The organism is Novosphingobium aquiterrae, assembly GCF_042434435.1.
Taxonomy (GTDB): domain Bacteria; phylum Pseudomonadota; class Alphaproteobacteria; order Sphingomonadales; family Sphingomonadaceae; genus Novosphingobium; species Novosphingobium aquiterrae.
The window spans coordinates 55,428-273,923 of sequence record NZ_JBHLTL010000001.1; the positions used below are offsets into that span (position 1 = coordinate 55,428).

Here is a 218,496-nt window from a genome sequence, read left to right on the forward strand (position 1 = left end):
CATAAAGCGTATCGACATCGCGCGCCACGAAAGCGGTATCGCGCGCCTTGCCGCCCCGTCCGGCACAGCCCCCGGTCAGCACCACCGCCACTCCCGCGGCGGCAAGCAGGGCGAGTTTCAGGGGCGAACGAGCAGGGTCACGGGCGATCATGGGCCCAGCCTATAGCCAGAGCCTTGCTGAACGCCAAGTGAAGTTCGCCGCTTCGTGCACAGCCGCGCCGGAGTGGTGCCGATATGAAAAGGGCGGCGCCTTGCGGCACCGCCCCTTCCGTACTTTCGGCGATCGGGCAGATCAGAACTTGAAGCTGGCCCCGGCGCGGAAGTTGCGCCCGATCAGCCCGGCATAATGCCAGGTGGTCAGGAAGTTCGGCGCGCTGGCATAGGCCGCCGGAGCGACCGGTGCCCGAACATCGAACAGGTTCTTGACGCTGACCCAGAACTGGAAGTTCTCGGTCGGGGTGACCGTGACGTTGAGGTCGTTGTTGATGAACGGCCGGACATAGCAGAACTGGTTGAGGTCGGCCGAACGGTAGAGGCTGGCCGAGCAGTCCGTGGTATACGGAGCACTGGGCGGTCCGGCCTGCTGGTCGGTCGACACTTCCTTGATCCGGCCCGTGTAGTACGTTGTCAGGCTGACCGCGACCTTGCCGAAATCGAGCGTGTTCTGCCAGTTGCCGCGCCAGCTTGGCGTGCCATTGCCCGACGAAAGGTCGTAGGGTCCGAAGGTGCCGGCATATTTCTGGACGCCGTTGGGGGCGTGCAGATCATACTGGATCACGTGGTTGACATCCAGCTTGCTGGTAAAGCGGACGCTGTCGCTGAGGCGCAGCTTTACAGTGGCCGAAAAGTCGATGCCCGAAGTGATTGCGTAGTTCGCATTCACGTAGGGTACGTTGATGATCAGCACGCGCGGCAGGGCGTTCGGGAACAGCGGGTCGATCGCATCAACCAGGTTGACCGAATAGCCCTGGCCTACACCCGCGACTGCGGTCTGCGCAGCGGCCAGGTCGGCGGCGCCGAAATAGGCCGCGACAGCCTTGCCGATATCGGGCCCGGCCACGATCAGGTCGGATTTCTTCACATTGTAGTAGTCAGCCGTGAAGCTGAACCACGGCGTCGGCGCGAGGATGAGGCCGGCGGTGAACGACCGGGACTTTTCCGGTTTCAGGTTGGGGTTGCCCGCCACGCCGCGGCCCAGAGAATAGGCGACGTTGTAGGGGTTGCCGTTGGCCGAGCAGGTTGTCGTGGTGCCCGTTCCGCCGTGGGCAAGGATGAAAGCGCACGGCGGCGTTGTGGTGACGAAGCCGGCGTACTGGCTGCGCGGGCCGCTTTCGGCGAAGGTCGGGGCGCGGAAGCCCTGCGAATAGGTACCGCGCAGCGCCACTTCCTTGATCGGCTGGAACTTGATCCCGACCTTCGGTGAAAAGCGGCTGAACCCTTCCGAATAGTGGTCGTAGCGGCCCGAGACGTTGACATCGAGGCTTTCCAGCAGCGGTGCGTCGAGTTCGGCATAGGCGGCCGAGACGGTATGGCTGCCAAAGGCCGAAGCCGTGGTCAGGCCATAGGTATCCAGCGCGGCGTTCTGGTTGTTGTTTTCCAGCATCTCGTAACGGATCTGACCGCCGACCGCGAGCTGCAGCGGGCCGCCAGGCAGGTCCATCAGCTCGCCGGCGATCGACGCGTCGGCGCCGTACATCAGCGAATGCGACGGCGTCTTCTTGTCGGGAGCCAGTGCTTGGCGCACGGCATCGCTGTTCAGCTGCGGATTGACGAAGTTGTAGCTGCCGGTGTTGATCGCCTTGCTGAGCGCGGCAATGTTGAGCAGGCCGTGCTGGAGCAGCGTCAGATTGTCGCGCGCCCAGACGCCTTCGACCCGCCAGTTCCACTTGTCGCTGAGCTTGCCATTGAGGCCCGCAGAGAAGCGATAGACGTCATTGGTGCGTTCGCTGCCGGCCTTGATGTCGTCGAACAGGTAATAGATGCGCGCCGCGCCGTTGGTGGGATCGGCGGCATAGGCGGCGGCGTAGGGGTTGTTCGGATTAAGCTGGCGGTCGGTCGCCGTGGCGCAGTTGACCCCGGCCGAGCAGATATAGACCGGCAGGACGATGCCCGGATTGCTCGAGGAAACCAGCGGGCTGCCGCCAAACGGCTGGTTCTGCCGCACCGCAGATGCGAATGCGCTGGTGATGTTGACGAAGCTCCGGCTGAAGCTGCCGGTGATGTAGCCTTCGATGTCGTCAGACAGGCGCAAGCTGAGCCGGCCGCTGAGCGAGTAGCGCTCCTGCAGCGGCTGGATCTGACGATAGCGATCTTCCAGGTTGTATTTGCAGCCGACACCGCGCGAACCGCCGGTGGTCACCGCGAAAGTGCCGCTGGTGCAGTTGCCCAGCCCCAGTGCGGTGTAGGTTGCGTAAGTCTGACCGGGGTCGTTGAAGACGGTGCGGCCGCCGCTCAGCGGGTTGTTGAGGTCGCCCTGGGTGGTGCGCACGACATAGGCGGTCGGCACGTTGACGGTCAGCGACTGGTCGGCCGAGTTGCCGTCGAGCCCGCCGATCGGGGTCAGATCGCGCGTGTTATAGGGAAAGCCGCGGCTGCTGTTCGAAACGCGGCCGTCCCACTGATATTCACCGTTGAGGTAGAAGTTGAAGCCCTGCTCCTCGTAGTTGCCGATGCCCACGGTCAGGTCGGCGCGGCGGTGGCCGGCATCGCCGCGGCTGGCGACGCCGCCTTCGATCGCACCGGCAACGCCGTTGAACTGCTTCTTCATGATCAGATTGACCACGCCGCCGATCGCGTCGGCACCATAGGTCGACGAAGCGCCGTCCTTCAGCACTTCGACCCGCTCGACCAGGCTGAACGGGATCGAGTTTAGATCGACGTAGGCGTTGTGCCCGTCATCGTTGATCGGAAAGTTGGTCGAGCGCAGCCCGTCAACCAGCACCAGCGTAGACGAGACGCCCAGGCCGCGCAGCGACACGGCCGAACCGCCGGCCGAAAAGCCGGTCTGGAAGCCGGTACCGATCGACCCGGCGCTGTCGGCCGAGATCGAGCGAATCGCGTCGGAAATGGTCGAGATACCCGCCTTCTGCAGGCTGTCCGCAGTCAGCACGCTGACCGGCGAAGGCGTTTCGGTGTCGGTGCGGCGCAGCAGCGAGCCGGTAACGACGATCTGCTGGCCCTCGCCCGCGGTATCCTCGTCGGTGGCAGCTTGCGGTGCGGCAGGATCAGCGGCCGACTGGGCCAGTGCCGGCGCGGCAAAGCTGCCCAGTGCGATCGCGGTGCACGCAGCACCGCGCATCAACAAGGCTGTGAAAGACGAATGAGACATGAAAAAAGCTCCCTGCTTGTCGGATCTAAACTGCGGCCCTCCCCCCACAGGAAAGCGCGTCGAATGCCGCGCTGTGCTATACAACTAAGGCAGTTGTAAAGAGGCCCCGGCGACGCCGGTATGTCTTTCGTCGATAAGTGTCCGACCGTGGCCGGAATGCCGCACCCCGCCAGCCCCCCCGCACCCCGCACCTCGCACCCCGCGCTGTCCTACAGCCCCGGCGCTGTGGCATAAGCGCTGCCCCTTCAGCCCCACGGATCCGCTCGATCATGACCATCGACAAGCGCCGCCCCTCACGCCGCGCCGCCCCGCTCCCCCAGTTCACCCCCGTCCCCCGCCAGTGCCAACGCCACGACGGCTGGACCGAAGAGCGCCAGCGCGGCTTTATCGAGGCGCTGGCCGACACCGGCAGCGTCAAGGCCGCCGCACACCGCGTCAACATGACCCCCGAAGGCGCCTACCTGCTGCGCCGCCACCCCCAGGCCCGCAGCTTTCGCACAGCGTGGGAGGCCGCGCTCGCCCTCGGCGTGCAGCAGCTTGAGGACATTGCCATGGAACGCGCGCTCCACGGCACCGAAGTTCCGGTCTATTCCTATGGCAAACTGATCGGCAGCCGGATCGTCCACAACGACCGCCTGCTGATGTTCCTGCTGCGCAACCGCGCCCCAACGCGCTTCGCCGCCGACGGCCGCGCCACGGCCCGGCGCTCGGCCCTCCACGACCCGGCCGAGGCCAATCGCCTTTCCCGCCTGAAAGCGCAGTGGCGCAAGGAATGGGAGGCCGAGCGCGCCGCCGCCAGCGCCAAGTCGAGCGAGGAACTGATCGAATCGATCAACGCCAAGCTGGAAAAGATCAAGGAGCGCCGCCACGCCGCCATGACCCCGCAAACCCGCGCGCTCCACGACGCCTACCACGCCGCCCTTGCTGCCGATGAAGCCGCCGAAGAGGCCGCAGAAGCGGACGCACGCGAAGACGACGAACCCGCCCCCACCCACCGCCTCGAATGGCGCGACTACCGCACGGACGATGACAATCGGCCGGAGACCAACTCATGAGCATCCGCGAACTGCCCGACTTCCTCAAGCACGGCGACACCCAGCTCGGCGCCGGCCGCCCGCGCTACCCCGGCATGCAGATTGGAAGAGGCTTCCCCGAAGCGCGCCCCCGCCCCGAACCGCTGGGTTGCGATCCGGCGAGCGAGCGGGAATCGGCGGTGTGGGAGTGGGTGCAGCGTTTGGCGGAGTGAAAGCCGCTCTCAAAATCCGTGATGTGCCCGGTGCCACGCCAGAAACTGCGGATGCGGGCGATGCTCGGTCCGATCCGGCGCGAGGAGTTTTCGGTTTGAATTGAACACCGCTTCAACGCCCTCGCGGTCGTTTACCTTGCGATGCACCAGAATCGATAGATCATCGGCGAAGCCGATCAGCCCCCGGTCGAACATCCAGTGCGCGGTGCCTGATAGGGCCAGCCCATTGCGTACGCTGTCTGGCCCGCCATGCTCGACTGGGCGGATATGCGCGGCCTCAGCTTCGAGCCGTCCACCCCCGTTTACGAGCCTCCACCCCGTGACCGCGCAACGCCCATCGTAAGCGTGCAGCACGGCACGACGGAACGCGCGGTCGCGGAAAGGGCGATTAATGAGCGATTGCACAATGTGTCGTTCGATCTCGAACGGCACTTGGTTCTCGCGTACACGGTCGAGTGGTTCAAGCTCGCCGACGCGTGGCAAGGTTTCATCCTCGGGCAAGCCCAACGTAATGATGCGCGCGAAATCTGAATTTGAAAGCGGACGCACGGCCGCCTGCGCGTTCGCCAGATCGCGCTCGACCGGCTGGCCATCGACCTTGTGCGGCACAGTTGGTTCGAAAGGCAGATAGCTACCCGGCTCAATAAGCGCGCGGTATCGATCGGACACATCCGGATCGGGCACGATCCGCTCAACCTTTGCGACGGCGAAGAAACCCTTCGACTGCGGCAGCTTCACTGGCTCACGATAGACGATCCAGTCACCGACCATCCGCTCGGCACGGCTCAGGTAGCTTTTCGGAAACTGGTAATGCACCTCAGGGATGTCGTCGTAGATTGACCCATCCTTGTGCATGAATACGCCGAAGGTCATCTTCCCTTACTTCATAACGAAATCATTTGCAGACGTATTCGGATGCCATGAGAATCTGATCTACCCAAGTATCCCAAAGATAGCCCAGCGTCGATGGATCACTCCACATCATAGCATCTGTAGGATGAAGCAATTTAGTATCAGAATACCGCACCTTGGCACTCTTCAGATCTGAAAAAGTCGCCTTTCCGAGATGAGCCGTCGCGTTCCGACATGTTTGCAAATCCCTAATACTCAATGGAATGGCCAACCCGCTCAGGATTTGAGCATCGTTTGAGACTCCCAGATTGCTCGCGATCAAAATAGCTTTGTCGACGTCGCCCCACGTCGGCTCAAGGTGCGGACCCTTGATTGGCTTGATTAAATTAATCGGATTCTTCTGGGCTAGCTGCATACATACGAAGGCAATCTCCTCCTCCGTGTGGATGGAGTATGGGCAGGTTGTGAGAGCACCATTGTCTTGGATAGCACCTTTAGCACTGTCAATCAGAACCGAGCGTACAAATTGACCCCAATATTGCCAAAGTGGCGAAATTAAGCCTTCTCTGAGAGCAACCTTGTCCAATTGCCGCAGCTTATGTTTAACTCCCAGGTGCCGTGTAAAGCCAGCATTCAGAGTCTTAACCTGGATTGTCAGACGGTGACGATGTTGACTAAGCGAGGTCGGCATCTATCCTCGCTGGCACCTCCGAGCCAAGCGCACGCAAAATCGCAGCGACACGCGCCATTCGCCGCGGTGCACGGTTGGTACCCCCTGCCGTCCCCCAAACATAGATGCCGAACGGACCGTCTCGCTCCCTTGCTTCATGGGCTCGGGCAAGCTCTACTAAGCGTTCGTTCGCCCGACGAGGATCTGCGCAAAAAGAGTTCGACGTCGGGACCCCAAACTGGCGCGAAATAGCCTCGATCCCATATTTTTTATGGATCAGTGCCGTTAGAAGAGAATGAAGCGCATAGGGCTTCATAAGATATGAACCTCTTAAATCAGCAAAATTCTCTATAATATACTCGACCGACGATCTAATTTTTTCACGATCTGGCTCGCGCTCAAGATAATCATCGTTGTTTTTTTCATATAGATTCGTCAGAATAGACGGACTTGTACTGACAACACCCTCACGGATCGAGAGGATTGTATCCGCTAGCAATTCGGCATCAGCCATTCTAACTATCTGTCGATCAGTGAAGACCTGATATTCTTGGAAGAATTCGCTAAGATCGTCAGACAGATCATTGATAGACCACTTAAATGCACCTTGAAATGAAGAGTGACGCTTTTCAGCCTCATTCAGTGGCAAGGTGTAAGCATTCATTCGCCTAAACATTTGCAGTATTTCGGAACGTCTCGCGTTTCTGATAACATCCGCAGAAACTGTATACGCGCGAAAGCGGTCTTGCGTTTCCTCATCGAGCTGGCTGAATCTCATTCCAGCCCAGCGCGAAAATCCCCGAATGGCAAACTCATCGTTCAAATATCGCTGAATGGTCTTGATTCTCTGCTGACCGTCCACCAGTTCTCGCTTCAGTTGTCGCTCAGCTCTATCCATGAATTCATACAGATAAATTTTTGGAAATGGAAATTCTTCCAAGATTGTATCGATGAAATAACTGCTAGGCCCTTCGGGCCAAAGGCCAGATCCACGCTGATAGTCTGAATTGATGATGAGCTCACGCCGATCAATCATCCCGACAATTTCAGATATACTATAATTGTTCGTGGTAATCTGCATTCACTCATCCTCGTGAGGCACTATCTTAAACTCGCTCCAGCGCTTCAGCAATGCCGCAGTGATAGCCTAATGCGGAACGCTCACTTTCCCTCCGTATACCAAGGATTCTGGAGGCACTCCTCCATCCCGCCGTTATTCCTCGCCCATGCGGAGCGCTGCAATGAAAGCCTCCTGGGGGATCGAGACGTTGCCGTATTCCCGCATCCGGGCTTTCCCCTTCTTCTGCTTTTCCAGCAGCTTCTTCTTGCGGGTAATATCCCCACCATAGCACTTGGCGGTCACGTCCTTGCGCATCGCGGCGATGGTTTCGCGGGCGATTACCTTGCCGCCGATCGCGGCCTGGATCGGGATCTTGAACAGGTGGCGGGGGATCAGGTCTTTGAGGCGCTCGCACATGCCGCGGCCGCGTTCTTCGGCGACGGCGCGGTGGACGATCATCGACAGGGCGTCGACCGGCTCGTTGTTGACCAGGATGGACATCTTGACCAGGTCGCCTTCGCGCAGGCCGATCTGCTCGTAATCGAAGCTGGCATAACCGCGGCTGATGCTTTTGAGGCGATCGTAGAAATCGAACACCACTTCGTTGAGCGGCAGCTCGTAAGTCACCTGGGCGCGGCCGCCGACGTACGTGAGCCCGGTCTGGATCCCGCGGCGGTCCTGGCACAGCTTGAGGATCGAGCCGAGGTATTCGTCGGGGGTATAGATCACCGCCTTGATCCACGGTTCGTCGATCTGTTCGATCCGGCTGGGATCGGGGTAATCGGCGGGGTTGTGGAGCATGATCTCGCGCGCGTCGTCGGTCTTCGATTTGCGCAGTTCGATGCGGTAGACCACCGAGGGCGCGGTGGTGATCAGATCGAGATCGTATTCGCGGGTCAGCCGTTCCTGGATGATTTCGAGGTGGAGCAGGCCAAGGAAACCGCAGCGGAAGCCGAAGCCGAGCGCGGCGCTGCTTTCCATTTCGAAACTGAACGAGGCGTCGTTGAGGCGCAGCTTGGCGATTGATTCGCGCAGCTTCTCGAAATCGGCGGCGTCGACCGGGAACAGCCCGCAGAACACCACCGGCTGGACTTCCTTGAAGCCGGGGAGCGCCTGGGCGGCGCCGGCCTTGACCGTGGTGATGGTATCGCCGACCTTGGCCTGGGCGACTTCCTTGATCTGGGCGGTGATGAAGCCGATCTCGCCCGGGCCCAATTCGGCCAGCTGCTCGATCTTGGGAGTCATGCAGCCGACCCGGTCGATCAGGTGTTCGGTGCCGCCGGCCATGAACTTGACGCTGAGGCCCTTCCTGATCACCCCGTCGATCACCCGGACGAGGATGACCACGCCGAGGTAGGGATCGTACCAGGAATCGACCAGCATCGCCTTGAGCGGGGCGTCGCGGTCGCCCTTGGGCGGCGGGATGCGGGTGACCACGGCCTCGAGCACTTCGGCGATGCCGATCCCCGACTTGGCGCTGGTGAGGACGGCCTGGCTGGCGTCGAGGCCGATGATCTCCTCGATCTCGGCCTTGACCTTGTCGGGTTCGGCGGCGGGGAGGTCGATCTTGTTGATGACCGGGACGATCTCGTGGTCGTGCTCGATCGACTGGTAGACGTTGGCCAGCGTCTGCGCCTCGACCCCTTGCGCGGCGTCGACGACGAGCAGCGCGCCCTCGCAGGCGGCGAGGGAGCGCGAGACTTCATAGGCGAAGTCGACGTGGCCGGGGGTGTCCATCAGATTGAGCTCGTAGTCGAGGCCGTCTTGCGCCTTGTACTTGAGGCGCACCGTCTGGGCCTTGATGGTGATCCCGCGCTCTTTCTCTATGTCCATGTTATCAAGGACTTGCGCACTCATCTCGCGCTCGGTCAGGCCGCCGGTGAACTGGATCAGGCGATCGGCCAGGGTCGACTTGCCGTGGTCGATGTGGGCGATGATGGAAAAGTTGCGGATACGGGACAAGTCGGTCATCCCGCCCCCCTAGCCGCCAACGGCGATGCTGTCAGCCCTGTCTCGCTATGCGATCTTGGACGGCTTGGTCTTGGTATCGACCTGCCCGAATTTGGGCAAGGTCAACGCCGCCCCCGGCTGCTGCATCAGCTGCATCGGATAGCTGCCTTGCGGCAAGGCCTGCAGCGGCATCCCGGCCTGGGCCAGGACATAGGGCGATACACGGTGGCGGGTACACAGACCGCCAGCCCCGTCGTCGACCAGTTGCTGCTCAAACTCGAGCCCCTGCATCGATCCGGCCGTGCGCCGCACCACGGCGACCGCCAGCTGCCCCTCGCCGAAATCGACGACGAATTGCGTGCCCGCCGGTACATCGATCAGTCCTTCGACCGCACAGCCGCTGCGCGACAGGTTACGCATCGTCACTTCGTAGCGGTGGTCTTCGTGAATCAGCCCGACCTTGCGCAGAACCGTGCGGCGTTCCGGACGGTACTTGCTCGGCCCTTCGGGCTCGATCGTCCATTCTCCGCTGGTCATCGCCTCTGCGACGTCTTCAAAGCAGACCGCAGACGCGTAGATGTAGCCCTGGATTTGACGCACGCGCAATTTGCGCATCGCTTCCAGTTCGTCGTGTGCCTCGATGCCTTCAGCGGTGGTGTCCATGTCGAGCGCTTCGGCCAAGCTGACGATTGCAGAGATGATCGCGGCATTGCGGTTGCCCGGCTGCGTGACGCCGCGAATGAAGGCCTTGTCGATCTTGATCTTGTCGAACGGCGCATGCTGGAGATAGCTGAGTGAGGAATAGCCCGTGCCAAAGTCGTCGAGTACCAGTCGAACGCCCAGCATCTTGAGCTGGTTAAACATCTCCTCTGTCGCAGCCTGGTCGCCCAGGAAGATCGACTCGGTCAATTCAAGTTCAAGGCGCTCGGGCGACAACTCAGCATGAGCCAGCGCTTGGGCTACGAGTGCCGGAAAACCCGGATTCGCGAACTGTGCCGCTGATACGTTGACGGCAATGCGAACATTGCCTGGCAACTGCGCGGCGTCGATGCACGCTTGCTTGAGGATCCAGTTGCCGAGGGCACCGATGAGATTGGCTTCTTCGGCAATCGGAATGAACACGCTGGGCGACACTTCGCCAAGTTCGGGGTGCTCCCAGCGCGCCAAGCTCTCAAGCGAAACTACCTGATTGGTCTTCGTATCGACAATCGGCTGATAGGCCACCCGCATCTGATCTCCGGACAGCGCATCGCGCAAATCCTCTTCGATCTGGCGCCGCCGCTCGGCCTCGCTATGGAGGTCGCTGGAATAAAACCGGAATTGTCCGCGTCCGCCGCCTTTGGAGGCGTAAAGAGCAAGGTCGGCAGAGCGTACCAGCTCCTCGCTGCTCACGCCGTCATAGGGCGCAATCGCGATACCCACTGACGCGCCGATGACACAGCGACTGCCGTCGATCTGATAGGGCTGCGACAGCATGGTGATAATTGTCCTGGCGATCTCACCCAAGCGTCCGCGATCATCAACGTCAGGCACCAGGATCTGAAATTCGTCGCCGCCAAGTCGGCCGATTTCCGCACCCTTCTCGACGACCACGCGCTGCAGGCGCTGGGCAACCTGCTTGAGCAATTCGTCGCCAGCGAGGTGGCCCAAAGTATCATTGACCTGCTTGAAACGATCGAGATCCAGCATCAGGACGGCACATGACCGTTTCGCCGCGCGGTAGGCAGCAAGCGTCGTTTCAAGCCGCTTGCCCATGCGGTGGCGGTTGGCCAGCCCAGTCAGCGAATCGTATTGGGCGAGGCGAGACGCGTCCTTTTGGCTCTGCCGCGATGCGGTGATGTCCACACCATTGCCATAATAGCCGAAAAAGCGGCCATCGGCATTGAACTGCGGGCGACCGGATATTGTCCACCACACGGTGGCCTCATCGCTGGCCGCACGAACCTGTAGCGAAGAGAACGTCTTCCGTGCGCTGAAGATCAGAGGGAGCGTCCGCTCCGACGCATTGTCGTCATCGCGGTCAAGTATGAACAGCGATTGGATCGGCTTCCCAAGCAGTTCGCCACGTGCCTTGCCCATTTTCTGGGCGACGATGTCGGACACATAGGTCAGGTTGCCCTGCTCGTCACTGGCCCAGAACCAGCCGATACCGGACTCTTCGTAGTCGCGCAGCAAAAGTATCGCCTGCTGCTGTTCCGAGCTGGATAAATGCACGGCTCCGCCCTTGCCTGCTCCCAGCAGGTTCTTGAAGCGGCTTAGTGCGTGTCCGGAACTTGCGCTCATCGTCCTTCGATCTTTGCAATCCGAAGCCAATCGGATTTGTACAATTACTAAGCATTCGTGGTTTAGATTTTGCTAACAAGGACAGGGAATTGCATGTTGGCGATCAAGCCGAACGTTGTTTCAGTGACCTTCCAGAATTCGACGGTGCCCCCGGTGTGATGAACGTAATCCGCCCGTTCTGGTCAAGTTCGAGGGGAGACGAGAATTCCACGCCCATGCGGTCTTCCTGACACCAGCGTGCGGTCGCCGTGGCCATTTCGCCTTCCGCCAGCATAATGCGGAAGATGGTCCCGGGCGGGACGTTCCATAGACCTTCGACCAGGGCCCCTGTCGCAGAGATGTTGCGGATTGTGCCGTGATACGTCTGCCCGCCGTGTTCCAGAACGATCTTGCGCAGCAACGTGTGGCGCACTGCGCGCGCTGCACGCGGCCCCTTGGCGATTGCCGTCGTGCCAACACGCAGCGTCTCGGTCGCCTGGGCCAGGCTAAGCGGCTTCTCATAGATATAACCCTGGACGTGACTGCAGCCGAGCATCCGCACGAGATCGAGTTCGTCCAGCGTCTCAACACCTTCTGCCGTCGTTTCCATGCCAAGTGCTTCGGCCAAGCTGACAATCGAAGCAATGATCGCGCCGTTGCGGCTACCGGTAATCGTAGCGCCGCGGACGAAACTCTGGTCGATCTTGATTTTGTCGAACGGCGCCTTCTTGAGATAGCCAAGCGATGAATAACCGGTCCCGAAATCGTCCAAAGCCAAGCGGACGCCAATGCGCTTGAGCGAAGCGAACATCGCGTCCGTGCCCTCATCGTCATTGAGGAAGACGCTTTCGGTGATTTCGAGTTCGAGCCGATTGGGATTGACCTGAGCCGAAGCCAGCGCGTTGGTAATCACTGCGGGCAAGTTCGGATTTGCAAACTGCAATGGAGACACGTTCACGGCGACCCGCACCGCCTCGGGCCAATTGGCCAGGTCGCGGCAAGCAGTGCGCAGCGCCCACTCACCGATCTGGGTGATAAGTCCGGAATCTTCCGCAATCGGAATAAATTTGGCGGGCGACATCGGCCCACGCACCGGGTGACGCCAGCGCAGCAGCGCTTCAAATCCGGTGATGCGTTCTGTCGAGGTGTGGACGACTGGCTGGTAATAGAGCTCGAGTCCGCCCTGGCCCAATGCATCGCGCAGGTCCTGTTCCAGCTGCCGGCGCTCTTCGGCATCGCTGTGCAGATCGGAAGCATAAAAATGGTGCCGCCCGCGGCCGCCATCCTTGGCAGCATAGAGCGCCAGATCCGCATTGCGGATAATTGCCTCGGAGGTAACGCCGTCATCGGGTGACAAAGCGATGCCAACGGAGACACCGATCACCACGCGATGTGAATCGATCGAGTAAGGCTCGGACAGATCGTTGATCACGCGCCGGGCCAATTGGGCCAGGTCTTCGCGCTGATGGTGTCCAGGCAGAACCACCTGGAATTCATCACCGCCAAGCCGGCCAACGCGGCCAACCTGACCCACCGCGCGCTCTAGGCGCTTCGCAACCTGGGTCAGCAAATTGTCGCCGGCAGGGTGCCCCATCGTATCGTTGACCTGCTTGAACCGATCGAGATCAAGCAGGAAAACAGCGCAGGCGCGGTGACTGAGGTTCGGTGCCGACAGAATTTTTTCCAGCGTCTGCGACATCTGGAAGCGGTTCGCCAGACCAGTCAGAGAATCATAATGGGCTAGCCGCGAGGCATGTTCAGCAGAACGGCGCTTTTCGGTCAGATCGCTGCCCGATCCGCGATATCCCAGGAAATTGCCGAAGGAGTCATAGATCGGTCTGCCACTGAGTGACCACCAGCGTTCTTCTTCAGGAGTCGCAGCACGCAAGGCAAGATCCGCAAACGCCGACCGCGCGGTGAAGTGAAAAGCCAGCGTCCGTTCGTTTTCCTGGCCTTGTCTCGACATGTCGAACAAGTCGGCCATCGGTCTTCCGACAAGATCGTCAACATTGCACTCCAAGACGTGCGCTACTGTATGCGATACGTAAACCACCGCGCCACGCCGGTCAGTTTCCCAGAACCAGCCTTGTCCGGTTTGCTCGTAATCGTTGAGGATTTCTTCGGCACGAACCTGACGGCGTTCGCGCTCAAGCAAACGATTCTCTTCCAACGCGTCAGCGCGGCTCTGCTTATGCGACAAATAGACTCCGACGATGACACCAACCGCCAAAGCAAAATAAGAGCCGAATGAGCCGACCTGAAGGGCTACCCCTCCCCACAATCCAACCTGCGCCGAGACAATGCCCACGATGCGTCGATTGAGAATTAGCGTCGCGAGAGAACTGACAATAACAAGCAGGCCGATAGAATCCACGTTTGCCAACGCTGCAGAAGCAGTCCAGCCTGAAACGCCAATACCGAACAGCGCCATCGGTATGGAAACCGATGCGACTTTCAAGACCTGGCGATGCCCACTGCGACGCACGTGCCGGCGTTCGAACCCTGCAATCGCTGGGGTCAATGCAGCCGCTGCAATGGCAATGATAATCAGCAAAGCATCGACCACTCTAGGGAGATGTGCGATCGCAACGCCGTTGAGCAGCGCTGCCCCGATCATTGTCGGGGCCATCAAAATCCAGTTCGGAACAATCTGCAAAGCGATGTCGGCGCGAGCTGGTTTGCGTGAAGGACTGGAAACCTGCGAGATTGCGCGGCTGCGCGGTGCTTGCAGCGGTTCCATTTGCGCCTGTGCGGCGGGTGTCTTCGGGGCAAGTTCCGACGCGCGCAGCCCCTGCACGTCCTCGGGTTCTCTAACTTGCCTCGCCTGCTGAGCGACCATATCCGGGCTTATGGCCGTCCAGCGCTTGAAAAACGGTTAAGTTTACCATTCTTTCGCGCCGACTGCCGTGGCTTGCGCTCGATTGGCAGGTGGTTCTTGAAAAGGTTTCGCCACCGGTGCATCCTCGCCGTCAAACATAGCAATGACGGGGATGCCGGATGTCAAAAGCAAGTTCGCCTTGGGATAACGAAGCGACGCAATCGACAACGGCACTTGGCCCGCTGGTTGGCCTGGCCCGCGAAGACTTCGTTGGCGCGGTGGCCTTGCTCCTTCGTGAAACCGCTACGGATCCCGGGCGCACGATGAAGCATATGCAGAGTTTCGGGGATGACGTCGTCAAGATCATGACGGGCAAGTCAGAACTGGCACCCGACCCCAAGGACAAGCGGTTCATGGATCCGGCGTGGCGCTACAACCCGTTTTTCCGAGCCGGCGCGCAGTATTACATGGCCGTGCAAAAGGGCATGAAGAGCTGGCTCCATGAGCTGGAGCTGGACGAGCTTGAGCGGGACCGGGCTAATTTCATTTCCAACATCATTATCGACGGCCTGTCACCTACCAACATTCTGATTGGCAACCCCAGCGCGCAAAAGCGCTTGATCGACAGCGGCGGGCTGAGCCTGATCAAGGGTTTGAAGAACGCCTACAACGACATGGTTCACAATCACGGCATGGTCTCGATGGTGGACAAGAAGCCGTTCAAGTTGGGTGAGAACGTCGCAACGGCAAAAGGCGCAGTCGTATATCGCGACGCGATGTTCGAGCTGATCCATTATGCGCCGACAACAGACGATGTCTACGAGATCCCGCAGCTGACAATTCCGCCGCAGATCAACAAGATGTATATCAACGACCTTTCGCCCGAGAAGTCGGTGGTGAAATGGCAGACCGATAACGGCATTCAATGCTTCGTCATCTCCTGGAAAAACCCGACCAAGGAGGAAGGCGTCTGGGGAATGGACGAATATATCGCCAGCTGCCTGAAAGCGGTCGACGTGGTTTGCGCGATCACCGGCGCCCCCAAGGTGAACATTTCCAGCGCCTGTTCCGGTGGCCAGACCGGCGCGATCCTCGCCAGCAAGATGGCAGCCGCGGGGGACAAGCGGCTGGGCGCGCTGACCTATATGGTGACCGTGCTGCACCCCAAGCAGAACGACATCGAAGCAGGATCGCTGATGACCGCCAACGGTCTGGAACTGGCCAAGAAGCGCGCGGCCAAGGCAGGGATCATCAAGGGTAATGATCTGGCCCGCGGCTTTGCCTGGCTGCGCCCCAACGACCTGATCTGGAACTATGTGATCAACAACTATCTGATGGGTGATGATCCGCCAGCATTCGACGTACTGTTCTGGAATGCCGATGCGACCAACCTGTCGGCCAGCCTGATGGGGGATTTCCTCCACCTGTTCGAAACGCTGGCTTTCACCAGGCAAGGTGAAGTCGAGATGGCCGGCCACCCGATCGATCTTTCCAAGGTGACAAGCGACCTGTTCATTCTGGGTGGAACCACCGATCACATCACCCCGTGGAGGGCCTGTTATCGCTCGACCCAGCTGTTCGGCTCAAAGGACGTAACCTTTGTGCTGAGCCAGGCCGGACATATGCAGGCTATTCTCAATCCGCCCGGTAATCCCAAAGCCAAATATTATGTGTCGAAAAAGCCCGGCCATCCGCCTGCCGACGTTGACGAATGGCTGAAGGGAACCGAGGAGGTTGCCGGAAGCTGGTGGCCATTCTGGATGGAATGGGTGCAGAAGCGCTCGGGCAAAAAGGTGCCGGCGCCCAAGGCCGTTGGCAGCAAGAAACATCCGCCGCAGGAACCCGCCCCCGGCCTATACGTACTCGACCAGGCCTGAAGGGACGTCATCGCGTGCAAAAAGATCTGACTGCCGAATTCTCCATGGAAACTGTCGGCGGACGCACGTTGCGCGTCGCACGCTGGCGCTGGGACGAACCGTCTGAGCATTTGCCAGTGCTGTTCTTCAACGGGATCGGCGCCAATATCGAGGCGGTCGCGCCGCTTGCCGAAGCGCTGACCGAGCGGCCGTTCATCATGTTCGACATGCCCGGCGTCGGCGGCAGTCCCGAACCGCTGGTCCCCTACAACCCCTTCACCATGAGCTGGACCGCCAAGGAGCTGCTCAAGCGCTTCAATGCGCCGGAAGTGGACGTCATGGGGATATCCTGGGGCGGCGCCATGGCGCAGCACTTTACCCTGCAGCATCCCGGCACGGTGCGACGCTTGATCCTGGCCGCGACGACTGCGGGGATGATCATGGTTCCAGGAAGTCCCGCGGCGCTGACCAAGATGGCAAACCCGCGCCGCTATATCGACGCAGGGTTCATGGAAGAGCATTTCCGCACGCTCTATGGCGGGCTGACCGGCGGCAAGCAGGAACACATCAGCCGGCTTACCCCGCCCACGCCGCGCGGCTATGTCTATCAGTTGCTGTGCATGCTGGGCTGGACCAGCGTGCCGATGCTGCCATTCCTGAAGAAGGACGTCCTGATCATGATGGGCGACGATGACCAAATCGTCCCGCTGACCAACGGCCGGATCCTGGAATCGCTGATCCCCAACAGCCGGCTCGAGATTTTCGAACAGGGCGGCCACCTGTTCATGCTGACCCACCGGGAACAGACTATTTCGTCGATACGCGGTTTCCTCGACGCGCCTGACCGGGTTCAAAGGGAGGCAGCCTGACGCCATGCGGCATATCGCGATCATCGGCTCTGGCCCTGCCGGGTACTACACGGCCGAGGCCGCGCAGAAGCAGTGGGGCGACGGGGTCCGCGTCGATATCTTCGACATGCTGCCGGTGCCCTATGGCCTGATCCGCACCGGGGTGGCGCCTGATCACCAATCGATCAAGGGTGTCTCGAAACGCTATGAAGGCACCGCACTGACCGAAAACGTGCGGTTCGTCGGCAATGTCACGATCGGCGAAGACATCAGCGTCGATGAACTTCAATCGCTTTACGATGCGGTCGTGCTGGCCACCGGGGCGCCCAACGACAAGCCCGCGGGAATCCCTGGCGAGGGCTTGGAGAACGTCTTCGGCAGCGCTGCCTTTGTTGGCTGGTACAACGGCCATCCGCAATTCGCCAAGCTCAGCCCCGATCTGACCGGTCGCCATGCCGTCGTGATCGGCAACGGCAACGTTGCGCTCGATATCGCCCGGATCCTGGCGAAGACCGGTGACGAATTCCACGGCAGCGACATCGTCGCCCATGCACTCCACGCGCTGCAGAAATCTCAGGTCGAGCAGGTGACCATTCTGGGGCGCCGCGGCCCGCATCAGATCGCCATGACGCCCAAGGAACTGGGCGAGCTGGCGCACCTGACCCGCGCTTGCCCACGGGTCGATGCGGCCGACCTGCCTGAAGAGGCTGAGGACGCATTTCTTGAGCCGGGCCAGCGCAAGTCGGTTGGCCATCTTCGCAGCTTTGCTGCGATTCCCGAGGCATACCGCGCCGACAAACCCGTCGAAATCGCGTTCGACTTCTTCGCGAGCCCGAAGTCGATCCTGGGCGATCGGCAGGTCGAGGGAATCGAGATTGAGCGGACCACGCTGGACAGCGACGGCCGGGCCACTGGAACAGGCGAAACCTATACCATCCCGTGCAGTCTGGTGGTGACGGCGATCGGCTATAAGACCTCCCCCATCCCCGGCGTTCCGTTCGAAGAGCGTGAAGGCCGTTTCGCCAATGTCGACGGCAGGATCCTGCCCGGACTGTACTGCGTTGGCTGGGCACGGCGCGGGCCATCGGGGACGATCGGCACCAATCGTCCCGATGGCTTCTCCGTGGTCGAGCGGATTGCCGAGGATCTGGATGCCGGGCTGATCATTACGGGGGATCGCAAGGGCCGTCCCGGATTCGATGCACTGGCTGAGGCCCGCGGGCTGGACGTCGTCACGTTCCGCGACTGGAAGAAGATCGAGGCGAAGGAAGAAGAACGCGCCCGCGATGGCGCACCGCGTGAAAAGTTCGTCGCGGTGGACGATATGATCAAGGCGCGCGGAGACTGAGCCCTAGCATGATACCAGTCTTGGTTTGCGCCCTGTCTGATCGCATCAGTCTTATGGCTTGCCCCCCTTCCCGGTTCATGTTTTAATCGCCCGGTTAAAGTCGCGCCCTAGAGAGTCGCGGCCATCCGGAGAGAGTCCATGGCAACCTATGATCTGATCATCCGCAACGGCACCATTGTTGACGGTACCGGCGCACCGCGCTTCACTGGCGACGTCGCCGTGAAGGACGGGCTTATCGCGGCCATTGGCACGGTCCATGGCGAAGCTGACCAGGAAATCGATGCTGGCGGCAAGGTCGTCACTCCGGGATTTGTCGACGTCCATACCCATTACGATGGTCAGGCAACCTGGGATCAGGAAATGGCCCCGTCGAGCTGGCATGGCGTGACCACCGTGGTCATGGGCAACTGCGGCGTCGGCTTTGCGCCCGCCGCGCCTGATCGGCACAAGTGGTTGATCGAATTGATGGAAGGCGTGGAAGACATTCCCGGAACTGCCCTGGCCGAAGGGATGAAGTGGGATTGGGAAACGTTCCCCGAATACCTCGACGCGCTGGAACGGATGCCCCGCTCGGTCGATGTCGGCACCCACGTGCCGCATGGCGCCGTGCGCGCCTATGTCCTGGGTGATCGCGAAAAGCCGGGCGCGGTGCCCACTGCGGACGACATCGCCAAGATGGCGCAGATCGTCGAGGACGGGGTCCGCGCCGGCGCGCTTGGATTCTCGACCAGCCGCACCGTCCTGCATCGCTCGATCGACGGCGAAGTGGTTCCCGGCACGACCGCGACCAAGGAAGAACTGATCGAAATCGGCCGGGCCATGGGCCGGGTTGGCCACGGTGTGTTCGAAATGGCCAGCGACATGCGCCGCGAATGGGACGAATTCGGCTGGATGGGCGCCTTGAGCCGCGAAACCGGCCTGCCCTGCACTTTCGCCGCGCTCCAATCGATCGCAAAGGAGCAACCCCTAGACGAGCAGATCGCCAACATGCGGGCCGAAAACGACAACGGTGCCAATATCGTCGCGCAGATCGCGCTGCGCGGCAACGGCATCGTCATGGCCTGGCAAGGCACGGTCCACCCCTTCCGCCTGCGCCCCAGCTGGACCGCGATCACCGACCTGCCCTGGGCCGAGCAGAAGGCCAGGCTGTTCGATCCGGCCTTCAAGGCGCAGCTGCTGAGCGAGGCGCCGGACTACAGCGAAGTCCCGCAGGATGTTGTCGGCCTGATCATGGTCGTCAGCGCTGGCTGGGGTATGCAGTACGTTATGGACGATGACTTCGATTACGAACCCCAGGCCGATGCCAGCATCGCCGCCAGGGCCGAAAAGGCCGGTAAGTCTGCGGAGGAATTTGCCTATGACCTGCTGTGCGAAAACGACGGAACCGGGTTCATCTATCTGCCGATCCTCAACTATGCCGACGGCAACCTCGATTTCCTTGAAGCACTTCAAAACAGCGACGATTGCGTCAATTCGCTGTCCGATGGCGGGGCGCACTGCGGCACGATCTGCGACGCGGCGAGCCCGACCTTCATGCTTCAGCACTGGGTCCGCGATCGCAAGCGTGGCGGGAAGATCAGCCTGGAGAACGCGGTCAAGCGCCAGTGCAACGACACCGCGCGGCTCTATGGCCTCGATGATCGCGGCGTGATTGCTCCCGGATACCTGGCCGACCTCAATGTGATCGACATGGACGCGATCAAGCTGGGCAAGCCGTGGCTGGCCTTTGATCTGCCAGCGGGTGGCAAGCGACTGCTGCAGCGGGCCGAAGGCTATGTCTGCACGATCAAGAGTGGTGTCGTCACCTTCCGCGATGGCATCTGGACCGAAGAGACACCAGGCGGACTGATCCGCGGACCGCAGCGCGTTGCTCTGGCCGAGGCAGCCGAATGAGCCAGCGCGCGGTTCGTGTCGGTTCGCCCGCCACGCTCGATACGCTTCTTCCCGCTACTGCGGAGGATCCCGGCCAGCCGGGAGTTGGAGAAATTCGCGTAAGACTGCAGGCCAGCTCGCTCAATTTTCACGATTTTGCGGTGGTGAATGGCCTGATCCCGGCAGCTGCCGGGCGAATCCCGATGTCCGACGGGGCAGGCGTGGTCGAGGCCGTGGGCGACGGGGTCACCCAGTTCAAGGTCGGCGATCCGGTGGTTTCGATCTTCTTTCCCGACTGGATCGATGGCAGCCCGCCCGCCAGCGCCTTTACCCGGGTGCCGGGCGACGGAATCGATGGCTATGCGCGCGAAGCGGTAGTCACCCCCGAGCATTGGTTCACCCGCGCTCCCGCCGGATACAGCGCTGCCGAGGCCGCGACCCTGACCTGCGCCGGGTTGACCGCCTGGCGCGCCTTGTTTGTCGACGACGCAGTCCGCCCTGGTTCAACCGTGCTGATCCAGGGCAGCGGCGGCGTATCCGTATTCGCGCTGCAATTTGCCAAGGCGGCGGGCGCGCGAGTCATCGCAACTTCGTCTTCCGACGCAAAGCTGGAACGGCTCAAGGCGCTCGGCGCGGATGAGCTGATCAATTACAAGGAAACCCCCGCATGGGGGATGAAGGCGCTGGAACTGACCGGCGGCGCGGGTGTCGACTGCGTGGTTGAAATCGGCGGTGCGGGAACGCTTGACCAGTCGATGATGGCGACGCGGGTGGGCGGCCATGTCGCGCTGATCGGGGTGCTGGCGGGCTTCGCCGGACCGGTCCAGACCGCGCTGCTGATGGCCAAGAACCTGCGCGTCCAGGGGCTGACCGTGGGCAGCCGTCAGCAACAGCTCGACATGATCGCCGGCATTGAAATGAACGGCATCAAGCCGGTGATTTCAGACCACTTCCCGCTCGAGAACCTGGCCGACGCGTTCCGCCATCAGGCCGCGAACAAGCACTTCGGCAAGATCGTGGTCGACATCTAGGGCCGGATCACGATCCCCACCGCCGGATCGGCCTTGCCCGCCAAGGTATCGGCAAATGCTGCGCGCGCCGCGTCGAGCCCATTGCGCGCGTCGACCCGCACAGCGCCGTCGGTTTCGGCGATGAACTTGGCCCAACTGTGCGCGACGGCTTCGCCAAATGCCTTCGGCCCCAGATCCTTAATCGCGGCAACCGCGTGGTCGGGGGCGAAGAACAGCACCGGCTGCGGCCCCGGAATCGGGCCATTGTCGCGGCCGAAGCCAGCGCCGACGTGGGTCGCACCGACAGTGCACGAATAGCACAGGTTATCCCCCAGCTCGGTGTGGAGTGCATGGAGCAGCGCGGCATTGCCGGCGAAATCGACCGACACGCTGGGGACCTTCGGCAGGTCGGCGACGGCATCGTAGGCCAGCACCTGGTCATAGAACCCGCCGCTGCGGACGAAATCGACATTACCAAGCGAGGTCAGCCCGATCCGCCGCACTTGCGGCGACCGGTCGCGCGCGACGCTGGCCAGCGCCATCGCGGTCTTTGACGAAGCCGAGGTGATAATCACCGCCTCCGCCCCGAACCAGCCTTCGCGGCGCATCATGCTCTCGATCAGGAACCCGGTCTTGAACAGCGGGCCAAAGATCATCCGTTCAGCCTCGCGCGCAGGATCATGCTCGGGATCGGCCGCCAGACGGCTGTACTGGTTATAGATCGGACTCATCGGTTGACGATGTGCCGCGGCATCGATGAACCCGCCAGCAGTGACGCTATCGGGCAGAACATCGAGATGGGTAGCCATCGGCAGATAGCCATAGACCCGTTCGCCCACGCCGATGTCCGGATGCCGCGATTGCTCGACCACCGCGTGCCCCCACATTGGCACCACGCCCCAGGCACCTTCGCCGGGAAAGAAGTTCCAATAGCCGAAAGCGTCGCCAACCACGGCATAGGTGACGTTGTTGGCAGTGACCGAGAAGCTTTCGATCCGCAGCCGCACCTCGCCGTCGCCAAGGGGAGCGTCAGGCTGATCGACGATCCGCGATTGCGTCAGATCGCTGCGGTTGACCTGTACTATCGTGTTCATGCTGTCTCTCCCAATTGCGGGGAGACTAGGGCACCATCGTCACAGGTCAATCGGCGCAGATCACACTCGCATCGGCATCAGCACATAAAGCGCAGGGCTCTTGTCGTCCTGGCGGATCAGGGTCGGCGCGCCGGCATCGGCGAGGTGCAGCTCGACGGTGTCGCCCTCGATCTGGCCAAGGATATCCTTGAGGTAGTTCGCGTTGAAGCCGATCTCAAACCCGGCCGAGCTGTAGTCGGCGGGGACTTCCTCGGCAGCGGTACCGTTGTCGGGCGAGGTAACCGAGAGCGTGACCTTGTCGTTTTCCAGCGCCATCTTGACCGCGCGGGTCTTTTCAGTGGCGATGGTGGCGACGCGGTCAACCCCTTCCCAGAAGCTGCGCGGATCGAGCTTCAAGAGCTTGTCGTTCCCGGTCGGGATCACGCGGGTATAGTCGGGGAAGGTCCCGTCGATCAGTTTGCTGGTCAGCACCACGCCGTTCTCGCCGCCCAGGGTAAAGCGAATCTTGCTGGCCGACAGGTCGATCAGCACGTTCGAATCGGCGGCTTCTTCGAGCAGCTTGCGCAATTCGGCGACGCATTTGCGCGGCACGATTACGTCGGGCATGCCCTGCGCGCCGTCGGGCCGGACCAGGGTATAGCGCGCCAGGCGGTGGCCGTCGGTCGCGGCGGCCTTCAGCTCCTCGTCCGAGACGTGGAGAAAGATGCCGTTGAGGTAATAGCGGGTTTCCTCGGTGCTGATCGCAAAGCGGGTGCGATCGATCAGCTGGGCCAGCGTCGAGGCGGGCAGCTCAAAGCTGGTCGGCAGGTCGCCTTCGACAATCATCGGAAAATCGTCGCGCGGCAGCGTGGGGAGCGAGAAGCGGCTGCGCCCGGCCTTGACTGTCATGCGGTTGTCGGCGGTTTCCAGGCTGACCTGGCTGCCGTCGGGCAGCTTGCGCGCGATGTCGAACAGCAGGTGGGCGGAAACGGTGATCGCCCCCGCGCTCTCGACCGAGACCGCGCCCAGGCTTTCGACCACTTGCAGGTCGAGGTCAGTGGCCATGACCTTGACCGTGCCGTCGCCCGACGCCTCGATCAGCACGTTCGAGAGGATCGGAATGGTGTTGCGCCGTTCGACGACGGACTGGACGTGCGACAGGCACTTGAGCAGCGTCGCGCGTTCGATGGTGGCCTTCATGGTCGTTACCCGTGTCCCCTGGGGGGCGCACGCCGCCGGAATCGCCCGCGCGCGCCGTCTTTTCGGACTGCCTTTCTTAGCGCCAGAGGCCTTCGCGGCAAGGCTGGAAGCCGAACTACCGGGCGAATCTGGGGATAAATGCGCAGCTTGCGGCGCGCACTTCGGGCGCAGTCACGAAATCATCGCCATCCCGCCATTTACGTGCAACGTTTGCCCAGTGACATAGCCGGCTTCCTTACTGGCCAGGTAGGCGACCGCCGCGCCCACATCCTCGCCCTCGCCCATCCGGCCCATCGGGATCCGGGCGTTGAGCGCGTCCTTCTGGGCATCGGGCAGAACCTCGGTCATGGCGGTGCGAATGAAGCCGGGGGCGACGCAATTGACCGTGATGCCGCGGCTGGCGACTTCCTGGCCGAGCGACTTGGACATGCCGACCAGCCCGGCCTTGGCCGCCGCATAATTGACCTGGCCGGGATTGCCGGTCGCACCGACGACGCTGGTGATGGTGATGATCCGCCCGTGGCGCGCCTTCATCATCGGCTTGCACGCAGCGCGCATCAGGCGGAAAGCGGCCTCAAGATTAACGCGGATCACTGCATCCCATTCCTCATCCTTCATCCGCATCGCCAGGTTGTCGCGAGTGATCCCGGCGTTGTTGACCAGGATGTCGATCTTGCCCAGCGTGTCGACCGTGGCCGGCACCAGATGCTCAACCTGTTCGGCATTCGACAGGTCACAGGTAATCTCGATGTGATCGTGGCCGTAGGTATCGTTGAGCTCCTCGCGGAACGCACGCAGCTTGCCCGGATTGGTCCCTGACAAGGCCAGCCGCGCGCCCTGCCGCGCCAGCGCATGGCTGATCGCCGAGCCGATCCCGCCAGCAGCGCCGGTGACAAGGGCGGTCATCCCGGAAAGGTCGAAGAGGCGGTTTTCCATGTCTCAGAGCTCCTTGGCGAGTGCTTCGATGTCGGCCATGCCGACGACGCTGGTGATGCCGACGTCCTGCACCGTGCGGCCGATCATCGGGCCCAGCACTTTGCCGCCCAGTTCGACGAAGGAGTCGACCGCGGCCGCCTGCATCGCGATCACGCTTTCGCGCCAGCGGACGCGGCCGCAGACCTGTTCGACCAGCAAGCGGCTGACATCGGCCGGTTCGGTGACCATTGCAGCGGTGACATTGGCGAATAGCGGCACCCGCAGCGCGCCCGGCGCAGTCTTGCCCAGCGCATCGGCCATGGCGTCGGCTGCTGGCTGCATCAGCGGGCAATGGAACGGCGCCGACACCGGCAGAAGGACGCCGCGCTTGATCTCGAAGTCCTTGACCATGGCGATGGCACGCTCGATTGCGGCCTTGTGGCCCGAGAGCACGACCTGGCCCGGATCGTTGTCGTTGGCGACGGTGCAAACTTCACCCTCTGCCGCTGCATCGGCCAGTGCCTGAGCCTTGTCGATATCGGCCCCCAGCAAGGCGCACATCGCTCCGACGCCCACCGGCACGGCGGCCTGCATCGCCTGGCCGCGCAGTTTCAGCAGGCGTGCAGTGTCGGCAAGGCTGAACGCGCCCGCGGCGCACAGCGCGGTATATTCGCCAAGGCTGTGACCGGCGACGAAGTCGGCCTTGTCGGCCAGACTGATACCGCCTTCGCGTTCCAGCACGCGCAGCACGGCAATGGCATTGGCCATGATCGCCGGCTGGGCATTCTCGGTCAGGGTCAAGGCTTCGTCCGGCCCTTCGCGCATAATTGCGGAGAGATTCTGGCCGAGTGCCTCGTCAACTTCCTGGAAAACTTCGCGTGCGGCGGGGCTGGCGGCGGAAAGATCCGTTCCCATGCCGACCTTCTGGCTACCCTGCCCCGGAAAAACGAATGCTCTCATCGCGTCAGCTCCTTTGCGCGGCGCGGTTATTGCGCGCCCTCACGTCCGGCAAGCCCGAACGGCACGATCTTGTTGGCAACGTCGTGTCCGATATCGGCCCGGCCGTGATAGGGGATCGCGTGGCGGGCGCACCAGTGCCGCGCGATCGCCTCGGCATCGCAGCCGAATTCGATATCGTTTTCGAGCACGTCGCCAACCCGCCCAAGCCGCAGCCCGGCGACGCCGCCGAGATGGGCGGTGAGATGGAAGAACAGCCGATCGACCGCATAGAGATGCTCTGATACTTCCTCGATCAGCACCACATGACCGGCCAACCCTGGCATCAACGGACCGCCGCACAGCATTGCCAGGGTTGTTAGGTTAAATGCCGCGACTGGATGGTGATCGAGCGACGGTTCCAGCCCGCCACGCTCGCCGGACAGATAGCCCAGCACCCGCCGCACCGCGACTTCGCCGCCTGGTCGGTTGATATCCGACGGCATCGGCGCATGAACCGGCAGGCCGATCCGATCGCGGTACAGCCCTCCCAGAAGCGTGCCGCCGTCGGAATAGGCAAGGAAAGTCTTCTGTTCGGCCGCCGCGGTGAAGCGGCCGAGGGCGTCCTCGACCACCCGCGCCGCGCCATAGCCACCGCGCGCCGCCCAGACCGCATCGAACCCGGAATCATTGGCGCATTCGGCCAATGCCTCAACGCGTTCGGCATCGGTCCCGGCGAAATGTCCGGCGCTGCGAAAGCATTGTGGGTGGAACTGCAATTCGATGCCCGGATAATCCGCCGCCAGCGCCTGGACCCGCTGGGCGACGTCTTGGGTTATCGCACGCGAGGGTGCACAGATCGCAACACGAACCATGCCCCTTCGTAACCCGGTTGCGCTTGGTAGCAAGGCCGCATACCGCTCAGCGGCATGAACGAGTTAACTTCGCACCCCTGGTTCTTTTGCGGCATCGGCGGATCAGGCATGCTGCCGCTGGCGCAGATCCTCAAGGCAAAAGGGGCCGATGTCGCCGGATCGGACCGCAGCCGCGACCAGGGCCGCACGCCCGAGAAATTCGCCTGGCTGGACAGTCTGGGCTTTCGGCTATTTCCCCAGGACGGCAGCGGTATCGTCAGTGCCGATCAGGTATTGGTCGCATCGGCGGCAGTCGAGGACACGGTTCCCGAGATGGTCCGGGCGAAGGATCTGGGCTGCGCCCGCATGTCGCGCGCCCAGCTGCTCGCCACGCTGTTCAATGCGGCTCCGACCGGGATCGCGGTGGGCGGAACCAGCGGAAAGAGCACGGTTACCGGGATGATCGGCTGGATCATGGACCAGGCCGGGCGTGATCCGACGGTGATGAACGGCGCGGTGATGAAGAACTATGCCACTGCCGATGCCCCCTTCGCCTCGGCGCGGGTCGGCCAGGGCGATGCGTTCGTGTCAGAAGTCGATGAAAGCGACGGTTCGATCGCGCTGTACCGGCCAAAGGTCGCCGTGCTGCTTAATGTCACCCTTGATCACAAGTCGATGGATGAACTGCGCCAGCTGTTCAGCGATTTTCTCCGGGCGACGAGCATCGGCGTGGTCAATCTTGACGATCCCGAAGTCGCCGCGCTGGCACCCGAATATACCCCGTGGCTGGGCTATGCGCTGAACCATCCCGAAGCAGAAATCAGCGTGGTCGAAGGTTCGATCGTCCAGACGCCGTTCGCAATCCAGGCCACAGTGATCGATCGGCGCGATGCAAGCCGTCACCCGCTGACTTTGAAGGTTCCCGGGCGGCATAACCTGTCGAATTCGCTGGCCGCGATCACCGCCGCCTGCGCCGCCGGCGTAGCGGTGGCTGATGCCGTTGCCGCGCTGCACAGCTATGCTGGGCTCGCCCGCCGTTTCGACGTGGTTGGCACCAATCCATCCGGAATCACGGTGATCGACGATTTCGGGCACAATCCCGACAAAGTCGCGGCGACACTGGCAACTCTGAAAGCGCATCCGGGCCGCGTCATCGCTTTCTTCCAGCCCCACGGCTATGGCCCGCTGCGCCAGATGGGCACCGAACTGGCACAGACCTTCGCCGATCTGCTTGGCCCCGATGATCTGACGATCCTGTGCGACCCGGTCTATTACGGCGGAACTGTTGACCGCAGCGAGGGCAGCAAACGGATTGTCGAGCTGATCGCGCAATCCGGAGGCAAGGCCGAATATGTTCCCGACCGAGCTGACTGCGCGCAGCGGATTATCGCGCTTGCCCGGCCCAGCGACCGCATCGTGATCATGGGCGCGCGCGATGATACGCTCACCGCTTTCGCACGCGACCTGCTGGCAGCACTGCCCTGAACGGAACTGTCCATCGCGCCCCCTTCCCTTTCTTTCCCGCTGTCCCCACATTGCCTGTCCAGATCATGAGCGAATCCCAGCCCTCCGATCCGCGCCCGCGCGTTCTGCTTGTTACCGGGCTGCTTGGCGCGGGCAAGTCCACCGCGCTCAAGGTGCTGGAGGACCTCGGCTGGGAAACGATCGACAATTTCCCGATCCACCTGCTCGGCCGGCTGATCGGCAGCAGCGACGGAGCCGCGGGCGACGTCCGCGCACCGCTGGCGATCGGGTTCGATTCGCGCACCCGCGGGTTCGATCCCAACCAGGTGATCGAACGGGTCAAGAAGCTGGTCCAGCGCCCCGACATCGAACTGACCACGCTGTTTCTCGACTGTTCGGGGCAGGAGCTTGAGCGCCGCTACAACGAAACCCGTCGCCGTCATCCGCTTGCCCAGGACGTGCCCGCCGCGACCGGGATCGCCGCCGAGCGCGAAATGATGGAGCCGCTCCGGCGCTGGGCGGACATCGTCATTTCCACCACTGACTTCACCAGCAACGACCTGAAGCAGGCGATGCGCGAACGCTTTGGCCGCGAAGCCCCGCAAGCAACCGTGGTGACCATCACCAGTTTCGGCTTCTCGCGCGGGATGCCGCCGATCGCCGATCTGGTCTTCGACATGCGCTTTCTCGACAACCCGCACTGGGACCCGGCGCTGCGCCCGCTGACCGGCCAGGACGCCGCGGTGGGCGCGCATGTCGAGCAGGATCCGGCCTTTGCCGAAGCCTTTGCCCGGATCCGCGATCTGCTGCTGCAACTGCTGCCGCGCTACGCAGCGCAAGGGAAGGCCTATGTCAACGTGGCCTTCGGCTGCACCGGCGGGCGGCACCGTTCGGTCTTTACTGCCGAACGCATGGCGACTGCCTTGCGCGATGCGGGCTATGCCCCCAGCATCTTTCATCGCAACCTGACCTCGCGCGCGGCGGATCTGGTAGAAGGAAAACATTGACCGTGGCGCGCATCGGCGGCATGGCCCGGCGCCACTTGAGGGGGCGATTCCCCTTGCCGGACGTGACACCTTCTGGTCGTGCCGGGTCGCAACTGCGGAGCATTATCCCGGCATGATCGGTCTTATTCTGGTCACTCACGGCAAGCTCGCCGAAGAATTCGTCAACGCGATGCAACACGTCGTTGGACGGCAGGACGCGGTTGAGACCGTGTGCATTGGCCCCAACGACGACATGGAAGCACGGCGCCGCGAAATTGCTGACAAGGTCAAGGCGGTTGACGCCGGACAGGGCGTGATCATTCTGACCGACCTGTTTGGAGGGACGCCGTCGAACCTGGCGATTTCGCTGATGCAGGCCGGCAAGATCGAAGTGATCGCCGGGATCAACCTGCCGATGCTGATCCGTCTGGCCAAGGCCCGCGGCTGCATGCCGCTGGCAAAGGCCGTCGTCGCTGCGCGCGACGCCGGGCGCACCTACATAACAATCGCGTCGGAGTTCCTCGGACAGGACGCATAACCGGCAATTGGGGGGAGGTTTCGGGGAATGCACGAGGTTCGCGAAAGCGTCGAGATCGTCAATGTCCGCGGCCTGCACGCCCGCGCCAGCGCCAAGTTCGTCAATGCCGTGGCCAAGCTGTGCGACGGCGTGACGGTTCGCGTCGCCAAGGACGGCAACGACGCCGCTGGCGCGTCGATCCTTGGCCTGATGATGCTGGGCGCGGCAAAGGGCGACACTGTGGAGATTATCGTTGCCGGCGACGGGGCCGACGCGGCGCTGCTCAAACTGGTCGGCCTGGTCAAGGACGGCTTTGGCGAGGACTGAGACCAGTCTTGCGGGAGGCCATCGACCGGTGAAGGCTGAGCGGACATTTTTGCTAGCAATTCCCCCCACACCCGCTCAGGCTGAGCTTGTCGAAGCCTACGCGCCCACGCTCCCGGATTGACAATGCGCCGCCAGATCACCGGATTTTCGAACCCTACGGTCAAGTATTTGCGCTCTCTGCGCGAAAAGAAGCACCGCAAGGTGGCAGGCCAGTTCATCGCCGAGGGTCTGCGGCTGCTGACCGATGCTCGGGAAAGCGGACATCTGCCCGAAATCCTGGTCATGGCCCAGGGACGCGAAGCGCATCCGTTGCTCGATTCGTTAGAGGCGGAGGTCGTCGCCGCCGGCGGCGAGGTGATCGAGACCAGCGCCGACATCCTCTCCAAGATTACCGGGAAGGACAATCCCCAGGCCGTTGCCGGTGTTTTTGCCGAGTTCGATACCGGACTGCACGCGATCGATCGCTCAACCGCAAAAATCTGGCTGGTCGCCCAGGCGCTGCGCGATCCCGGCAATCTGGGGACGATGCTGCGCACCGGCGACGCAGTCGGGGCCGGCGGTCTGATCCTGATTGACGACTGCGCCGATCCCTTTTCCGCCGAAGCCGTGCGCGCCAGCATGGGTGCGGTGTTCACCCAGCAGATCGGTCAGGCCCGCTGGGACGAATTCCTGCCGTGGCTGCGCGGCGGCGCTGGTCAACTCGTCGCGGCAAGTCTGCGCGATGCGGTTGACTATCGCCGTGCGCCATATGCCGCACCGTGTTTCTTGCTGATTGGCAATGAAAGTCGCGGACTACCAGAAGCTTACGAGACAGAGTGCGACCTGTGTGTGACCATGCCGATGAAAGGCCGCGCCGACAGTCTCAACGCGGCCGTAGCCGGCGCCGTGCTGGCCTACGAGGCGCTGGCGCACCTTGACGACTAAGGTCTACTCGGCAGCTTCGTCGTTTGCGGCCTCAGCGGCGGACAGCGCAGCAACATCGCCATAACGCGGTAGGCTCTCCACGATCGGCACGTCTTCCAGTTCGCGCTTGCCGATTTCGATGCCCTTCTCACGCAAACGGCGGCCCGAAGTCAAAACGTTACGCTCGAAACTTCCGACAAAATCGTTGTATTTGCGCACTGCTCGGTCAAGTCCGGCCCCCACCCCGCGTAGGTGTTCGCTGGCCGTGGCAAGGCGGTCATACAATTCCGCTCCCGCCTTGCCGATCTCGACCGCCTCGCGCGCGAGCTGATCCTGCTTCCACACCATTGCCACGGTCCGGGCAATCGCAACCAGATTAGTCGGAGTCGCCAACAGAACCTTGTTATGGAACGCGAAGTCCCAAAGTTCCGGGTCGTGCTCCAGCGCCGCTGAGACGAAGTGTTCACCCGGCACGAACATCACCACATAGTCAGGCGCGTCGGCGAACTGGCTCTGGTAGCCTTTAGCGCCAAGCGTCTGGACATGGTTGCGCATAGATCGAGCATGCAGGTCAAGATGACGCTTGCGCTCGGCATCGTCGCTGCATTCGAACGCCGCCTGGTAGGCGTTGAGCGAGACCTTGGCATCGATGACCAGCTTCTTTTGTCCAGGCACATGGACAATTGCATCAGGGCGCAGTCGCCCCTCCTCGGTATCGAGTGAATGCTCCAGATCGAAGTCGGTATGTTCGGACAAGCCGCATTGCTCGAGCACGTTCTGCAGCGCCCGTTCCCCCCAGCGCCCGCGTGCCTTGGGGGCATTGGTCAGCGAGTTGCCCAGCCGCGCCGCTTCGGCCCGCACCGCTTCCTGGCCGTCGCGCATCGAATGGATCAGCCCGGTCAACTGGCCGAAGGCGTCGACTCGTTGCTTCTCCAGGCTCTGGACCTGCTCTTCATAGCTCTTGAGCCTCTGGTCGACCGGGGCCAGTAGCGCCTTGATCTGTTCGGCACTGCGCTCCTCGGAAACCGCCAGACGCTCCTGCGCGCGGGCCATGAACACTTCCTGCGCCTTTTCCAGAACCTTGGCCCCGGCGATCTCGAATTCCTTCTTCAGCCCTTCCTGCGCATCAAGCAGCAGGCGCTTCTGCTCTTCGAAATGAGCGGCATTGGCCTTGAGCGTCGCCAGTTCTGAGGCAATCACCTCGCTCCGGTGACGCACAGTGGCCAGTTCGTCGCTCAATCCGCTTGCGCGGTCGGCACGCTCGCTTGCCGCGGCGAGATCGCGGATCGCTGCCCTGAATCGCTCATCAAGGTCGCGCGCGCTTGCCTCGCTGGCATCAAGCCGCTGGCGCAAGTCAGCTGCCGGCCGCGCGCCGACAAGCCAGCCAAAAGCCGCGCCACCGATCAGCGCGACCACAATCAGAATAAGGGATAGGGTGACGTCCATAGGCTCACGCTAACCGGAACGGAGCAAGAACGCCAGCCCCGTCACGCTGCCTTGCGCAGCTTTTCCAGCTTCTTCAACGCCATTTGCCGCTTGAGCCGTGAAAGGTGGTCGATGAACAGGATGCCTTCGAGATGGTCCATCTCGTGCTGCAGGCAGGTGGCGAGCAGGCCTTCGATTTCTTCCTCGTGCTGCTTGCCGTCAAGGTCCTGCCAGCGCGCGCGGATCTGGGCCGGACGCTCGACCTCGGCGTAGATTTCGGGAACCGACAGGCAGCCCTCATTGTAGACCGCGTGCTCTTCCGACGGGTCGAGGATTTCCGGATTGATGAATACCCGCGGCTCGCGCTTTGTCGGCTGGTGGTGATGGTGATGGCCGTCATGATCGCAGGCGACCGGCTCTGCATCCTCGTCGTCGGGCTGGAGATCGATCACCAGCACCCGCAACGGCACCCCGACCTGGATCGCGGCCAAGCCGATCCCGGGGGCGTCGTACATCGTCTCGAACATGTCGGCGACGAGCGTTTTGAGTTCGTCGTCGAACACGGTGACGGGATCGGACACCACCTTGAGGCGGGGATCGGGGACTTCGATGATTTCGCGAATAGCCATAAGGGGCCAGATAGTGGCGTTGCGCGCGAATCTCAACCCATCGGACGCCGCGCGCGCAGCGCCTGCGCCAGAGTGCCTTCGTCGAGGTAATCGAGCTCACCTCCGACTGGCAGGCCGTGCGCCAGTTGGGTGATCCGCAGCGGGTAGCCCTCCAGTCGCTCGGCAATGTAATGCGCGGTGGTTTGCCCTTCCAGCGTCGCGTTCATGGCCAGAACCACCTCGTCAATCCCGCCGCGTGCCACGCGTTCGATCAGCGAACCGATCGCCAGGTCTTCGGGCCGCACGCCTTCCAGCGCTGAAAGCCGGCCGCCAAGCACGTGATAGCGTCCGGCGAACAGGCGTGCCCGGTCCAGCGCCCATAGGTCCGAGACATCCTCCACCACACACAGGGCGCGCTGATCGCGCCGGGCATCGGTGCAGATTGCGCAAGGGTTGGCCGTATCGACATTGCCGCAGGTCGTGCATTCGACCAGCCTTTCGCGCACCGCGCCGAGCGCTTCGAGCAAAGCGACCAGCGACGTCTCGCGCCGCTTGATCAGCCACAGCACCGCGCGGCGCGCCGAGCGGGGCCCCAGACCGGGAAGGCGCGAGAGGGCTGTCGTCAGAGCTTCAATTTCAACCGAGGCCATGCTTTTCCCTAACCGCTCAGGCTGAGCTTGTCGAAGCCCTGTCCTTTTCTTTTCCAAGGTTGAAACTAAGGACATTCCTTTGACAGGCTCAGGACGAACGGATTTCAGGCTGTGCGCGCAATCTTCATGGGAACTCCGGATTTCGCCGTGCCGGCGCTGGAGGCGCTGGTCGAGGCGGGGCACGAGGTGGTCTGCGCCTATTCCCAGCCGCCGAGGCCGGCAGGACGGGGCAAGCAATTGCTGGCCTCGCCAGTGCATCGCGCGGCCGAATTCCGCGGCATCCCGGTTCGCACGCCGATCAGCCTGCGCGACCTGGAAGCACAGGCCAGTTTCGCCGCTCTGGAGGCCGACGTTGCGGTTGTTGCCGCTTACGGGTTGATCCTGCCGCAGCCGGTTCTCGATGCGCCCAAGCATGGTTGCCTCAACGTCCATGCCAGCCTGTTGCCGCGCTGGCGCGGCGCGGCGCCGATCCACCGCGCAATTCTGGCGGGTGATCCAGTGACCGGGGTGACGATCATGCAAATGGAGGCGGGACTCGATACCGGGCCGATGCTGGCCGTCGCGCGCACACCGATCGAGGACAAGACTGCGGGTGAACTGACGCAGGAACTGGCCGAAATCGGTGGCCGCCTGATGGTCGAGGTGCTGTCAGATCTTCCAGAGCGCCGTGCCGAACCGCAGCCCGACCTTGGCGTCACGTATGCGAAGAAGATCGACAAGGCGGAAAGCCGCATCGATTTTGCCCGCGCTGCCGAGCAGGTCGAGCGTCAGGTGCGCGCCTTCGCCCCTGCCCCCGGCGCGTTCTTTGAACTGGACGGCGAACGTTACCGCGTGCTCAAGGTCGAACTGGTCAATCGTGAAGGCGCAGCCGGCACCACGCTGGACGACCGGCTGACCATCGCCTGCGGCCACAGCGCCGTGCGCCCCGTCCTGATCCAGCGCGCCGGACGCCCGGTGATGGGCGTGGACGAATTGCTGCGCGGACGCGTGGTGCCGGCAGGGACACGGCTAGCTTGACCCGTTTTGTCCTGACCCTTGAATTCGATGGCACGAACTTCTTCGGGCTGCAGCGCCAGGCCAGTGGGCCAAGCATCCAGCAGGCCGTGGAAGAGGCAGTCGGACGGGTGACGGGCGAAACCGTAACGCTCCACGCCGCTGGGCGCACCGATGCCGGGGTCCACGCCCTGGCAATGCGCGCCCATGTCGATATCCGCAAGGACATTGCGCCGTTTCGTCTGATGGAGGCGCTCAACCATCACCTGCGGCCCGATCCGATCGCGGTGCTGGCCTGCGATGTTGTCAGCGATGACTGGCACGCCCGGTTTTCGTGCATCGGCCGCGAATATTTGTATCGCATCGCCAATCGCCGCGCACCGCTGGCGCTGGACGCCAACCGCGCCTGGCAAGTCCCCCAACCACTTGACGCAGAGGCGATGCACCGCGCGGCACAGGCGCTGGTCGGGCTTCACGATTTCACCACCTTTCGATCGGTCCATTGCCAGTCGGCCAGTCCGGTCAAGACGCTCGACTTGCTCAGCGCCGAGCGCGTCGGCGACGAAGTCCGCATCCGCGCCGCGGCACGGTCGTTTCTGCATCATCAGGTTCGCTCCATGGTCGGCTGCCTGTCGCTGGTCGGCATGGGCCGCTGGCGTGAAGAACAGCTGGCCGAGGCACTGGCCGCCCGCGACCGGTCTGCCTTGGGTCTCAATGCACCCAGCGCGGGACTTTATTTCGTGCGGGCGCTTTACCCCGGCGAATGAGCACCTAGGTTGCGTTTCGAAACAGAATCGGGAGACGACCGCATGACTTTCACCGGCAAGCAGCTTACGACCCAGCTCGATGCAGACGGCACGCTGACCGTGCAGTTGAACGACAAGACCTGGGAAGCGCCCAAGGCAGGCCAGGTCCTGATCAAGGTCGAGGCGACACCGATCAATCCGTCGGATCTTGGTCTGCTGTTCGCCAGCGCCGATACCGACAATGCCGTCTATTCCCCGGGCAAGGTCGTAGCAAAGATGCCCGACAACGCCACCCGCGCGATGAAAGCGCGCCATGGCATGGCGATGCCTGCCGGCAATGAAGCGGCGGGAACCGTCGTCGCCGCGGGCGAAGGGGCGGAAGGCCTGATGGGCAAGCGGGTTGCCTGTGTTCCGGGCACTGCCTATGGCTCCTATGCCTATGCCGATGCCGCCATGTGCATGCCGGTGGGTGTCGATGTCAGTGCCGAGCAGGCTGCCAGTTCCTTCGTCAATCCGATGACTGCGCTGGGCTTTGTCGAAACGATGAAGCTGGAAGGCTATATCGGCATCGTGCACGCCGCAGCGGCGTCCAATCTGGGGCAAATGCTGGTCAAGATCTGCCAGGCCGATGGCGTACCGCTGGTCAATATCGTGCGCAGCGAAGAGCAGGTGAAGCTGCTCAAGGACCTTGGCGCAACCCACGTGCTCAACATGACCGATGCCGATTTCATGCCCAAACTGATCGACGCGATTGCCGAGACCAAGGCGATGATCGGCTTCGATCCGATCGGCGGCGGCACGCTCGCCGGGCAGATCCTGACTGCGATGGAAGCCGCAGCCAGCCGCGGCGCCGCGTTCAGCCGCTATGGTTCGTCCGAGCCTAAGAAGGTCTATATCTATGGCGCGCTCGACCTCGGGCCGACGATCCTCAATCGCGCTTTCGGGCTGACCTGGGATCTGGCCGGCTGGCTGCTGACCCCGTTCATGGCCAAGGCCGGGATGGAGATCGTCGGACGGATGCGCGGCCGCGTCGCGAGCGAGCTGACTACTACCTTTGCCAGCCACTATTCGATGCGCGGCTCGCTGGAGGACATGCTGACCAAGGAGGCCGTGTCCGTCTACAACGCGCGCCGTACCGGGGAGAAATACCTGGTCGTGCCGAACGGCTGATCTTTTTCGCGCGGCTACGGGAACCTCTGTGCATTGAGGCACGTTGTGATGATCAAACGCACTTAACGGCGTGATCAGCACAGAGGACCCCGACAATGGCCACAGCCGCCAAGCCGAAAGCCGAAGCCAGCCACTTTACCGATACAAAGACCCTGCGCGCCCAGGCCCGCAAGAATGTCGAAGACGGCGCAGTCACCAGGAACTTCCCCGAAGATCGCGAAACGATCATCGAAAAGCTGAATGAATCGCTGGCCACCGAATGGGTCTGTGTGCTGCGCTATATGCGCCATTATCACACCGCCACCGGGCTGGTTTCAGAGCCGATCAAGGCCCACTTCCTGGAGCACGCCAAGGAAGAGCAGGCTCACGCCACTGCCCTGGCCGAACGCATCGTCCAGCTGGGCGGCGAACCGGATCTCAATCCCGACAACCTGACCAGGAAGAGCCACGCCGAATACCGCGAAGGCACCACCTTGAAGGAGATGGTCACCGAAGACCTGGTTGCCGAGCGCATTGCCGTCGAGGCCTACCGCGAACTGATCCACTATCTGGGCGACCGCGACCCGACAACGCGCAAGCTGATCGAACACATCCTGAGCCAGGAAGAAGATCACGCCGACGAATTCGCCGATCTCCTGGACGGTTGGGAAGGCGAATAACCCCATTCACCCCGACTGCGGGCGGATCCTCGATCGAGGGTCCGCCCGTTTTTTATGTCGGACCGCACCGAACGGTGTTAGCCTGTCATCACAAGAGGTCGCCATCCCTCTATCGCACGTTAGCGGAGGTATCATGGCAACTGTTCCCACACTGGGCGGCGCTCCCTTCTTGACCGATGCCGGCCTTGAAACCTGCATGGTTTTCAAGGACGGGCTGGACTTGCCCGCATTTGCTTCGTTCGTCCTCGTCGATGGTCCGGGACGGCCCAACCTCGATGCCTATTACCGGCAATTCCTCGCGCTGGCCGAACGCCTCGGAACGGGATTCGTGCTCGATACCCCAAGCTGGCGCGCCAACCCCGATTGGGGCGATCAGCTCGGGTTGGACCGGGCGCAACTTGAAGCCGTTAACCGCCGGGGCATTGCAATGGTCTCGGATCTGCGCCGACAAACCTCGATCGCAGACAATGTCCCCGTCAATCTGGTGATCGGGCCGCGCGGCGACGGCTATCGGCCCGACGCGACGATGCACCGCAACGAAGCGGCAGACTATCACGCGTGGCAAGTGGCGGTCGGCAGCAGCGCCGGTGTCGATATGGTCACGGCCGTGACCATGAACTACCTCGAAGAGGCACAGGGAATTGCCGCCGCTGCGGCGCGTGAAGGCGTGCCTTGTGTGATCTCGTTCACAGTCGAAACCGATGGCAAGCTGCCAACCGGCATGACCCTGGCCGAAGCGGTGCAGCGTACCGACGAATCAAGCCAGGGCAGCGTCGTCTATTACATGGTCAATTGCGCGCACCCGTCGCACTTCGTGGCCGCGCTCGACGATGCGCAGCTGCGCGACCGGATCGGCGGCATCCGGGCCAACGCCTCGCGCATGAGCCATGCCGAGCTTGATGAAGCTGCAGAACTGGACGACGGCGATCCTGCCGAACTGGCGCAGGACTATGTACAATTGCTCGATGCACTGCCCCACGTGTGCGTGCTGGGGGGCTGTTGCGGCACCGATCATCGCCACGTCGCGGCAATTGCCGAGGCGTGCGTACCCACCATCCGCGCGCGCCAGTCGACCTAGTTCTTGCCGACGACGCTTTCGGGCAATTCGGTGCCGAACACGCGCTGATAATACTCGGCCACCAGCATCCGTTCCGTCTCGTCGCACTTGTTGAGGAACGAGAGGCGGAACGCGAAGCCCGGGTCCTTGAAGATCGCGGTGTTCTGCGCCCAGGTGATCACGGTGCGCGGGCTCATCACCGTCGAAATGTCGCCGTTGATGAAGCCTTGCCGGGTCAGATCGGCAACCTTGACCATATTGGCAACCAGATCGGGTGAGGCACCCTCGACCTTGCCGATGACGATCTCGCTCTCGACCGCGGCGGGCAGGTAATTGAGCCCGACGACGATGTTCCAGCGGTCCATCTGGCCCTGGTTGATCGCCTGCGTCCCATGATAGAGCCCGCTGGTGTCGCCCAGGCCCACGGTGTTGGCCGTGGCGAACAGGCGGAACCACGGACTGGGCCGAATGACCCGGTTCTGATCGAGCAGGGTCAGCTTGCCTTCGGTTTCCAGTACGCGCTGGATCACAAACATCACGTCGGGACGGCCCGCATCGTATTCGTCGAAGACAAGTGCCACCGGATGCTGGAGTGCCCAGGGCAGCAGGCCTTCGCGAAACTCGGTGACCTGCAGGCCATCGCGCAGGACGATCGCATCGCGGCCAATCAGGTCGATCCGGCTGATATGCGCGTCAAGGTTGATGCGGATGCACGGCCAATTCAGCCGCGCCGCAACCTGTTCGATGTGCGTCGACTTGCCGGTGCCATGATAACCCTGGACCATGACCCGGCGGTTGAAGGCAAAGCCGGCAAGAATTGCCAGAGTCGTGTCAGGATCGAACACATAGCTGGTATCGAGATCGGGCACGCGTTCGTCAGCGCGGCTGAAGGCGGGCACCTTCATGTCGATATCGATACCAAACACCTGCCGCACGTCGACTTCGATGTCGGGCGCGGGCAGGACGGTGTTGTTGCGGGTGTCGAGCGTGGCGTCTTGGGTCTGGTTCATTGCCCATTCCGCCTATACGCGCCGCGCCGCCGCTGCAATAAGCTTTCGGTTGCAAATCGCGACTCAAGGGCCGCCGACAGGGAGAACGCAATGATCAAGGTATTCGGATTTCCGCTCTCGCCATTTGTCCGCAAGGTTCACCTGGTCGCCGCGGAAAAAGGCATCGCGATCGAGATGGTGCTAGGCCGTCCTGGCGAGCCATCACCCGAATTTCTGGCCGCCAGCCCATTTCGCAAGATCCCCGCATTGCAGGACGGTGATTTCACGCTGGCCGATTCGACGGCGATCGTGACCTACCTGGATGCGCTCGAACCGGCACCCTCGATAACCCCTGGTTCTGCGCAGCAGCGAGCCAAGGCGATCTGGTGGGAAGAGTTTGCAGATACGATCCTGATCGCCGCCGGTGGCAAGGTTCTGTTCAATCGTTTTGTCGGACCCAGGCTGATGGGTCTGCCGGGCGATGAAGTGGTTGCCGAGCAAGGCCTCAAGGAACTTGTGCCGATCCTTGAATATCTCGAAGCCGCGTGCGGCGAAGGCTGGCTGGCCGGCGATGCGTTGAGCGTGGGCGATATCGCTGTCGCCGCTACCCTGAAGTCCATGGGCTATATCGGACTGGAACCCGACCCAGCCACCCACCCCCGCACGGCCGCCTGGTATGACCGGGTCAAGGCGCGCCCATCGTGGCAGATGGTTGCCGCGCGCGAAGCAGCGGTGATGGAACGCGCGCTGGGGCGCTGAGATGGTAGCGCGGGTTGCCCTGCTGCGCGCGGTCAATGTCGGGGGTACTGGCGCTTTGCCGATGGCACAGCTGCGGACATTGGGCGAGGCATGTGGCTTTTCCAACGTGCGGACTTACATCGCAAGCGGCAATCTCTTACTTGAGAGCCCTCTGGACGAAGCCGCGATCAAGGCCTTGCTGGAAGCGAGGCTGCTTGCCCATGCGGGGAAGCCGATCGAAGTGTTTGTCCGCAGCGTCGATGAGCTCGAGGCGATCATCGCTGCCAATCCTTTCGCCGACGCGAAGGGCAGCCAGCACATGGTGTTCTTTCAGGAAGAACCCACGTCCTCTGATCTGATCGACCAATGCCGCGACCGCCAAGGTGAACGGATGGCGCTTGGCCCGCGCGAGCTCCATGTTGATTACGGCGACGGCATCCGCAATTCGCGGCTCAAGATTCCGGGCAAGCTGGGACGCACCGCGCGTAACATCAACACCGTACGCAAGCTCGCCTTACTGCTGCGCCTTTGACTCTCGCACAGCAAAACGCCGCCCCCGGTCTCCCGGGAGCGGCGCAAGTTGCCAATCGCTGTCAGGCGATCAGAAGCGGAAGCCGAGGCCCGCGACGACCTGGTTGCGGTGGAAGCCGTCACCATAGTCCGAGTAGCGGTATTCAACCTTGGCCGACATGCTGTCCGAGAACTTGTGCTCGATGCCAGCGCCAACGCGGTAACCGTCTTCGTCGCTCGAGAACGAAGTCGTGGTCGTGCCGACAGTGGTGTCAGCGGTGCTGCGAGCGTTGGTGTAACCGCCCTTGAAGTACAGCAGCGTGTCGCGGGCATCGCCAACGGCCACGCCGACGCGCGCGCCGGCATAGATGTCACGGCCAGCCTTGAGGCAGTAGGTCGTGGTGGTGATGGTCTCGCAGTCCTTGACGGTCGAACCGGTCAGTTCAGCATCGACACCCAGCACAACGCTGCCGGTGTCGTAATCATAGCCAAGACCGCCGCCATAGACGACGCCGTCCTTGCTGTAGTCGACGCCCGGCGCGATGCCGTCCTTGACCTTGACCTGGTCCCAGCCGCCAACGACGTCGGCGTGGGCGCCGGTCCAGCTGCCGGCGTCCTGCGCCATGGCCGCAGCCGGCGCAAAAGCGGCAAAGGCCGCACCGATCATGAGAAACTTTTTCATATTCAAACACTCCATTTGGACGAACTGTACCCGTCGCTATCCCCCCTTGATGCGTGACCCAGACCATGAAGGCCGGGCTGCAGCCGGGTGACGACGAGGCAAGTGGGCGTTGAAACCTGAACCTCAAATTACAGTTCCCGTATGTGAGGCGACTTCATTCCTATGTGTTGCCGATACGCAACAATATTGCGGTAACTTTGGGGCGAAACGAGCGGTTTGGCAGGATGGATCGCATTGACTCATACCGACCGGTTGGTATGTTTGAGCCATGATCCCGAATCGTCCCTTCCGCGAACCGCCGCGCAATGCACGCGGGCAAATTCTGGAAGCGGCGGTCAAACTTGTCCGGATGCATGGCTTCGCAGCGACCTCGGTTGACCAGCTGTGCAAAGCGGCCGGTGTTACGAAGGGCGCGTTTTTCCACCACTTCGCCTCAAAGGAAGCGCTTGGCGTGGCCTTGGCGGACTATTGGTCGACCAGCACCGGGGGCTTTTTCGCGGAGGCGCCTTATCACCATCACGAACGCGCGATCGACCGGGTGCTGGGCTATATCGACTTGCGCAGCACCTTGCTGAGCGGCCCGCCCGAAGCTTTCAGCTGTGTCGCCGGGACGATGCTGCAGGAAAGCTTTCACGACAGTGACGCGATCCGCCGCGCCTGCGAAGCGAGCATCATGACCAACGCCCGCGCGCTCGAAGCGGACATTGCCCGGGCGTTGACCGATGTCGGGCTGCCCGAGCAGCAGGCCCCCGGGCTGGCCCGCCATGTGCAGACCGTCCTGCAGGGTGCCTTCATCCTGGCGAAGACCCAGGATCCCGCCGCTGCTGCGGCGCTGGCGCGTGAGGCAATCGGGCATCTGCGCCACTATTTCGAATTGCTGTTCGGTGAGACCCACAAGGAGACCCTGCAATGACCCGGATGATCTTCATCAACCTGCCCGTGGCCGATCTGGCCCGGGCGAAGGCCTTTTATGAAGCGCTGGGCTTCACGCATAACCCGGCCTTCAGCGACGAGACCGGCGCCTGCATGGTGCTGAGCGAGGCCATCCACGTTATGATCCTGACTCATCCGAAATGGCAGACCTTCACCACCCGCCCGATCCCGCCGCGCGGGTCGAGCGAAGTCTCGTTGGCGCTGACCGTCGACAGCCGCGCGGCAGTCGACGCGCTGGTCGCAGCCGGCGCGGCCCATGGCGGAACCGCCGACGTCAACCCGCCCGAGGACCACGGCTTCATGTACCAGCGCACGATCGAAGATCCCGACGGTCACATCTGGGAACCGTTCTGGATGGACCCGGCGGCGGTTGGCGGGCAGCCTCAGGATGCTGCCGCCGTTTCAGACTGACACTGAGCAAAGGAGATCCGACATGGCATATATCGATGGATTCATCATTCCGGTGGGCAAGTCCGATCAGGCCAGGAACACCGCCTTTGCCGAGCGGATGGACAAGCATTTCATCGATTACGGAGCCACCCGGGTCGTCGAATGCTGGGGCGACGATGTGTCAGTCGGCAAGGTCACCGATTTCAACCGCGCAGTTCAGGCGGCGGAAACCGAAACCGTCATGTTCTCGTGGATAGAATGGCCCGACAAGGCAACCCGCGACGCGGCGATGAAGGCCATGGAATCGAACGAGGCGATGATGGCCGAACCAATGCCGTTCGACGGCAAGCGAATGATCTTTGGCGGGTTCGAGCCGATGGTCGATGAAACCACGGCAGGCACGACCGGTTATGTCGACGGCTTCATCCTGCCGGTCACTCCGGCCAACCGGTCGGCTTATCTCGACATGGCGCAGCAAGCGGCGGGCACCTTCCTCAAGTACGGCGCGCTGCGCTCGAGCGAGAACTGGGGCGAGGACGTGCCGGAGGGCAAGGTGACCGATTTCAAACGCTCGGTGATCGCAGAGGGCGACGAGAACGTGGTCTTTTCCTGGGTGGAATGGCCCGACAAGGCGACCCGCGACGCCGGTTGGGAAAAGGTCATGGCCGATCCCGACATGCAGCCGCCTTCCGAAATGCCTTTCGATGGCCAGCGAATGTTCTGGGGCGGGTTCAAGCCCGTGGTCGATCTCAAGTAGCCGAACGAACCAACGAGGAGAGCAACGATGGGTACCCTGCAAGGCAGCTGGATCTGGTACGAATTGATGACCCCCGATCCGGACGGGGCGAAGGCGTTTTACGATGCCGTTGTCGGCTGGACGCTGGTCCCCGGCTCGCCGCAGACCAACGGTTATGGCTTCATCGCCAACGCCGACGGCGGGATGACCGGCGGTGTGCTGACCTTGTCCGACGACATGATCCAGCACGGGGCGCGGCCGAGCTGGCTGGGCTATATCGGGGTCGATGACGTCGACGCAGCAGTTTCGTCCGTCGAAGCGGCGGGTGGCAAGATCCTGATGCCCGCGAACGACGTACCGATGGCCGGACGGATTGCGATGGTCGCAGATTGCTGCGGCGCGCCGTTCTATGTCATGACCCCCACCCCGCCCCCCGGCGGCGGCGAAAGCACAGCCTTTTCCGCCATGCCCCATCCCGGCCGGTGCGGCTGGAATGAGCTGCTGGCGGGCGACCAGGCCGAAGCAGTCGCCTTCTACACCAGCCAGTTCGGCTGGACCCTGCCCGGCGCAATGGACATGGGCCCGATGGGTACATACCAGTTCATTGCCCATGACGGCGTGCAGATCGGCGCGATCATGACTAAGCCCGCCGAAGTCCTGGCAGCGATGTGGTGCCACTACTTCTGGGTCGACAACATCGCTGCAGCGAAAGACCGCGTCACGGCAAATGGCGGCCAGGTCATTAACGGCCCCCACGAAGTTCCCGGGCCGCTGTGGATTATCCAGGGCGTGGACCCGCAGGGAGCATTGTTCAGCCTGGTCGGAAGTGCGTGAGCGGCGTTGACCTAGACGCGAATCCACGCCTATGTTCACTGATTGTTCCAGACTTCCGGGAGACCCGCCGTGGCTGACTATACCTTCTTCACCAACCCGATGAGCCGCGGCCAGATCGCGCGCTGGGCCTTGCACGAAGCGGGGGTCAGCTATGATCAGGTGCTGGTCGACTGGGCGGCCAAGCCTGCTGCCCTGTTGGCGGCAAACCCGATGGGCAAGGTTCCGACGCTGATCCATCACAGCGAGAATGGCGACAAGGTTGTCACCGAATGCGCGGCGATCTGCGCCTATCTTGCCGAAGCCCATCCCGAAGCGGGGCTTGGCCCCTCGGCCGATGAAAGCGCCGACTATTTCCGCTGGCAGTTCTTTGCCGCCGGGCCCGTCGAGCAGGCCATTGTCTCGCGCTCGTTCGGCTGGGAGGTTCCAGCCGACCGCGAGGGCATGGCCGGGTGGGGGAGCTATGAACGGACGATCGGCGCGCTCGAAGGGCACTTCGAAGGCAACAACTATGTCTGCGGGAACCGCTTCACCCTGGCCGATGTCTATGTCGGCAGCCAGATCGACTGGGGGCTGACCTTCGGCTCGATCCCGCCCAACGAAGCCTTCGTCGCCTATGCCGAGCGGCTGCAGGCGCGCCCGGCCTACAAGGCCGCCAAGGCCATCGATAACGCCTTGATCGAGGAGAGCCGCAAATGACCGATGCAACGCTGTGCCTGTGGTACGACAGCGCCGCCGAAGAGGCTGCGACGTTCTATGCCGCTACCTTTCCCGACAGCAAGGTCGGCGCGGTTCACCGGGCCCCGGGGGATTTTCCCGGCGGCAAGAAAGGGGATGCCCTGACCGTCGAATTCACCGTGCTCGGCCTCAAGTGCATCGGCCTGAATGGCGGACCGATCTTCACCCATTCGGAAGCCTTCAGCTTCCAGGTCGCGACCGACAGCCAGGAGGAAACCGATCGCTACTGGAATGCCATCGTCGGCAATGGCGGGCAGGAAAGCCAGTGCGGCTGGTGCAAGGACAAATGGGGGCTGTCGTGGCAGATCACGCCGCGGATATTGACCCAGGGCATGGCCGCCCCCGATCCCGCTGTGCGCCAACGGGTCTTTGCCGCAATGATGACCATGGGCAAGATCGATCACACGGCGATCCAGGCCGCGATGCAGGGATGACGACATGCTGAGACTCTATGGCCACACCTTTTCGTCCTACACCTGGAAGGCGCTGATTGCGCTCTACGCCAATGACACCCCGTTCACCTTTCACCAGATCGGAGAAGGCAATGCCGATGACGATGCCTTCGTCGCTGCGGCCGGGCCGAGCGGGCAGTTCCCGGTGCTGTCCGACGGCGCGGTGACGGTGTTCGAGGCCACTTCGATCATCGAACACCTGCACCTGCATCATCGCGGTCCGCAGCCGTTGCTGCCCGACGATCCGGCCCTGGCGATCCGCACCCGGATGTGGGACCGCGTGTTCGATCTGCACGTGATGAACGTGATGCAGGACGTGGTGGCCGAGAAGATCCGCCATCCCGACAATCCCGACCTCGCCATTCGTGAACGGGTCGAGGCGCGGCTCGGCCGGTCCTATCGCTGGATCGAACAGTGGCTGACAGACTATACCCGTCGCGACGCGGTGACGCTGGTCGAATGCGCCGCGGCGCCAAGTCTGTTTTATGCCGACTGGGTTCATCCCATCCCCGACGATTGCTCGCAGCTGCGTGCCTGGCGCGCGCATTTGCTGGCCCTGCCCGCGGTGGCGCGCTGCGTCGACGATGCCCGTCCCTATCGCCACTATTTCCCGCTGGGTGCCCCTGACCGCGATTGAGAGGATCAAGAATGTACGAATTGTCCGTTACCCGGCTGATCGAGGCCGATCTGGCCAAGGTCTGGGATGTCTTCGCCAACCGCACAAACGAATGGTGGTGCCCGATGCCGTGGCGCGCCGAAGTGAACTGGGGCACGCGCCAGCCCGGCGGTCTGACTCACACGACGATGTTCGGTCCCGATGGCGAGAAGAACGAGCATCCCGGATTTATCCTGGCCTGGGAGGAAGGCCGCCGGGTCGCCGTGACCGATGCGATTGTCGGCGATCTGGAACCGGCCGGGCCATTCATGATCGGCGTCTGGGAATTGATCCCTGAAGGCAGTGCAACACGCTATATCGGTCGTGCCCGGCACTGGACTGCCGAGACCATGGCACACCACAAAGACATGGGCTTCGACGAAGGCTGGGGCACCATGGCCGATCAGTTCAAGGCCTTGTGCGAGGCCTGATCAGCTGAAGGCGGCGGCCCGCCGCAGCAGCTGATAGGCCTCGATCACGTCCTGCAAGCGCGCTTCGAAGCTGCGGTCGCCGCCATTGCGATCGGGGTGATACTTGCGCACCAGCTGCGAATAGCGACTGCGCAGATCGTGGCGGCTGGCATCGAGCGCCAGGCCCAGCACGTCGAGCGCGCGGCGTTCTTCGGGGGTCACCGCGCGGCCGTCGGGCCGCTCTCCCGGGCGGCGTCCGCGCGCCCGTGCGCTGATCGCTTCGAGCGGATCGGCAAAATCGGCCCAGCGCGGCGCGGCGTCGATCCCGGCGGTCGGAGAGAAGGCGCGGGTCTGGCGGTCCCAGCCATGGATCGGCGATTGCGCGCGGAGAATTTCTTCGGCGCTCATCCCTTCGAACCAGTCGTAACCGGCATTGAACTCGCGCACGTGATCGAGGCAGAACCAGCGGTAGTCGCCCGGCCCGTCGAAACCCGATGCGCGCGGGCCCGGCGCGCGGAACTCCCCCGCCTGGTCGCAGCCGGGCCACTGGCAGGGGCGGCCGGCGGAATTGACGCGGCCATGAAATCGATCGTGCTTCACCGCTTCCACATGGCGATTGTTCGAGTAGAAGTGAAGGCATGACCGGATTCCTTGCAGATGAAATCGAACGCCTGCTGACCGCCGCCTTTGCGCCGACGCACCTGGCCGTGATCAACGACAGCGCCCGACACCACGGCCATTCGGGCGATGACGGATCGGGCGAAAGCCATTTCACCGTCGAGATCGAAAGCGCCGCCTTTTCCGGCGTGTCCCGGCTGCAACGCCAGCGTATGGTCAACACGGCACTGGGCGATATTCCCGGCCAGCGGGTTCATGCCCTGGCGATCAGGGCGCGCGCGCCAGAGGAGGCGGTATGACAATTCTTGCGACGATAGCGCCGGTTACCCACGATCTTGGCGCGTTCCAGGTGCGCCGGGTGCTGCCCAGTCCGCGCCAGATCATGGTCGGGCCGTTCATCTTCGTCGACCAGTTCGGCCCGGCGATCATCCCGCCCGGCCACGCCATGGATGTCCGCCCGCATCCGCACATCGGCCTGGCGACGGTAACCTGGCTGTTCGAAGGCGCGATCGACCACCGCGACAGCCTAGGCAGCTTTGCCACGATCCGCCCGGGCCAGGTCAACCTGATGACCGCGGGCCAGGGCATCGTCCATTCCGAGCGCGGCCTGCCGGCAGAACGGGACCTGGCCAAGCCGATGTACGGCATGCAGACCTGGCTGGCCCTGCCCGACGGCGCCGAGGACATTGCTCCGGCCTTCGAAACCCACGCCGACCTTCCGCTGATCGAGGACAGTTGCGTGTCTGCACGTGTCATCATGGGCAGCCTGTGGGGGCGCAGCGCACCGACCACCCAGCACGCCGCGACGATCTATGCCGAAATCGTCCTGGCACCCGGCGGCGCGATTCCGATCGACAGCGATGCCGACGAGCGCGCGGTGATGCTGGTCGGCGGCGAAGCGCAGATCGACGGCCTCCCGCTCGCGCTGTACACACTTGCGGTATTGGCCCCTGGTGCCGCGCTTTCTCTGACCTCGACCAACGGCGGACGGGTAATGCTGCTGGGCGGCGAAGCCTTCCGCACCCCGCGCCACGTCTGGTGGAACTTCGTCCATTCCTCGCGTGAGCGGATCAACCAGGCCAAGGACGATTGGCGCAATGGCCGCTTCGGCACGGTGCCGGGCGACGCGGACGAGTTCATTCCGCTGCCCGAAATTCCTCTTACCAACAGCGACAGAACAGGAGATGCACCATGAGCTTTGCCGGACAAGCCGTCTGGATAACCGGCGCCTCATCGGGCATCGGCGCCGCATTGGCGCGGGCCTTTGCCGCTGCAGGCGCGCGACTGATCCTGTCCGGGCGCAACCTTGCCGCACTGGACGAGGTCGCCGCCCAATGCGGTGGCGACTGCCTGGTCCTGCCGTTCGAGACCACCGACAATTCTGTCATCGCCCCGGCAGTGGAGCAGGTAGCCGCCTGGTCCGGCGGGATTGACGTGCTGATCAACAATGCCGGGATTTCGCAGCGCAGCCTGGCGGTGGACACCGACTATTCGGTCTATGAGCGGATCGTCGCGGTTGACCTGCTCGCCCCGATCGCCCTGACCCAGGCGGTCCTGCCGGGCATGGTGGCGCGGGGCAGCGGGCGAATCGCGATGATCAGTTCGATCGCGGGCAAGGTCGGGGTGCCGATGCGCACCGCCTATTGCGCGGCCAAGTTCGGCATCGCCGGCTATGCCGATGCCCTGCGCGCCGAAGTCGCGCATCTGGGCCTGCACGTCCACAACATCTACCCGGGATCGGTCCGCACCGATGTTTCGCGCAATGCCCTGACTGCCGACGGATCCAAGCGCGGCGTGTCTGACAAGGTCATCGACAACGGCATCGACCCGGATGAGGCAGTCGCGCAGATGCTTGCGGACATGGCGCAGGGTGAACGCGAAATCATCGTTGCAGAAGGTGCGGAAAAGGCCATGGGCGAAGCACGCCGAACGCCCGATGCGATGCTTGACCAAATCGGTGCCTTCATGGCCGCGGGCTATGTCGAGCGGATGAACAGGGACGCAGAATGATGGCAATGCAGCGCGTAACCCTGGTCAGCGGGATCGAACTGGACATCGTTGACGAGGGCCCGCGCGATGGCCCTGCCCTGATTTTCCTGCACGGCTTCCCCGAAAGCCACCGCACCTGGCGCCATCAGATCGCGCACCTGTCGGACCGCTATCGCTGCATCGCGCCCGACCAACGCGGCTATCGGGGATCGTCGAAGCCGCAGGACGTCGCCAGCTACACCCCCGAAAAGCTGATCGGTGACGTATTTCAACTGGCCGATGCGCTGGGCATTGAGCGCTTCACAATCATCGGCCACGATTGGGGCGGCGCGATCGCCTGGGGCGTGGCACTAACCGGGCAGATGAGCGGGCGCGTCGCCCGCGCGGTCATCGCGAATGCCCCGCATCCGGTCGGGTTCACACGGCTGGTCTGGGAAAATCGCAATCAGCGCCAGGCGAGCCAGTATTTCCGCGCATTCCGCGACACTGCAAACAATCCGATCGTGCGCGAACTTGGCCTAGGCGGATTTCTGGCCAAGGTGTTCGAGGGCCGGTTCGGTTCCGACGACCCCATGGAACCCGAAGAGCGTGCGCAGCTGATGAGGGATTACGAGAACCGCGACGCCGCCTTCGCCATGCTCAACTGGTACCGTGCCAGTCCGCTGTATGTGCCGGAGATGGACGAGCCCTATGCACTTCCGGCCGAGCGCGCCCCTCTGCCGCTTCCGCCGCTGACCATGCCGACGCTGGTACTGTGGGCACTGGATGACCTGGCCTTGCTGCCGGAAAATCTCGACGGGCTTGAAACGATGGTTACCGACATGACCCTGGTCCGGGTGCGAAACTGCGGCCATTTCGTGCCGTGGGAAGCGCCGGCCGTGGTCAACGCGGCGCTGGATGTTTTCCTTGGCCGAACCCCAGCCTAGCCGCGCGCCGGCCGGGGGAATCGGCGCCGCCGTTGCGGCGGCCAACGAACGCGCGCGCCGGTCGCTGCTGCGCAATCACGGCGGCGGTCATGCCGCGGTGACCAATCTGGAATTGTTCTTCGATCTGGTCTTTGTCTTTGCCGTAACCCAGCTCTCGCATTTTCTGCTGGGTGAGTTGACGCCGACAGGCGCGGTCAAGACGCTCATCCTGTTCGGTGCCGTCTGGTGGGGCTGGATGTGGACCACCTGGGCGACCAACTGGATCAATCCCGATCGCGGCGTCGTCCGCATGCTGATCGGTGCGCTGATGCTTGCCAGCCTGATTCTGTCGGCTGCCATCCCCTATGCCTTTGGTCATGGCGGCTTGCTGTTTGTGGTGCCGTACTGCGCGATGCAGATCGGCCGCTGCCTGTTCGTTGCCTGGGCCATGGACCGCGAAGAGAATGGCAACGGCCGGAACATGCTTCGCGCCTCGATCTGGTTCGCGGTCGCCGCAGTGTTATGGATTGTCGGCGCCTGCACAACCGATGTGTCGGCGCGTATCCTGTGGTGGCTGGCCGCGCTGGCCATCGAATATACCGCGCCGATGGTGTTCCTTTGGGTTCCGGGCATGGGCCGTTCATCGCTCGCAGAATGGCAGGTTTCCGGAAGCCACATGGCCGAACGGTGCAGCCTGTTCATCATCATCGCCCTGGGTGAAGGGCTAGTGATTACCGGCGCAACCTACTCTGCGGCCAAGGCGCAGCCCGGACTGGATCTGGCCCTGTTGAATGCCATGCTCGGTTCCTTTGCCATGTGGTGGCTTTATTTTGACATGGGCGCGCGGCGCGGCGCGCGGCACATCGAGAATCATGAACTGCCTGGTCTGGTCGCGCGGCAGGCCTTCACATACTGGCACATCCCGATCGTGGCCGGGATCATCGTGCTGGCTGTGGCCGACGAACTTGTCCTGGCGCACCCATTGGAACCGGCTCACCTCGATCTGATGCTGGTAACGGTCAGCGGCGCAGTCCTGTTTCTTGGCGGCCTGGCCGGGTTCAAGCGCATATCCAGCGGCAATCCGTGGTTTCCGGCGTCGCACGTCTATGGCCTGTGCTTGCTGTTGCCGCTCATTCTGTGGGGATGGCTGGCGCATCCACCCGGCCTGCTCTTCTACGCCGCGATCACCTTGCTTTTCGCGGTCGTGGCGATCTGGGAATGGGGCAGTTTTCACGGCGGGTGGATGGAGCGGATGGAAAGTCGTGGCTGGTGGATCGCCAGATTGATGCGTCGGCGTCTCGAACAACGACGCGAACGGCGCCTTGCCCGCGCGGCGCATGAGAACCGCTAGATCGTCCTGCTGCTGCTGCCCCAGCCGATCCAGGCGCCATGGGGGTGGGCCCGCGTGACCAGTGCGCCGGATTCTCCCTCCGGCCAATAGCGCACCACCATTTCGTGGATGTGCAGCACGCGGTTGGCCTCAAGCGCGACCCAGGCCATCGGCCGGTCCGCCGTGGCCCTTGCTCCGGCCGCTTCCATCGCCGCCGTAACACGGGCCTGCTGTTCTTCCGGGACGTATTGCCAGACGATGGAATGCATCAGCATCCGCGTCGTTCCGGCCGGCTGCGGTTTGGCCAGCTCGGCCTCGACGAAGTCGGCTGCATTCATCCTTAGCAGATCCGGCGCCTCCTTTCCCGCCTCGGCAATGGCCGCTTCCATACGCTCAAACCGAACGGTGTGTTCGGGCCAGATATAGGCCTTGAGCCGAACGGCCTGCGCTGGATCGGTCAGGTCGACCGGTGCAACGTCGCAGCCCTTGGCAGAGACGATCTCGATAGCGTGATCCGGCGGTGCGGCCCCTTCCCACTCGGGCTTGAAACGCATCGCGCCGGGCTCCGGACCAACCTGCACGCCGCCCAGATCATAGTGATAGCGATCCAGCATCAGGTTGATCCCTGCGCTCGATCCTATTTCAAGACATTCGAAGCGCGGCGGCAATCCCTGGTCCGCCAGCCATAGCATCGCGGCGATGAAATTCGCCGAGCGTCCCGCCTCGTTTGTCTGTGGCGGACCATCAAGCCAAGGCAGCAGTTCGGCCTCATGTTCGTGCAGTGCCGCAGCTACGATTGCAACATCATCAACGCCGTCGCGACCTTCGTAGATTGCTGCCAGCGCCGGCTCCGCGCCGTTGAGATATAGCGAATGGAGTCCACCTGCCAGCCGCAAAGGCACGGCATCGGCCAGCGGCGCCCCGGACCAGGCGCGCACCCGCTCGAGCACCGCCCCGCCCTCACCGCGTTCCAGCAGATCTCTCAGTGCGGCGCAGATCCGTGCCGTCCGGTCGGCTCCGGAAGAATTGCAGTACATAACCTGATTATCGAACGCAGCCACCAGAATGCCAGGCCCGGTCGCACCGATATCGAGGAATTGGTATTTCTCCGCCATCGCCAGTTCTCCTGCTTATTGCTGCAGCTGCGGATGATCTGCTCCCTTTGGTTGCACTGCACAAGTGGGCGATGCCCGCACGCTTCTTGCCCTTTGCGGTCATGCACCGTAAGGGCCGCACACTATGGCCAAGCCGCTGACATTCGCCGTTCCCAAAGGCCGCATCCTCGATGAAGCCCTGCCGCTGATGGCGCGCGCGGGCGTCATTCCCGAGGCCGGCTTTCACGACAATAACAATCGCGCGCTATCGTTCGCCTGTGAAGGATCGGATACCCGGATCATCCGTGTACGCGCCTTCGATGTCGCCACCTTCGTGGCTCACGGTGCCGCACAGCTGGGTATCGTCGGATCGGACGTGGTTGAGGAGTTCGCCTATCCCGATCTCTATGCCCCGGTCGATCTCGATATCGGCCATTGCCGCCTGTCCGTGGCCGAGCCGGAAGGCCAAGCGGCCGCGCCGGCGCGCGTCAGCCATCTGCGGGTGGCCAGCAAGTATCCCAACCTGACCCGCCGCCATTTCGAAGGCATGGGGGTGCAGGCCGAAGTGGTGAAGCTCAATGGTGCGATGGAGCTGGCCCCGGGGCTTGGCTTGGCCAGCCGGATCGTCGATCTCGTCTCGACCGGGCGGACGCTGAAAGACAACGGCCTGATCGAAACCAGCCGCATTCTGGACGTTTCAGCACGGCTGATCGTCAATCGCGCGGCTCTCAAGACCGATCAGCGTGTGGCCAGACTGGTTGACGCGTTCCGCGCGCTGGTCATCGAGACGAAGGCCGCCTGATGCTGCGCCTCAACTCCCGCGACTCCGGTTTCGAACAGGCGTTCAAGCGCCTTGTGGCCGATCGCCGCGAAAGCGAGACATCGGTTGCGCGCGACGTCTCGGTTATTCTGGCCGACGTCCGTAACCGCGGCGATCAGGCGGTCGCCGAACTGACCAGCCGTTTCGACGCCCACGATCTTGGCAATGACTGGACGATTTCGGCCGAGGTTTGCCGCGAGGCTTTCGACGAGCTCAAGCCCGATCTGCGCGCCGCATTGGAACTGGCGGCCAAGCGTATCCGCGCCTTCCACGAGGCGCAGCGGCCAGCCGACCGCGATGACACCGACAAGCACGGCGTGCGCATGGGCGCGCGCTGGCTGCCAGTCGATGCCGCCGGGCTATACGTTCCCGGCGGCCGCGCCGCTTATCCCAGCTCGATGCTGATGAACGCGATTCCGGCCAAGGTCGCCGGGGTTGAACGTCTGGTAGTTGTCACGCCTACGCCGAAGGGTCAGGTCAATCCGCTGGTTCTGGCCGCCGCGCATCTGGCCGGCGTCGACGAAGTGTGGCGGATCGGTGGGGCCCAGGCGATCGCGGCTCTGGCCTATGGTACCGATCGGATCGACCCGGTCGACGTTATCGTTGGGCCGGGCAATGCCTGGGTGGCCGAGGCCAAGCGGCAGTTGTTCGGCGTGGTCGGGATCGACATGGTCGCCGGACCGAGCGAGATTCTTCTGATCGCCGATGGCAAAAACGACCCCGAATGGACTGCCGCCGACCTGCTTAGTCAGGCCGAGCACGATCCTGCGGCACAATCGATCCTGATCACTGATGATCCGCTCTTTGCCGATACGGTCGCGGACCGCATCGGCGTTGAGCTGGCGATGCTGCCCACAGCGCGCGTCGCGGCGGAAAGCTGGAACACCCACGGCACGATCATCGAGGTTGCCAGCCTGGACGAAGCTCCGGCCCTCGCCAATGCGCTTGCTGCCGAACACGTCCAGATCGCCACCGACGATCCCGAGGCGCTGTTCCGACAGATCCGTCACGCCGGCTCGGTCTTCCTCGGCCGGATGACTCCCGAAGCGGTCGGCGATTATGTCGCCGGCCCCAACCACGTTCTCCCCACCGGGCGCCGCGCGCGCTTTTCCTCGGGACTGTCAGTGCTCGATTTCATGAAGCGCACCAGCTTCATCCAGCTCGACGAAGCGGCGCTCAAGGCGATTGGTCCAGCCGCGATCGAGCTGGCTGATGCCGAAGGTCTGACTGCGCATGCCCGTTCGATCGAAGTAAGGCTCGGCATATGAAAGCCTCGTCCAAGGCCCGTGCGGCCGCACGCCTCGCCGCAGTGCAGGCGCTCTACCAGCTCGACATGGAAGCCACGCCGCTGGCCATGCTGCTCGACGAGTTCCACCGCCACCGCCTCGGCGCCGAGATCGAGGGCGATCAGTATGCCGAGGCCGAAGTCGCCTTTTTCGACGCGATTGTTCAGGGCGTCGACGCGCGCCGTGACGAGATCGACGGATTGCTAGCCGCCAGATTGGCCGAAGGCTGGACGCTTGAACGGCTCGACAAGACGATGCTCCAGATCCTGCGCGCCGGGGCCTGGGAACTCCTGGCCCGCGCCGACGTCCCGACCGCCGCTGCAATAAGCGAGTATGTCGACGTTGCCCACGCGTTCTTCGAAGCGCGCGAAGCCAAGTTCGTCAACGGCGTACTCGATGCCGTGGCCAAGGGCGTGCGCTGAGCAGCGAAGCCGCCTTCATCGCAGCCTTGCGCGGCCTGGCCACGCACCCCGCCGCGCGCGGGCTGGCCGATGACTGCGCGGTGCTCGATCTGGGCAGCGAGTCGCTGGTCCTGACTCATGATACGCTGGTCGAGGGGATCCATTTCCTGCCCGGCCAGGATCCAGCCGATGTGGCGTGGAAATTGGTCGCGACCAATCTTTCAGATCTGGCCGCCAAGGGCGCCGAACCGCTTGGCGTGTTGCTCGGCTATCAGCTGGGCACGGACGACCCGCGCTTTGTTGCGGGGCTGGACGAGGTGCTGTCGCACTACGGTGTGTCCTTGCTCGGCGGCGATACCGTCGGCGCGGCGGGGCCGCAGGTGCTTGGCCTGACTGCACTAGGCCGGGCGACGCACCGCCCGGTGCCGTCACGAGCTGGTTCCCGGCACGGCGACAGGATCTGGATCACCGGGCCAGTCGGGGCGGCACTGCTCGGGCTTGAGGCGCTACAAGCCGGCGACGGGGAGAGCACGGCCTATCGCCGTCCGCAGGCCTTGCTGGCGCAAGGTTGGGCACTGGCGCCCTTCGTTACGGCGATGATGGACGTGTCCGACGGACTGTTGCTGGATGCAAGCCGCATGGCTCTGGCCAGCTGTGTAACGTTTGCGATCGAGCAGGCATCCGTTCCGATTGCCACGCCCGAGGCGCGACGCGACGACGCGCTACGCTGGGGCGATGATTACCAGTTGCTGTTCACGTTGCCCGGCAATCACGAAAGTCCGGTACCGGCGAATTGCATTGGCATTGTGCACGAACGGGGACCGGCGCCCCTTTTGCTCGACGGCAAGCCCCCTTCGGGCAAGCTAGGCTACGAGCACTAGAGCGCGCTACAATCCACGCCACGCTTTTCCAGGATAGGCTTGAGCGCAAAGTAGGCCGCCCTGGTCCGGTGATTGGGGATCCCCGGATAGAGATGGTGGATCAAGTGCGTTTCCATCCCCATCGACATTACGTGGCCCAGACGGCTCTTGAAGATGTTCGCCTGTTCATAGCGTGACGTCTTGCCTTCGCGCGGGTGGTGCGGCGCCCACGACAGGTAGAAGCGGATATAGCTGAGCCCGATGTGGCGCGGCAGCCACCACAGCAGCGCCGCCTCGATCGCGTATCCGCTCCACGCCATGGAGAACAGCACAGTCATGAAGACCAGTTGCAGTAGCATCGTTTCCTTGAGCGCGCGCGCCGCCTCGGGCGTGCCCATTTCAGCCAGGATGCGCTTGTAGTGGTGGATCGAACCGTCGACCCCGGGCTGGCGGTTGTACCAGGTCTTGTACCAGGCCATCAGCGCATTGGGCGCTTCATCGGTAAAGTCGGGATCCTTGACCGGATCGTTGCAATGATAGTGATGCTCAAGGTGCATCATCCGCGCCATCGAGAACGGGAAGACGATCGGGATGGTCGAGACCGCGCCCACGGCTTCGTTGAGCCAGCGCGTCTTCTCTCCCGGGCGGCCGATATTTGAGTGCATGGCTTCGTGGCTGGTGACGTAACCGCCTGTCGCGAAAATGCACGACAGTACGAAGGCCAGCGGGAGGTTGAGCTGGCCCATGATCGCCAGCGGAAAGAATGACAGCCAGACCGCGAAACAGCCGAACGCCGCCACGGCATAGGGCCACATTGCCCCGCCATGAAAGTGCTGGGCAATGGCCCTCTCTTCCTTGAGCAGATCGCGGCGGGTGTAGCGGTCGAGCCCTTCCGGCCCCAGCGGAAACGCCGGGGCATCGCCTGCCGGGGCAATGCCAGGTTCGACCAGCGGCACGCGCAGGGTGACGGGATCGGCCTCGCTCACAGCCAACGCCCGCGGATCACGGTGATCATGCCCCACGGCGCGCCGATCAGCAGACCGAACAGGATCGGGCTCATTCCAAGGGGCACGGGCAGGCTCCAGCGCACCATGATCTGCGCGATCAATGGTGCGATGAAGCCGATTCCGAACAGGAACGGCATCCAGTGAAACAGCCCTTTGACCGCTGCCTGCATCAAATTAACCCCATGCAAACCAAGAACGGTAATGTCTCATAAACCGTGTTTTGCGGCAAGCGCGGTGGCATGGCGGCGATCCGGCGCCTGTTTCGAAACGGAACTGCCATCCGGGGCCCAGCGGGTCCGGTTGCGACGAATGCACGGGAAAAAGCGCAGCGCGGGCGTTGCAATGGCGGAAAAACGCACTAGCGTGCGGCGCGCAGCCCCGCGTCCGGCGGGGCTTTCGTTATGAACAATCAAGGGGGAGCGTGTCCGTGAATCTCGTCACGATCGCTATTATCCTGGGACTGGTGGCCGTGGTCTACGGCTTCGTCACCAGCCGTCAGGTGCTCGGCGCGACAGCCGGCAATGAAAAGATGCAGGAAATCGCCGCGGCTATCCAGGAAGGGGCGCAAGCCTATCTGGGCCGCCAGTATCGCACCATCGCCATCGTCGGCGTCGTTGCGGCCATCATCGTCGGGCTGGCGATCAGTCCGATCTCGGCCGTCGGCTTTGTCATTGGCGCGGTGCTTTCGGGTGCAGCAGGGTTTATCGGGATGAACATCTCGGTGCGTGCCAACGTCCGTACCGCAGCTGCGGCGCAGACCGGGCTGCAGCAAGGCCTCACCTTGGCGTTCCGCGCTGGGGCGATCACCGGCATGCTCGTGGCAGGTCTGGCCTTGCTCGCGATTTCGGGCTTCTTCTATTACCTTGTCGGCGTGGCGGGCTATGCCCCCAACGACCGCGTCGTGGTGACCGCGCTGACCGCGCTGGCGCTGGGCGCCTCGCTCGTTTCGATCTTCGCCCGTCTCGGCGGCGGGATCTTCACCAAGGCCGCCGACGTTGGCGCTGATTTGGTCGGCAAGGTCGAAGCCGGGATTCCCGAAGACGATCCACGCAACCCAGCCGTGATTGCGGACAACGTTGGCGACAACGTCGGCGACTGCGCCGGCATGGCCGCCGACCTGTTCGAAACCTATGTCGTCACCGTCGGTGCGACCATGGTGCTGACCGCGCTGCTGCTCAAGGGCCTCGGCGACAAGTTGATGGCGATGATGAGCCTGCCGCTGCTGATCGGCGGCGTCTGCATCGTCACCTCGATCATCGGCACCTATTTTGTCCGCCTTGGTGGCGGCAAGAACATCATGGGCGCCATGTACAAGGGCTTCCTGGTCACCGCGGTCCTCTCGGTCCCGGCGATCTGGTGGGCGATCAGCTATGCGCTGGGCGACATGAACGCGGCGATCGGCGATCAGGCCTATTCGGGCCGGATCCTGTTCTATTGCTGCTTCCTTGGTCTGGTCATCACCGGCCTGATCATCTGGATCACCGAGTACTACACCGGCACCAACTATCGCCCGGTCCGCTCGATCGCTAAGTCGTCGGAAACCGGCCACGGCACCAACGTGATCCAGGGCCTGGCGATTTCGATGGAATCGACCGCGCTGCCGACCCTGGTGATCTGCGCCGGGATCATCATTGCGTTCAAGCTGGCCGGCTTGATGGGCATTGCCTATGCCGCCACCGCGATGCTGGCCCTGGCCGGCATGGTCGTCGCGCTCGACGCCTATGGCCCGGTTACCGACAATGCCGGCGGCATTGCCGAAATGGCCGGGCTCGACGATTCGGTCCGCGAAAAGACCGATGCGCTCGACGCCGTGGGCAACACCACCAAGGCCGTGACCAAGGGCTATGCCATCGGTTCGGCCGGCCTTGCCGCATTGGTGCTGTTCGCTGCCTACACCACTGACCTGCGCGAGTTCTTCCCGGACCTGCAGATCAGCTTCAGCCTCGAAAACCCCTATGTCATCGTCGGGCTGCTGCTCGGCGCACTGCTCCCGTATCTGTTCGGGGCAATGGGCATGACCGCGGTGGGCCGCGCGGCGGGCGAAGTGGTCAAGGACGTTCGCGACCAGTTCAAGAACAACCCCGGCATCATGACCTACGCCTCCAAGCCGGACTATGCCCGCACCGTCGACCTGGTGACCAAGGCCGCCATCCGCGAGATGATCTTGCCCTCGCTGCTGCCGGTTCTGGCCCCGATCGTGGTCTACTTCGTGATCACCGCGGTGGCCGGCCAGGCCGAAGGCTTTGCCGCGCTGGGTGCGCTGCTGCTCGGCGTGATTGTCGGCGGGCTGTTCGTTGCGATCTCGATGACCTCGGGCGGCGGCGCCTGGGACAATGCCAAGAAGTACATCGAGGACGGCAACCACGGCGGCAAGGGCAGCGATGCCCACAAGGCCGCGGTGACCGGCGACACGGTCGGCGATCCTTACAAGGATACCGCCGGTCCGGCGGTCAACCCGATGATCAAGATCACCAACATCGTGGCGTTGCTTCTGCTCGCCGCTTTGGCAAGTCACGCCGCGGGCTAACCCGGCGCACCTTGCAGGTGAAGCAAGCCCCGTCCGGAGCGATCCGGGCGGGGTTTTGCTTTGGCGTTAGGCCTTCGTTGGCAGATCGGCGCTATGGCTAACGCGTCCGCAACTACCAAGGAGCGCGCAGCGCTTGGCCAGCCTGGCCGCAAAGTTCACGCCGGAAGCCGACCGGCCTGCGACCCCCGCGCCAGCGGCTGCCTCCGCGCGCGCGCTTGACTGGCGCGCGTTGGAGGCGGCGGGACTGCGCCCGCAGTGGGATGCACTGGCGGCCGCGGCGACTGAGCCCAACCCGTTCCACGAGGCCTGGTATCTCCTTCCCGCTCTGCGCGCGCTCGATCCGCAAGGTTCGGTCAAGCTGCTTGCCGTGGAGCTGGACGGTGCGCTGATCGGCCTGCTGCCGTTGCGCCATGAGGCACGCTATTATGGCCGGCTGATCCCGCAGATGTGCAACTGGATACATGGCAACTGCTTCCTCGGCGCACCACTGGTTGCCTCCGAACACAGGCACGCCTTCTGGCGCGCGCTGCTGGACTGGGCCGACCAGCAAGGCGGCCAATCGCTGTTCCTGCATCTGGCGCAGATCCCGCTCGATGGTCCGCTTCACGGCGCGCTGCAGGATGTGCTGGCCGAACAGGGCCGCCACGCCGCGCTGGTCCACCGCGAGGAGCGCGCCCTGCTCTCCTCGGATCTCTCGCCCGAGGCCTATTTCGAGGCCAGCCTGTCGGGCAAGAAGCGCAAGGAGCTGCGCCGCCAGACTGCCCGTCTGGCCGAACTGGGCACCCTGAATTTCGAGCGCCGGACGGACGCCGCCCACCTCGACGCGTGGATCGAGCAGTTCCTCGCGCTTGAGCATTCGGGCTGGAAAGGCACGGCCGGTTCGGCCCTCGCCTCGCACCACACCACCGCCGACCTGTTCCGCGCGGCGCTCACCGGCGCTGCCGCGCAGGGCCGGCTCGAACGGCTGACGCTGACGCTCGGCGACGAGCCAATCGCCATGCTGGTCCAGTTCCTCGCCCCGCCCGGCGCGTTCTCGTACAAGACCGCGTTCGACGAACGCTTCGCCCGCTTTTCACCCGGGGTGCTGCTCCAGCGCGAGAACCTGGCGATACTGGGCCATCCGGGCGTGGCCTGGTGCGACAGCTGCGCCAGCGCCGACCATCCGATGATCGACCACATCTGGCGTGAGCGGCGCGCAATCGGCCGCCTCTCGATCGCGATCGGCGGCCCGCTGCGCCGTGCCCTGTTCCGCCAGATCGCCCGGCTCGAAACGCGGCGCAGCCAGCGTCCTTGACGCGTCCTCTTTCGCAACGCAAAGCCGTTGGCGATGGAAGACGATCCCACTCCCGAACGGCTGGTCAGCGGCCTGGTCAAGCTGCTTGAGGTCAAGCCCCAGGGCGATGACACCTTCATCGGACGCAAGAAGCGCGGCGGCGTTGGCCGCGTCTTTGGCGGCCAGGTCATCGCCCAGGCACTGCTCGCTGCAGAAGCGACCGTGGATCCGGCGCGCCCGGCACACTCGCTCCACGCCTATTTCCTGCGCGGCGGCAGCGAGGACCACGAGACCGACTATACGGTAGCCCGCGATTTTGACGGCGGCTCGTTCTCCAACCGCCGCGTCGTCGCCAGTCAGCTGGGCCGCCCGATCCTCAACCTTACCGCCTCGTTCCAGAAGCACGAGGACGGCCTGCACCACGCCGACGCCGAAATGCCCGACGTCCCCCCGCCCGAAGAGCTCGAGCCCGAAGCGGAAGTGCGCCGCCGCTTTGCCGAGCAGATGCGGCCCGAGGCGCGGCATCACTTCTATGCCCCGCGCCCGGTCGAAATGCGCGCGGTCGAGGGCCGCCACTGGATGAACCCGGTCAAGGCTCCGCCGCGCTCGCATTCGTGGTTCCGGGCGGTCGCACCGCTGCCCGACGATCCGCGCGTCCACCGCGCCATCCTGGCCTTTGCCAGCGACATGACCCTGCTCGGCACCTGCGCCCTGCCCCACGGCCTGTCCTGGGCGCGCGGCGAGGTGGTCAGCGCCAGCCTTGACCACGCGGTATGGTTCCACGAACCATTCCGCGCCGACGAATGGCTGCTCTATGCCACCGACAGCCCATGGAGCGGCGGCGGACGCGGCTTCAACCGGGGCCGCATCTTCACCCGCGATGGCCGACTGGTCGCCAGCGTCGCGCAGGAAGGCATGATCCGCAAGATCGTGCCCAAGACATAAGCATAACGGGAGGGAACATGCGCAAGAGGACCATCGCACTCGCCATCGCCGCCGCTTTGGCGCTCGCCGGCGGCACCTGGTACGCCAGTCTCGACAAGGAGACGCGCGCGCTGATCGCGGCCATGCCGACCGATCGCGACGTGCTCAGCTGGTCGCTGAGCCAGCGCGACGCCGCCTTCCGCGCGATGGACCGCCTGCCGGTGCTGGCCAAGGCGCACGAGATCACGCCCGCTTCCAGCCCCCTGCCCCTTCCCGCGGGCAAGCCGCTGGCCGTGCCGGGGATCGACCAGTACATGGCCGGGCAGCGCGCCGCGGGTCTGGTGATCCTGCAGGACGGCAAGGTCAGGCTGGAGAAGTACGGCCTGGGCTTCGATGCCACGGGCCGCTGGACCAGCTTCTCGGTCGCCAAGTCGTTCACCTCGACCCTGGTCGGCGCGGCAATCCAGGATGGCTTCATCAAGAGCCTCGACGACAAGGTCAGCCAATACGTTCCCGACCTGCGCGGATCGGCCTATGACGATGTCTCGGTCCGCCAGCTGCTGACCATGAGCTCGGGCGTGAAGTGGAACGAGGACTACGAGGATCCCAAGGCCGACGTTGCCCTGTTCAACAACGCCAAGCCCGATCCCGGGGTCGACGCCACGGTCAGCTACATGCGCAAGTTGCCGCGTGCCCACCCGGCGGGCGAGGTGTGGCACTACAACACCGGAGAGACCAATCTGATCGGGGTGCTGGTCTCCTCGGCGGTGAAGAAGCCGCTGGCCCAGTACCTGCAGGAGAAGGTCTGGCAACCCGCCGGGATGGAGGCCAAGGCGACCTGGCTGCTCGGCCCGACCGGGCACGAGATCGCCGGGTGTTGCCTCCAGGCCGCGACCCGCGATTTCGCACGTTTCGGCCTGTTCGTGCTGGCAAACGGCACGGGCCGCGACGGGATGGCGGTTGTGCCCGCCGACTGGTTCGCCCAGGCCGCAGTCAAGCAGAAGGACATCGGCGATCCGGGCAAGGGCTACGGCTTCCAATGGTGGACATACGACGACGGCTCGGTCGCTGCCCAGGGCATCTTCGGCCAGGGCATCTTCATCGATCCCAAACGCAAGCTGGTCATCGCCAGCAACGCCAACTGGACCCGTGCAACGGAGGGTCCGGAACCTGCAGCGCGCGAGGCGTTCTACAAGCAGGTCCAGGCGCTGGTGGACGCGGGGCAGTAGGGCCACATAAGGTAACAAAGCGCCACGCATAACCGGCCTAAGGCGTTACCTTCGGTCACCTTGGGTGAGCTTGTGCCGCAGCGGATCGGCGACCAGCCGCCGGTCCGGCCCGTGGCCAACCTCGACCGTGCCGCCGGTGCGCAGGGTGATCGTGGTCACCCCGTTCAGCGCGCGCTCCATCAGCCATTCGAACGCCCGGTCCCGCCCCTCGCCCAGCGCCCGGTCCCACGCCGCGGCAAAGCTGGCCGCCCCCGGCCGGGCGCGCAAGGCATAGGCCGCCTTCCGACTCATCCCCACCATCCGCGCCGCCGAAGCGACCGAGCCGGTGACGGACAGCGCGCGCAGAAATGCGGTCTGGCGCGGCACGGTCCAGCCATCGTGGCGAGTGCGGGCCAGCGGGACGGGGGTGAAGGTCGGCGCGGCGATGCCGGTCGGGCGCGGCGGGAGGTCGGGGGGATGCATTGGGGGGAGTTTATGCGAGACGGTGGGGTGTAGGAAAGCGCGGGAATTTCTGCTCTCAGTGGCCCCGTCCGAGGCGGCGAGCACGGCCGCTCATGCATGGTGTCGAGGCAAAAGCCGCCCGTCCGGACACGACAACATTGCGGACAAAGCACAATTGAGCGATGCTCTCCCTTATGGCGGATGAGCAGAACGACCCATTCGATGGACGCGGAGCGGATTTGAAGAAGATGAAGCCCGCGCTTTTCGCGGACGTTTTCCTTTATGCCACAAGCGAGGGAGGAAAGCGGATCGCCGCTCTGCCGGGTTGGGGCTGTCCCTGCACATTTAGTTATGAGCAGCCCTTCATCGGATATGATGGATGGCCCGTTCTAGACGAACCCTTGAATCCGGGTGAGCGCCGAGCCGCGGTGCCGTTTGTATTTCTGTCTGCGGAAGGCGCGGACAAGATGCGCGAGGCAGGCCGATTTTTCTTGTGTGAAGGTAAGGTCGTCGGCGAGGCGATTGTCGTGAGAGACTGATGCCCACTTGCCCTGACAAGGCAGCCATTCCGCGTCGCTGACAGCATCCCTGAAATCCGTCATTCGTTGCTACGATTGGATCACGGACAACGGGTCTGAAAACCTGCTGAACTGGACGGTTGCAGCGGCCAATACCGCCGGTCGATGATGACGTTTGGACGGCCATTTCAAGGTGTAACGCCTCTTACCCCCACCTTCGTCATTCCCGCGAAGGCGGGGATCCAGCAACCACCAAGCCCCCTCACCCCCCAGGATGATAGAAATCATACACCGCCTGCGCCACTTGCGCACTCACTCCCGGTGCGCGCTGCAAATCCTCCAGCGCCGCCGCCCGCACCTTGCTCGCCGTGCCGAAGTGCAGCAGCAGCGCGCGTTTGCGGGCCGGGCCGATGCCGGGGATTTCGTCGAGCGGTGACGCGGTGATCGCGCGGCTGCGTTTGTCGCGGTGGGCGCCGATCGCGAAGCGGTGGACTTCGTCGCGCAGGCGCTGGAGGTGGAACAGCAGCGGGCTGTTTTCCGGCAGCATCTTTTCACGGCCGTCGGGGAAGTGGAACACCTCGCGCCCCTCGCGGCCGTGGTGCGAGCCCTTGGCGATGGCGATCAGGGGGACGTCCTCGATCCCCAGTTCCTCCAGCGTGTCACGCGCTGCGCTCATCTGCCCCTTGCCGCCGTCGATCAGCACCAGGTCGGGCCACATGCCGCCGTCGCGATCCGGGTCCTCGTCCTGCGCACGGGCAAAGCGCCGTCCGAAGACCTCGCGCATCATGGCGAAATCATCATTGGTCTGGGCGGTCTTGATGTTCCACTTGCGGTACTGGCCCTTGATGAAGCCGTCGGGCCCGGACACGATCATCGCGCCCAGCGCCGCCGTGCCCTGGATATGGCTGTTGTCGTAGACCTCGATCCGTTGCGGCGGCTCGGGCAGTTCGAGGAATTCGGCCAGTTCGCGGCCGAGCCGGGCCTTGGTCCCGCTTTCGGCGGCGCGGCGTTCCAGCGCCTCGACCGCGTTGCGGCTGGCCTGCTCCATCAGGCGGCGGCGGTCGCCGCGCTGCGGCACCGACAGTTCGACCTTGCCCCCGGCGGGACCGGCGAAGGCCTCGGCCAGCAGCGCCGCTTCGGGCAGCGCGCGATCGACCAGGATGGTGCGCGGCGGGGGCACCTCCTCATAGAACTGGGCGAGGAAGGCGGTCAGCACCTCTTCGCCGCTCAGTCCTTCGGTGTGGCTGGGGAAGAAGGCGCGGTGGCCCCAGTTCTGCCCGCCGCGGATGAAGAAGGCCTGCACGCCGAAGGTGCCGCCCTTCTCCGCCAGGGCGAAGATGTCGGCGCTGCCCAGCCCTTCGGCATTGATCGCCTGACTGCCCTGGATGAAGGTCGCGGCGCGCAGCCGGTCGCGCAGGATCGCCGCGGTCTCGAAATCGAGGTTGGCGGCGGCCGTTTCCATCTGCGAGTTGAGCTTGGCCTGGACCGCGCTGCTCTTGCCGCCAAGGAAATCCTTGGCTTCGCCCACCAGCTCGGCATAGCCCGCCGCGTCGATCCGCCCGACGCAAGGTGCCGAGCAGCGCTTGATCTGGTAGAGCAGGCACGGACGGTCGCGGCGGCTGAAGAAGCTATCGGTGCAGCTGCGCAGCAGGAACAGTTTCTGCAGCGCGTTGATCGTGGTGTTGACCGATCCGGCGCTGGCGAAGGGGCCGTAATAGTTGCCCTTAGCCTTGCGTGCGCCGCGGTGCTTGGTGATCCGCGGAAAATCGTGGTCGGCGCGCAGCAGGATGAAGGGGAAACTTTTGTCGTCGCGCAGCAGGACGTTGTAGGGCGGGCGATAGCGCTTGATCAGCTGCGCTTCCAGCAGCAGCGCCTCGGCCTCGCTGTTGGTGGTAACGATGGTCATCGCCCGGGTCTGGCTGACCATGCGTTTCAGCCGCAGCGGCAGCCGCTCGACCTGGGTATAATTGGCCACCCGGTTCTTCAGCGCCCGCGCCTTGCCGACGTAGAGCACGTCGCCGCGCGCATCGAGCATGCGGTAAACCCCCGGCTTGGGCCGCAGGGTGGCCAGCACCTCGCGGATCGCGGCGATCCCGGCCTCGAGGTCGGGCTGGCTGCCCTTGACCGTGTAGGTCGCGCGGTCCTCGTTGAAGCGCTCGGAACTGTTGGGCAGATCGGGGCGGCCGGCCTTGGTCATGACACCGCAGATAGGCACTGTCCCGGCGGCGCGAAAGTGCGTTGTTGACGGCTTCCCCCGGCGTGTTACGCTGCATCGCACAAGACCCGGCAATGCGGGCGCGAAAATTGGGAGAGGAACGCTTGCGCCAATTGCAAGGCATGGACGCCTCGTTCGTCGCGCTGGAAACGCGCAATTCGCCGATGCACATCGGATCGCTGCTGATCTACAATCCGGCGACCGCGCCCGGCGGGTTTGTCCGCTTCAAGGATATCCTGCGCTTTTTCGAAAGCCGGATGCAGCTGTCCAAGACGATGCGCCAGCGGCTGGTTCGAGTGCCGTTCGATCTCGACTATCCCTACTGGATCGAGGACGGCGAGTTCGATCTGGAATACCACGTCCGCCACCTGGCCCTGCCCAAGCCGGGCGACTGGCGCCAGCTGTGCATCCAGGCCGCGCGGATCTTTGCCCGCCCGCTCGACCTCAACCGCCCGCCATGGGAATTCACGGTGATCGAGGGGCTCGACAACATCCCCGGCGTGGCCCCCGGCAGCTATGCCATGGTGACCAAGGTGCACCACGCGGCGATCGACGGGATGAGCGGCATCGACCTGATGGAGGCGCTCCACACGCTCGATCCCAATGCCCCGCCGCCGAACCAGCCCGACACCTGGCAGCCCGAAGAGGTGCCCAATTTCGCCACGCTGCTGGCCAAGTCGTGGCTCAACGGCATTGCCAACCCGGCGCGCCAGCTGGAAGTCGCGGCCAAGGCGATGCCGGGGCTGGCCAATGCGATCAAGGGCCTGGCCGCCAAGGATTTCAAGCTCCACGGTGAGATGCTGGCTCCGCGCACCCGGTTCAACGCGGTGCTGTCCACCGCCCGCGTGGTCGAGGGGCGCAGCGTGCCGCTGGCCGACATCAAGGCGATCCGCCAGGCCGTGCCCGGGGCCAAGGTCAACGATGTGTTCCTGGCGATCGTCGGCGGGGCAATGCGCAAATACCTCGCCCACCACAACGACCTGCCCGACAAGACGCTGACCGCGATGGCCCCCATTTCGGTGCGCGGCAAGGACGAGAAGGGCGACATGGGCAACCAGGTCGCGGCGATGATCGCCCCGCTGGGCACCCATATCGCCGATCCGCTGGAACGGCTGGCCTATGTCCATTCGCAGACCGTCAACAGCAAGGCGATGACCGACGCGATCGGCGCCCGCAATATGACCGAGATGAGCAAGGTCAGCCCGGCGCTGTTCATGGCGCTGGGGGCGCAGCTTTATACCCGGCTGGGCCTGGCCAACCGGGTCGGCCCGCCCTTCACCACGGTGGTCACCAACGTCCCCGGTCCGCCGGTGCCGATCTATTCGGCCGGAGCACGGCTGGAAAGCATGATGGGGCTGCTGTGCCTGACCGACGGCATGGGCCTGGGCCACACCGTGCAGAGCTATGTCGACGAGGCGACGATCACGTTCACCGCCTGCCGCAAGATCGTGCCCGATCCGGACTTCTATGCGCAGTGCATCGAGGACAGCTTTACCGAACTGCGCGACGCGGCGCGGGCGGCCTCTGCCCCTGCACCGGCGGCAACGCCAGCCAAGGAACCGGCACCGCCGGCCGCCGTTAAGGACAAGAAGGCCAAGCCGGCCGCAGCGCCCAAAAAGGCAGCCCCAAAAAAGGCTGCAGCGAAAAAAGTCACCAGAACCAGAAAGGTCGCCGCCAAGTGACAGCCACTACTGCTTCCCGCCAGGCGCTCGAGATCGAAGCCCGCCCGCCGCACCGCCTGCTAGCCCTGGCCGAAGGGCGCGCGGTGTTCGAACTTGCCGCCTTCTACGCCAGTCGCCACCTGCTGGCACAATTGCCCCACGGCGATGGTCATCCGGTGCTGGTCCTGCCCGGTTTCCTCGCCTCCGACGGGTCGACCCTGCCGATGCGCCGCCTGCTCAAGGACCTCGGCTATGACGCCTATGGCTGGCAGCTCGGCCGCAACGTCCGCGTCGACCTGCAACGCGTGCACGAGATGGAGGCGCTGCTGCTCGACATCTTTGAACGCACCGGCAAGAAGGTCTCGATCGTCGGGTGGAGTCTGGGCGGGGTTTTCGCCCGCGAACTGGCCAAGACTCATCCGGAAGCGGTGCGCCAGGTGATTTCGCTGGGCAGCCCGATCCATGATGATCGCCGCCACACCAATGCGTCCAGGCTGTTCGAATTCCTCAACGGCAAGGACCCCGAGCCGGTCAAGCACGGTCGCTTTACCGGGCTGGACAAGGCCCCGCCGGTTCCAACCACCTCGATCCTGACCAAGACCGACGGCGTGGTGCACTGGCGCGGATCGGTGCAATGGCCCGAAGCGGGCAATGCCCTGACCGAGAATATCGAGGTTCACGCCAGCCACTGCGGCCTGGGCGTCAACCCGATCGTGATGGTCGCGCTGGCCGATCGCCTGGCCCAGGCCGAGGACGACTGGCAGCCGTTCAAGGCCAAGTGGCACCAGCGCTGGATGTTCCCGCGCAGCAAGCTGCACTGACGGGATGTCGACGCGCCATCTGGTCGATCCGGACCTGCTGCCACTGCTGGACCTGATGCCGGGCTTCGCCCTGTCGCACGATGCCCTGCCGGCGATCCGCGATCAGGCCGAACAGCGCTTTGCCTTTCTGGGCGATCCACCGCTGCAGGCGCAGATCCACCAGGTCGAAGGGCCCGACGGCCCGGTCGAAGTCTACCTCTACGATCCTGCGCCGGGAACCTCCGGGCGCCCTGCCCTGCTTCATGTGCACGGTGGCGGGATGGTGCTTGGTTCGGTAAAATCGATGCAGCACGGGCCCAGCGGCATGGCCATGGCGCTGGGCATTCCCGTCGCTTCGGTCGAATACCGCCTGGCGCCGGAACATCCCTTCCCCGCGCCGCAGCAGGACTGCCTCGCCGCGCTGCACTGGCTGAGCGACAGTGCCGCCAGCCTGGGCATCGACCCGGCGCGGATCGGGATCATTGGTGAGAGCGCTGGCGGCGGACTGGCTGCCGCTGTGGCGCAGATGGCGCGCGATCTGGGCGGTCCGCCACTGGCCGCGCAGTTCCTGACCTATCCGATGCTCGATCACCGGACCGGCGGCACCGACTGCCGCTATGCCAATCCGGCGACCGGCGAATTCGTCTGGAACCGCGCGGCGAACCGGTTTGGCTGGGCCGCCTTGCAGGGCAGCTACCCCGTGGATGACGACCGCGCCGGCTGGTTTTCACCCAGCCTGGCAGCCTCGCTGGCCGGGCTGCCGCCGACCTGGATCGGCACCGGCAGCCTCGACCTGTTCTTCGACGAAGACCTCGACTACGCGCGCCGCCTGGTTGCGGCAGGCGTCCCGGTCGAGCTGCACAGCTATCCCGGGGCGATCCACGCGTTCAATGTCATGGCCGACAGTGCCCTGGCCAAGGGCTTCACCCGCGACCTGCTGGGCGCGATCAGCCGCATGCTGCGCATCGCCGGCTGATCGCAGCCCAAATCAGGCGGCGTGGCCGTCGATCGAGACCTGACGGATCCGTCCCTCGCCATCGACAGCGCAGGTGAACTGGCTGTTCGAGCCGACCCGTCCACGCACGCGCCAGCCATTGCCGTCGCGTTCGGCCCCATCGACGCTGTCAACGCGCTGCGAACCGCGATTGACCTCGTCGATGCAGCGGTTGACCGCATCGTTCATGTCGCCGTTGTTGTAGGACGAACCATAGGTGTCGCGCGTCGGCGCGTCGCGATAGTCGCCGCCGCGATAGTCACGATCCTCCGGATAGCGGCGATCGTCGCGGCGGTCCTTGCCGGCCTTGCTTGCTGCGCTGGCGATGGCCGCAATGCCGCCGATGATCAGGATCCCGGCGAAGATATCGCCAGCGTCGACCCGGTCATGGTGATGCCCCCAGCCGCCGCCCCAGCCGCCGCCCCAGCGATCGCGCGCCAGCGCAGGGGTTGCGGCCATCGACAGGGCCGCGGCGGTTGCGAGCATTGCCGCAACGCGCGAAAAAGTTGGTCTCATGATTGCCACCCTTCTGGACGTTACGATCGGGCAGATGCCCGGCCGCTGCAAGACGTCCCAGTAGACATGAGTAGGCGGTCCAGGCTTTCTATCGCCTGAACCGCCCGTCTTGGTCAGTGGCTGCTAGCGGTTAAAGGCCGCGGATCCCGTCAAAGTCGAGATCGACAACCCGGCCGCGTTCGAACTTGCACTCGAACGAACCCGAGTCGTAGCCGCGCAGGTTGCTGTTCCAGCCGCGATAGTCGCCGCCCCAGCCCCGGCCATAATAGCCGTCGCCCGAACGCCAGCCGCGATTCTGCTGGTTGACCGCAATGCGACCCTTCACTTCGAAGCCATAACGCGTGTTGCGGACCTGGCGGATATCGGTGACGTCGGCACGGCCATAGCTGTAGCGTCCGGCATTGCGTTCGGCAGCATAGACGCACTGCTCGACCGCCTGGCGCGGATTGCCGCCATAGTACGAGCCGCGGTTGTAGTCGTCATAGCCGTTGTTCCAGCCGTAGCCGGCGCGGTCATAGCGATAGTCGCCGCGATCGTACCCGCGATTGTTGCTGGCCGCCGAGGCGACCGCAGCGATCCCGCCGATGATCAGGGCACCGGCAATGACATCGCCTGCACTGATTCCGTCGCGATCGCGGTGACCGTAGGTGTCCGCCATCGCAGGCGTGGCCGAAGAGATCGCCATCGCGCCTGCCGCGATGGTACCGACAAGGGCTTTGGACAGGGTCTTCATGGCATTTCATCCTTCAATGGTGCCGGACGCGATGTCCGGCGTTGAAGGCTGTCTACCGATTCGGCCTTGGCGTTATGCTGAACCTGGCCGACAGCCACCGTTCAGCAAAAGCGATACATTTATGAACAGCTATTTGGGCGTTGCCAACCCGCTCCACTGCGCCAGGAAGGCCAGGATGTCCGCGCCTTCAGCCACCACCTTGTCGGTCGGCTTGCCCGCGCCATGCCCGGCCCGAGTCTCGATCCGGATAAGATGCGGCCTTGGCCCAGCCTGCGCCGCCTGCAAGGCCGCGGTATATTTGAAGCTGTGTCCGGGAACGACGCGGTCATCGGTATCCGCCGTGGTCACCAGCACCGCCGGATAGTCCGCACCGCTGCGGATGTTGTGGTAAGGCGAATAGGCGCGCAGCACCTTCCAGTCGGCTTCCTTGCCCGGAAAGCCATAGTCGTCAGTCCAATAGCGCCCGGCGGTGAAGCGGTCGAAGCGCAGCATGTCCATCACCCCGACCTGGGCATTCGCCGCCGCGAACAAGTCGGGCCGCTGATTGGTCACCGCGCCGACCAGCAGGCCGCCGTTGGAGCCGCCCTGGATAGTCAGGCCGCCCTTGGGGGTGACGCCTTCCTTGATCAGGAATTCGCCCGCCGCGATGAAATCGTCGAACACGTTCTGCTTGTTGGCGCGGCGTCCGGCATCGTGCCAGGCCTTGCCGTATTCGCCGCCACCGCGCAGGTTGGCCATCGCATAGGCACCGCCGGCTTCCAGCCAGGCCATCCGCGTGGCGGAAAATCCCGGAGTCAGCGAGACGTCGAACCCGCCATAGCCATAGAGCAGCGTCGGCACGGCTTTGCCGACCAGATCCTTCCGGCGGATCAGGAACAACGGCACGCGGGTGCCATCCTTCGACTGGTAGAAGCGCTGCTCGATTGCGTATTCGGCGGGGTTGAAGGTCAGCTTCGGGGTCGCAAAGACATCGCTGGCACCGCTGCGCAGGTCGAGCCGGCGGATCGAGGCCGGCTGATTGAAGCTGGTGAAGGAATAGAAGGTCTCCGGATCGCCCGGCTTTCCGGTGAAACCCGACGCCGTGCCGATCCCGTTCAGCGTCAGCACCTTGGCGCGCCTGCCGGTCAGGTCATAGACCTCTGCTCGGGTCGAGGCATCCTTCAGGTAGGACAGGATCAGCTTGTTGCCAACGATCGAAGCGCGCTCCAGCGTTTCGTCGCGCTGTGGGACCACATCCGTCCAGTCGGTGTGACTGGCGGTCAGCCGCACCGATACCAACTTGCCGCGCGGGGCATTTTCATCGGTTACGAACCACAGGCGATTGCCGATCGCGTCAACCGGTTGCCATTTGTGGTCGAACCCGGAAACGAGAACTTGCGCCAGCCATCCCTTCTTCTTGCGCTGCGCCAGATCGATTACCCGCACTTCAAACCGCGCATCGGTGCCCTTGCTGCTGGTTATCACGGCATAGCGGCCGCCGTTGGTGACCTTCGCGGTGTGGCCGACTTCGGGCTGGTCGGGCGTGGCGAAGACCAGCTGGTCCTGCTCCTGCGGCGTGCCGATTCGGTGGAAATAGAGCGCCTGGTTGAAATTGCGCGACTGGAACTCTGCGCCCTCGGCCGGCTTGGGGAAGCGCGAGTACAGGAAGCCTTCGTCGCCGATCCAGGCGATGTCGGTGAATTTGGCCCAGTGCAGGTCGTCGGCCATCACCTTGCCGCTTGCCACGTCGAGCACCCTGATCGTCCGCCAGTCGCTGCCGCCGTCCTGGACCGAATAGGCAAGAAAGCGCCCCTTGTCCGATGGCACCCAGTCATCGAGCGCGGTCGCGCCGTCCTTGGCCCAGCCGTTGGGATCGATCAGCAGCCGCGGCGTGCCGCTCAACCCGTCGCGCACGAACAGCTGCGCCTGGTTCTGCAGGCCCGAATTGCGGGTGTAGAAGTAATGCGCTCCGGCCTTCTGCGGCAGGCCGAAGCGCTCATAATCCATCAGCGCCTTGATCCGCGCGGCGAACCAGTCGCGCTGCGGCAGCGTGCCCAGATAGGCATTGGTCACCACGTTCTGCCGCTGCACCCAGCCCGCCACCTTGGAATCGGTGCGCACGTCGTTTTCCAGCCAGCGATAGGGATCGGCGATCGCTTCCCCGAACTGCGTTTCGACCACGTCGCCCCGGGTGGTTTCGGGATAGGCGATCGGCTTCACATTCTGCGCTCCTGCGGTGCTGTCGAACAATAGGGCGGCGGCCAGCAGCGGCGCTTGGCGAAACATCAAATTCTCCCCCGAATGCAAAAAGGCGGCTGCAAGCCTATCGCCTGCAGCCGCCTTTGCAATTCGTCTATCGACCAGCGCGCAACCGGCGCCGCCGATCATCGCGGCTCAGGCCGCTTCGTCTTCCATCACCACCGGACCGCTGTCCTGGCCCTTGGCTGAGACATCGCGGTCGACCAGTTCAATGATCCCCATCGGCGCGGCGTCAGAGGCGCGGATCCCGGCCTTGATGACGCGGGTGTAGCCACCGGCACGATCGGCATAGCGCGAGGCCAAAACGTCGAACAGCTTCACCAACTGGGCATCGTCGAGCAGACGGGCGTGGGCGAGACGGCGGTTCGACAGGCCGCCATGCTTGGCCAGCGTGATCAGCTTTTCGACATAGGGACGCAGTTCGCGCGCCTTGGGCAGCGTGGTGGTGATCTGCTCGTGCTTGATCAGCGCCGCCGCCATGTTGCGGAACAGGGCCTTGCGGTGAGCCGAGGTGCGGTTGAGCTTACGCCCGCCGTATTTATGACGCATGTGTCTTTCCTTCGTTCGTTAGGGGCCCGTATCAGGTAGCCCATAGCTGGCGGCTGTAAGGTTGCCGCCGATACCGTGGCGGGGCACCCGAAGGCACCCCCCTGTCCGGGTCAGCCCAGCAGCTCCTGTTCGAGCTTCTTGGCCATTTCCTCGATGTTTTCCGGCGGCCAGCCAGGGATGTCCATGCCGAGGCGCAGGCCCATCGAGCTCAGGACTTCCTTGATCTCGTTGAGGCTCTTGCGGCCGAAGTTCGGCGTGCGGAGCATCTCGGCCTCGGTCTTCTGGACCAGGTCGCCGATATAGATGATGTTGTCGTTCTTGAGGCAGTTGGCGCTGCGCACCGACAGCTCCAGCTCGTCGACCTTCTTGAGCAGGTAACGGTTGAGCTGGTTGGTGTCGCCTTCCTCGCTCGGCGCCGAAGCGGCCATGCCGATCATCGGCGAACCGCCGACCGGCATCGCGTCTTCGAAGTGGACGAACAGCGAGAGCTGGTCCTGCAGGATGCGTGCGGCATAGGCCACCGCGTCTTCCGGACTGATCGTGCCGTCGGTCTCGACCGACAGGTTGAGCTTGTCGTAGTCAAGCTCCTGCCCGATGCGGGCATTGTCGACCTTGTAGCTGACCTGGCGGACTGGCGAATAGAGCGAGTCAACCGGGATCAGGCCGATCGGCGCGTCAACCGGACGGTTCGCCACGGCCGGGACATAGCCCTTGCCGGTGTCGGCGGTCAGTTCCATGTTGAGCGTCGCACCTTCGTCGAGATGACAGATCACCAGATCCTTGTTCATCACTTCGATGTCGCCCGACACGGCAATGTCACCGGCGGTAACTTCACCCGGGCCGGTGGCCGACAGCTGCAGGCGCTTCGGCCCTTCACCCTGCATGCGCAGCGCGATCTGCTTGACGTTGAGCACGATGTCGGTGACGTCTTCGCGCACACCGGTCAGGCTGCTGAACTCGTGCAACACGTTCTCGATCTTGATCGAGGTGATCGCGGCACCCTGCAGCGAAGACAGGAGGACGCGGCGCAGCGCATTGCCCAGCGTCAGACCGAAACCGCGTTCGAGCGGCTCGGCGACGAAGGTGGCACGGCGCTTGGGGTCGTTGCCCGCCTTCACTTCGAGAGCGTTGGGCTTCTTGAGTTCCTGCCAGTTCTTGATGTTGACAGTCATGGACTTCCCCTGGGGTTATTCTTGGCGGGACGGCCGCTGCTCCAACCTGGAAGCCGCGGCCGATCCGAAACAGCGACGAGGCGAATGCCCCGTCGCGAAGGACACGATCAGACCCGGCGGCGCTTCGACGGCCGGACCCCGTTGTGCGGGATCGGCGTCACGTCGCGGATCGAAGTGATGGTGAAGCCGACGGCCTGGAGGGCGCGCAGCGCGCTCTCGCGGCCCGAACCGGGACCTTTCACTTCGACTTCAAGGGTGCGCACGCCGTGTTCGGCGGCTTTCTTGCCGGCGTCGTCCGCTGCCACCTGGGCGGCATAGGGGGTCGACTTGCGGCTGCCCTTGAAACCCATCATGCCGGCGCTGGACCAGCTGATCGCATTGCCCTGGGCATCGGTGATGGTGATCATGGTATTGTTGAAGCTGGCATTCACGTGGGCGATGCCGCTCGTGATGTTCTTCCGCTCGCGGCGCTTGATGCGCTGGGGTTCGCGTGCCATTTTTGTGTCCTACTCGAATATCGGGAAGGGAAAGCCGGGCAGAAGCCTGGCTTACTTCTTCTTGCCGGCGATCGGCTTGGCCTTGCCCTTGCGGGTGCGGGCGTTGGTGTGCGTGCGCTGACCGCGGACCGGCAGGCCCTTGCGGTGACGCAGCCCGCGATAGCAGGCCAGATCCATCAGACGCTTGATGTTCATCGCGGTTTCGCGGCGCAGGTCACCCTCAACGGTGTGATCGGCGTCGATCGCTTCGCGGATGTGCAGCACTTCCTGATCGCTCAGGTCCTGGACCCGGCGGCTGTGATCGATACCCAGCTTGTCGGCGATCTGACGGGCCTTGAAGGCACCAATGCCATGAATGTAGGTAAGCGCGATAATAACGCGCTTGTTGGTGGGGATGTTTACCCCGGCAATACGAGCCACTTAGTTCTCCATGCTCCACAGGGGGAAATCCCTGGACACCCCCCTATCTCAACGCTTCAACCGGTTTGAAACGGCAAAAAGCCCGGCTGGCGTGCACGATGGCCTACGCCTTCCGGACGGTCCCGTTTTTCGGTTGAGGGGCGCGCTTAGGGCGATTCGCCGTCCGTGTCAACGGCGGCGCGGCGCACCGGCAGAACGACTCATGGCAGTCCGCCCCAGGCTGGCAAACTGCGCCGAGATCACGCCGTTGACCGGGGCAGCGATCGCCCCGCCCTTCATCTCGCGCAGCCCCGATACCGCGTAGCGCCACGACAACACGGTTGCCGCGCCCCTGGTTTCCAGTTGCACGGTCAGCACCCCTTGCACCGGCTGCGACTGCAGCGGCCCCAGTGCACCGACCATGACCAGCACCTTACCCGGTTCGGCGCGGATAACCCGCATGTGCTCGACTCCGCCGCGGCGGGGCAGACGTTCGCAGAAGCAGCCCCCTGCGCGCGGATCGAGCGAGAGATTGGCCGCCTTGCCCGACCACGTATGGGCGTTCTCCCACCACGTCGAGGGCCTGACTAGTGCTGCCCAGACTGTAGCCGCAGTGCTGTCTATGGTCTGTGTGCCGGCAACGTCGAAGCCACTGTCGTCTGCGGCCTGGACTTCGGCAGCTGCGGAACCGGCGGTCAGAAGCGCACCAAGCCCCAGGGCCAGGAGAGCAGTGCGCCGCATAACTAGCCCTTCAGGATCGCTTCGATTGCAGCGGTGACGTGCTCGATATCGGCCATGCCGTTGACTCGCGCAACAATGCCGCGGGCCTCGTAGATCGGCAGGATCGGTGCGGTCTTGGCACGGTATTCGGCCATGCGGGTGCGCACGGTATCCTCGTTGTCATCGGGGCGGCGTTTGAACTCGTGCGAGCCGCAGCGGTCGCAGATCCCGGCAACGGCGGGCCGTTCGAAGGTGTCGTGATAACCCTTGCCGCAGTTGGCGCAGGTGTAACGGCCGCAAATCCGTTCGACGAGCGCGTCTTCGTCGACTTCAAGCTCGATCACATGGTCGAGGGTACGGCCGCGCGCATCAAGGATGCCGTCGAGCGAACGGGCCTGTTCGGCGGTGCGCGGATAGCCGTCGAAAATCGCGCCGGTGTCCGCGCCCATCGCGTCCAGTTCGTCGCCGATCAGCGCCGAGACGATCTCATCCGAGACCAGTTCCCCGCGGTCCATCACGGCCTTGGCCTGAAGGCCGACCGCCGTGCCGGCCTTGACGGCCGCGCGCAGCATGTCCCCGGTCGAAAGCTGGCGCATGCCATGCGCGTCAACCAGGCGCTGGGCCTGCGTACCCTTGCCCGCTCCCGGCGGCCCCAAAAGGATGATGTTCACTTAACGGTCCCCCTGGACTTGCATGGATGCCGCGGGTCGGGCTTAGCGCGAGCGGCCCTTGAGCTTCGCCTTCTTGATCAGATCGCCGTACTGGTGGGCCAGCAGATGCGACTGGATCTGCGTGATCGTATCGACCGTGACATTGACCACGATCAACAGGCTCGTCCCGCCGGCGACGAGCAGCTTCATGCCGGTCTGGGCGATGACATATTCCGGAACGACGCAGACCACCGTCAGGTAGATCGCGCCGATCACCGTGATCCGGGTCAGCACGTAATCGAGATAGGTCGCCGTGCTCTTGCCCGGACGGATGCCGGGAATGAACCCGCCATTGCGCTTGAGATTGTCTGCAGTTTCTTCCGGATTGAACACCACTGCGGTGTAGAAGAAGCTGAAGAACAGGATGCCCAGCGCATAAAGCACCATATAGGCCGGCTTGCCGTGGCCGAGGTACTGGTTGAGCGAGACGATGAACGCCCCGACCTTCGAATCCGGCGAAACCGAATTCCCGGCGAACTGGGTTATGGTCAACGGCAGCAACAGCAGAGAGCTGGCGAAGATCGGCGGGATGACGCCCGCGGTGTTAAGCTTGAGCGGCAGGTGGCTCCGATCGGCCTGCATCATGCCGTTCTGGCTCGCGCGCTTGGGATACTGGATCAGCAATCGCCGCGTGGCGCGCTCCATGAAACAGATGCCCAGGATCAGCACGATCAGCAGCAGAGCCATGCCGGCGATTTCGTACCCCGGGACCGAACCGGCACTATAACCCTTGAACATGTTGGTGAAATAGACCGGCATCTGCGCGACAATGCCGGCCATGATGATCAGCGACGTACCGTTGCCGATCCCGCGGCTGGTGATCTGTTCGCCCAGCCACAGCAGGAACATCGTTCCGCCGATCAGGCTGATCACCGCAGTGATGCGGAACAGATAGCCCGGGGCAACGACCGCCTGCAGTCCACTCGACGCGCCATAGGCTTCGAGGCCAGAGGCGACGAACCAGCCCTGGATAGCGGTCAGCAGGACCGCGCCATAACGGGTGTACTGATTGAGCTTCTTGCGCCCGCTTTCGCCTTCCTTCTTCAGCGCGGCAAGCGAGGGATGCAGCGACGAGGCCAGCTGCACCACGATCGACGCGGTGATATAGGGCATGACGCCCAGCGCGATCAGGCTCATCCGCTCGAGCGAGCCGCCCGAGAAGGTGTTGAAAATGTCGAGAATGCCGCCCTGGGTCTGCTTGTAGAGCTGTTCCAGGATCTGCGGGTTTACGCCCGGCAGCGGAATGAAGCTGAGGAAGCGAAACACGATAAGGGCGCCGACCGTGAACCAGATGCGGTTCTTGAGTTCGGTCGCCTTGGAAAAGTTGGCGAGACTGAGATTGCTCGCGATATTGTCGGCGCGTGATGCCATTGTCTGGTCAAGCCTTGCTGGTGAGCCTTGCGGACTCTGAACGCCGGATCCGGCCCGGCTCCCCCCATCGGTTACGCCAGCCCATATAGGATGCGGGCGGAGAGTCAAAAACCCCCCGCCCGCTCTGTCCCGGAATTATTCGCCCTTGCTGGCCTTGGCAGCCTTGTTGCTGTCGCGGCGGGCGGTCTTCTTTTCGTGCTCGCTGGCCTTGGCTTCGGGCAGCGTGACCGTGCCGCCGGCCTTTTCGACCGCGGCCTTGGCGCCGGCCGAAGCACCGTCGACGGCGAACTTGACCTTGGCGGTCAGCTCACCCTTGCCGAGCAGGCGCACGCCGTCCTTGCCGCCGCGGGCCAGGCCAGCGGCCTTGAGCGCAGCGTGGTCGACCACGGCCTTGATGTCGAGCTTGCCGGCATCGATCGCCTTCTGGATCATGCCCAGGTTGACCTCGGCAAAGTCCTTGGCGAAAATGTTGTTGAAGCCGCGCTTCGGGATGCGCATGTGCAGCGGCATCTGGCCGCCTTCAAAGCCGTTCACTGAAACGCCCGAACGTGCCTTGGCACCCTTCTGGCCGCGCCCGGCGGTCTTGCCCTTGCCCGAACCGATACCGCGGCCCACGCGCATGCGGGACTTACGGGCTCCGGCGTTATCGCGGATGTCATTCAGTTTCATAGTGTGCACTCGCTTTCGCTTTTGTCGCGCTGATGGAAGTGGGCGCCGTTAGGACATGAAGCCCCGCTTGTCACCCCACTTTGGAACAACGACGCCCGGTCCATCGAACCGGGCGTCGCAGTAACGTGTGCCAGGTTGGCCGTGGTCAGTCGACCACCGCCACCATGTGCGGCAGCTTGGCGATCGCGCCGCGGACTTCGGCGGTGTCTTCCAGCTCGACCACACGGTGCATCTTGCCCAGACCCAGGCCGATCAGAATTTCCTTCTGAGCGGCAGGGCGGCGGATCGGCGAACCGATCTGCTTGATCTTGATCTTGGCCATGCTGATTACTCCGTGATCGCTTCGGCGGCGGCTTCCGCCTCCGCAGCGCCCGCACCGCCGCGACCAAGCAGGTCGGCGACCTTCTTGCCCCGGCGCTGGGCCACCGACTTCGGCGAAGTCTGATCGGTCAAAGCGTCGAAGGTGGCGCGGATCATGTTGTAGGGATTGCTGGTGCCGACCGACTTGGTCACCACGTCAGCCACGCCCAGGCTTTCAAACACGGCGCGCATCGGCCCACCGGCGATGATCCCGGTCCCGGCCGGAGCCGAGCGCACATTGACCTTGCCGGCACCGAAACGGCCCTTGCCGTCGTGATGCAGGGTGCGGCCTTCCTTGAGCGGAACGCGGACCATTTTCTTCTTGGCTGAAGCCGTCGCCTTGGTGATGGCTTCCGGCACTTCGCGTGCCTTGCCGTGACCAAAGCCGACGCGGCCCTTGCCATCGCCAACCACGACCAGCGCCGCGAAGCCGAAGCGCTTGCCGCCCTTGACCGTCTTCGAGACGCGGTTGATGTGGACGAGCTTTTCGATCAGCTCTTCGCCGCCATCGTCGTCACCGCCGCGGCCCCGGCCACGGTCGTTGCCGCCGCGACCACCACGGCCGCGATCGCCGCCGCCACGATTGTCACCACCGCGACCACGACCACCGCCGCCACGATTGCCGCGTGCTTCGCGGTTTTCGGGTGCCGCTTCGGCACCCTGCGGATTTTCGGCAGCGATCGGCGCGTCGGCCTGAACTTCTGCGTTGTTGGTTTCGTCTGCCATCTTAGAACTCCAGCCCGCCTTCACGCGCAGCGTCAGCCAGCGCCTTGACGCGGCCATGGAACAGGAAGCCGCCGCGATCGAACACGACGGTGGTCACGCCAGCCTTTTTGGCGGCAGCAGCCAGGTCCTTGCCGACCTTGGCAGCAGCATCGACATTGGCGCCAACCTTGGTCCCCAGCGAAGACGCTGCGGCCAGGGTACGGCCAGCGGCATCGTCGATGATCTGGGCGTAGATGTGACGGCCCGAACGGTGCACCGACAGCCGCGGACGACCGCCCGAGGTAGCCTTGAGCGACGTGCGAACGCGGCGACGCCGGCGATCGAAGAGTGAGAGCTTGGCCATTACTTCTTCTTCCCTTCCTTGCGGAAGATGTACTCGCCGCGGTACTTGATACCCTTGCCCTTGTAGGGTTCGGGCTTGCGCCAGCGACGAATTTCCGCGGCCACCTGGCCGACCTTCTGCTTGTCGATGCCCGAAATCTCGACCGTGGTGTTATCCGGGGTCTTGATCTCGATGCCTTCCGGCACGGCGAAATCGACGTCATGGCTGTAGCCGAGCTGCAGCTTCAGGTTCTTGCCCTGAGCGTTCGCGCGGTAACCGACGCCGGTGATTTCCAGCACCTTGGTGTAGCCCTCGGTCACGCCGGTGACCAGGTTGTCGACCAGCGTGCGCTGCATGCCCCAGAACGCGCGAGCGGCCTTGGTGTCGTTGGCGGGCTTCACAAGGATGCTGTCGCCATCGAGCGTATAGCTGATCTCGTCGCGCATGGTCAGCGTCAGGGTACCCTTGGGACCCTTCACCGACAGCACGCCGTCATTGATCTCGGCGGACACGCCGCTCGGGATCGCAACGGGACGTTTACCGATGCGGCTCATCAGAACACCTCCGCCAGCACTTCGCCGCCGACGTTCGCGGCGCGCGCTTCGGCATCCGAAAGCACGCCCTTGGGCGTCGAGACGATGGTGATGCCAAGGCCGTTGCGTACCACCGGGAGCTCCTTGGAACCCGAATAGACGCGGCGGCCAGGCTTGGAGACGCGGGCAACGTGCTTGATCGCAGGCTCGCCCTCGAAATACTTGAGTTCGATGCGCAGCTGCGGGTGAACGCCGGTGGCGTCCTGCGCATAACCACGGATATAGCCTTCGCGCTGCAGAACCTCGAGCACGCTGGCGCGCAGCTTCGAGGCCGGCGAAAGGACGGAGTCCTTCTTCGCGCGCTGGCCGTTGCGGATGCGGGTGAGCATATCACCCAGGGGATCGGTCATCGCCATTGCGGTATCCTTACCAGCTCGACTTCGTCAGACCGGGGATAAGGCCCTTGTTGCCCTTATCCCGCAGTTCGATACGGCAGAGGCCGAACTTGCGATAATAGGCGCGGGGGCGCCCGGTGGTTGCGCAGCGGTTGCGCACGCGGGTGGGGTTCCCGTTGCGCGGGATCTCCGCCAGCTTGAGACGCGCGATCAGACGCTCGGTATCATCGAGCGACGTGTCGTCCGCGACAGCCTTCAGCTTCGCGTACTTCGCAGCATACTTCTTGACGAGCAGCTTGCGACGCTCGTTCTTGTTCACGGAACTCAGTTTCGCCATGGACTTAAGCTCTCTTCTTCAAAACGAAATCACGCGGCCTGCTGCTGGGCAGCAGCATCCAGCGGGAACGGGAAACCGAACAGGCGCAGCAGTTCGCGGGCCTCGTCGTCGGTCTTGGCAGTGGTGGTGACGATGATATCCATCCCACGCACCTTCTCGATCTGGTCGTAGCTGATCTCTGGGAAGATGATCTGCTCCTTCAGCCCCATCGCATAGTTGCCGCGCCCATCGAACGACTTGGGGTTGAGCCCGCGGAAGTCGCGGATGCGGGGCATGGCAACGGTGATCAGGCGATCGAGAAATTCGTACATGCGTTCGCGGCGCAGGGTGACCTTGCAACCGATCGGCATGCCTTCGCGCAGCTTGAACTGCGCGATCGACTTCTTGGCCTTGGTGATAACCGGCTTCTGACCGGCAATCAGTTCCATTTCGGCCGCGGCAGTCGTGACCTTCTTCTTGTCCTGGCTGCCTTCGCCGACGCCCATGTTGATCGTGATCTTCTCGATCTTGGGGACTTCGAGGGCGTTCTTGTAGCCGAACTTTTCGGTCATCGCCTTGGCGATTTCGGCGTCGTACTTCGCGCGCAGACGCGGCGTGTACTTGGCTGTATCCTGCTTAGCCATCGATCTTTTCTCCAGACTTGACGGCGACGCGAACCTTGGTGCCGTCCTTGCCGGTTTCGAAACGCACGCGGGTCGCCTTGCCGGTCTTGGGATCGGCCAGGCCGACCTTGCTGATCGCCATCGGCGCTTCGCGGCGGTCGATCCCGCCCTGCGGGTTGGTCTGGCTCGGCTTGCGGTGACGCGCGGCGACATTGACGCCGGCAACCACGACCTTGCCATCCTTGGGCAGAACCTGAAGGACAGTGCCGGTGCGGCCCTTGTCCTTGCCCGAACGTACGACGACGGAGTCGCCCTTCTTGATCTTAGCGGCGGCCATTACAGCACCTCCGGAGCAAGGCTGATGATCTTCATGTAGCCGCGGCCACGCAGCTCACGGACCACGGGGCCAAAGATACGCGTGCCGATCGGCTCGGCGTTCTTGTTGATCAGTACAGCCGCGTTGCTGTCGAAGCGGATCACCGAACCGTCGGTGCGGCGCACTTCCTTCTTGGTGCGAACGATGACGGCACGGTGCACGTCGCCCTTCTTCACCTTGGTGCGCGGCTGCGCTTCCTTGACCGAGACGACGATGATGTCGCCCACGCCGGCAGTCCGGCGCTTCGATCCGCCCAGCACCTTGATGCACTGGACGCGCTTGGCACCGCTGTTGTCAGCGACGTCAAGCTGGGATTGCATCTGGATCATTGATCCGGTTCCTTCTCACTGGCTTGCCGGAACCAGTCCGGCAGTTCCAAAAACGGTTTAAACGTCGGCTTCGACCGCGGCGGTCTTCCCGGCGGTGACGCGCTCGATGACCTTCCAGGTCTTGAGCTTCGACATCGGGCGGGTTTCCTCGATGCGGACGGTTTCGCCGGTCTTGAAGGCGTTGTCCTCATCGTGCGCGTGATACTTCTTCGAACGACGGATGATCTTCCCGTACAGCGGGTGCTTCACCTTGCGTTCGACCTTCACGACCACGGTCTTGTCGGTCTTGTCGGAAACAACGGTCCCGATCAGGATTCGCTTAGGCATCGCCTAACTCCTTACTTCGCTGCCGAGCGCGCGCGCTCGGTCTGCAGCGTTTTGATGCGGGCGATGTCGCGGCGGACTTCCTTGATGCGCGCCGGGCGCTCAAGCTGGTTGGTCGCGGCCTGGAAGCGCAGGTTGAAAGCCTCGCGCTTCAGCTCGCCCAGATCACCGGTCAGCTGGTCATCGCTCTTGGTCCGCATATCGGCGACCTTGTTCGATCCACCGGTCTGCACCTTGGCTGGTTTCTTGGCCATTATTCGCCTCCCAGGTGGGTGGTGTCGCCCAGACGGGCAACGACCTTGGTCTTGATCGGCAGCTTCATCGCCGCGCGGCTGAATGCCTCGGCGGCCAGCGGGCCGGCAACGCCGTCGAGTTCGAACAGGATGCGGCCCGGCTTGACGCGGGCAGCCCAGTATTCGACCGAACCCTTGCCCTTGCCCTGACGGACTTCGGCCGGCTTCTTCGAGACCGGCACGTCGGGGAACACGCGGATCCACAGACGTCCCTGACGCTTGATGTGGCGCGTGATCGCACGGCGAGCCGCTTCGATCTGGCGCGCGGTGATCCGCTCCGGCTCAAGCGCCTTGAGTCCGTAGGAACCGAAGTTCAGATCGGTGCCGCCCTTGGCTTCACCCTTGATCCGGCCCTTGAACTGCTTGCGGAATTTATGCTTTTTGGGTTGCAGCATGATTAGTTCCTGCGATCTTCACGTGCCGGACGCACGCCGGAAGTCTGGGCTTCCATCATCAGGCGGTCCTGCGCCATCGGGTCGTGACCAAGGATTTCACCCTTGAACACCCACACCTTGATGCCGATGATGCCATAGGTGGTCAGCGCTTCGGCTTCGGCATAGTCGATGTTGGCGCGCAGGGTGTGCAGCGGCACACGGCCTTCGCGATACTGTTCGACGCGGGCAATTTCAGCGCCGCCGAGACGGCCGCCGCACACCACCTTGATGCCTTCGGCACCCAGGCGCATGGCCGACTGCATCGCGCGCTTCATTGCACGGCGGAAGGCAACGCGGCGGATCAGCTGATCTGCGATGCCCTGGGCGACCAGCTTGGCGTCGACTTCCGGCTTGCGGATTTCAACGATGTTCAGCTTGACGTCGCTGTCGGTCATCTTGGCCAGCTGCGAACGCAGCTTTTCGATGTCCGCGCCCTTCTTGCCGATGATGACGCCGGGGCGGGCGGCATAGATCGACACGCGGCACAGCTTGGCCGGACGTTCGATCACGACCTTGCTGATCGCAGCCTGAGGCAGCGTCTCGACAATGAACTTGCGCATCTTGAGGTCTTCCTCAAGCAGCTTCGCATAGCCCTTGCCTTCGGCGTACCAGCGGCTGTCCCAGGTACGGTTGATCTGGAGGCGCAGGCCGATCGGATTGCTCTTGTGACCCATCTCAGGCCTCCCCAGCTTCAGCTTGTTCGCGCACCACGATCCGCAGCCGGCTGATCGGCTTGAGGATCCGGGTCGACTTGCCGCGACCGCGGGTGTGGAAACGCTTCATGGTGATCGACTTGCCGACACTCGCTTCGGCCACAACCAGCGCATCGACGTCGAGGTTGTGGTTGTTTTCGGCATTGGCGATCGCCGAGGCGAGCACCTTGCGTGCGTCAACGGCCATCGCCCGCTTCGAGAAAGCGAGGATGTTCATCGCGTCTTCGACCTTGCGGCCGCGGATCAGCGCAGCAACCAGGTTGAGCTTCTGGGCCGAACCACGGATCGTGGTGCCAACCGACAGTGCTTCGTTGTCAGCAACGCGGCGCGGAGATTTTTCCTTGCCCATTAGCGCTTGCCCTTCTTGTCGGCGGCGTGACCGGGGAAGCTGCGCGTCGGCGCAAATTCACCCAGCTTGTGGCCGACCATGTCTTCGTTCACCGCAACGGGGATGAACTTGTGGCCGTTGTAGACGTTGAACGTCAGGCCAACGAACTGCGGCAGGATCGTCGAACGACGCGACCAGGTCTTGATCGGGCCGGCGCGGGTCCCCTGATCCTGCGCGGCTTCTGCCTTCTTGAGCAGGCTCAGTTCGACGAAGGGGCCTTTCCAGACGGAACGTGCCATGATGGCTTACCTCTTCTTCTTGGCGTGACGCGAACGGATAATCAGCTTGTCCGTCTGCTTGTTGTTGCGGGTGCGGGCGCCCTTGGTCGGCTTGCCCCACGGCGTAACCGGATGGCGACCGCCCGAAGTCCGGCCTTCACCACCACCATGCGGGTGGTCGACCGGGTTCTTGGCGACGCCGCGGGTCAGCGGGCGGATGCCCTTCCAGCGGTTGCGACCAGCCTTGGCCAGGTTCTGGTTCGAGTTGTCGGGGTTTGAAACCGCGCCAACCGTGCCCATGCAATCGCCGCGCAGGTAGCGCTGCTCGCCCGAGTTGAGGCGAACGATCACCATCCCGCGGTCACGACCGACGACCTGGACATAGGTCCCGGCCGAACGGGCGATCTGACCGCCCTTGCCCGGCTTCATCTCCACGTTGTGGCAGATGGTGCCGACCGGCATGGTCGACAGCAGCATGGCATTGCCCGGCTTCACGTCGGTCTTCTCACCGGCGACGACGGTGTCGCCAACGGCCAGACGTTGCGGCGCCAGGATATAGGCCTGCTCGCCATCGGCATAGCTGACCAGCGCGATGAAGGCGGTGCGGTTGGGATCGTATTCCAGACGCTCGACCGTCGCAGGGGCATCCCACTTGCGACGCTTGAAGTCGATGAACCGATACTTCTGCTTGTGACCGCCGGCGATCCCGCGCGAGGTCACGTGGCCCTTGTTGTTACGGCCACCGGTCTTGCGCTTGCCTTCGGTAAGCGCCTTGACCGGCTTGCCCTTCCACAGCGCCGACTTGTCGACCAGGATCAGGCCGCGGCGGGCCGGGCTGGTCGGGTTATAGTTCTTGAGTGCCATGGTGCGCCTCAGATCCCGCTGGTGATGTCGATCGACTGGCCTTCAGCCAGGCGTACGACAGCCTTCTTGACGTCCGAACGGCGATAGGGCTTGCCCTTCCACCGCTTGGTCTTGCCCTTCTGGGTCAGGGTGTTCACGCTGAGCACCTTGACCCCGAACAGGGCTTCGACCGCTGCCTTGATCTGCGGCTTGGTGGCACTTTCCGCCACCTTGAAGACCACGGCGTTGAATTCGCTGGCGAGCGTCGCCTTCTCGGTGATGTGGGGAGCCACGATCACGTCGTAGTGACGCGTGTCGATTGCGTCCTTAGCCATTGAAACGCGCCTCCAGCTTTTCGACCGCAGCGCGCGTCAGCACCAGCGTGTCATGCTTCAGGATGTCGTAGACGTTGGCACCCACGGCCGGGAGCACGTTGACCCCGACCAGGTTGCGGGCGGCCCGGGCGAATTCGGCGTTGACCGCCTCACCATCGATGACCAGCACCTTGCGGCCCCAGTTCGCCTTGGCGAGCTGCGCGGCAACGGCCTTGGTCTTGGCGTCCTTGACGTCAAGGGTGTCGACCACGATCAGGCCGGTCTTGGCCTTGCTCGACAGGGCCATCTTCAGACCCAGCGCACGCACCTTCTTGTTCAACGAGACGTCGAACTCACGGCGACGCGCGCCGTGGGCCTTGCCGCCGCCGATGAACACCGGTGCCGCACGATCGCCGTGACGGGCGGTACCGCCACCCTTCTGGCGGCCGAACTTCTTGCCGGTGCGCGACACTTCCGAGCGTTCACGGGTGGCGCGGGCGATGCCGCGGCGGTTCTCGAGCTGCCAGGTGACGACGCGGTGCAGAATGTCGGCGCGCGGTTCAAGACCGAACACATCGTCATTCAGTTCGACGTCGCCCTTGCCGGCGCTACCATCGAGATTGGAAAGCTTGACCTTCACGATTTAGCCCTCCTGGCCTTCGCCGGCTTCCGGCGCATCAACCACCTCGGCGGGGGTTTCAGCGGGAGCGGCGATGTTGCTGTTGGCGGCCTGCTTCAGCCCGGCCGGATAGGGCGCTTCGGCGTGACGGGCTTCCTTGACGCTGTCCTTGATGGTCAGCCAGCTGTTTTTGGCGCCCGGGACCGAACCCTTGACGAAGATCAGCCCGCGTTCGTCATCAACGCGAACCACTTCGAGGTTCTGCTGGGTGCGCTGACGATCGCCCATGTGACCGGCCATCTTCTTGTTCTTGAAGACCCTGCCCGGATCCTGGCGGTTACCGGTCGAACCGAGCGCACGGTGGCTGATCGAAACGCCGTGGGTGGCGCGCATACCGCCGAAGCCCCAGCGCTTCATACCGCCGGCAAAGCCCTTGCCCTGGGTGTGACCGGCAACATCGACCATCTGGCCCGGCACGAAGTGCGAGGCGGCGATGGTGGTGCCGACTTCGAGCAGCGCATCGTCAGCGACGCGGAATTCCGCAACGCGCTGCTTCAGCGAAACTTCGGCCTTGGCAAAGTGTTCACGCTGCGGCTTGGCAACATTCTTCTGCTTGGCCGCCCCGGCGCCCAGCTGGACCGCGACATAACCGTCGCGATCAGCGGTGCGAACCGAGACCACCTGGCAATCTTCCAGCGCCAGAACGGTAACCGGCACGTGCCGACCGTCCTCCTGGAACAGGCGGGTCATCCCCACCTTCTTGGCGATCACGCCTGTGCGCATGATCAGTCTCCTACAGAGGCCTGCAGGGACCATCCCCACAGGCGTGTCCAGCCCGAATTGTGATACGAGCCCCGTCCGGGCTGGATGCTCCCTGGCTGGCCGAAACCGGCCGGAAGCGAGACGGGGGACGCATGCCCGGTCAGTTGACCGGAGGTATCCCTTGTGTCCGCGCGAGAAGGTTCTCGCGGAACCGGCCGAGGCCGGAAGGATGTGAACCCGAAGGTTCGAAACTGGTCGTCGAGAGCGGCTTACGCCAGCTTGATCTCGACATTTACGCCAGCCGCCAGGTCGAGCTTCATCAGCGCGTCCACAGTGGTGGCGTTGGGCTGCACGATGTCGAGCAGCCGCTTGTAGGTGCGTACCTCGAACTGCTCACGCGACTTCTTGTCGATGTGCGGTCCGCGGTTCACGGTGAATTTTTCAATTCTCGTCGGAAGAGGAATGGGGCCCCGGATCAGCGCGCCGGTACGGCGGGCGGTGTCCGCGATTTCGCCGGTCGCCTGGTCAAGCACACGGTGATCGAATGCCTTCAGGCGAATGCGGATATTCTGAGCTTCCATTGTTTCCTGCTACCGATGAGAAAGAGCAAAGAGGGGCGCGAACCCCTCAGAAAAAACCGACCGCCGGGGGAACGAATCCCCCGGCGGATGCGGGCCTATATTACTTCGTGATCTTGCTGACAACCCCCGAACCGACGGTGCGGCCACCTTCGCGAATTGCGAAGCGCAGACCTTCATCCATCGCGATCGGTGCGATCAGCTTGACCGAGAGGGCAACGTTGTCGCCCGGCATGACCATTTCGGTGCCTTCCGGCAGCACGACTTCACCGGTCACGTCGGTGGTGCGGAAGTAGAACTGCGGGCGGTAGTTGGCGAAGAACGGCGTGTGACGGCCACCCTCGTCCTTCGACAGCACGTAGACTTCGGCGCTGAATTCGGTGTGCGGCGTGACCGAACCGGGCTTGGCCAGAACCTGGCCACGCTCGACGTCTTCACGCTTCAGACCACGGACCAGCGCGCCGATGTTGTCGCCGGCTTCACCCTGATCGAGCAGCTTGCGGAACATTTCGACGCCGGTGACGACGGTCTTCTGGGTGTCCTTGAGGCCGATCACTTCGACTTCTTCACCGACCTTGATGATACCGGTTTCGACGCGGCCGGTCACAACCGTACCACGGCCCGAGATCGAGAACACGTCTTCGACGGGCATCAGGAAGGGCTTGTCGGTCGGGCGCGGCGGCTGCGGGATCGCGGTGTCGACAGCGTTCATCAGGGCAACGATCGATTGCTTGCCGATGGCTTCGTCGCGGCCTTCGAGCGCGGCCAGGGCCGAACCCGGGATCACGGGGATCGCGTCGCCGTCAAAGCCGTAATAGCTCAGCAGTTCGCGGATTTCGAGCTCGACGAGTTCGAGGATTTCGGCGTCGTCGACCTGATCGACCTTGTTCATGTAGACGACCAGCGCCGGAACGCCGACCTGACGGGCGAGCAGGATGTGCTCGCGAGTCTGCGGCATCGGACCGTCGGCAGCGTTCACCACCAGGATGGCGCCGTCCATCTGTGCCGCACCGGTGATCATGTTCTTCACATAGTCAGCGTGGCCCGGGCAATCGACGTGCGCATAGTGACGCGCAGCGGTCTCGTACTCAACGTGAGCGGTCGAGATGGTGATACCACGCTCGCGCTCTTCGGGAGCCTTGTCGATGTTGGCAAAGTCAACTGCGGTTCCGCCGTTGATTTCAGCCATCACCTTGGTGATCGCGGCGGTCAGCGTGGTCTTGCCATGGTCAACGTGACCGATGGTGCCGATGTTGCAGTGCGGCTTGTTCCGCTCGAATTTAGCCTTAGCCATTGTCTCAAACCTTCTTTCGCTTTGAATTGAATCTGCGGCGTTTGGACGGCGCCCGCTGAATCAGGCGCCGCCCCTAGTCTCATCTCGCCTATTAGGCAAGCTTCTCCTTGATCTCGGTCGCGACGTTTGCCGGGACCTCGTCGTAATGGGAGAAAAACATCGAGTAGTTGGCCCGGCCCTGGGTGAACGAGCGCAGCTGGTTCACGTAGCCGAACATGTTGGCCAGCGGGACCATGGCCTCGACCGCCTGGGCATTGCCGCGGGTGTCGGTGCCCTGGATCTGGCCGCGGCGGCTGTTCATGTCGCCGATGACGTCGCCAAGGTATTCCTCGGGGGTGACGACTTCGACCTTCATGATCGGCTCGAGCAGTTTGATGCCGGCCTTCTGGGCGACTTCACGCATGGCACCGCGTCCGGCGATTTCGAAGGCCAGGGCCGACGAGTCGACATCGTGGTACGCACCGTCGTAAAGCAGGACTTCGAAGTCGATGATCGGGAAGCCGATAAGGCTGCCGGTCTCAGCGGTTTCGCGGAAGCCCTTTTCGATCGCGGGGATATATTCCTTGGGAATGTTACCGCCCTTGATTTCGTCCTTGAAGACAAAGCCCGAACCGCGCTCGCCCGGCGTGACCTTGACCTTCACGCGGCCGAACTGACCGGTACCGCCGGACTGCTTCTTGTGGGTGTAATCGATATCCACCGGCTTCGCGAGGTATTCGCGGTAAGCCACCTGCGGCGCGCCGACGTTGGCTTCGACCTTGAACTCGCGGCGCATGCGGTCGACGATGATGTCGAGGTGCAGTTCGCCCATGCCCTTGATGATCGTCTGGCCCGATTCGTGATCGGTCGAAACGCGGAACGAGGGATCCTCGGCCGACAGGCGGTTGAGCGCGACGCCCATCTTTTCCTGGTCGGCCTTGGTCTTGGGTTCCACCGACAGTTCGATCACCGGCTCGGGGAATTCCATGCGTTCCAGCACGATCGGCGACCGTTCGGCGCAGAGCGTGTCGCCCGTGGTGGTTTCCTTCATGCCGGCCAGCGCGATGATGTCGCCAGCGAAGGCTTCATCAACGTCCTTGCGGTCATTGGCATGCATTTCGAGCATGCGGCCGACCTTTTCCTTCTTGTCCTTGACCGAGTTCAGGTAGGTGCCCTTGACCAGCGTCCCCGAATAGATGCGGATGAAGGTGAGCGAGCCGACGAACGGATCGTTCATCACCTTGAAGGCCAGCGCGCTGAACGGCGCATCGTCGGTCGGCGGACGGCTGTCCTTTTCGTCGCTGTCCATCTTGACGCCCTGGACGTCAGGAATGTCGAGCGGCGAAGGCAGGTAGTCGACCACGGCGTCGAGCAGCGGCTGGACGCCCTTGTTCTTGAAGGCCGAGCCGCAGCACACCGGAACGAACGACTGATTGAGCGTGCCCTTGCGGATGCACGCCTTGAGCACGTCGACGCTCGGTTCGGTGCCGTCGAGATAGGCTTCCATCGCATCGTCGTCCTGCTCGACCGCCATTTCGATCAGTTCCATGCGGTACTGCGCGGCTTCGTCGGCAAGATCGGCGGGAATGTCTTCATAGAAGAATTCGGCGCCAAGCGATTCATCCTTCCAGATGATCGCGCGGTTGTGGACCAGATCGACCAGACCCTTGAGGTCGGCTTCGAGACCGATCGGGATGTAGAGCACGGCAGGACGCGCACCGAGGCGGTCGATGATCGACTGCACGCAGTACTTGAAGTTGGCGCCGGTGCGGTCGAGCTTGTTGATGAAGCACATCCGCGGAACGCCGTACTTGTCGGCCTGGCGCCACACGGTTTCCGACTGGGGCTCAACCCCGGCGACGCCGTCAAAGCAGGCCACCGCGCCGTCGAGCACGCGCAGCGAGCGTTCGACTTCGATGGTGAAGTCGACGTGGCCCGGGGTGTCGATGATGTTGATCCGGTGGTCGTTCCAGAAGCAGGTGGTCGCGGCCGAGGTGATCGTGATCCCGCGCTCCTGCTCCTGCTCCATCCAGTCCATGGTGGCGGCGCCGTCGTGGACTTCGCCGATCTTGTAGGACTTGCCGGTGTAATAGAGGATGCGCTCGGTCGTGGTGGTCTTGCCGGCGTCGATGTGCGCCATGATACCGATGTTGCGGTACATCTTGAGCGGATGGCTGCGGGCCATGTCGGGTTCCTTAGTGGGTCTGGAAGGGGAGCCGCTAGGGCCTCCCCGCCCATATAGTTACGATTGTGACAGCCGAAAGACGCCTTACCAGCGGTAGTGCGAGAACGCGCGGTTGGCGTCGGCCATGCGGTGCGTGTCTTCGCGCTTCTTCACCGCGTTGCCGCGGTTGTTGGCGGCGTCGAGCAGCTCGGCCGAAAGCCGCGCCGACATCGTGGTTTCGCTGCGGTTGCGCGCGGCGGTGATCAGCCAGCGGATCGCCAGCGCCTGGGCGCGTTCCGGACGGACCTCGACCGGGACCTGATAGGTCGCACCACCGACGCGGCGCGAACGCACTTCGATCTGCGGCTTCACGTTGTTCAGGGCATCGTGGAACAGCTGGATCGGATCGCTCTTGGCGCGCGTTTCCATGGTCTCCATCGCACCGTAAACGATGCTTTCGGCAACCGACTTCTTCCCGTCGAGCATGAGGTTGTTCATGAACTTCGACAGCACCTGATCCTTGAACTTGGGATCGGGCAGGATTTCCCGCTTCTCGGGACGACGACGACGTGACATTTTCGCTAACTCCTTCGGAGTGCATCTCCAGCCCGCTCCCCCTGCCCGGCCACCCGACGATAGTACCCTATGGGTGGTCGGGCAGGGGGAGCGGGCTGGCGATGCAAGCCTTTGGCGGATGCCAAAGGCGCACCAAACCAATGAAACTTACTTCGGACGCTTGGCGCCGTACTTCGAGCGGCTCTTCTTGCGATCCTTGACGCCCTGGGTATCCAGCACGCCGCGCAGCACGTGATAACGCACGCCGGGAAGATCGCGCACACGCCCGCCGCGGATCAGCACGACGCTGTGTTCCTGCAGGTTGTGGCCTTCGCCCGGGATGTACGAAATGACTTCGCGCTGATTGGTCAGGCGGATCTTGGCGACCTTGCGCAACGCCGAGTTCGGCTTCTTCGGGGTCGTCGTGTAAACGCGGGTGCAAACGCCGCGCTTCTGCGGGTTCTGCTCCATCGCAGGGACCTTCGACTTGGTCTTCTGCGGAACGCGGCCCTTGCGGACCAGCTGGTTGATCGTAGGCATGAAGTGCTCTTCACCTTAGGTATGGCCGGATCGGCAAGGCGAAGGGCAACCGAATCGCGCGGGGGGAGCACCGTGCATTCCCGCGAAAGGCGGGAGCCGCAGGCCCCAGGGCGCGAGTCTGAAACGCTCCACCCGACTGAAAAGACCGGGTTACTTTGACGGATAACCGGGCCCTAGATATCCTGGGACCCGACGCACCGGCAATGTTCAGCTCAATCCGGAACAGGTCCGGAAGCGCGGGCCATTAGGGGCAATGTTGGATTCGGTCAAGCGGGACTGCGCCGCCCCGCCCGCTCAATCGTCGTCGCGGTCGTGCCCCCGGCCCCGCCCGCCGTGGCGGCCGCGGTCCCGATCGCCGCGGTCGTCGTGGTCCCAGCGCTGCCAGTTCCCGCCCGGCCGGTCGCCGCGGCGGAAGTGCCGCCCGTCGTCGCGGCGCCAGCGGTCGCGGTCGTGGGTGCGATAGTAATAGGTCCCGCCGCTGCCCCAATAGCCGTCATAGACCGAGCCGTAATAGCCATCATACCAGCCATAGCTGCGCGGGTAAGAATAGTTGGAATAGCTGTGGGGCCGGCTGTAGCCATAGCCATAGCCGTAATCGTCATAGCAGCCCGCCAGCGGCAGCACCGCGAGCGCCAGGCCGCCCACCATCAGGGATCGTTTCATCGTCGTCTCTCCATCGCATTGCGTCACCGCGCGACGGCAGACCTGCCGGGACCGAGCCCCCCACCAGCCTCAGCCAGACCCGCCGGGCCGGCTTTGATGGCAGGCAGGGTAATGCGGGGAGGTGAGCGGGGGATGAATGGGGGTGGGCACTTCGTTGAAAAATGTAGCGGCTGAATATGAAATGCTTCACCCAACTGACAAGACCGGGTTACTATGACGGAAAACTGGGCAAAAACACGACGCACCGGCGATGTTCAGCGGAATCCGGAATGACCCGGAAGCATTGGCAACTGGATTAGAACTTAGCAGTGAGGTTAAGAACCACCATCATCCTTTGGAACCTCAAAAATTCCATTAGCCTTAACTCGTCGCAAGGCTTCTTGACGCGCGTCGATGGTCCGCTGATCGACGAAACTCCGCACCCTATTTTGCCCACCGTTGTAAGCAGCAGGCCTTCTATCGGCAGCATTAGACGATTCGAGGTAACTTCCTGAAAAATTTAAGAGAAACTGCGAATTTTCATTTTTCGGCTTCGCCATCTCCAACCCCTTATCGAATCAACCCCCTTCGACCTGCTCCTTTTGGGCGAGGTCTGCAATAACCTTATCTTCATAATCCCTCTTGGCATCCAGCGGCACCCGAAAGACTGGAACTGCCTCCCACCTATTTCGTCTTACTATTTTGCCTCCGTCCTTTCGATCTTTTGGTGTCAGGAAAATTTTGAAATATATAGAAGGCGCCACACCATCATACTGCCTAAACAATACTTTCCCCCCCTCATCCGGTATTTCAGTTATTGCATCATAGTGCAACCTCAAGGCTAAGCTCTTTTTGTATGGTTTTATATATACCACTTCCTTTATTCCGGCCGCAACAATATGGCGTGCACAATTATGACATGGATATGTGTTAGTAAAAAGAGTAGCTCCGACCAGCGAGTGCTTCCCCTCACGAGCAACAGATAATATTGCCTCCATTTCAGCATGTATTGATCGCGAAAATTCTATCAATGATTTTACATCAGATTTTGCAACTGCTTCTTCAATCGCCAGTTTTTTCTCGATATCAGCACCTTCGATTTTAGCAACATTCTCGACTACTTGCTTAATTATTCTCTCTTTATTCTGATCATTATGACATACCCCACCAGCCCAGTTGTGGCATCTAAAATCTCTATCAACGAAATCTTTTGACTGCATATCTAAAGATCGTCGGTCGTCTTCATTGTAGAGCCCTCCACCAAACTTTGGAACATCATTCCAACCAATGGCAATAAGTTCCCCATTAGAAGAAACAATAGATGCGCCCACCTGTCGGGACATGCAGGCTGATTTAGCCGAGGCAGACTCAGCTTCATACATCGTTGACTCGCGCAATGTTGGGGTTCTAACCGATATATCGAATATTAACTCAAGAAAGCGATCGAGTGCCTCACTAACGTCCATCTCTCTTCGGTCATTGCATATAAAAAAATCAGCTTCGACAAATACATTTCGAGTGTCTTGACCGAAAGTTAGTACTTCGCCCTGATCACGATCCATCACCTTCACTCGTTCTTCCTCAGGAAAACCGAGATCTTGAAGTCTCTTATTTCTAATTTGATCGGGCGCAAATACACCTATTACACAAAGAGAATCGCCATATATTGATCTAAGCAAATCAAGTTCATCTTTATGCTTAATTGAATCAATAATATAAGCTCGCCTACCGGGAAGCTCTACGTCTCCCTCATATCCACCTTTGTCCTTACGAAAGATATACATCTTTTCTATTGTTTTCTCTATTAGGTAGTTGTTTCCATACTTACTTCTTAATTCGTTACCGAGATCTTGCATATTACTTACATATGATACGCTATTTTGTGGCTTTGGCGCCATCGCGCCGATCAAAGGAGCCTTTTCACGGATTACATCACTTGGCTTCAGAATCGGAGGGCATTCGTATTGATATGGGCCAGTAAGCTTCTCTCGAATAAGCTCAGCCGCCATCGACACGCCGGATCCGAGCGGACCGACAAGCGCAAATACGAGCTCATTGGACAGCCGCTCTAGTATCTCCTTCGCAACCCCGGCTCTGTTTTCATCGTTAGCCGCCTTCTTGGGTTGAGTTGCCATTGGACTACCTCGCAAATTTTAGCTCCAAGGCCTTTAATACTATAATTTCAATCTGGGATAGCCCCACGACAGGAAAACCATTTTCCTACACCCCGCCCCTCACGCTAAGGTGCCCTTCCACGGGGGAATCCAACACCTTGGCCTGAAAGGCGCCCGTGCCCGTGTCTGCCCCGCCCCGCTCCACCCGCAAAACCCCGCGCCAGGCGACGTCGCTGGTCGCCTATGATCCCGCGCCCGAGCCGGAGGCGGAGGATCCGCTGCTGCAATTTGCGCCCTATCGCCACCCCTGCCCGCGGCGCAATTCGATCACGCCGGACAAGCAGCGCATGTTCATCGCCACCCTTGCCGCCAGCGGGATCGTCAGCCAGGCGGCGCGGCGGATCGGCAAGAGCCTGGAGGCGCTGTACAAGCTGCGGCACCGGCCCGGGGCCGAGGACTTTGCCGCGGCGTGGGACGCGGCGGCCGAGCGGGGCCTGACGCGGCTGGAGGACTGCGCACTGGAACTGGCGATCGCCGGGGAGGAATTGCCGATCGTCTCGGCCGGCAAGCTGCTCGGCACCTATCGCAAGCACAATTTCGGCCATATCCGCTTTGTCCTGAGCCAGCGGCGCGCGGCGCGCTGGGCGGCGGAGGGGGCGGCGACCGCGCGGCTCGTCCCGGGGCATCCGGTCTATGAACGGCTGAAGCGCGAGTGGGAGCACGCCCAGGCCGAGGAAGCGGCGGCGAACAGCGAGGCGATCGTCCAGGAGCTCAACGCCCGGTTCGAGCGCATCCTCGAACGGCGGAAGTCGGCGCAGGAGCTGGCCGGGGCGGACGAGGACGGGGAAGAAGACTAAAGCGCGAAGCTGGGCCGCTGGGCCAGCCGGGCGCGCCAGGCGGCGACGGCGGGGCGGCCTTCGTCGGGATCGACCTTGACCCATTTGGCGAAATCGAGCGCGACCCCGGCGGAAATGTCGGCCAGGCTGAAGGCATCTGTCGCCACCCATTCGCGCCCGGTCATGTGTTGTTCGAACCGGTCGAGGAAGTGGCCCAGTCGCGCCCGCCCGCGCTCTGCCAGTTCGGGGATCTGCGCGTAGTTGTGCGGGCCGGGCAGCGCGCGGTCCTTCATCCCGCGCGCGGTGTTGCGCAGCACTTCGGCGATGGCCATGAAGCATTCGCCCTCGATCCGGCTGTTCCAGCTCGCGACCGCGGCCTTTTCCAGCGGCGTGGTGCCGAGCAGCGGCGGCGCCGGCTGCGCCGCTTCGGCCCAGGCGGCGATGCCGGCGTTGTCGGTCAGGCTGGCGCCGTCTTCCAGCACCAGCACCGGGACCGTGCAGGCCGGGTTGATCGCGCGGAAGGCATCGCCCAGCTGCTCGCCCTGCCCCAGGTCGATCTGGACGACGTCGTGGGCAATGCCCTTTTCCGCCAGCACGATGCGGGCGCGGCGCGGGCTGGGGGCGGTGGCGCAATCATAGAAGGTCGGCATCGGTATCTCCCTTTTGCCGGGCAGGATAGCGCGGCGCGGGCCCCTGCGCAAAAGGGCTTTCCTTCCCTCAACGCGATGATATACTGTTACACGAATCGCCGATGTGCGATAGCGCCTCACCCACGAAGGCGCAGGCCAGCGGCGGTCCAACCACAGGAGGATGCCATGACCTATGCCAGTTCGATCGATACCAAGGGCCGTGTCGGAACCTTCGCCGCGGTCGCCGCGGTGCAGCTCGTCGTCGGCTATGCGCTGATTGCCGGGCTTGCCGCCAAGTTCATGCCCAAGGTGCCCGCCACGCGGACCGAGGCGACCAACTTTCGCCTGCCCCCGCCTCCGCCGCCGCCGGAGCAGCACACGCGGGTCGATCCCAAGCCGCTGACCAAGACCCCACCGGTGCATGACACCCATCAGCCGCTGCCGATGGACCCGCCGACTTTCACCACCGTGTCCGAGCCGGTGTTCGACGGCGGGACGCTGGGCGGCACCGGCCACGACATCGGCGAGGTGCGCATTCCCCAGCCCGATCCGCCGCCCCTCCCCAGCTTGGTCCACGGCGCCAGGCCGCGCGGCAATCCCGGGCTGTGGGTAACCGCGGACGACTATCCCTCGGCCGACCTGCGCCAGGAGCATGCGGGCGTCACCCGCTTCCGGCTCGAGGTCGGGATCGACGGACGGGTCCGCGATTGCACCGTCACCGGATCGAGCGGGCATCCGGGGCTTGACCAGGCGGCCTGCGCCAAGCTGACCGCCCGCGGCCGCTTCGACCCCGCAATCGACAGCACCGGCGCGCGCCTGCCCGGCAGCTATTCCAGTTCGGTGCGCTGGCAGATCCCGGAGTGAGGGCCGCCTGACCGGCCAGTACCGATCCGCCCTGCCCGGACCCGACCGGGCGGGGCGACCACGTGCGCCGGCAATTTCCTCGCCGTCAGATCGATCGCGATCGGCGGCTGGCCGGCCCTGTCACCTGCCGCTGTCGTTGCAATTCGGCCCCTGACCCTTCATGCTGCACCCAAGGGGAGTTTCAGGGCATGGCGTTATCACTCGCGATCAAGGGCGCGGGCCAGGCATGACCGGCGACGATACGTCCGACGCAGCCGCAGACCGGCCGGTGCGCGTCTTCCTCAGCTATTCGCGCAAGGACCGGACGCGGGCGATAAAGGTCGTCAACGCACTTGAGGCCAATGGCCTGTCTGTGTGGTGGGACGGCATGCTGGAAGTCGGCCAGGCCTTTGCCCATTCGACCGAAACCGCCCTGGAGACCGCCGATGCGGTGGTTGTGCTGTGGAGCCAGACCGCGATCCAGTCGCACTGGGTGCGTGATGAGGCGACGCGCGGACGCGATCGCGGCTGCATGGTCCCGGTCTCGCTTGACGGCGCGCAACCGCCGCTGGGGTTCCGCCAGATCCAGTACATCAAGCTCGACAAGTGGCGCGGCAAGGCCAATGCGCGCGAATTCGTCGATCTGGTCCATGCCATCCACACCACAGCCGGATCGCCCAACAGCCAGCTCAATTTCAGCGCGGCGGCGGCACCAGCTTCGCGTGGGCTGTCGCGGCGGGGCGTACTGGCGCTGGGCGCCAGCGGTGCGGCGCTGCTGGGCGGGCTTGCCGTATGGAAAGGCGGCTGGCTGACCGGGCAAGACATACTCAACAGCGTTGCGGTACTGCCGTTCCGCAATCTCAGCGGCGATCCGGCGCAGGTCTATTTTTCCGACGGTCTGTCGGAAGAACTGCGCACGATGCTGAGCCTCAATCGCGGATTGGAAGTTGCCGCAGAAACCTCGTCCAGTCAGCTCAGCGAGCAAGGCAAGACCCCGGGCGAAATCGCCGATGCACTCAAGGTCGCCTATGTCCTCGACGGCAGCGTGCGCCGCGCGGGCGATCTGCTGCGGATCACCGCCCGCCTGATCGACGGCAAGACCGGCTTCGAAAAGTGGGCGCAGAGTTTCGACCGCAAGGCCGACGACGTGCTGGCTGTGCAAAGCGAGATCGCCACCTATGTCGCCGATGCGCTGGCCGCGCAGGTCACCACAACCACCGCCGGCAGCGGACGCACCGGCAATGCCAAGGCCTTCGACGCCTATCTGCGCGGGCGCGCGCTGATCAAGCAGGCGGCCAGCGAGCAGACCGACCGTGCCGGACTGGCCGCGTTCGAACAGGCCGTGGCGCTCGATCCGAAATTTGCGCTGGCCCATGCTTCGCGCGCGACGGCTCTGGCGGTCATCGCTTCGTCCTATGCCGCTGGCGGAGAGAGCGCAGCGCTGGTCCGGAAGGCGTTGGAAGCGGCGCGCATGGCAGTCAGGCTCGCGCCCGACATGGCCGAAGGGCAGTTCGCGCTTGGCTATGTCCTGGCCGTGGTCAAACTGGATCTGCGCGGTGCCCAGCTGCCGTACAGCCGGGCGGTTGAACTGGGCTTCGGCAATGCCGACATCCTGACTGCCTATGGTGACTTCGCAACCAACATTGGCCGCTTTGACGATGCCCGCAAGACGATCGACCGGGCGTTGCGGCTCGATCCGGTCAATCCTTCGGTCCAGCGCAGCGCTGCGCTTCTGGCATTCTTCTCACGCGACTACGCGGCAGCGCAAACGGCCTTCAGTGCTGCCCTCGCGCTCAATACCAAGGTCGGGGTGATCCACGGATTTCTTGGTCACACTCTGCTGATCACCGGCAAGACGGCAGAGGCGCTCGACCATTACGGGCAGGAGCCGCTGGCCCTACTGCGCCTGACCGGCCAGGCCATCGCCGAAATGAAGCTTTACGGCGAAGAGGCGGGCGAAGCGCGGCTCGCCGAGCTGATCAAAGAATTCGGCACCAACAGCGCTTATCAGCAGGTGCAGATCTTCGCCCAATGGGGCCGCCGCGATGCCGCACTGGCAGCGCTCGACCAAGCGATGACCCTGATCGACAGCGGCTTGGCGCAGTTGCGCAACGATCCGCTGCTTGACCCGATCCGGCCTTCACCGCGCATGGCCGCAGCCTTGCAGAAACTGGGATTTAGCTGAAAACAAAGGCAAACCCGGATTCGACAAGCGTCCCCCTTTGAGGCACACTTTTAGCCGCCCGCTGCATTGGCGCACGGGCGACCATCGAAGGGGGATCCATGAAAAAGACTGCTCTCGTAGCCGCTCTCGCCATCGCCTCGCTCGGCCTTGCCGGGTGCGAAAAGAAGGCTGAAGAAGCCGCCGAAACCGCAACCGAAGCCGCTGCTGATGCCAGTGACGCCGCCGCCACAGCCAGTGATGCCGCCGCGACGGCCAGCGACGCTGCAGTCGAAGCTGCCGATGCCGCGACCGACGGCCAGGGCAGCGGTGTGACGCGTCCGCCTGCTCCGTAAAAGCAATCGGGGCGTTCGCTGGTGGCGAGCGCCCCGATCACTACATGCAATAACACGAACAAGGATTGTGCGCCCGGGTCGCGGGGAGGACTGAGGCGATGTACCGCAAGGTGCTAGTGATCACAGCGCTGGGCTGTGCCGGGTTGGCAATGCCGGCCACCGCGCAGGATGCCGCTGCCCCGCAATCACTACCGACCACTGCACCGCCGGTTGAGCAGGTAGCGCAGGACGCCGCCGCGCCGGAAACCGCACAGACGAGCCCGCCGCCTGCGCCTGCAGACCAGACGACAGCGTCTGCTCCTGCGCCCGCGCCAGCACCAGCGCGCCAGATCGACGAACGCCCCTTCAATTACAGCGGCTATCATTACCGCGTCGATCTCTCGCCCGTCTATGCCCCCGCGCTCGACCGCCTGACCGAACAGGTCCTGGACGAAGAACGTCCGGCCTATGATGCGTTCATGGCTGGGCTCAACGTGCCGCAGACCAACGCCTTGCTGCGCCTGACCGAGATGATGGACGAATTTGGCGAGCGCGGGGCCTTTGCGAGCTATCTGATTGGCCTGCCCGAAGGTCAGCGCAAGCGGATGATCGATTTCATCGAAGCGCTTGCCCCGACAAACCGCAAGGCCCTCGTCTCGCAGTTCCGCGGCAATCCCAAGGCGAACTGGGCAGCCATCCCCGATCTGCTGGACAAGGCGACCACGATCGAGGCGCAGCTGGTCGTGTTCGGCTATGCCCCGTGCCGATACGTCTCGACGCCCGGTCACGGCCCCTTGATGTACCAATGCACGATACCCGATGGCACGGCGGCGTTCTATGCGAGGTGGCTGATTACCGACGGGAATCGGCCGCTGCGCCGCCTCGTCGCGCCACGCGGCGTTTTCGCGCCCAAGGCGCTGGCGCCGTGGCAGGCGCAGATCTTCAAGTTCGGCAAGGACGCACCGAAGTATACGCCGGGGCAGGAAGCGATAGAATTCAAGACCTTCGGCCGCAACCTGACCGATTACGAGCGCGAACATATCTGCGGCGGATCGCTGATTAAACCCGGCTGGGTACTGACCGCGGCGCATTGCATCGTGCCGCCGCAGGACAGCACGCGGATCGAAGACTTTCTGACCCAGCGCAAGGTCCGCTTGGGCACGATGGATATCGGCGGCGGCGGCGGCTCCGCCTGGACGATCGACGGGATCGTGATCCACGGCCGCGCCAATCCGCGCATTCCGCAAAACGGCAACGATCTGGCCCTGCTCCACGTCGTTGCGCCGAAGACCGTTCCGGGCAAGGTCAACGCCAGCCAGCTGGTCAATCCCGCGCCGATCCGCGTTGCCCCGGCCGATGCGCCGAATCCGCCGCGGGAGGAAACCGTCTATGTCAGCGGCTGGGGGGTGACCGGCATTTCCGCGCAGACCCGGCAGCTGCGCGATGAGCACGGCGCGGCACAGGTCGCGCCGCGCTATCTGCAGACCGCCAGGCTGCAATACCTCGATCCCGATCGCTGCAATCGCGACCCGCGCTTCCAGGGCAAGAAGTACCGGATCAGGCCCGGCCAGCTGTGCGCCGGCAGCCCCGGCACCGAAACCTCGTGCTGGGGTGACAGCGGCGGGCCGCTGGTCGCCAAGGACAAGAAGGGCTTTGTCCTGCTCGGCGTGGTCTCATTCGGGATCGGCTGCGGCGGTATCCGCGCGCCCAGCGCCTTTGCCGATGTCCGCGCCTACAACGACTGGATCGAGCAGGCGCCCAGGCACTTCCAGCGCGGCAAGGTGGTGTCCTGGGCCCCGCCTGCCGCCAATTGAGCCCTCACCCGATCTTAACCCGCCGGTGCTAGGCGCACGGTGAACCGACCACTGCGCCAAGGGGCCTTCGAATGTCGACCACCGCCGCATTTCCGGCTGCCGCGCGCCAGGCTTTTGGCGGGGCCTACCCGAACGATCCGGTCAGGCTGAACCACGGCCTGGTCGGCCACCGCCTGCTAACGCTCGACGCGCTGGCCGACCTGGCCCAGGCGCTGCCGTCCGACAGCATCGAATACAATCCCGGCAACCTGCCGATCGGGATCGCTCCCGAAGCGGTGCCGACACCCCAGCTGGGCGTGATCGACACCATCCGGCGGATCGGCGATGCCGGATCGTGGGTGGCGCTCAAGCGGATCGAGCAGGTCAGCGAATATGCCGAGCTGCTGCGCGACACGCTGGGCGAGCTGCAGGACATCGTGGTCCCGCGCACCGGGCCGATGCTCCAGCTCGAAGGCTTCGTCTTCATCACCTCGCCCGGCGGGGTGACGCCGTTCCACTTCGATCCCGAACACAACATCCTGCTGCAGATCCGCGGCAGCAAGGTGATGACGATGTTCCCGGTCGAGGATGAAGAGCTGCTCAGCGCACAGGCGCACGAGGCCTTTCACCTGGGCCAGCATCACCGCAACCTTCCGTGGCGCGATGCCTTTGCGGCCAAGGGCACGACCTGGGAACTCACCGCCGGCGAAGCGCTGCACGTGCCGGTCAAGCGCCCGCACTGGGTCCAGAACGGGCCCGAAGCGTCGATCTCGCTGTCGGTCACCTGGCGTTCCGAATGGTCCTATGCCGAGGCCGATGCGCGCGCGTTCAATGCGGTGCTGCGCAAGGCCGGACTGACCCCGAAAAGCCCGGGGCTCTACCCCGACCAGAACCGTGCCAAGGCGCTGGCCTATCGCGCGATCCGGCGCGTACGGGGCTAGGCGGGCGGCATCACCCGGGTCAGGAATTCGATCACCGCGGCGTTGAATTCGTCGTTCTTGTCGCCCGCGACCATGTGCCCGGCCCCGCGGATATCGGCAATTTCCAGCGCAGGAATGCGGCGGCGCAGGTCTGCCACGCCGTCATCGTCGACAATGTCGCTTTTCATGCCCCGGACCAGCAGGGTCGGTACCCGGTCGGTCCAGTCGGCCCGGTCCATCAGTTCGAGCAGGTGCTTCGGATCGCCGCGCTCATCGGTCATCATCCGCTGGTCCCAGTGCCAGCGCCAGCGCCCGTCGGGATGATGTCGCAGGTTCTTGTTGAGGCCCGACAGATCCTTGGGCCGGGGGCGTTCGGGGTAATAGGCCGAAATCGCGTCAGCCGCCTCTTCGATGCTGGTGAAGCCGTCGGGGTTGGCCATCATGAAGCCGCGGATCTTGGCCACGCCCTTGGCCGACATCTTGGGGACGATATCAACCAGCACGATCGCCGCGGGTTCCAGCCCGAGCGATGCCGCGACCAGCGCGGTGATCCCGCCCAGCGATGCACCGACCAGCGCGAAAGGGCGCGATCCCTGCGCCGCGACCGCCATCAAATCGCGCGCGCGGGTCTGGATGCCATAGTCGCCATCGGGCGACCAGTCGCTGTCACCGTGACCGCGCAGGTCATAGTTGATCGCGTAATAGCCAGCCGCGGCCAGCTGTTCCTCGCACTTGTCCCACGAATGGCGGGTCTGCCCGCCGCCGTGGCCCAGCACCACCGTCGGCGCGCCATGCCGCCCAGCGACATCGGCGGCAATGGTCAGGCCCTCTCCCACGGGCACGCGGATGGTTTCGCGGTGCATTGCGCCGACGATTGCCCGCCCGCCGCGCCCCGTCAACCGGATTTTAATCGCACGATTAAAGATCGATCAATTCGAAGTCCTGCTTTTCGCTACCGCAATCGGGACAATACCAGTCGTCGGGGATATCCTCGAACCGCGTACCCGGCGCAATCCCGTCCTCGGGCAGCCCAAGCGCCTCGTCATAGATCAGCCCGCAGTTGCGGCAGCGCCACTTGCGCATGTCAGTTCACCGTGAAGCGGATCGGGACGTGCTTGGGCCCGCAGACGAAGTTCGAGATCGTCCGCTCGCCCGCCCCGTTCATCTCGACCGACTTGAGCCGCTTGAACAGCTCTTCCCACAGGATCCGCATTTCCATCCGCGCCAGGTGCTGGCCAAGGCAGACGTGGACGCCATAGCCGAAGGCGATCTGCGGGTTGGCGTCGCGGTCGATGCGGAACGCGAATGGATCGGCCCAGACCGCTTCGTCGCGGTTGGCCGACTGGTACGACAGCATCAGCCAGTCGCCCGCGCGGATCTGCTGTCCGCCGACTTCGCAATCGGCAACGGCGCTGCGCATGAAGTGCTTGACCGGTACTTCCCAGCGGATCGATTCTTCGACGAAGGCATTGATCGCGCCAGGATCGTCCTGCATCTGGCGCAGCAGATGCGGCTGCTGGGCCAGCGCCCACATCGCCCCTGCGGTGGTGTTGCTGGTGGTATCGTGGCCGGCGGTGGCGGCGATGATGTAATAGCCCATCAGCTGGCGGTGGTTCAGGTAGTCGCCACCGATCCGGGCATTGGCGATCAGGCTGTTGACCTGCTCGGTCGGATTGGCGCGGAACCTCTCGGTCACCGCCTTGAAATAGCTTTCAAGCTCCATCGTGGTTTCCCACAGGCTCTTGAGCATATCCTCGGGGCTCAGCTCGGCGCGGGCGCGGTTGAGTTCGGGATCGGCGTTGTTGAACAGTTCCTGCGTCAGCTTGAGCATGAACGCCTCGTCCTCCTGCGGCACACCCAGGACGGTCATGATCACTCGCAGCGGATAGAGGAACGCCACATCCTGCGCGAAATCGACCTGGCCGTCGAAGCTCAGCATGTGATCGACGAACTCGCGCGCGATGCCGCGGATCGCCTCTTCCAGCGGGCGGATCGCGCGCGGCGTGACGTGGGGAAAGACGATACTGCGCAGGGCCTTGTGCTCTGCCCCGTCGAGCGAGACGAGGCTGCGGATCATGTTGGGGTCGCCGCCGGTCAGCGCCTTGACCCGCTCGTTGCCTTCGATGTTGGTCAGGAAGGTCGATTTGTCGCCGTTGTGGAACAGGTCGGGCTGACGCTCGATCTCCTTGATGTCGGCGTGGCGGCTGACCACCCAGAACGGCTCGAATCCGTCAAGTTCGGCCTTGTCGAGCGGCTGGTTGGCCCGGATCGCCCTAAACGCGTTGTCGACCGGATCGCGCAGCGAATAGGCCTTGGGATCGATGATGGTTTCCGCGAGCTCGCGTGCGATGGTCATGCCCTTCTCCTCTCAATTCGCCGGATTCGGGAGGGAGGCTACCGGCAAGGCGGGACAGCGTATTTGCGTCCGATCAATTATTGACATCAATGTCAATATTCCGTGGGGATTGCGCTTGCCCGTGGCGCGCGGCAGTCTGCCGGGCATGTATCGCCCACTTGCCGCGCCCGTCGCTGCGATCGCCCTCGCCGCGCTGTCCGCTTTCGCGGCAAGTCCGGCCCATGCCGAAACCGTCTATGTCCGCGCCGGGCACCTGGTCGATCCCGAGGCGGGGCGCGTGCTAGACGATCGGCTGCTGCGAATCGAGGACGGACGGGTCGCCTCGGTCACCGCCTGGGCGCCGCTGCCAGACGGGGCCAAGGTGATCGACTGGTCGAGCCTGTGGGTCCTGCCCGGGCTGATCGACATGCACGTCCACCTGGCCGACGCCGGACAAAGCGCCGAAGTGCTCGAACCGCTGCTCCATTCGGTGGGCGAGATCGCCTATATCGGCGCGCGCAACGCCCGCACTACACTCAATGCCGGGTTCACCAGCGTCCACGACGTCGGCTCGTTCCGCGGCTATGCCAACATCGATCTGCGCAATGCGGTAAATCGCGGCGACGTGCCGGGGCCGCGGATCAGCGCGGTCGGCGGCTATATCACGATCCCCGGCGGCGGCGGCGAAGTGACCGGGATGGCGCCCGACGTGGCGGTGCCTGACGACATGCGGGTGGGCGTGGTCCTGGATGCCGAAGACACTCGGCGAAAGGTCAATGCGCTGTTCCAGCACGGGGCGGATTCGATCAAGCTGATCGCCACCGGGGCGGTGCTGGCCGAGGGTACCGAGCCGGGCCAGCAGGAACTGAGTGAAGACGAAATGCGCGCCGCGGTCGATGTGGCCAAGGCGCGCGGATCATGGGTCACCGCGCATGCCCACGGCGCGGAGGGAATCAAGGCGGCACTGCGCGCCGGGGTGCGCGGGATCGAGCACGCCAGCCTGATCGACGACGAGGGCATCGCGCTGGCCAAAGCCAAAGGCGCCTTCCTCGACATGGACATCTACGACGGCGACTACATCGATGAAGTCGGCAAGCGCGACGGGTGGAGCGCGGCGATCCTGCGCAAGAACCTGGAAACCACCGAGGCCCAGCGCCAGGGCTTTGCCAAGGCGGTCAAGGCCGGGGTCAAGCTGGCCTTCGGCACTGACGCCGGGGTCTATCCCCACGGCCTCAATGCCCGCCAGTTCAAATACATGGTCCGTTACGGCATGACCCCGATGCAGGCAATCCAGTCGGCCACGACAGTGGCCGCGGCGATGCTGGGGTGGAGCAAGGACGTCGGCGCGCTATCGCCCGGACACTATGCCGACATGGTCGCGGTGGGGCGCGATCCGCTGGCCGATGTCAGCGTGCTGGAAAGTGTGGCGCACGTGATGAAGGGCGGCGCGGTTGTGCGCTAGGCGCTCAAAAACGCGACCAGCGCCTTGACCTTTTTCTGCCGCCATTGCGGCAGCGGCGCGACCATCCAGTAGGCAAAACGGCAGTCCTCGCGCGGCGCGGTGCCGTCTTCGACCAGCAGCGCCGGGATCCGGGCGCGGCCCAGACCGGCGCGGGCCGCGGCCAGCGCCTGTCCGGCATCGCCGACATTCAGCGGCGCGGCCTCGTTGCTGCCGCCGGGCAAGGCATCGCCGGGCCAGGCAATCCACGGCCCATCCCCCACGGTGACCCGTGCCGCTTCGCCCAGCTGGACCCCTTCAAGGTCGCCCGGCCCTTCGGCCCAGCGCACGGCCAGATCGAGATTTGCCTCGGTGAAATCGACATCCGCGTCGGGCACCAGGCTGATCCGTACGTCGGGATTGGCGGCGCGGAACGCGGCAAGCCGCGGTGCGAGCCACGCCGCAAAGACATCGCGCGGACAGGCAATGGTATAGACCAGGCTCGATTGCCCGGCCTGCATCGCCTGGACCGCGTCCTCGAAATGCAGGAAACCAATGCGCAGCGCTTCAAGCCCCGCACCGGCCTCGTCGGTCAGTTCCAGCCCTTTGGGGGTGCGGCGGAACAGGACCACGCCCAGCATGTCTTCCAGCGCGCGGATCTGCTGCCCGACCGCCGCCGGGGTGACCGCCAGCTCATCCGCGGCGCGGGTGAACGACAGGTGCCGCGCCGCTGCGTCGAACACGCGCAGGGCGTTGAGGGGCAGATGGGTCCGCTTCATCGGGCGGGCCCTAGCCCGCCGTGGCCGGCGCTGCCAGCGGGAAGAACGGGATCGCCGCTTCGAACTGCGAACCATCGTGGCGGCGGAAAGTGTAATGCCCCTCCATGCTGCCATGCGGGGTGGTCAGCGGGCAGCCTGAGACATAGTCATGGCTTTGCCCGGGCTGGAGCAGCGGCTGCTCGCCGACCACGCCGTCGCCTTCGACCATGTTGACCATGCCGCGCCCGTCGGTGATCCGCCAATGCCGGGTAAGCAGTTGGACCGCCTGGTCGGATTCGTTCTCGATCCGGATGTGATAGACCCAGAACCAGGTGCCGGCTTCGATGCGCGACTGTTCGGGCAGGAAGTTGACCGCCACCCGGACGATCAGGCCATCGGTCATGGCAGCGTGCTGGAACAATTCCTTCATGCCGCCAAGTTAGCGACGGCAGCCGCATCAGACAATGGCGCAGCGCAAACCTATTTCTGCGGATAGCCGCAAGGCACCCTCTTTTGCGCGCAGGACAGTGCTGATAGCCCATGCGCTCATGCCCCATGTCATACCCGTAACCGAACTGTTCCTGCTGGCGCTGATCATCATCTTTGCCGTGCCCTGGCTGTTCTGGCGGCTGCTGCGCACCGACTATTACGCCCCCCTGGTGGTGGTGCAGATCGTCGGCGGGATCCTGCTGGGTCCGGGCGTGCTCGGCGCGATCTTCCCGGCCTATTACGAAACGGTCTTTGCCCCGCCGGTGATCGGGGCGCTGAACGGGATTGCCTGGTGGGCGGTGATGCTGTTTGTTTTCGTTGCCGGGCTAGAGCTCGATCTTGGCGAGGCCTGGAAATGGCGACGCGAGACCGGGCTGACCGCAGGACTTGCGCTTGGCGTGCCGCTGCTGTTCGGGGCCGGCGCGGCGCTGATTCTGCTGGCACTGGGCAATCCCGCCCACTGGATCGGCGCCAAGGGCCAACACTGGCAATTCGTGCTGGGCGTCGGCATGGCCTGCGCGGTTACCGCGCTGCCGATCCTGGTCCTTGTTCTGCAGAAGCTGGATGTACTGCGCACGGCGCTGGGGCAACGGATCCTGCGCTATGCCAGCCTGGACGACATCATGATCTGGGGCGTGCTGGCGCTGATCCTGGTCGACTGGGAGCGGGTGACCCGCCAGGCCGGGTTCCTGATCGGCTTTGCCATTGCTGTCGTGCTGGTGCGCAAGCTGATTGCCGCCATTCCCGACCGCGACCGCTGGTACATCGCGCTGATCTGGCTGGCGGGCTGCGGCTACCTCGCCGACTGGTCGGGGCTGCACTACATGGTCGGCGCGTTCCTGGCCGGGGCGGCGCTTGACGCCAGGTGGTTCGGGATCGACGCGATCGACCGCTTCCGCGATACCGTGCTGCTGGCCTTCATGCCGGTGTTCTTCCTGTCAACAGGGCTGCGCACGACCTGGGAAATGGGCGGCTACGCCGCGATCGGCGCAGCTGGCCTTCTGCTGTTCGCGATGGTCACCGGCAAGCTGGCCGGGGTCGGCCTGGCGGGGCGCCTGCTCAATTGGGGCAAGGGCGAAAGCTGGATCATCGGCTGGCTGCTGCAGACCAAGGCCCTGATCATGATCATCTTCGTCAACGTCCTGTTCGACAAGGGGATCATCACCAGCGGGGCCTTTACCGCCTTGTTGCTCGCAGCAGTTGGATCGACGATGCTGACGATCCCGGTGGTCTCCCCCGCGCTGCGCCGGATCACTGGGCTGACCGAGAAGGCCGGCTGAGCCGCAGTCAGTCCGGCACGGCCAGCACGTTACGCGGCGGGCAGCGCAGCACAAAGGTATATCCGTCGCGCGGATAGGCCACTTCGATCGTGGCGCGCAGCTTGCCCCGCGGTACTTCCTCGATGATCCGCGAGCCGAAGCCCTTGTTTTCCGGCTCTGAGACCAGCGGTCCGCCGCTTTCGCGCCAATGCAGGGCAAATTCGGCCGCATCGCCGCTGCCGGTGATGGCCCAGCTGATCGTGACCCGGCCCTCGGGCACCGACAGCGCGCCGTACTTTTCGGCATTCGTCGCCAGTTCGTGCAGTGCCATGCTGACCGCTTCGGCAGCCGACGGCACGACCACGACGTCGTCGCCCTCGATCACCACCTGGTCGTTGCCGCGTTCCAGGAAGCGCAGCTGCGCCGCGATCAGTTCGCGCAGCGGCACGTCCGACCAGTTGCGGTGGACCAGCACATCCTGGTTGGCGGCAAGTCCGGCAATCCGCTGCTCAAGCCGCGGAATGAAATCGTCCGAATCGGCCGCAGAGCGCCGCGCCAGCGACTGGATCACCGTCAGCAGGTTCTTGGAACGATGGTTGACCTCCATCAGCAACAGTTCGATCCGCCGTTCGGCATCGCGCTGCTCGGTGACGTCGGTCGCCGTGCCGAACCAGCACACCGTCTTTCCATCTGCATCGCGCGCAGGCACGGCGCGGCACAGGAACCAGCGATAGGTCCCGTCAAACCGCCGCAGCGGGAAGGTGTCTTCCCAGTCGGTCGTGGCATCGAGGGCGTGGCGCACCTCCTCGGTCACCCGTTCGAGATGGTCGGGGTGCACCAGTTCCTTCCACCCCCAGCCCTGCACATCCTCGATTGTTGCTCCGGTGAAATCGAACCAGCGCCGGTTGTACCAATAGACCCAGCCATGCGGATCGGTGATCCAGGCCAGCTGGGCGATATTGTCGGCCATCATGCTGAAACGCTGTTCCAACTCGCTCAGCGCCTGCTTGGTACGAATTTCACCGGTAAGGTCGCGGGCAAGCTTGCTGGCGCCGATGATCCGGCCCTGATTGTCGCGGACTGGTGAGACCAGCACGGCGACATGAACTTCCGATCCGTCCTTGCGCAGCCGCACCGTTTCCATGCGGGTTGCGCTTTCCCCCTGCTTGATCCGGTCGAGTATCAGATCCTCTTCCTGCTGGCGGTCGGCGGGAATGATGCGGCGAATCGACTGGCCGATCATCTCTTCCGCGGTCCAGCCGAAGATTGCCTCGGCCGCGGGGTTCCATGACAGGACCCGGCTTTCCAGGTCTTTCGAGACGATCGCGGCGTCGGATGAATTGACGATCGCTTCGAACAGCTGGGCAGGATCGATGGAGGTACTCATGATGCGTGACCGAAGATGGCGGTGCCCGCAGCCAAACGCAAGGCTATAGCCCAGCCGCGCGCAATGCCTGGTCCAGATCCTCGATCAGGTCCTGCGGATCTTCCAGCCCGACATTGATCCGCAGCATCCCCTCGCTCACCCCCATTTCGGCGCGCGCCTCGGCGCTGACCGAATAGTGCGTGGTCGAGGCGTTGTGGCACAGCAGCGAGCGCGAATCCCCGATGTTGTTGGAAATATCGATCAGGTTCAGGGCGTTGAGCAGCAGGAACGCCTGCTTGCGATCCTCCACCTCGAAGCTGAAGATCGATCCGCAGGCGTCCATCTGCTGCTTGGCCAGGTTGTGCTGGGGATGGCTGGGAAGCCCGGGATGAAGGATGCGCGGCACTCGCCCTTCCAGAAAACGCCCGACCGCCAGGGCATTCTCGCTCTGCCGCTTGACCCGCAGGTCGAGCGTCTCGAGCCCCTTGAGCACTACCCAGGCGTTGAAGGGTGAGAGGTTGGGCCCGGTGTTGCGCTGGAATGGCAGCAGCACGTTGTTGATGAATTCGGCCGATCCGACAACCGCGCCGGCCAGCACCCGGCCCTGCCCGTCCATCAGCTTGGTCGCCGAATAGGCCACCACGTCGGCGCCATGGTCAAGCGGGCGCTGCAGCGCCGCCGTGCAGAACGCGTTGTCGACCACGGTGGTGATCCCGTGCTGCCTGGCCAGGCCGCAGACAAAAGCCAGGTCTACGATGTCCATCGTCGGGTTGGCCGGCGTTTCAAAGAAGAACACCTTGGTATTGGGGCGGATCGCATCCTGCCACTGCTGGTTGTCGCGGGCGTCGATGGTTGTCGTCTCGATCCCGAAGCGCGGCAGCAGGCTGTCAACCAGCCAGCGGCACGATCCGAAAGCGGCGCGCGCCGCGACGACATGGTCCCCGACGCTAAGCTGGCAAAGCAGCGCCGCGGTCATCGCCGCCATGCCGGTGGCCTGGGTGCGGCACGCCTCGGCTCCGTCCATCAACGCGATACGCTCTTCCAGCATCGCCACCGTCGGGTTCTGCAGGCGCGAATAGGTCATGCCCTCGGCCTCGCCAGCAAAGCGCGCAGCGACGGTTTCGGCATCGTCGAACGAATAGCCCGAAGTGAGAAACAGCGCCTCGCTGGTTTCGCCCTGCTCGCTGCGCCAGGTGCCGGCGCGCACGGCCTGGGTGGCGGGACGCCAGGTGCGGGTGATCGAGCGGTCTCTTCCGGTGGAACGTTTCATAGCCCGCGCCTTACGCAGCCGCGCGGCGCGGAGCAAGCATGCTCACCGCGCAAAGGCCCGAGCCAGCGCCGCGTCGGCTACGTCGCTACGCCCGGCTAGATCGAGCACGATTGCGCCTTCGATCATGACCAGGATGGTCTGCGCCGCGCCCGCCGGGTCGGGATCGCCGACCGGCAGATGCGCCGCGATCCAGTCGAGCAATTGCCCGATGATCGTATCTCCGACCGACCGATAGGCGGCCTCTCCCGCAGCAGCTGCAGCCAGAATCTGCATCCACACCCGCATTGCGGGGCGCATCTGCGCCGACCGCGAGAGCGCGGCGAGCTGGTCAAGGCAGGCCTGGCGGGTGGCGGCGCGCGCGGTGATCTGCGCGTCCAGCGTTTCCCCGTACAGCTTGCCAAGCGCTGTCAGGATCTCGGCAATCAAGGCCTGCTTGCTGCCGAAATGATAGATCAGCATGCGGTCGCTGGTGCCTGCCGCGCGGGCCAGCGGACGTAGACTGGCATCGGCCACGCCGTGCTGCAGCACATGTCCGACCATCGCCTGAACCATCGTCTCTTTCGCCTGTACCATGGTCACGCACTCTCTTGTAGCGTGTGCTACATATTTGGACTATGTAGCACACGCTACAAGTGATTCGTTCGACGCAGGAGAGCTTAGCATGACCACGTTCGAAATGCTGTTTACCGCCGGGCTCGTTGTCGCCGTCGGCTTCATCGGCCTCGTCGCCGCCCGGCGCACCGGCAACGGCGACTGGCGCATCGCCGGGCTGATCGGAGCGGCCTTTGCCGGCTATTCGATGATCCCGATCCTGCGCGAAGGTCCGACCGGCTTCTACCCCATCCATGTCGTCAATTTCTGGGGCGTCCAGGTGTGGTTCGACCTGGCCTTGTCGCTGAGCTGCGCGGTGTTTCTTGCTGCTCCGCGGGCCCGCTGCGCTGGCATGGCGCTGGCGCCGTGGCTGCTGCTGGTTCTGCTGGGCGGCAGCATCGGCCTCCTCGCGTTGCTGACCCGGCTGTTCTGGCTGGAAAGGAATGCGCCGACCCAAGCCTGACCGCACCGCAACCCCGTTGCCTTGACGCACGCCGCCCGATAACGGGGCGGCGATGGGCGCGCGCTTTACCTCAGACAAGGATCCCTGGGACTGGTGCGCCGTGCTGGCCGTGGCCTTCCTCGCGCTGGCGTGGTGGCGGCTGCAGATCCCCTCGAAGATCTATTTCGACGAGGTTCACTACGTCAATGCGGCGCGCAAGATGCTGCAGGGGCTGCGCGTCAATGCCGAGCATCCGATGCTGGGCAAGACAATCATCGCCGCCGCGATCCGCCTGCTTGGCGATACCCCCCTGCACTGGCGCATCCCCTCGGTCATTTGCGGCGGCGTGGGGCTCTATGCCTTTTCGCGGCTGGTCTGGTTCATCAGCGGCAATGCCCGCACTACGGTGATGGCGCTGTTCCTGGTGGCGACCGATTTTGCATGGTTCATCCAGAGCCGGATCGCGATGCTCGACATGATCATGGCCGCGTTCGGGATGATCGCGCTGTGGCAATTCGCCGCCGCGGTGCGTCTGCCCCAGCAGGGGCGCTGGCGGCTGGGCTTGAGCGGGCTGTTCACCGGGCTGGCGATGGGGGCGAAGTGGTCGTTCGCCCCGGCACTGGTGCTGCCGGGGCTGGTCTTCCTGGTGCTGCGCCTGCGCCACGGGCCGCGCCTGCTGACCGCCACCAGGGGTGCGCCGGTGCCAGGGATAAGCCTGGTGGAGGCCGGGCTGTGGCTCGGCCTGCTGCCCGCCGCGGTCTATTGGCTGACCTTCTGGCCGGCGTTCCACTGGACCCCCAATCCGGTCAATCCGTGGGATCCGATCGGCTGGCACAGGGAAATGCTGCGGCTGCAGGACAGCGTGGTCAAGCTCCATCCCTATCGCAGCAAGTGGTACCAGTGGGTGATCGACTGGCGCGCGGTGTGGTATCTCTACCAGCCGATCGACGGGGCGCAGCGCGGGATCGTGCTGATCGGCAATCCTTTCACCATGCTGGCGGGCCTGCCTGCGCTGCTCTGGGCGCTGTGGGCGGGCATCTGGCGGCATCGGCGCGATGCGCTGACCTTTGCCGTGCTCTATCTGGTCACGCTGCTGTTCTGGGCGCTGTCGGGCAAGCCGATCCAGTTCTATTACCATTATCTGCTGCCCGGCACCTTCCTGATGGCCTGCCTGGCCCTGGCGCTGGACGATCTGTGGCAGCGGCGCGACCGCTGGCGTTGGCTCGCCCCGGCGGCGCTTGCGCTCAGCGCGGGAATGTTCGCGTGGTTCTTTCCGATCATCTCGGCCTGGCCGCTGTGCTGTGGGCGCCCCAGTTTCCAGTTCTGGATGTGGCTGCATAGCTGGCGTTAATCGATCGGTTAAAGCATAAGGCGGCGAACAGGGAGATTCGCCTTTATGACCAGTTTTGCCCAGCCGCTCGATTTCGTCCGCGGCCCTGCCATGGCCAACCGCTTCATGCTGGCCCCGCTGACCAACCTGCAGAGCCATCCCGACGGCACCCTGTCGGACGACGAAATCCGCTGGCTGAGCAAGCGCGCGGAAGGCGGTTTCGCCACGGTGATGACCGCCGCGGCCAGCGTCCAGTTCAAGGGTCTGGGCTTTCCCGGCCAGCTGGGCATCTATTCGGACGATCATCTACCCGGCCTGACGCGGCTGGCCGACCAGCTTCGTGCGGGCGGCGCGGTCAGTTCGGTCCAGCTCCATCACGCCGGGATGCGCTCCCCTGCCGAGATGATCGGCGAAGCCCCGCAAAGCGCCTTCGACGACGCCGACACCGGGGCCCGCGCCTTGACCACGGACGAAGTCGAGGTGCTGCGCGACGATTTCATCAAGGCTGCGGTGCGCGCCGAGAAGGCCGGGTTCGACGGGGTCGAGATCCACGGTGCCCACGGTTACATCCTCGCACAGTTCCTCGACGGCACGCACAACCTGCGCGATGACCGCTATGGCAGCAACTTCGAAAACCGTTGCCGCCTCATCCTGGAAATCATCGACGGGGTCCGCGCCGTAACCAGGGCCGACTTCCAGGTCGGTCTGCGCCTGTCGCCCGAGCGCTTCGATATCAAGCTCGACGAAGCCAAGGCATTTGCCCAGCAAGTCATGACCGAAGGCAAGATCGACTATCTCGACATGTCACTGTGGGACTGCTTCAAGGAACCAGAAGAGGAAGCGCACAAGGGCCGCCCGCTGATTGAGCATTTCACCGCGCTGGAACGCGGCACGACCCGCCTTGGCGTGGCCGGCAAGATCAAGTCGGCGGCCAAGGTCCAGGCCTGCCTCGATGCCGGTGCCGACTTCGTCCTGCCCGGCCGCGCCGCGATCCTGCATCACGATTTCGCCGCGCGCTGCCTGGCCGATCCCGCGTTCGAATGCATCGCCACCCCGGTCAGCCGCGCCCATCTCAAGGCAGAAGGCCTGGGCGAGGGCTTTATCAGCTACATGGCGACCTGGGCAGGCTTCGTCGAAGCGCCGGTCGAGGCCTAGACCGCCGCCAGGCCCTGTTCGACGCTGCCCAGCCGCAGGTACTGGGCCTGCATCGGCGCGGTCAGCACTTCGACCATCCGGTCGTTCTCGATCCAGAACTCGATGACGTCGAACTGGCCGCCGCGGTTGCAGACCCGCGCCGTCCAGCCCTCGCGCGCGCCGATCGCCAGCACCTGAGCCTCGTCAAGCGGCGTAGCCATGGCGAAGTGCGTGGCGCTGGGGGCGCCCTCGCCGGCCACGCCCACCGCTTCATCGACGCCGTCGACCAGCTGCAGCCCCATGCCGCGCGGATAGACCTCAACCCCGCTGTTCCGCGCGTCCCCGGCCAGGGCCATGAAGCTGGCGCCATTGCCGACCGGCGGGAACGGCACGACGATGTTGCTGCCGAACAGTTCCGCGATCACACCCGCGACCCGGCGCGGTTCGCGGCAATCGATCGAGAGGTGAAAGATCATGGTTCGAGTCTCCGTTTGCTGGGCTCTCAATGAACTTTGGCACAAAATGTGTCAACAAGAATTTGACACATTTTGTGCCGCGCTCTAGCAAGTGCCGCGATGGTCACTGAAAAAACTCCGGTCGACAGCCGCATCCGCGATGCCTTGCTGGCGATCACCGCCAAGGGTCTGCCGCTGACCCATGACCGCGTTGCGCATGAGGCACAAACCTCGCGCCGCACGGTCTACCGCCGCTATCCCGATCAGGACGCGCTGCGCCGCGAAGTCTGGACGCTGCTGTCCCCGGTCGGGGTGATGCGCGGCGATCTGGACTGGCTGCTGGGCGGCGGATTGGCCGAAACCTTCGCCACCTTCGACGGCAATGCCGCGACCATGACTGCGGCAATGGCCAGTGCCGAAGGCCGCGCGATCCGCAACCAGCAGAGCGCCGAGCGGGTCGCTTATTTCCGCACCCTCTACGCCGATTCGCTGGGCGACCTGGCCGAGCCGCAACGGACCCAGGCCCTGGCCGTGCTGCAACTGCTCTCAAGCGGCCTCGCCTGGCGCGAAATGCGCGACCAGTGGGGGCTGGAGGCAAACGGTATGGCCGCCGCATCGGGCTGGGCAATCGAGGCCTTGCTCAAGGCGCTGGCCGACGGTTCAACGCCGGCGGCGGTCTAGCCTAGTACTTGCCCCAGACGAATTTGCTCGACAGCGCGAAGTTCCACACCGAACCCAGCACGATCCCGACCAGCGCGGCCGGATAGTCGTGGAAGCCCAGGCGGACCAGCGCGGTGGCGACGCCGATGTTGGTCAGCAGACCGAAGGCGCAGGTCAGGGCAAAGCGCGCCCAGCCGGTCAGCAGCGGACCGAACCCGCGCAGCCGCTTGTCGGAATAGGTCAGTTCGTTGTTGAGCACGAAATTGAAGGTCATCGCCACCATTGCCGCGGCAGTCTGGCCAACAATGAACGCCACCTCCTTGGGATAGTGGTTCACCAGGAAGCGCGCCCCGAACAGGTTGAGCACCAGCGCCAGCACTGCCATGTGGACGACCACACCCATCGCGCCGATCGTTCCGAACAGGGCGAAGCGGGTCGGGATCCAGCGGCCAAGCCACTTGTCGTAGAGCCCGACGAGGAACTCGAAGATCACCGTGCGGTCGAGCTTGCTCTCGCCCTCGGCGCGGGCGGCGAAGTTCAAGGGAAACTCCTTGACCCGCAGCGGCGCGTCGACCGTGGCGAGAATGTCGAGCAGGATCTTGAAGCCCACGCCCGACAGCCGGTGGGCATCGGCGCGCAGGATCATGGTCGGCAGCATGAAGAAACCGCTCATCGGGTCGGTCAGTTCGACCCCGGTGACCTTGTTGGCGATCCGGTTGGCCAGATTGCTGGCCTTGACCCGGTCGGGCCGGCCCCAGGCCTCGGTGCTGGCGCCTTCGGCGAAACGACTGGCATAGGACAGATCGTAGTCCCCGCTTTCGATCGCGGCGAGCATCTGCGGCAGCAGGGCGGGATCGTGCTGGTGATCGGCGTCCATGACGGCGACCACCGGCGCAGCGGTGGCGCACATCCCCTCGATCGCGGCCGAGGACAGCCCGCGCCGCCCGATCCGCTGGATCACCCGCACGCGGGCGTCTTCCTGGGCCAGCGCGCGCGCTTCATCGGCGGTGCCGTCGGGGCTGTTGTCATCGACCACGATGACTTCCCAGCCGATCCCGCCCAGCGCCGCGTCGAGCCGTTCGACCATGGTGCGCAGGTTGCCGCGCTCGTTGTAGGTGGGCAGGACAACGCCAAGGCGCAGGGTCATGTCAGTCGCTCCAGCACGGCATCGCCGATCGCGGCAGTGCCCATGGTTCCGCCCAGATCGCCGCCGCGTACGCCGTCGGCAAGCGCCTTGGCCACCGCTGCCTCAATCCGGGAGGCTTCCGCGTCAAGGTGTAAAGAATGGCGCAGCAGCATGGCGGCGGAGAGGATCGTGGCCAGCGGATTGGCCTTGCCCTGACCGGCGATGTCGGGGGCCGAACCGTGGATCGGCTCGTACAGCCCCAGCGTGCCTTGGCTGAGGCTTGCGGAAGCGAGCAAACCGATCGAACCGACGCACATAGAGGCTTGATCCGAAAGAATATCGCCGAACAGGTTGCCGGTGACGACGACATCGAACTGGCCGGGATTGCGGACCAGCTGCATCGCCGCGTTGTCGACGTACATGTGGCTCAGTTCGACCTCGGGGTATTCGCGCGCCACCTCGATCACCACGTCGCGCCACAGCTGGCTGGTTTCCAGGACATTGGCCTTGTCGACCGAGCACAGCCGGCGCGCCCGGCCCATTGCCGCCTTAAAGCCGACATGGGCGATGCGGCGCACTTCGTCCTCGGCATAGGCCATCATGTCCCAGCCCTGGCGGCGGCCATCGGGCAGTGTGCGCATGCCTTTCTCGCCGAAATAGACATCGCCGTTGAGTTCGCGCACGATCAGCAGGTCGATCGCGCTGGCAACTTCGGGCCGGAGCGCAGATGCGTCCTCCAATCCCTTGAAAAGTTTGGCTGGACGCAGGTTGGCAAACAGCCCCATCTCCTTGCGCAGGCCCAGGATCGCTTGTTCGGGGCGCAGGTGCCGCTCCAGATTATCGCAATCGGGATCGCCGACGGCACCGAACAGGATCGCATCGCAGGTACGCACCAGCTCCAGCGTCTCGGCAGGCAGCGGGTGGCCGTGGCGCTTGTAGGCCGCGCCGCCGACATCGCCTTCGAACAGGACCATGCCGGGCAAGCGCAGCGCCTCAAGCACGCGCACCGCCTCGCGGGTCACTTCGGGGCCGATGCCGTCGCCGGCCAGAACCGCAATCTTCATCTCTGCTCTATCCCATCCGGCCCAGCCGCTCGCGCAGCAGGGCGCGCGCGCCCATAACATCTGCGCGGCGATCGGCAAGCAGATAGCGCGCGATCTGCTGGCCCAGCCGGTCGAACAGGGTCAACATCGCCGCCCAGTCGCCGTCCAGTTCGGGCGGCGACAGCCCGCCATAGCCTAGTTCGCGCAGCAGCAGCGTTTCGTACGCGATCAACCCCGGCATCCACCCCCGCGCCGAGGGCGCATGGCACACCGCATCGAGCAGCCCTGACAGGGCCGCAAACAGCGAGGGATAGGCCTGACGTTCGGGCAGCGCCGCTGCGGTCAGTGCGGTGACCCAGTTGATCGCGGCGGCGGCCAGGGGCTCGGTCAGCCACGGCCCGCGGCTTTCGAGCAGTTCGATCCGCCCGAATGGCAGCTGCGCATCCGAGCGTGAGCGGACCTCGGCCTCGACCAGATTGCCCGGCACCAACACGGGGCGTAGCACCCGGCCGCGCCCGCCCGCGACATAGGCCGCGACCATGCCGTGCCGCGCGGTCAGCAGGCGGACGATTACCGCGGTTTCGCCGTGGTGGCGGGTCGCGCAGACAATGGCGGGTTCGCGCAGGTCCATCGCTGCGCTGTGGCGACTTGCCGCGCGGCGTGCAACCGCCGCGTCGGCGCTCAGCCCTTGGTCTTGGCCTTGAGCGCGGCCTCGAGCGCGGCGACGCGGGCCTTCAGCGCCTCGCTGTCCTCGCGGGCCTTGGCGGCCATGTCCTTGACCGCGTCGAATTCGTCGCGGCTGACGAAATCGAGCCCGCCCATCGCTTCCTTCATCCGCTCACGCGCGGAATCGCGCGCTTCGCGGCCCATTCCGGCCACGGTTCCGGCGGCGCTGTTGAGCAGCTTGGCGATGTCGGCGAACAGGGGGTTTTCACTCTGCATGGGCGCTAAATGGTCGCTGCGCGTGCTTATTGCAAGTCGATGCTGACCGCCGGGCCGCTCGCCCCGTCGGCCTCGGGATTGGCCTGCAGGAACTGCCAGTTGAGCACGGTCGCGAACAGCACCCAGGCGAGGTACGGCAGCAGCAGCGCTGCGGCGCGCGGGCGGACCTTGCGGAACAGCGCAACCGTGACCAGCACGGCCACGTCGATCGCCAGCAGCAGGTACAGCGCCCCGCTGATCCGATGCAGCCCGAAGAACAGCGGCGACCAGGCCAGGTTGAGCAGCAACTGGACGACGAAGGCGGCAATCGCGATGCCGCGTCCCGCTGCGCCGCGCGCGGCAACAACCATGGCCAGGGCAAAGCCCATCAGCACATAGAGGATCGACCAGACGATCCCGAAGGTCGCCGGCGGCGGGAACAGCGAAGGCTTGGTCAGCGCGGAAAACCACGGATTGTCCGGGCCGCTGCTGGCCGCCATGCCCGACAGGAAGCCCAACATCAGGATACCCGGCACCAGGACCAGCGCCCAGCGCAGGAAAGCAGCGCGCAATTGCGCGGGCGAAGCAAGCTCGGTCATCGGCAGATCCTCGATTCGCGGATGCGATTCTCCCGGATATTGGCGAGGCGCGGCGCAGCGCGCAACCGCGCTATGCCCGCCGCGCAGCGATCAGGAATTCGACGTTGCCTTCCGGCCCCTTGATCGGGCTTTCGACGATACCCTGGACCTGCCAGCCCAGCCCCTCGATCCAGGCCCGCACCTCGTCGCAGACGCGCTGGTGCAGCGCGGGATCGCGGACCACCCCGCCCTTGCCCACTTCGCTGCGGCCAACCTCGAACTGGGGTTTGATCAGGGCGACCAGCTGGCACGGCGTTGCCGCCAGTTTCAGCGGCACTTCCAGTACCTTGGCCAGGGAAATGAAACTGGCGTCGCAAACCACCCAGCTGCACGGCGCGTCGATCTGCTGCGCGGTCAGGATCCGCGCGCTGGTCTGTTCCAGCACAGTTACGCGCGGGTCCTGGCGCAGCTTCCAGGCGAGCTGGTTGGTCCCCGAATCGACCGCAAACACCCGCGCCGCGCCCTTGCTCAACAAGACGTCGGTGAAGCCGCCGGTCGAGCTGCCGATATCCATCGCGGTTGCCCCCGCCGGATCGAGATCGAATGCGTCCAGCGCGTGGGCCAGCTTGATCCCGCCGCGCGAAACCCACGGATGGTCGCGCCCGCGCACCTCCATCGGGGCGTCGGCAGCGACCTGCTGGCCAGGCTTGGCAATCTTGGTTTCGCCCGAAAACACCGTGCCCGCCAGCACCAGCGCCTGGGCGCGGGTCCGGCTTTCGGCCAGGCCGCGTTCGGTCAGCAGCTGATCGACGCGCATTTTGGGCGGCTTGCTCATCGGCCCGGCTCCTTCCATAGAAGCCGGGTGAAGGCAATTCGTTCAAATCCGCGCGTCCTGTTTACCGTCATCGCCGTGACCGCCGCACTGGCCGGCTGCGTTGCGCCCAAGGCGCCGCCGCCGGCCCCGCCGCCGCCCGCGCCGAAGCCGGCCCCGCCGCGCCCCTTGCCCAAACCGCCGGCCGACTGGCGCGATGCGGCGCAGACCCCGGGAACCTGGCAGTGGAACCTCAGCGCGGGCCGCTCAACCGCCAGCTTTGCCGTGGCCGGCGGCCCGGCGATCGCCAGCCTGACTTGCGACAAGACGGCGGGCATGGTGCTTCTCGCGCGGCAAGGCGAAGGTCTCGGCGCCGTACCGATGCAGGTCACCACGTCCAGCGGTTCGCGCCCGGTGCTCAGTGATCCGGCGCGCAGCCCGGCAGGATGGGTCGTTGCCGCCCTGCCCACGCGCGATCCGCTGCTTGACGCCATGGCCTTTTCGCGCGGGCGCTTTGCGCTGGAAACCGCGGGCGCGGCAACGCTCTACCTGCCGAGCTGGCCCGAGCTGAGCCGGGTGATCGAAGACTGCCGCTGAGAGGGTTCGCCGCAGCGCTGTGGATAACGAAATTGCAGCGGCGCGAAGTGACGGATTCTGACGCCAAAAAAAATAACTGCAAGACTTGTTGTGCAGCGCGGAATGATTCACATCTAGGCACAAGGACGGCGCGGAAATCCAGACCGTCCCAGCAGGTCCGCAAGGACTTGCGAACTTGGCTTCAACAGCGCGAAAGGAGGTGACCGATGTCTCATGGTTCAGCAGAGGGGTCGGTAATCCGCAACATGGAGCATTATCGCTGCGGTTGAACCCGGCGATAGAGGCTTCGTGGGCGGCACTTTCCGGCCGCTGACCATGCGAAGGGCTGCTTCCGGATTGACCGGGGCAGCCCTTCTCATTTGTGCCGTTTGAAAATTGCGCCGCGCCGGGCTATCCCGGTCGGCAATTCCACGTCTTGTCGATAATTACGTCAGACTTGCATCGAGCGCAATTTTCATTCAAGGCGTCCCGCGCCTACTTCATCCCAGCAAGGACTTTCGACCCATGGCGACGCTCGCCGATCCGGCTACCCAGTTCACCCGCATGCCCCACCCTGCCCCGACAGCGGCAGAGGTACGCGCGGCGGTGCTGGCCGATCCGGGCTTCGGCAAAGCGTTTTCGGACCATATGGTGACGATCGACTGGGAAGAGGGCAAAGGCTGGCATAACCCCGCGATTGGCCCGCGCGGCCCACTCAGCCTCGATCCCGCGGCGGCGGTGCTGCACTATGCCCAGGAAATCTTCGAAGGACTCAAGGCCTATCGCCTCGGCGATGGCTCGATGGCGCTGTTCCGGCCGCAGGCCAATGCCGCGCGCTTCAATGCCTCGGCCGAGCGGCTGGCCATGCCCGCCCTGCCCGAAGCCATGTTCGTCGATGCGATCAAGGAACTGGTCCGCGCCGATGCCGACTGGTTTCCGACAGTCGAGGGCGGATCGCTCTACCTGCGCCCGTTCATGATCGCGACCGAGGCTTTCCTCGGGGTGCGCCCGGCCAAGAGCTACAAGTTCATCGTCATCGCCAGCCCGGCGGGCAATTACTTCAAGTCGGGCGCCCCGGCGGTGTCGATCTGGGTTTCGGACTATACCCGCGCCGCCCCCGGCGGCACCGGCGCAGCCAAGTGCGGCGGCAACTATGCCGCCAGCCTGGTGCCGACCGCCGAAGCCTTCGAGCGCGGCCACGACCAGGTGCTGTTCCTCGACGCCGCCGAGCACAAGTGGATCGAGGAGCTGGGGGGGATGAACCTGTTCTTCGCCTTTGACGACGGCCGGCTGATCACCCCGCCGCTGAACGGCACGATTCTGCCCGGGATCACCCGCGACAGCCTGCTCGCGCTGGCCCGCGAGGAAGGCCTGGCGGTGAGCGAGGAACCCTACAGCCTCGATGCCTGGCGCGATGACGCCGCCAGCGGCAAGCTGGTCGAAGCCTTTGCTTGCGGCACTGCGGCGGTGGTCACCCCGGTTGGCAAGGTGGCAGACCGCAACGGCGAATTCATCATTGGCTCGGGCGGTCCCGGCCAGCTGACCGGCAAGCTCAAGGCACGGCTGGTGGCGATCCAGCGCGGCGAGGCACCCGATCCGCACGGCTGGGTGGTAAGGCTCTAGGCGACCAGCAGCTTCGCCGCTGCGGGGGCTTCGTCCAGCAGGTCGATCAGCGCGCGTTCGTGGCGCGACAGCCAGCGGGTCTTGCGCGGCAGCTCAAGATTCGCGCGAAACGCCTCCTGCCGCTCGGTCAGGGCGATAACTGCAGGGTGGATATAGGACCGGCGTGCCACCGCCGGAGTGTTGCCAAGCCGCGCGCTGACATGCTCCAGCAGCGCCTTGATCGGCACCTTGCCCTCCGCTTCGGCCAGAATCTCCAGTCCCAGCGCAGAGGCATGCCAGGTGCGGAAGTTCTTGGCAGTAATGTCAGCGCCCGCGGTTTCACGCAGATATTCGTTCACATCGGCCGAACCGACGGGGCTGGGCACACCGTCATCGTCCAGGTACTGGAACAGGTGCTGGCCGGGAAGGTCCTGCATCTTGCGCACGAAGCGGGCCAGGCCCTTGTCGGTAACGGTCATCTGGCAGTCCTTGCCGCTCTTGGCGCGGAAGCGAAGAGTCAGGACATTGCCGCTGGCCCGGGCATGGCGCATCCGCAGCGTGGTCGCGCCGAAGCTCTTGTTCGCCTGCGCGTAGGCCTCGTTGCCGATGCGGATCCCGCCGGTGTCGAGCAGGCGGACGATTGAGGCGATCGCCCGTTCGCGGGTCAGCTGCGGCGCGGCAAGATCGGCCTCGACCCGCTGGCGGATTAGCGGCAGCAGGCGCCCGAAAGCGGCGCAGCCGTCGAATTTCTCGCCCTCCTTGTGATTGCGAAAATCAGGGTGATAACGATACTGCTTGCGCCCCTTGTCGTCGTAGCCGATCGCCAGGATATGGCCGTTGTCGGCCGGACAGAACCAGGCATCGCGGTAGGCCGGCGGCAAGGCAATGCGGTTCAGCCGTTCGATCTCGTCGCGCCGGGTGATACGCTGGCCATGCGGATCGAAATAGGCCCAGCCGCGTCCAGCCTTGCGGCGAGTGATCCCCGGCAGGCTGTCATCGACAAAAATCAGCCGGGTCGTGCCGGCGCGGATCGATCGGGGTTTGCTCATGCCCAGATCAACACCGGTGGCCGCGCGGCGTTCCCGCCGCTCTTGCGCATCGCCCCCGCCGTCGCCACACAGGACAGGTTGCAAGCCGCTACCCAGCCAGGAGATGCCCATGTCCGATGCCGAATATACCCCGCCCAAGGTCTGGACCTGGAACAAGGAAAACGGCGGGCAGTTCGCCAGCATCAACCGCCCGACCGCCGGGGCGCAGCACGAAAAGGTGTTGCCGGTGGGCGACCATCCCTTCCAGCTCTATTCGCTGGGCACGCCCAACGGCCAGAAAGTGACGATCCTGTTCGAGGAACTGCTCGAGGCCGGCCACAGCGGCGCCGAATACGATGCCTGGCTGATCAACATCCGCGACGGCGACCAGTTCGGATCGGGCTTTGTCGCGATCAATCCCAATTCGAAGATCCCGGCGCTGCTCGACCGCAGCGGCCCGGAACCGATCCGCCTGTTCGAAAGCGGGGCGATGCTGCTGCACCTGGCCGAGAAGTTCGGCGCCTTCATCCCCACCGATGCCAAGGGCCGGGCCGAAACGCTCAGCTGGCTGATGTGGCAGATGGGCAGCGCGCCGTTCATCGGCGGCGGGTTCGGCCATTTCTATGCCTATGCGCCGATCAAGATCGAATATGCGATCGACCGCTATGCCATGGAAACCAAGCGATTGTTCGATGTCGCCAACAACCGCCTGGGCGAAAGCCGTTTTCTGGCTGGCGACGACTATACCATCGCCGACATGGCGACCTATGCGTGGTTCGGCCTGCTCTATCGCGGACTGGCCTACAACGACGCCGGCACGTTCCTGTCGATGCACGAATATACCCATGTCGGGCGCTGGGTCGAAGAGATCAGCGCGCGCCCGGCGGTCAAGCGCGGGCAGAAGGTCAACCTGCTGACCGGGCTGATCGAGCGCCACAGCGCGGCCGATTTCGACGCGCTGCCGGCCGAGTAACACACCCCCTTTTCATCGGCGCGCGGCCTCACTATAGGCCGCGCTCCTGATGGGGCGTCGCCAAGTGGTAAGGCACCGGTTTTTGGTACCGGCATTCGCAGGTTCGAATCCTGCCGCCCCAGCCAGCACGCAGCATATGCCTTGAACCTGCGAACAGAAAACGACTCAGGTTCGAGCCGAAGCGTCAGCGCAGGCGACGGCGCGAAGCGTCGGCAATCCTGCCGCCCCATCCAGCACTGCGTCACTGGCCCATCAGTGCGTCAATGCGGCACTTCGCCTTTCACTATGGTAACGCTTGCCGGCCGGCGCATCAGCAGCACCAGTGGCGTGACGACCAGACTGAGCCACATCATCAGGTAGAAATTGTCGATATAGGCAACCATTGCCGCCTGGCGGTTGATCTCGGCATCGACCACCGAAAGTGCGGTGGTGCCCAGTTGCTGGAAGCGGTCAATCGTCGAAAAATCGATCAGCGCGGTCATCGATGCGGTGACGTGCGATGACAGGTCGGAATGGCTGGTCTGCAGGTTACGCGCCAGCAGCGCCGTTGTGATCGCGATGCCGACCGACGCACCCAGCGAGCGCGACAGGTTGAGCAGGCTCGAACCCTCGGTGCGCAGCGGCGCGGGCAGCGTCGCAAAGGCGCTGTTGTTCAGCGGGATGAACAGCAGCCCGATGCCCAGTCCCTGGATAAAGCCGCTGAGGATGACCGGGCCCTGATCGATATAGAGCGACCAGTGCGACATCTGCCAGAACGATGCGGCGGCCAGCGAGAAGCCGACCAGCAGAATCATGCGCGGATCGACCCCGCGCCGAACCAGGATGCCCGACAGCTGCATGCTAATCAGCGTGCCGACGCCGCGCGGCATCATCGCCCAGCCGGTCCCGATCACCGAATAGCCCAGCAGGCGCTGCAACATCGACGGCAGCAGGGCCATCGACGCAAACATGATGATGCCCATGGCGAACATGAACAGGAACGCGGTCACGAACGAGCGGTTGGCAAACAGGGTCCCGCTGAACAGGGTCTGCTTTTTGGTCGTCAGGAAATGGACGCCGCCCATCCACACCGAACAGCCGATCGCAATCGCATAGATCCAGATCTCGATCGATTCGAACCAGTCGACGTGGTTGCCGCGATCGAGCATCAGCTGCAGCGCGGAAATCGCGATTGCGATCATCGCGAAGCCGAAGAAATCGAAGCGTCGCCGAACGATCGGCCGCGATGGCAGTTCGGCAATCATCAGCGCCAGCGCGATCACGCCCAGCGGCACGTTGACATAGAACACCCAGCGCCAGTTCCAGTTTTCGGTCAGCCAGCCGCCGATGATCGGCCCCAGAATCGGCCCGGCCATCAGCCCCATCCCCCAGATCGCCATCATCTGCGCCTGTTTCGAGGGCCGGTTGACGTCGAGCATGGCCGACTGGCTGAGCGGCGAGATGAACGCGCCGGAAATTCCCTGGAGTGTGCGGAACAGGACCATCTGGGTAATGTTCTGGGCCATCCCGCACAGCATCGATGAAAGGACGAATGCGGCGGTCGAGAGAATGAAAAGTCGGCGCGAGCCGATGCGGTCGGCCAGCCAGCCCGTGGTCGGGATCGCCACCGCGCTGGCGACGATATAGCTGGTCAGTACCCAGCTGACTTCGTCCGGGGTTGCCCCCAGCGAGGATTGCATGTGCGGAATCGCGACGTTGGCGATTGTCGTGTCGAGAATCTGCAGCAGCGATGCCGTCATCACCCCGATGACGACCAGCAGCGGATTGGCCACCGGCAGCGAGGCGACATCCTCGACTGGTGCGGGCGGCGGCGGCGCGGCTGCCCTGGCCCTGCCACCCCGGCCCAATGCGGCGGGCGTGCTTGCCATGCCGGCTGCCTTAGCGCGACTTGCCGTCGGTGCGGACGGTGACGTGGCTCGACAGGCCGGCGATCAGCGGGCGCGGGCTGGCCTGGTCGATGGCGATCCGCACCGGCACGCGCTGCGTCACCTTGACCCAGTTGCCGGTCGCGTTCTGCGCGGGGAGCACCGAAAACTCGCTGCCGGTACCGGCGCCGATCGATGCGACATGGCTTTTCAGCTTTACCCCGGGATAGGCATCGAATTCGATCGTGGCGGGCTGGCCGACCTTCATTTCGGCCAGGTCGGTTTCCTTGAAGTTCGCTTCGACATAGCTCTGCGCATTGGCGACGATCGTTACCACCGGCAGGCCGGAGACGATTTCCTGCCCGGCCAGCAGACGGTCGGCCTGGGTGATGCGGCCGGCAAGCGGTGCGCGGACCACGGTGCGGGACAGGTTGAGCTGGGCCGACTGACGCTGGGCCTGGGCCGCAGCGATGGCAGGCAACACGCCCGGCACCTGCGATCCGGTGGCCAGCTTGGCCTGCGCTTCGGTCTGCTTGGCTTCGGCCAGCTTCAGGGTTTCGCGCGCCTGGGCAACCTGGTGCTGCGCTGCCTGATAGGCCGCCTTGGTGGTGAAGCCGCGTTCCCACAGCGCGCGCTGACGCTCGTAATTGGCCTGGGCGAAGCCGATGTCTTCGCGTGCAGCGGAAATATCCGCGCCCGACATCGCCGCCGAGCTGGCCAGCGCGGTGGCATTGGCCTGGGCGCTGGCGATCGCCGCGTCAGCCTGGGCGAGCTGAATCTGATAGGGTGCCTGATCGACCACGAACAGCACGTCCCCGACCTTGACCTGCTGGCCTTCGCGCACCGCGACCGAAACGATCTTGCCGCCGACTTCGGCGCTGACCGAAACCTTGTCCTGCTGGACATAGGCATTGTCGGTCGAAACCTTGCCCTGCAGGCTTTGCCAATAGCCGATCGCGCCGCCGATGATCAGCAGCGGGACCGCCAGCATCAATGCAAGGCGGCGCCAGTTGCGCGGCGCCTTGGCGGGACGGGCAATGTCAGCATCGTCCTGCGCCATCGCATCTTCAAACGGCTGCGCGTCTTCGGCGACGATCTGCGGATCGCGATCAGCCATTGGCCACCACCTGTTCCACCAGCTTGCGCGACAGGTTCTGGCGCACCTGTTCGAGCAGCGTGGTCAGCTTCTGGCGGTCGGTTTCGACAATGCCGTCAAGCGCCTCCTCGATCATCGCGTCGGCCATCGGGCGCAGCTGATCGAGCAGATCGTGCGCGCGCGGGGTGAGGTGCAGGCGCCACGAACGGCGATCGGCGGCGTCGGCGCGCCGTTCCACCAGACCCGCCTCCTGCAGGCGATCAACCATGCGGCACACGGTGATCGGTTCAACATCCAGCTGTTCGGCCAGACCGCCCTGATTGATGCCTTCGTGGCGCTTAAGGGTGACCAGCACCTGCCATTGCGGACGGGTCACGCCAATCGAGCGGGCCCGGGCATCAAAGGCCCGCCGCATCAGGCGCGAGGTATCCGCAAGAATCGATCCGATGTTTTCCATATACTGTGACATATATAACTATGCATATAATAGTCAAGTGGACAGTCAGCGTGAATGGAATCGCAGCCCGAAGCTGCACCCGGACCGGGATGGTCCAACCGGCAATTGGCTGATCGGCGTTGGTCAGGCGCCGAACGCTGCCCACCGATTGCCACCTTGTCCGCAAGCGGCTAGCCCAGAGGTCAGATGACCGAGCCCGCCACCTCACCTCCCGCGCCCGCTGTCCGGCAGACAATCGCGCTGGTCGACGACGATCGCAATATCCTGACCACGGTATCGATCGCACTGCAGGCCGAGGGCTTTGCGACACGGGTTTACTCGGATGGTGAAACGGCGCTGAAGGCGCTGCTCGACAATCCGCCAGACCTCGCCGTGTTCGACATCAAGATGCCGCGCATGGACGGTCTGGAATTGCTGCGGCAGCTGCGCGCCAGAAGCGCGCTGCCGGTGATTTTCCTGACCAGCAAGGACGAGGAACCCGATGAGGCGCTGGGCCTGGCCCTCGGTGCCGACGACTATATCGCCAAGCCGTTCAGCCAGCGCCTGCTTATCGCCCGGATCCGGGCGATCCTGCGCCGCAGCGAACTGCCGCGGGTCGAACTCGGCACGGCTGACACTGGAGAGGATAGCGAGACGATACGCCGCGGCAGGCTGGAGATGGATCCGCAGCGCCACCAAGTGCTGTGGGATGGCGAGCCGGTATCGCTGACCGTGACCGAGTTCCTGATCCTCGAAGCGCTGGCCAGCCGCCCCGGCGTGATCAAAAGCCGCAACCAGCTGATGGACGCCGCCTACAGCGACGATGTCTTTGTCGATGACCGGACGATCGACAGCCATATCAAGCGCCTGCGCCGCAAGTTCCGCGCTGTCGACACCGGCTTCGGCGCGATCGAGACGCTGTACGGTGCAGGCTATTCCTTCACCGATGGCTGAAACCGCTCCCGATTCCGGCAGGCGGCGTCGGCGGGTCTGGACCCGGCGCACATCGTTGACCGTGCGGATCCTGGCGGTCAACATCATCGCCCTCGGGCTACTGGCCGGCAGCCTGTTCTACCTCGATTCGTACCGCAAGCAGCTGCTCGAGGTGCGCTTCAAGCTGGCCCGGGCCGAGGCCGAGATCACCGCCGACGGTCTGGCCGAAACCCCGATCGCCGGGCGCAAGGCGCTGTTTGGGCGGGTTAGCGGCGACCAGGATCTGCGGCTGCGGCTGTACAATTCGCAAGGCGCGCTGATCCTGGATAGCGACCGGGTTTCCGGCGCGGCCTATGTCTTCGTCGATCCCGCCAGCGAGCCGTTCCTGCTACAGGCCGCGCGGCGCATCGACAGGGGCATGAATTTCATTCTGGGGACCACCCCGGTTCCGGTCTATCGCGATCCGGCGATCGACAACGTCGCGGCCTGGCCTGAACTTGCCGCGGCGAAGGCCACCGGCCGGACCTGGGTACTGCAACGCGCCGCACCGGATGAAACGCCGGTAATCAGCGTCGCTGCGCCGGTCGGGGTGCGCGGCGAAATGCTGCTGACGACGCGCAATGCCCGCGACATTACCCAGGACATCCGCGATGCGCGCAGCACGCTCGCGATCGTCATCGCGGTTACGCTGATCATATCGATCCAGCTATCGCTCTATCTCGCCCGCACCATCGTCCAGCCGCTGCGTGCGCTGGTTCGTGCCGCCGTCCGGGTCCGCCTGGGCCGCGACCGCGAGGTGGTTGTCCCGCGCCTGCCCGAACGCGGCGACGAAATCGGCCTGCTGGCCCGCGCGCTGTCGGACATGACCCTGGCCCTGCGCCACCGGATCGACGCGGTTGAGACCTTCGCCGCCGACGTCGCACACGAAATCAAGAACCCGCTCGCATCGTTGCGCAGCGCGATCGAGACCCTGGGCAAGGTCGATGATCCGGCGCTGCGCCAGCAACTGACCGGGATTGCCGAGCATGACGTGCGCCGGATCGACCGGCTGGTAACCGAAATCGCCGAGGCCAGCCGGATTGATGCCGAGCTGAGCCGCACCCAGTTCGTACCGGTCGATCTTGATGCCCTGGCCGGATCGCTGGTCAGCGCCCGCGCGCAGCGGCGCATGGACGATCGCCGCACGGTGAAGCTGGTGCCGCTTGGCCCCGGACCCTTCATCGTTCCCGGCGATCCGCCGCGGCTGGAACGGGTACTGGAAAACCTGGTCGACAACGCCCTGTCGTTCTCGCCGCCGCAAGGCGTGGTCGAGATCACCCTCGAACGGATGGACGACCACGTCCGCCTGGGGGTGCGCGATCAAGGGCCAGGGATCCCGCTGGAGGCGCGCGACAAGGTGTTCGAGCGGTTCCATTCGCTGCGCCCGACCGACGAGGATTTCGGCAGTCATTCGGGTCTGGGTCTGGCCATCGCCCGAACAATCATCGACGCCCATGACGGGACCCTGATCGCGACAGACCGCGACGACGGTCAGCGGGGCGCCTGCCTCCTGGCCGAGCTGCCGCTCGAGCAGGAAGAGGACGACGAATGAGCTTGCTGGTCAACGTCAGCGCCGTTGCAATCGGGGGGCGCGGGGTATTGATCGAGGGTCCCCCGGGCAGCGGCAAGTCGAGCCTGGCCCTGGCACTGATCGACCGCGGTGCAAAGCTGATTGGTGACGACGGATTGACCCTCGCACGGAGCGGCGAACGTTTGGTCGCCAGTGCGCCGCCCAATGTCGAAGGGCTGCTGGAAGTGCGCAACGTCGGCCTGCTGTCCTATCCGGTCGCGCAGGCGGCTCCGCTGTGTCTGATCCTGCGGCTCGATCCCGAAGCGCCGCGTTTCGTCGATGCAGCCGAATGGGTGGCGATCGAGGGGGTCACCCTGCCCTTGATCCGCCTGTGGCCGGATAGTCCGGCACTGCCCCTGCGCGCCGAGGCGGCGCTCAGGTGCTGGGGGCTGGACGCCTGAACAGCTTCTGCCCGCCGTGGAAGCTTACCGCGACCAGCCAGCCGAGCGCCAGTCCGACCACGGCAGAGGCAACCGCATAGGTCAGCCAGCCCAGCACAGCGCCAAGCGGCCCCGTCGCCTGTTCGACCGCGTGCTGCACCGCGTGGGCTGCATCGGAAGGGGCATGCACGCCAAGTTCGTGCAGGCCGTGGACGATGATCCCGCCGCCGACCCACAGCATGGCTGCCGTGCCGACGACTGACAGCACCGCGAGCACTTTGGGCATTGCCAGCAGCAGGCCGCGCCCGACCGCGCGCGCCGCTTTCGTCCGGCGGTTCTCAACCATGTGCAGGCCGATGTCGTCCATCTTCACGATCAGCGCGACCGCGCCATAGACCAGCACGGTGATCACCACGCCGACCAGTGCGAGCACCACGCCGCGCTCCAAGATCGGGCTGTCGGCGATCTCGGCCAGGGCGATCGCCATGATCTCGGCCGAAAGGATCAGGTCGGTGCGCACCGCGCCCGACACGCGTTCCTGTTCGAACGCGGCGATATCGCTGATCGGATCGTCAAGGGTCTGGCCGTGCTCTTCCCCGCCCAGCTTCTCCATGATCTTTTCCGCGCCCTCATAGCAAAGGAAAAGCCCGCCGATCATCAGCAGCGGGGTCATCGCCCAAGGCAGGAACTGGCTGATCAGCAAGGCGCCGGGCAGGAGCAGGACCAGCTTGTTGAACAGGCTGCCCTTGGCGATCTTCCAGATGATCGGCAGCTCACGATCCGGGGTAAACTGGGTGACATAGGTCGGCGTCACCGCGGCATCGTCGATCACCACCCCGGCGGCCTTGGTCCCAGCCTTGGCCGCGGCCATGCCGACGTCGTCGATCGATGCTGCTGCCGCCTTGGCAATCACGGAAATATCGTCAAGCAATGCAACCAGGCCGGTCGGCATGAAGGTGTCCCTCTGTTCGCTGTAAACCGCATTTGGACAGCCATGCTGTAACGCGCAAGGCTTGCTTTTCCTGGCGGACCCGGTAAGGGCCGCCGCTTCCGGAAGCGATTCCGGAGCACAGAAAGCCGGAGGGGCCCCGCAATGGTGCGGATCAGCCAGCGATCGGTTAGATGAATGAAAGGCTGTACATGCCGCTCTATGAGCATGTCTTCCTGGCCCGCCAGGATCTGAGCCAGGCGCAAGTTGACGCGCTGGCCGCTACCGCCACCGAGATCGTCGAAGCCCACCAGGGCAAGGTCACCAAGACCGAAACCTGGGGCCTCAAGAACCTCGCCTACAAGATCAAGCGCAACCGCAAGGCGCACTTCGTGATGCTCAACATCGAGGCCCCCGCCGGCACCGTTGCCGAGCTGGAACGCCAGACCGCGATCAACGAAGACGTGATCCGCTGGATGACCGTCCGCGTCGACGAGCATGAAGCCGGTCCTTCGGTGCAGATGCGCAAGAACGAGCGCGAACGCACCAAGCGCCGCGAACGCGAGGAGTACTAAGAGATGGCCCGCGCATTCTTCCGCCGCCGCAAGAGCTGCCCGTTCTCGGGCAAGAACGCTCCCGTCATCGACTACAAGGACACGCGCCTGCTTCAGAACTATATGTCTGAACGCGGCAAGATCGTGCCGAGCCGGATCACCGCCGTTTCTGCCAAGAAGCAGCGCGAACTGGGCCAGGCGATCAAGCGTGCCCGTCACCTGGGCCTGCTGCCCTACCTCGTGAAGTAAGGGGAGAGACATCATGGATATCATCCTCCTCGAACGTATCGAGAAGCTCGGCACCATTGGCGACGTCGTTACCGTCAAGGACGGTTACGCACGCAATTTCCTGCTGCCGAACAAGAAGGCGCTGCGCGCCAACGATGCCAATCGCAAGGTCTTCGAAGCCAATCGCGCCAAGATCGAAGCCGACAACGCAACCCGCCGCGGCGAAGCCGAAGTCCATTCGAAGGACGTCGAAGGCAAGTCGGTGGTGCTGATCCGCGCGTCGTCGAATGCCGGCCAGCTGTACGGTTCGGTTTCGGTGCGCGACATCATCGAAGCGCTCAACGCCGATGGTGCCAACCTGACCCGGTCGATGATCGTGCTGGAACGCCCGATCAAGACGATCGGCGTGTTCGACGTCAAGGTTGCGCTGCACCCCGAAGTGATCGTGACCGTCAAGGTCAACGTCGCGCGTTCGACCGATGAGGCCGAACAGCAGGCCCAGGGCGTCGACGTGATCAAGGCCATGTTCGAAGACGAAGCTGCGGCCGATGCCGCCAGCGACTTCGAACCGGGCAACGGCGAAGATCTGGAAGCCGAAGCTGCCGCTCCGGCTGCCGAGGCCGAAGCTGAGGAAGGCGACGAAGCCTAAGCGCTTCTTCGCCATTCCGGACAAGATCAGGGGGTGCTGCGGCGCCCCCTTTTCTTTGCTGTCATTGAAATGCCGCGTGACTATGGTTATAGGCCCGCGATGGAAACGACAGAAACAATCATCGCGGAACTGGTCCGCGTCTACGAACAAGCCGTCACCACCCTGCGCAGCGATGTCATCGCATATGCGACCGACGGCACCCTTCCCCCGGCCGATCGCCGCGCGACGAACGCCTGGTGCTATCCCGAGCTCAAGGTCACCTATCGCGGGGTCGAAACCCGCCCCGATCTGGCCCGCGCCTTTGGCCGGCTGGCCCATGATGGCACCTTTACCACCACCGTGACCCGCCCTGCGCTGTTCGCCGATTACCTTTCGGAACAGCTCGAGCTGCTGGCCGGGGACTATGAGATAGAGATTTCGGTCGGGCGCTCGGCCCAGGAAATCCCTTTCCCTTACGTGGTCGATGCCAGCTCCGGACTCGGCGCGGTCAGCCCGGGCGAACTTGCCCGCCACTTCCCTTCGACCGAGCTGGCGATGATCGGTGATGAACTGGCCGACGGCGTCGCTGTCGACGGGATGGACGAAACCATCCCGCTGGCGCTGTTCGACGGGCTGCGCACCGATTTCAGCCTGGCCCGCCTGGCCCACTACACCGGCACCGCGCCCGAACACTTCCAGCGCTTCGTGCTGTTCACCAACTACCACCGCTATGTCGACGAATTCGTCGACTGGGCGGGCCAGCAGCTGGGCAAGGACGAATATACCGCGCTGTCGGGTGCCGGCGGACTGTTCCTGGACGCCGAGACCCAGAATGCCCGCGAACGTCTGTCCGATACGGCCTGGCGGCGGCACCAGATGCCGGCCTATCACCTGATCCGGCCCGACCATTCGGGGATCACCCTGGTCAACATCGGCGTCGGACCATCGAACGCCAAGACGATCTGCGATCACCTGGCAGTGCTGCGCCCCGAAGCCTGGCTGATGATCGGCCATTGCGGCGGCCTGCGCGACACCCAGAAGATCGGCGACTTCGTGCTGGCCCACGCCTATCTGCGTGACGACCACGTGCTGGATTGCGTTCTCCCACCGGAGATCCCAATCCCGGCAATCGCCGAAGTGCAGATCGCCCTGGCTCAGGCGGCCGAGATGGTCAGCGGCGATGTCGGTGCCAACCTCAAGAAGCGGATGCGCACCGGCACCGTGGCCACCACCGACGATCGCAACTGGGAGCTGCGCTATACCCAGTCGGCCCGCCGTCTCAGCCAGAGCCGCGCCATCGGCATCGACATGGAAAGCGCGACCATCGCCGCCCAGGGCTATCGTTTCCGCGTGCCTTACGGGACGCTGCTGTGCGTGTCGGACAAGCCGCTCCACGGCGAGATCAAGCTGCCCGGCCAGGCCAACCGCTTCTACGAGGAAACGATCGCCTCGCACCTGTTGATCGGCACCACCACGGTCGAACTGCTCCGCGCCCAGGGCGCACGCCTGCACAGCCGCAAACTGCGCGCCTTCAACGAACCGCCGTTCCGGTAAGGAAATCCCGGATCGCCAGGCCCAGGTCCGGCTTGGTGACGCAACCCATGTGGGTGCCGGGGACGACCACGTGGACCGCGTCGGGCAGCGCGGCTGCCAGGGCTGCGGGATCGCCGTTGTCGCGGTCTTCGTCGCCGCAGATGACAGCGGTCGGCATGGTCAGCACCGCCAGCGCCTCGGGCGGGGTGTCGGCGAAGGTCTGGAGCAGCAGGCGTGCCGCAGTCCGGTCGATCTTCATGCTCTTGATGAACTGGACCGCGTAATAGGCCGGATCGCCATGCTTTACCTCGGTGAACCTGTCGACCGCGTCGATGAAGAAGGCCTGCCTGCCGGTCCAACCGGCCAGCCCTTCCAGACCCATCCCGCCCAGCACCAGACGGTGCGGCTTGAGCCCGCCGACCACGGCGCGGACTGACGTGCGTGAACCGAGCGAAAACCCGCAAAGGTCGAAGTCGGTCAGCCCAAGCTGTGCCACCAGCGCCTTGAGATCCAGCGCCAGCACGTCATCGGGATAGGCCGCGGGATCGTGCGGCGCGGCGCTCTGCCCGTGGGCGCGCAGATCCGGCATCAGGCACTCGAATCCGGCCTCGGCCAGCAAGGCGGCGTGGCCCCACTTGATCCAGTTCATCTCGGCGCTGGAGAACAGTCCGTGGAGCAGGATCAAGGGCCGACCCGCTCCCATCCGGTGCAGAGCCAAGCGGGTTCCGCCATGGCCGTCATACCAGTCAAGCGTCGCACTCATTCGGGAACCTCCAGTCCTGCCTTGGTCCAGCGCTCGGAAACGCTCGCCGTCCCGTCGCTGCGATGGCGTGGCAGGGCGCTGGTATCGATCCAGGATTCATGCAGCGATTCGACGCCGAAGTGCGCCTGCGGGGCCAGACGGCCAGGCGTATTGAGCGAGCCGTAGGTCACGTCCAGAGCACCCTCACTGGCGGAATCGTTGTAGGCAAACCCCAGCGGCGTTCCGCAGGCCGAACAGAATGGCCGCTGCGCGATGGGAGATGACGCGTACCAATCGGGCTCGCTCAGCCATTCGAAACCGGCAGCTGCGGGGATATTGACCAGTGCCGCTGCAAACCCGCCCGTGGCGCGCTGGCACATCCGGCAATGGCACAAATAGGCCTGGGCACCGTCCGACGCGAAACGATAGCGGACGCGGCCACATTGGCACCCACCGGTCATTTCATCCGCCATCGCCCTAGCCCTTCTTCAAATGCCTTCGCCCCAGCAGTTCTGCGATCTGCACCGCATTAAGCGCCGCACCCTTGCGCAGGTTGTCGGATACGCACCACAGCGACAGGCCGCTTTCCACGGTCGGATCCTCGCGCACGCGGCTGACATAGGTGGCGCCATCGCCGACACATTCGATCGGGGTGACGTATCCGCCGTCCTCGCGCTTGTCGATCAGCATGATCCCGGGTGCCTCGCGCAGGATGTCCTGGGCCTGTTCGGCGCTGATCTCGTCCTCGAACTCGATGTTGATCGATTCCGAGTGGCCGACGAATACCGGTACGCGCACGCAGGTGGCGGTGACCTTGATCTTCGGATCGAGGATCTTCTTTGTCTCGACCACCATTTTCCATTCTTCCTTCGTCGATCCATCATCCAGGAAGCTGTCGATGTGCGGGATGACGTTGAAGGCGATCTGCTTGGTGAACTTCACCGGCACGCTGGGATCGCCAACGAAGATGTTGCGGCTCTGCTCGAACAGCTCGTCCATGCCCTGCTTGCCCGCGCCAGAAACGGACTGGTAGGTGCTGACGACAACCCGCTTGATCCGCGCCGCATCGTGCAGCGGCTTGAGCGCCACGACCATCTGCGCGGTCGAGCAGTTGGGGTTGGCGATGATCATCTTGGCCTTGTAGCCGTCGATCGCATCGGGGTTCACTTCGGGCACGATCAACGGCACGTCGGGGTCCATGCGGTAGAACGAGGAATTGTCGATCACCACGCAGCCCGCGGCCGCGGCCTTGGGGGCATAGGTCTTGGCGATGTCCGATCCGGCGGCGAACAGGGCGATGTCCCACCCGGCAAAATCGAAATGTTCGATATTGCGGACCTTGAGCATCTTGCCGCTCTCGCCGAAGTCGATCTCGCTGCCCTGCGAGCGCGACGAGGCGACCGCGGCCACTTCGTCGCAGGGAAATTCGCGTTCGACCAGCACGTTGAGCATTTCGCGCCCGACATTGCCGGTCGCGCCGACCACAACCACCCGGTAACCCATCTTCATTCTCCGCTCGACTAAGCCTGCGCCCTAGCCCCTCACTGCGGCGGCGTCACCCCATGGCGGGCCATGAAGGCCAGGATCGTCTCCCACAGGTGCGTGCTGACCTTGGGGCCGGAAACGCGGTGGGTGTAGCCGGGATAGAGCATCATCTCGAACGGCACGTTCTGCGCCTGCATCCGCGCGATCAGAGCGGAGGAGTTCTCGAACACCACGTTGTCGTCGGCCATGCCGTGGACCAGCAGCAACGGATCCTTGATCCTGGCGACATCGGCCAGGGCATCGGCATTTTCGTAGACCTTTGGCTCCTTGTTCGGATCGCCCAGATAGCGCTCGGTATAGGTGGTGTCGTAAAGCTCCCATTTGGTCACCGGCGCGCCGGCGATGCCCGCGGCAAAGAGCCCCTGATCGGCCTGCAGCATCTTCAGCGTCATGTAGCCACCATAGGACCAGCCATAGATCGCGATCTTGCCCGGATCGACGAAGGGCAAAGTCTTCAGATAAAGCGCGCCGGCCTTCTGGTCCTCCACCTCGACACTGCCCATCGCCCGCCAGATCTGGCTGGCGAACTGGACGCCGCGGTTCTCACTGCCGCGGTTGTCGATCTCGAACACGATGAAGCCCTTGTCGACCAGGGCCTGGGTCAGTGCCCCGCCCCAGCCGCGCGTCACCTGCTGCGCGGTCGGCCCGCCATAGTGCTGGAAGAACACCGGATAGCGCTTGCCCGGCGCCAGCACCGGCGTGGTCATCTTCCAGTGCAGATCACTGCCGTCGACCGCCTTGATCGTGCCGAACTGTGCCGGGCGATGCCCGGACAGGAACGGGGCATAGGGATGCTTGGCATCGACCTTGTTTTCTTCGACCCAGGCCAGCCGCTTGCCCGCCTGATCGGCCAGATAGACCTGTGGCGGCTGGTTGTCGGCAGAACGCGAGATCAGCAGGGTCTGCCCGCTCTTGTCCATGGTCGCGCCGTTGGTCCAGCCAGCTTCGCTCAGCCGGTCGAGCCGGCCCGGCCGGGCCAGATCGAAGCCATAGACGTGCTGGCTGATCGCCTCGTCCTTGTTGGCGGTGATGATTACGCGGCCCTTCTTCTGGTCGACTCCGACCAGACTGCTGACCACCCAGGGGCCCTTGGTCAGCTGGGTCCACTTGCCCTTCTTGAAGTGCCACAAGTGACCATACCCATCGCGTTCCGACCACCAGATCAGGCTGCCGTCGTCGAGAAAGCGGTAATCGTTCGACAGGTTGATCCAGCTCTTCGCTGCGGCCTTCTCAGTGAACAGCACACTGGACTTGCCGGTCGCCGGATCGACGCTGAGCATATCGAGCCGGGTCTGCTCGCGGTTCATCCGCTGGACGTAGAGCGTCCTGGCCCCAGGGGCCCAATTGACCCGGGCGAGATAGATGTCGCGGTTTGCGCCCAGGTCCACCTCGACCCGCTCGCTGCCATCGGGCTTCATCACGAACAGCGAGACCAGCGAATTGGGCGTGCCCGCCGCGGGATAGCGCTGCTCGAAGGTCTTGGTCCCTTCGGCCCCGATCGCAGCGCGCGTGACCACGCCGACCGGCGCGTCATCGAACCGCTGGACAGCGATGCGGCTGTCGTCGGGTGCCCACCAGTAACCGGTGAAGCGGGCCATTTCTTCCTGGGCGACGAATTCGGCCTCCCCCCAGTGAACGGTCCCGGCCTTTTCTTCGGGCGTGATCGCTTGCGCTGCGCCGCCGGTCTTGCCGACCCACAGCCGCCGGTCGCACACGAACGAGAGATAGCCGCCCTTTTCGCTCAGCGCGGGGTTGAGCTCGTCCTCCTTGCTGTCGGTCAGCTTCTGCACCGTCCCGTCGAGCCGGGCGAGGAACAGGTCGCCATCGAGCGGGACCAGAATGCCCTTGCCGTCGGCCGACCAGCCATAGCTGACGATGCCCTTGACGTCGCCGACGCGCATCCGTTCACGCTGCATCTTCTCGGCTTCGGACAGGTCCCGGCCCGATCCCAGCTTCAACGAGTCGACCAGCATGGTCCACGTGCCGGTGGTGCGATCGAAGCCCCACAGGTCCCAGCGTTCGCGATCGTCGGCGCGGTTGCGCAGCATGGTCAGAAACCGTCCGTCGGGTGACAGCTTGACCCCGCGCGGCACCGGTCCGTTGAGGCTCGGGCTGGCGAAGACCCGCTCGATCGGCAGGACAGTGCCAGCCGCGGAAGCCGACGTCACAGCGGCCTCCTGTGCATGAAGCGCGGGCGCGACGAACAGGCTGGTAGCGGCAAGCAGGACGGGCAGCAGACGCATGACAATGGAATTCCCCGGAAACAAAGGCGGAAGGGCACCCTGACTGGCGCCGAGGTGCCCTTCATAAAACCAACTGGCTTTTGTGCCAGAGGCGTTGGTCGATTGAGGTGCAGCGTCGAACCTAATCCCTCCCGCAAATGGGTCGCCGCTTACCTTTTGTTAAGGCTAATCGGCAAGAACCCGGGAAGAGACCACCGCGGTCGTCAGGGGGACCCGTCACATGCCGATGCTCAGCGATATCGCCCAGCGCAAGAAGATCGAATATTTCCTCAATCCCTTGCCTAGGGATGCCGCGATCCTGGAGATCGGCTGCGGTGCGCGCTGGGTGGGGGATCACCTGCGCAGCGCCGGCTACACCGGCTATGTCGGCAACGACCTGTTCCCGCCGGCCGACATCGTCGGCGACATCCGCAAATGGCGCGAACTGGGCCTCAAGGGCGAGAGCTTCGATGCGATCGTCGCGTTCGAAGTGGTCGAACACGTCGATCTGTTCCAGGAAGCCTTCGATTTGCTCAAACCCGGCGGCACGTTGCTGCTGACCTCGCCGGTGCCTGAAATGGACTGGGCGATGCAACTGCTCGAAGCCGTCGGCCTCAACCAGAAGCGCACCAGCCCGCACGATCACCTGATCGATTTCCGCACCATCCCGCTGTTCGAGGCGGTCTCGCTGCGCCGCGTTGCCGGACTGTCGCAATGGGGCATCTTCCGCAAGCCGGACGGCGCCGAGCGCAAACTGGCGGCCTGAGCCAAACCCCAACCACCCAAACGAAAAGGGCCGGGATCGCTCCCGGCCCTTTTGCATGTCGTGCGTTGACGCTTACGCTTCAGTGCGGACGTCGCGGCGCTCGGCGATGCGGGCGCGCTTGCCGGTGCGGCCGCGCAGGTAATAGAGCTTGGCCCGGCGCACCACGCCCTTGCGGACGACGGTGATGCTGTCGATGTTGGGCGAATAGAGCGGGAACACACGCTCCACGCCTTCGCCGAAGCTCATCTTGCGGACGGTGAAGTTGCTGCCGATGCCCTTGTTGGCACGGGCGATGCAAACGCCTTCGTACATCTGGACGCGGCTGCGTTCGCCTTCGATGACCTTCACGCCGACGCGGACAGTGTCACCGGGACGGAATTCGGGGATTACCTTGTCGCCCGAAGTCGCCTTGGCGATTTCCTCGGCTTCGATCTGCTGGATCAGGTTCACTGGTCCATATCCTTCTTTTTTCGCCGCGCGCCAGAGGCAGGCTGGACCCGAGCCCCCTCATAGGGCTCCCAAAGATCCGGCCTGCGTGACCGTGTATCGATCTCGGACTGTGACTTGCGCCACGCCGCGATCTTCGCATGATCCCCCGATCGCAGCACTTCGGGGATCGTGCGCCCTTCCCACTCAGCGGGCCGGGTATAGTGCGGGTATTCGAGGAGGCCGTTCTCGAACGACTCCTCGGTCCCGCTCGAAGCCGCGCCCATTACGCCGGGAAGCAGCCGAATGCAAGCATCAAGCAGCATGATCGCCGCCGGCTCGCCGCCCGACAGGACGATGTCGCCGACCGACACCTCTTCGACGCCCCGCCCGGCGAAAACTCGCTCGTCGAAACCCTCGAACCGGCCGCACAGCACGATCACCCCTGGCCCTGCCGCCAGCGCGCGCACCCGCGCCTGGGTCAAAGGCGTGCCGCGCGGGGTCATGGCGATGACGGGTGCAGCGGGATTGGCCGCGCGGGCATGGTCGATCGCCGCCGCCAGCACGTCGACCCGCAGCACCATCCCCGCCCCGCCGCCGGCCGGGGTGTCGTCGACCGTCTTGTGCTTGTCGATCGCGAAATCGCGGATCTGGACGCAATCGAGCGCCCACTTCCCCTCGTCCCGCGCGCGACCTGCAAGGCTGACGCCTAGCGGCCCCGGGAACATTTCAGGATAGAGGGTCAGGACGGTGGCGCGGAAAGTCATATGGCCAGGGCCTTTCCCAGATTGGCGGGCAAGGCGCAATTGCTGACTTGCCTAAGCGCCGGGCCTGCGGAACAGTGGCGATGATGCGCAGCCTTGCCCTTGCCCTGCTGCTTGCTGCAGCCAACCCCGTCGCTGCCGAGGAAATCGGCGAGTGCCGGTTTGACCGCGATAGCTTGACCTTTGCCGGGACCCCGGTCGAGCAAGCCACGTGTCTGCTGCGCAAGGTCGGTCCGCTGGGCGAACGATCGGACCAGCCGCTGCCGGCGGTGTTCGAACGCCTGCTTTCGAGCGGAACGCCGCCCAGCCCGACGATGAAGGAAGCCGCGCTTGCCGCCTTCCCGCAGCCCTATCAGACCTTTGCCCGGACCTATGCCGATGCGCCGATCGCCCGGACCGAGGCCGGGCTGCCCGCGCTGTACTTCGTCATCCACGATACCAGCACGCCCTTCTATGCCGACGCGCCATTCCCGCGCCATCTCGACACCGACTGGCAAGTCAACGACTTTGCGCCCTATATGGACGGCACGTTCGCGCGTGAGCCGGTCGCCCACATCTTCCTGTCGCGCTATGGCCAGATCTGGGCCGGACACGAATTCCAGGAGGCCTGGCGCGCGACCAAGCTGGAATCCTACGTCATCGGCGTGCCGGCGCGCGGGCGGTTCCTGCATATCGAGACAGTCCAGCCGCGGCGATATATGGCCGGCTACAGTGATCGAGGCCATACCGAAGGCCCCCGCCCCGGCTTTTCCGCAGCGCAGTATCGCCAGCTGGCGGCGCTGTACGTCTATGCCAGCGCACGTGCCGGACACTGGCTGATCCCTGCGCAGCACAACACGGTGGATGGCGGGATCCCCGATGCCCACGACGATCCGCAGAACTTCGAGCTGGCGCGCTTTGCGGTGGAGGTCGGCAAGCTGACAATGACGGCCGACTGACCCGTCAACTGCCGCAGCCCCCGCAGCCTCCGCCGCCGCAGCCGCCGCCATCGCCGCCGCTGGAACTGCAACCGCCGCCGTCACCGCTGCGCTTGCTGTGCAGGCTCGACCACGGCGAGCCGACCAGGGCGCCGGTCCCGAACAGCGCGACGGCCAGGCCGGCTTCGTCGCCGGTTGGGGCCAGCCGCAGCCGTTCGTTGCGCGACCGCGCCTCCACCACTTGCGCGCGGCCTTCATCAGTACGGGGATCGAACAAGGCGAGGCGGAGCAGCGCCAAGATCCCTGTGACGATGAGCAGCATGATCAGAAAGCCCACCGGCCTATCCCGCATCATGCCGATGTCCAGCCTGACCAGGCCAAAGCAAAGCACCGCGATCAAGGGCGCGGCGGCTAGCAGGCGCCGACCAAGTCGCTCCGTCGGCTCCATCAGCAGCCCTATGGCGGTAAGGCGGCGGTCGGTCACGCTACCATGGTCGCGCGCCTGGCGCAGGACACCGGCCAGCGGCATCTGAACCGCGGCGTGCAGTATCGCGCGTTCCAGCGCGGTTTCGCCGCGGGCGCCGGGCCGCGCCGAAAACCGCCCACGATCGTCCATCGACAGCGCGCCGCCGGCATAGAGCCGCGCCAGCGCCGCCTCGATCATCCGGCTGTTCCCTCCGGCAAGAAAGGCCAGGTCATCGATCCCGCTGGCCCGCCCCGGCCGACCCGGCGGGCGTAGCCAGGCAGGAAGGAACAGGCCAAGCAGGCCCGCCGCCACCAGCAATACGGTGTAAAGGGACAGGAACGGCCCAGCGGTCAGGTCGAAAGGTCCAAGCCCCACGATTCAACGTCTCCCGAACAAGGCCCAGCCTGCCACCACACCCATCATGAGCGTCGTGAGCAGAATGGCCACAAACAAGGGGCGCGCGATGATCCAGCCTTCCCGGGGATGGACGCGACGGGCGCGCGGATCGACGATCAGCCGCTGATAGGCACTTGGCCAGATATCGGCGGGCGGCGATCCGAAGACGCGCTCGTATGATCGCAACGTTTGCGCATATTGTTCAAAGTAGCGTGCCTGCTCCGCACTGCCCCCGGCAGTCGGACCGTGGTGCAGCGGCCTGCCCAGCACATCGGGGCAGAATGCCTGCCAATAGTCCGCGGAATAGGTCAGGTGCAGATGCCACACCTGGTCGACAGCGTCCGAAGGCGTCACCGGATGGCCGGCCGTAACGGCCAGATAGCAGAAGCGCTTGTACTCGCCGATGACCCGTTCGGCGAAGGAAGTCGACCAGCCGTTCTCACGCGCAAGACGCTGCGCAAAGGATAGCGCGGCGTCTTCGGGACCTATCGGATGGGAAAGGATGGCCTGCCAGAGCGGATTGTCCGGCAAAGTGAGCGATCGGTGATCGTCTCGGTTCATCGCGATTTGTCTACCAATTCAGTAGACACTTGTCAAGCTGCTATTCGGCCCAGCCGTCGGCGATGACCAGGCGCTCGCCATCCCAGGCGGGCACGGCTTCGACGCGCATTGGCACCATGAAGCGCCTGCCGGGCTTGCCGTCAACCGCCGGCCGCTCGATCTCCAGCACGTCGCCAGCGCCATAGTTTTCTACCGCCACGCAGGTGCCCAGCACCGCGCCCTCGCTTGAGACGGCTGGCAGACCGATCAGGTCGGCGTGGTAGTATTCACCATCAGCCAGGGCTGGCAGCGCGCTGCGCGGAACCGTCAGCGCCGTGCCGCGCAAGGCTTCGGCGGCGGTGCGGTCGCGCACTTCGGCGAAGCGGGCGATCGCCCCGCCCTTGCCATCGTCCTTGAGCTTTTCGACCGTCAGCGCTGCATCGTTGAAGGCGCGGAACCGCCTGAGCGATTCCACGCCTTCCGCGAAGATCTTCAGGCGAACCTCGCCCGTCACGCCATGCGCGCCGATGACGGCAGCCAGCGTGACGGGGCGATCGGTAGCCAAGGCTTAGCCCTCAGCCGCGTCCTGAGCGCTTTCGCCAGCGACTTCTGCGGCATCGCCGGCGTCTGCGTCAGGCGTCGCGACATTGGCTTCGGCAGCCGGAGCTTCATCGGCAGTGGCTTCGGCAGCGGGCGCTTCTTCAGCAACGGCTTCAGCGGCAGGCGCCTCTTCAGCCACAGCAGGTTCTTCAGCAACAGGTGCGTCTTCGACGACCGGCGTTTCTTCAACGGCGGGAGCGGCAGCAGCCTCCTTGGCGGCTTCTTCAGCAGCGGCGGCCTTTTCGGCCTTTTCCTCGGCGCGGTCCTTGGCCTTCTTGCCCGGTTCGGCCTTCTTGGGGTTCACGGTCGCAGCGCGTTCCTTGATCCCGGCCTTGTCGAGAATGCGGGCAACGCGGTCGGTCGGCTGTGCACCGACGCCCAGCCAATAGCGGACGCGGTCTTCGACCAGACGAACGCGGTTGTCGTCATCCTTGGCAAGCAGCGGGTTGTAGGTGCCAACCTGCTCCAGATACTTGCCGTCGCGCGGGGCGCGGCTGTTGGAAACGACGACCTTGTAATACGGGCGCTTCTTGGAACCGCCACGCGAAAGACGAAGGGAAACAGACATTTGAACTACCTTTCTATCGAACTGGATTAATTGCTATTTCTTGAGAATATCGTTGAGATTGGACGGCATTCCGCCGCCCAGGCCAGGCAAGCCGCCGCCGGGCCCCTGCGGCAACCCCGGCATGGCGGCGCCAAGGCCGCCCTTGCCGAACAGCGCGCCCAGCCCCTTGAGCCCGCCCATCTTCTTGATCTGCTTCATCGCGCGCTCCATTTCCTGGTGCATCTTGAGCAGCTTGTTGACGTCCTGGACCTGGACGCCAGAACCGTTGGCGATGCGGATCTTGCGCTTGGCGTTGAGCAGGTCGGGCTTGGTCCGTTCCTTGGGGGTCATCGATCCGATGATCGCGTCCATGCGCAGCAGCACCCGGTCGTCCATGCCCGACTGCTGCATCGCCGCCTTGGCCTTCTTCATGCCCGGCATCATTCCGGCCAGCGCGCCAAGGCCGCCCATCTTCTGCATCTGGCGCAGCTGCTGGCGCAGGTCGTTCATGTCGAACTGACCTTTCGCCATGCGCTCGGCCATGCGCTCGGCATCTTCCTGCTCGATCGCGGCGGCAGCCTTCTCGACGATCGAGACGACATCGCCCATGCCGAGGATCCGCCCGGCAACCCGGCTCGGCTGGAACGGCTCGATCGCGTCGAGCTTTTCGCCGGTCCCGGCAAACTTGATCGGCTTGCCGGTGACGTGACGCATCGACAGCGCCGCGCCGCCGCGGGCATCGCCGTCCATCCGGGTCAGGATCACGCCGGTCAGGTCGACCTGGCCGGCAAAGCTCTGCGCGACGTTGACCGCGTCCTGGCCAGTCAGCGAATCGACCACCAGCAGCGTTTCGCGCGGAGTGGCGATCGCGGCGACCGCCTTCATCTCGTCCATCAGCGCCTGGTCGACGTGGAGCCGGCCGGCGGTATCGAGCAGCAGCACGTCGATTGCCTGGAGCCTGGCCGACTGCAGCGCACGGGTAGCGATCTCGGTCGGCTGCTGGCCCTCGATGATCGGCAGGGTGGCGACGCTGACCTGTTCGCCCAGCACCCGCAGCTGTTCCTGCGCCGCGGGGCGATTGACGTCGAGCGACGCCATCAGCACCTTCTTGCCCTGCTTTTCCTTGAGCAGCTTGGCCAGCTTGGCCGTGCTGGTGGTCTTGCCCGAACCCTGCAGGCCGACCATCAGGATCACCACCGGCGGCGCGGCGTTTAGGTCGAGCCCGGGGACGTCCTCGCCGCCGAGCATATCCACCAGCGCGTCGTTGACGATCTTGACGACCTGCTGGCCCGGGGTGACCGAACGCAGCACCGACTGGCCGACCGCCTGTTCGGTGACGCTATCGATGAAGCGGCGGACCACCGGCAGCGCGACATCGGCCTCGAGCAGCGCAATGCGCACCTCGCGCATGGCGTCGCGCACGTCCTGTTCGTTCAGCGCACCGCGACCGCGCAGCTTGTCGAAGACGCTGCCGAGCCGGTCTGAAAGTGTGTCGAACATGGGCCCGTAAACTCCGAAACGCGAAAAAAGCCGGTGGGCGAAACCTCGCCGACCAGCTTGCCGCTCAAGTACTCAATTCACGAACGAATGGTGGAGCCTAGCGGGATCGAACCGCTGACCTCCTGCATGCCATGCAGGCGCTCTCCCAGCTGAGCTAAGGCCCCGTACCATTCATCCGGCAAGCCCTGGGAGGCCCGCCAAATCCGACCTTGCGGCCGGGAAGGCCGCCCCTCTAGTGGCGGCCTACCGGCTTGGCAAGGGTATTTTTGCCTCAGACGTCGTCGTTGCTATCGTCGCCGTCGAGCCCGACGCCAAGGTCGTCATCGCCGCCCAGATCGACGTCGTTGTCAGGCGAATCGCCGTCCTCGTCGATGTCCAGATCGGCTTCGGCCAGATCGACATCCTCGACCACTTCGACCTTCTCCTTCTGGATTTCCTCATAGGGAATCGGCTGCTTCGACTTGAGCACCGGTTCCGGATGCCAGGCATAGCCGCATTCGATGCAAGTGACCGGATCGTCCTTGCCCAGATCGTAAAAACGGGTGCCGCACTTCGGGCAGCCATGCTTGGCGCCCCATTCAGCCTTGACCATAGAAATCCTCACATGCGTCGCCGCGGAAACGGGCAACGGAAAACTGCTAAATACGTATTGGGAGGCCAGAGTGCCAGTCCCGGCGCGGGCGCGCCTTGCCATAGTGTCTGCCCGCTGTCAAAAGCCGCGCGCATTTCTTGCCCCCTTGCAGCGAAAGCCCGCCCCACAGTGTCCAGCGCCGATCCCACCGCCATGCGCCCGCGCCGCTTCCTTCCTGCGGGGCCGCTGAAAGGCACGATCCGCGTGCCGGGCGACAAGTCGATCAGCCACCGCTCGATCATGCTGGGCGCGCTGGCCGTGGGCGAGACGCGGGTGACCGGCCTGCTCGAAGGCGAAGACGTGCTGGCCACAGCCGCCGCGATGCGGGCGATGGGCGCTTCGGTCGAGCGGATTGGCGAAGGCGAATGGTCGGTCCACGGCGTGGGCGTCGGAGCGCTGCTGCAGCCGCAAGCGCCGCTCGACATGGGCAATTCGGGCACGTCGACCCGGTTGCTGATGGGACTGGTTGCCAGCCATCCGATTTCCGCGACCTTCGTCGGCGATGCCAGCCTGTCGAAGCGTCCGATGGGCCGGGTGATCGACCCGCTGAGCCAGATGGGCGCGGCGTTCGAGGCGAGCGACGGGGGCCGCCTGCCCCTGACCGTGCGCGGCGCCCTGCCCGGCGTGCCGATTGAATACCGTCTGCCGGTGGCCAGCGCCCAGGTCAAAAGCGCGATCCTGCTGGCGGGCCTCAATACCCCGGGGATCACCACGGTGATCGAACCCGTGCCGACACGCGACCACAGCGAGCGGATGCTGCGCGGCTTCGGTGCCGAGCTGACCGTCGAGGCGGTGAACGGCGAACGCGTGATCCGCATCCGCGGCGAGGCCGAGCTCAAGCCGCAAGTGATCGAGGTTCCGGGCGATCCCTCCTCCGCCGCGTTCTTTATCGTTGCCGCGCTGATCGTACCGGGCAGCGAGGTGCTGATCGAAAACGTCGGCCTCAACCCGACCCGCGCCGGAATCGTCGAAGTGCTGCGCCTGATGGGCGGAAGTATCGAAGAGGTGAACCGCCGCGAGGTTGGCGGCGAGCCGGTCGCCGACCTGCTTGTCAAACACTCGCCGCTCAAAGGCATCGAAGTCGATCCGGCCGTCGCACCGAGCATGATCGACGAATTTCCCGTGCTGTTCGTTGCCGCCGCGCTGGCCGAGGGGACAACGGTCACCAGTGGCCTCGACGAATTGCGAGTCAAGGAAAGTGATCGACTCTCCGCCATGGCAGCAGCGCTGACGGCTGCGGGTGCACAGGTGACCGAGACCGCTGACGGCTTGACCGTTGTCGGCACCGCCGGCGACCCGCTCCCGGGCGGCGGCCCTGTCACTACCCACCTCGATCACCGCATCGCGATGGCCATGGCGATTGCCGGGATCGCCAGCCGCGACGGCGTGGACGTCGACGATACCCGCCCGATCGCCACCAGCTTCCCGGTGTTCGAAGCATTGCTCGAAAGCCTGGCGGGATGACCTTCGACTGGCCCACCCTTGTCGGCCTGTTCGGCAGCGCCCTGTTTATCGGCGCCTTCGCCTATGCCAACGTCTCGGCACGGTTCGACAAGCTGTGGTTCAATCTGGTCAACCTGATCGGCGCGGTGTTGCTGCTTATTTCGCTGTCGGTGCATTTCAATCTTGCTGCGTTCGTCCTGGAAGCAGCCTGGGCGCTGATCGCGCTGGCCGGTCTGATCGCCGCGCTGCGTGCACGGCTGCGCAGGCCCGCGCCATGATCATCGCCGTTGATGGACCGACCGCCTCGGGCAAGGGCACCATCGCCAAGGCGCTCGCTGCGCATTTCGGCCTGCCGCACCTTGATACCGGGCTGCTGTATCGCGCGGTCGGGCGACAGTGCGCGCTGAGCGGCGGCAATGCCGACGATCCGAGCGACGCGCTGGCTGCCTGCAGCTTCCCTGACAGCCTGCTTGCCGATCCGGAGCTGCGCAGCGAAGTCAGCGGCGGCTTCGCCAGCCAGGTTTCGATCCATCCCGGCGTGCGCAAGGCGCTGTTCGAACGCCAGCGCGCCTTTGCCCTGCAGCCCGGCGGCGCGGTGCTCGACGGGCGCGACATCGGCACGGTGATCGCGCCCGAGGCCGAGGTGAAGCTGTTCGTGGTCGCCTCGGTCCCGGCCCGCGCCGAGCGGCGTTTTGCCGAAATGCAGCAGCAAGGCCGCAGCGTTTCCCTGGCCGAGGTATCGGCCGACCTCGAACGCCGCGACGCGCGCGACCGCTCGCGCGCCCAGGCCCCGCTGGTCGCCGCGCCGGACGCGATCTTGCTCGACACCTCGGACCTTGGCCGCGAAGCCGCAATTGCCCGTGCAATTGCACTGGCCGAAGCGCGCCTGGCGCAATAGGCTGCCAAAATGACCGAGCCGATGCCCACCTTGTCCATCGTCGAATTCGACGACAGCCTTGCCCAGCATTTTCATGACATCAATGCCGAGTGGATCGAGGCGATGTTCCAGCTCGAACAGACTGACCGCGAGGTATTGCAGAACCCACGTGCGAAGATCATCGAACCGGGCGGCGCGATCCTGTTTGTCGAAGCCGAAGGTATGGGCGTGGTCGGCGCCTGCGCCTTGCAGAAAACCGGCGCGACCAGTGTCGAACTGACCAAGATGGGTGTGCGCGAAACTGCTCGCGGGCTGAAGGCCGGGGAATTCCTGCTGGCTGCAGTGATCGAGCGGGCCGAGGCCATGGGTGCAGATCCGCTCTATCTGCTGACCAATCGCAAATGTGCCGCCGCGATTCATCTCTACGAAAAACTTGGCTTCCATCACGACGCCGGGATCATGGCGGACTATGGCGCGCGTTATGAGCGGTGCGACGTGGCCATGCGGTATCGCGGTTAGCAGCCCGCCACACGGACAGTGCCGCTCGTCGCAAGCAGCCCGCGCTCTCAACCAAACCTTAACTACGCCGCCCTGACCACGCGGGGGTTTCCAAGGAGCCCCCCGCCAATGGCCGTTGCCGCCCATTTCGAACCGACCAAGTCTGAATCCGCAAAGAACCGCGCCCAGCGCCGCCGCCTGCTGCTGGAAACCGCCGGCGAAAGCGCTGCGGGCGAATTCGGCGAGGTCACCCTGCACAACGTCTCTGCGTCCGGCCTGCTGCTCGAAACCGCCGTTGCCCTTGCTCCCGACGAAATGATCGAGGTCGACTTGCCAGAGGCCGGCGTCCAGGCCGCGCGCGTGGTGTGGAGCGACGGCGCGTTTCACGGGTGCCGGTTCGACAATCCGATCTCTGCCGCAGCGCTGAGTGCGATCGAACTGCGCGCCATGCCGCCGGGCCCGGCGGCGCTGGCCGGGGACGAAAGCGAAACCTTTGCCGCGCGGCTGCACCGGCTGCGCAAGGAGCGCAGGCTGACCCTGGCCGCGATCGCAGACCAGCTGGGCGTCAGCAAGCCGACGGTCTGGGCCTGGGAACAGGGCCGCGCCAAGCCGACCGCCGGGCACATGAGCGCGCTGGCCGGCATGTTCGCGCTCGATCAAGCCGAACTGGCCGGCAGCAGCGGGAGCGCCCAGCTGCGCGCGGTGATCGCCCAGGCCCGCCAGCAGATCGCCGATGTGATGCAAATCGACATCACCAAAGTGCGAATCATGCTCGAACTCTGAGCGTCGCCTCACCGCACGCAGAAACCGCTTTGCCGAATCAAGAATCATAGTTAACACATTGTTATTCCAGTGTTTATTTAGTCCAGTTAACTAATCTGACTAACACCGGAGCGAAGGCAAAAGGGACACGGCAAGGACGTGACTGCTGGATGCGTACGGGCCCCTGCACAGGGGTAAGGGCCCCTGCGTGAAGGCGGTTTCAGGGGGCGAAAACTGACATGCATGTGGATTTCACGTTGCTGGAGCGTTCGGCGCTCTACGGGCTGCTTGCGGACAATTCGGACGACATCATCTTTAAGTGCGATGCGCGCGGCTTCATCGTATCCGCAACCCCCGCGCTGGCCGGGCTCGGCGTAAACCTGCCCAGTCTGCTGTTCGGACCGCATCTGCGCGATCTGGTTGCAGGCGTCCACGCCGATGCCATCATGGTGGAACACTGCGCCGCGCTGAACGGCCGCGCGGCGGCGCTGTGGCTGGAATTTCCGGCCATGGCCGGGGGCTGGTTCCAGATCCGCATGGGGCAGCTCTGCGACCGTGCCGGCAATGCCTATGGCGTGCTTTGCGTTATGCGCAGCGTGACCGAGCGCAAGACGCTGGAGGACCGGCTGTTCACCGCCGAATTGACCGATCCGCTGACCCGGCTGACCAACCGCGTCGCCTTTACCGCCATGCTCGATCACCTGATCGCCAACGGCGCCGAGGGGTGCCTGGCTTTGTTCGATCTCGATCACTTCATGACGCTCAACATGCATTACGGCCACAGCGCCGGGGACGCCTTGCTGCGCGGATTTGCCGATCTGCTGGGCAATATGACGCGGACGGACGACATCCTTTCGCGGCTTGGCGGTGAACGCTTTGCCGTGCTGATGCCGCAGATCGATCCGCTCAGCGCGCGCGAAGTGTGCGAGCCGGTGATCGAGACCATCGCGGCATTGGGACACGGCTCGCTCGATTGCGCACTGACGGCCAGCTGCGGCGTGACGGAGATCGGGCGATCGACCGACAACACCGTCAGGCGGGCTGAACTGGCCCTGTTCCTGGCCAAGGCCAAGGGCCGGTCGCGGGTCGAGATCGGCGCGAGCGAAGGCGCGGCACGCCCTATTACCCGGCCCGCGCGCAGCGCCAATTTCCTTGCATTTGAACGGGCCTTCGCCTAGGGGCCGCCGGTCCCGTTCGCGGGGCGCTGCGCGCGGCATCCGGCCGGCGTGGCAGATCGGCCCTTTTGGCCCGCACCCGGGATGGTCCCGGCGCGGAGGAAAGACCGGCGGAAACAACCGCCTGGCCGGAAACATCGATACTGAGGAAACTCAACCCTATGGCATCTACTGCCAACCCCACCCGCGATGATTTCGCGGCTCTCCTCGACGAATCGCTCGGCGGCGCCGCCGACGGCGGCTTTGAAGGCCGCGTCGTCAAGGGCACCATCACCGCCATCGAAAACGACAAGGCCGTCATCGACGTTGGCCTGAAGAGCGAAGGGCGCGTCGCGCTCAAGGAATTCGCCATGCCCGGCCAGCCCCACGGGCTTTCGGTCGGTGACGAAGTCGAAGTCTTCGTCGACCGCGTCGAAAACGCCGATGGCGAAGCCATGCTCAGCCGTGACCGCGCCCGCCGCGAAGCCGCCTGGGACAAGCTCGAAAGCGAATTCGGCGAAGGCAAGCGCGTCGATGGCGTGATCTTTGGCCGCGTCAAGGGCGGCTTCACCGTCGACCTTGACGGTGCTGTGGCCTTCCTGCCCGGCTCGCAGGTCGATATCCGCCCGGTCCGCGACGTGCAGCCGCTGATGGATATTCCGCAGCCGTTCCAGATCCTCAAGATGGATCGCCGCCGCGGTAACATCGTGGTCTCGCGCCGCGCCGTGCTCGAAGAAACCCGCGCCGAACAGCGTTCGGGCCTGATCTCGGGCCTGGCCGAAGGCCAGATCATCGACGGCGTCGTCAAGAACATCACCGACTACGGCGCCTTCGTCGACCTCGGCGGGATCGACGGCCTGCTCCACGTCACCGACATGAGCTACAAGCGGGTCAACCACCCGAACGAGGTCATCAACATCGGTGACACCGTCAAGGTCCAGATCATCCGCATCAACCAGGATACCCAGCGCATCAGCCTGGGCATGAAGCAGCTGGAATCGGATCCGTGGGAAGGCGTTGCCGCCAAGTACCCGGTCGGCGCCAAGCTGCGCGGCGTGGTCACCAACATCACCGAATACGGCGCTTTCGTCGAACTGGAAGCGGGCATCGAAGGCCTGGTCCACGTGTCGGAAATGTCGTGGACCAAGAAGAACGTCCACCCCGGCAAGATCGTTTCGACCAGCCAGGAAGTCGACGTGCTGGTGCTCGAGGTCGACAGCGACAAGCGCCGCATTTCGCTTGGCCTCAAGCAGGCCCAGCAGAACCCGTGGGAAGCCTTCGCCGAGAAGCACCCGGTCGGTTCGAACGTCGAGGGCGAAGTCAAGAACGCCACCGAGTTCGGCCTGTTCATCGGGCTGGATGGCGACGTCGACGGCATGGTTCACATGTCGGACATCGCCTGGGGCATCTCGGGCGAGGACGCTCTGGCGCTGCACCGCAAGGGCGAGCAGGTTTCGGCCATCGTTCTCGACGTCGATGTCGAGAAGGAGCGCATCAGCCTGGGCATGAAGCAGCTTGAAAAGGGCGCCCCGGCAGCCGGCGTTGCCGCTGCTTCGAGCGGCCTGAAGAAGAACGACGTTGTCACCGTCACCGTACTCGAAGTCCGCGATGGCGGCCTGGAAGTGCAGGCCGGCGACGATGGCGCCACCGGCTTCATCAAGCGCACCGACCTTGGCCGCGACCGCGACGAACAGCGCCCCGACCGCTTCCAGGTCGGGCAGAAGCTGGACGCCATGGTCATCGGCTTCGATCGTTCGAAGAAGCCGAACTTCTCGGTCAAGGCCCGCCAGATGCACGAAGAGAAGGAAGCGGTCGAACAGTACGGTTCGTCCGATGCCGGCGCTTCGCTGGGCGACATCCTGGGTGCCGCGCTGAAGGCAAAGAAGGACTGATCCTTCCACGCTGCCGCAAGGCTAGCTTATCAAAAGGCCCGTCCGGAGCGATCCGGGCGGGCTTTTGCTTTGCACTGCGGGGACAATCTGGTGTCTAATGCCGGCAGGAGACTTCCATGCTTGAAATCCACCAGTTCCCCTGCCTGTCGGATAACTATGGCTACCTGGTCCACGACCCGGCCAGCGGCGAGACGACCTGCATCGATACCCCCGACGGCGAGGAGTACCTGCGCCAGGCGGCCGCCAAAGGGTGGCAGATCACCCAGATCTGGAACACTCACTGGCACCCCGATCACGCTGGCGGGAATGCCGCGATCAAGGCCGCCACCGGCTGCCTGGTGGTCGGTCCGGCCGAGGTCGAGAAGCTGGGCACCGCGCCCGACCGGGTGGTCAGCCACGGCGATGCCGTGATGCTGGGCGAATGGGATGCAGCGGTGATCGATGTCGGCGGGCACACCCTGGGCCACATTGCCTATCACCTGCCCGATGCCGAACTGGCCTTCGTCGGCGATTCTGTATTCGCGCTGGGCTGTGGGCGAATGTTCGAAGGCACGCCAAGCCAGTTCTGGGCCAGCCTTAGCCGGATCAAGGCCCTGCCCGCCGCTACGCTGCTGTACTGCGCGCATGAATATACCGCGTCGAACGCCCGCTTCGCGCTCCATGCCGATCCCGACAATGCCGAACTGGCGGCCTATGCCGCGCAGATCGTCGCTGCCCGCGCTGACGGCCGCCCGACCGTGCCGACATCGCTGGCGCGCGAGCTGGCGACCAATCCGTTCCTGCGCGCCGATGATTCCGCGTTGCAGGCGCGCTGGGGCGGCGGCGATGCCGAAGCGACCTTCGCGGCGCTGCGTGCGGCAAAGGACACGTTTTGACCGCCATGAAAGCCCTTGTCGTTGCTTCGCTGAGCCCCGACCTTTCGGGCATGGCCCTGGCGGATCTGCCGATGCCGCAGCGCGCGGCCGGCGAGGTGCTGGTCAAGGTCCGTGCCGCTTCGCTCAACTTCCCCGACCTGCTGATGACCCGCGGTGAATACCAGTTCAAACCCGAGCCGCCGTTCGTGTCCGGGCTCGAATTTGCCGGAGAAGTGGTCGCAGCCGATCCCGACAGCGGCTTCACCCCCGGCGACCAGGTCTATGGCGGCAACAAGACCGGCGCCTTTGCCGAATACGCCGTGGTCCCGGCCCGCGCACTGACGCGGATGCCGCACGGGATCGGCTTCCCGGCCGCGGCGGCACTCGGCGCGGCCTATGGCACGGCATATACCGGCCTGGTCGAGATCGGCGGTCTTCAGGCCGGGCAATGGGTGCTGATTCACGGCGCCAGCGGCGGGGTTGGACTGGCCGCGGTCGAACTGGCCAAGCGGCTGGGCGCCCATGTCATCGCCACGACCGGTTCGCCGTCCAAGGTCGAGGCGCTGCGCCGGGTCAGCGATGCCGACGCGGTGATCCTGGCCCAGGGCCGGTTTCGCGATGCGGTCGCTGACCTGACCGGGGGTGCGCTGTGCGACCTGGTCTACGATCCGGTCGGCGGCGACGTCTTCGACGAGAGCACCCGCTGCGTCGCCTTTGGCGGCAAGCTGCTGGTGATCGGCTTTGCCGGCGGGCGGATTGCCGAGATTTCGACCAACATCCCGCTGATCAAGGGCTTTTCGGTAGTCGGGGTGCGCGCCGGGGAATATGCCCGCCGCTTTCCCGAACGCGGCAAGGCGATCCGCGAGGCGGTGCTGACCCTTGCCGCCGATGGCCGCCTCAATCCCCACATCGACCGCGTCCTGCCGCTCAGCCGCTGGCGCGAGGCCTTCGAAGCGATGGACCGGCGCGAGATCGTCGGCAAGGTGGTTCTGGAACCGGGCACCTGAACGAAGAAGGGCGGCCCTTTGGACCGCCCCTTCCCCCTCTCCAAGCTCGCTAAATCTGCTCAGATGCCGGCGATGGCCTGATCGACCAGCGCCTTGTCGGCATCGGCGCCGTGATTTTCGGCAATCAGTTTGTGCGCGGCGGCCGCTGCAGCCTGCGCTGCCCGGGCACGCAATTCGTCGACTGCGCCGCGTTCGGCGGCGGCGATCTTGTCTTCGGCCATCTTTTCGCGGCGGGCGATCAGCGCGGTCGTATCGGCTTCGGCCTTGGCGACAATCGCCTCGGCCTCGTGCCGGGCGTGCTCGATCATGCCCGCGGCGTCCTTTTCGGCACCGGCGATCTTGTCGGCATATTCCTTGCGCAGCGCCTCAGCCTCGGCGCGCAGCGCCTTGGCCTCGTCAAGCTGCTTGCGGATTTCGGCAATCGAGTTGTCGAGGCCCGAGGTAACCAGTGAGGGCACCCGCTTCCACACCATGATGCCGATCAGCACCGCCATCGACAGTGCGACCCACATGCCGGGGGTCAGGCCCAGCGCCGAAAGCTCATGCTCGCCGCCATGCTCGGCAGCGGCGGCGAGGAGGTTCAGATCAACCATGAAGCGCCTCCTTGACCGCGGCACTGGCCGCCTTGGCATCGACCGTCAGGCCGGCAACGCGCGAAACGATCGCGCCGGCGGCTTCGGACGCAACCTTTTCCAGTTCGCCCAAGGCGTTCTGGCGAGCGGCGGAAATCCGTGCGTCAGCTTCGGCCAGGCGGGCGTCGACCTTGGCTCCGGCCTTGGCCAGCCGCTTTTCCCCGGCGGCGGCGGCGTCGGCCTTGGCCTTGGCGATAACCGCCTGGGCTTCGGCGCGGCGCGCGTTTTCCTGGGTCCGCCAGGCAGCCTCTTCGGCATCGGCGGCGGTCCGGGCGGCATCGGCCGCGGCCAGATCGTCGGCGATCTGCTTGTCGCGTGCTTCAACCGTCGCCATCACCTTGGGGACCATGCCCCGGCCGATGACGAAGAAGATGAAGCCGAAGAAGATCAGCAACCAGAAGACTTGGCTGCTGTAAGTCGCGGCAAGCTGCGAAATTTGAGGCATCGGACGTCCGGTTCTGTGTCGGGCGAGCCCCCGCCGCGATGGGCGGGGACAAGCCAGTCAATCGATCGCTTGGGCTTCGCTCGCGCTCAGGCGACGAAGATCAGGATCATCGCGACGACGAACGCGAGCAGGCCGAGAAGTTCCGCGGCGGCGAAGCCGATGAACAGGCGGCCCTGCTGGCCGTCGGCAGCACCCGGGTTGCGCAGCGCGCTTTCCAGAAACGAACCGAAGACGTTACCCACGCCGATGGCGGCCATGCCGGCGCCGATGGCAGCGAGACCAGCACCGATCAGCTTGGCGCTTGCAGGTTCCATGTCAAAAACTCCTCTTTCTCGTAAAATTCGGGTGGTTGGATAGAAAACTTAGTGAAGGTTCTCGGCGTCGTTCAGGTACAGCGACGTGAGCAGCGCGAAGACGTAGGCCTGGATCCCGGCGACCAGCAGCTCAAGCGCGCAGATCGCGACCATCAACAGGAAGCTGGGCACACCGACGATGCTGCCCCACAGCGGCCCGGAATTGGCGCTGCCGATAACGAAGCTGGACAGCACCTCAAGCAGGACGTGGCCGGCCATCATCGCAACGAACAGTCGCAGCGCCAGGCTGAAGGGACGCACCAGGAACGAAATCAGTTCGATCACAGGGATCAACCACATCAGCCAGATCGGCGTGCCGTGGGGCACGAACAGGCTGAAGAAGTGCAAGCCGTGCCGCCAGAAACCGACGATCAGGACGATCGCGAACGACATGACGGCAAGGACACCGGTCACAGTGAAGTGGCTGGTCGGGGTGAAAGGGTGAACGCCAACGAGCATCAAGGGCAGCAGCCCGAGCAGGTTGGCAAACAGGATGAACATGAACAGCGAGAAGATGTAGGGCACATACTTCTTGCCGGCCGGGCCGATATTGGCGGCAAGCAGGTTGTCGATGAAGCCGGTAAAGCCTTCGACCGCCATCTGCCAGCGGCCCGGGACCAGCTCGCGCTTCATTCCGCCGGCGACGAACAGCAGCAATACGCCCGCCGTCAGCGCCATCCACAGCGCGGAATTGGTGAAAGCGATGTTGTAGCCCGCGATTTCCCAGTGACCGGTGCCGAACATCGGCTCGATCGTGAACTGGTGCATCGGATCGACTTTTGCGCCTTCGGCTGCCACGCGACGTGCCTCTTCACTCGGTTTCGATGCCGCTTCGCCCCTACTTTGGCGTTTGCGACATCCGGATGATGCTTCTGAAGGCAACGATGATCCCAAGGGCCATCACCACCAGCAGACCCCAGGGCGACGTTCCGGCAAATCGGTCGATGACCCAGCCGATGAACGCTCCGCCGCCGATACCCCCCAGCAGTTCCGCCAGAACCTTGTTTCCGGCGCTGTAATTGGCGTCGGATTCCACGGTCCCGTGCGGCTTGTTGCGTTGCTCTTCCCGCTCGCGTGCGGCTTTTAACCGCGCTTCGAGCGCGTCGATTCGCGCGTCTTCGCCGATGGGGTCTCGGGCTGGCTGCTCGTCGCTCATGCCATGCTCCTAACGGGAACGCGAGGCACGGGCAACGGCTGCCCGCCTAAGGCGCCGCCCCCTTAGCAGTCCCGGCACCTGAGTCAACCGCTGTGAGGGTGACTTTGCTGCACTGCAACCAGCCAGCAAAAGGCCCCGCCGCACGGCGCGTGCGACGGGGCCCGAATGCTATCGGATCATCGGCGCCTTACGGACAGCGATTGTCGCGCAGCGGGGCGCCGGCACCGCGGGTCTGCCATGAACCGTCAGGGGCCTGATACTTCTCCCCCGGAACCGTGCGCGCAATCGCCAGGCAGCCCGCGGTAAAGGCATATTCCTCGACCGTGGCGTTGTTGGCCTGGGCCTTTTGCGCGTAGACCGCCTTGCGCTTGATATTGAGGTCTTCGGCCATGTGACGCACTTCGGCACTCGGCGCGGCGGGGAAGCCAAGGTAACCGTCGGTCTTCTCGCCTACCTGCCCCGATGCGCGTGCGGCGGCATAGGCCGGATCGCGCTGCTGCGCCGAAGCGGGAGCGGTGACCATCAGGAACGCAAGCGCGGCCCCGCCGGCGGCCAGCGCCAGCGGTCGGTGCGAAAAGCGGTTCAAACGGGCCTTCATGTTCACGTACTCCATCAGAAGATGTCTTTGTTCTCGTCGATCGTGTTCCCGGCGTCTGCCGCGAGCCGATAGATGACTTCCTGCTTGATGTTGATGTTGAGCTCGATCACGATCGGCTTGTCCGGTGCATTGACCGAAACACATCCACCGAGCGCGAGCGCGCCGCCCATCACCACCCCCAGCGCAGCCAGACCCGTCCAATGGGCTGCCCGCTGGGCCGACCTCCGGTTCCAAGTTTGCGTTCCCTGCATCGCGGCAGTTCTCGCAGCCAAGGCGCGGTTGGTCAATTCGTGGGCTGTCATGGCTTATCCCTGCTGTCTGAAGGCTGAATAACGGGCGCTTTTTCGGGTGCCGGGTTGGCGACCGACGGGGTCAGTGCCTTGCCGTCCTTGTCGATCAGACCCAGCTCGCGCGGATCGCGCAGCGCCTTGGTATCGTAAAGCGAGCGGAACGTGCCGACCAGTTTCTGGAATGGTGCACGAATGTTGACGTTGAACTGGATCGGCAATTTGGCGAATTGTTTGGTGATGATGTTGCGCTTGGCGCCGGTGCCCTGCGTCACCCCGTCGAAGCGCACGCGGGTGACCAGTTCGCCTTCCAGTTCGCCGTCCATGGCGATCTGCATCCGCCGGTAATCGATCGACCGCAGCGTCTGAAACGCGAAATTGGCCATTGTGCCAAGGTCCTTGTAGGTCAGCTCGCCAACATAGGAGACGTTGCCGCCGGGCGGACGCGACACCAGCATGCCGCCTTCGATCCGCCCGCCGTTCTCATCGAAAACCAGCGGGAGCGCCCCGTCGAAGACGCCCCGCGCCGAAATATTGGCCAGCCCCATCCGCTCGATAAAGCGGGCGGCCTCGATCCCTTCGACTTCCAGCGTGAAGCGTCGCACATTGGCCGTACCAAAGGTCAGGCGTGTCGGCCGCAGGCGCAGCGTGCCGTCGAGGAACGGCCAGGTTGCGCCATTGATTACCAGATTGCGCTCTGCCTCCAGCTGAAACGACAGCTCGCCATCGTTCGCTTCGATCCCCGGATTGATCGAGGCGAACTTGAGCCGCTGGTCCGGGGCGGTGGTCAGGCCGAGAAGATCGTTGAAGACGACTGTGCCCGAAGTACCCTTGACCGGGCCGAAGGCGGCGGCGAAGTCGAGCTTGTCAGTGTGGAAGCGTCCGGTGCTGGTAACCTTGCCGCTTTGCCAGTCGATCCGTCCGGTGCCGGCGACCGTCCCCTGCGCATTGGCGATGACACCCAAGGCCAACGCGGTCAGTGTTGTCGGTTGCAGGTTGCGGTCGAACAGGATGCCCGGCACATCGAGGTCGGCAAAGCCGCGTTCGGTATCGAGATCGTGGACGATACTGGCGGTGACGACGTGGCGGTCGCTCTTGGGTTCACGCAGTACCGCATTGGCCTTGAAGGTCGTGCTGTGCAGGGTCAACGTGGCATCGCGGGCGATCAACGGGCGGAACCGGTCATCGACTTCGCGATCCTCGAGCCGGAACGATGTGCCATCCAGTGCCAGATCGCCGCCGCCAAAACGCCAGCGGCCGGCGGCATTGAAGATGTCGAGCGGGACATTGGCCAGCTTGAAGTCGGTGCCGGCAAAGGTGCCGCTGCTGACGGTGCCCAGCACGCCTTTCAGCGTATCGATCCGAAGCGCGGTGGCCTGGTCGAGCGGGCCTAGCGAGACGTCGATCGCGCGGGCGTTGACCGCGCCGGGCCAGGCAAACCCGACCGCGCCGCTGTTGAGGCGAATCGGCGTTGTTCCCAGCTTGCCGCTAAGCCTGAGCGACGTTGCCCCCGCCGCAAACCGCGTGCCGCGGCCATCGCTGCGCAACATCGCCTGGCCCGGTCCCGGACACAAGGTGATGTCGCGCTTTTCAAGGCTGAGGTCATTGATCGAAAAGCGATCGAAGCGCACCTGGGCACACTTGCGCCATACCGCCAGACCCTGCTGGCGCGACCAGGAGCCGTCGATCGGCAGCGTCAGGTTCTGCGCGATCCCGCCAGGCAGGCGGCCGGTGACCTGGGCCTGACCGGCAAAACCGATTGCGCCGCCGGGGCGCATCACCAGGGCAAATTGCGGCAAGGCGATGCGGGTATCGCCAGCGCGGTATTCCTGCATCGCGAAGCGCGCGAGCGTTGTGCCATTGCCCTGCGATTCGATCCGCCCCTCGATCCGCGGCAGCCCTGCCCCGCCGGTCAGCAAATTGCCGGCAAAGCGCGCACCGCCCCGTCCCCCCGCGTTCAGCTGCAGGCGCGACAGCGCAAGGATATCGGCGCCGCTGGTGCCGCGCAGCCGCGCCTGCGGCACCGACAGACTGGTCAGCGCGCCGGTCTGGCGCAGCAGGAAGCTGGCAGACAGCGCGCTGGCCTGTCCTTCACGCGCCAACGCAGCGCGCATCTGCGCCGCGACCGGGGCGATCAGCGTGTCCTTGCCTGCCCGCTCGGCATCGGCCAGCGCCTGATCGAGTGCCTGGTTCGGCCGTATGGCGCTGCCGCTGATTTCGCCTTCGCTTTCTAGCCGGGCAAAGCGGTCACCGCTGCGCACGATGCCCTTGGCGCCAAGCGCTCCCGCCGCGCCGTACTGAGTCTGCACGTTGCGGGTGGCGAGGTTATAGCTGGCGACCAGATCGCCCTTGGCGAAAGTGAAGTCGCCCTTGCCGGTGGCCGCCGCAGCGCGGACTCCCGCCGCCGACAGCGCCTGGGTAACGGCGTCATAGGTGCCCGAAAAGCGGTCGAACTGGTCGGTCGTATCGAGCACCAGCTGCGTTGCCGCCTGCCGTACCGCGATGCCTTGCTGCGGGCAATTCAACGCGGCGAAGCGCAGAGGTCCGGCGAAATGCGGCGCAGCGCCGCTGACCTTGATTGCGCCATAGGCGCTGGCCTTGTCGGCGCTGCACCCGCCCAGCGCCAGCCGCGGCGCGACCACGGCGAGGATCCCGGAGAAGCCGTCGCGCAAGTTGCCCTGCCCCTCGGTCTTGACCCCGATGATTCCGTAATCGCTGTCCAGCCGCGCGCGCCCATCGATCAGCGTCAGGTTGAGGTCGGGGATCGACGGCGGCTTGCCGGTGTTGCGGAACAGCACCTTGTCGAGCGCGCCAAAACTGGCCTTGGCATCCTTGAAAGTGCCGTAAAGCCGCGGGCGGATCAGCGTTACCGTATCCAGCGTCGGGATGCCGAAGCGCGGGGTGATCGCGACGATGGCCTTCTCCACCGTCATGTCGGGGTGCGCCGGATCGCCGATGACGATGTCGGTCAGGACTTGACGCCGGGTGCCGATCGACTGGATCTTGTAGGTCGCGGGCAGGCCAAGATCGCTGAGCTGACCGGCAATGATGCGATTGGCGATCGAGGTGCGCTGCCACCACACCACGGCGAGCGCAGCTATGGCAACGCCGGCCACCAGACCCAGCACAAGCCTGGCTCTCGGTCGCCGGCGCGGCGCCGGCGCATCGCCTGCCACGTCCGCTGGTTCGCCGTATTCGTCGGACATCGCCTTACCCTTGCGCGTTCGGCCGGCGAAAGGCAAGGAAGGCCGGACCAGCCGGAGGGACGAAGTGACTGATACCACGTCCGAAGCGCAGCACGACGGCGCCGGGCACCGCGCCAGGCTCAGGCAGCGCCTGCTGGAAGGCGGCGAAGGTGCGCTGGCCGATCACGAGCTGATTGAATACCTTTTGATGACGGCCATCCCCCGCCGCGATGTGAAGCCTCTATCAAAAAGCCTGCTCGCGCGTTTCGGTTCCCTGGCGGGCGTGTTCAACGCCGACGCTAGGGCGCTGGCCAACCACCCCGGCATGGGCGAAACCAGCGCCGCGGCGATCAAGATCGTTGCGCTGGGCATGCGCCGCCTGGCGCGGACCGCAGTGCAGGAACAGCCGCTGCTCGGATCGTGGCAGGCGCTTATCGATTACCTGACGATCGACATGGCGCATCTCAACCACGAGCGGGTGCGTATCCTCTATCTCGACGTGCGCAACCGCCTGATCCTCGACCACCTGCTGACCGACGGTTCGATCGACGAGGCTGCGATCCACCCGCGCGAGGTGGTCAAGAAGGCGCTCGATCTGGGGGCCAGCGCGCTGATCCTGGTCCATAATCACCCCTCCGGCTCGCCCGAACCAAGCCGCGCCGACATCCAGATCACCAATCGCATTGCCGAGGCGGGCCGGCTGCTGGGCATCGTCGTCCACGATCACGTGATCATCGGCAAGGAAGGCCATGTCAGCCTGAAAGCCAAGGGGCTGATTTAGCGATGTGCGTTGCCGCCATCGCCTGGGCCGCGCATCCGCGCTGGGCAATGGTGGCGATCGGCAACCGCGACGAGTTCCACGCCCGTCCCACCGCGCCGCTGCACGACTGGGGTGATGGCACGCTGGCCGGGCGCGATCTGCAGGCCGGCGGCACCTGGCTGGGCGTCAGCGCGGGCCGCTTTGGCCTGGTCACCAACCTGCGCGTACCCGGCTATCCCCGCCCGGACCTGGCATCGCGCGGGGCATTGGTCAGCGACTGGCTGCACGGCAAGGCTCCGCAGGCGGTGGAAACAATGAACCCGTTCAACCTGTGGCTTGCCGATCGGGATCGCCTGCTGTTTGTCTCCAACCAACCCGCAGTTGAGCAGATCGAACTCGAACCCGGAATCCACGGCCTGTCCAACGGTGCGCGCGGCGACCGCTGGTTCAAGACCGCACGGCTGGAAAGCGCACTGGCGCGGTGGCTGGATGGTACGTACGATCCCGCTGACCTGTTCACCGCGCTGACGGACCCGACGCCGCAGTCGGCCGATCCGGAAGATGCGTTCTCCTCGGTGTTCATCCGCAATCCCGCCTACGGGACGCGCTGCTCGACCGTGGTGCTGGTCGATGCCGGGGGGCAGGGACGAATCATCGAACGGCGCTTTGACGCGGCGGGAGAACCGACCGGCGAGACCGCGCTTGAATTCGGATGGCGGCCCTAGACCGCGCTATAATCCACCGCCAGCAAATGCGGGCGCTCGTTCGCCACCTTGACCACCAGTTCGCCGAACAGGCCGTTGACCCAGGCGAACCATTCGCGGGTGAACTTCGCCGGATCGTCCTTGTCGAAGGCTTCGTGCATGAAGCCTTTGCCGGCGTGGGTGGCGCGCAGGGTCTTGAGGCTCCAGGTGATCACCGCATCGTCGTCGCTCGATAGCGCGCGCAGGATGATCGACATCGGCCAGACCTGCCCTTCGCCGATATGCGGCCCGCCGATGCCCTCGGCAGCCATGCCTTTAAAGAACCACGGATTGGCCTCGCTCCACACCGCATCGGCGGTGGCGCGCCAGAGGGGATAGCTTGCAGGGAAACAGCGCAGATAGGCGAGTCCGAGCAGCGACGGCACGTTGGCATCGTCAATGAACAGGTGGTTGCCATAGCCGTCGGTTTCATAGGCGAAGACCTGGCGGCCGTCGGGCAAGACCATTGTCCCGTGCGCCATCACCGCCGCCTCGACCTCGGCGGCCAGGGCCAAGGCGTCGTCGGCCAGAACGTCGTCCCGCAGCACGGCGCGCGCTATTTCGGCAAGCTCGCGCAGCGTCGCCACCGCGAACAGGTTGCCCGGGATGTTGCAGGGATAGGTGCAGGCATCGTCCGAGGGGCGGAAGGCGGAATGGATCAGCCCGGTCTTGCGGGTCGGAACGCCAATCCCGGCGAGGGTCGTTTCGGTCGGCTGGGTCGATTGACGCTGGAAGCGGTAGGGACCGGGGCCGTCCTTGCGTTGCTGTTCCTTGAAGGTCGCAACGATGGTTCTGGCCGCCTTGGCCCAGGTGTCGTCGAACGGCTCGATATCGCCAGTCGCCTGCCAGTAATCGTGGGCCAGGCGCAGGACATAGCACAGCGAATCGACTTCCCATTTCCGCTCGGCCACCCCCGGCTTCATCTCAGTCTTGTCGGTTCGCGACCAGAACAGCGCCGTCCGATCGGCCGGATCCTTCATGAAGGCATTGGCATAGGGATCGATCAGCACGCAGCGGGCGTGGCGGCGGATCAGTCCGCGATACAGGCTGGTCAGCGCCTCATCACCCGCGGCCAGATGCAGATAGGGCCGCATCTGCGCCGCCGAATCGCGCAGCCACAGGCACGGGATATCGCCGGTAATGACGAAGGCATCGTCCTTCCCGTCGACCGTGCCCATGAACACCGTTGTATCCAGCGTGTTGGGAAAGCAGTTGCCGAACAGCCACTTGAGCTCGGGATCGGCGATCAGCGCGGAAACCCGGTCGATCTCGCGCTCGACCGCCTTGCTGACGAACTTGCGCGCGGCGCTTGCCGGACGGTTGGATTTGAACACGGCGACCTCCTGCGCGTGCAACCGCCGCGGCACCAGCGCCAGCGCCGCCGCAGCGGCAAGAAACGAACGGCGAGGGAGCGGAGCGACTTGCACTGAACGCAGTGGTGGCGTCTTGCCACCTTCCGCGCAAGCCCCGCTGGCAATCACGAGCGATCTCTCTTAATCTGGCGATTAAATCGAGGAGAGGCCCAATGACCGTCCAGCAGCCTGATGGAATCCACCACATCGCGATCATGTCGGCGAACATGAAGGAACAGCTGACTTTCTTCACCCAGGTGATGGGCTTTCCGCTGGTCGGCCTGTTCGACATGCACGGCGTGCCCGGCGGCAAGCATGCCTTCCTGCGGATGGCCGATGACAGCTTCTTCTCGGTGGTCGAACTGGCCGGGATTGCCGAGATCCCCTCGACCATCGGCATCACCCATGCAGGCACCGGCGCGGGCAAGTGCGCCGCTGGGACCATGCAGCACGTGGCCTTCCGCGTCCCTGACGAGGCCGGGCTGATCGCCATGCAGAACCGCATCCGTGAGGCTGGCGTTCCCGCAATTGGCCCGATTGGCCACGGCTTCTGCAAGTCGATCTACTTCGCCGGGCCAGAAGGGCTGACGCTGGAAGTCAGCTACGCGGTCAGCGAAGTCGACTCCGCGCACTGGGTCGATCCGGCGATGCTGGCGGAATGCGGCATTTCGGGCGAAGAAGCCCAGGCCATGCTCAATCCCCCGCCCTGCACTGCCACAGGCCCGGTGCCGCAACCGGCCTATGACGCCAGCAAGCCGCAACTGGCCTATCCGGTCGAGACCCTCAAGGCGATCCTGTCCACGCCCGACGCGGCGATCACCATGCAGGGCAGCTACAACGAGCCGCCGGTAGCGGCATGATGGACGACACGGATTCGGTCGCTACGGTGCGCGCACTTGAAACGCGCTTGCAGGTTGCAATGCTGGCTGGCGATGTATCGACTTTGGACGCGTTGATCGACGACCGCCTGGTCTTTACAACGCCGGATGGAACCGTGACCGGCAAGGAACAGGATCTCGCGGCGCATGCCAACGGCATGCTCCGCCTCAGCAAGCTGGACATCACGGATTCGACTCTATGGCCGCTTGATGACCAGGTCGTTGCGACCGTCAGGGCGGATCTTGCAGGCAGCTATGCTGGCGCCACCTTTGCGGGAACCTTTGCCTATACGCGGTTATGGCAATGCACATCTGGCAGTTGGCGGATTGTTGCCGGGCATGCCAGCCAACTGACTTAGGTGGACAGGGCCTGCCCCGCCCCTTGCCTTCCGGCACCCCCTCCCTTAGCGGCTCCAGCACAAACCCAAGGAGTTTCACATGGTCCCCCGCTATGCCCGCCCCGCGATGACCGCGATCTGGGAGCCGGAGGCGCGCTATCGCATCTGGTTCGAGATCGAAGCGCACGCCACGCAGAAGCTGGGCGAACTGGGCGTGGTCCCGGCCAGCGGGGCCAAGGCGCTGTGGGACTGGTGGGCGACCAATCCCAAGATCGATGTCACCGCGATCGACGCGATCGAGGCGGTGACCAAGCACGACGTGATCGCCTTCCTCGACTGGGTGGCGCAGCAGGTCGGTCCCGAAGCCCGCTTCATGCACCAGGGCATGACCAGCAGCGACGTGCTCGACACCACGCTGTCGGTGCAGCTGGCCCAGGCCAGCGACCTGCTTCTCGCCGACCTCGACGCCCTGCTCGCCGCGCTCAAGAAGCGCGCGCTGGAGCACAAATACACCCCGACCATCGGACGCAGCCACGGCATCCATGCCGAGCCGACCACCTTCGGCAAGAAGCTGGCCGAGGCCTATGCCGAGTTCGCCCGCTGCAAGGCGCGGCTGGTGGCAGCGCGCGCCGAAGTGGCGACCTGCGCGATTTCGGGCGCGGTCGGGACCTTTGCCAATATCGATCCCTCGGTCGAGGAATACGTTGCCGATAAGCTGGGCCTGGCGGTCGAGCCGGTCAGCACCCAGGTGATCCCGCGCGACCGCCACGCGATGTTCTTTGCCACCCTTGGGGTGATCGCCAGCTCGATCGAGCGCCTCGCGATCGAGATCCGCCACCTGCAGCGCACCGAGGTGCTGGAGGCGGAGGAATACTTCGCGCCCGGGCAGAAGGGCTCCAGCGCGATGCCGCACAAGCGCAACCCGGTGCTGACCGAAAACCTCACCGGCCTTGCGCGGATGGTTCGCTCGGCGGTCACCCCGGCGCTGGAAAACGTGGCACTGTGGCACGAGCGTGACATCAGCCATTCCTCGGTCGAACGCTTCATCGGTCCCGACGCGACGATCACGCTCGACTTCGCGCTGGCGCGGCTGACCTCGGTGGTCGACAAGCTGCTGGTCTACCCCGAGCGGATGCAGCGCAACCTCGACAAGATGGGCGGCCTGGTCCACTCGCAGAGGGTGCTGCTGGCGCTGACCCAGGCGGGCCTCGAGCGCGATGCCAGCTACCGTCTGGTCCAGCGCAATGCGATGAAGGTGTGGGAAAGCGACGGACAGCTCAGTCTGCTCGAACTGCTCAAGGCCGATCCCGAAGTCAGCGCGGTAATGAGCGCGGCGGAGCTGGAAGAGAAGTTCAATCTCGACTACCACTTCAAGGCGATCGACACGATTTTTGCGCGGGTGTTCGGGGACTGACGAACAAGGGGATTTGCGATGAAGCGGCTGCTCAAGTGGACCCTCGGCCTGCTCCTCGTGGCCGTCATCGCCCTGTTCGCCTGGGGCTATGCCCCCGATACCGATATCGCCGCGATGAGGGCCAAATACGCCAACGCGGCCTCGCAGTTTGTCGATGTCGGCGGCGGGCTGACCATGCATGTGCGTGATGAGGGCAAGCGCGACGGCCCGGTGCTGGTACTGCTCCACGGCTCCAACGCCTCGCTCCACACCTGGGAGCCTTGGGTGGCACGGCTCGGCGCGAAATACCGCGTTATCAGCCTCGACCAGATCGGGCACGGGCTGACCGGGCCGAACCCGGCCGGCAAGTACGACGGCGATGCCTTCGTCGCCACGCTCGACGCGCTGATGGTCAAGCTGGGCGTCGGCAAGTTCGCGCTCGCCGGCAATTCGATGGGTGGCTACGTAGCCTGGGAATATGCCCTGGCGCACCCCGGCAAGCTGACGCACCTGATCCTGGTCGATGCCGCTGGCCCGCCCGAAGACCCGCACAAGAAGCTCCCTATCGGCTTCAAGCTCATGCAGAACCCGGTGCTGAGCAAACTGGCCCTGGTCATTACGCCGCGTTCGCTGTTCGAAAAATCGGTGCACCAGTCAGTATCCAACCAGGCTGTAGTTACCCCCGCCGCGATCGATCGCTATTGGGAACTCAACCGCTATCCCGGCAATCGCCAGGCAACTCTGGATCGGTTCGCGACGCACTCCGGGCGCAATCGCGACGTCGGCCGGATCGGGACTATTGCGGTCCCAACCCTGATCCTGTGGGGCGCGGATGACAAATTGATCCCGGTCAGCGGCGCGGACTGGTTCGCCAGCCAGATCACCGGGTCGCAGAAGATCGTTTACCCGGGCATCGGACACGTGCCGATGGAAGAAGCGGCCGATCGCAGCGCCGCCGATGTCGATGCTTTCCTGTCTAAGCCCTTCCCTTCGCCCACCAAAGTGCCTAGCCTTTTGCCCGACGCCTGACGTTTACGAGGATACGGCCAATGCAAATCATCCGCACCATCGTCTGGGTACTGGTCCTGGTCGCGCTGTTGCTGTTTTCGCTGAACAACTGGCAGGTCGTATCGATCAAGATCTGGGAAGGTCTGATCCTTGAAACCAAGCTGCCGGTGCTGGTCATGATTTCGTTCCTGATGGGCCTGCTGCCGATGTGGCTGCTGCACAAGGGTACGAAGTGGCGGGCCAACCGGCGGATCAGCGCGCTGGAAAATTCGGTCCGCGCGGCTTCGGTATCGACCCCGACCATGGTCGGCAGCGCAACCCAGCTTGACGCGGCGGCCGCTGACCAGCAATCGCCCGGCCTATGAACACCAACCCCGTTTACCTCGCGCTCGATTTTCCCCGTCTTGAAACGGCAGAGGCCGTCGCGCGCAAGGTCAAGGATCATGTCGGCGGGCTCAAGCTGGGGATGGAATTCTTCTATGCCCATGGCCACCACGGCGTGCACGAGATTGCCAAGATCGGCCTGCCGCTATTCCTCGACCTGAAGCTGCACGACATTCCCAATACCGTCGCCGGGGCGATGCAGGCGGTCCATGTACTCGAACCGGCGATCGTCACGGTCCACGCCAGCGGCGGACAGGCGATGATGGAAGACGCCAAGGCCGCCGCCGGAGAGCATTGCAAGGTCGTTGCCGTGACCCTGCTTACCAGCATGGACGAAAATGACATGGCAGCGACCGGGATCGGCGGCACGCCGCACGACCAGGTTCTGCGCCTGGCCGAACTGGCGCACAAGGCCGGTCTCGACGGTATCGTCTGTTCGGGGCATGAGGTCGGCGCGGTCCACCGCCAGTGGAAGGACGGGTTTTTCGTCGTTCCCGGTCTGCGCCTGCCAGACGGCAAGGCCGGTGACCAGAAGCGCACCGTGACCCCGCGCCAGGCCCGCAACGACGGCGCAAGCATTCTGGTGGTTGGCCGCCCGATCAGCCGCGCCGAGGATCCCGTCGCCGCCGCCCGCGCGATCGAGGCAACTCTCTAGGCAGCCGCGCGTTAGTTCACCGCGCAGAAAGCACGGCCCGTCCAATGCAGCGCAAACGGCACCTAAGGAGTATTGCCATGAAATCGCTGAAACTTGCCATTGCCGCCGGCGCGCTTGTCGCCGCTGGCCTGACATCGGGAGCCGCCATGGCCCAGACCGCCACCCCCGTCCCCGCCATTGCCCAGGGCAATACCTTGCTGACCGTGTCCGCTGACGGCAAGTCGACCCGCACGCCCGATCTCGCGATGTTCAGCGCCGGTGTGACCACGCAAGGCGCGACCGCGGGCGAGGCGATGAGCGCCAATGCCGCAGCCATGGCCAAGGTCTTTGCCGCACTCAAGAAAGCCGGGATCGCCGACAAGGACGTCCAAACCAGCAATATCAACCTCAATCCGATCTACGGCCAGCCGGTGATCGGCCCCAACGGGCAGGTGACGCAGGAACCGCGCATCGTCGGTTACCAGGCCAACAACACCGTATCGGTCAAGCAGCGCAACCTGAAGGCCATGGGCGGCGTGCTCGACGCGCTGGTCTCGGCTGGGGCCAACAATATCAACGGCCCGAGCTTCCAGGTCGATGATGCCGATGTGGCGCAGGATGAAGCCCGGATAGCCGCGATGACCAAGGCCCGCGCCCGCGCTCAGCTCTACGCCCGCGCCGCCGGCCTTCGCGTGGTGCGGATCGTCTCGATCAGCGAAAGCGGCGGCTATGCCCCGCCGCCGATGCCGGTGATGTACGCCAAGGCGGCGATGGACCGCGCCGAATCGACCCCAATTGCGGTGGGCGAGGTCGAATCGCAGGTCAATGTCACGGTGCAGTTCGAACTGGCACCGTAGAACTTTCCAATCCCCCCGTTCGCGTCGAGCGAAGTCGAGACGCCGCGCACAGGTGTCTCGACGATGCTCGACACGAACGGGGCTTTGGCTATTAGGCGGGAATGCCCGCCCCCCTGATCAAGATCTGCGGCATTTCGACCGTCGAAACGCTCGAAGCGGCGATTGCCGCGCGGGCCGATTTCGCCGGGTTGATGTTCTATGCGCCCAGCCCGCGCGTGGTCAGCGCCGAACAGGCCGCGCGGCTTGCCGAACAGGCCGGTTCGCGGATCGGGCGGGTCGGCGTGTTCGTCGATCCCGACGACGACCTGCTGGGCGATGCCGTGGCAGCAGGGCGTCTCGATGCGATCCAGCTCCACCGTGTAAGCGCCGCGCGCCGGGCCGAGGTCCGGCAGCGGTTCGGGCTGCCGATCTGGGCGGTGCTGGAAGTGGCCGGTCCGGGCGATCTGGCGGCGCTGGGGCACTATGACAGCTTCGACCGGCTGATCTACGACGCCAAGACGCCCAGGAACGCCTTGCCGGGCGGCATGGGACTGTCGTTCGACTGGACCATGTTGCGCGCAGCGCGCCATCCCGGGCCGTGGGGCCTGGCCGGCGGCCTGTCCGCGGCCAACGTGGCCGAGGCGGTGCGGATTACCGGCGCGCCGCTGCTGGATGTCTCTTCGGGAGTCGAGACCGCTCCGGGGGTCAAGGATGTGGACTTGATCGCGGCGTTCTGCCAAGCGGCCCGCCTATGACCACCGCCAATTCCTATCGCACCCAGCCTGACGAACGCGGACACTTCGGCCAGTTCGGCGGGCGTTACGTCGCCGAAACGCTGATGCCGCTGATCCTCGATCTGGAGCGCGAATATGCCGCGGCCAAGGCCGATCCGGCGTTCAAGGCCGAGTTCGACGATCTGCTCGAACACTATGTCGGCCGCCCCAGCCCGCTCTACTTCGCGCCGCGGCTGACCGAAGAGCTTGGCGGCGCCCAGGTCTGGTTCAAGCGCGACGAGCTCAACCATACCGGCGCGCACAAGATCAACAACTGCATCGGCCAGATCCTGCTGGCGATCCGGATGGGCAAGACCCGGATCATCGCCGAGACCGGCGCGGGCCAGCACGGCGTGGCTACCGCCACGGTCTGCGCGCGGTTCGGCCTGCCCTGCGTGATCTTCATGGGCGCGACCGACGTGGCGCGCCAGGCGCCCAACGTGTTCCGGATGAAGCTGCTCGGCGCAGAAGTGCGCCCAGTCACTGCCGGCGCGGCTACACTGAAGGACGCGATGAACGAGGCGCTGCGCGACTGGGTCGCCAATGTCCACGACACCTTCTACATCATCGGCACCGCCGCCGGCCCGCACCCCTATCCCGAGCTGGTCCGCGATTTCCAGAGCGTGATCGGCAAGGAAGCGCGTGCCCAGATGCTCAGCCGGGTGGGCCGCTTGCCCGACCTGCTGGTCGCGGCAATTGGCGGGGGCAGCAATGCGATCGGGCTGTTCCACCCGTTTCTCGACGATCCCGACGTGAAGATGCTGGGCGTTGAGGCAGCCGGGCATGGCCTCGACAAGGAACATGCCGCCAGCCTTGCCGGTGGCCGCCCCGGCATCCTCCACGGCAACAAGACCTACCTGCTGCAGGACGCGGACGGCCAGATCACCGAGGGCCACTCGATCAGCGCGGGGCTCGACTATCCCGGGATCGGCCCCGAGCACGCCTGGCTCAAGGAAGTCGGGCGGGTCGATTATACCTCGGTCACCGACACCGAAGCGCTCGACGGCTTCCAACTGCTGTGCCGCACCGAAGGCATCATCCCCGCGCTCGAACCGGCCCACGCCATCGCCGCGGTCAAGAAAGTCGCGCCGACCATGGGCAAGGACCAGATCGTGCTCGCCAACCTGTGCGGCCGCGGCGACAAGGATATCTTCTCGGTCGCGGAGCATCTGGGGGTGGAGTTGTGAGGCGTCAGCACCGGAGACATAGAAATCCGGATGACCTCTCCGCTGTGAGGCCAAACTGGCCTGTGCGCCGTGCCGCATTAGTCTTCTGTTTCATGGCTATCTTTATGTTGGTGTGGCGATTGGTCCAAAAAGGCGAGCAGTTTGGTGGGGCAGACGCGGCCTTTGTCGTTCTCTTTGCCACTGCGATGGCAGTTTTTGAATTCTTCCGAGTCGGGAAGACCAAAGCATGACCCGCCTCCAATCCGCCTTCGCCAAGGGCCCCGCCCTCGTCACCTTCGTCACCGGGGGTGATCCGACGCCGGAGACCACGCTCTCGATCCTCGACGCGCTCGTCGCGGGCGGCGCGGATGTGATCGAGCTGGGCATGCCGTTCACCGATCCGATGGCCGATGGCCCGGCGATCCAGGCGGCCAATCTGCGCAGCCTGGGCGCGGGGACGACTACCGCCGACATTTTCCACATCGCTTTGCGCTTTCGCGAGAAGCATCCCGACACGCCGCTGGTGCTGATGGGCTATGCTAACCCTATGGTGACCCGCGGCCCCGAATGGTTCGCCGCTGAGTGTGCCAAGGCCGGGGTCGACGGGGTGATCTGCGTCGACATTCCGCCCGAAGAAGATGCCGAGCTTGGTCCCGCGCTGCGCGCCCGCCAGGTCAGCCTGATCCGCCTGGCCACGCCGACCACCGATGCGGCGCGGCTGCCGGCGGTGCTCGAAGGCTCGTCGGGGTTCCTCTACTACGTCTCGGTCGCCGGGATCACCGGGCTGCAACAGGCCGCGCAGGCCAGCATCGACGAGGCCGTCGCGCGGATCAAGCAGCACGCCACCATCCCGGTCGCGGTCGGCTTCGGCGTGCGCACGCCCGAACAGGCGGCAGCGATCGCCAGGGTGGCCGACGGCGTGGTGGTCGGCTCGGCCTTGGTCGAACTTGTCGCGCAACATGGGACGGACGCCGCCGGCCCGGTCCGCGAACTGACGGCTGCGCTTGCCGCCGCCGTCCACGGTGCTAGGTAAGCGCGCATGAGCTGGATCGATCGTGTTCGCAAAGCGCTGCCCTTTCAGGACAAGCGCGACACCCCCGACAACCTGTGGACCAAGTGCCCGTCGTGCACCGAAATGCTGTTCACCAAGGAGTACGAGGAAAACCTGAGCGTGTGCCCGCGCTGCGAGCATCACGGCCGGATCGGCGCCGATACGCGGCTGGGCCAGTTGCTCGACCCCGGGTTCAAGGTGCTCGACAATCCCAAGGTCAAAGAAGACCCGCTCAAGTTCCGCGACCAGAAGAAGTATCCCGACCGGCTCAAGGCCGCCCGCGCCGCCAATCCGCATCCGGACGCGCTGACCAACGCGGCCGGCAGCATCGACGGGCACAAGGTTGTGCTTGGCGTGCAGGACTTTGCCTTCATGGGCGGGTCGATGGGCATGGCGGTCGGCGCAGCCTTTGTCGCCGGGGCCGAACGCGCGATCAAGGACAAGTGCGCCTATGTGATCTGCACCGCCGCCGGCGGCGCGCGGATGCAGGAGGGCATTCTCAGCCTGATGCAGATGCCCAAGGCGACCGTGGCGATCAGCCGCCTGAAGCGCGCCGGGCTGCCCTATGTGGTGGTGCTGACCGATCCGACCACCGGCGGGGTCACCGCGAGCTATGCCATGCTTGGCGACGTGCACATTGCCGAGCCGGGCTGCCTGATCGGCTTTGCCGGGCAGCGGGTGATCCAGGACACGATCCGCGAGAAGCTGCCCGAAGGCTTCCAGCGCGCCGAATACCTGCACGAACACGGCATGGTCGACATGGTCGTGCACCGCCGCGACCTGAAGGCGACGCTGGCCTCCGTGCTCGACTATCTGGGCGCGGCCAAGGCGGCCTGATCCGCCGATGCGCGATTTCGCGATTTCGGACAATCCGCGCGTCCAGGCGCAGCTCGATCGGCTGGGCGCGCTGAGCCTGCCACAAGGTCGGATCGGGCTGGAGACGATCCACGCCCTGCTGGCGCGGCTGGGCAATCCCGAACGCGATTTACCGCCGGTGTTCCATGTCGCCGGGACCAACGGCAAGGGGAGCACCTGCGCCTATCTGCGCGCGATGTTCGAGGCCGAGGGTCTGACGGTCCACGCCGCGACCAAGCCGCACCTGGTACGTTACAACGAACGCATCCGGATTGCCGGAAAGCTGATCGCGGACGACCTGCTGGCCGACCTGCTGCAAGAGGTGCTGGACGCTGGCGAAGACCTGGCGCCCAGTTTCTTTGAAGTCACTGCGGCGGCGACCTTCCTGGCCTTTCACCGCATCCCGGCCGACGTCTGCGTGATCGAGGTCGGGCTGGGCGGGCGCTTCGATGCAACCAATGTGCTCGATGGCCAGGCCGCCTGCGGGATCGCTAGCCTGGGAATCGATCACGAAGCCTTTCTACTCACGCCGGAAGCGGGCGTCCCGGAGGACCCGCTATGCCGGATCGCCTTTGAAAAGGCCGGAATTGCTCGCCCCGGCGTGCCGCTGGTGACCCAGGCCTATTGCCCGGACATGACCCGCACGATCATCGACCACGCGATGCAGGTCGGCGCCCGAACCGCGATCCGCGGGCTCGACTGGCACGCCGCGATCGGCGCGCGGATTGCCTATCGCGACCGCCACGGCGCGCTGGACCTGCCGCTGCCTGCGCTGGCCGGCACGCACCAGGCCGATAACGCCGCGCTGGCGGTGGCAATGCTGCGGCACCAGGACCGCGTGCCGGTTTCGCCCGAAGCAATGGCACGCGGCATCGCCAGCGCGCGCTGGCCGGCGCGGTTGCAGCGGCTTGGTCCGGGGCCGTTGACCGCGCTGGTGCCGGGGCGCACGGTGTGGCTCGATGGTGGGCACAACGTCGACGCGGGCCTGGCAATCGCGCGGCACTTTGCCGGTGCGCCGTCGCTGCACCTGATCACCGGGATGCTATCCAGCAAGGATCCGGCCGCGATCGTCGCGCCGCTGCGCGGGCATCTGCTCAGCCTGTCGGTCATCCCCGCCCCCGGCCACGACGCGCACCGCCCAGAAGATATCGCCGCGCATGCCGACCTGCCGGTCCGCGCCTTTGCCGATGTTGCGGCGGCGCTTGGCGCACTTCCGCCCGAAGGCGACGTGCTGATTGCCGGGTCGCTTTACCTGGCCGGCGAGGTGCTGCGGCTCAACCGCGAACGTCCGGACTGACCGCGGCCCTAGGCCGGGCCAGCCAGGCGATGCCCCCGCCCACCAGAAGCAGTGCGGCGCAGGCAAGCGTCGTCGAATTAGCCCATTTGAGTGGTTGCGACAGCAGCAGTCCGACCAGGCCCAGCACCGCCAGGGAGAAGCCCGCCAGGCGCGGCCAGCCGATTGGCTGGCGTAGTGCCGTCTCGTCGATCCCGCCGGTCTGGCGGATGCCCTGAACGACATAGCCCTTGCTCCACAGCGTCCACAGCAGCAGCATCCCCGGTACGGCGGCGACCACGGTAAAGCCCCAAAAGCCGAACCAGCCGAACTTGTCGGCGATGATCCCGGCCGGCCCGGCCATGAAGGTTCGGCCGACCCCGGCGAACGACGACAGCAGCGCGAACTGCGTCGCGGTATAGGCAATGCTCGACAGGCCCGAAAGATAGGTGGTGAACACCGTCAGGCCGATCCCGCTGGTCAGGTTCTCGGTCCCGATCGCCGCCACCAGCATCCAGTAATTGTTGCCGCTGAGCGCCAGGATCATGAACATGACGTTGGAGAACATCATCAGCAGACCCGAAATCAGCAGCGCCCTGCCCATGCCCAGCCACAGGATGAACGGGGCGCCCAGCGCCGATCCGACGATCAGCGCGGCAAAGCCCCAGATCTTGTTGGCCGAGATATAGTCGAGATCGGCAAAACCCAGATCGACGATCATCGGGCTGAGCATGGCCTGGCCCATCGCGTCGCCGACCTTGTAGAGCAGGACAAAGGCAAGGATAATGAATGCGCCGTGGCGCGAGAGGAATTCGCGGAACGGGTTGATCACCGCCTCGGTCAGGAACTGCCGCGTGCTCATGCCGCTGACATGGGCGAAGCGGTCGACGAAGCGGCCTTCGCCGATCCACAATGCTCCCAGGATCGCCGGGACGATGCAGAACGCGGTCAGGCCGTAAGCCGTCGCCCAGCCCAGCCCCAGTCCCTCGGTCGAGGCGAAATAGATCGTCCCCGCCCCGGCGATCAGATTGCCGGTGCGATAGCCGAACTGGTTGGTCGCGGTGCCGTGAGCGAACTCTTCCTCGTCGAGGATTTCGATGCGGTAGGCGTCGATGACGATGTCTTGCGTCGCGGAGAGGAACGCCGTGATCAGCGCCCAGATTGCAAACAGCGTCAGGTGCCCCGGGCGCGGATCGCTGGCGCCCAGCTGCCATACCGAGAGGAACAGCAGCGCCTGGATCAGGAACAGCCAGCCGCGGCGCTGCCCGAACCGGCGGGTCAGGAACGGCAAGTGCAGCTTGTCGACCAGTGGCGCCCACAGGAACTTGATCGTATAGGGAATGCCCAGCGCCACCGCGAAGCCGATCGTCGCCGTGTCGATCTTCACCTTGGCCAGCCAGAAGGTCATCGTTGCTACCAGTAGCGTCAGCGGGAAACCGCTGGATATGCCGAGCAGGAAAGCGACCAGCGGGGCCTTGCGAATATAGGGGCGGAAGGTCTTGCTGGTCAGCGCGATCAGCACCAGCGCAATCAGCACTCCGGCAAAGATCAGGAACCGGATAAGATCAACCGACATTGCAACACCCTAACGACCCAACTTTACTGGCGAACCTAGCGCCGAAATGGTCTATGCCTAGTCCCCATGGAGAGGACAACCACGCTTCCGGGGACAACCCCGACCGCGGGCCAGCTGGCCCTGGCGCAGCAGATCGCAGAAGGGTGCACGCGCCCCAACCGCGGGATCACCACAGTGCCCACAGTGGTCTATACCGATCCTGAACACTTCGCCGCGGAAAGCAGCGCACTGTTTGGCCGGATGCCGCAGGTCCTGTGCCCCTCTGCGCTGATTCCCGATCCGGGGATGAGCGTGCCGCACGACGCCACCGGCCGGCCCTTGCTCATCACCCGCGACGGAAACGGCGACGTGCACGTATTCCTCAACGTCTGCCGCCACCGCGGCACCCGGCTGGTCGAAGGGCAAGACGTGGCCTGCACCAAGCGGCTGACCTGCCCCTATCACGCCTGGACCTATGCGCTCGACGGGCGGCTGCTCGCCCTGCCCCGGCCCGAGACGTTTCCCGGCATGGACAAGGGCGCGTTCGGCCTGGTCGAACTGCCCAGCTGCGAGGCTGGCGGTCTGATCTGGTACGGTCCCGACAGCACCGCCGACTTTGCGGATGCGCGCGAGCTGGGGGCCGACTTCGACGCCTTTGCCATGCGCGACCTGCACCTGTTCGCGCGGCAGACCCATAACGTAGCGTCCAACTGGAAGCTGATCATGGACGCGTTCCTGGAAAGCTATCACGTCACCCGGCTCCACGCCCAGACGATCGGGCCGTTCTTCAAGGACGGGATATCCAGCGGCGATCAGATCGGCCCGCACCAGCGCAGCCTGGTCTGCCGCGCTGAGGAACTGGCCGGGGTCGATCTGACCGACATGACCGCGCTGCGCCGCATCGGCACCTTTGCCTATCAGCTGTTCCCGGCGACGGTGGTGGTTATCAGCCCCGATTACATCAACATCATGACGCTGTGGCCCCAGGCGGTCGACCGGACTCTGGTCGAGGATTTCATGCTGATCCCCGAAGCGCCGCAAAGCGACAAGGCCCGCGATCACTGGCAGCGGTCTTGGAACCTGCTCGATGGCGGCGTTTTCGCTGGAGAAGATTTCCGAGCCGCGGCGCTCGGCCAGCAGGGGTTGTCCAGCGGGGCGATCGGCGAAGTGACGCTGGGCACGCTGGAAGGCGGGATCCGCCGCCTGCACGAGATCATCGCCGAGCAAATGGCCGTTTCTTAGATCCTCTCCATTTTCGCGTAGCGCAAATGGGGAGGTGGCTCGGCAAAGCCAAGACGGAGGGGTAATGGCGCGAGGGTAGAGACCCCTCCGTCATTTGCTGGCGCGAATGCCACCTCCCCATTTGTGCCATTCGGCAAAAACGGAGAGGATCAAGGAAGGGTGACGCAGCCCAGTTGCCAAGCTAAGGGCGGCACATGAACAGCCCAGTCGACAAACCCCGCGCAGGTGACCGCATCGCCAAGCTCCTCGCCCGTGCCGGCGTGGCCAGCCGCCGCGAGGTCGAGCGGATGATCGAGGATGGCCGGATCAAGATCGGCGACGTGGTGGTCACGACGCCGGCGACCCTGCTGACCAGCCTCAAGGGCGTGAGCGTTGACGGAACCCCGGTCAAGGCGCCCGAAGCGGCGCGGCTGTTCCTGTTCCACAAGCCCGCCGGCCTGCTCACCGCCGAGCGCGATCCCGCCGGCCGCCCGACGATCTACACCGCGCTACGCAACGCCCTGCCCGCCGATGCGCGCCGGGTGATGCCGATCGGACGGCTCGATTTCAACACCGAGGGGCTGCTGCTGCTGACCAACGACGGCGGGCTCAAGCGGACGATGGAATTGCCCGCCACCGGCCTTCCCCGCACCTACCGCGCGCGCACGTTCGGCGCGGTGACCCAGGACCAGCTCGATGCGCTGATCGAGGGGGTCGAGATCGAAGGCGTGCGTTATGGCAAGATCAACGCCAACATGGAGCGCAGCACCGGGCGCAACCAGTGGATCGAAGTGACCATCACCGAAGGCAAGAACCGCGAAGTGCGGCGCGTGCTGGAATATCTGGGGCTGGAAGTCAGCCGCCTGATCCGCACCGCCTATGGCCCGTTCGAGCTGCTCGATCTGCCGCGCGGCGCGGCGGTGGAGGTGCGTCAGGTAGAGGTCGAACGCTTCGTCCGCACCCTCAAGGTGCCTGGCTCCGCGCCCGGCCCCGAAGCCCCGCGCGATGCCGACAGCATGGCCCGCGCCCGAGTCCAGCGTGCCCGCCGCGATGCGCAGCGCCCTGCGATGCCGGACAAGGCGGAAGGCCGCGCTGGGGCCAAGCCCGGCAAGCGCCCCTTGCCGCGCAAACCGCGTGAAGATGGCAAGCTGATCGACCGCCCCAAGCGTCCGGCTTCGGGCAAGCCCGGCGCGCGGCCGCCGGGTGGTTCGCGCTCAGGCCCGCGCAAGCCTGGGCCGCGCAAATGAGCCTGCGGATCATCGCCGGCGAATGGCGCGGCCGCAAGATACAGGTCCCTGCGGGCGAGGTCACCCGGCCCACAGCGGACCGCACGCGCGAGACACTGTTCTCGATGCTGGTCAGCCGGATCGGCACCTTCGAGGGTTTGGCCGTGGCCGATCTGTTCGCCGGTTCGGGCGCCTTGGGGCTTGAGGCGCTGTCGCGCGGCGCGGGCTCCTGCTTGTTCGCCGAGCAGGACCCCGCCGCGATCCGCGCGCTGCGCGCCAATATCGCCGCGCTGCGTGCTGCCGAGCGCTGCGACGTGCGCGCCGCATCGGTCCTGGCGCTGGGCCCGGCCAAGGCCCCGCTCGACCTGATCCTGCTTGACCCGCCCTATGGTTCGGGCGCGGGCGGCGTCGCGCTCGACAAGCTGGTCCGGCTCGGCTGGATCGGCCCGGCGACCTGGGTCAGCCTCGAAACCGGCGCCAAAGAACCGCCGGTGCTCAAGTCGCTTGAACCCGTAGCCGAAAGGATCGTCGGCAAGGCGCGGATTACGCTGCTGCGGCTGCCGGACGCGCCAGCTTGACGCCGACCAGGGTCAAGGCCCCGGCTGCGACCAGCAACAGCCCGATCTGGCTGCCATGGCCGGCGTCGCTCATCGCCTTGGCTACCAGCGGCGTAACCGCACCGCCAACAATCCCCCCGGCGTTGAATGCCACCGAAACGCCGCTGTAGCGTACCGGAACCGGGTACAGCGTCGTCAGCCACCCGCCGAGCGGGCCATAGACAAAGCCCATCACGAACAACGCTGCCGACAAGGTTGCGAAAATCGCCAGAGTGCCCCCGGCCAGCCCGCCCGCAAAGCCCAGGCCAACCACCATCGTCGCCAGCGCCCCGATCAGGATCACCCAGCCCGCTCCGACCTTGTCGGACAGCCACGCGGCAATGACGATCCCGGCGGCCAGAAAGCAGTTTGCGCCCAGCTGCAACAGCAGGAACGTTTCGCGCGGATAGCCCAGCTGGCGCGTCCCGATGTCGAGCGCAAAGGCGGTCGAGAGGTAGAACAAGGCAAAGCACGCCACCACGCCCGCGCTGCCTGCCAGCACCGCGCCGCCATGACCGCGCAGCAGGGTCCACAGCGGAATGGGCGGCGGCGGGGCGTGGTCCAGCGCAGCGCGGAACTGCGCGGTTTCGCCGATATTCAGCCGAACCCACAGCCCGATCCCGACCAGTACCGCGCTGGCAAGGAACGGCACCCGCCAGCCCCAGCTGAGAAAATCGGCGTCGCTCAGCCACAGCCCGAGCAGCAGGAACAGTCCATTGGCGGCCAGGAAGCCCAGCGGTGCACCCAGCTGGGGCGCTGCGCCAAAGCGGCTTTCCCAGCCTTTCGGCGCATTCTCGGTTGCCAGCAACGCGGCCCCGCCCCATTCGCCGCCCAGCCCCAGGCCCTGCCCGAAACGCAGAATGCACAGCAGTAGCGGGGCGAAGAACCCGGCATCGGCATAGCCCGGCAGGAACGCCACCAGCAGGGTCGAGGCCCCCATCAACAGCAGTGAGGCCACAAGCGTAGCCTTGCGCCCGACACGGTCACCGAAATGACCGAATGCCACGGCTCCGATCGGCCGGGCGATGAAGGCCAGGCCGAAGACCATGAACTTGGCGATGCCCTGCACTTCGGCCGAGCTTTTTGGGAAAAACAGTTCGCCAAAGACCAGCGCGGTGGCTGTGGCGAAGACGTAGAAATCGTAGAACTCGACCGCCGTGCCGGTGAGCGATGCGGTCAGGATACGGCGGTGCTGGCGAAGCGGGTTCATCGCCTGCGCTGGTTGCTGGCAGCAGGCGGCCTGTCAAACAAAAAGGGCGCCGGTTGCCCGGCGCCCTTTCCTGCGACCCTTATCGGGCTTGGTGTTACTTTCCGCCGGGATTGCGGCAGCTGTCGCGCAGCGTTTTGGTGCACAGCGGATAGACCTTGTTCAACGCCTCTGCCGGCGGTGCGGTCAGCGCGCCCTTGTAGGCTCCGGCCTGGTACGAAGGATCGGCGGGAACTGCCGGAGGTACCGGGTCAGCCGCAGTGGTCGGGTTGGGCGGCGTCGCACTGGGCGCCTCCGCGCTGGCCGGGTTGGCCTGAACCTGAATCGGCGGCGTCGCGGACGGCATCGGCATGGCCGGATCCATCGTCTGGGCCTGTGCCGGAAGCGTCATAAGGGCGGTTGCCGCCATCCCCAGGAATAACATCTGCTTCATGGTTCGTTCCTTGCTCGCTACGACGTATATGGCTGTTCAACGCCCGATCGTTCCGCTGGTTCCCGATGATCGGCAAGCCGCACGCCCCTTGCGCCCAACCGCGATGTTCCCTAGCTGTTCACCCGTGTCCCAGCTTCCCGAATCTGCCGATGACCCCCTGCTCGAGGGGCTGAACCCGCCGCAGCGCGAGGCGGTGCTGGCGGTCGACGGCCCGGTGCTGATGCTGGCCGGGGCAGGCACCGGCAAGACCGCAGCGCTGACCACCCGGCTCGCCCACATCGTCCGCAGCCGCCGCGCCTGGCCAAGTGAAATCCTCTGCGTCACCTTCACCAACAAGGCCGCGCGCGAGATGAAGGAGCGGGTCGGTCACCTGGTAGGTCCGGCGGTCGAGGGGATGCCGTGGCTCGGCACGTTCCATTCGATCGCCGCCAAGCTGCTGCGCCGCCATGCCGAACTGGTCGGGCTCCAGAGCAATTACACGATCATTGACACCGACGATCAGCTGCGCGTGCTCAAGCAGCTGATCCAGGCCGAGGGGCTGGATGAAAAGCGCTGGCCGGCGCGGCAACTGGCGCAATGCATCGATCGCTGGAAGAACCGCGGGCTCAACCCCGCCGATCTCGATGCCGCGGAAAACGAAAGCTACGCCAATGGCCAGGGGCAGAAGTTCTACCGGCTGTACCAGGACCGGCTGAAAGCGCTCAACGCCTGCGATTTTGGCGACCTGCTGCTGCATATGCTCAATATCCTGCGCACCGACCGGGCGATTCTGGAACAGTACCAGCAGCGCTTCAAATACATCATGGTCGACGAATACCAGGACACCAACCAGGTCCAGTACCTGTGGCTGCGCCTACTCGCCCAGGGCCACAAGAATATCTGCGTGGTGGGGGATGACGACCAGTCGATCTATTCGTGGCGCGGCGCAGAAGTTGCCAATATCTTGCGCTTCGAAAAGGATTTTCCCGGCGCCAAGGTGATCAAGCTGGAACAGAACTATCGCTCCACACCGGACATTCTCGCCGCTGCATCGGGCCTGATCGACGCCAACAGCCAGCGGCTGGGCAAGACGCTGTGGACCACGCGCAACGGCGGTGACAAGGTCCGCGTGATCGGCGTGTGGGACGGCCCGGAAGAAGCGCGCCGGATCGGCGAAGAGGCTGAGCGGCTTGAGCGCGAGGGCGCCAGCCTGGCCACCGTCGCGATCCTGGTCCGTGCCCAGTTCCAGACCCGCGAGTTCGAGGACCGCTTCATCGCGATCGGCCTGCCCTACAAGATCGTCGGCGGCTTCCGCTTCTATGAGCGCGCCGAGATCCGCGATGCCCTGGCCTATCTGCGGCTGATTACCCAGCCCAGCGACGATCTGGCCTTCGAACGGATCTACAACACTCCCAAGCGCGGGCTGGGCGACAAGACGCTGGAAAAGATCCACCGCCACGCCCGCGCCGGCGGCGTCCCGCTGAGTCTCGCGGCGTTCGAGATCACCGACACCGACGAGCTGCCGACCAAGGCGCGCAACACGCTGTTCGCGCTGATGCGCGATGTCGGGCGCTGGCGTGAAGCGGCCAAGCTACTCAGCCCGGCCGAGCTGGCGCGCACCGTCCTAGAGGAAAGCGGCTACACGACCGCGCTGCAGGCAGAAAAGAGCGCCGAAAGCGCCGGACGGCTGGAAAACCTGACCGAACTGGCCCGCGCGATGGAAGAATACGAGACGCTCGGCGACTTCCTCGAGCATGTCAGCCTGGTGATGGACAACGACGCCAACGACAGCGCCGAAAAGCTGACGATCATGACCATCCACGCCGCCAAGGGGCTGGAATTCGATCACGTCTTTCTGCCCGGCTGGGAAGAAGGCGTGTTTCCCAGCCAGCGCGCGATGGATGAAGGCGGGCTCTCCGCGCTCGAGGAAGAACGCCGGCTTGCCTATGTCGCGATCACCCGTGCGCGGCGGCGCTGCACGATCATCCATGCCGCCAACCGGCGCATCTATGGCCAGTGGACCAGTTCGATCCCCAGCCGCTTCATCGGCGAACTGCCGCAGGCCCACGTAGAGCAGGAAACCACGCTGTCGGGCGGCGCCTCGCTATGGCGGGCGCAGTGGTCGGAAGCGAGCGATCCTTTCGCCCATGTCGCGCGCGGTACGGGGCGTGGCCCCGGCTGGCAGCGCGCCACGACGCGCGAATTCGATACGACGCCCAAGCGCGTCGCCGAATCGACCCGCAGCGCCGCCAGCTTCGCCGCCAAACCACGCGACGATGTGGCGGTAGGGGCGCGGGTGTTCCACGAAAAGTTCGGCTACGGCACGGTCACCGCGCAGGAAGGCAACAAGCTTGAGATCGACTTCGAAAGCGCCGGGCCGAAACGGGTGATCGACAGCTTTGTGAAACTGGCTGAGTAGCTTGCTCAGCTACCAAGCGCATATCTTCGGAGAATGAAGGAGCACCCGCAGCTTATGCAGATGCGCTCCCCAATGATTCTGATAGCCCCAGCGAAATTGCCAAATGCCATCCTGAATGCGATTCTGATCGAAATACCAAAGCACTTCCAAGAGATCTCTCGCAATATCAGCTAGATCATCAATCGCATCAGCAACACCCGGCTTTGAACCCGGCTCATCGTTTACATCGGCCCAAGGATAAAGCCCCAACTCGGGAAACGATTTTCCTGCCCGGCTATAGATCTCCGCTCCCGAGATCTCTGGGGTTTCGATGTCGGAATCTGAAGGCTCAAGACTTTCAGTGATGTGATACTCAAGAACAAGCCTATCGAGCGTGACCGCCAACAGACTATAGTCTGTAAGATCAACTTTGGCTTGACCGTCAATGAGCGACAAATACGCCTCAATCGCGCCTCGAATGCTTGCATGATCAAGGCGCTCAGACTGGTCCATCTGAACTTAGAATAACACGCACTGAATAAGAACTACAGCGCCGAAAAGCCCAGGAAGCTTGGCACAGGGCCGTTCCACTCGCCGGCTTCGCTGGGCGCCTCTGCCGGTTCCGCACGGCGCGGGCGGCTTTCGCGGCGGGGCTCGGCTCGAGTAGCACGTTCCTCGCGCGGTGCACGTTCCTCGCGCGGGGCGCGTTCTTCGCGCGGCGGACGGGGAGCGCGTTCGGCTTGTTCTGCCTTGGGGGCAGGTTCGGCGCGTTCCGCCCGGGGGGCGCGTTCGCGGCGGGGCCTCTCTTCACGAGCAGGACGCTCTTCGCGGGCCGGACGCTCTTCGCGCGCGGCGCGGGCCGGCTTGGCTTCACCCTCGCCCGCTACTTCATAAACTTCCAGCTTGCCGCCAGTCAGCTTCTCGACGTTTTCGATCGCTTCGGCATCTTCCGGCGCGATCAGGGTGAAAGCGCGGCCGGTCGCCCCGGCGCGACCGGTGCGGCCAACGCGGTGGACATAGTCGTCGGGATGCCACGGCGTGTCGAAGTTGAACACGTGGCTGACGCCCTTCACGTCGAGCCCGCGCGCGGCGACATCGCTGCACACCAGGATGTTGATCGTGCCGGCCTTGAACCGGTCAAGCTCGGCAATGCGCGAGGACTGGTCCATGTCGCCGTGGATTTCGCCCGCGGAAAACCCGCTTTGCTTGAGGCTCTTGGCCAGTTCGCGCACCGTGGTCTTGCGGTTGCAGAAGATCATCGCGGTCGAGACATTGTCGGTGCGCAGGATCGTGCGCAGCACGTCGCGCTTGACCCGCGAAGAGGCGACCGGAACTTTGAACTGGACGATCTGGGTATTGGTCGATGCCGGACGGGCGACTTCGATATATTTCGGGTTGCTGAGAAACTTGTCGGCCAGCTTCTTGATCGGCGGCGGCATGGTCGCGCTGAACAGCAGGGTCTGGCGCTGCGCCGGAAGCTTCGAACAGATCGTCTCGATGTCCGGGATGAAGCCCATGTCGAGCATCCGGTCAGCCTCGTCGATGACCAGCAGATCGCAGCCGGTCAGCAGGATCTTGCCCCGTTCGAACAGGTCCATCAGCCGGCCCGGGGTGGCGATCAGCACGTCGACGCCTTCGTTGAGCGCCTTGACCTGATCGCCCATCTGCACTCCGCCGATCAGCAGCGCCATCTTCAGGTCGTGGTTCTTGCCGTACTGTTCGAAGTTTTCGGCAACCTGGGCCGCAAGTTCGCGTGTCGGCTCGAGAATCAGGCTGCGCGGCATCATCGCGCGGCGGCGGCCGTGAGCAAGGATATCGATCATCGGCAGCACAAAGCTGGCGGTCTTGCCAGTGCCGGTCTGGGCGATGGCGATCAGGTCGCGCATCATCAGAACGGAAGGAATGGCCTGGGCCTGGATCGGGGTGGGCGTGTCATAGCCCTTGGCGGTGACCGCCTGGAGCAGTTCGTCGGACAGGCCGAGATCGGCAAATTTCATAAGGTAACGGTGTTCCGGAAAAAGCGTCTGCGCCCCTTCCCCCCGGTCAGGCCGCCGCTTCGCCCGGCCCAGCGGACCCCATGCGAAGCTGGCGCGCCCTAGGCCGAAAGAGGGCGCAAAGTCAAGGAAAGAGGGTCAGTCGCCTTGCTCGACGATCTGGCGAAACCCGGTGACGGTACAGTTCGTACCATTGCGGGCCAGCAATTGGTCGCGGCCCTGGCAGATCATCCCGTCGGCGTTCTTGGCAACGAGGAAGCCGGAGTAGTAGGCCTGGGCCTGGCACGATTTGGACAGCGCAGCGCTGACCGTGCGGCGATCGCGCAGCATCATGATCAGGCGATTGCCGCCCGCCGGCTGCACGCCGATGATCCCTGCCACAGGCACGCATTTGCCCATCTTCTTTTCGCGGTAGCGCGGCATCCCCGGCTGCGGTTCGAAATCGGGGGCGAACATCGATGGCATGATGGGCATCGGCGCGGGACGCGGAGCGATGCGAATGGTGATCCGTTCCTCAATCCGCACCTGCTGCGCGGGGGCCGGATGGATATAGTCGGCCAGTGCCTGCAAACCCTCATTGCTGGCGCGCGAAACCGGTGCGGCCGGCACCGCCAGCCCGGCGTCGGCGGGTAGCGGCACCCGCGCATCCTCCACCGCAAAGGCTGTCGGCAGCATCAGCACCAGCGGTGCAAGCAGGTGGGCTAATGGGTTCATTGCCTCGGGTGTTTAGGGACCGGTCTTGAACGACCGCTTAACCTGCCGCGCGGCAGGCGCAAGAGGCTGCGTTGGCTGTTGCCCCGTGCTGTGCCATATCGCGTGCCGATGAACCTGCCGCACGATCAATTTCTGGCCGAACTTGCGGCGATCCTTGGCCCGCGCGGGCTGAGCCGCGATAATGACGTGGTCGATCCCTGGCTGACCGACTGGCGCGGCCGCTATCACGGCGCGGCACTGGCCCTGGCAGCGCCTGCCGATACCGCCGAAGTGTCCGCTGTGATGGCGCTATGCGCGCGCTATGGCGTCCCTGTAGTCCCCCAAGGCGGCAACAGCGGCATGTCCGGTGGGGCCACTCCTGATCCGGATGGGACAGCCCTGCTCCTCTCACTGCGACGGATGAACGCGATCCGCACGATCGATCCTGCCGCGCAGCAGGCGGTGTGCGAGGCAGGTGTCGTGTTGCAAGCCCTCCACGAAGCCGCTGAAGCGCAAGGGCTGCGCTTTCCGCTGACCCTGGGCGGTAAGGGTTCTGCAACGATCGGCGGCCTGATTTCCACCAATGCAGGCGGCACCCAGGTGCTGCGCCACGGCGTGATGAAGGCGCAAGTGCTTGGGCTTGAGGTGGTGCTGCCCGATGGACAGATCTTCGATGCCCTGACCCCGCTGCGCAAGGACAACCGGGGGTTTGATCTGAAGCAGCTGTTCATCGGCTCGGAAGGTACGCTGGGGATCGTGACCGCGGCGACGCTGCGACTGGTTCCGGCGATTTCGGATCGCATTGTGGTCTGGGCCGGACTCGAATCGATCCACGCCGCCCGTGCCCTGCTGCTCCATTGCGAAGCTGCGCTGGGCAACGCCATCGAGGGGTTCGAGGTCTTGCCTCAGCCCTGCCTCGATGCGGTTCTGGCCTATCTGCCCGATGCCCGCACCCCGTTGAACGGCCGCCACGCCTGGCACGCGCTGATCGAAGTCGTCGCGACCGGCGATGCCGTAGCGCCCCTGCGCGACGCGGTGGAAGCAGCTTTGGCCGCTGCCTTCGATCGCGGCATGGTCCAGGATGCCGTACTTTCTGCCAGCGAAGCCCAGGCCGAAGCGTTCTGGACTCTGCGTGATTCGATTTCCGCGGCAGAGCGCGCGCGCGGTCCGGCGATGCAGCATGACATCTCGGTTCCGGTGGCGGGCATGCCCGCCTTCATCGAATCGGCCAGCCGCACGATCGAAGCCGCGTGGCCCGGAACGCGTGCTATCGGCTATGGCCATCTGGGCGACGGCAACATCCATTTTCATGTCGGCGCACCGGCCGGGACAGAGCGGGATACGTGGGAAAGCGGAGCCGGCAAGGCGATCAGCCGCCGGGTCCACGATCTGGTCACTGCTGCTGGCGGCTCGATTTCTGCCGAGCACGGCATCGGCCAGCTAAAGCGCACCGAGCTCGAGCGGCTGGCCGATCCGGTCCGGCTCGACCTGATGCGCCGGATAAAGGCCGCGCTCGATCCACGCGAATTGCTCAATCCGGGCAAGCTGGTGGCGCTTGCGCCGGAAAGCGGCAACGCCTAAAGGCGCGTTTTCGTCCCGGGCGCGCCCGGAAATGCCAATATTCGCACTGATTGGAGAGTTCCCGATGGCCAGCGCGCCGCAAGCCACCAACCTGCCATTGTTCTACAATGACCTGATGCCGCTCAACAGCCGCGACCACGGCAACTGGCACAGCCGCACCACCGATCAGGCAAAGTGGCTGGTCGGCCAGCACGCGATCCCGCTGACGGCTGAAGAATTCGTCCACGCCTCGCGCAATTACCCGATCGTCTTCTCGGTCGGTGAACCGCCGGTGCCGCTGGGACTGATGGGCCTGAACGAGGGCGTCAACACCTTCATCGACGATGAAGGCCGCGCCAGCGAGAAGGTCTATATTCCGGCCTATGCGCGCCGCTATCCCTTCATGCTGGCCAAGTTGGCTCCGGAATCGGAAGAGCTGTCGCTGTGCTTCGATCCGACCACCGATCTTGTCGGCGAGTTCGACGATGGCGCCGCCCTGTTCAATGCTGAAGAACCGTCCGACACCACCAAGTCGACCCTGGAATTCTGCCGCAATTTCGAAGAAGCAGGCTTCCGGACGCAGAACTTTGTCGAAGAGCTGGCCAAGCATGACCTGCTGATGGACGGCGAAGTCGCCATCCAGCAGGCCGGCAATGACCAGCCGTTCGTTTATCGCGGTTTCAAGATGGTCAACCAGGAGAAGCTGCGCGAACTGCGTGGCGACGTCCTGCGCCAGTGGAACCAGAACGGAATGCTGGCGCTGATCTTCGCCCACCTGTTCAGCCTGGAACTGATGAGCGACGTGTTCGCCCGCCAGGTTCAGCAGGGCAAGGGTCCGGTTCCCGTACTCGCCAGCTGATCGGCTGCAAATACCAGCCCGCGCCGCGAGAATTCGGCGCGGGCTCGCCCGGTTTATTCGTATGCACGGTGCCGGGGCTTGTCATAACCTGACAACAGGCTTATCTTTGTTTCGTCTTGTCGGTGCTTCCCTCATGGCCCGGCCGGACACTGGTGCACTCTGTGCACCTCCTCCCTGAACCTTGGCCACCTCGTGCGTTTGCACGAGGTGGTTTTTTATTGGCTATTCGGCGGCGACAGCCCAGCGTGCGGGATCATCGGCCTGACCCAGCTGGGCAACCTGCGTGGCCAGACGTTCGGTCAACCCGACCAGCACGTCGACCATTGCCGCGAATCCCGCTCCAGGTTCGCTCATGGCATGATCGAGATAGCAGCTGCGATCGACCTCAAGCTGAAGGGCATGAAGGCCTTCATGCGGGGCGGCGTGACGTTCCAGAACATAGCCGCCGGCATAGGGCCGATTGTGCCCCGCCGCATGCCGCACTTCGGCGAAGTAGCCAAAGGCAGAGGCTATCAATGTGCCGTGGCACGACACCCCGAAGCGATCGCCGATGACGAAGACACTGGGCGGACGCGGACCACGCAGGCCCAGCGGCGGCATCGAATGCAGGTCAATCAGCAGCGCGGCACCCCAGCGCTTGCGCAGCCGTGCCAACTCTCTCGCCAGCGCAGCATGGTAAGGGGTGTGGATGGTGGCAATCCGCTCAGCCAGTTCCTCTTCGGCAAGACGCTGCTTCCAGATCTCGCCCAGGCCATGCAACCGCCGGGGGATCAGGCCAAGTCCGCTGCGCGCCCGCAGCCCCATCGGCGCATCACCGCGATTCGGTTTGCCGGGGACCAGCATGTCCCAATCGACATCGTCCTCTGCACGATTGAGGTCGATCATGGCGCGCGGCGCATTGGCGATCAGCAGTGCCGCGCCGGTACGCTGCGCCACTTCGCGGCCAAGCAGATCGGCATAGCGATCCTCAAGCCGCAGCGCCGCAGCGCGGGGATGGCGCATCCTTGCGCTCAGGTTTGCGGGATAGGTCCGGCCAGCGTGCGGGACCGCGATAAGAATGGGAATCGACGAGGGGTCGGGTGCCGACAGCGCATAGGCGGGAACGCCTTCGGCGCCAGGAATGCGCCCGGTATCGCGTCTCGGCGATTCGCTGGATCCAGGGACAGCACGCGTCATATACAAACTTGCTGGCGCGGTTCGGCCTTCATGTCAAAGCCGGTCAGACAAAAAACCGGGCGAGAAAATTAACCGGTAGGGTGTATAGGATTGTGCCGATGGCGGTCGATATGGCAGCCTCATACAGCCAGTGGTGGAAACCAAACGCGATGATCCGCATCCTGCTTGCCGAAGATGAAGAAGCCATGCGCACCTATCTGGCGCGCGCGCTTCAGAATGCAGGATACGAAGTAATCGCAGTCGATCGCGGCACCGCCGCCCTCCCCTTGCTTGAAATGGGCGAATTCGATCTGCTGCTGTCGGACATTGTCATGCCCGAAATGGACGGCATTGAACTGGCCCAGCGCTGCGCCGAAATCAGTCCGAAAACCAAGGTGATGTTCATTACCGGTTTTGCCGCGGTAACCCTGAAGGCCAGCCGTGAGGCGCCCCAGGCCAAGGTCCTGTCCAAGCCGTTTCACCTGCGCGATCTGGTGATGGAAGTCGAACGGATCTTCGGCCAGCAGGCCCACGCTTCGATTTAGGCTTTGCAAGGCTTGCCAATGCGCAAGAGCCCCGCTAATGGCGCTCCCCTGTCCGGGGCGACGGCCTCGGGCAGACTTTGAATGGTGCGGGCGTATAGCTCAGTGGTAGAGCACTATGTTGACATCGTAGGGGTCGCAAGTTCAATCCTTGCTACGCCCACCATTCGCTAAAAAAGCCCCGGTTTCCCGGGGCTTTTTCGTATCCAGGCAACAGCGGAGGGCTATTTGCCCTGCCAGTTCGGCTTGCGCTTTTCGGCGAAGGCCAGCGAGCCTTCGCGGGCGTCCTCGCTCGTGAACACCGGGGCGATGTAGGCGGCCTGCTTTTGCCACATCTCTTCATCGCTCCATGAATGCGAATCGCGGATGATCGCTTTCGACGCGATCAGGGCAAGCGGGCCGTTGGCGGCCACGGCCTTGGCCAATTCCTTGGCGCCGTCGATCGCCGGACCGTCCACGATACGGTTGATGAAACCCAGGGCATAGGCGCGATTCGCGTCGATGAAATCACCGGTCAGGGCCAGTTCCATGGCGATGCGCGGGGGAATCTGGCGCGGCAGCTTGATCAGTCCGCCGGCAGCGGCAGCCAGACCGCGCTTGGATTCGGGAATGCCGAACTTCGACCCGGCATTGGCGACGATGAGGTCGCAGCTCAGCGCCAGTTCCATGCCCCCGGCCAGGGCATAGCCGTCGACTGCCGCGATCACCGGCTTCTTCGGGGTCCATTCGGTCAGCCCGCCAAATCCGCGCCCTTCGATGCTGGGCCGCTCGCCGCGCAGGAAGCCCTTGAGGTCCATGCCCGAACAGAACGTGCCCCCTGCCCCGGTCAGGATCGCGCAGCGCAGATCATCCTCTGCGTCGAGGCGGTCCATCGCCGCCGAGATGCCTTCGGCCTGGGCCTTGTTCATCGCGTTCTTGGCGTCTGGACGGTTCATCGTGACGATCAGCACGCCATCTTCAACTGTAGTCAGGACTGGGTTTTCATCGCTCATGCCATTGATCCTCTCGACTGGCGTTTAACCGAACGATTAAGCCGCCGCAGCGGCGCCGTCCAGCCCTTACTTGCGCGGCGCAGATGCTCTGCTAAGGGGAACCGAACCTCCCCAGGGATGACGAGAGAGAGCATGGCCAAGATCAAGGTGAAGAACCCGGTCGTCGAAATCGACGGCGACGAAATGACCCGCATCATCTGGCAGTGGATCCGCGAACGCCTGATCCTGCCCTATCTCGACATCGATCTGAAGTATTACGATCTTTCGGTCGAGATGCGCGATGAAACCAACGACAAGATCACGGTCGATTGCGCCAATGCGATCAAGCAGTATGGCGTCGGCGTAAAGTGCGCGACGATCACCCCGGACGAAGCCCGGGTTGAGGAATTCAAGCTCAAGAAGATGTGGAAGAGCCCCAACGGCACGATCCGCAACATCCTGGGCGGCGTGGTTTTCCGCGAACCGATCGTGATGCAGAACGTTCCGCGGCTGATCCCGGGCTGGACCGATCCGATCGTGGTCGGCCGCCACGCATTCGGCGATCAGTACAAGGCGACCGACTTTCTGGTCCCAGGCCCCGGCAAGCTGCGGCTGGTGTGGAACGGCGACGATGGCAGCACGATCGACGAGGAGGTGTTCCAGTTCCCTTCGCCCGGCGTCGCGCTGGCGATGTACAACCTCGACGATTCGATCCGCGATTTCGCCCGCGCCAGCTTCCACTATGGCCTCAATCTGGGCTGGCCGGTCTACCTGTCGACCAAGAACACCATTCTCAAGGCCTATGACGGACGGTTCAAGGACCTGTTCCAGGAAGTCTTCGAGACCGAAGGCTTCAAGGAGCAGTTCGCCGCCAAGGGCATCGTCTACGAACACCGCCTGATCGACGACATGGTCGCCTCGGCGCTGAAGTGGTCGGGCAAGTTCGTCTGGGCCTGCAAGAATTATGACGGCGACGTCCAGTCGGACCAGGTCGCTCAGGGCTTTGGCAGCCTTGGGCTGATGACTTCGGTGCTGCTGACCCCCGATGGCAAGACCGTGGAAGCAGAGGCTGCGCACGGCACAGTCACGCGCCACTACCGCCAGCACCAGCAGGGCAAGGCGACCAGCACCAATCCGATCGCCAGCATTTTCGCCTGGACCCGCGGGCTGATGTATCGTGGCAAGTTCGACGAAACCCCCGATGTGGTGCGGTTTGCCGAAACGCTGGAAAAGGTCTGCATCGATACCGTCGAAGGCGGCCAGATGACCAAGGACCTGGCTATCCTGATCGGTCCGGACCAGCCCTGGCTGACCACCGAAGGCTTCTTCGAGGCGATCGTCCAGAACCTGGATAAGGAAATGGGCAGCTGGCAGTAAGTCCAGCCTGGTTTCTGCGAATTCACGGCGGTCCGGGCAATCGGGCCGCCGTTTTCTTATGCGGGGCCGTGACAAAGTGCTGTCCGATGCCATAGGGCTGTTCCATGTCCGGCAGCGAACCCCTTATCTCGACCTCGATACTGTCCGACGCGCTGGTCATCCTGGGCGCGGCGGGGATCGTGATCCCGCTGTTTGCACGGTTCCGCATTACCCCCGTCATCGGCTTCATTCTGGTCGGGATTCTGGTGGGGCCTTCAGGCCTTGGCGCCTTTGTCGGGCAAATGCCCTGGCTGGGCTATGTGACGATATCCGACGTCCACCGGCTCGATCCCTTTGCCGAGTTTGGCATCATCATGCTGTTGTTCACGGTCGGACTGGAACTGTCGTTCGGCCGCCTGTGGGACATGCGCAAGCAGGTGTTCGGGCTTGGTGCGCTTGAACTGATCGGGTGCGCATTGCTGATCGGTCTCGGCCTGCTGTTGCTGGGCAATTCGGCGCCGACCGCGCTGGCGCTGGGACTTGCGCTTGCCTTGTCCTCGACTGCGCTGGTGCTGCGGATTGTCGATCCCGCCCGTCCGGTGGGCAAGGCGGCGCTGGCGATGCTGCTGTTCGAAGACATTGCGCTGATCCCGATCATCTTCCTGCTCGGCGCGATGGGCCGGGGCAGCGAGACGCAATCGACCGCGGAACTTGTCTCTGTCCTGACCAACGGCGCGCTGGTGATCATCGTGCTGCTGGTCGCGGGCCGCTTTCTGTTTCCCCGACTGTTCGCCCAGGCCGCCCGGACCAAGAGCCCCGAACTGTTCCTGGCCGCCAGCCTGCTTGTCGTCATTGTCGCTTCGGGAGCAACCGGCGCTGTCGGCCTGTCGCCGATCGTCGGCGCGCTGATTGCCGGGCTGCTGATTGCCGAAACCGAATACCACGAAGAAGTCGAAGGCATGACCAAGCCGTTTGAAGGCCTGGCGCTGGGGGTCTTCCTGATCACCGTGGGCATGGGCCTGAACCTCGGCTTCTTGTTCGACAACCTGGGTGCGATCCTGCTGGCAACCGCGGCGATCCTTGGCACCAAGGCGCTGGTCACCGGCATCCTGCTGCGCACGATGGGTGCGCGCCGCGGCACCTCGACAGAGGCCGGGATCCTGATGGCCAGCCCCTCGGAAACGACGCTTATCGTGCTGGGCGCGGCGATCAGCGCGCGGCTGATTTCCGCTGAGGCGGCGCAATTCTGGCAGATCGTCACGGCGCTGGGCATGACCATTACCCCGATCCTGGCCTGGCTGGGCCGGCGCCTGGCCAAGCGCGTCGATCGCGGCGCCAGGCTGGAGGTAATGAACGGCGAAGAAGCCCGCACGATCATTATCGGGTTCGACCGTGTCGGCCGCCTGATCGCCGATATGCTGCGGCGCCACGACAAGCCCTTCGTCGCCATCGATCTGGATAACGACCGCGTCATCCAGGGGCAGGAGGATGGCTGGCCGGTGATTTTCGGTGATGCGACCCGCGATGCCACGCTGGACAAACTGGGGATCGAACGCGCCAGCGCGGTGGTCCTGACCATGGACGAGCCGGTCCTGGCCCAGCGCCTGGTCAGGCGGTTGCGCAGCCGCTTTCCCGACCTGCCGATCCTCGCCCGCGCCCGCGATGCCCGCCACGCCGCCGCGCTGTACCGTGCGGGGGCGACGACCGCAGTGCCGCAAACGCTGGAAAGCAGCCTGCAGCTGAGCGAAGCGGTGCTGGTCGATGTCGGTGTGCCGATGGGATTCGTCATCGCCAGCATCCACGAAAGGCGCGATGAATACCGCCAGCAGATCATGCACGAAGGTGAACTGGTACATGCCCCCAGGTTGCGCACGGCATCCCTGCGCGAATACCACCCCAGGGATAATGCCGAAAGCTGACACTCCCATGCGCAAATTCCTGCTCTCCTGTTTAACCCTATCCCTGCTGTCTTTGGCGCCCATGCCGGCCTTGGCCGCGCCATCGCCGCAGGCCGTTGCAAATCAACTGGTCTACCGTCAGTGGGTCAAGGCGGAAAACCGGTCGCAATGTGCTCCCATCGGCGTCACCCCGGCAATTGCCGATGGCGGCACCCCGCGCGCCGCCTATTTCGGTGGCGGCTGGGGCGTTGCCTTCGATCGTCCAGGGTTGCGCAGCGCCTTTGGCGTGGCCGGCGCGGGGATCACCGACGCGGGTGCCTGGTCGCATGCGGAGCGGACCCGCCGGCTCGCCTTGCAATGGCCGCTGGTCAAGCAGCTTCAATTCGGCAAGGCCCGCGCCGTTGCGGGCTATGGCCTGCAGGGCGGCAAACCGTTTCCAGCAGACAATCTGGAAGGCGCTAACGAAAAGCTGATCGCCTACGTCTATGTCGAAGGCCAGAACTGCCTCTACAATGTGTGGAGCGATCTGGGCCGCGCGCATCTTGAGACACTGCTGGGCAGCCTGTTCGTGATGCCAAAGACTTTACCCAAACGGCGCTGACGTTTCAGCCCGCCAGAACCGCTTTCACCGCGGCAATGGCGTCGCTCGCCTTGTCGCCGTCCGGACCGCCGCCCTGCGCCATGTCGGGGCGGCCACCGCCACCCTTGCCGCCCAGCGCTTCGACCCCGGCGCGGACCAGATCGACGGCGCTGATGGTTCCGACCAGATCGTCGGTCACCGCCGCCGCGATGCTGGCCTTGCCTTCGTTGACGGCAACGATTGCCGCAACACCCGAGCCCATGCGCTGCTTGGCGCTGTCGAGCAGGCCGCGCAGGTCCCTAGGATCGAGGCCGTCGAGCACCTGACCGGAGAACCTGACCCCGCCAATCTCTTCATCGGCCGCCTCAGCCTTGGAGCTGCCGCCACCAAGGGCTAGCGCCTTCTTCGCCTCGGCCAGCTCGCGTTCCAGCTTGCGCCGCTCGTCAAGCAATGCGGCGACGCGCGTTTCGACATCGTCGGGCGTGGTCTTGAGCAGGCTGGCGGCGTTCTTCAGCGCATCCTCGCGGTGAATCAGCCATTGCCGTGCGCCCTCACCGGTCAGCGCCTCGATCCGGCGCACGCCCGAGCTGACCGCGCTTTCGCTGACGATCCGGAATATGCCGATGTCGCCCAGCGCACGAACATGGGTGCCGCCGCACAGTTCGACCGAATAGGGTTTGTCGGAGGTGCGTCCCATCGACAGCACCCGCACTTCATCGCCGTACTTCTCGCCGAACAGCGCCATGGCCCCAGCCTCGATCGCGTCGTCCGGGCTCATCAGCCGCGTGCTGACCGGGTCGTTGGCGCGGATCTCGGCGTTCACTTCGGCCTCGATCGCGGCAATGTCCTCGGCGCTCAGCGCGGTCGGCTGGGAGAAGTCGAAGCGGAAGCGGTCGGGCGCAACCAGCGAACCCTTCTGGGTGACATGCCCGCCCAGGCGATTGCGCAGCGCGGCATGAAGCAGATGGGTGGCCGAATGGTTGGCGCGGATCGCATCGCGGCGCGCGACATCGATGTCGAGCCGGACCACATCGCCCAGCTTGATCGAACCGGCTTCGACCACGGCGTCGTGCGCATGGAGCCGGCCCAGCGGTTTGGCGGTGTCGCTGACCGCCAGCTTCAGCCCGCCCGCGCCGGTGATGGTCCCGGCATCGCCCATCTGCCCGCCGCTTTCGCCATAGAACGGGGTCTGGTTGACGATCACGCTGACGCGGTCACCAACGGTCGCGCTTTCCACTTCCTGGCCGTCCTTGACCAGCGCGACGACCTGCGCCTCGCCAGTGGTGGCGGAATAGCCGGTGAACTCGGTCGCGCCGACGCGCTCGGCGATGTCGAACCACACTTCGCCGTCAGCGGCCTGCCCGCTGCCCTTCCACGCGGCGCGCGCGGCGGCCTTCTGCTGCGCCATGGCGGCGTCATAGCCATCACGGTCGATCCCGATTCCGCGCGAGCGCAGCGCATCCTCGGTCAGGTCAAAGGGGAAGCCGTAGGTATCGTAGAGCTTGAAGGCGACATCGCCGGGCAGTTCGGCGCCCTCACCCATTTCGCCGGTCGCTTCGTCGAGCAGCTTGAGCCCGTTGGCGAGCGTGCGGCGGAACTGCACTTCTTCGCGCTGCAGCGTTTCCTCGATCAGTGGCTGCGCGCGGCCCAGCTCGGGATAGGCTTGGCCCATCTCGGTGATCAGCGCAGGCACCAGGCGGTGCATCAGCGGATCTTTCGCACCCAGCAAGTGCGCGTGACGCATCGCGCGGCGCATGATCCGGCGCAGCACATAGCCGCGTCCTTCGTTGGACGGCAGCACGCCATCGGCCAGCAGGAAGCTGGTCGAACGCAGGTGATCGGCGATCACCCGGTGGCTGGCCTGATGGTCGCCCTCGGCCTTGACCCCGGTCAGGCTTTCGCTGGCGGCAATCAGCGCCTTGAAGGTGTCGGTGTCGTAATTGTCGTGGACGCCCTGCATGACTGCCGAAATGCGTTCCAGCCCCATGCCGGTATCGATGCTGGGCTTGGGCAGGTTGCCGGTGATCTCACCCGCGGTCTGCTCGAACTGCATGAACACCAGGTTCCAGATCTCGATGAAGCGGTCGCCGTCTTCTTCGGCCGATCCCGGCGGGCCGCCCCAGATGTGGTCGCCGTGATCGTAGAAGATCTCGCTGCACGGGCCGCACGGGCCATCGTCGCCCATCGCCCAGAAGTTGTCCTTGGTCGGGATGCGGATGATGCGGTCTTCGGGGAGGCCGGCAATCTTCTGCCACAGGGCAAAAGCCTCATCGTCGGTGTGATAGACAGTGACCAGCAGCTTGTCTTTGGGCAGCGCCCAGTCACGGGTCAGCAGGGTCCAGGCGTGCGTGATCGCCTGTTCCTTGAAATAGTCGCCGAAGCTGAAATTGCCCAGCATCTCGAAAAAGGTGTGGTGCCGCGCGGTATAGCCAACGTTGTCGAGATCGTTGTGCTTGCCCCCGGCGCGCACACATTTCTGGCTGCTGGTGGCGCGCGGCTCGGGCCGGCTCTCCAGCCCGGTGAAGACGTTCTTGAACGGCACCATGCCGGCGTTGACGAACATCAGCGTCGGATCGTTGTACGGTACCAACGGCGCCGATGGCACGATGGTGTGCCCGGCCGAGCCGAAGTAATCGAGAAAGGAGCGGCGGATGTCGTTCGTCGAAGTCATAGCACGCGGCGATTAGGGTCTATCGGGCCCGCGAACAAGCGTGATTTCAGCGATCACGGGGCCGGGACCATGACGGTGAGTGCTGCCGGGCGCAGGCGAAAGCGCAGCGGCAGCGCCATGCTGGTCACTTCGCCGTCATGGGCCACAGGTATCGTGCCTTCACCCAGCACGGTCAGTTCGCGCACTTCGGCAATGCCCAGAAAATCGCGCATCGGATCGGCCCGGCCGATCAGCGCACGCAGGGCAAAGCCGATCAGCCCGGCCGCGCTGCGCGGCCGCACCGCATAGACCGAGAGCAAGCCGTCGCGCAGACTGACGCGCTTGCCGCGCTGTGCGCCGCTTATTTCATAGCGGTTGTTGCCGATGAACAGCAGCGGCGTGGCGATCGTACGGCGCTGTCCCTCCACCTCGATTACGATCTGCCGTAGTTTGAACGCGCCCAGGACGGTCCATGCCGCCGGAATCGTTGCCAGCCATTTGGGCAGCCGGCGCGCATCACGGTCACGCACCATCCGGGCGTAGAGCCCGATCGAGGCATTGTTGACGAAGACCGTGCCATTGACCTCACCCAGATCGATCGTCTCGCGCAGGCCGTTGACTGCCACGTCCGCCGCCAAAGTCAGATCAGCCGGGATGCCAAGATCGAGCGACAGGTGATTGAGCGTGCCCAGCGGCAGCACCGCCATTGCTTGCCCGCTTTCGGCCAGTTGCCCTGCGGCGTGCCCCAGGGTGCCGTCGCCGCCGCCGACCGCGACACAATCGGCGCCTGATGCTGCAGCAAGTTCTTCGGCAACGCGCGCGCCCGCAACGATCCGCGGCACGACCGTGCAGGCGTGCTTGGCAAAGGCGTCACGAATTCGCCGGCCAAGCGCGTCACCCTCGCGGGAAGCGCGACCACCACTGCCGTTGACGACAACGGCCAGATGGCCCGGCGGTGGGGCAGTCATCTCAATGGCGGGCCGTTACGATCCATGCCCCGGCACTGAAGGCGACAAGATCGCCGCTGCGGTGTTCTTCCAGCCATTCGCGCAGCCATCCTTCGGCGCGGGTGCGATCATCGCCCTGCAATTGGCGCAGCGTGGCGGCAGCGGGCCCAATATAGCGGAACAGAGCCAGGGCATCTTGCACCGGGTCCTCACCCTTTCCGGCAACATAGGCGAAATTGAACGCTTCGAGATGCGGGTCCTGCCACCCGCCTGCAGTCAGGATCGCCGTGACATGATCGGGATCGGCAAAGGCGAAGGGGCCTGGCGCAGTCGGATCGGCTGACGGCTGCACCCCGATCAAGGCGCTGATTTCCGAGGCCCAGGGGTTTTCGCCCGGCGCGCGAAAGCAAGAGAAGACCATGCGCGCGCCTTCTGCCGAAGCGGCATGAAGATTGGCAAAGGCTGCCGGTGGATCATCGAAGAACATCACCCCGTGGCGCGACACCAGCAGATCAGGTGCAAATGTGCCGCCCGTCCAGCTGGCCGCATCGCCGTGAACGAAGCGGGCGTTGCCATGCTGGGCGCCGCGCTCATTCGCGACCGTAATCAAGTCGGGTGAAACATCCACGCCGACCACTTCCGCCCCGGGGCGTTGCCGCGCGACGGCCAGTGCCAGCTCGCCCGCGCCGCAACCAATATCGAGGACGGTATTGCCGTCATATTCCGAAATCCGTTCGAGCAAGCGCCCGGTCAAACCTGAGAAGGAACGGTCGGTCAGGCGGTAGTTATCCGCCCAGCTGCGCCCGACCTGCGCGGTCCAGTCCATGCCCGTGGTCATGGCCGCACGCTAGTCCCAGGCCCATTGCGGCACAAGCGCGATGTGCGGCGCAGATTCCGCTTGCGACTCACTGGCGACAGGCAGAGCATCGCCATCAGTCCTTGCGCGTCGGCGTGCAAAGGAAATGCGCCCGGCGCGCCTTCGTGAACGAGGAGGCGAACGATGGGCAACACCCAGAATGGCATGTCGAACGGCAGAGCAGTAACCCGTGCGGTCGCCCTGGTCGGGCCGGCCGGCACGGGCAAGACCAGCCTGGCCGAGGCGCTGCTGTTTGCCAGCGGCGCAATCAACCGACAGGGCAGCGTCGAAAGCGGCAACACCGTGGGGGATGCCAGCCCCGAAGCCCGCGCGCGGGGCAGCTCAACCGAGATAAATCTCTCCCACTTCGACTATCTCGGCGATTCGTTCGCAGTGATCGACATGCCCGGCGGCACAGGTTTTGCCGCCGATGGCCTCGCCGCGCTGCAATCAGCCGACCTGGCGGTAGTGGTTATCGATCCCGCGCCGGAGCGGGCCGGCCTGGCCGAGCCGGTACTGCGCCGGCTGGATGCCCTGGGCTTGCCGCACGCAATCTTCGTCAACAAGATCGAGCATGCCCGCGCCGGCGCGGTGCGCGACCTGATCGGCGCGCTGCAGCCCTTGAGCCGCGAACCGCTGGCCTTGCGCCAGATCCCGATCCGCGAAGGCGATGCCGTGACCGGCTATGTCGACTTGGCTTTGGAACGCGCCTATCGCTATCGCCCGGGCAAGGAGAGTGAGCGGGTTGCCATTCCCGAAGCGATCGCTGCGCGCGAACAGACGGAACGCAGCCATCTGCTCGAAACCCTCGCAGATTTCGACGACAACCTGCTCGAAGCACTGCTGATGGACGAAGTGCCAGATCCCGCGCTGGTCCTGGCCGATCTTGCCGCCGATACCGCCGAAGGCAAGGTTGTTCCGGTGATGCTGGGTTCGGCGCTGAGCGGCGGCGGTGTGCACCGGCTACTCAAGTTGCTGCGACATGAGGCCCCTGCCCCCGCAGCCGCGGCGCAGCGGGTCGGGCTGGAAGCCGGCGGCGGGCTGCACGTCTTCAAGATCGCCAATGGCGGAGCGATGGGGCGGCTGGCGCTCGGCCGCGTCCTGGGCGACAGCCTGGCGGAAGGCGACGAACTGATCGTAGGAAGCAGCGCCGAACGCACCGGATCACTGTTTTTCGTGCAAGGCGACAAGACGGCCAAGCAGGCCGCGGCCCGGCCCGGTGACCTGATCGCGGTGGCCAAGGTCGACGGCGCGCGCAGCGGCATGGTGCTGGGGCGCAAGGATGCCCGCTGCCACGAAGCCGGGCTGATTGCCTATCCGGCACGCAACGCGGCGCTGGCAATTCGCACCCGCGACCGCAAGGACGACGTCAAGTTGTCGACCGCGCTGCACAGGTTGTGCGAGGAAGACCCGGCGCTGGCATGGACCCAGGATGATGCCAGCCACGAAACGGTACTGCACGGGATCAACGACGATCATCTGGCCGTAGTCATCGGTCGTCTGCAGCGCCGCTATGGCGTTACCGTCGACACCAGCGCGCCGCGCATCGCCTATCGCGAATCAATCCGCAAAGGTGCCACCCAGCGGGGCAGACACAAGAAGCAGTCGGGCGGCCACGGCCAATACGGTGACTGCGTGATCGACGTGCGCCCCTTGCCACGCGGCGAAGGCTTCCGCTTTGTCGACCGGATCACCGGCGGGGTGATCCCCAAACAGTGGATCCCGGCGGTGGAAAGCGGCGTGCGCGACGCGATGGAGAAAGGGCCGCTGGGCTTTCCGGTGGTCGATGTCGAAGTCACGCTGACCGACGGCTCGTTCCACGCCGTCGACAGTTCGGAACTGGCCTTCCGCATCGCCGGAAGGACAGCCATGAGCGACGCGCTGGCCCAGGCCGTGCCCTATCTGCTCGAGCCGGTGGTCAAGGTGACGGTCGACACCCCGCCCGGCACCGGATCGAAGGCCGGATCGGTGCTATCGGCGCGGCGCGGGCAGATCCTCGGCCTGTCACCCCATCCAGACTGGCCGCGGTGGGAACAGGTCGAGGCGCTGCTCCCCGAAAGCGCGCTCCACGGCCTCGACGCCGAACTGCGCTCACTCAGTCAGGGGCTGGCGAGCTTCGTCGCCGCGTTCGATCACCTGGCCGAACTGGGCGGAAAGCACGCCGACGATGTAGTCAAGGCGCGCGCGGTCGAAATGGCCTGAACCACCCGTCCGGGCGGGCGCCTAGAAGCCGTAATAGGCCCCGCCCTTTTCGCGCGCGCGCTGCCAGGCCGGGCGGGCGTGAACGCGTGCGACAAAGTCGGCGAGCTTGGGATAGGCCGCGCCCTGGCCCTGCATCACGGCAATCTCGGCCGGGAAGCTGAGCATGACATCGGCCCCGCTCCAGTCGTCGCCGACGAAATGGCCAGAGGGGCGCAGTTCGCTTTCAAGGTAGGCGAAATGGCTTTGCAGCTGTTCGGCGATGCGCGGCTGGAGCGGTGCGGCGGCTTCGCCGAGGCGCGACGTGTAGAGCTGCAGCAGGATCGGGGTCATGGCCGATCCTTCGGCCCAGTGCATCCACTGCAGGTGGCGCAGCGCGTCACCAGGCGCTGGAGCGAACCGGCCCTTGCCATAGGCGTCGATCAGGTGCTGGACGATCGCGCCCGATTCCTCGATCACCACCCCGTCCTCTTCAAGCAGCGGCGACTTGCCCAGCGGGTGCACCGCCTTGAGTTCGGGCGGGGCGAGGTTGGTCACCGCATCGCGCTGATAGTGGCTGATTTCGTACGGCAGTTCGAGTTCCTCAAGCAGCCACAGCACCCGCTGCGAACGGCTGTTGTTGAGGTGGTGGACGATCAGGCTCATCGCGGTCTCTCCCATGGACATTTGCGCCAAGGTGGCGCTGCGCCCGGCTTACCGCAACGAAAAACCGGCGCGGTGCCCGCAAAAGCAGCCGCGCCGGTTCTGTTTGATGGAGGACGCCCTTTGTTGGGCTAGGGGACTAGGGGCGCCCTCCGTTCAACCCCGGCGACGGCGGAAGGGGCCGCGCCGGAAGTTCTGAGCGATCAAACGTCGTCGTCCGCGTCCGGACCCGCCATCATTTCGCCCGACAGACCTTCGGTCTGGCTGCGGATCGCAGCCTCCAGCCGGTCGCACATTTCGGGATTGTCCTTGAGATAGGTCTTGGCGTTTTCACGCCCCTGACCGATCCGGACGCTGTCGTAGGAGAACCAGGCGCCCGACTTTTCGACCAGGCCGGCCTTGACCCCGAGGTCGAGAATTTCGCCGATCTTGGAAATGCCCTGACCGTACATGATGTCGAATTCGACCTGCTTGAACGGCGGGGCGACCTTGTTCTTGACCACCTTCACGCGGGTGGCGTTGCCGACGATATCGTCGCGGTCCTTGATCTGGCCGGTGCGGCGGATGTCGAGCCGGACCGAGGCATAGAACTTCAGCGCATTGCCGCCGGTCGTGGTTTCCGGATTGCCGTACATCACCCCGATCTTCATGCGCAGCTGGTTGATGAAGATAACCATGCAGCGCGAGCGGCTGATCGAGCCGGTCAGCTTGCGCAGCGACTGGCTCATCAAGCGGGCCTGCAGACCGACATGGCTGTCACCCATTTCGCCTTCGATTTCGGCGCGGGGGACCAGCGCGGCGACCGAGTCCACAACCAGCACGTCGATCGCATTCGAGCGGACCAGCGTATCGACGATTTCCAGCGCCTGTTCACCGGTATCGGGCTGCGAGACGATCAGTTCGTCGATGTCGACACCCAGCTTCTTGGCATAGGCCGGGTCGAGTGCGTGCTCGGCATCGACGAAGGCCGCAGTGCCGCCGTTCTTCTGCGCTTCGGCAATGACGTGCAGCGCCAGTGTGGTCTTGCCCGAGCTTTCCGGTCCGTAGATTTCGATCACCCGGCCGCGCGGCAGGCCGCCGACGCCAAGCGCGATGTCGAGCCCGAGCGAGCCAGTGGAAATCGCTTCGACCTCCATCGCTTCCTTCGAGCCGAGCTTCATCGCCGAGCCCTTGCCGAACGCGCGGTCGATCTGCGCCAGCGCCGCTTCGAGCGCCTTCTGACGGTCCATGGTTTCCTTGCCTTCCTGAATCAGCTTGAGTTGTGCAGCCATCGTTCGTCCCCTTGCCTAACCAGCCGACCGGACAGGTCAACTGCCAACGATGTATTCTATTTGTTCTTTTGGAACAAGGGGGGAACGAAAATTTCCTAGCCGGCTCTATTCGGCGCAGAATTGCGCGGTTTTGCCGACCAGTCGATCACCTTTTGGCCCAGCCGGTTGCCGGGCTGTTCGACATAGCGCCAGACGAGTCGCGCGATCGGATAGAGTAGCGCCACTTCGGCGACATAGAGCGGGACCAGCAGCGCCGCCTGGGCATAGGGCACGTCGGCCAGCGATTGCAGCAGCCAGGCCGAAGGCCGCCAGACCAGCGCGAAGTGGATCAGGTAGAGGCTGTAGCTGACCCGCCCGACCGCGCCGAGCCAGCCGCTCTCACCCCCCTGCCCGCGAAGGACATTGCCCGCGAGGACCCAGCCGACCGCCGCGAGGCTGGGCAGGATCCCGCCGAACGGATAGAGTTCCAGCCCGAGGATCAGCCAGCACGCGGCAAAGAACAGCGCCGCCACGGCCAGGTCGCGCGCCGGGCGCGGCGTCATGCCGCCGCCGCGCCAGGCAGCGAGGTACCAACCCATCCCGGCAATGAACACCGGCAACTGGTTGATGAACGAGCCATAGGCATAGCCGTTGTTGGGCAACCAATGCCCGTAAAGCTCGCGGAAGGCCACTTGCCAGGCCACCGCGACCAGCAGCGACAGCGCGAATGCAGCCAGCAGCGCGCGATTGCCCCAGCGCTGCCACGCCGCCTCGAGCGCCGGATAGAGCACCGGGAAGGCGACATAGAACAGCATCTCGGTGCCAATGGTCCAGCCGCCCGGGACGATGGTGTTGCTCGCCGCCGGGATCAGACCGTGGACCAGCAGGACGTTGGCGAGGACGTTGCCCGGCGTGTAGGGCGCACCTTCTCCGCTGACGATGAACATCCAGGCGTAGAACGCGATGCCAACGTAATAAACCGGGGCAATGCGGAAAAACCTACGTATCGCATAGGCCAGCAGCCGCTTCGGCTCGTCGCGGCGATTGTCGGCCGAAAGGCACAGGGTAAAGGCCGAGGCGACGAAGAACAACTGCACCCCGACCTGCCCGATCTCGTTCCAGTCGCGCAGCACCGGAGAGGCGAAGACTTGCAGGTAATGCATTGCGATGACCAGCAGGATCGCGATTCCGCGCAGACGGTCGACAAAGGCAAGTTGCACGGCGGGCGGATTCCATCTGGATCAGGTAGGGACTGAACCTTTGGCCTTAACGCCGCGATAAGGCAAATCAGACCGCTGCGGGCGGATCAGCCCTTGTCGCTGCTGCGCAGGATCAGCAGGTACATCACCGGGGTGACGATCCGGCTGAGAAGGGTCGAGGAAACCAGCCCGCCGATGATAACCCAGGCCAGCGGCGCATAGAGCGGTGCACCCGACAGCGCGAGCGGCAGCATCCCGCCGATCGCCGTGACCGAGGTCAGCAGCACCGGCAGAAAGCGGATTTCGCCCGCCTTTTCGATCGCTTCGCGCAGCGCCAGCCCGCGGGCGCGCAACTGCGTGGTGAAATCGACCAGCAGGATCGAATTCTTGATCTCGATCCCGATCAGCGCGACGAAGCCAATCGAGGCGAGGAACGACATCGAATTGCCGGTCAGCAGCAAGGCGATCAGCCCGCCGACCAGGCCAAGCGGGATCACCCCGGCGACCACCAGAACCTCGCGGAAACGGCCGAACTCGGCGACCAGCACGCCGAAAATCCCGAAAATCGCCAGCAAGGTCACCCCGCCGAGTCCCGAGGTACTCTCATTGGCGGCCTTGGCGGTGCCGCCCACGCTCCAGTGATAGCCCGGCGGAAACGGCATCTTGCCAAGCTTTTCGACCACTGCGGCGTTGAGCTTGCTGGAGAGGTATCCGGTCTCGAGATCAGCAGAGATCGTGTTCGAACGCTCTAGCTTGAACCGGCGGATCAGGGAAGGCCCCGATTTGAGCGTGGGCGTGGCAATCTCGCGCAGCGGCACGATGCCTCCGGCCTGGGTGGGGACATAGATCGTCGACAGCAGCGAGAGCGGCGGATGATCCTGATAGGGATAGCGCACCACCACCGGATAGCTGTCGCCCTCGCTGTCGCGCAGGGTGCTGGCACGCTCGCCGTTCAGGGCAAGGCGCACCGCGCGGCGCACCGCATCGGAATTGATGTTGAGCAGGCTGGCCTTGGTCTGGTCGATCCCCAGATCGAGATCGACCCGGTCGACCGCCAGCCCGTTGTGAACATCGCGAAGCCCCGGTACCGCAGTCATGATCTGGGCGATCTGCGCCGACAGCTGCTTGAGCATGCCGAGTTCGGGGCCTTGCACACGGATCGCTACGGGGGCTTCGATCGGCGGGCCATTCTCGAACCGCACCACCTTTACCGCGGCGTCCGGATAGTGCGACAGCCGCGCGCGCAGCCGGTCGATCATCCGCGGCGATTCGCGCGGCGACCATTCGCGCATGGTCACGAAAATCTCGCCGTAACTCGTATCGTCCTCACGCGGGATGTTGTTGTAGAAGATCTGCGGGTTGCCGCGCCCGACGTTTTCCATCCGTGCGGTGATCTCCGGTTCCTGCGCCAGCATCGCCGAAACATCGCGCACCGCCTTGTCGGTCACCGCGATGCCGCTGCCTTCGGGGGCCTGGACCTGGACAACGAAATAGGGCGAGTCCGATTCGGGGAACAGGCTGAACCCGATCAGCGGGACCGCGGCAAAGACCAGCAGGCAAGCCGCAGCGGTACCCAGCAATGTCTTCTTCGGATTGTCCAGCGCGCGATGCAGCAGCGGCTGGTAGAGCCGCTCGATCCCGGCAGTGATGAAGCGCAGGAAACGGTTGCCGTGCGGATCGGTCTCGCGCTTGAGCAAACGGCTGGCGATGAACGGGATGATCGTCAGCGAGATCAGCAGCGAACTGGCCACGGTCGAAAGCACCGCCACCGGAAGCCCGCGGACGAAATCGCCCGCGCCCTCGGGCAGGAAGGCGATCGGCAAGAAAGCGAACATCAGCACCCCGGTCGAGCCGAGGACCGCGGCGGAAATCTCGCGGGTCCCGGCGATTGCGGCCGCTTCCGGCTCCTCGCCATCGCGCAGGTGCCGCTCGATATTCTCGGTTACCACGATCGAATCGTCGACCAGCAGGCCCAGCGAGATGACAAAGCCTGAAATGCTGATCTGGTTGAGTGTGAAGCCGAACCGCGCGAGCATGAACACGCCCAGCGCCAGCGACAGCGGGATCGAGATCATTACCACCAGCGAGGCACGGAACCCCAGCGGCAGCAGTGTGATCAGCACCAGCGCCAGCGCGATCGAGAAATCGCGCGCCAGCTCGCCAAGGCGGCGCTGGATGTCGTTGGACTGATCGAAGCCGACCTGCAGCGACATATCGGGGGGCAGCGCAGCGCGGAATTCGGCGACCTTGCTGATCAGCGCATCGCGCAGCACCGGGGCCGAGACGTTGTCCTTCTGCTTGACCGCGACAAACACGGCACGCTGGCCATTGAAGCGGTTGAGCACCAGCTGCTCGGGTTCGCCCCATTCAACCCTGGCGACATCGCCCACCCGCAGCAGACGGCCGCTGCCGCCGCGGATCAGCACCGCGCGGATATCGTCCAGCTGACGGTACGCCCCGCCGGCATCGACGTTGAGACGGCGGCCTTGGCTGTGCACCGCGCCGGCCGGCAAGTCGATGCCCCCGGCCTGGATCGCGGCGACGACCGCGGTCGAGGCAAGCTGCGCTTCGGCCATCCGGCCCGGATCGAGCAGTATCTGCACTTCGGGCCGGGGCAGGCCATAGACGCTGGTACTGCGCACCCCGCCGACCACGTTGAGCGCATCGCGCAGATCGCCCGCGTACTTTTCGAACCGCCGCCACGATGCGTCCTTGCTGACCAGCGCGAGCTGGATCACCGCCGCCTCGGTCGGGCGCGGGCGGCGGAAATCCAGCCGGGTCAGCCCTTGCGGCAACTGGCTGCGGATCGCGGTGACTTCGCGGATGGTCCGGTCGAGCGCCTGTTCCGCATTGGTCCCGTGGATGAATTCGACCGAGATCACTGCCACCCCGTCGCTGCTCGACGAGGAGACCTCTTTCACATAGTCGAGGCCCTGCAGCACGTCCTCGATCGGCTTGGCGACCGTCTCCTCGACCTCGGCGGCATCGGCTCCGGGTAGCACGGCGGTAGTTATCGCTGCCGCAAACGGCACCTGCGGATCGACCGAGCGCGGAATCGAGAGAAACGATTGCACCCCGAGCAAGGCCGCGAGCAGAAACGCGACGAGCGTCAGTTGCCAGTGTCTGACCGCAAACCGGGTCAGGCTCATCGCGCAGCCCGCACCGGATTGACCTTGGTCTGGTCGGACAGCCGATCGAGGTTGGAGACGACCACCCATTCGCCCGGTGCCAGCCCCTTGGTCACCACCAGCCCGCCATCGCGGGCATCGGCCACGCTGACCTTGCGCAGCATCACACGGTTGCTGCCAGCGGGCACGACATAGACAAAGCCTTCACCCGCGCGCGACGCAAACAGCGCGGCGGGCGGGACCAGCAGGGCGCCATCGCCCGCAGACTCGCTGACCGTCAGCTGGGCGCTGCCGATCTGGCCCGAGCGCAGCCCGGGCAGGCTGGGCAGCGCCAGCTCGACCGCGAAAGTGCCGGTGGCGGGATCGGCGCGGCCACCGATCTGGCTGACCGTGGCGGCGATTTCGCCCTCCCCCAGCGCCGCGATCTTGACCATGGCCGGGGCCCCGGCGCGAAGCCGCACGGCATCCCGGTCAGACACCGGCAGGCGCAGGACATAGCCCGCACGCTCATCTCCCACCACCAGCACCGGGGTGCCCGCGTCGACGGTTTGCGCCGGTTCGGCCGGGCGGGCCAGGACCACGCCGCCGCCACGCGCCACAATCCGCGCGGTATTGGCGGCAAAGCGGCGGACACGCGATGTGGCAACGGCCGATTGATAGGCGGCGCGGGCATTATCGAGGCGCGCCTTGGTCACCCAGCCCTTGTCGAGCAAAGCTGCCGAGCGCTTCAGTTCGGCCGCAGTGCGGACCTGTTCGGCATCGGCAGCAGCCAGCTGGGCATCGACCGTGGTCATGTCCAGCGCGGCAAGCACCTGGCCCCGCGCCACCCGGTCGCCCTCGTTGACGGAAATCCGCGCGATCCGTCCCGGCGATGTGAAGGCCAGGGTTGTTTCGCGGCGCAGGTGGACCGTGCCAACCGCGCTCAGCATGGCCGCGGTGGCGCGGCTGCCAACCTGGGTAACGCGGACGTCAAACACGCGGTTCTCTGGCTTGGGCGGCGGTGACGAGCAGGCGGCGATCACCAGAATGGCTAGCCCCTGAACCAGGTACCGCAGCATCGTGCCCCCTTCACCAGCCGGCGCGCAGCATGGCAGAATCGTTTCCGATCAAGCGATAGTCAAAAGAATTGCGATTTGAAACCTTTTTCCTGCTGGCAGGAAGGCGCCTTCCCTTTTGGTCAGGTCAGCCCTGGGCCGCAGCCAGGACCGCGCCGACCTTGTCGCCGATCTGCTGGACCGAAAACGGCTTGGGCAGGAAGTGCACCCCGCCGGCAATGTCGATCTGGTTGCGCAGCTGTTCCTCAGCATAGCCCGACATGAACAGCACCGGCAGATCGGGGCGCAGCTTGCGCACTTCGCGGGCCATGGTCGGCCCGTCCATCACCGGCATGACCACATCAGAGACGATCAGGTCGAACTCGGCCCCGCCCTCGACGATTTCCAGCCCCTCGTCGCCGTCGGCGGCCACGGTGACGGTGTAGCCGGCGCGGGTCAGCGCGCGTTCGGCCACGGCGCGGACCATGTCCTCATCCTCGACCAGCAGGATCCGCCCCCCGCCCGACCAGGTCAGTTCGGCCTCGGCCTTGGGCGCGGGCAATGCGGCGGCATCGCCGCTGGCGTGATGCACCGGCAGATAGACGGTAAAGCGCGTGCCGCGGCCCGGCTCGCTGTCGGCAAAGATGAACCCGCCCGATTGCTTGACGATGCCGTAGACGGTCGACAGACCCAGCCCGGTGCCGCCCATCTGCCCGCCCTTGCCCGGTTCCTTGGTGGTGAAGAACGGTTCGAAGATCTTGCCGATGTGATCGGCGGCTATCCCGATCCCGGTATCCTCGACCACCAGCGCGGTATAGTCGACCTGCGGCATGATCCCGCCGCGGGTCGCGCGGACATCGGCGGAAGAGAACTTGCGCGTGGCGATGGTCAGCTTGCCGCCGCTCTCGCCGCGCGACTGGATCGCGTCGCGGCCGTTGACCACCAGGTTGACGATGACCTGTTCGAGCTGGCTGGGATCGGCGCGGACCGCGCCCAGATCGCGGTCGTGCGTGACGACCAGCTTGATCTTCTCGCCGATCAGCCGCTTCAAAAGGTGCGAGACGTCGCTGACCACATCGGGCAATTGCAGCACTTCGGGGCGCAGCGTCTGCTGGCGGCTGAAGGCCAGCAATTGCCGGGTCAGGCTGGCGGCGCGGTTGGAATTGGCGCGGATCTGCTGGATGTCGTCATAGTCGCTGTCGCCGGGGGTATGGCGCAGCAGCATCAGGTCGCAGGTGCCGAGGATCGCGGTCAGGACATTGTTGAAATCGTGCGCCACTCCGCCGGCCAGCTGGCCCACGGCCTGCATCTTGGTCGCCTGCGCGACCTGGCGCTTGAGCCGGGTTTCCTCGGTGCTGTCGGTCAGCCCGAGCAGCACTGCCGCCTCGCCCAGCCCCCGCACCCCGGCGACCGAAAGCGAGACCGGCTCTTCGGCCATGCCCTTGAGGCGCACCGCGATGTCGCCGCTGCTTGCCGGACCCTGCGCAAAACGGCGGATCGCGTCGGACAGCGGTCCCTTGTCTTCCTGCACGACCAGGTCGGTTGGATAGGTCGGCAGCGCCTCGTTCTCGCGTCCGACCGCGCGCAGGAAGGCATTGTTGGCGAACAGCAAGCGCCCGTCGCGGTCGACCATGGCCAGGCCCAGCGGCAGCGGACCGATCAGCGCCTCGAGATGCGGCACCGCGGCCATCCCGTCGCCACTGCCACCGCCCAGCCCGGTGCCGTTGTCGGCCAGCAAGATCAGCGACGGGGTGACGTTGAAATCGGGCTCCACCGCGGCATCGGGATCGGCGATCGGCAGGTAATACATGGTCAGCGGCGCCCCGCGCTGGCCCTCGCGTGCCCAGGTCACGCGGTCATGTTCGTCCTGGCGCAGCAGGGCAGTAAAGTCCTGCCCGGTCAGCATCGCCGCACTCTCGCCTGTGGCGCGCTGGGCAAAGCCGGCGCTGGCCATCCGGATCTTGCCGTCGGGATCAACGATTGCCGCCGACAGCCCGGACTGCGACAGCGCCCGGCCCAGCTTGCCGTCAAGGTGCGGGACCAGTTCGGCGACCAGATCAGAGCCGGTGATCGCGCTGATCGTCCAGACCAGGTAGTCGTCGCCGCGTCCCGCGCGGGTGACGGCAACGCTCCACTGCCCCTGCGCATTCTCGATCAGGTCGGCCACACCATGCCCGTCACGCCAGCCCGCCCGGCCGGCCTTGGCCAGGCGCTCGAGCGAGGCATTGTCGACCGACAGGCGCGGCGGGGCCTGGCCGACCCCGAACCAGCGTTCGTACAGCGCATTGGCGCAGACCAGCCGCCCGGCACGATCGGTAATCGCCATCGCCGCGTCGCCGCGATCGATCGCGGCAACGGTGACCGACCAGTCGGGAAGTGCTGTCTCGGCCTCCTGCGTGGATGCGTTCTGGCGAGTCATCACCCAGATCGCAGCAGCCAGCGTCATCAGCCCTGCGCCATAGGCAGCAACGGCCAGCGCTTCGCGCGTAGCCAACCAGACGACGATCAGGCTGAGCGCCAAAGCCAGTGCCAGCACCAGCCCTTCACCGCCACGCGGCGAGCGAGCGCGGCGCGGCGCGCTCAACCCGCCGGCTCCGCGATGCGAGCCTGGGCCAGCCGGGCGCGGCGCTTGCGCGCGACCATCAGCCGCCAGACCAGGCCTGAAGCAAGATAGCCGGCAGCCGCGAGGACCGTGGCGATGACGAACAGCCCGAAGGCGGTTTCCAGTCCCTTGCCGGTCAGGCTTTGCAACAGGTGGTCGGTCTGGGTCTGCTGCATCGTCTCGCTGATTGGCGCGACCCCGGTCATCCGGTCAAGGTGAAGAAGGACCTCTCCGATCTCGTAAGCGGCGGGAAAAATGATTACCCAGGTGGCGGGATTGCTGGTCCAGGTCGCGGCGATTGCGACGGGAACATTGGCCCGCACGAACACCGCGGTCAGCGCGGCGACGGCGCTATGGGCGAAGGGGATCAAGATGCCCACGAACAAGCCCAGGGCGATCCCGCGCGGAACCGAACGGCGATTGAAGCGCCACAGATCGGAGCGCAGCACGCGATGCGCAAAGGGTCGCACGAAGCGGTTGGCTTCCAGCGATTCGCGCGTCGGCGCGCGGCGCCTCAGCCAGTCGATGACGCCGGCGGCGCTGCTCACGCGCGGCGGCCGCGTTGCTGCACGCGGCGCTTGTTGCCCACCCACCAGCGCCAAACCCAGCCAGACACCAGATAGCCCAACGAAGCCGAAACCACCGCGACGATGACCAGGCCCAGCGCCAATGACTTGCCCTCGGCCGTCAGCCATTCGATCGCGCTCCACATGTCGGTCAGCGCGAACAGGCGGTCGATCGCCCCGCCCGCCTCGTTGTCGATATGCAGCACAAGGTTGCCGATCTGATAGGCACCGGCCCAGATCAGCGGCGTGGTCAGCGGATTGGTCACGAAGGTCGTCGCCGATGCGATCGGCACGTTGGCGCGCACCGGCAAGCTGAGGATCGCAGCGAAAATGATCTGCGCGAACGGCAGCAGGATCCCGACCAGCAGGCCCAAAGCCACGCCGCGCGGAACCGAGCGGCGGGTAAAGCGCCACAGTTCGGATCGCAGCACCGACTTGGGCACCCAGCGGCTGCGCTCCATCTGTTCGCGGGTGGGCATGTTGCGCTGGCCCCATGCGCGGATCCGGGCGACGATCGTGCTCATTTGTATTCCCGCATGATCCGCGCCTGGTCCCGCTTCCAATCGCGTTCCTTCATGGTCGCGCGCTTGTCCGCGGCGTTTTTGCCCTTGGCCAGGGCCAGCTCGACCTTTGCCCGTCCGCGCCCGTTGAAATAGATCGACAGCGGCACCAGCGTCATCCCCTTGCGCTCCACCGCGCCGTGGAACTTAGCGATCTCGCGCTCTTTCAGCAGCAGCTTGCGCAGCCGCTTGGGTTGATGGTTGAAGCGATTGCCGTGGCTGAATTCGGGAACGTTGGAATTGACCAGCCAGACCTCGCCGTTCTTCACTTCGGCATAGCTCTCGGCGATCGAGCCTTCACCGAAGCGCAGGCTTTTCACTTCGGTCCCGGTCAGGGCAATCCCCGCCTCGAACACTTCCTCGATGTAATAGTCGAACCGCGCCCGCCGGTTTTCGGCGACGACTTTCTTCTTGTCGAACTCTGCGGTGGTCGGGCGTGCCATGGTCAGGCGGCATGTAGGATGCGCCGCCGCAAAAGGAAACGGGGGACTTGCCTTAAATAAGTCCCGCCGCCACCAGCCCGGCATCGACCGCCAGTCGTGATGCCGCGCTGCACGGCACCAGCGGCAGGCGGACCTCTTCGCCGATCCAGCCCAGAACCCTGGCCATCGCATACTTGATCGGCGCGGGTGAGGCGTCGGTGAACAGGGCCTGGTGCAGCGGGAACAGCCGCTCGTTGAGTTCGTGGGCCTTGGCCATGTCCCCCGCCAGACTGGCAGCCTGAAAATCGGCGCATAGCTTTGGCGCAACGTTGGCAGTCACCGAAATGCACCCGGTCCCGCCCCCGGCGTTATATTGCAGTGCCATGTCGTCATTGCCGCAAATCTGGGCAAAGGTGCTGCCCAGCGCCATGCGGTGCGTTGTGAGCCGGGTCATGTCCCCGCTGGCATCCTTGATTCCGACGATCCGCTCTGGAAAGCGGCGGGCCAGTTCGATCGTGGTCTCGGGCGCGATGTCGGTCACCGTCCGGCCGGGCACGTTATAGAGCACCATCGGCAGGTCGACGTTTTCCGCCAGATAGCTGAAATGCGCCAGCAGCCCGGCCTGGCTGGGCCGGTTATAATAGGGCGCGACCATCAATGCGGCCTGGCAGCCAAGATCTTTGGCAACCTGCATGTGCCACTTGGCGGTCTGGGTATCATTCGATCCGCAGCCGGCGATCACCGGGACGCGGCCCGCGGCCTGCTCGACGCACAGTTCGAACAGGCGGTGCTGTTCCTCGCTGGTGATCGTCGGTGCTTCGCCCGTCGTGCCGCAGGGAACAAGCGCGCTTGAACCCTGTTCGATTTGCCATTCGACCAGGCGGCGGAAGGCCGTTTCATCGATCGCACCGTCCGAGAACGGCGTGACCAGCGCGGGAATCGAGCCGGAAAACATGGACTTTACCCCTGACCTTGCCCCATAGGATGGGCCTTGCGGCCCCCTCTGCACGGGGCTGTTTTCATTCAGCGCCTGATAAGGAGCAAATTTCCAAAATGTCCAGCATGGCGCGCATATCCTCTCCCATGGCTTTGATAATCGCTGCTTTGCTGCCCGGCTGTGCCAAGGCGCAGGACGGTGCCGAGTGGGATCAGGCACGGCTGGTCCTGAAATCGGGATCGGTCGGCGTGATGCAGCAGGCGGTCGATCGCTGGAAACAGCTCAATGCTTCGGACCAGTTCGGTTTCGACGACTATGCCGGCTTCCTGATGAGCTATCCCGGCTTTCCCGAAGCTGCCAGATTTCGCGTCAATGCCGAGCGTGCGCTGGAACGCGGCTATGCAGAACCGGCGCGAATCGCGGCCTTTTTCGATCGCTATCCGCCCGTCACCAACCAGGCCCGCGCTGCCTATGCCCTGGCGCTGAGCGCGCAGCGCCGCAGCGACGCGCTGAAAGTGGCGCGAGAGGCGTGGCGCGGCGGACTGATGAGCGACACGGCGGAAGCGTCGCTGTTCCAGCTGCTGGCCGGCAGCCTGACCCTGGACGATCATGACGCGCGGATGGACGCGCTACTGTGGGCCAATGCCGCGCCACAGGCGGAACGCCAGCTGGTCTATGTGTCGCCGGCGCGGCGCGATCCGTTCCTGGCCCGGCTGGCCCTGGTCAAGAACCTTGAGCCTGCTTCGGCCGGCGCAATCGTATCGCCCGATGCGCTGCGCGACGCGGGCTATGTCTATAACCGCTCGCGCATGCTGCGCGCGACCGGCCAGGGTGCAACCGCCGCCTACACAGTGGCGAACCGCCCGCCGCTTGCCGCCCCGGCGCTCGACCAGCGCAAATGGGTGGCCGAACTGCTTGCCGCGGCCCGCTCCGGCGATGCCTCAAGCGCCGCCCGGATTGCCGCGGGGATCGACGATGGCTTCGCGGCGGGGACCGATATCTCGCGCCTCTCGTTCCAGATTCGCGACGATTACACCTCGCTGATGTGGCTTGGCGGGACCAAGGCCTTGTGGAGCCTGGGCAACGGCACCCAGGCGGCGCCGCTGTTCGCACGCTATGCCACGGCGGCGCGCACCCCGCAGACGCGCTCCAAAGGGTTCTATTGGGCAGGCCGGGCTATGGCCCGGGCCGGCAATACGACCGAAGCGAACCGCTATTTCACCATGGCCGCCGCCTATGCCGACCAGTTCTATGGCATGCTGGCGCTCGAGCGGCTGGGCATGCCCCTGCCCGCCTTCAACAAGATGCCGATGGTCACGGCCACGGCCGATCAGCGCAATGCCTTCAACGCCCGCCCCATCACCATGGCCGTGCGCGAGGTTGCCCGCGAAAGCGACTGGCCAACCGCGGTGCGGTTTTTCCGCGAGATCAGCGACCAAGCCGAAAGCGAGATCGACCATGTGATGGTCGCCGATCTGGCGCGCGAGCTGGGTCGCCGTGATCTGGGCGTCATCCTGGGTCAGTCGGCACACGCCGACGGCTATGGCGATTTCCAGAAGATCGCCTTTCCGCTCATGCCCGTTCCGGCCGGATCGGACTGGACCATGGTCCACGCGATCAGTCGCCAGGAAAGCCAGTTCGCGATGAATGCGGTTAGCCATGCCGGGGCGCGCGGACTGATGCAGCTGATGCCCGGCACCGCGCGCGAACAGGCGGGCAAGATGGGCTATGAGTACGATCCCGGTGCCCTGACCAGCGATGCGGGGTACAACCTGATGCTGGGCAACGGCTATTACGGGCGGATGATGGATTATTTCGGCGGGTCCTATCCGCTGGCTGTCGCCGCCTATAACGCCGGCCCGGGCAACGTGAACAAGTGGCTGCGCGCCAACGGCGATCCGCGCAACGGTTCGGTCGACTGGATCGACTGGATCGAGAAGATCCCGCTGTCGGAAACCCGCAATTATGTCCAGCGGGTGATCGAGAACGCGGTGGTCTATGAAGCGATGAACCCGGCCAAGGCGAGCTACAAGGGCGCCAACCCGCTCAGCCATTTCCTGGGCAAGCGATCACCGGGATGAGCGGCGAAGGTCCGCCGATCAGCCCGGCCGGGATGGCCGCGTTGCGGGCGCGCTACGATCACCTGCTCGGCACCGAACGCCCGGCGATCGTCGAAATCGTCAGCTGGGCCGCAGGCAACGGCGACCGCAGCGAGAACGGCGATTACCTTTATGGCCGCAAGCGCATGCGCGAGATCGACCGCGAGCTGGCGCATCTGGCCCGGCGGATGAAGGCCTGCCGGGTAATCGACCCGGCCAGGCAGGACGACCGCGGCCGGGTGTGGTTCGGTGCGACAGTGGACATTGCCGACGAGGACGACGCGCGCCGCACGGTGACGCTGGTCGGCGATGATGAGCAGGATGCGACTGCCGGCCTGATCGGCTGGAGCGCGCCGATGGCCCGGGCCTTGCGCGGCGCAGCGATCGGCGATCTGCGGCGGGTTCATCTGCCTTCGGGCGAAAAGGAGTGGGAAGTGATCGCGATCCGCTATCCGCAAGGCAACTGACCATGGCCGACGTGGTCAACCTGAGGCTGGCGCGCAAGGCCAAGGCGCGCGCCGAAGCGCAGGACAAGGCAGCCCAGAACCGCGTGCGGCATGGTCTAAGCAAGGCTGAGCGCACCCGGCAAAAGGCCGATGCGGCACGCGCCGCAGCGCAGCTTGGCGGCGCGCGGCGCGAAGGAACCGACTGATGCGAACAACCTATGATCAGGCGACCGTGCGGCTCTATCACCTCGATCACGAAGTTGAAGGCGGGGCGGCAATCACCCTCTATTACGGACCTCTGGCCGAGGCGATGCGGATTGCCGAACAACAGCCGGAGGATCTGCAGGACGGCCTGTTCATTGCCACCGACAACGATCTTGTCGCATGGCGTGACTTGTCGCCGGACTAGAAATTGCCTTTGACCCCGGTCTGATATTGCCGCACCTTCATCTATAGTATGGAGGGCGCAATGAATTTGAACAGGGCGGCGTTGGCCTGGGGTCTTATACTTGGAATATCGGTGCTGCCCGCGGCGGCGCAACAGACGGCGCCGGCGGCCGCTGTGTCAGCGCCCGTACCCGTCTCCACCATCCCGGTTGAAGCCTTTGCGCGGATTCCATTTGTCGATCAGGCAACCCTTTCGCCCGACGGCGCGTCGTTTGCCGGCCTTCTTGGCGTAGAGGGCCAGCAGGTTATTGCGATACACCACCTGTTCGACAAAGCGGTCAAGCCGGTCGCCACCCGGCTGCCAGAAGGGACCGAGGCGACGTGGATCCGCTGGGTCAACGAAGACAATGTGATCGTCGGGTTGCGCGCGCTGATGCCCGTCGCGGGCGATCGCTGGATCATCACGCGGATGATCGGCATCAATACCAAGTCGGGCAAGATCACCAAGATTCTGTGGGACCGGGGCGGCCAGAATGCGTCAGACGTGTTGTGGATTGCCCGCGACGGCAGCCCGAACATACTCGTATCGGCGAACAATTCGATCTACCTCGACGAGAATTTCTGGCCGGATGTATTGCGGGTCGATGTCAGCACCGGCAAGTCGAGCAAGGTCGTTGCCGGACGCGAGAATGTGTCTGAATGGTACGCGGATGCAGCCGGAATGGTGCGCGCCGGCATCAGTTACGACAACAACTCCCGCAAGTTCCGCCTGCTCTATCGCGGGCAGACGGGCAGCTCGCTGTTCCGAACTATCGATGTGGCGGATTCGCGTCGACAGGAAAGCCTGGTCTCACCCTTCCTGTTTTTGCCAGGATCGGACCACGCCCTGGCTATCCACGATGACGACAAGGGTATGTCGGC

The 218,496-nt window shown here is 64.5% G+C and carries 232 protein-coding genes, 3 tRNA genes and 1 pseudogene (2 of these 236 running past the window's edge); 110 read left to right on the forward strand and 126 right to left on the reverse strand.

All coding sequences use genetic code 11. From position 1 onward, the window contains the following. A protein-coding gene (locus ACFFF7_RS00265) for an outer membrane protein assembly factor BamD (RefSeq protein WP_379479363.1) crosses the window boundary here: on the reverse strand, positions 1-151 show its 5' portion. 659 nt of this gene lie to the left of the window's left edge; only the first 151 of its 810 coding nucleotides appear in the window; the start codon lies at positions 149-151; the stop codon falls past the left edge of the window. Between the two features lie 141 nt (positions 152-292). After that, positions 293-3,298 (reverse strand): TonB-dependent receptor plug domain-containing protein, encoded by a 3,006-nt coding sequence (locus ACFFF7_RS00270; RefSeq protein WP_379479364.1) that lies wholly within the window; start codon positions 3,296-3,298, stop codon positions 293-295. Between the two features lie 299 nt (positions 3,299-3,597). On the opposite strand from ACFFF7_RS00270, the gene ACFFF7_RS00275 reads away from it, so the two are divergent. Together ACFFF7_RS00275 and ACFFF7_RS00280 are read left to right on the forward strand one after the other, a co-directional pair. Further along, positions 3,598-4,383 (forward strand): hypothetical protein, encoded by a 786-nt coding sequence (locus ACFFF7_RS00275; RefSeq protein WP_379479365.1) that lies wholly within the window; start codon positions 3,598-3,600, stop codon positions 4,381-4,383. Next, positions 4,380-4,574: a hypothetical protein gene (locus ACFFF7_RS00280; protein WP_379479366.1), complete on the forward strand. Its 195-nt coding sequence runs from the start codon at positions 4,380-4,382 to the stop codon at positions 4,572-4,574. Before ACFFF7_RS00275 ends, ACFFF7_RS00280 begins: the two co-directional genes overlap by 4 nt. A gap of 9 nt (positions 4,575-4,583) precedes the next feature. On the opposite strand, the gene ACFFF7_RS00285 is transcribed toward ACFFF7_RS00280, so the two are convergent. From ACFFF7_RS00285 to ACFFF7_RS00310, 6 genes are all read right to left on the reverse strand, one after another. Then, the gene (locus ACFFF7_RS00285; RefSeq protein WP_379479367.1) at positions 4,584-5,447 is read right to left on the reverse strand and encodes an HNH endonuclease; all 864 of its coding nucleotides are present in this window, start codon (positions 5,445-5,447) and stop codon (positions 4,584-4,586) included. A 22-nt stretch (positions 5,448-5,469) separates the two neighbouring features. Then, positions 5,470-6,117: a hypothetical protein gene (locus tag ACFFF7_RS00290; RefSeq protein ID WP_379479368.1), complete on the reverse strand. Its 648-nt coding sequence runs from the start codon at positions 6,115-6,117 to the stop codon at positions 5,470-5,472. Next, complete coding sequence (locus ACFFF7_RS00295) at positions 6,101-7,177, reverse strand: DUF262 domain-containing protein (protein WP_379479369.1); 1,077 nt, start codon at positions 7,175-7,177, stop codon at positions 6,101-6,103. Before ACFFF7_RS00295 ends, ACFFF7_RS00290 begins: the two co-directional genes overlap by 17 nt. A 132-nt stretch (positions 7,178-7,309) precedes the next feature. Beyond that, the gene (gene lepA, locus ACFFF7_RS00300; protein WP_379479370.1) at positions 7,310-9,127 is read right to left on the reverse strand and encodes a translation elongation factor 4; all 1,818 of its coding nucleotides are present in this window, start codon (positions 9,125-9,127) and stop codon (positions 7,310-7,312) included. 45 nt (positions 9,128-9,172) lie between these two features. Further along, on the reverse strand, positions 9,173-11,389 hold the full coding sequence (locus ACFFF7_RS00305) for a putative bifunctional diguanylate cyclase/phosphodiesterase (protein ID WP_379479371.1): 2,217 nt from the start codon (positions 11,387-11,389) through the stop codon (positions 9,173-9,175). Between the two features lie 103 nt (positions 11,390-11,492). After that, positions 11,493-14,207 carry an EAL domain-containing protein gene (locus tag ACFFF7_RS00310; protein WP_379479372.1) on the reverse strand — a complete coding sequence of 905 codons (2,715 nt, stop codon included), beginning with the start codon at positions 14,205-14,207 and terminating at the stop codon, positions 11,493-11,495. Positions 14,208-14,365: 158 nt separating this feature from the next. Here ACFFF7_RS00310 and ACFFF7_RS00315 point away from each other — a divergent pair, with 158 nt between their 5' ends. The 5 genes from ACFFF7_RS00315 to ACFFF7_RS00335 all read left to right on the forward strand — a co-directional run bounded on the left by ACFFF7_RS00315 (position 14,366) and on the right by ACFFF7_RS00335 (position 21,141). Next, positions 14,366-16,063: a PHA/PHB synthase family protein gene (locus ACFFF7_RS00315; RefSeq protein ID WP_379479373.1), complete on the forward strand. Its 1,698-nt coding sequence runs from the start codon at positions 14,366-14,368 to the stop codon at positions 16,061-16,063. Positions 16,064-16,077: 14 nt separating this feature from the next. Next, positions 16,078-16,911, forward strand: a complete 834-nt coding sequence (locus tag ACFFF7_RS00320; RefSeq protein ID WP_379479374.1) for an alpha/beta fold hydrolase — start codon at positions 16,078-16,080, stop codon at positions 16,909-16,911. Between the two features lie 4 nt (positions 16,912-16,915). Then, positions 16,916-18,238: an FAD-dependent oxidoreductase gene (locus tag ACFFF7_RS00325; RefSeq protein ID WP_379479375.1), complete on the forward strand. Its 1,323-nt coding sequence runs from the start codon at positions 16,916-16,918 to the stop codon at positions 18,236-18,238. 138 nt (positions 18,239-18,376) lie between these two features. Further along, positions 18,377-20,131 (forward strand): N-acyl-D-amino-acid deacylase family protein, encoded by a 1,755-nt coding sequence (locus ACFFF7_RS00330; RefSeq protein ID WP_379479376.1) that lies wholly within the window; start codon positions 18,377-18,379, stop codon positions 20,129-20,131. Then, complete coding sequence (locus tag ACFFF7_RS00335; protein ID WP_379479377.1) at positions 20,128-21,141, forward strand: zinc-dependent alcohol dehydrogenase family protein; 1,014 nt, start codon at positions 20,128-20,130, stop codon at positions 21,139-21,141. The genes ACFFF7_RS00330 and ACFFF7_RS00335 overlap by 4 nt, the downstream gene beginning before the upstream one ends. On the opposite strand, the gene ACFFF7_RS00340 is transcribed toward ACFFF7_RS00335, so the two are convergent. From ACFFF7_RS00340 to ACFFF7_RS00360, 5 genes are all read right to left on the reverse strand, one after another. Continuing rightward, positions 21,138-22,214 carry a DUF2855 family protein gene (locus tag ACFFF7_RS00340; protein WP_379479378.1) on the reverse strand — a complete coding sequence of 359 codons (1,077 nt, stop codon included), beginning with the start codon at positions 22,212-22,214 and terminating at the stop codon, positions 21,138-21,140. The two genes, ACFFF7_RS00335 and ACFFF7_RS00340, sit on opposite strands and share 4 nt — an antisense overlap. A 60-nt stretch (positions 22,215-22,274) precedes the next feature. After that, positions 22,275-23,393: a DNA polymerase III subunit beta gene (gene dnaN / locus ACFFF7_RS00345; protein WP_379479379.1), complete on the reverse strand. Its 1,119-nt coding sequence runs from the start codon at positions 23,391-23,393 to the stop codon at positions 22,275-22,277. A gap of 171 nt (positions 23,394-23,564) precedes the next feature. Next, positions 23,565-24,329, reverse strand: coding sequence for a 3-oxoacyl-[acyl-carrier-protein] reductase (gene fabG / locus ACFFF7_RS00350; RefSeq protein ID WP_379479380.1), 765 nt, complete (start codon positions 24,327-24,329; stop codon positions 23,565-23,567). 3 nt (positions 24,330-24,332) lie between these two features. Continuing rightward, positions 24,333-25,268 carry an ACP S-malonyltransferase gene (fabD, locus tag ACFFF7_RS00355; protein WP_379479381.1) on the reverse strand — a complete coding sequence of 312 codons (936 nt, stop codon included), beginning with the start codon at positions 25,266-25,268 and terminating at the stop codon, positions 24,333-24,335. A 26-nt stretch (positions 25,269-25,294) separates the two neighbouring features. Next, positions 25,295-26,119: an LD-carboxypeptidase gene (locus tag ACFFF7_RS00360; RefSeq protein WP_379479382.1), complete on the reverse strand. Its 825-nt coding sequence runs from the start codon at positions 26,117-26,119 to the stop codon at positions 25,295-25,297. Positions 26,120-26,173: 54 nt separating this feature from the next. Between ACFFF7_RS00360 and ACFFF7_RS00365 the strand changes: the two genes are divergently transcribed. The 5 genes from ACFFF7_RS00365 to ACFFF7_RS00385 all read left to right on the forward strand — a co-directional run bounded on the left by ACFFF7_RS00365 (position 26,174) and on the right by ACFFF7_RS00385 (position 30,316). Further along, positions 26,174-27,583, forward strand: coding sequence for a glutamate ligase domain-containing protein (locus ACFFF7_RS00365; protein WP_379479383.1), 1,410 nt, complete (start codon positions 26,174-26,176; stop codon positions 27,581-27,583). Between the two features lie 65 nt (positions 27,584-27,648). Next, on the forward strand, positions 27,649-28,569 hold the full coding sequence (rapZ, locus tag ACFFF7_RS00370) for an RNase adapter RapZ (protein WP_379479384.1): 921 nt from the start codon (positions 27,649-27,651) through the stop codon (positions 28,567-28,569). Positions 28,570-28,681: 112 nt separating this feature from the next. Beyond that, on the forward strand, positions 28,682-29,086 hold the full coding sequence (locus tag ACFFF7_RS00375; protein WP_379479385.1) for a PTS sugar transporter subunit IIA: 405 nt from the start codon (positions 28,682-28,684) through the stop codon (positions 29,084-29,086). A 27-nt stretch (positions 29,087-29,113) separates the two neighbouring features. Further along, positions 29,114-29,392, forward strand: a complete 279-nt coding sequence (locus tag ACFFF7_RS00380) for an HPr family phosphocarrier protein (RefSeq protein WP_379479386.1) — start codon at positions 29,114-29,116, stop codon at positions 29,390-29,392. Between the two features lie 123 nt (positions 29,393-29,515). Next, on the forward strand, positions 29,516-30,316 hold the full coding sequence (locus ACFFF7_RS00385) for a TrmH family RNA methyltransferase (protein WP_379479387.1): 801 nt from the start codon (positions 29,516-29,518) through the stop codon (positions 30,314-30,316). Between the two features lie 3 nt (positions 30,317-30,319). Here the strand turns inward: ACFFF7_RS00385 and ACFFF7_RS00390 are convergent, their stop codons facing one another. From ACFFF7_RS00390 to recR, 3 genes are read right to left on the reverse strand one after another with little or no spacing between them, the layout of a single operon-like run. Next, positions 30,320-31,741 carry a DNA recombination protein RmuC gene (locus tag ACFFF7_RS00390; protein WP_379479388.1) on the reverse strand — a complete coding sequence of 474 codons (1,422 nt, stop codon included), beginning with the start codon at positions 31,739-31,741 and terminating at the stop codon, positions 30,320-30,322. A 41-nt stretch (positions 31,742-31,782) separates the two neighbouring features. Then, positions 31,783-32,349 (reverse strand): peptide deformylase, encoded by a 567-nt coding sequence (gene def / locus ACFFF7_RS00395; protein WP_379479389.1) that lies wholly within the window; start codon positions 32,347-32,349, stop codon positions 31,783-31,785. A gap of 32 nt (positions 32,350-32,381) precedes the next feature. Continuing rightward, positions 32,382-32,978, reverse strand: a complete 597-nt coding sequence (gene recR / locus ACFFF7_RS00400) for a recombination mediator RecR (RefSeq protein ID WP_379479390.1) — start codon at positions 32,976-32,978, stop codon at positions 32,382-32,384. A 111-nt stretch (positions 32,979-33,089) separates the two neighbouring features. Here recR and fmt point away from each other — a divergent pair, with 111 nt between their 5' ends. The 5 genes from fmt (at position 33,090) to ACFFF7_RS00425 (ending at position 37,624) form a co-directional block, all read left to right on the forward strand. Then, the gene (gene fmt, locus ACFFF7_RS00405) at positions 33,090-33,995 is read left to right on the forward strand and encodes a methionyl-tRNA formyltransferase (protein WP_379479391.1); all 906 of its coding nucleotides are present in this window, start codon (positions 33,090-33,092) and stop codon (positions 33,993-33,995) included. Continuing rightward, on the forward strand, positions 33,992-34,738 hold the full coding sequence (truA, locus tag ACFFF7_RS00410; RefSeq protein WP_379479392.1) for a tRNA pseudouridine(38-40) synthase TruA: 747 nt from the start codon (positions 33,992-33,994) through the stop codon (positions 34,736-34,738). The genes fmt and truA overlap by 4 nt, the downstream gene beginning before the upstream one ends. A gap of 42 nt (positions 34,739-34,780) precedes the next feature. Continuing rightward, on the forward strand, positions 34,781-35,887 hold the full coding sequence (locus ACFFF7_RS00415) for a zinc-binding dehydrogenase (RefSeq protein ID WP_379479393.1): 1,107 nt from the start codon (positions 34,781-34,783) through the stop codon (positions 35,885-35,887). 95 nt (positions 35,888-35,982) lie between these two features. Beyond that, positions 35,983-36,546: a ferritin-like domain-containing protein gene (locus ACFFF7_RS00420; RefSeq protein ID WP_379479394.1), complete on the forward strand. Its 564-nt coding sequence runs from the start codon at positions 35,983-35,985 to the stop codon at positions 36,544-36,546. A 133-nt stretch (positions 36,547-36,679) separates the two neighbouring features. Next, a complete protein-coding gene (locus ACFFF7_RS00425) occupies positions 36,680-37,624 on the forward strand; it encodes a homocysteine S-methyltransferase family protein (protein WP_379479395.1) in 945 nt (314 codons plus the stop codon). Here ACFFF7_RS00425 and cobS read toward each other — a convergent pair. Continuing rightward, positions 37,621-38,613 carry a cobaltochelatase subunit CobS gene (gene cobS / locus ACFFF7_RS00430; protein ID WP_379479396.1) on the reverse strand — a complete coding sequence of 331 codons (993 nt, stop codon included), beginning with the start codon at positions 38,611-38,613 and terminating at the stop codon, positions 37,621-37,623. The genes ACFFF7_RS00425 and cobS overlap by 4 nt on opposite strands. Positions 38,614-38,703: 90 nt before the next feature. On the opposite strand from cobS, the gene ACFFF7_RS00435 reads away from it, so the two are divergent. Together ACFFF7_RS00435 and ACFFF7_RS00440 are read left to right on the forward strand one after the other, a co-directional pair. Then, positions 38,704-39,351 (forward strand): glutathione S-transferase family protein, encoded by a 648-nt coding sequence (locus ACFFF7_RS00435; RefSeq protein ID WP_379479397.1) that lies wholly within the window; start codon positions 38,704-38,706, stop codon positions 39,349-39,351. Position 39,352: 1 nt separating this feature from the next. Beyond that, positions 39,353-39,862: a DUF1697 domain-containing protein gene (locus ACFFF7_RS00440; RefSeq protein WP_379479398.1), complete on the forward strand. Its 510-nt coding sequence runs from the start codon at positions 39,353-39,355 to the stop codon at positions 39,860-39,862. 69 nt (positions 39,863-39,931) lie between these two features. Here the strand turns inward: ACFFF7_RS00440 and ACFFF7_RS00445 are convergent, their stop codons facing one another. Continuing rightward, positions 39,932-40,522, reverse strand: a complete 591-nt coding sequence (locus ACFFF7_RS00445; RefSeq protein ID WP_379479399.1) for an outer membrane protein — start codon at positions 40,520-40,522, stop codon at positions 39,932-39,934. Between the two features lie 268 nt (positions 40,523-40,790). Here ACFFF7_RS00445 and ACFFF7_RS00450 point away from each other — a divergent pair, with 268 nt between their 5' ends. From ACFFF7_RS00450 to ACFFF7_RS00490, 8 genes are all read left to right on the forward strand, one after another. Then, positions 40,791-41,435 carry a TetR/AcrR family transcriptional regulator gene (locus ACFFF7_RS00450; protein ID WP_379479400.1) on the forward strand — a complete coding sequence of 215 codons (645 nt, stop codon included), beginning with the start codon at positions 40,791-40,793 and terminating at the stop codon, positions 41,433-41,435. Beyond that, complete coding sequence (locus tag ACFFF7_RS00455) at positions 41,432-41,866, forward strand: VOC family protein (RefSeq protein ID WP_379479401.1); 435 nt, start codon at positions 41,432-41,434, stop codon at positions 41,864-41,866. Before ACFFF7_RS00450 ends, ACFFF7_RS00455 begins: the two co-directional genes overlap by 4 nt. A 22-nt stretch (positions 41,867-41,888) precedes the next feature. Continuing rightward, the gene (locus ACFFF7_RS16130; RefSeq protein WP_446686282.1) at positions 41,889-42,602 is read left to right on the forward strand and encodes a DUF1428 domain-containing protein; all 714 of its coding nucleotides are present in this window, start codon (positions 41,889-41,891) and stop codon (positions 42,600-42,602) included. A 27-nt stretch (positions 42,603-42,629) separates the two neighbouring features. Further along, positions 42,630-43,415, forward strand: a complete 786-nt coding sequence (locus ACFFF7_RS00470) for a VOC family protein (protein ID WP_379479402.1) — start codon at positions 42,630-42,632, stop codon at positions 43,413-43,415. Positions 43,416-43,484: 69 nt separating this feature from the next. After that, positions 43,485-44,111, forward strand: coding sequence for a glutathione S-transferase family protein (locus ACFFF7_RS00475; protein WP_379479403.1), 627 nt, complete (start codon positions 43,485-43,487; stop codon positions 44,109-44,111). Further along, positions 44,108-44,584: a VOC family protein gene (locus ACFFF7_RS00480; RefSeq protein WP_379479404.1), complete on the forward strand. Its 477-nt coding sequence runs from the start codon at positions 44,108-44,110 to the stop codon at positions 44,582-44,584. Before ACFFF7_RS00475 ends, ACFFF7_RS00480 begins: the two co-directional genes overlap by 4 nt. 4 nt (positions 44,585-44,588) lie before the next feature. Further along, positions 44,589-45,239: a glutathione S-transferase family protein gene (locus tag ACFFF7_RS00485; RefSeq protein ID WP_379479405.1), complete on the forward strand. Its 651-nt coding sequence runs from the start codon at positions 44,589-44,591 to the stop codon at positions 45,237-45,239. A gap of 11 nt (positions 45,240-45,250) precedes the next feature. After that, entirely contained in the window at positions 45,251-45,688 is a 438-nt protein-coding gene (locus tag ACFFF7_RS00490; RefSeq protein ID WP_379479406.1) for an SRPBCC domain-containing protein, read from the forward strand. Here the strand turns inward: ACFFF7_RS00490 and ACFFF7_RS00495 are convergent, their stop codons facing one another. Continuing rightward, positions 45,689-46,267, reverse strand: a complete 579-nt coding sequence (locus ACFFF7_RS00495) for a J domain-containing protein (protein ID WP_379479407.1) — start codon at positions 46,265-46,267, stop codon at positions 45,689-45,691. A 38-nt stretch (positions 46,268-46,305) separates the two neighbouring features. Between ACFFF7_RS00495 and ACFFF7_RS00500 the strand changes: the two genes are divergently transcribed. From ACFFF7_RS00500 to ACFFF7_RS00520, 5 genes are read left to right on the forward strand one after another with little or no spacing between them, the layout of a single operon-like run. Further along, positions 46,306-46,584, forward strand: coding sequence for a BolA family protein (locus ACFFF7_RS00500; RefSeq protein WP_379479408.1), 279 nt, complete (start codon positions 46,306-46,308; stop codon positions 46,582-46,584). After that, the gene (locus ACFFF7_RS00505; protein WP_379479409.1) at positions 46,581-47,480 is read left to right on the forward strand and encodes a pirin family protein; all 900 of its coding nucleotides are present in this window, start codon (positions 46,581-46,583) and stop codon (positions 47,478-47,480) included. Before ACFFF7_RS00500 ends, ACFFF7_RS00505 begins: the two co-directional genes overlap by 4 nt. Then, positions 47,477-48,295 (forward strand): SDR family NAD(P)-dependent oxidoreductase, encoded by an 819-nt coding sequence (locus ACFFF7_RS00510; RefSeq protein ID WP_379479410.1) that lies wholly within the window; start codon positions 47,477-47,479, stop codon positions 48,293-48,295. Before ACFFF7_RS00505 ends, ACFFF7_RS00510 begins: the two co-directional genes overlap by 4 nt. Then, a complete protein-coding gene (locus ACFFF7_RS00515; RefSeq protein ID WP_379479411.1) occupies positions 48,292-49,200 on the forward strand; it encodes an alpha/beta fold hydrolase in 909 nt (302 codons plus the stop codon). Before ACFFF7_RS00510 ends, ACFFF7_RS00515 begins: the two co-directional genes overlap by 4 nt. Beyond that, positions 49,181-50,530, forward strand: coding sequence for a low temperature requirement protein A (locus ACFFF7_RS00520; protein ID WP_379479412.1), 1,350 nt, complete (start codon positions 49,181-49,183; stop codon positions 50,528-50,530). Before ACFFF7_RS00515 ends, ACFFF7_RS00520 begins: the two co-directional genes overlap by 20 nt. Here the strand turns inward: ACFFF7_RS00520 and ACFFF7_RS00525 are convergent. Then, the gene (locus tag ACFFF7_RS00525) at positions 50,527-51,624 is read right to left on the reverse strand and encodes a DUF2332 domain-containing protein (protein WP_379479413.1); all 1,098 of its coding nucleotides are present in this window, start codon (positions 51,622-51,624) and stop codon (positions 50,527-50,529) included. The two genes, ACFFF7_RS00520 and ACFFF7_RS00525, sit on opposite strands and share 4 nt — an antisense overlap. Positions 51,625-51,748: 124 nt before the next feature. On the opposite strand from ACFFF7_RS00525, the gene hisG reads away from it, so the two are divergent. The 4 genes from hisG to thiL are packed head-to-tail and all read left to right on the forward strand — an operon-like array spanning position 51,749 to position 54,991. Continuing rightward, positions 51,749-52,405, forward strand: a complete 657-nt coding sequence (gene hisG, locus ACFFF7_RS00530) for an ATP phosphoribosyltransferase (RefSeq protein ID WP_379479414.1) — start codon at positions 51,749-51,751, stop codon at positions 52,403-52,405. After that, positions 52,405-53,691, forward strand: a complete 1,287-nt coding sequence (gene hisD / locus ACFFF7_RS00535; RefSeq protein WP_379479415.1) for a histidinol dehydrogenase — start codon at positions 52,405-52,407, stop codon at positions 53,689-53,691. The genes hisG and hisD overlap by 1 nt, the downstream gene beginning before the upstream one ends. Beyond that, entirely contained in the window at positions 53,688-54,131 is a 444-nt protein-coding gene (nusB, locus tag ACFFF7_RS00540; protein ID WP_379479416.1) for a transcription antitermination factor NusB, read from the forward strand. The genes hisD and nusB overlap by 4 nt, the downstream gene beginning before the upstream one ends. A gap of 26 nt (positions 54,132-54,157) precedes the next feature. Then, positions 54,158-54,991, forward strand: a complete 834-nt coding sequence (gene thiL / locus ACFFF7_RS00545; protein WP_379479417.1) for a thiamine-phosphate kinase — start codon at positions 54,158-54,160, stop codon at positions 54,989-54,991. Here thiL and ACFFF7_RS00550 read toward each other — a convergent pair. Both ACFFF7_RS00550 and ACFFF7_RS00555 read right to left on the reverse strand, forming a co-directional pair. Next, positions 54,988-55,956 (reverse strand): fatty acid desaturase, encoded by a 969-nt coding sequence (locus tag ACFFF7_RS00550; RefSeq protein WP_379479418.1) that lies wholly within the window; start codon positions 55,954-55,956, stop codon positions 54,988-54,990. The genes thiL and ACFFF7_RS00550 overlap by 4 nt on opposite strands. Continuing rightward, complete coding sequence (locus ACFFF7_RS00555) at positions 55,953-56,147, reverse strand: hypothetical protein (protein ID WP_379479419.1); 195 nt, start codon at positions 56,145-56,147, stop codon at positions 55,953-55,955. Before ACFFF7_RS00555 ends, ACFFF7_RS00550 begins: the two co-directional genes overlap by 4 nt. A gap of 257 nt (positions 56,148-56,404) precedes the next feature. Here ACFFF7_RS00555 and ACFFF7_RS00560 point away from each other — a divergent pair, with 257 nt between their 5' ends. From ACFFF7_RS00560 to ACFFF7_RS00575, 4 genes are all read left to right on the forward strand, one after another. After that, on the forward strand, positions 56,405-58,504 hold the full coding sequence (locus tag ACFFF7_RS00560; protein ID WP_379479420.1) for a sodium-translocating pyrophosphatase: 2,100 nt from the start codon (positions 56,405-56,407) through the stop codon (positions 58,502-58,504). 133 nt (positions 58,505-58,637) lie between these two features. Next, positions 58,638-59,798, forward strand: a complete 1,161-nt coding sequence (locus ACFFF7_RS00565; protein WP_379479421.1) for a GNAT family N-acetyltransferase — start codon at positions 58,638-58,640, stop codon at positions 59,796-59,798. Positions 59,799-59,831: 33 nt separating this feature from the next. Next, positions 59,832-60,722, forward strand: coding sequence for an acyl-CoA thioesterase (locus tag ACFFF7_RS00570; protein ID WP_379479422.1), 891 nt, complete (start codon positions 59,832-59,834; stop codon positions 60,720-60,722). Positions 60,723-60,739: 17 nt separating this feature from the next. Continuing rightward, the gene (locus ACFFF7_RS00575; protein ID WP_379479423.1) at positions 60,740-61,930 is read left to right on the forward strand and encodes a serine hydrolase domain-containing protein; all 1,191 of its coding nucleotides are present in this window, start codon (positions 60,740-60,742) and stop codon (positions 61,928-61,930) included. Positions 61,931-61,975: 45 nt separating this feature from the next. Here ACFFF7_RS00575 and ACFFF7_RS00580 read toward each other — a convergent pair whose 3' ends face one another. Further along, on the reverse strand, positions 61,976-62,392 hold the full coding sequence (locus ACFFF7_RS00580; RefSeq protein WP_379479424.1) for a hypothetical protein: 417 nt from the start codon (positions 62,390-62,392) through the stop codon (positions 61,976-61,978). Between the two features lie 173 nt (positions 62,393-62,565). On the opposite strand from ACFFF7_RS00580, the gene ACFFF7_RS00585 reads away from it, so the two are divergent. Further along, positions 62,566-62,910 carry a hypothetical protein gene (locus ACFFF7_RS00585; protein WP_379479425.1) on the forward strand — a complete coding sequence of 115 codons (345 nt, stop codon included), beginning with the start codon at positions 62,566-62,568 and terminating at the stop codon, positions 62,908-62,910. A 241-nt stretch (positions 62,911-63,151) separates the two neighbouring features. Here ACFFF7_RS00585 and uvrC read toward each other — a convergent pair whose 3' ends face one another. Next, positions 63,152-65,086 carry an excinuclease ABC subunit UvrC gene (gene uvrC / locus ACFFF7_RS00590; RefSeq protein ID WP_379479426.1) on the reverse strand — a complete coding sequence of 645 codons (1,935 nt, stop codon included), beginning with the start codon at positions 65,084-65,086 and terminating at the stop codon, positions 63,152-63,154. A gap of 140 nt (positions 65,087-65,226) precedes the next feature. Between uvrC and ACFFF7_RS00595 the strand changes: the two genes are divergently transcribed. The 3 genes from ACFFF7_RS00595 to ACFFF7_RS00605 are packed head-to-tail and all read left to right on the forward strand — an operon-like array spanning position 65,227 to position 68,541. Next, complete coding sequence (locus tag ACFFF7_RS00595) at positions 65,227-66,786, forward strand: WS/DGAT/MGAT family O-acyltransferase (RefSeq protein ID WP_379479427.1); 1,560 nt, start codon at positions 65,227-65,229, stop codon at positions 66,784-66,786. Next, positions 66,783-67,586 carry an esterase/lipase family protein gene (locus tag ACFFF7_RS00600; RefSeq protein WP_379479428.1) on the forward strand — a complete coding sequence of 268 codons (804 nt, stop codon included), beginning with the start codon at positions 66,783-66,785 and terminating at the stop codon, positions 67,584-67,586. The genes ACFFF7_RS00595 and ACFFF7_RS00600 overlap by 4 nt, the downstream gene beginning before the upstream one ends. Before the next feature lie 4 nt (positions 67,587-67,590). Continuing rightward, complete coding sequence (locus ACFFF7_RS00605) at positions 67,591-68,541, forward strand: alpha/beta hydrolase (RefSeq protein WP_379479429.1); 951 nt, start codon at positions 67,591-67,593, stop codon at positions 68,539-68,541. Positions 68,542-68,553: 12 nt separating this feature from the next. On the opposite strand, the gene ACFFF7_RS00610 is transcribed toward ACFFF7_RS00605, so the two are convergent. From ACFFF7_RS00610 to ACFFF7_RS00795, 38 genes are all read right to left on the reverse strand, one after another. Continuing rightward, entirely contained in the window at positions 68,554-69,018 is a 465-nt protein-coding gene (locus tag ACFFF7_RS00610; RefSeq protein WP_379479430.1) for a hypothetical protein, read from the reverse strand. Positions 69,019-69,205: 187 nt separating this feature from the next. After that, positions 69,206-69,808, reverse strand: a complete 603-nt coding sequence (locus tag ACFFF7_RS00615) for a hypothetical protein (protein WP_379479431.1) — start codon at positions 69,806-69,808, stop codon at positions 69,206-69,208. 129 nt (positions 69,809-69,937) lie between these two features. Further along, positions 69,938-72,073 carry a prolyl oligopeptidase family serine peptidase gene (locus ACFFF7_RS00620; RefSeq protein WP_379479432.1) on the reverse strand — a complete coding sequence of 712 codons (2,136 nt, stop codon included), beginning with the start codon at positions 72,071-72,073 and terminating at the stop codon, positions 69,938-69,940. Positions 72,074-72,181: 108 nt separating this feature from the next. Continuing rightward, positions 72,182-72,595, reverse strand: a complete 414-nt coding sequence (gene rplQ, locus ACFFF7_RS00625) for a 50S ribosomal protein L17 (RefSeq protein WP_379479433.1) — start codon at positions 72,593-72,595, stop codon at positions 72,182-72,184. A gap of 110 nt (positions 72,596-72,705) precedes the next feature. Continuing rightward, positions 72,706-73,767: a DNA-directed RNA polymerase subunit alpha gene (locus tag ACFFF7_RS00630; RefSeq protein ID WP_379479434.1), complete on the reverse strand. Its 1,062-nt coding sequence runs from the start codon at positions 73,765-73,767 to the stop codon at positions 72,706-72,708. 107 nt (positions 73,768-73,874) lie between these two features. Further along, positions 73,875-74,264, reverse strand: a complete 390-nt coding sequence (rpsK, locus tag ACFFF7_RS00635) for a 30S ribosomal protein S11 (RefSeq protein ID WP_088307824.1) — start codon at positions 74,262-74,264, stop codon at positions 73,875-73,877. A gap of 51 nt (positions 74,265-74,315) precedes the next feature. Then, positions 74,316-74,684: a 30S ribosomal protein S13 gene (gene rpsM, locus ACFFF7_RS00640; protein WP_379479435.1), complete on the reverse strand. Its 369-nt coding sequence runs from the start codon at positions 74,682-74,684 to the stop codon at positions 74,316-74,318. Between the two features lie 168 nt (positions 74,685-74,852). After that, positions 74,853-75,404, reverse strand: coding sequence for an SRPBCC family protein (locus ACFFF7_RS00645; RefSeq protein ID WP_379479436.1), 552 nt, complete (start codon positions 75,402-75,404; stop codon positions 74,853-74,855). 2 nt (positions 75,405-75,406) lie between these two features. After that, complete coding sequence (locus ACFFF7_RS00650) at positions 75,407-76,054, reverse strand: adenylate kinase (protein ID WP_379479437.1); 648 nt, start codon at positions 76,052-76,054, stop codon at positions 75,407-75,409. Positions 76,055-76,096: 42 nt separating this feature from the next. After that, complete coding sequence (gene secY / locus ACFFF7_RS00655; RefSeq protein WP_379479438.1) at positions 76,097-77,464, reverse strand: preprotein translocase subunit SecY; 1,368 nt, start codon at positions 77,462-77,464, stop codon at positions 76,097-76,099. Between the two features lie 135 nt (positions 77,465-77,599). Further along, complete coding sequence (gene rplO / locus ACFFF7_RS00660; RefSeq protein ID WP_379479439.1) at positions 77,600-78,133, reverse strand: 50S ribosomal protein L15; 534 nt, start codon at positions 78,131-78,133, stop codon at positions 77,600-77,602. Between the two features lie 145 nt (positions 78,134-78,278). Continuing rightward, positions 78,279-78,455: a 50S ribosomal protein L30 gene (rpmD, locus tag ACFFF7_RS00665; protein WP_379479440.1), complete on the reverse strand. Its 177-nt coding sequence runs from the start codon at positions 78,453-78,455 to the stop codon at positions 78,279-78,281. Positions 78,456-78,460: 5 nt separating this feature from the next. Further along, the gene (gene rpsE / locus ACFFF7_RS00670) at positions 78,461-79,219 is read right to left on the reverse strand and encodes a 30S ribosomal protein S5 (protein ID WP_379479441.1); all 759 of its coding nucleotides are present in this window, start codon (positions 79,217-79,219) and stop codon (positions 78,461-78,463) included. 1 nt (position 79,220) lies between these two features. Beyond that, on the reverse strand, positions 79,221-79,562 hold the full coding sequence (gene rplR / locus ACFFF7_RS00675; protein ID WP_379479442.1) for a 50S ribosomal protein L18: 342 nt from the start codon (positions 79,560-79,562) through the stop codon (positions 79,221-79,223). Continuing rightward, positions 79,562-80,095, reverse strand: coding sequence for a 50S ribosomal protein L6 (gene rplF, locus ACFFF7_RS00680; protein ID WP_379479443.1), 534 nt, complete (start codon positions 80,093-80,095; stop codon positions 79,562-79,564). The genes rplR and rplF overlap by 1 nt, the downstream gene beginning before the upstream one ends. Then, positions 80,095-80,490 (reverse strand): 30S ribosomal protein S8, encoded by a 396-nt coding sequence (rpsH, locus tag ACFFF7_RS00685; protein WP_379479444.1) that lies wholly within the window; start codon positions 80,488-80,490, stop codon positions 80,095-80,097. Before rpsH ends, rplF begins: the two co-directional genes overlap by 1 nt. A gap of 10 nt (positions 80,491-80,500) precedes the next feature. Continuing rightward, positions 80,501-80,806, reverse strand: a complete 306-nt coding sequence (rpsN, locus tag ACFFF7_RS00690) for a 30S ribosomal protein S14 (RefSeq protein ID WP_379479445.1) — start codon at positions 80,804-80,806, stop codon at positions 80,501-80,503. Positions 80,807-80,835: 29 nt separating this feature from the next. Further along, a complete protein-coding gene (gene rplE / locus ACFFF7_RS00695) occupies positions 80,836-81,429 on the reverse strand; it encodes a 50S ribosomal protein L5 (RefSeq protein WP_379479446.1) in 594 nt (197 codons plus the stop codon). Continuing rightward, positions 81,422-81,745, reverse strand: a complete 324-nt coding sequence (rplX, locus tag ACFFF7_RS00700) for a 50S ribosomal protein L24 (RefSeq protein ID WP_379479447.1) — start codon at positions 81,743-81,745, stop codon at positions 81,422-81,424. The genes rplE and rplX overlap by 8 nt, the downstream gene beginning before the upstream one ends. Next, positions 81,745-82,113 (reverse strand): 50S ribosomal protein L14, encoded by a 369-nt coding sequence (rplN, locus tag ACFFF7_RS00705; RefSeq protein WP_100866241.1) that lies wholly within the window; start codon positions 82,111-82,113, stop codon positions 81,745-81,747. Before rplN ends, rplX begins: the two co-directional genes overlap by 1 nt. A gap of 57 nt (positions 82,114-82,170) precedes the next feature. Further along, positions 82,171-82,440, reverse strand: coding sequence for a 30S ribosomal protein S17 (gene rpsQ, locus ACFFF7_RS00710; RefSeq protein WP_100866242.1), 270 nt, complete (start codon positions 82,438-82,440; stop codon positions 82,171-82,173). Positions 82,441-82,451: 11 nt separating this feature from the next. Then, positions 82,452-82,691 carry a 50S ribosomal protein L29 gene (rpmC, locus tag ACFFF7_RS00715; protein WP_379479448.1) on the reverse strand — a complete coding sequence of 80 codons (240 nt, stop codon included), beginning with the start codon at positions 82,689-82,691 and terminating at the stop codon, positions 82,452-82,454. Then, positions 82,691-83,125 (reverse strand): 50S ribosomal protein L16, encoded by a 435-nt coding sequence (gene rplP, locus ACFFF7_RS00720; protein WP_379479449.1) that lies wholly within the window; start codon positions 83,123-83,125, stop codon positions 82,691-82,693. The genes rpmC and rplP overlap by 1 nt, the downstream gene beginning before the upstream one ends. Positions 83,126-83,127: 2 nt before the next feature. Next, positions 83,128-83,838 carry a 30S ribosomal protein S3 gene (gene rpsC, locus ACFFF7_RS00725; RefSeq protein ID WP_379479450.1) on the reverse strand — a complete coding sequence of 237 codons (711 nt, stop codon included), beginning with the start codon at positions 83,836-83,838 and terminating at the stop codon, positions 83,128-83,130. A 1-nt stretch (position 83,839) separates the two neighbouring features. Next, complete coding sequence (rplV, locus tag ACFFF7_RS00730) at positions 83,840-84,226, reverse strand: 50S ribosomal protein L22 (protein ID WP_379479451.1); 387 nt, start codon at positions 84,224-84,226, stop codon at positions 83,840-83,842. Beyond that, positions 84,226-84,504: a 30S ribosomal protein S19 gene (gene rpsS / locus ACFFF7_RS00735; protein WP_379479452.1), complete on the reverse strand. Its 279-nt coding sequence runs from the start codon at positions 84,502-84,504 to the stop codon at positions 84,226-84,228. Before rpsS ends, rplV begins: the two co-directional genes overlap by 1 nt. 6 nt (positions 84,505-84,510) lie before the next feature. Then, complete coding sequence (gene rplB, locus ACFFF7_RS00740) at positions 84,511-85,347, reverse strand: 50S ribosomal protein L2 (protein WP_379479453.1); 837 nt, start codon at positions 85,345-85,347, stop codon at positions 84,511-84,513. Between the two features lie 8 nt (positions 85,348-85,355). Beyond that, entirely contained in the window at positions 85,356-85,661 is a 306-nt protein-coding gene (locus tag ACFFF7_RS00745) for a 50S ribosomal protein L23 (RefSeq protein WP_379479454.1), read from the reverse strand. Then, entirely contained in the window at positions 85,654-86,280 is a 627-nt protein-coding gene (gene rplD, locus ACFFF7_RS00750) for a 50S ribosomal protein L4 (protein WP_379479455.1), read from the reverse strand. The genes ACFFF7_RS00745 and rplD overlap by 8 nt, the downstream gene beginning before the upstream one ends. A gap of 3 nt (positions 86,281-86,283) precedes the next feature. Next, complete coding sequence (gene rplC / locus ACFFF7_RS00755) at positions 86,284-87,042, reverse strand: 50S ribosomal protein L3 (RefSeq protein WP_379479456.1); 759 nt, start codon at positions 87,040-87,042, stop codon at positions 86,284-86,286. Between the two features lie 248 nt (positions 87,043-87,290). Then, positions 87,291-87,602, reverse strand: a complete 312-nt coding sequence (gene rpsJ, locus ACFFF7_RS00760) for a 30S ribosomal protein S10 (RefSeq protein ID WP_264416587.1) — start codon at positions 87,600-87,602, stop codon at positions 87,291-87,293. A 100-nt stretch (positions 87,603-87,702) separates the two neighbouring features. Next, the gene (gene tuf, locus ACFFF7_RS00765; RefSeq protein ID WP_379479457.1) at positions 87,703-88,893 is read right to left on the reverse strand and encodes an elongation factor Tu; all 1,191 of its coding nucleotides are present in this window, start codon (positions 88,891-88,893) and stop codon (positions 87,703-87,705) included. 91 nt (positions 88,894-88,984) lie between these two features. Next, positions 88,985-91,057, reverse strand: a complete 2,073-nt coding sequence (gene fusA, locus ACFFF7_RS00770; protein ID WP_379479458.1) for an elongation factor G — start codon at positions 91,055-91,057, stop codon at positions 88,985-88,987. 84 nt (positions 91,058-91,141) lie between these two features. Then, positions 91,142-91,612: a 30S ribosomal protein S7 gene (rpsG, locus tag ACFFF7_RS00775; RefSeq protein ID WP_379479459.1), complete on the reverse strand. Its 471-nt coding sequence runs from the start codon at positions 91,610-91,612 to the stop codon at positions 91,142-91,144. A 147-nt stretch (positions 91,613-91,759) separates the two neighbouring features. Then, entirely contained in the window at positions 91,760-92,131 is a 372-nt protein-coding gene (gene rpsL / locus ACFFF7_RS00780; protein ID WP_379479460.1) for a 30S ribosomal protein S12, read from the reverse strand. 294 nt (positions 92,132-92,425) lie between these two features. Next, entirely contained in the window at positions 92,426-92,794 is a 369-nt protein-coding gene (locus ACFFF7_RS00785; protein ID WP_379479461.1) for a hypothetical protein, read from the reverse strand. A 314-nt stretch (positions 92,795-93,108) separates the two neighbouring features. Beyond that, on the reverse strand, positions 93,109-93,333 hold the full coding sequence (locus ACFFF7_RS00790; RefSeq protein ID WP_379479462.1) for a hypothetical protein: 225 nt from the start codon (positions 93,331-93,333) through the stop codon (positions 93,109-93,111). An 18-nt stretch (positions 93,334-93,351) separates the two neighbouring features. Next, positions 93,352-94,908, reverse strand: coding sequence for an anti-phage dCTP deaminase (locus tag ACFFF7_RS00795; RefSeq protein WP_379479463.1), 1,557 nt, complete (start codon positions 94,906-94,908; stop codon positions 93,352-93,354). A gap of 161 nt (positions 94,909-95,069) precedes the next feature. Between ACFFF7_RS00795 and ACFFF7_RS00800 the strand changes: the two genes are divergently transcribed. Continuing rightward, entirely contained in the window at positions 95,070-95,744 is a 675-nt protein-coding gene (locus tag ACFFF7_RS00800; RefSeq protein WP_379479464.1) for a hypothetical protein, read from the forward strand. Here the strand turns inward: ACFFF7_RS00800 and ACFFF7_RS00805 are convergent. Continuing rightward, the gene (locus ACFFF7_RS00805; protein WP_379479465.1) at positions 95,741-96,373 is read right to left on the reverse strand and encodes a glutathione S-transferase family protein; all 633 of its coding nucleotides are present in this window, start codon (positions 96,371-96,373) and stop codon (positions 95,741-95,743) included. The genes ACFFF7_RS00800 and ACFFF7_RS00805 overlap by 4 nt on opposite strands. A gap of 165 nt (positions 96,374-96,538) precedes the next feature. Between ACFFF7_RS00805 and ACFFF7_RS00810 the strand changes: the two genes are divergently transcribed. From ACFFF7_RS00810 to ACFFF7_RS00830, 5 genes are all read left to right on the forward strand, one after another. Next, entirely contained in the window at positions 96,539-97,216 is a 678-nt protein-coding gene (locus ACFFF7_RS00810; protein WP_379479466.1) for an energy transducer TonB, read from the forward strand. Positions 97,217-97,442: 226 nt separating this feature from the next. Then, positions 97,443-99,380, forward strand: a complete 1,938-nt coding sequence (locus ACFFF7_RS00815) for a TIR domain-containing protein (RefSeq protein WP_379479467.1) — start codon at positions 97,443-97,445, stop codon at positions 99,378-99,380. A gap of 98 nt (positions 99,381-99,478) precedes the next feature. Continuing rightward, on the forward strand, positions 99,479-99,712 hold the full coding sequence (locus tag ACFFF7_RS00820) for a hypothetical protein (RefSeq protein ID WP_379479468.1): 234 nt from the start codon (positions 99,479-99,481) through the stop codon (positions 99,710-99,712). A gap of 98 nt (positions 99,713-99,810) precedes the next feature. Beyond that, a complete protein-coding gene (locus ACFFF7_RS00825; RefSeq protein ID WP_379479469.1) occupies positions 99,811-101,505 on the forward strand; it encodes a serine protease in 1,695 nt (564 codons plus the stop codon). 71 nt (positions 101,506-101,576) lie between these two features. Then, a complete protein-coding gene (locus tag ACFFF7_RS00830; RefSeq protein WP_379479470.1) occupies positions 101,577-102,425 on the forward strand; it encodes a cupin-like domain-containing protein in 849 nt (282 codons plus the stop codon). Here ACFFF7_RS00830 and ACFFF7_RS00835 read toward each other — a convergent pair. The 3 genes from ACFFF7_RS00835 to ACFFF7_RS00845 are packed head-to-tail and all read right to left on the reverse strand — an operon-like array spanning position 102,422 to position 104,760. Beyond that, the gene (locus tag ACFFF7_RS00835; RefSeq protein WP_379479471.1) at positions 102,422-103,267 is read right to left on the reverse strand and encodes an alpha/beta fold hydrolase; all 846 of its coding nucleotides are present in this window, start codon (positions 103,265-103,267) and stop codon (positions 102,422-102,424) included. The genes ACFFF7_RS00830 and ACFFF7_RS00835 overlap by 4 nt on opposite strands. Before the next feature lie 55 nt (positions 103,268-103,322). After that, positions 103,323-103,487 (reverse strand): rubredoxin, encoded by a 165-nt coding sequence (locus ACFFF7_RS00840; protein ID WP_379479472.1) that lies wholly within the window; start codon positions 103,485-103,487, stop codon positions 103,323-103,325. A 1-nt stretch (position 103,488) separates the two neighbouring features. After that, entirely contained in the window at positions 103,489-104,760 is a 1,272-nt protein-coding gene (locus ACFFF7_RS00845) for a cytochrome P450 (protein ID WP_379479473.1), read from the reverse strand. Positions 104,761-104,905: 145 nt separating this feature from the next. Between ACFFF7_RS00845 and ACFFF7_RS00850 the strand changes: the two genes are divergently transcribed. Continuing rightward, positions 104,906-106,201 carry a Xaa-Pro dipeptidase gene (locus tag ACFFF7_RS00850; protein WP_379479474.1) on the forward strand — a complete coding sequence of 432 codons (1,296 nt, stop codon included), beginning with the start codon at positions 104,906-104,908 and terminating at the stop codon, positions 106,199-106,201. Here the strand turns inward: ACFFF7_RS00850 and ACFFF7_RS00855 are convergent. Beyond that, positions 106,198-106,956 (reverse strand): LysR family transcriptional regulator, encoded by a 759-nt coding sequence (locus tag ACFFF7_RS00855; protein ID WP_379479475.1) that lies wholly within the window; start codon positions 106,954-106,956, stop codon positions 106,198-106,200. The genes ACFFF7_RS00850 and ACFFF7_RS00855 overlap by 4 nt on opposite strands. 10 nt (positions 106,957-106,966) lie before the next feature. Then, complete coding sequence (gene apaG, locus ACFFF7_RS00860) at positions 106,967-107,365, reverse strand: Co2+/Mg2+ efflux facilitator ApaG/CorD (protein ID WP_379479476.1); 399 nt, start codon at positions 107,363-107,365, stop codon at positions 106,967-106,969. Between the two features lie 118 nt (positions 107,366-107,483). On the opposite strand from apaG, the gene ACFFF7_RS00865 reads away from it, so the two are divergent. Beyond that, on the forward strand, positions 107,484-108,704 hold the full coding sequence (locus tag ACFFF7_RS00865; protein ID WP_379479477.1) for a cation:proton antiporter: 1,221 nt from the start codon (positions 107,484-107,486) through the stop codon (positions 108,702-108,704). A gap of 7 nt (positions 108,705-108,711) precedes the next feature. Here ACFFF7_RS00865 and ACFFF7_RS00870 read toward each other — a convergent pair whose 3' ends face one another. Genes ACFFF7_RS00870 through ACFFF7_RS00880 form a run of 3 tightly spaced genes read right to left on the reverse strand, consistent with a single transcriptional unit; the run spans position 108,712 to position 111,892 of the window. Beyond that, on the reverse strand, positions 108,712-110,070 hold the full coding sequence (locus ACFFF7_RS00870; protein ID WP_379479478.1) for a PAS domain-containing HWE histidine kinase family protein: 1,359 nt from the start codon (positions 110,068-110,070) through the stop codon (positions 108,712-108,714). A gap of 43 nt (positions 110,071-110,113) precedes the next feature. Further along, complete coding sequence (locus tag ACFFF7_RS00875) at positions 110,114-111,319, reverse strand: trans-sulfuration enzyme family protein (RefSeq protein WP_379479479.1); 1,206 nt, start codon at positions 111,317-111,319, stop codon at positions 110,114-110,116. A gap of 42 nt (positions 111,320-111,361) precedes the next feature. Further along, positions 111,362-111,892 carry a TetR/AcrR family transcriptional regulator gene (locus ACFFF7_RS00880; protein ID WP_379480441.1) on the reverse strand — a complete coding sequence of 177 codons (531 nt, stop codon included), beginning with the start codon at positions 111,890-111,892 and terminating at the stop codon, positions 111,362-111,364. An 88-nt stretch (positions 111,893-111,980) separates the two neighbouring features. Between ACFFF7_RS00880 and ACFFF7_RS00885 the strand changes: the two genes are divergently transcribed. The 3 genes from ACFFF7_RS00885 to ACFFF7_RS00895 are packed head-to-tail and all read left to right on the forward strand — an operon-like array spanning position 111,981 to position 114,837. Continuing rightward, positions 111,981-112,373, forward strand: a complete 393-nt coding sequence (locus ACFFF7_RS00885) for a hypothetical protein (RefSeq protein WP_379479480.1) — start codon at positions 111,981-111,983, stop codon at positions 112,371-112,373. Between the two features lie 52 nt (positions 112,374-112,425). Beyond that, positions 112,426-113,703 carry a phospholipid carrier-dependent glycosyltransferase gene (locus ACFFF7_RS00890; RefSeq protein WP_379479481.1) on the forward strand — a complete coding sequence of 426 codons (1,278 nt, stop codon included), beginning with the start codon at positions 112,426-112,428 and terminating at the stop codon, positions 113,701-113,703. Between the two features lie 45 nt (positions 113,704-113,748). Then, a complete protein-coding gene (locus ACFFF7_RS00895) occupies positions 113,749-114,837 on the forward strand; it encodes an NADH:flavin oxidoreductase (protein ID WP_379479482.1) in 1,089 nt (362 codons plus the stop codon). On the opposite strand, the gene ACFFF7_RS00900 is transcribed toward ACFFF7_RS00895, so the two are convergent. After that, positions 114,834-115,292 carry a hypothetical protein gene (locus ACFFF7_RS00900; protein ID WP_379479483.1) on the reverse strand — a complete coding sequence of 153 codons (459 nt, stop codon included), beginning with the start codon at positions 115,290-115,292 and terminating at the stop codon, positions 114,834-114,836. The two genes, ACFFF7_RS00895 and ACFFF7_RS00900, sit on opposite strands and share 4 nt — an antisense overlap. A 99-nt stretch (positions 115,293-115,391) precedes the next feature. Here ACFFF7_RS00900 and ACFFF7_RS00905 point away from each other — a divergent pair, with 99 nt between their 5' ends. Next, positions 115,392-115,952 carry a hypothetical protein gene (locus tag ACFFF7_RS00905; RefSeq protein WP_379479484.1) on the forward strand — a complete coding sequence of 187 codons (561 nt, stop codon included), beginning with the start codon at positions 115,392-115,394 and terminating at the stop codon, positions 115,950-115,952. Between the two features lies 1 nt (position 115,953). On the opposite strand, the gene ACFFF7_RS00910 is transcribed toward ACFFF7_RS00905, so the two are convergent. From ACFFF7_RS00910 to ACFFF7_RS00935, 6 genes are all read right to left on the reverse strand, one after another. After that, on the reverse strand, positions 115,954-117,078 hold the full coding sequence (locus tag ACFFF7_RS00910) for a glycosyltransferase (RefSeq protein ID WP_379479485.1): 1,125 nt from the start codon (positions 117,076-117,078) through the stop codon (positions 115,954-115,956). Beyond that, positions 117,075-118,121, reverse strand: coding sequence for a 3-isopropylmalate dehydrogenase (gene leuB / locus ACFFF7_RS00915; RefSeq protein ID WP_379479486.1), 1,047 nt, complete (start codon positions 118,119-118,121; stop codon positions 117,075-117,077). Before leuB ends, ACFFF7_RS00910 begins: the two co-directional genes overlap by 4 nt. 7 nt (positions 118,122-118,128) lie before the next feature. After that, positions 118,129-118,731, reverse strand: a complete 603-nt coding sequence (gene recO, locus ACFFF7_RS00920; protein ID WP_379479487.1) for a DNA repair protein RecO — start codon at positions 118,729-118,731, stop codon at positions 118,129-118,131. A gap of 50 nt (positions 118,732-118,781) precedes the next feature. Next, a complete protein-coding gene (locus ACFFF7_RS00925; RefSeq protein WP_379479488.1) occupies positions 118,782-119,042 on the reverse strand; it encodes an accessory factor UbiK family protein in 261 nt (86 codons plus the stop codon). A gap of 26 nt (positions 119,043-119,068) precedes the next feature. Then, positions 119,069-119,620: a TspO/MBR family protein gene (locus tag ACFFF7_RS00930; RefSeq protein WP_379479489.1), complete on the reverse strand. Its 552-nt coding sequence runs from the start codon at positions 119,618-119,620 to the stop codon at positions 119,069-119,071. A 70-nt stretch (positions 119,621-119,690) separates the two neighbouring features. Beyond that, entirely contained in the window at positions 119,691-120,434 is a 744-nt protein-coding gene (locus tag ACFFF7_RS00935; protein WP_379479490.1) for a TlyA family RNA methyltransferase, read from the reverse strand. Positions 120,435-120,461: 27 nt separating this feature from the next. Here ACFFF7_RS00935 and ACFFF7_RS00940 point away from each other — a divergent pair, with 27 nt between their 5' ends. Then, positions 120,462-121,007: a hypothetical protein gene (locus ACFFF7_RS00940; protein ID WP_379479491.1), complete on the forward strand. Its 546-nt coding sequence runs from the start codon at positions 120,462-120,464 to the stop codon at positions 121,005-121,007. Positions 121,008-121,511: 504 nt separating this feature from the next. Beyond that, positions 121,512-122,609, forward strand: a complete 1,098-nt coding sequence (locus ACFFF7_RS00945; protein ID WP_379479492.1) for a branched-chain amino acid aminotransferase — start codon at positions 121,512-121,514, stop codon at positions 122,607-122,609. Here ACFFF7_RS00945 and ACFFF7_RS00950 read toward each other — a convergent pair. Beyond that, a complete protein-coding gene (locus tag ACFFF7_RS00950) occupies positions 122,606-123,637 on the reverse strand; it encodes a DNA topoisomerase IB (protein WP_379479493.1) in 1,032 nt (343 codons plus the stop codon). The two genes, ACFFF7_RS00945 and ACFFF7_RS00950, sit on opposite strands and share 4 nt — an antisense overlap. Before the next feature lie 109 nt (positions 123,638-123,746). Between ACFFF7_RS00950 and yghU the strand changes: the two genes are divergently transcribed. Both yghU and ACFFF7_RS00960 read left to right on the forward strand, forming a co-directional pair. Further along, entirely contained in the window at positions 123,747-124,589 is an 843-nt protein-coding gene (yghU, locus tag ACFFF7_RS00955; RefSeq protein WP_379479494.1) for a glutathione-dependent disulfide-bond oxidoreductase, read from the forward strand. A gap of 50 nt (positions 124,590-124,639) precedes the next feature. Further along, positions 124,640-124,714: transfer RNA gene (locus ACFFF7_RS00960), tRNA-Gln, on the forward strand. Between the two features lie 135 nt (positions 124,715-124,849). Here ACFFF7_RS00960 and ACFFF7_RS00965 read toward each other — a convergent pair. The 3 genes from ACFFF7_RS00965 to ACFFF7_RS00975 are packed head-to-tail and all read right to left on the reverse strand — an operon-like array spanning position 124,850 to position 128,019. Next, positions 124,850-126,457, reverse strand: a complete 1,608-nt coding sequence (locus ACFFF7_RS00965) for a DHA2 family efflux MFS transporter permease subunit (protein ID WP_379479495.1) — start codon at positions 126,455-126,457, stop codon at positions 124,850-124,852. Between the two features lie 10 nt (positions 126,458-126,467). After that, positions 126,468-127,571 (reverse strand): HlyD family secretion protein, encoded by a 1,104-nt coding sequence (locus tag ACFFF7_RS00970; protein ID WP_379479496.1) that lies wholly within the window; start codon positions 127,569-127,571, stop codon positions 126,468-126,470. Further along, entirely contained in the window at positions 127,564-128,019 is a 456-nt protein-coding gene (locus tag ACFFF7_RS00975; RefSeq protein WP_379479497.1) for a MarR family winged helix-turn-helix transcriptional regulator, read from the reverse strand. The genes ACFFF7_RS00970 and ACFFF7_RS00975 overlap by 8 nt, the downstream gene beginning before the upstream one ends. A gap of 174 nt (positions 128,020-128,193) precedes the next feature. Between ACFFF7_RS00975 and ACFFF7_RS00980 the strand changes: the two genes are divergently transcribed. From ACFFF7_RS00980 to ACFFF7_RS00990, 3 genes are read left to right on the forward strand one after another with little or no spacing between them, the layout of a single operon-like run. Beyond that, positions 128,194-128,940: a response regulator transcription factor gene (locus ACFFF7_RS00980; protein ID WP_379479498.1), complete on the forward strand. Its 747-nt coding sequence runs from the start codon at positions 128,194-128,196 to the stop codon at positions 128,938-128,940. Next, positions 128,933-130,510, forward strand: a complete 1,578-nt coding sequence (locus ACFFF7_RS00985) for a sensor histidine kinase (protein ID WP_379479499.1) — start codon at positions 128,933-128,935, stop codon at positions 130,508-130,510. The genes ACFFF7_RS00980 and ACFFF7_RS00985 overlap by 8 nt, the downstream gene beginning before the upstream one ends. Next, positions 130,507-130,929, forward strand: coding sequence for an HPr kinase/phosphorylase (locus tag ACFFF7_RS00990; RefSeq protein ID WP_379479500.1), 423 nt, complete (start codon positions 130,507-130,509; stop codon positions 130,927-130,929). The genes ACFFF7_RS00985 and ACFFF7_RS00990 overlap by 4 nt, the downstream gene beginning before the upstream one ends. Here the strand turns inward: ACFFF7_RS00990 and ACFFF7_RS00995 are convergent. Next, positions 130,904-131,860, reverse strand: coding sequence for a DUF808 domain-containing protein (locus tag ACFFF7_RS00995; RefSeq protein WP_379479501.1), 957 nt, complete (start codon positions 131,858-131,860; stop codon positions 130,904-130,906). The two genes, ACFFF7_RS00990 and ACFFF7_RS00995, sit on opposite strands and share 26 nt — an antisense overlap. A 188-nt stretch (positions 131,861-132,048) precedes the next feature. On the opposite strand from ACFFF7_RS00995, the gene rpsF reads away from it, so the two are divergent. The 4 genes from rpsF to ACFFF7_RS01015 all read left to right on the forward strand — a co-directional run bounded on the left by rpsF (position 132,049) and on the right by ACFFF7_RS01015 (position 134,800). Further along, positions 132,049-132,411 (forward strand): 30S ribosomal protein S6, encoded by a 363-nt coding sequence (gene rpsF, locus ACFFF7_RS01000; RefSeq protein WP_379480442.1) that lies wholly within the window; start codon positions 132,049-132,051, stop codon positions 132,409-132,411. 3 nt (positions 132,412-132,414) lie between these two features. After that, complete coding sequence (gene rpsR / locus ACFFF7_RS01005) at positions 132,415-132,639, forward strand: 30S ribosomal protein S18 (protein WP_379479502.1); 225 nt, start codon at positions 132,415-132,417, stop codon at positions 132,637-132,639. A gap of 13 nt (positions 132,640-132,652) precedes the next feature. Then, positions 132,653-133,267, forward strand: coding sequence for a 50S ribosomal protein L9 (gene rplI / locus ACFFF7_RS01010; protein WP_379479503.1), 615 nt, complete (start codon positions 132,653-132,655; stop codon positions 133,265-133,267). Between the two features lie 99 nt (positions 133,268-133,366). Then, positions 133,367-134,800, forward strand: a complete 1,434-nt coding sequence (locus ACFFF7_RS01015) for an AMP nucleosidase (protein ID WP_379479504.1) — start codon at positions 133,367-133,369, stop codon at positions 134,798-134,800. On the opposite strand, the gene ACFFF7_RS01020 is transcribed toward ACFFF7_RS01015, so the two are convergent. The 4 genes from ACFFF7_RS01020 to ACFFF7_RS01035 are packed head-to-tail and all read right to left on the reverse strand — an operon-like array spanning position 134,778 to position 139,309. Then, complete coding sequence (locus ACFFF7_RS01020; protein WP_379479505.1) at positions 134,778-135,542, reverse strand: alpha/beta fold hydrolase; 765 nt, start codon at positions 135,540-135,542, stop codon at positions 134,778-134,780. The two genes, ACFFF7_RS01015 and ACFFF7_RS01020, sit on opposite strands and share 23 nt — an antisense overlap. Next, a complete protein-coding gene (locus ACFFF7_RS01025) occupies positions 135,539-135,994 on the reverse strand; it encodes a GFA family protein (protein ID WP_379479506.1) in 456 nt (151 codons plus the stop codon). Before ACFFF7_RS01025 ends, ACFFF7_RS01020 begins: the two co-directional genes overlap by 4 nt. A 4-nt stretch (positions 135,995-135,998) precedes the next feature. Beyond that, the gene (locus ACFFF7_RS01030; protein WP_379480443.1) at positions 135,999-137,024 is read right to left on the reverse strand and encodes an aspartate-semialdehyde dehydrogenase; all 1,026 of its coding nucleotides are present in this window, start codon (positions 137,022-137,024) and stop codon (positions 135,999-136,001) included. Positions 137,025-137,062: 38 nt separating this feature from the next. Beyond that, the gene (locus ACFFF7_RS01035; protein ID WP_379479507.1) at positions 137,063-139,309 is read right to left on the reverse strand and encodes a S9 family peptidase; all 2,247 of its coding nucleotides are present in this window, start codon (positions 139,307-139,309) and stop codon (positions 137,063-137,065) included. A gap of 220 nt (positions 139,310-139,529) precedes the next feature. Here ACFFF7_RS01035 and ACFFF7_RS01040 point away from each other — a divergent pair, with 220 nt between their 5' ends. Further along, positions 139,530-140,054: a class I SAM-dependent methyltransferase gene (locus ACFFF7_RS01040; protein WP_379479508.1), complete on the forward strand. Its 525-nt coding sequence runs from the start codon at positions 139,530-139,532 to the stop codon at positions 140,052-140,054. Positions 140,055-140,126: 72 nt separating this feature from the next. Here ACFFF7_RS01040 and rplS read toward each other — a convergent pair whose 3' ends face one another. Next, positions 140,127-140,504 (reverse strand): 50S ribosomal protein L19, encoded by a 378-nt coding sequence (gene rplS, locus ACFFF7_RS01045; RefSeq protein WP_379479509.1) that lies wholly within the window; start codon positions 140,502-140,504, stop codon positions 140,127-140,129. Further along, positions 140,501-141,247, reverse strand: coding sequence for a tRNA (guanosine(37)-N1)-methyltransferase TrmD (gene trmD, locus ACFFF7_RS01050; protein WP_379479510.1), 747 nt, complete (start codon positions 141,245-141,247; stop codon positions 140,501-140,503). The genes rplS and trmD overlap by 4 nt, the downstream gene beginning before the upstream one ends. Before the next feature lie 83 nt (positions 141,248-141,330). Here trmD and ACFFF7_RS01055 point away from each other — a divergent pair, with 83 nt between their 5' ends. Then, complete coding sequence (locus ACFFF7_RS01055) at positions 141,331-142,182, forward strand: peptidoglycan recognition protein family protein (protein ID WP_379479511.1); 852 nt, start codon at positions 141,331-141,333, stop codon at positions 142,180-142,182. A 4-nt stretch (positions 142,183-142,186) separates the two neighbouring features. On the opposite strand, the gene ACFFF7_RS01060 is transcribed toward ACFFF7_RS01055, so the two are convergent. The 7 genes and pseudogenes from ACFFF7_RS01060 to ACFFF7_RS01090 form a co-directional block, all read right to left on the reverse strand. Then, complete coding sequence (locus ACFFF7_RS01060) at positions 142,187-143,002, reverse strand: TIGR04222 domain-containing membrane protein (RefSeq protein WP_379479512.1); 816 nt, start codon at positions 143,000-143,002, stop codon at positions 142,187-142,189. Between the two features lie 3 nt (positions 143,003-143,005). Then, entirely contained in the window at positions 143,006-143,584 is a 579-nt protein-coding gene (locus ACFFF7_RS01065) for a glycine-rich domain-containing protein (RefSeq protein ID WP_379479513.1), read from the reverse strand. Between the two features lie 40 nt (positions 143,585-143,624). Then, a complete protein-coding gene (gene rimM / locus ACFFF7_RS01070; RefSeq protein WP_379479514.1) occupies positions 143,625-144,128 on the reverse strand; it encodes a ribosome maturation factor RimM in 504 nt (167 codons plus the stop codon). A gap of 120 nt (positions 144,129-144,248) precedes the next feature. Then, positions 144,249-144,731: pseudogene (gene rpsP, locus ACFFF7_RS01075) on the reverse strand (30S ribosomal protein S16); the annotation flags it as partial. Positions 144,732-144,764: 33 nt separating this feature from the next. After that, positions 144,765-146,210, reverse strand: a complete 1,446-nt coding sequence (ffh, locus tag ACFFF7_RS01080) for a signal recognition particle protein (protein ID WP_379479515.1) — start codon at positions 146,208-146,210, stop codon at positions 144,765-144,767. 88 nt (positions 146,211-146,298) lie between these two features. After that, positions 146,299-146,374, reverse strand: a tRNA-Ala gene (locus ACFFF7_RS01085). A gap of 107 nt (positions 146,375-146,481) precedes the next feature. Then, entirely contained in the window at positions 146,482-146,802 is a 321-nt protein-coding gene (locus ACFFF7_RS01090) for a TIGR02300 family protein (protein ID WP_379479516.1), read from the reverse strand. A gap of 192 nt (positions 146,803-146,994) precedes the next feature. Here ACFFF7_RS01090 and aroA point away from each other — a divergent pair, with 192 nt between their 5' ends. The 9 genes from aroA to ACFFF7_RS01135 all read left to right on the forward strand — a co-directional run bounded on the left by aroA (position 146,995) and on the right by ACFFF7_RS01135 (position 155,328). Further along, entirely contained in the window at positions 146,995-148,305 is a 1,311-nt protein-coding gene (aroA, locus tag ACFFF7_RS01095) for a 3-phosphoshikimate 1-carboxyvinyltransferase (RefSeq protein ID WP_379480444.1), read from the forward strand. Further along, complete coding sequence (locus ACFFF7_RS01100) at positions 148,302-148,562, forward strand: CBU_0592 family membrane protein (protein WP_379479517.1); 261 nt, start codon at positions 148,302-148,304, stop codon at positions 148,560-148,562. The genes aroA and ACFFF7_RS01100 overlap by 4 nt, the downstream gene beginning before the upstream one ends. Next, positions 148,559-149,182 carry a (d)CMP kinase gene (locus tag ACFFF7_RS01105; RefSeq protein ID WP_379479518.1) on the forward strand — a complete coding sequence of 208 codons (624 nt, stop codon included), beginning with the start codon at positions 148,559-148,561 and terminating at the stop codon, positions 149,180-149,182. Before ACFFF7_RS01100 ends, ACFFF7_RS01105 begins: the two co-directional genes overlap by 4 nt. Before the next feature lie 9 nt (positions 149,183-149,191). Beyond that, the gene (locus ACFFF7_RS01110) at positions 149,192-149,680 is read left to right on the forward strand and encodes a GNAT family N-acetyltransferase (RefSeq protein WP_379479519.1); all 489 of its coding nucleotides are present in this window, start codon (positions 149,192-149,194) and stop codon (positions 149,678-149,680) included. A gap of 108 nt (positions 149,681-149,788) precedes the next feature. After that, on the forward strand, positions 149,789-150,442 hold the full coding sequence (locus ACFFF7_RS01115) for a helix-turn-helix domain-containing protein (RefSeq protein WP_379479520.1): 654 nt from the start codon (positions 149,789-149,791) through the stop codon (positions 150,440-150,442). A 218-nt stretch (positions 150,443-150,660) separates the two neighbouring features. Then, entirely contained in the window at positions 150,661-151,599 is a 939-nt protein-coding gene (locus ACFFF7_RS01120) for a GGDEF domain-containing protein (RefSeq protein WP_379479521.1), read from the forward strand. Between the two features lie 158 nt (positions 151,600-151,757). Next, on the forward strand, positions 151,758-153,467 hold the full coding sequence (gene rpsA, locus ACFFF7_RS01125) for a 30S ribosomal protein S1 (protein ID WP_379479522.1): 1,710 nt from the start codon (positions 151,758-151,760) through the stop codon (positions 153,465-153,467). A 116-nt stretch (positions 153,468-153,583) separates the two neighbouring features. Continuing rightward, positions 153,584-154,342: a hydroxyacylglutathione hydrolase gene (gene gloB / locus ACFFF7_RS01130; RefSeq protein ID WP_379479523.1), complete on the forward strand. Its 759-nt coding sequence runs from the start codon at positions 153,584-153,586 to the stop codon at positions 154,340-154,342. Between the two features lie 5 nt (positions 154,343-154,347). Beyond that, positions 154,348-155,328: an NADPH:quinone oxidoreductase family protein gene (locus tag ACFFF7_RS01135; RefSeq protein ID WP_379479524.1), complete on the forward strand. Its 981-nt coding sequence runs from the start codon at positions 154,348-154,350 to the stop codon at positions 155,326-155,328. Between the two features lie 59 nt (positions 155,329-155,387). Here ACFFF7_RS01135 and ACFFF7_RS01140 read toward each other — a convergent pair whose 3' ends face one another. From ACFFF7_RS01140 to ACFFF7_RS01175, 8 genes are all read right to left on the reverse strand, one after another. Next, positions 155,388-155,921 (reverse strand): F0F1 ATP synthase subunit B family protein, encoded by a 534-nt coding sequence (locus tag ACFFF7_RS01140; RefSeq protein ID WP_379479525.1) that lies wholly within the window; start codon positions 155,919-155,921, stop codon positions 155,388-155,390. Further along, complete coding sequence (locus tag ACFFF7_RS01145; protein WP_379479526.1) at positions 155,914-156,405, reverse strand: F0F1 ATP synthase subunit B family protein; 492 nt, start codon at positions 156,403-156,405, stop codon at positions 155,914-155,916. Before ACFFF7_RS01145 ends, ACFFF7_RS01140 begins: the two co-directional genes overlap by 8 nt. Before the next feature lie 86 nt (positions 156,406-156,491). Further along, on the reverse strand, positions 156,492-156,719 hold the full coding sequence (locus ACFFF7_RS01150; RefSeq protein ID WP_379479527.1) for a F0F1 ATP synthase subunit C: 228 nt from the start codon (positions 156,717-156,719) through the stop codon (positions 156,492-156,494). A gap of 48 nt (positions 156,720-156,767) precedes the next feature. Continuing rightward, a complete protein-coding gene (locus ACFFF7_RS01155) occupies positions 156,768-157,556 on the reverse strand; it encodes a F0F1 ATP synthase subunit A (RefSeq protein ID WP_379479528.1) in 789 nt (262 codons plus the stop codon). A 40-nt stretch (positions 157,557-157,596) separates the two neighbouring features. Next, positions 157,597-157,914 (reverse strand): AtpZ/AtpI family protein, encoded by a 318-nt coding sequence (locus ACFFF7_RS01160; protein WP_379479529.1) that lies wholly within the window; start codon positions 157,912-157,914, stop codon positions 157,597-157,599. Between the two features lie 187 nt (positions 157,915-158,101). Next, on the reverse strand, positions 158,102-158,512 hold the full coding sequence (locus ACFFF7_RS01165; protein WP_379479530.1) for a YdbL family probable chaperone protein: 411 nt from the start codon (positions 158,510-158,512) through the stop codon (positions 158,102-158,104). A 14-nt stretch (positions 158,513-158,526) separates the two neighbouring features. Continuing rightward, complete coding sequence (locus ACFFF7_RS01170; RefSeq protein WP_379479531.1) at positions 158,527-158,814, reverse strand: YnbE family lipoprotein; 288 nt, start codon at positions 158,812-158,814, stop codon at positions 158,527-158,529. After that, positions 158,811-162,005, reverse strand: coding sequence for an intermembrane phospholipid transport protein YdbH family protein (locus tag ACFFF7_RS01175; protein WP_379479532.1), 3,195 nt, complete (start codon positions 162,003-162,005; stop codon positions 158,811-158,813). The genes ACFFF7_RS01170 and ACFFF7_RS01175 overlap by 4 nt, the downstream gene beginning before the upstream one ends. Positions 162,006-162,069: 64 nt before the next feature. On the opposite strand from ACFFF7_RS01175, the gene radC reads away from it, so the two are divergent. Beyond that, a complete protein-coding gene (gene radC / locus ACFFF7_RS01180) occupies positions 162,070-162,765 on the forward strand; it encodes a RadC family protein (RefSeq protein WP_379479533.1) in 696 nt (231 codons plus the stop codon). A 2-nt stretch (positions 162,766-162,767) separates the two neighbouring features. Further along, positions 162,768-163,469 carry an NRDE family protein gene (locus tag ACFFF7_RS01185; RefSeq protein WP_379479534.1) on the forward strand — a complete coding sequence of 234 codons (702 nt, stop codon included), beginning with the start codon at positions 162,768-162,770 and terminating at the stop codon, positions 163,467-163,469. Here ACFFF7_RS01185 and ACFFF7_RS01190 read toward each other — a convergent pair. Continuing rightward, complete coding sequence (locus ACFFF7_RS01190; RefSeq protein WP_379479535.1) at positions 163,466-164,914, reverse strand: glycoside hydrolase family 125 protein; 1,449 nt, start codon at positions 164,912-164,914, stop codon at positions 163,466-163,468. The genes ACFFF7_RS01185 and ACFFF7_RS01190 overlap by 4 nt on opposite strands. A 98-nt stretch (positions 164,915-165,012) precedes the next feature. Between ACFFF7_RS01190 and ACFFF7_RS01195 the strand changes: the two genes are divergently transcribed. From ACFFF7_RS01195 to ACFFF7_RS01255, 13 genes are all read left to right on the forward strand, one after another. Then, entirely contained in the window at positions 165,013-165,699 is a 687-nt protein-coding gene (locus tag ACFFF7_RS01195) for a VOC family protein (protein ID WP_379479536.1), read from the forward strand. Beyond that, positions 165,699-166,076: a nuclear transport factor 2 family protein gene (locus ACFFF7_RS01200; RefSeq protein ID WP_379480445.1), complete on the forward strand. Its 378-nt coding sequence runs from the start codon at positions 165,699-165,701 to the stop codon at positions 166,074-166,076. Before ACFFF7_RS01195 ends, ACFFF7_RS01200 begins: the two co-directional genes overlap by 1 nt. Before the next feature lie 79 nt (positions 166,077-166,155). Continuing rightward, positions 166,156-167,469: an adenylosuccinate lyase gene (gene purB, locus ACFFF7_RS01205; RefSeq protein WP_379479537.1), complete on the forward strand. Its 1,314-nt coding sequence runs from the start codon at positions 166,156-166,158 to the stop codon at positions 167,467-167,469. An 18-nt stretch (positions 167,470-167,487) separates the two neighbouring features. Then, a complete protein-coding gene (locus ACFFF7_RS01210) occupies positions 167,488-168,477 on the forward strand; it encodes an alpha/beta fold hydrolase (protein WP_379479538.1) in 990 nt (329 codons plus the stop codon). Positions 168,478-168,497: 20 nt separating this feature from the next. Beyond that, the gene (locus tag ACFFF7_RS01215) at positions 168,498-168,821 is read left to right on the forward strand and encodes a LapA family protein (protein WP_379479539.1); all 324 of its coding nucleotides are present in this window, start codon (positions 168,498-168,500) and stop codon (positions 168,819-168,821) included. Next, positions 168,818-169,495, forward strand: a complete 678-nt coding sequence (gene pyrF / locus ACFFF7_RS01220; protein ID WP_379479540.1) for an orotidine-5'-phosphate decarboxylase — start codon at positions 168,818-168,820, stop codon at positions 169,493-169,495. The genes ACFFF7_RS01215 and pyrF overlap by 4 nt, the downstream gene beginning before the upstream one ends. Positions 169,496-169,572: 77 nt before the next feature. After that, on the forward strand, positions 169,573-170,331 hold the full coding sequence (locus tag ACFFF7_RS01225; protein ID WP_379479541.1) for an SIMPL domain-containing protein: 759 nt from the start codon (positions 169,573-169,575) through the stop codon (positions 170,329-170,331). A 101-nt stretch (positions 170,332-170,432) separates the two neighbouring features. After that, a complete protein-coding gene (locus ACFFF7_RS01230; RefSeq protein WP_379479542.1) occupies positions 170,433-171,065 on the forward strand; it encodes a phosphoribosylanthranilate isomerase in 633 nt (210 codons plus the stop codon). Continuing rightward, positions 171,062-172,270, forward strand: coding sequence for a tryptophan synthase subunit beta (gene trpB / locus ACFFF7_RS01235; protein WP_379479543.1), 1,209 nt, complete (start codon positions 171,062-171,064; stop codon positions 172,268-172,270). Before ACFFF7_RS01230 ends, trpB begins: the two co-directional genes overlap by 4 nt. 92 nt (positions 172,271-172,362) lie before the next feature. Then, positions 172,363-172,500 carry a hypothetical protein gene (locus ACFFF7_RS01240; protein ID WP_379479544.1) on the forward strand — a complete coding sequence of 46 codons (138 nt, stop codon included), beginning with the start codon at positions 172,363-172,365 and terminating at the stop codon, positions 172,498-172,500. Further along, positions 172,497-173,282: a tryptophan synthase subunit alpha gene (gene trpA, locus ACFFF7_RS01245; RefSeq protein WP_379479545.1), complete on the forward strand. Its 786-nt coding sequence runs from the start codon at positions 172,497-172,499 to the stop codon at positions 173,280-173,282. The genes ACFFF7_RS01240 and trpA overlap by 4 nt, the downstream gene beginning before the upstream one ends. Positions 173,283-173,288: 6 nt before the next feature. After that, the gene (gene accD, locus ACFFF7_RS01250; protein ID WP_379479546.1) at positions 173,289-174,137 is read left to right on the forward strand and encodes an acetyl-CoA carboxylase, carboxyltransferase subunit beta; all 849 of its coding nucleotides are present in this window, start codon (positions 173,289-173,291) and stop codon (positions 174,135-174,137) included. A gap of 7 nt (positions 174,138-174,144) precedes the next feature. Then, positions 174,145-175,452 (forward strand): bifunctional folylpolyglutamate synthase/dihydrofolate synthase, encoded by a 1,308-nt coding sequence (locus tag ACFFF7_RS01255; protein WP_379479547.1) that lies wholly within the window; start codon positions 174,145-174,147, stop codon positions 175,450-175,452. Here ACFFF7_RS01255 and ACFFF7_RS01260 read toward each other — a convergent pair. Continuing rightward, complete coding sequence (locus ACFFF7_RS01260) at positions 175,430-177,004, reverse strand: AmpG family muropeptide MFS transporter (protein ID WP_379479548.1); 1,575 nt, start codon at positions 177,002-177,004, stop codon at positions 175,430-175,432. The two genes, ACFFF7_RS01255 and ACFFF7_RS01260, sit on opposite strands and share 23 nt — an antisense overlap. A gap of 66 nt (positions 177,005-177,070) precedes the next feature. On the opposite strand from ACFFF7_RS01260, the gene ACFFF7_RS01265 reads away from it, so the two are divergent. The 3 genes from ACFFF7_RS01265 to rsmD all read left to right on the forward strand — a co-directional run bounded on the left by ACFFF7_RS01265 (position 177,071) and on the right by rsmD (position 180,008). Beyond that, complete coding sequence (locus tag ACFFF7_RS01265) at positions 177,071-178,225, forward strand: aromatic ring-hydroxylating oxygenase subunit alpha (RefSeq protein ID WP_379479549.1); 1,155 nt, start codon at positions 177,071-177,073, stop codon at positions 178,223-178,225. Positions 178,226-178,419: 194 nt separating this feature from the next. Continuing rightward, on the forward strand, positions 178,420-179,451 hold the full coding sequence (locus ACFFF7_RS01270) for a pseudouridine synthase (protein WP_446686283.1): 1,032 nt from the start codon (positions 178,420-178,422) through the stop codon (positions 179,449-179,451). A gap of 2 nt (positions 179,452-179,453) precedes the next feature. Beyond that, positions 179,454-180,008, forward strand: a complete 555-nt coding sequence (gene rsmD, locus ACFFF7_RS01275) for a 16S rRNA (guanine(966)-N(2))-methyltransferase RsmD (protein ID WP_379480446.1) — start codon at positions 179,454-179,456, stop codon at positions 180,006-180,008. Here the strand turns inward: rsmD and ACFFF7_RS01280 are convergent. Then, a complete protein-coding gene (locus ACFFF7_RS01280; protein ID WP_379479550.1) occupies positions 179,974-181,236 on the reverse strand; it encodes an MFS transporter in 1,263 nt (420 codons plus the stop codon). The two genes, rsmD and ACFFF7_RS01280, sit on opposite strands and share 35 nt — an antisense overlap. Before the next feature lie 94 nt (positions 181,237-181,330). Further along, on the reverse strand, positions 181,331-181,666 hold the full coding sequence (locus tag ACFFF7_RS01285) for a hypothetical protein (protein WP_379479551.1): 336 nt from the start codon (positions 181,664-181,666) through the stop codon (positions 181,331-181,333). 103 nt (positions 181,667-181,769) lie between these two features. Here ACFFF7_RS01285 and ACFFF7_RS01290 point away from each other — a divergent pair, with 103 nt between their 5' ends. Next, a complete protein-coding gene (locus tag ACFFF7_RS01290; protein WP_379480447.1) occupies positions 181,770-184,064 on the forward strand; it encodes an ATP-dependent helicase in 2,295 nt (764 codons plus the stop codon). 9 nt (positions 184,065-184,073) lie between these two features. Here the strand turns inward: ACFFF7_RS01290 and ACFFF7_RS01295 are convergent, their stop codons facing one another. From ACFFF7_RS01295 to ACFFF7_RS01305, 3 genes are all read right to left on the reverse strand, one after another. Further along, a complete protein-coding gene (locus ACFFF7_RS01295) occupies positions 184,074-184,556 on the reverse strand; it encodes a DUF5063 domain-containing protein (protein WP_379479552.1) in 483 nt (160 codons plus the stop codon). Between the two features lie 32 nt (positions 184,557-184,588). Continuing rightward, positions 184,589-186,040, reverse strand: coding sequence for a DEAD/DEAH box helicase (locus ACFFF7_RS01300; protein ID WP_379479553.1), 1,452 nt, complete (start codon positions 186,038-186,040; stop codon positions 184,589-184,591). Between the two features lie 135 nt (positions 186,041-186,175). Next, positions 186,176-186,751 carry a hypothetical protein gene (locus ACFFF7_RS01305; RefSeq protein WP_379479554.1) on the reverse strand — a complete coding sequence of 192 codons (576 nt, stop codon included), beginning with the start codon at positions 186,749-186,751 and terminating at the stop codon, positions 186,176-186,178. A gap of 108 nt (positions 186,752-186,859) precedes the next feature. On the opposite strand from ACFFF7_RS01305, the gene ACFFF7_RS01310 reads away from it, so the two are divergent. Next, a complete protein-coding gene (locus ACFFF7_RS01310) occupies positions 186,860-188,311 on the forward strand; it encodes an FAD-binding oxidoreductase (protein ID WP_379479555.1) in 1,452 nt (483 codons plus the stop codon). Positions 188,312-188,375: 64 nt separating this feature from the next. After that, positions 188,376-189,149 (forward strand): SapC family protein, encoded by a 774-nt coding sequence (locus ACFFF7_RS01315; protein ID WP_379479556.1) that lies wholly within the window; start codon positions 188,376-188,378, stop codon positions 189,147-189,149. A 222-nt stretch (positions 189,150-189,371) separates the two neighbouring features. Here ACFFF7_RS01315 and ACFFF7_RS01320 read toward each other — a convergent pair whose 3' ends face one another. Then, entirely contained in the window at positions 189,372-190,325 is a 954-nt protein-coding gene (locus tag ACFFF7_RS01320) for an N-formylglutamate amidohydrolase (protein WP_379479557.1), read from the reverse strand. A 149-nt stretch (positions 190,326-190,474) separates the two neighbouring features. Here ACFFF7_RS01320 and cpdR point away from each other — a divergent pair, with 149 nt between their 5' ends. Continuing rightward, positions 190,475-190,849, forward strand: coding sequence for a cell cycle two-component system response regulator CpdR (gene cpdR / locus ACFFF7_RS01325; protein WP_379480448.1), 375 nt, complete (start codon positions 190,475-190,477; stop codon positions 190,847-190,849). 88 nt (positions 190,850-190,937) lie between these two features. Beyond that, positions 190,938-191,012: transfer RNA gene (locus tag ACFFF7_RS01330), tRNA-Val, on the forward strand. Positions 191,013-191,070: 58 nt separating this feature from the next. On the opposite strand, the gene ACFFF7_RS01335 is transcribed toward ACFFF7_RS01330, so the two are convergent. Continuing rightward, positions 191,071-191,838 (reverse strand): crotonase/enoyl-CoA hydratase family protein, encoded by a 768-nt coding sequence (locus tag ACFFF7_RS01335; RefSeq protein WP_379479558.1) that lies wholly within the window; start codon positions 191,836-191,838, stop codon positions 191,071-191,073. Positions 191,839-191,970: 132 nt separating this feature from the next. On the opposite strand from ACFFF7_RS01335, the gene ACFFF7_RS01340 reads away from it, so the two are divergent. From ACFFF7_RS01340 to ACFFF7_RS01350, 3 genes are all read left to right on the forward strand, one after another. Then, positions 191,971-193,194, forward strand: a complete 1,224-nt coding sequence (locus ACFFF7_RS01340; protein ID WP_379479559.1) for an NADP-dependent isocitrate dehydrogenase — start codon at positions 191,971-191,973, stop codon at positions 193,192-193,194. 104 nt (positions 193,195-193,298) lie between these two features. Then, a complete protein-coding gene (locus ACFFF7_RS01345; protein WP_379479560.1) occupies positions 193,299-195,092 on the forward strand; it encodes a cation:proton antiporter domain-containing protein in 1,794 nt (597 codons plus the stop codon). 61 nt (positions 195,093-195,153) lie between these two features. After that, positions 195,154-195,672: a hypothetical protein gene (locus ACFFF7_RS01350; RefSeq protein WP_379479561.1), complete on the forward strand. Its 519-nt coding sequence runs from the start codon at positions 195,154-195,156 to the stop codon at positions 195,670-195,672. 4 nt (positions 195,673-195,676) lie between these two features. Here the strand turns inward: ACFFF7_RS01350 and alaS are convergent, their stop codons facing one another. Genes alaS through ACFFF7_RS01365 form a run of 3 tightly spaced genes read right to left on the reverse strand, consistent with a single transcriptional unit; the run spans position 195,677 to position 200,086 of the window. After that, on the reverse strand, positions 195,677-198,322 hold the full coding sequence (alaS, locus tag ACFFF7_RS01355; RefSeq protein ID WP_379479562.1) for an alanine--tRNA ligase: 2,646 nt from the start codon (positions 198,320-198,322) through the stop codon (positions 195,677-195,679). A gap of 53 nt (positions 198,323-198,375) precedes the next feature. Beyond that, positions 198,376-199,269: a diacylglycerol/lipid kinase family protein gene (locus ACFFF7_RS01360; RefSeq protein ID WP_379479563.1), complete on the reverse strand. Its 894-nt coding sequence runs from the start codon at positions 199,267-199,269 to the stop codon at positions 198,376-198,378. A 1-nt stretch (position 199,270) separates the two neighbouring features. Beyond that, a complete protein-coding gene (locus ACFFF7_RS01365; protein ID WP_379479564.1) occupies positions 199,271-200,086 on the reverse strand; it encodes a class I SAM-dependent methyltransferase in 816 nt (271 codons plus the stop codon). Positions 200,087-200,248: 162 nt separating this feature from the next. On the opposite strand from ACFFF7_RS01365, the gene ACFFF7_RS01370 reads away from it, so the two are divergent. Then, positions 200,249-202,306, forward strand: coding sequence for an elongation factor G (locus ACFFF7_RS01370; RefSeq protein WP_379479565.1), 2,058 nt, complete (start codon positions 200,249-200,251; stop codon positions 202,304-202,306). Between the two features lie 21 nt (positions 202,307-202,327). Here the strand turns inward: ACFFF7_RS01370 and ACFFF7_RS01375 are convergent, their stop codons facing one another. The 10 genes from ACFFF7_RS01375 to dapA all read right to left on the reverse strand — a co-directional run bounded on the left by ACFFF7_RS01375 (position 202,328) and on the right by dapA (position 214,661). After that, positions 202,328-202,948 (reverse strand): glutathione S-transferase family protein, encoded by a 621-nt coding sequence (locus ACFFF7_RS01375; RefSeq protein ID WP_379480449.1) that lies wholly within the window; start codon positions 202,946-202,948, stop codon positions 202,328-202,330. Between the two features lie 200 nt (positions 202,949-203,148). Continuing rightward, a complete protein-coding gene (gene recA / locus ACFFF7_RS01380; RefSeq protein ID WP_379479566.1) occupies positions 203,149-204,216 on the reverse strand; it encodes a recombinase RecA in 1,068 nt (355 codons plus the stop codon). 95 nt (positions 204,217-204,311) lie between these two features. After that, complete coding sequence (locus ACFFF7_RS01385) at positions 204,312-205,415, reverse strand: acyltransferase family protein (protein WP_379479567.1); 1,104 nt, start codon at positions 205,413-205,415, stop codon at positions 204,312-204,314. An 86-nt stretch (positions 205,416-205,501) separates the two neighbouring features. Beyond that, entirely contained in the window at positions 205,502-208,543 is a 3,042-nt protein-coding gene (locus ACFFF7_RS01390; RefSeq protein WP_379479568.1) for an efflux RND transporter permease subunit, read from the reverse strand. Continuing rightward, positions 208,540-209,580, reverse strand: a complete 1,041-nt coding sequence (locus ACFFF7_RS01395) for an efflux RND transporter periplasmic adaptor subunit (RefSeq protein ID WP_379479569.1) — start codon at positions 209,578-209,580, stop codon at positions 208,540-208,542. The genes ACFFF7_RS01390 and ACFFF7_RS01395 overlap by 4 nt, the downstream gene beginning before the upstream one ends. Positions 209,581-209,704: 124 nt before the next feature. Then, complete coding sequence (locus ACFFF7_RS01400) at positions 209,705-212,140, reverse strand: hybrid sensor histidine kinase/response regulator (RefSeq protein WP_379479570.1); 2,436 nt, start codon at positions 212,138-212,140, stop codon at positions 209,705-209,707. Beyond that, positions 212,137-212,706, reverse strand: coding sequence for a DUF2062 domain-containing protein (locus ACFFF7_RS01405; protein WP_379479571.1), 570 nt, complete (start codon positions 212,704-212,706; stop codon positions 212,137-212,139). Before ACFFF7_RS01405 ends, ACFFF7_RS01400 begins: the two co-directional genes overlap by 4 nt. Next, positions 212,703-213,248 carry a DUF2062 domain-containing protein gene (locus tag ACFFF7_RS01410; protein WP_379479572.1) on the reverse strand — a complete coding sequence of 182 codons (546 nt, stop codon included), beginning with the start codon at positions 213,246-213,248 and terminating at the stop codon, positions 212,703-212,705. Before ACFFF7_RS01410 ends, ACFFF7_RS01405 begins: the two co-directional genes overlap by 4 nt. Continuing rightward, positions 213,245-213,727 carry an SsrA-binding protein SmpB gene (smpB, locus tag ACFFF7_RS01415; protein ID WP_379479573.1) on the reverse strand — a complete coding sequence of 161 codons (483 nt, stop codon included), beginning with the start codon at positions 213,725-213,727 and terminating at the stop codon, positions 213,245-213,247. Before smpB ends, ACFFF7_RS01410 begins: the two co-directional genes overlap by 4 nt. 52 nt (positions 213,728-213,779) lie before the next feature. Continuing rightward, a complete protein-coding gene (dapA, locus tag ACFFF7_RS01420) occupies positions 213,780-214,661 on the reverse strand; it encodes a 4-hydroxy-tetrahydrodipicolinate synthase (RefSeq protein WP_379479574.1) in 882 nt (293 codons plus the stop codon). Positions 214,662-214,789: 128 nt separating this feature from the next. On the opposite strand from dapA, the gene ACFFF7_RS01425 reads away from it, so the two are divergent. The 5 genes from ACFFF7_RS01425 to ACFFF7_RS01445 form a co-directional block, all read left to right on the forward strand. Further along, positions 214,790-216,724 (forward strand): lytic transglycosylase domain-containing protein, encoded by a 1,935-nt coding sequence (locus tag ACFFF7_RS01425; RefSeq protein WP_379479575.1) that lies wholly within the window; start codon positions 214,790-214,792, stop codon positions 216,722-216,724. Beyond that, positions 216,721-217,209 carry a GreA/GreB family elongation factor gene (locus ACFFF7_RS01430; RefSeq protein ID WP_379479576.1) on the forward strand — a complete coding sequence of 163 codons (489 nt, stop codon included), beginning with the start codon at positions 216,721-216,723 and terminating at the stop codon, positions 217,207-217,209. The genes ACFFF7_RS01425 and ACFFF7_RS01430 overlap by 4 nt, the downstream gene beginning before the upstream one ends. A 2-nt stretch (positions 217,210-217,211) precedes the next feature. After that, positions 217,212-217,394 carry a DUF4169 family protein gene (locus ACFFF7_RS01435; RefSeq protein ID WP_379479577.1) on the forward strand — a complete coding sequence of 61 codons (183 nt, stop codon included), beginning with the start codon at positions 217,212-217,214 and terminating at the stop codon, positions 217,392-217,394. Continuing rightward, positions 217,394-217,597 (forward strand): hypothetical protein, encoded by a 204-nt coding sequence (locus ACFFF7_RS01440; protein ID WP_379479578.1) that lies wholly within the window; start codon positions 217,394-217,396, stop codon positions 217,595-217,597. The genes ACFFF7_RS01435 and ACFFF7_RS01440 overlap by 1 nt, the downstream gene beginning before the upstream one ends. 153 nt (positions 217,598-217,750) lie before the next feature. After that, on the forward strand, positions 217,751-218,496 hold the beginning of the coding sequence (locus ACFFF7_RS01445; protein WP_379479579.1) for an alpha/beta hydrolase family protein. 1,162 nt of this gene lie beyond the right edge of the window; 746 of the gene's 1,908 nt are visible here — the first part of the coding sequence; the start codon lies at positions 217,751-217,753; the stop codon falls past the right edge of the window.

Bases quoted from the DNA above. Each gene is read 5' to 3' on its own strand.
- ACFFF7_RS01105 (WP_379479518.1), top strand. From the start codon at position 148,559: ATGATCATCGCCGTTGATGGACCGACCGCCTCGGGCAAGGGCACCATC.
- ACFFF7_RS00830 (WP_379479470.1), top strand. From the start codon at position 101,577: ATGTCGACCACCGCCGCATTTCCGGCTGCCGCGCGCCAGGCTTTTGGC.
- ACFFF7_RS00500 (WP_379479408.1), top strand. From the start codon at position 46,306: ATGACCGGATTCCTTGCAGATGAAATCGAACGCCTGCTGACCGCCGCC.
- secY (WP_379479438.1), bottom strand. From the start codon at position 77,464: ATGGCATCACGCGCCGACAATATCGCGAGCAATCTCAGTCTCGCCAAC.
- ACFFF7_RS01110 (WP_379479519.1), top strand. From the start codon at position 149,192: ATGACCGAGCCGATGCCCACCTTGTCCATCGTCGAATTCGACGACAGC.
- ACFFF7_RS01175 (WP_379479532.1), bottom strand. From the start codon at position 162,005: ATGTCCGACGAATACGGCGAACCAGCGGACGTGGCAGGCGATGCGCCG.
- ACFFF7_RS00805 (WP_379479465.1), bottom strand. From the start codon at position 96,373: ATGCCGACCTTCTATGATTGCGCCACCGCCCCCAGCCCGCGCCGCGCC.
- ACFFF7_RS00340 (WP_379479378.1), bottom strand. From the start codon at position 22,214: ATGAACACGATAGTACAGGTCAACCGCAGCGATCTGACGCAATCGCGG.
- rpsA (WP_379479522.1), top strand. From the start codon at position 151,758: ATGGCATCTACTGCCAACCCCACCCGCGATGATTTCGCGGCTCTCCTC.
- ACFFF7_RS01165 (WP_379479530.1), bottom strand. From the start codon at position 158,512: ATGAAGGCCCGTTTGAACCGCTTTTCGCACCGACCGCTGGCGCTGGCC.
- uvrC (WP_379479426.1), bottom strand. From the start codon at position 65,086: ATGACCAAGGCCGGCCGCCCCGATCTGCCCAACAGTTCCGAGCGCTTC.
- ACFFF7_RS00505 (WP_379479409.1), top strand. From the start codon at position 46,581: ATGACAATTCTTGCGACGATAGCGCCGGTTACCCACGATCTTGGCGCG.
- recA (WP_379479566.1), bottom strand. From the start codon at position 204,216: ATGGCTGCACAACTCAAGCTGATTCAGGAAGGCAAGGAAACCATGGAC.
- ACFFF7_RS01360 (WP_379479563.1), bottom strand. From the start codon at position 199,269: ATGACTGCCCCACCGCCGGGCCATCTGGCCGTTGTCGTCAACGGCAGT.
- ACFFF7_RS01160 (WP_379479529.1), bottom strand. From the start codon at position 157,914: ATGAGCGACGAGCAGCCAGCCCGAGACCCCATCGGCGAAGACGCGCGA.
- ACFFF7_RS01395 (WP_379479569.1), bottom strand. From the start codon at position 209,580: ATGCTGCGGTACCTGGTTCAGGGGCTAGCCATTCTGGTGATCGCCGCC.
- ACFFF7_RS00790 (WP_379479462.1), bottom strand. From the start codon at position 93,333: ATGGCGAAGCCGAAAAATGAAAATTCGCAGTTTCTCTTAAATTTTTCA.
- tuf (WP_379479457.1), bottom strand. From the start codon at position 88,893: ATGGCTAAGGCTAAATTCGAGCGGAACAAGCCGCACTGCAACATCGGC.
- aroA (WP_379480444.1), top strand. From the start codon at position 146,995: ATGCGCCCGCGCCGCTTCCTTCCTGCGGGGCCGCTGAAAGGCACGATC.
- ACFFF7_RS00390 (WP_379479388.1), bottom strand. From the start codon at position 31,741: ATGGACGTCACCCTATCCCTTATTCTGATTGTGGTCGCGCTGATCGGT.
- rplB (WP_379479453.1), bottom strand. From the start codon at position 85,347: ATGGCACTCAAGAACTATAACCCGACCAGCCCGGCCCGCCGCGGCCTG.
- ACFFF7_RS00415 (WP_379479393.1), top strand. From the start codon at position 34,781: ATGACTTTCACCGGCAAGCAGCTTACGACCCAGCTCGATGCAGACGGC.
- nusB (WP_379479416.1), top strand. From the start codon at position 53,688: ATGAAAGCCTCGTCCAAGGCCCGTGCGGCCGCACGCCTCGCCGCAGTG.
- rpmC (WP_379479448.1), bottom strand. From the start codon at position 82,691: ATGGCCAAGAAACCAGCCAAGGTGCAGACCGGTGGATCGAACAAGGTC.
- ACFFF7_RS00280 (WP_379479366.1), top strand. From the start codon at position 4,380: ATGAGCATCCGCGAACTGCCCGACTTCCTCAAGCACGGCGACACCCAG.
- ACFFF7_RS01370 (WP_379479565.1), top strand. From the start codon at position 200,249: ATGGGCAACACCCAGAATGGCATGTCGAACGGCAGAGCAGTAACCCGT.
- ACFFF7_RS01375 (WP_379480449.1), bottom strand. From the start codon at position 202,948: ATGAGCCTGATCGTCCACCACCTCAACAACAGCCGTTCGCAGCGGGTG.
- rpsC (WP_379479450.1), bottom strand. From the start codon at position 83,838: ATGGGTCACAAGAGCAATCCGATCGGCCTGCGCCTCCAGATCAACCGT.
- ACFFF7_RS01290 (WP_379480447.1), top strand. From the start codon at position 181,770: ATGTTCCCTAGCTGTTCACCCGTGTCCCAGCTTCCCGAATCTGCCGAT.
- ACFFF7_RS00785 (WP_379479461.1), bottom strand. From the start codon at position 92,794: ATGAAACGATCCCTGATGGTGGGCGGCCTGGCGCTCGCGGTGCTGCCG.
- ACFFF7_RS00810 (WP_379479466.1), top strand. From the start codon at position 96,539: ATGACCTATGCCAGTTCGATCGATACCAAGGGCCGTGTCGGAACCTTC.
- ACFFF7_RS01065 (WP_379479513.1), bottom strand. From the start codon at position 143,584: ATGAACCGAGACGATCACCGATCGCTCACTTTGCCGGACAATCCGCTC.
- ACFFF7_RS00305 (WP_379479371.1), bottom strand. From the start codon at position 11,389: ATGAGCGCAAGTTCCGGACACGCACTAAGCCGCTTCAAGAACCTGCTG.
- alaS (WP_379479562.1), bottom strand. From the start codon at position 198,322: ATGACTTCGACGAACGACATCCGCCGCTCCTTTCTCGATTACTTCGGC.
- def (WP_379479389.1), bottom strand. From the start codon at position 32,349: ATGGCTATTCGCGAAATCATCGAAGTCCCCGATCCCCGCCTCAAGGTG.
- ACFFF7_RS01230 (WP_379479542.1), top strand. From the start codon at position 170,433: ATGCCCGCCCCCCTGATCAAGATCTGCGGCATTTCGACCGTCGAAACG.
- fabG (WP_379479380.1), bottom strand. From the start codon at position 24,329: ATGGAAAACCGCCTCTTCGACCTTTCCGGGATGACCGCCCTTGTCACC.
- ACFFF7_RS00890 (WP_379479481.1), top strand. From the start codon at position 112,426: ATGGGCGCGCGCTTTACCTCAGACAAGGATCCCTGGGACTGGTGCGCC.
- ACFFF7_RS00870 (WP_379479478.1), bottom strand. From the start codon at position 110,070: ATGAGTACCTCCATCGATCCTGCCCAGCTGTTCGAAGCGATCGTCAAT.
- ACFFF7_RS00880 (WP_379480441.1), bottom strand. From the start codon at position 111,892: ATGGTACAGGCGAAAGAGACGATGGTTCAGGCGATGGTCGGACATGTG.
- rpsG (WP_379479459.1), bottom strand. From the start codon at position 91,612: ATGTCACGTCGTCGTCGTCCCGAGAAGCGGGAAATCCTGCCCGATCCC.
- ACFFF7_RS00905 (WP_379479484.1), top strand. From the start codon at position 115,392: ATGGTCACTGAAAAAACTCCGGTCGACAGCCGCATCCGCGATGCCTTG.
- ACFFF7_RS01135 (WP_379479524.1), top strand. From the start codon at position 154,348: ATGAAAGCCCTTGTCGTTGCTTCGCTGAGCCCCGACCTTTCGGGCATG.
- accD (WP_379479546.1), top strand. From the start codon at position 173,289: ATGAGCTGGATCGATCGTGTTCGCAAAGCGCTGCCCTTTCAGGACAAG.
- ACFFF7_RS00945 (WP_379479492.1), top strand. From the start codon at position 121,512: ATGGCGACGCTCGCCGATCCGGCTACCCAGTTCACCCGCATGCCCCAC.
- rplR (WP_379479442.1), bottom strand. From the start codon at position 79,562: ATGGCCAAGCTCTCACTCTTCGATCGCCGGCGTCGCCGCGTTCGCACG.
- ACFFF7_RS16130 (WP_446686282.1), top strand. From the start codon at position 41,889: ATGGCATATATCGATGGATTCATCATTCCGGTGGGCAAGTCCGATCAG.
- ACFFF7_RS00630 (WP_379479434.1), bottom strand. From the start codon at position 73,767: ATGACTGTCAACATCAAGAACTGGCAGGAACTCAAGAAGCCCAACGCT.
- cobS (WP_379479396.1), bottom strand. From the start codon at position 38,613: ATGAACCAGACCCAAGACGCCACGCTCGACACCCGCAACAACACCGTC.
- ACFFF7_RS00325 (WP_379479375.1), top strand. From the start codon at position 16,916: ATGCGGCATATCGCGATCATCGGCTCTGGCCCTGCCGGGTACTACACG.
- ACFFF7_RS00965 (WP_379479495.1), bottom strand. From the start codon at position 126,457: ATGGCAAGCACGCCCGCCGCATTGGGCCGGGGTGGCAGGGCCAGGGCA.
- ACFFF7_RS00425 (WP_379479395.1), top strand. From the start codon at position 36,680: ATGGCAACTGTTCCCACACTGGGCGGCGCTCCCTTCTTGACCGATGCC.
- ACFFF7_RS00900 (WP_379479483.1), bottom strand. From the start codon at position 115,292: ATGATCTTTCACCTCTCGATCGATTGCCGCGAACCGCGCCGGGTCGCG.
- rplI (WP_379479503.1), top strand. From the start codon at position 132,653: ATGGATATCATCCTCCTCGAACGTATCGAGAAGCTCGGCACCATTGGC.
- ACFFF7_RS00360 (WP_379479382.1), bottom strand. From the start codon at position 26,119: ATGGTTCGTGTTGCGATCTGTGCACCCTCGCGTGCGATAACCCAAGAC.
- dapA (WP_379479574.1), bottom strand. From the start codon at position 214,661: ATGTTTTCCGGCTCGATTCCCGCGCTGGTCACGCCGTTCTCGGACGGT.
- trpB (WP_379479543.1), top strand. From the start codon at position 171,062: ATGACCACCGCCAATTCCTATCGCACCCAGCCTGACGAACGCGGACAC.
- rpsQ (WP_100866242.1), bottom strand. From the start codon at position 82,440: ATGCCTAAGCGAATCCTGATCGGGACCGTTGTTTCCGACAAGACCGAC.
- dnaN (WP_379479379.1), bottom strand. From the start codon at position 23,393: ATGAAGGCCACCATCGAACGCGCGACGCTGCTCAAGTGCCTGTCGCAC.
- ACFFF7_RS00745 (WP_379479454.1), bottom strand. From the start codon at position 85,661: ATGGCTAAGGACGCAATCGACACGCGTCACTACGACGTGATCGTGGCT.
- ACFFF7_RS00930 (WP_379479489.1), bottom strand. From the start codon at position 119,620: ATGACCGAGCTTGCTTCGCCCGCGCAATTGCGCGCTGCTTTCCTGCGC.
- ACFFF7_RS01195 (WP_379479536.1), top strand. From the start codon at position 165,013: ATGACCGTCCAGCAGCCTGATGGAATCCACCACATCGCGATCATGTCG.
- ACFFF7_RS00455 (WP_379479401.1), top strand. From the start codon at position 41,432: ATGACCCGGATGATCTTCATCAACCTGCCCGTGGCCGATCTGGCCCGG.
- gloB (WP_379479523.1), top strand. From the start codon at position 153,584: ATGCTTGAAATCCACCAGTTCCCCTGCCTGTCGGATAACTATGGCTAC.
- ACFFF7_RS00845 (WP_379479473.1), bottom strand. From the start codon at position 104,760: ATGACCATCGCACGCGAGCTCGCGGAAACCATCATCGATCCCAAGGCC.
- rpsR (WP_379479502.1), top strand. From the start codon at position 132,415: ATGGCCCGCGCATTCTTCCGCCGCCGCAAGAGCTGCCCGTTCTCGGGC.
- ACFFF7_RS01015 (WP_379479504.1), top strand. From the start codon at position 133,367: ATGGAAACGACAGAAACAATCATCGCGGAACTGGTCCGCGTCTACGAA.
- ACFFF7_RS00620 (WP_379479432.1), bottom strand. From the start codon at position 72,073: ATGTTTCGCCAAGCGCCGCTGCTGGCCGCCGCCCTATTGTTCGACAGC.
- ACFFF7_RS00385 (WP_379479387.1), top strand. From the start codon at position 29,516: ATGCGCCGCCAGATCACCGGATTTTCGAACCCTACGGTCAAGTATTTG.
- lepA (WP_379479370.1), bottom strand. From the start codon at position 9,127: ATGACCGACTTGTCCCGTATCCGCAACTTTTCCATCATCGCCCACATC.
- ACFFF7_RS01170 (WP_379479531.1), bottom strand. From the start codon at position 158,814: ATGACAGCCCACGAATTGACCAACCGCGCCTTGGCTGCGAGAACTGCC.
- ACFFF7_RS01350 (WP_379479561.1), top strand. From the start codon at position 195,154: ATGCCGGCCTTGGCCGCGCCATCGCCGCAGGCCGTTGCAAATCAACTG.
- ACFFF7_RS00450 (WP_379479400.1), top strand. From the start codon at position 40,791: ATGATCCCGAATCGTCCCTTCCGCGAACCGCCGCGCAATGCACGCGGG.
- hisD (WP_379479415.1), top strand. From the start codon at position 52,405: ATGCTGCGCCTCAACTCCCGCGACTCCGGTTTCGAACAGGCGTTCAAG.
- ffh (WP_379479515.1), bottom strand. From the start codon at position 146,210: ATGTTCGACACACTTTCAGACCGGCTCGGCAGCGTCTTCGACAAGCTG.
- recR (WP_379479390.1), bottom strand. From the start codon at position 32,978: ATGGCCTCGGTTGAAATTGAAGCTCTGACGACAGCCCTCTCGCGCCTT.
- ACFFF7_RS01280 (WP_379479550.1), bottom strand. From the start codon at position 181,236: ATGAACCCGCTTCGCCAGCACCGCCGTATCCTGACCGCATCGCTCACC.
- rplN (WP_100866241.1), bottom strand. From the start codon at position 82,113: ATGATCCAGATGCAATCCCAGCTTGACGTCGCTGACAACAGCGGTGCC.
- ACFFF7_RS01030 (WP_379480443.1), bottom strand. From the start codon at position 137,024: ATGGGTTACCGGGTGGTTGTGGTCGGCGCGACCGGCAATGTCGGGCGC.
- ACFFF7_RS01365 (WP_379479564.1), bottom strand. From the start codon at position 200,086: ATGACCACGGGCATGGACTGGACCGCGCAGGTCGGGCGCAGCTGGGCG.
- ACFFF7_RS00595 (WP_379479427.1), top strand. From the start codon at position 65,227: ATGGACGCCTCGTTCGTCGCGCTGGAAACGCGCAATTCGCCGATGCAC.
- rpmD (WP_379479440.1), bottom strand. From the start codon at position 78,455: ATGGCCAAGATCAAGATCAAGCAGATCGGTTCGCCGATCCGCCGCCCT.
- ACFFF7_RS01215 (WP_379479539.1), top strand. From the start codon at position 168,498: ATGCAAATCATCCGCACCATCGTCTGGGTACTGGTCCTGGTCGCGCTG.
- ACFFF7_RS01295 (WP_379479552.1), bottom strand. From the start codon at position 184,556: ATGGACCAGTCTGAGCGCCTTGATCATGCAAGCATTCGAGGCGCGATT.
- rpsL (WP_379479460.1), bottom strand. From the start codon at position 92,131: ATGCCTACGATCAACCAGCTGGTCCGCAAGGGCCGCGTTCCGCAGAAG.
- ACFFF7_RS00310 (WP_379479372.1), bottom strand. From the start codon at position 14,207: ATGGTCGCTCAGCAGGCGAGGCAAGTTAGAGAACCCGAGGACGTGCAG.
- ACFFF7_RS01185 (WP_379479534.1), top strand. From the start codon at position 162,768: ATGTGCGTTGCCGCCATCGCCTGGGCCGCGCATCCGCGCTGGGCAATG.
- ACFFF7_RS00275 (WP_379479365.1), top strand. From the start codon at position 3,598: ATGACCATCGACAAGCGCCGCCCCTCACGCCGCGCCGCCCCGCTCCCC.
- ACFFF7_RS01055 (WP_379479511.1), top strand. From the start codon at position 141,331: ATGCGCAGCCTTGCCCTTGCCCTGCTGCTTGCTGCAGCCAACCCCGTC.
- ACFFF7_RS00970 (WP_379479496.1), bottom strand. From the start codon at position 127,571: ATGGCTGATCGCGATCCGCAGATCGTCGCCGAAGACGCGCAGCCGTTT.
- ACFFF7_RS01440 (WP_379479578.1), top strand. From the start codon at position 217,394: ATGCGAACAACCTATGATCAGGCGACCGTGCGGCTCTATCACCTCGAT.
- ACFFF7_RS00295 (WP_379479369.1), bottom strand. From the start codon at position 7,177: ATGCAGATTACCACGAACAATTATAGTATATCTGAAATTGTCGGGATG.
- ACFFF7_RS00375 (WP_379479385.1), top strand. From the start codon at position 28,682: ATGATCGGTCTTATTCTGGTCACTCACGGCAAGCTCGCCGAAGAATTC.
- ACFFF7_RS01115 (WP_379479520.1), top strand. From the start codon at position 149,789: ATGGCCGTTGCCGCCCATTTCGAACCGACCAAGTCTGAATCCGCAAAG.
- ACFFF7_RS00445 (WP_379479399.1), bottom strand. From the start codon at position 40,522: ATGAAAAAGTTTCTCATGATCGGTGCGGCCTTTGCCGCTTTTGCGCCG.
- ACFFF7_RS00825 (WP_379479469.1), top strand. From the start codon at position 99,811: ATGTACCGCAAGGTGCTAGTGATCACAGCGCTGGGCTGTGCCGGGTTG.
- ACFFF7_RS00950 (WP_379479493.1), bottom strand. From the start codon at position 123,637: ATGAGCAAACCCCGATCGATCCGCGCCGGCACGACCCGGCTGATTTTT.
- ACFFF7_RS01265 (WP_379479549.1), top strand. From the start codon at position 177,071: ATGGAGAGGACAACCACGCTTCCGGGGACAACCCCGACCGCGGGCCAG.
- ACFFF7_RS01335 (WP_379479558.1), bottom strand. From the start codon at position 191,838: ATGAGCGATGAAAACCCAGTCCTGACTACAGTTGAAGATGGCGTGCTG.
- ACFFF7_RS01140 (WP_379479525.1), bottom strand. From the start codon at position 155,921: ATGGTTGATCTGAACCTCCTCGCCGCCGCTGCCGAGCATGGCGGCGAG.
- fabD (WP_379479381.1), bottom strand. From the start codon at position 25,268: ATGAGAGCATTCGTTTTTCCGGGGCAGGGTAGCCAGAAGGTCGGCATG.
- ACFFF7_RS01090 (WP_379479516.1), bottom strand. From the start codon at position 146,802: ATGGTCAAGGCTGAATGGGGCGCCAAGCATGGCTGCCCGAAGTGCGGC.
- ACFFF7_RS01040 (WP_379479508.1), top strand. From the start codon at position 139,530: ATGCCGATGCTCAGCGATATCGCCCAGCGCAAGAAGATCGAATATTTC.
- ACFFF7_RS00815 (WP_379479467.1), top strand. From the start codon at position 97,443: ATGACCGGCGACGATACGTCCGACGCAGCCGCAGACCGGCCGGTGCGC.
- ACFFF7_RS00990 (WP_379479500.1), top strand. From the start codon at position 130,507: ATGAGCTTGCTGGTCAACGTCAGCGCCGTTGCAATCGGGGGGCGCGGG.
- yghU (WP_379479494.1), top strand. From the start codon at position 123,747: ATGTCCGATGCCGAATATACCCCGCCCAAGGTCTGGACCTGGAACAAG.
- ACFFF7_RS01300 (WP_379479553.1), bottom strand. From the start codon at position 186,040: ATGAAATTTGCCGATCTCGGCCTGTCCGACGAACTGCTCCAGGCGGTC.
- rplC (WP_379479456.1), bottom strand. From the start codon at position 87,042: ATGCGCACAGGCGTGATCGCCAAGAAGGTGGGGATGACCCGCCTGTTC.
- ACFFF7_RS00855 (WP_379479475.1), bottom strand. From the start codon at position 106,956: ATGAAGCGGACCCATCTGCCCCTCAACGCCCTGCGCGTGTTCGACGCA.
- ACFFF7_RS00580 (WP_379479424.1), bottom strand. From the start codon at position 62,392: ATGCATCCCCCCGACCTCCCGCCGCGCCCGACCGGCATCGCCGCGCCG.
- ACFFF7_RS00895 (WP_379479482.1), top strand. From the start codon at position 113,749: ATGACCAGTTTTGCCCAGCCGCTCGATTTCGTCCGCGGCCCTGCCATG.
- rplX (WP_379479447.1), bottom strand. From the start codon at position 81,745: ATGGCCGCCGCTAAGATCAAGAAGGGCGACTCCGTCGTCGTACGTTCG.
- rplF (WP_379479443.1), bottom strand. From the start codon at position 80,095: ATGAGCCGCATCGGTAAACGTCCCGTTGCGATCCCGAGCGGCGTGTCC.
- ACFFF7_RS00925 (WP_379479488.1), bottom strand. From the start codon at position 119,042: ATGCAGAGTGAAAACCCCCTGTTCGCCGACATCGCCAAGCTGCTCAAC.
- ACFFF7_RS01210 (WP_379479538.1), top strand. From the start codon at position 167,488: ATGAAGCGGCTGCTCAAGTGGACCCTCGGCCTGCTCCTCGTGGCCGTC.
- ACFFF7_RS00840 (WP_379479472.1), bottom strand. From the start codon at position 103,487: ATGCGCAAGTGGCGCTGCCGCAACTGCGGGCTGATCTATGACGAGGCG.
- ACFFF7_RS00935 (WP_379479490.1), bottom strand. From the start codon at position 120,434: ATGAGCAAGCCGCCCAAAATGCGCGTCGATCAGCTGCTGACCGAACGC.
- ACFFF7_RS00975 (WP_379479497.1), bottom strand. From the start codon at position 128,019: ATGTCACAGTATATGGAAAACATCGGATCGATTCTTGCGGATACCTCG.
- ACFFF7_RS01225 (WP_379479541.1), top strand. From the start codon at position 169,573: ATGAAATCGCTGAAACTTGCCATTGCCGCCGGCGCGCTTGTCGCCGCT.
- ACFFF7_RS00575 (WP_379479423.1), top strand. From the start codon at position 60,740: ATGCGCAAGAGGACCATCGCACTCGCCATCGCCGCCGCTTTGGCGCTC.
- ACFFF7_RS00985 (WP_379479499.1), top strand. From the start codon at position 128,933: ATGGCTGAAACCGCTCCCGATTCCGGCAGGCGGCGTCGGCGGGTCTGG.
- rplE (WP_379479446.1), bottom strand. From the start codon at position 81,429: ATGGCTAAGCAGGATACAGCCAAGTACACGCCGCGTCTGCGCGCGAAG.
- recO (WP_379479487.1), bottom strand. From the start codon at position 118,731: ATGGACCTGCGCGAACCCGCCATTGTCTGCGCGACCCGCCACCACGGC.
- ACFFF7_RS00510 (WP_379479410.1), top strand. From the start codon at position 47,477: ATGAGCTTTGCCGGACAAGCCGTCTGGATAACCGGCGCCTCATCGGGC.
- hisG (WP_379479414.1), top strand. From the start codon at position 51,749: ATGGCCAAGCCGCTGACATTCGCCGTTCCCAAAGGCCGCATCCTCGAT.
- ACFFF7_RS01035 (WP_379479507.1), bottom strand. From the start codon at position 139,309: ATGCGTCTGCTGCCCGTCCTGCTTGCCGCTACCAGCCTGTTCGTCGCG.
- ACFFF7_RS00330 (WP_379479376.1), top strand. From the start codon at position 18,377: ATGGCAACCTATGATCTGATCATCCGCAACGGCACCATTGTTGACGGT.
- ACFFF7_RS00485 (WP_379479405.1), top strand. From the start codon at position 44,589: ATGCTGAGACTCTATGGCCACACCTTTTCGTCCTACACCTGGAAGGCG.
- pyrF (WP_379479540.1), top strand. From the start codon at position 168,818: ATGAACACCAACCCCGTTTACCTCGCGCTCGATTTTCCCCGTCTTGAA.
- ACFFF7_RS01390 (WP_379479568.1), bottom strand. From the start codon at position 208,543: ATGAGCCTGACCCGGTTTGCGGTCAGACACTGGCAACTGACGCTCGTC.
- ACFFF7_RS00555 (WP_379479419.1), bottom strand. From the start codon at position 56,147: ATGCAGGCAGCGGTCAAAGGGCTGTTTCACTGGATGCCGTTCCTGTTC.
- trmD (WP_379479510.1), bottom strand. From the start codon at position 141,247: ATGACTTTCCGCGCCACCGTCCTGACCCTCTATCCTGAAATGTTCCCG.
- ACFFF7_RS01020 (WP_379479505.1), bottom strand. From the start codon at position 135,542: ATGAGTGCGACGCTTGACTGGTATGACGGCCATGGCGGAACCCGCTTG.
- ACFFF7_RS00795 (WP_379479463.1), bottom strand. From the start codon at position 94,908: ATGGCAACTCAACCCAAGAAGGCGGCTAACGATGAAAACAGAGCCGGG.
- ACFFF7_RS01410 (WP_379479572.1), bottom strand. From the start codon at position 213,248: ATGAGCACGATCGTCGCCCGGATCCGCGCATGGGGCCAGCGCAACATG.
- ACFFF7_RS01150 (WP_379479527.1), bottom strand. From the start codon at position 156,719: ATGGAACCTGCAAGCGCCAAGCTGATCGGTGCTGGTCTCGCTGCCATC.
- ACFFF7_RS00365 (WP_379479383.1), top strand. From the start codon at position 26,174: ATGAACGAGTTAACTTCGCACCCCTGGTTCTTTTGCGGCATCGGCGGA.
- rpsE (WP_379479441.1), bottom strand. From the start codon at position 79,219: ATGGCAGACGAAACCAACAACGCAGAAGTTCAGGCCGACGCGCCGATC.
- ACFFF7_RS01425 (WP_379479575.1), top strand. From the start codon at position 214,790: ATGGCTTTGATAATCGCTGCTTTGCTGCCCGGCTGTGCCAAGGCGCAG.
- ACFFF7_RS00865 (WP_379479477.1), top strand. From the start codon at position 107,484: ATGCCCCATGTCATACCCGTAACCGAACTGTTCCTGCTGGCGCTGATC.
- ACFFF7_RS00480 (WP_379479404.1), top strand. From the start codon at position 44,108: ATGACCGATGCAACGCTGTGCCTGTGGTACGACAGCGCCGCCGAAGAG.
- ACFFF7_RS00885 (WP_379479480.1), top strand. From the start codon at position 111,981: ATGACCACGTTCGAAATGCTGTTTACCGCCGGGCTCGTTGTCGCCGTC.
- ACFFF7_RS01285 (WP_379479551.1), bottom strand. From the start codon at position 181,666: ATGAAGCAGATGTTATTCCTGGGGATGGCGGCAACCGCCCTTATGACG.
- ACFFF7_RS01310 (WP_379479555.1), top strand. From the start codon at position 186,860: ATGAACCTGCCGCACGATCAATTTCTGGCCGAACTTGCGGCGATCCTT.
- ACFFF7_RS01100 (WP_379479517.1), top strand. From the start codon at position 148,302: ATGACCTTCGACTGGCCCACCCTTGTCGGCCTGTTCGGCAGCGCCCTG.
- ACFFF7_RS01430 (WP_379479576.1), top strand. From the start codon at position 216,721: ATGAGCGGCGAAGGTCCGCCGATCAGCCCGGCCGGGATGGCCGCGTTG.
- ACFFF7_RS00515 (WP_379479411.1), top strand. From the start codon at position 48,292: ATGATGGCAATGCAGCGCGTAACCCTGGTCAGCGGGATCGAACTGGAC.
- ACFFF7_RS00585 (WP_379479425.1), top strand. From the start codon at position 62,566: ATGGCGGATGAGCAGAACGACCCATTCGATGGACGCGGAGCGGATTTG.
- ACFFF7_RS01120 (WP_379479521.1), top strand. From the start codon at position 150,661: ATGCATGTGGATTTCACGTTGCTGGAGCGTTCGGCGCTCTACGGGCTG.
- ACFFF7_RS00470 (WP_379479402.1), top strand. From the start codon at position 42,630: ATGGGTACCCTGCAAGGCAGCTGGATCTGGTACGAATTGATGACCCCC.
- rpsK (WP_088307824.1), bottom strand. From the start codon at position 74,264: ATGGCACGCGAACCCCAGCGCATCAAGCGCCGCGAGCGGAAGAACATC.
- ACFFF7_RS00610 (WP_379479430.1), bottom strand. From the start codon at position 69,018: ATGGCCGCAACCCCTGCGCTGGCGCGCGATCGCTGGGGCGGCGGCTGG.
- leuB (WP_379479486.1), bottom strand. From the start codon at position 118,121: ATGAAGATTGCGGTTCTGGCCGGCGACGGCATCGGCCCCGAAGTGACC.
- ACFFF7_RS01200 (WP_379480445.1), top strand. From the start codon at position 165,699: ATGGACGACACGGATTCGGTCGCTACGGTGCGCGCACTTGAAACGCGC.
- ACFFF7_RS00980 (WP_379479498.1), top strand. From the start codon at position 128,194: ATGACCGAGCCCGCCACCTCACCTCCCGCGCCCGCTGTCCGGCAGACA.
- rplP (WP_379479449.1), bottom strand. From the start codon at position 83,125: ATGCTGCAACCCAAAAAGCATAAATTCCGCAAGCAGTTCAAGGGCCGG.
- ACFFF7_RS00910 (WP_379479485.1), bottom strand. From the start codon at position 117,078: ATGACCCTGCGCCTTGGCGTTGTCCTGCCCACCTACAACGAGCGCGGC.
- ACFFF7_RS01315 (WP_379479556.1), top strand. From the start codon at position 188,376: ATGGCCAGCGCGCCGCAAGCCACCAACCTGCCATTGTTCTACAATGAC.
- ACFFF7_RS00490 (WP_379479406.1), top strand. From the start codon at position 45,251: ATGTACGAATTGTCCGTTACCCGGCTGATCGAGGCCGATCTGGCCAAG.
- ACFFF7_RS00820 (WP_379479468.1), top strand. From the start codon at position 99,479: ATGAAAAAGACTGCTCTCGTAGCCGCTCTCGCCATCGCCTCGCTCGGC.
- ACFFF7_RS01435 (WP_379479577.1), top strand. From the start codon at position 217,212: ATGGCCGACGTGGTCAACCTGAGGCTGGCGCGCAAGGCCAAGGCGCGC.
- ACFFF7_RS01240 (WP_379479544.1), top strand. From the start codon at position 172,363: ATGGCTATCTTTATGTTGGTGTGGCGATTGGTCCAAAAAGGCGAGCAG.
- ACFFF7_RS00420 (WP_379479394.1), top strand. From the start codon at position 35,983: ATGGCCACAGCCGCCAAGCCGAAAGCCGAAGCCAGCCACTTTACCGAT.
- ACFFF7_RS00570 (WP_379479422.1), top strand. From the start codon at position 59,832: ATGGAAGACGATCCCACTCCCGAACGGCTGGTCAGCGGCCTGGTCAAG.
- ACFFF7_RS01260 (WP_379479548.1), bottom strand. From the start codon at position 177,004: ATGTCGGTTGATCTTATCCGGTTCCTGATCTTTGCCGGAGTGCTGATT.
- ACFFF7_RS01340 (WP_379479559.1), top strand. From the start codon at position 191,971: ATGGCCAAGATCAAGGTGAAGAACCCGGTCGTCGAAATCGACGGCGAC.
- ACFFF7_RS00605 (WP_379479429.1), top strand. From the start codon at position 67,591: ATGTCGACGCGCCATCTGGTCGATCCGGACCTGCTGCCACTGCTGGAC.
- ACFFF7_RS01305 (WP_379479554.1), bottom strand. From the start codon at position 186,751: ATGAACCCATTAGCCCACCTGCTTGCACCGCTGGTGCTGATGCTGCCG.
- ACFFF7_RS00380 (WP_379479386.1), top strand. From the start codon at position 29,114: ATGCACGAGGTTCGCGAAAGCGTCGAGATCGTCAATGTCCGCGGCCTG.
- trpA (WP_379479545.1), top strand. From the start codon at position 172,497: ATGACCCGCCTCCAATCCGCCTTCGCCAAGGGCCCCGCCCTCGTCACC.
- ACFFF7_RS00875 (WP_379479479.1), bottom strand. From the start codon at position 111,319: ATGAAACGTTCCACCGGAAGAGACCGCTCGATCACCCGCACCTGGCGT.
- ACFFF7_RS00335 (WP_379479377.1), top strand. From the start codon at position 20,128: ATGAGCCAGCGCGCGGTTCGTGTCGGTTCGCCCGCCACGCTCGATACG.
- rplV (WP_379479451.1), bottom strand. From the start codon at position 84,226: ATGGGCAAGGAAAAATCTCCGCGCCGCGTTGCTGACAACGAAGCACTG.
- fusA (WP_379479458.1), bottom strand. From the start codon at position 91,057: ATGGCCCGCAGCCATCCGCTCAAGATGTACCGCAACATCGGTATCATG.
- ACFFF7_RS00850 (WP_379479474.1), top strand. From the start codon at position 104,906: ATGTATCGCCCACTTGCCGCGCCCGTCGCTGCGATCGCCCTCGCCGCG.
- ACFFF7_RS00645 (WP_379479436.1), bottom strand. From the start codon at position 75,404: ATGCGGCGCACTGCTCTCCTGGCCCTGGGGCTTGGTGCGCTTCTGACC.
- rpsH (WP_379479444.1), bottom strand. From the start codon at position 80,490: ATGGCGATGACCGATCCCCTGGGTGATATGCTCACCCGCATCCGCAAC.
- ACFFF7_RS01145 (WP_379479526.1), bottom strand. From the start codon at position 156,405: ATGCCTCAAATTTCGCAGCTTGCCGCGACTTACAGCAGCCAAGTCTTC.
- ACFFF7_RS01255 (WP_379479547.1), top strand. From the start codon at position 174,145: ATGCGCGATTTCGCGATTTCGGACAATCCGCGCGTCCAGGCGCAGCTC.
- ACFFF7_RS00440 (WP_379479398.1), top strand. From the start codon at position 39,353: ATGGTAGCGCGGGTTGCCCTGCTGCGCGCGGTCAATGTCGGGGGTACT.
- cpdR (WP_379480448.1), top strand. From the start codon at position 190,475: ATGATCCGCATCCTGCTTGCCGAAGATGAAGAAGCCATGCGCACCTAT.
- purB (WP_379479537.1), top strand. From the start codon at position 166,156: ATGGTCCCCCGCTATGCCCGCCCCGCGATGACCGCGATCTGGGAGCCG.
- ACFFF7_RS01025 (WP_379479506.1), bottom strand. From the start codon at position 135,994: ATGGCGGATGAAATGACCGGTGGGTGCCAATGTGGCCGCGTCCGCTAT.
- rapZ (WP_379479384.1), top strand. From the start codon at position 27,649: ATGAGCGAATCCCAGCCCTCCGATCCGCGCCCGCGCGTTCTGCTTGTT.
- ACFFF7_RS00995 (WP_379479501.1), bottom strand. From the start codon at position 131,860: ATGCCGACCGGCCTGGTTGCATTGCTTGACGATATTTCCGTGATTGCC.
- ACFFF7_RS00835 (WP_379479471.1), bottom strand. From the start codon at position 103,267: ATGCACCGCGAAACCATCCGCGTGCCCGTGGGAGAGGGCCTGACCATT.
- smpB (WP_379479573.1), bottom strand. From the start codon at position 213,727: ATGGCACGCCCGACCACCGCAGAGTTCGACAAGAAGAAAGTCGTCGCC.
- rpsJ (WP_264416587.1), bottom strand. From the start codon at position 87,602: ATGGAAGCTCAGAATATCCGCATTCGCCTGAAGGCATTCGATCACCGT.
- rpsF (WP_379480442.1), top strand. From the start codon at position 132,049: ATGCCGCTCTATGAGCATGTCTTCCTGGCCCGCCAGGATCTGAGCCAG.
- rpsS (WP_379479452.1), bottom strand. From the start codon at position 84,504: ATGGCACGTTCCGTCTGGAAAGGCCCCTTCGTCGAACTGAGCCTGCTC.
- ACFFF7_RS01320 (WP_379479557.1), bottom strand. From the start codon at position 190,325: ATGACGCGTGCTGTCCCTGGATCCAGCGAATCGCCGAGACGCGATACC.
- ACFFF7_RS00435 (WP_379479397.1), top strand. From the start codon at position 38,704: ATGATCAAGGTATTCGGATTTCCGCTCTCGCCATTTGTCCGCAAGGTT.
- ACFFF7_RS00270 (WP_379479364.1), bottom strand. From the start codon at position 3,298: ATGCGCGGTGCTGCGTGCACCGCGATCGCACTGGGCAGCTTTGCCGCG.
- rpsN (WP_379479445.1), bottom strand. From the start codon at position 80,806: ATGGCGAAACTGAGTTCCGTGAACAAGAACGAGCGTCGCAAGCTGCTC.
- ACFFF7_RS00285 (WP_379479367.1), bottom strand. From the start codon at position 5,447: ATGACCTTCGGCGTATTCATGCACAAGGATGGGTCAATCTACGACGAC.
- ACFFF7_RS01270 (WP_446686283.1), top strand. From the start codon at position 178,420: ATGAACAGCCCAGTCGACAAACCCCGCGCAGGTGACCGCATCGCCAAG.
- ACFFF7_RS00290 (WP_379479368.1), bottom strand. From the start codon at position 6,117: ATGCCGACCTCGCTTAGTCAACATCGTCACCGTCTGACAATCCAGGTT.
- ACFFF7_RS00615 (WP_379479431.1), bottom strand. From the start codon at position 69,808: ATGAAGACCCTGTCCAAAGCCCTTGTCGGTACCATCGCGGCAGGCGCG.
- ACFFF7_RS01345 (WP_379479560.1), top strand. From the start codon at position 193,299: ATGTCCGGCAGCGAACCCCTTATCTCGACCTCGATACTGTCCGACGCG.
- ACFFF7_RS00315 (WP_379479373.1), top strand. From the start codon at position 14,366: ATGTCAAAAGCAAGTTCGCCTTGGGATAACGAAGCGACGCAATCGACA.
- ACFFF7_RS00525 (WP_379479413.1), bottom strand. From the start codon at position 51,624: ATGGCGGAGAAATACCAATTCCTCGATATCGGTGCGACCGGGCCTGGC.
- rplO (WP_379479439.1), bottom strand. From the start codon at position 78,133: ATGAAACTGAATGACATCCGCGATAACGCCGGAGCCCGTAAGTCCCGC.
- apaG (WP_379479476.1), bottom strand. From the start codon at position 107,365: ATGAAGGAATTGTTCCAGCACGCTGCCATGACCGATGGCCTGATCGTC.
- rplQ (WP_379479433.1), bottom strand. From the start codon at position 72,595: ATGCGTCATAAATACGGCGGGCGTAAGCTCAACCGCACCTCGGCTCAC.